The organism is Thermogemmatispora tikiterensis (assembly GCF_003268475.1).
Lineage (GTDB): Bacteria > Chloroflexota > Ktedonobacteria > Ktedonobacterales > Ktedonobacteraceae > Thermogemmatispora > Thermogemmatispora tikiterensis.
Genome location: NZ_MCIF01000002.1, coordinates 561,029 through 791,714, shown reverse-complemented (window position 1 = coordinate 791,714; position 230,686 = coordinate 561,029). Strand labels below are relative to the sequence as shown.

General features: G+C 61.9%; 187 protein-coding genes, 1 tRNA gene, 1 rRNA gene, 1 pseudogene and 1 riboswitch (2 of these 191 cut by a window edge). Of the genes and pseudogenes, 100 read left to right on the top strand and 90 right to left on the bottom strand.

Annotated elements, in window-relative coordinates:
- The 3 genes from A4R35_RS03390 to A4R35_RS03380 all read right to left on the bottom strand — a co-directional run.
- Positions 1–614, bottom strand: partial view of an FHA domain-containing serine/threonine-protein kinase gene (locus tag A4R35_RS03390; RefSeq protein ID WP_189361273.1) — the start only. It extends 949 nt beyond the left edge of the window; only the first 614 of its 1,563 coding nucleotides appear in the window; its start codon is at positions 612–614; its stop codon lies off the left edge, out of view.
- 331 nt (positions 615–945) lie between these two features.
- Positions 946–2,334, bottom strand: a complete 1,389-nt coding sequence (gene odhB, locus A4R35_RS03385; protein WP_112426549.1) for a 2-oxoglutarate dehydrogenase complex dihydrolipoyllysine-residue succinyltransferase — start codon at positions 2,332–2,334, stop codon at positions 946–948.
- A gap of 213 nt (positions 2,335–2,547) precedes the next feature.
- Positions 2,548–5,403, bottom strand: a complete 2,856-nt coding sequence (locus A4R35_RS03380) for a 2-oxoglutarate dehydrogenase E1 component (RefSeq protein WP_112426547.1) — start codon at positions 5,401–5,403, stop codon at positions 2,548–2,550.
- Between the two features lie 680 nt (positions 5,404–6,083).
- Between A4R35_RS03380 and A4R35_RS03375 the strand changes: the two genes are divergently transcribed.
- The 4 genes from A4R35_RS03375 to A4R35_RS03360 all read left to right on the top strand — a co-directional run bounded on the left by A4R35_RS03375 (position 6,084) and on the right by A4R35_RS03360 (position 13,149).
- Complete coding sequence (locus tag A4R35_RS03375) at positions 6,084–6,839, top strand: alanyl-tRNA editing protein (protein ID WP_112426545.1); 756 nt, start codon at positions 6,084–6,086, stop codon at positions 6,837–6,839.
- 340 nt (positions 6,840–7,179) lie between these two features.
- On the top strand, positions 7,180–10,494 hold the full coding sequence (ileS, locus tag A4R35_RS03370; RefSeq protein WP_112426543.1) for an isoleucine--tRNA ligase: 3,315 nt from the start codon (positions 7,180–7,182) through the stop codon (positions 10,492–10,494).
- Between the two features lie 187 nt (positions 10,495–10,681).
- Complete coding sequence (locus A4R35_RS03365; RefSeq protein WP_112426541.1) at positions 10,682–11,905, top strand: mannosyltransferase family protein; 1,224 nt, start codon at positions 10,682–10,684, stop codon at positions 11,903–11,905.
- A gap of 239 nt (positions 11,906–12,144) precedes the next feature.
- Positions 12,145–13,149, top strand: coding sequence for an HD domain-containing protein (locus A4R35_RS03360; protein WP_112426539.1), 1,005 nt, complete (start codon positions 12,145–12,147; stop codon positions 13,147–13,149).
- Positions 13,150–13,216: 67 nt separating this feature from the next.
- On the opposite strand, the gene hisI is transcribed toward A4R35_RS03360, so the two are convergent.
- The 9 genes from hisI to argC all read right to left on the bottom strand — a co-directional run bounded on the left by hisI (position 13,217) and on the right by argC (position 23,942).
- Positions 13,217–14,212: a phosphoribosyl-AMP cyclohydrolase gene (hisI, locus tag A4R35_RS03355; RefSeq protein ID WP_112426537.1), complete on the bottom strand. Its 996-nt coding sequence runs from the start codon at positions 14,210–14,212 to the stop codon at positions 13,217–13,219.
- Entirely contained in the window at positions 14,209–15,003 is a 795-nt protein-coding gene (gene hisF, locus A4R35_RS03350; RefSeq protein ID WP_112426535.1) for an imidazole glycerol phosphate synthase subunit HisF, read from the bottom strand. The genes hisI and hisF overlap by 4 nt, the downstream gene beginning before the upstream one ends.
- 39 nt (positions 15,004–15,042) lie before the next feature.
- A complete protein-coding gene (gene hisA / locus A4R35_RS03345; RefSeq protein WP_112426533.1) occupies positions 15,043–15,801 on the bottom strand; it encodes a 1-(5-phosphoribosyl)-5-[(5-phosphoribosylamino)methylideneamino]imidazole-4-carboxamide isomerase in 759 nt (252 codons plus the stop codon).
- Positions 15,798–16,415 carry an imidazole glycerol phosphate synthase subunit HisH gene (gene hisH, locus A4R35_RS03340; RefSeq protein WP_112426531.1) on the bottom strand — a complete coding sequence of 206 codons (618 nt, stop codon included), beginning with the start codon at positions 16,413–16,415 and terminating at the stop codon, positions 15,798–15,800. The genes hisA and hisH overlap by 4 nt, the downstream gene beginning before the upstream one ends.
- A 79-nt stretch (positions 16,416–16,494) precedes the next feature.
- Entirely contained in the window at positions 16,495–18,873 is a 2,379-nt protein-coding gene (locus A4R35_RS03335; RefSeq protein WP_112426529.1) for an HAD family hydrolase, read from the bottom strand.
- The gene (hisG, locus tag A4R35_RS03330) at positions 18,870–19,961 is read right to left on the bottom strand and encodes an ATP phosphoribosyltransferase (protein WP_112426527.1); all 1,092 of its coding nucleotides are present in this window, start codon (positions 19,959–19,961) and stop codon (positions 18,870–18,872) included. Before hisG ends, A4R35_RS03335 begins: the two co-directional genes overlap by 4 nt.
- Positions 19,958–21,484 (bottom strand): histidine--tRNA ligase, encoded by a 1,527-nt coding sequence (locus tag A4R35_RS03325; protein WP_112426525.1) that lies wholly within the window; start codon positions 21,482–21,484, stop codon positions 19,958–19,960. The genes hisG and A4R35_RS03325 overlap by 4 nt, the downstream gene beginning before the upstream one ends.
- A 266-nt stretch (positions 21,485–21,750) precedes the next feature.
- Complete coding sequence (gene argB / locus A4R35_RS03320) at positions 21,751–22,641, bottom strand: acetylglutamate kinase (RefSeq protein ID WP_112426523.1); 891 nt, start codon at positions 22,639–22,641, stop codon at positions 21,751–21,753.
- Between the two features lie 212 nt (positions 22,642–22,853).
- Positions 22,854–23,942: an N-acetyl-gamma-glutamyl-phosphate reductase gene (gene argC / locus A4R35_RS03315; RefSeq protein WP_112426521.1), complete on the bottom strand. Its 1,089-nt coding sequence runs from the start codon at positions 23,940–23,942 to the stop codon at positions 22,854–22,856.
- Positions 23,943–24,948: 1,006 nt separating this feature from the next.
- On the opposite strand from argC, the gene A4R35_RS03310 reads away from it, so the two are divergent.
- Complete coding sequence (locus tag A4R35_RS03310; protein WP_112426519.1) at positions 24,949–26,457, top strand: cation diffusion facilitator family transporter; 1,509 nt, start codon at positions 24,949–24,951, stop codon at positions 26,455–26,457.
- 135 nt (positions 26,458–26,592) lie between these two features.
- On the opposite strand, the gene A4R35_RS03305 is transcribed toward A4R35_RS03310, so the two are convergent.
- The 4 genes from A4R35_RS03305 to A4R35_RS03290 all read right to left on the bottom strand — a co-directional run bounded on the left by A4R35_RS03305 (position 26,593) and on the right by A4R35_RS03290 (position 30,677).
- On the bottom strand, positions 26,593–27,297 hold the full coding sequence (locus A4R35_RS03305; RefSeq protein ID WP_189361271.1) for an HAD family hydrolase: 705 nt from the start codon (positions 27,295–27,297) through the stop codon (positions 26,593–26,595).
- Between the two features lie 291 nt (positions 27,298–27,588).
- The gene (locus A4R35_RS03300) at positions 27,589–28,590 is read right to left on the bottom strand and encodes an ABC transporter substrate-binding protein (protein WP_112426515.1); all 1,002 of its coding nucleotides are present in this window, start codon (positions 28,588–28,590) and stop codon (positions 27,589–27,591) included.
- A gap of 135 nt (positions 28,591–28,725) precedes the next feature.
- Positions 28,726–29,520 (bottom strand): ABC transporter permease, encoded by a 795-nt coding sequence (locus A4R35_RS03295; RefSeq protein ID WP_189361270.1) that lies wholly within the window; start codon positions 29,518–29,520, stop codon positions 28,726–28,728.
- 342 nt (positions 29,521–29,862) lie between these two features.
- A riboswitch (FMN riboswitch) is annotated at positions 29,863–30,128 on the bottom strand.
- A 156-nt stretch (positions 30,129–30,284) separates the two neighbouring features.
- Positions 30,285–30,677 carry a DoxX family protein gene (locus tag A4R35_RS03290; RefSeq protein WP_112426512.1) on the bottom strand — a complete coding sequence of 131 codons (393 nt, stop codon included), beginning with the start codon at positions 30,675–30,677 and terminating at the stop codon, positions 30,285–30,287.
- Positions 30,678–31,001: 324 nt separating this feature from the next.
- On the opposite strand from A4R35_RS03290, the gene cofE reads away from it, so the two are divergent.
- From cofE to A4R35_RS03260, 6 genes are all read left to right on the top strand, one after another.
- Positions 31,002–31,796 (top strand): coenzyme F420-0:L-glutamate ligase, encoded by a 795-nt coding sequence (gene cofE / locus A4R35_RS03285; RefSeq protein ID WP_112426510.1) that lies wholly within the window; start codon positions 31,002–31,004, stop codon positions 31,794–31,796.
- A gap of 179 nt (positions 31,797–31,975) precedes the next feature.
- The gene (locus A4R35_RS03280) at positions 31,976–32,653 is read left to right on the top strand and encodes a nitroreductase family protein (protein ID WP_223258171.1); all 678 of its coding nucleotides are present in this window, start codon (positions 31,976–31,978) and stop codon (positions 32,651–32,653) included.
- A 77-nt stretch (positions 32,654–32,730) separates the two neighbouring features.
- Positions 32,731–33,663, top strand: coding sequence for a 2-phospho-L-lactate transferase (gene cofD, locus A4R35_RS03275; protein ID WP_112426508.1), 933 nt, complete (start codon positions 32,731–32,733; stop codon positions 33,661–33,663).
- Entirely contained in the window at positions 33,647–34,420 is a 774-nt protein-coding gene (gene cofC / locus A4R35_RS03270; RefSeq protein WP_223258170.1) for a 2-phospho-L-lactate guanylyltransferase, read from the top strand. The genes cofD and cofC overlap by 17 nt, the downstream gene beginning before the upstream one ends.
- A complete protein-coding gene (locus tag A4R35_RS03265; RefSeq protein ID WP_112426504.1) occupies positions 34,390–35,409 on the top strand; it encodes a TIGR03557 family F420-dependent LLM class oxidoreductase in 1,020 nt (339 codons plus the stop codon). The genes cofC and A4R35_RS03265 overlap by 31 nt, the downstream gene beginning before the upstream one ends.
- A gap of 163 nt (positions 35,410–35,572) precedes the next feature.
- Positions 35,573–35,974, top strand: coding sequence for a PPOX class F420-dependent oxidoreductase (locus A4R35_RS03260; RefSeq protein WP_112426502.1), 402 nt, complete (start codon positions 35,573–35,575; stop codon positions 35,972–35,974).
- 209 nt (positions 35,975–36,183) lie between these two features.
- Here A4R35_RS03260 and A4R35_RS03255 read toward each other — a convergent pair whose 3' ends face one another.
- Positions 36,184–37,230 (bottom strand): FTR1 family iron permease, encoded by a 1,047-nt coding sequence (locus tag A4R35_RS03255; RefSeq protein ID WP_223258169.1) that lies wholly within the window; start codon positions 37,228–37,230, stop codon positions 36,184–36,186.
- Positions 37,231–37,596: 366 nt separating this feature from the next.
- On the opposite strand from A4R35_RS03255, the gene A4R35_RS03250 reads away from it, so the two are divergent.
- On the top strand, positions 37,597–38,538 hold the full coding sequence (locus A4R35_RS03250) for a class I SAM-dependent methyltransferase (protein WP_112426498.1): 942 nt from the start codon (positions 37,597–37,599) through the stop codon (positions 38,536–38,538).
- A 390-nt stretch (positions 38,539–38,928) separates the two neighbouring features.
- Complete coding sequence (locus A4R35_RS03245; RefSeq protein ID WP_112426496.1) at positions 38,929–39,849, top strand: class I SAM-dependent methyltransferase; 921 nt, start codon at positions 38,929–38,931, stop codon at positions 39,847–39,849.
- Positions 39,850–39,873: 24 nt separating this feature from the next.
- Here the strand turns inward: A4R35_RS03245 and A4R35_RS03240 are convergent, their stop codons facing one another.
- On the bottom strand, positions 39,874–40,854 hold the full coding sequence (locus A4R35_RS03240) for a hypothetical protein (protein WP_112426494.1): 981 nt from the start codon (positions 40,852–40,854) through the stop codon (positions 39,874–39,876).
- A 391-nt stretch (positions 40,855–41,245) separates the two neighbouring features.
- Here A4R35_RS03240 and glnA point away from each other — a divergent pair, with 391 nt between their 5' ends.
- The 4 genes from glnA to thyX all read left to right on the top strand — a co-directional run bounded on the left by glnA (position 41,246) and on the right by thyX (position 45,507).
- Positions 41,246–42,676, top strand: coding sequence for a type I glutamate--ammonia ligase (gene glnA / locus A4R35_RS03235; RefSeq protein WP_112426492.1), 1,431 nt, complete (start codon positions 41,246–41,248; stop codon positions 42,674–42,676).
- A 246-nt stretch (positions 42,677–42,922) separates the two neighbouring features.
- The gene (gene moaA / locus A4R35_RS03230) at positions 42,923–43,915 is read left to right on the top strand and encodes a GTP 3',8-cyclase MoaA (RefSeq protein WP_112426490.1); all 993 of its coding nucleotides are present in this window, start codon (positions 42,923–42,925) and stop codon (positions 43,913–43,915) included.
- Between the two features lie 258 nt (positions 43,916–44,173).
- Positions 44,174–44,392 carry a helix-turn-helix domain-containing protein gene (locus tag A4R35_RS03225; protein WP_112426488.1) on the top strand — a complete coding sequence of 73 codons (219 nt, stop codon included), beginning with the start codon at positions 44,174–44,176 and terminating at the stop codon, positions 44,390–44,392.
- Positions 44,393–44,586: 194 nt separating this feature from the next.
- Positions 44,587–45,507 (top strand): FAD-dependent thymidylate synthase, encoded by a 921-nt coding sequence (gene thyX / locus A4R35_RS03220; RefSeq protein WP_112426486.1) that lies wholly within the window; start codon positions 44,587–44,589, stop codon positions 45,505–45,507.
- A 55-nt stretch (positions 45,508–45,562) separates the two neighbouring features.
- Here the strand turns inward: thyX and A4R35_RS03215 are convergent, their stop codons facing one another.
- A complete protein-coding gene (locus A4R35_RS03215) occupies positions 45,563–46,123 on the bottom strand; it encodes a GNAT family N-acetyltransferase (RefSeq protein ID WP_189361268.1) in 561 nt (186 codons plus the stop codon).
- 311 nt (positions 46,124–46,434) lie between these two features.
- On the opposite strand from A4R35_RS03215, the gene A4R35_RS03210 reads away from it, so the two are divergent.
- The gene (locus A4R35_RS03210; RefSeq protein ID WP_189361267.1) at positions 46,435–47,604 is read left to right on the top strand and encodes an aminotransferase class V-fold PLP-dependent enzyme; all 1,170 of its coding nucleotides are present in this window, start codon (positions 46,435–46,437) and stop codon (positions 47,602–47,604) included.
- Between the two features lie 112 nt (positions 47,605–47,716).
- Here the strand turns inward: A4R35_RS03210 and rrf are convergent.
- Positions 47,717–47,833: ribosomal RNA gene (gene rrf / locus A4R35_RS03205) — 5S ribosomal RNA — on the bottom strand.
- Positions 47,834–48,041: 208 nt separating this feature from the next.
- Positions 48,042–51,920: a chromosome segregation protein SMC gene (gene smc, locus A4R35_RS03200; protein WP_189361266.1), complete on the bottom strand. Its 3,879-nt coding sequence runs from the start codon at positions 51,918–51,920 to the stop codon at positions 48,042–48,044.
- Between the two features lie 386 nt (positions 51,921–52,306).
- Here smc and A4R35_RS03195 point away from each other — a divergent pair, with 386 nt between their 5' ends.
- From A4R35_RS03195 to A4R35_RS03180, 4 genes are all read left to right on the top strand, one after another.
- The gene (locus tag A4R35_RS03195; RefSeq protein WP_112426478.1) at positions 52,307–52,990 is read left to right on the top strand and encodes a hypothetical protein; all 684 of its coding nucleotides are present in this window, start codon (positions 52,307–52,309) and stop codon (positions 52,988–52,990) included.
- Between the two features lie 183 nt (positions 52,991–53,173).
- On the top strand, positions 53,174–54,490 hold the full coding sequence (locus A4R35_RS03190; RefSeq protein WP_112426476.1) for an SLC13 family permease: 1,317 nt from the start codon (positions 53,174–53,176) through the stop codon (positions 54,488–54,490).
- Between the two features lie 147 nt (positions 54,491–54,637).
- On the top strand, positions 54,638–55,141 hold the full coding sequence (locus A4R35_RS03185) for a universal stress protein (RefSeq protein WP_189361265.1): 504 nt from the start codon (positions 54,638–54,640) through the stop codon (positions 55,139–55,141).
- A gap of 507 nt (positions 55,142–55,648) precedes the next feature.
- On the top strand, positions 55,649–56,065 hold the full coding sequence (locus tag A4R35_RS03180) for a response regulator (RefSeq protein WP_112426472.1): 417 nt from the start codon (positions 55,649–55,651) through the stop codon (positions 56,063–56,065).
- Positions 56,066–56,084: 19 nt separating this feature from the next.
- Here A4R35_RS03180 and A4R35_RS03175 read toward each other — a convergent pair whose 3' ends face one another.
- Complete coding sequence (locus A4R35_RS03175) at positions 56,085–57,122, bottom strand: methionyl-tRNA formyltransferase (RefSeq protein ID WP_189361264.1); 1,038 nt, start codon at positions 57,120–57,122, stop codon at positions 56,085–56,087.
- Positions 57,123–57,186: 64 nt separating this feature from the next.
- On the opposite strand from A4R35_RS03175, the gene A4R35_RS03170 reads away from it, so the two are divergent.
- A complete protein-coding gene (locus A4R35_RS03170) occupies positions 57,187–57,513 on the top strand; it encodes an oxidative damage protection protein (RefSeq protein WP_112426468.1) in 327 nt (108 codons plus the stop codon).
- The gene (locus A4R35_RS03165) at positions 57,510–59,006 is read left to right on the top strand and encodes a CUAEP/CCAEP-tail radical SAM (seleno)protein (protein ID WP_112426466.1); all 1,497 of its coding nucleotides are present in this window, start codon (positions 57,510–57,512) and stop codon (positions 59,004–59,006) included. Before A4R35_RS03170 ends, A4R35_RS03165 begins: the two co-directional genes overlap by 4 nt.
- A 135-nt stretch (positions 59,007–59,141) precedes the next feature.
- On the opposite strand, the gene A4R35_RS03160 is transcribed toward A4R35_RS03165, so the two are convergent.
- Positions 59,142–60,503 carry an ATP-grasp domain-containing protein gene (locus A4R35_RS03160; RefSeq protein WP_112426464.1) on the bottom strand — a complete coding sequence of 454 codons (1,362 nt, stop codon included), beginning with the start codon at positions 60,501–60,503 and terminating at the stop codon, positions 59,142–59,144.
- A gap of 61 nt (positions 60,504–60,564) precedes the next feature.
- Between A4R35_RS03160 and A4R35_RS24940 the strand changes: the two genes are divergently transcribed.
- From A4R35_RS24940 to A4R35_RS03115, 11 genes and pseudogenes are all read left to right on the top strand, one after another.
- Positions 60,565–60,699: a hypothetical protein gene (locus A4R35_RS24940; RefSeq protein ID WP_262982314.1), complete on the top strand. Its 135-nt coding sequence runs from the start codon at positions 60,565–60,567 to the stop codon at positions 60,697–60,699.
- Positions 60,700–60,930: 231 nt separating this feature from the next.
- Positions 60,931–61,620 (top strand): HAD family hydrolase, encoded by a 690-nt coding sequence (locus A4R35_RS03155; RefSeq protein ID WP_112426461.1) that lies wholly within the window; start codon positions 60,931–60,933, stop codon positions 61,618–61,620.
- Positions 61,621–61,728: 108 nt separating this feature from the next.
- Positions 61,729–62,316 carry a Mov34/MPN/PAD-1 family protein gene (locus tag A4R35_RS03150; protein ID WP_112426459.1) on the top strand — a complete coding sequence of 196 codons (588 nt, stop codon included), beginning with the start codon at positions 61,729–61,731 and terminating at the stop codon, positions 62,314–62,316.
- A gap of 166 nt (positions 62,317–62,482) precedes the next feature.
- Positions 62,483–62,560 (top strand): annotated as a pseudogene (locus A4R35_RS25225) (zinc-ribbon domain-containing protein); the annotation flags it as partial.
- Between the two features lie 81 nt (positions 62,561–62,641).
- A complete protein-coding gene (locus tag A4R35_RS03145) occupies positions 62,642–63,838 on the top strand; it encodes a hypothetical protein (RefSeq protein WP_189361263.1) in 1,197 nt (398 codons plus the stop codon).
- 423 nt (positions 63,839–64,261) lie between these two features.
- Positions 64,262–65,548 (top strand): adenylosuccinate synthase, encoded by a 1,287-nt coding sequence (locus A4R35_RS03140; RefSeq protein ID WP_112426455.1) that lies wholly within the window; start codon positions 64,262–64,264, stop codon positions 65,546–65,548.
- A 64-nt stretch (positions 65,549–65,612) separates the two neighbouring features.
- Positions 65,613–66,113, top strand: a complete 501-nt coding sequence (locus A4R35_RS03135) for a YbaK/EbsC family protein (RefSeq protein WP_112426453.1) — start codon at positions 65,613–65,615, stop codon at positions 66,111–66,113.
- A 66-nt stretch (positions 66,114–66,179) separates the two neighbouring features.
- Positions 66,180–66,656 carry a flavin reductase family protein gene (locus A4R35_RS03130; RefSeq protein ID WP_112426451.1) on the top strand — a complete coding sequence of 159 codons (477 nt, stop codon included), beginning with the start codon at positions 66,180–66,182 and terminating at the stop codon, positions 66,654–66,656.
- A gap of 183 nt (positions 66,657–66,839) precedes the next feature.
- Positions 66,840–67,565, top strand: coding sequence for an HIT family protein (locus tag A4R35_RS03125; protein ID WP_112426449.1), 726 nt, complete (start codon positions 66,840–66,842; stop codon positions 67,563–67,565).
- Positions 67,534–67,965, top strand: coding sequence for an alpha/beta fold hydrolase (locus A4R35_RS03120; protein ID WP_112426447.1), 432 nt, complete (start codon positions 67,534–67,536; stop codon positions 67,963–67,965). The genes A4R35_RS03125 and A4R35_RS03120 overlap by 32 nt, the downstream gene beginning before the upstream one ends.
- Complete coding sequence (locus tag A4R35_RS03115) at positions 67,926–68,429, top strand: alpha/beta fold hydrolase (RefSeq protein ID WP_112426446.1); 504 nt, start codon at positions 67,926–67,928, stop codon at positions 68,427–68,429. The genes A4R35_RS03120 and A4R35_RS03115 overlap by 40 nt, the downstream gene beginning before the upstream one ends.
- A gap of 243 nt (positions 68,430–68,672) precedes the next feature.
- Here A4R35_RS03115 and A4R35_RS03110 read toward each other — a convergent pair whose 3' ends face one another.
- From A4R35_RS03110 to A4R35_RS03090, 5 genes are read right to left on the bottom strand one after another with little or no spacing between them, the layout of a single operon-like run.
- Positions 68,673–70,052 (bottom strand): cytochrome P450, encoded by a 1,380-nt coding sequence (locus A4R35_RS03110; protein ID WP_112426444.1) that lies wholly within the window; start codon positions 70,050–70,052, stop codon positions 68,673–68,675.
- Between the two features lie 53 nt (positions 70,053–70,105).
- Positions 70,106–70,903 (bottom strand): alpha/beta fold hydrolase, encoded by a 798-nt coding sequence (locus A4R35_RS03105; RefSeq protein ID WP_189361262.1) that lies wholly within the window; start codon positions 70,901–70,903, stop codon positions 70,106–70,108.
- A gap of 37 nt (positions 70,904–70,940) precedes the next feature.
- Entirely contained in the window at positions 70,941–71,534 is a 594-nt protein-coding gene (locus A4R35_RS03100; RefSeq protein ID WP_112426440.1) for a TetR/AcrR family transcriptional regulator, read from the bottom strand.
- On the bottom strand, positions 71,534–72,352 hold the full coding sequence (locus A4R35_RS03095; RefSeq protein WP_112426438.1) for an SDR family NAD(P)-dependent oxidoreductase: 819 nt from the start codon (positions 72,350–72,352) through the stop codon (positions 71,534–71,536). Before A4R35_RS03095 ends, A4R35_RS03100 begins: the two co-directional genes overlap by 1 nt.
- Positions 72,353–72,391: 39 nt before the next feature.
- Positions 72,392–73,753 (bottom strand): flavin-containing monooxygenase, encoded by a 1,362-nt coding sequence (locus A4R35_RS03090; RefSeq protein WP_112426436.1) that lies wholly within the window; start codon positions 73,751–73,753, stop codon positions 72,392–72,394.
- Positions 73,754–74,079: 326 nt separating this feature from the next.
- On the opposite strand from A4R35_RS03090, the gene A4R35_RS03085 reads away from it, so the two are divergent.
- The gene (locus tag A4R35_RS03085; RefSeq protein ID WP_112426434.1) at positions 74,080–74,940 is read left to right on the top strand and encodes a 3-hydroxyacyl-CoA dehydrogenase family protein; all 861 of its coding nucleotides are present in this window, start codon (positions 74,080–74,082) and stop codon (positions 74,938–74,940) included.
- A gap of 227 nt (positions 74,941–75,167) precedes the next feature.
- Here the strand turns inward: A4R35_RS03085 and A4R35_RS03080 are convergent, their stop codons facing one another.
- A complete protein-coding gene (locus A4R35_RS03080) occupies positions 75,168–76,058 on the bottom strand; it encodes a hypothetical protein (protein ID WP_112426432.1) in 891 nt (296 codons plus the stop codon).
- A gap of 216 nt (positions 76,059–76,274) precedes the next feature.
- Between A4R35_RS03080 and A4R35_RS03075 the strand changes: the two genes are divergently transcribed.
- Together A4R35_RS03075 and A4R35_RS03070 are read left to right on the top strand one after the other, a co-directional pair.
- Positions 76,275–77,150: an amidohydrolase family protein gene (locus A4R35_RS03075; protein WP_223258168.1), complete on the top strand. Its 876-nt coding sequence runs from the start codon at positions 76,275–76,277 to the stop codon at positions 77,148–77,150.
- A gap of 114 nt (positions 77,151–77,264) precedes the next feature.
- Positions 77,265–77,579: a hypothetical protein gene (locus A4R35_RS03070; protein WP_146747097.1), complete on the top strand. Its 315-nt coding sequence runs from the start codon at positions 77,265–77,267 to the stop codon at positions 77,577–77,579.
- A 43-nt stretch (positions 77,580–77,622) separates the two neighbouring features.
- Here the strand turns inward: A4R35_RS03070 and A4R35_RS03065 are convergent, their stop codons facing one another.
- The 3 genes from A4R35_RS03065 to A4R35_RS03055 form a co-directional block, all read right to left on the bottom strand.
- Positions 77,623–78,651 carry an N-acetylglucosamine kinase gene (locus A4R35_RS03065; protein WP_112426426.1) on the bottom strand — a complete coding sequence of 343 codons (1,029 nt, stop codon included), beginning with the start codon at positions 78,649–78,651 and terminating at the stop codon, positions 77,623–77,625.
- Positions 78,652–78,729: 78 nt separating this feature from the next.
- On the bottom strand, positions 78,730–80,052 hold the full coding sequence (locus tag A4R35_RS03060; RefSeq protein ID WP_112426424.1) for a family 4 glycosyl hydrolase: 1,323 nt from the start codon (positions 80,050–80,052) through the stop codon (positions 78,730–78,732).
- 154 nt (positions 80,053–80,206) lie between these two features.
- Positions 80,207–81,025, bottom strand: coding sequence for an SIR2 family NAD-dependent protein deacylase (locus A4R35_RS03055; RefSeq protein ID WP_112426422.1), 819 nt, complete (start codon positions 81,023–81,025; stop codon positions 80,207–80,209).
- 278 nt (positions 81,026–81,303) lie between these two features.
- Between A4R35_RS03055 and A4R35_RS03050 the strand changes: the two genes are divergently transcribed.
- Positions 81,304–82,197: an NAD(P)-dependent oxidoreductase gene (locus tag A4R35_RS03050; RefSeq protein ID WP_223258167.1), complete on the top strand. Its 894-nt coding sequence runs from the start codon at positions 81,304–81,306 to the stop codon at positions 82,195–82,197.
- A gap of 79 nt (positions 82,198–82,276) precedes the next feature.
- Here A4R35_RS03050 and A4R35_RS03045 read toward each other — a convergent pair whose 3' ends face one another.
- Positions 82,277–83,338, bottom strand: coding sequence for a glycoside hydrolase family 3 N-terminal domain-containing protein (locus A4R35_RS03045; RefSeq protein ID WP_223258166.1), 1,062 nt, complete (start codon positions 83,336–83,338; stop codon positions 82,277–82,279).
- Positions 83,339–84,141: 803 nt separating this feature from the next.
- On the opposite strand from A4R35_RS03045, the gene A4R35_RS03040 reads away from it, so the two are divergent.
- Positions 84,142–85,719 (top strand): phytoene desaturase family protein, encoded by a 1,578-nt coding sequence (locus A4R35_RS03040; protein WP_112426418.1) that lies wholly within the window; start codon positions 84,142–84,144, stop codon positions 85,717–85,719.
- 287 nt (positions 85,720–86,006) lie between these two features.
- On the opposite strand, the gene A4R35_RS03035 is transcribed toward A4R35_RS03040, so the two are convergent.
- On the bottom strand, positions 86,007–87,011 hold the full coding sequence (locus A4R35_RS03035; protein WP_112426416.1) for an RluA family pseudouridine synthase: 1,005 nt from the start codon (positions 87,009–87,011) through the stop codon (positions 86,007–86,009).
- 239 nt (positions 87,012–87,250) lie between these two features.
- On the opposite strand from A4R35_RS03035, the gene A4R35_RS03030 reads away from it, so the two are divergent.
- Positions 87,251–88,267 carry a PAC2 family protein gene (locus tag A4R35_RS03030; protein ID WP_189361261.1) on the top strand — a complete coding sequence of 339 codons (1,017 nt, stop codon included), beginning with the start codon at positions 87,251–87,253 and terminating at the stop codon, positions 88,265–88,267.
- The gene (locus tag A4R35_RS03025; protein ID WP_112426412.1) at positions 88,268–89,728 is read left to right on the top strand and encodes an acetate--CoA ligase family protein; all 1,461 of its coding nucleotides are present in this window, start codon (positions 88,268–88,270) and stop codon (positions 89,726–89,728) included.
- 105 nt (positions 89,729–89,833) lie between these two features.
- Here the strand turns inward: A4R35_RS03025 and A4R35_RS03020 are convergent, their stop codons facing one another.
- Entirely contained in the window at positions 89,834–90,826 is a 993-nt protein-coding gene (locus A4R35_RS03020; RefSeq protein WP_112426411.1) for an NAD(P)H-dependent flavin oxidoreductase, read from the bottom strand.
- 418 nt (positions 90,827–91,244) lie between these two features.
- Here A4R35_RS03020 and A4R35_RS03015 point away from each other — a divergent pair, with 418 nt between their 5' ends.
- Complete coding sequence (locus tag A4R35_RS03015) at positions 91,245–92,882, top strand: aminotransferase-like domain-containing protein (RefSeq protein WP_112426409.1); 1,638 nt, start codon at positions 91,245–91,247, stop codon at positions 92,880–92,882.
- A gap of 797 nt (positions 92,883–93,679) precedes the next feature.
- Here A4R35_RS03015 and A4R35_RS03010 read toward each other — a convergent pair.
- The 7 genes from A4R35_RS03010 to A4R35_RS02980 form a co-directional block, all read right to left on the bottom strand.
- The gene (locus A4R35_RS03010) at positions 93,680–94,465 is read right to left on the bottom strand and encodes an enoyl-CoA hydratase/isomerase family protein (RefSeq protein WP_112426407.1); all 786 of its coding nucleotides are present in this window, start codon (positions 94,463–94,465) and stop codon (positions 93,680–93,682) included.
- A 34-nt stretch (positions 94,466–94,499) separates the two neighbouring features.
- Complete coding sequence (locus tag A4R35_RS03005; protein WP_112426405.1) at positions 94,500–95,669, bottom strand: acyl-CoA dehydrogenase family protein; 1,170 nt, start codon at positions 95,667–95,669, stop codon at positions 94,500–94,502.
- Between the two features lie 93 nt (positions 95,670–95,762).
- Positions 95,763–97,091: a dihydrolipoamide acetyltransferase family protein gene (locus A4R35_RS03000; RefSeq protein WP_112426404.1), complete on the bottom strand. Its 1,329-nt coding sequence runs from the start codon at positions 97,089–97,091 to the stop codon at positions 95,763–95,765.
- A gap of 100 nt (positions 97,092–97,191) precedes the next feature.
- Positions 97,192–98,169, bottom strand: a complete 978-nt coding sequence (locus A4R35_RS02995) for an alpha-ketoacid dehydrogenase subunit beta (protein WP_112426402.1) — start codon at positions 98,167–98,169, stop codon at positions 97,192–97,194.
- A 47-nt stretch (positions 98,170–98,216) separates the two neighbouring features.
- On the bottom strand, positions 98,217–99,203 hold the full coding sequence (locus tag A4R35_RS02990) for a thiamine pyrophosphate-dependent dehydrogenase E1 component subunit alpha (protein WP_223258164.1): 987 nt from the start codon (positions 99,201–99,203) through the stop codon (positions 98,217–98,219).
- A gap of 123 nt (positions 99,204–99,326) precedes the next feature.
- Positions 99,327–100,703, bottom strand: coding sequence for an MmgE/PrpD family protein (locus tag A4R35_RS02985; RefSeq protein ID WP_112426400.1), 1,377 nt, complete (start codon positions 100,701–100,703; stop codon positions 99,327–99,329).
- A gap of 94 nt (positions 100,704–100,797) precedes the next feature.
- A complete protein-coding gene (locus tag A4R35_RS02980; protein WP_112426399.1) occupies positions 100,798–102,387 on the bottom strand; it encodes an acyl-CoA synthetase in 1,590 nt (529 codons plus the stop codon).
- Positions 102,388–103,074: 687 nt separating this feature from the next.
- Between A4R35_RS02980 and A4R35_RS02975 the strand changes: the two genes are divergently transcribed.
- From A4R35_RS02975 to A4R35_RS02945, 6 genes are all read left to right on the top strand, one after another.
- The gene (locus A4R35_RS02975; protein ID WP_112426397.1) at positions 103,075–103,296 is read left to right on the top strand and encodes a hypothetical protein; all 222 of its coding nucleotides are present in this window, start codon (positions 103,075–103,077) and stop codon (positions 103,294–103,296) included.
- 109 nt (positions 103,297–103,405) lie between these two features.
- Positions 103,406–105,433: a hydantoinase/oxoprolinase family protein gene (locus tag A4R35_RS02970; RefSeq protein ID WP_112426395.1), complete on the top strand. Its 2,028-nt coding sequence runs from the start codon at positions 103,406–103,408 to the stop codon at positions 105,431–105,433.
- A 147-nt stretch (positions 105,434–105,580) separates the two neighbouring features.
- Entirely contained in the window at positions 105,581–107,530 is a 1,950-nt protein-coding gene (locus tag A4R35_RS02965) for a hydantoinase B/oxoprolinase family protein (RefSeq protein ID WP_112426393.1), read from the top strand.
- Positions 107,531–107,798: 268 nt separating this feature from the next.
- Positions 107,799–108,413 (top strand): TetR/AcrR family transcriptional regulator, encoded by a 615-nt coding sequence (locus A4R35_RS02960; RefSeq protein ID WP_170293216.1) that lies wholly within the window; start codon positions 107,799–107,801, stop codon positions 108,411–108,413.
- Positions 108,414–108,636: 223 nt separating this feature from the next.
- On the top strand, positions 108,637–109,389 hold the full coding sequence (locus A4R35_RS02955) for an SDR family NAD(P)-dependent oxidoreductase (protein WP_112426390.1): 753 nt from the start codon (positions 108,637–108,639) through the stop codon (positions 109,387–109,389).
- A gap of 357 nt (positions 109,390–109,746) precedes the next feature.
- Positions 109,747–110,658, top strand: a complete 912-nt coding sequence (locus A4R35_RS02945; protein ID WP_112426386.1) for a class I SAM-dependent methyltransferase — start codon at positions 109,747–109,749, stop codon at positions 110,656–110,658.
- 80 nt (positions 110,659–110,738) lie between these two features.
- Here the strand turns inward: A4R35_RS02945 and A4R35_RS02940 are convergent, their stop codons facing one another.
- Complete coding sequence (locus tag A4R35_RS02940) at positions 110,739–111,071, bottom strand: hypothetical protein (protein ID WP_112426384.1); 333 nt, start codon at positions 111,069–111,071, stop codon at positions 110,739–110,741.
- A 356-nt stretch (positions 111,072–111,427) separates the two neighbouring features.
- On the opposite strand from A4R35_RS02940, the gene msrA reads away from it, so the two are divergent.
- Positions 111,428–111,991 carry a peptide-methionine (S)-S-oxide reductase MsrA gene (gene msrA / locus A4R35_RS02930; protein WP_112426380.1) on the top strand — a complete coding sequence of 188 codons (564 nt, stop codon included), beginning with the start codon at positions 111,428–111,430 and terminating at the stop codon, positions 111,989–111,991.
- Between the two features lie 247 nt (positions 111,992–112,238).
- Here the strand turns inward: msrA and A4R35_RS02925 are convergent, their stop codons facing one another.
- The 6 genes from A4R35_RS02925 to A4R35_RS02900 form a co-directional block, all read right to left on the bottom strand.
- Entirely contained in the window at positions 112,239–113,219 is a 981-nt protein-coding gene (locus tag A4R35_RS02925) for a S1C family serine protease (RefSeq protein ID WP_189361260.1), read from the bottom strand.
- A 136-nt stretch (positions 113,220–113,355) separates the two neighbouring features.
- Positions 113,356–114,345, bottom strand: coding sequence for an LLM class flavin-dependent oxidoreductase (locus A4R35_RS02920; RefSeq protein ID WP_112426376.1), 990 nt, complete (start codon positions 114,343–114,345; stop codon positions 113,356–113,358).
- Between the two features lie 193 nt (positions 114,346–114,538).
- Positions 114,539–115,330 carry an ATP-binding cassette domain-containing protein gene (locus tag A4R35_RS02915; protein WP_112426374.1) on the bottom strand — a complete coding sequence of 264 codons (792 nt, stop codon included), beginning with the start codon at positions 115,328–115,330 and terminating at the stop codon, positions 114,539–114,541.
- Positions 115,327–116,355: an ABC transporter permease gene (locus A4R35_RS02910; protein WP_112426373.1), complete on the bottom strand. Its 1,029-nt coding sequence runs from the start codon at positions 116,353–116,355 to the stop codon at positions 115,327–115,329. The genes A4R35_RS02915 and A4R35_RS02910 overlap by 4 nt, the downstream gene beginning before the upstream one ends.
- Positions 116,356–116,783: 428 nt before the next feature.
- The gene (locus A4R35_RS02905) at positions 116,784–117,878 is read right to left on the bottom strand and encodes a sugar ABC transporter substrate-binding protein (RefSeq protein ID WP_223258163.1); all 1,095 of its coding nucleotides are present in this window, start codon (positions 117,876–117,878) and stop codon (positions 116,784–116,786) included.
- Positions 117,879–118,143: 265 nt separating this feature from the next.
- Positions 118,144–118,941 (bottom strand): FadR/GntR family transcriptional regulator, encoded by a 798-nt coding sequence (locus tag A4R35_RS02900; protein WP_112426369.1) that lies wholly within the window; start codon positions 118,939–118,941, stop codon positions 118,144–118,146.
- A gap of 142 nt (positions 118,942–119,083) precedes the next feature.
- Between A4R35_RS02900 and dgoD the strand changes: the two genes are divergently transcribed.
- Positions 119,084–120,295 carry a galactonate dehydratase gene (gene dgoD / locus A4R35_RS02895; protein ID WP_112426367.1) on the top strand — a complete coding sequence of 404 codons (1,212 nt, stop codon included), beginning with the start codon at positions 119,084–119,086 and terminating at the stop codon, positions 120,293–120,295.
- Positions 120,296–120,357: 62 nt separating this feature from the next.
- On the opposite strand, the gene A4R35_RS02890 is transcribed toward dgoD, so the two are convergent.
- Both A4R35_RS02890 and A4R35_RS02885 read right to left on the bottom strand, forming a co-directional pair.
- A complete protein-coding gene (locus A4R35_RS02890; RefSeq protein ID WP_189361259.1) occupies positions 120,358–121,095 on the bottom strand; it encodes a ZIP family metal transporter in 738 nt (245 codons plus the stop codon).
- A gap of 392 nt (positions 121,096–121,487) precedes the next feature.
- The gene (locus A4R35_RS02885; protein WP_112426363.1) at positions 121,488–121,910 is read right to left on the bottom strand and encodes a response regulator; all 423 of its coding nucleotides are present in this window, start codon (positions 121,908–121,910) and stop codon (positions 121,488–121,490) included.
- Positions 121,911–122,358: 448 nt separating this feature from the next.
- Here A4R35_RS02885 and A4R35_RS02880 point away from each other — a divergent pair, with 448 nt between their 5' ends.
- Positions 122,359–122,823, top strand: coding sequence for a hypothetical protein (locus tag A4R35_RS02880; protein WP_112426361.1), 465 nt, complete (start codon positions 122,359–122,361; stop codon positions 122,821–122,823).
- Positions 122,824–122,891: 68 nt separating this feature from the next.
- Here A4R35_RS02880 and A4R35_RS02875 read toward each other — a convergent pair whose 3' ends face one another.
- The 6 genes from A4R35_RS02875 to A4R35_RS02850 all read right to left on the bottom strand — a co-directional run bounded on the left by A4R35_RS02875 (position 122,892) and on the right by A4R35_RS02850 (position 129,721).
- A complete protein-coding gene (locus tag A4R35_RS02875) occupies positions 122,892–124,118 on the bottom strand; it encodes a WD40/YVTN/BNR-like repeat-containing protein (RefSeq protein WP_146747096.1) in 1,227 nt (408 codons plus the stop codon).
- 34 nt (positions 124,119–124,152) lie between these two features.
- Positions 124,153–124,563, bottom strand: a complete 411-nt coding sequence (locus tag A4R35_RS02870; protein WP_112426357.1) for a hypothetical protein — start codon at positions 124,561–124,563, stop codon at positions 124,153–124,155.
- Positions 124,564–124,665: 102 nt separating this feature from the next.
- A complete protein-coding gene (locus A4R35_RS02865; protein WP_112426354.1) occupies positions 124,666–125,877 on the bottom strand; it encodes an aminotransferase class V-fold PLP-dependent enzyme in 1,212 nt (403 codons plus the stop codon).
- A 441-nt stretch (positions 125,878–126,318) separates the two neighbouring features.
- Entirely contained in the window at positions 126,319–127,503 is a 1,185-nt protein-coding gene (locus A4R35_RS02860) for a cysteine desulfurase family protein (protein ID WP_112426352.1), read from the bottom strand.
- A 60-nt stretch (positions 127,504–127,563) separates the two neighbouring features.
- Complete coding sequence (locus tag A4R35_RS02855; RefSeq protein WP_112426350.1) at positions 127,564–129,063, bottom strand: pyridoxal phosphate-dependent decarboxylase family protein; 1,500 nt, start codon at positions 129,061–129,063, stop codon at positions 127,564–127,566.
- A gap of 382 nt (positions 129,064–129,445) precedes the next feature.
- Positions 129,446–129,721, bottom strand: a complete 276-nt coding sequence (locus tag A4R35_RS02850) for a mycoredoxin (protein ID WP_223258162.1) — start codon at positions 129,719–129,721, stop codon at positions 129,446–129,448.
- Positions 129,722–130,202: 481 nt separating this feature from the next.
- On the opposite strand from A4R35_RS02850, the gene A4R35_RS24125 reads away from it, so the two are divergent.
- Entirely contained in the window at positions 130,203–130,820 is a 618-nt protein-coding gene (locus tag A4R35_RS24125; protein WP_189361258.1) for an RNA polymerase sigma factor, read from the top strand.
- Positions 130,813–131,658, top strand: a complete 846-nt coding sequence (locus A4R35_RS02840; RefSeq protein ID WP_112426346.1) for a methylated-DNA--[protein]-cysteine S-methyltransferase — start codon at positions 130,813–130,815, stop codon at positions 131,656–131,658. The genes A4R35_RS24125 and A4R35_RS02840 overlap by 8 nt, the downstream gene beginning before the upstream one ends.
- Positions 131,659–131,684: 26 nt before the next feature.
- Here the strand turns inward: A4R35_RS02840 and A4R35_RS02835 are convergent, their stop codons facing one another.
- Positions 131,685–132,923 carry an NAD(P)/FAD-dependent oxidoreductase gene (locus tag A4R35_RS02835; protein WP_112426344.1) on the bottom strand — a complete coding sequence of 413 codons (1,239 nt, stop codon included), beginning with the start codon at positions 132,921–132,923 and terminating at the stop codon, positions 131,685–131,687.
- 72 nt (positions 132,924–132,995) lie between these two features.
- The gene (locus A4R35_RS02830; protein WP_112426342.1) at positions 132,996–133,757 is read right to left on the bottom strand and encodes a PIG-L deacetylase family protein; all 762 of its coding nucleotides are present in this window, start codon (positions 133,755–133,757) and stop codon (positions 132,996–132,998) included.
- A gap of 332 nt (positions 133,758–134,089) precedes the next feature.
- Between A4R35_RS02830 and A4R35_RS02825 the strand changes: the two genes are divergently transcribed.
- Positions 134,090–136,915, top strand: a complete 2,826-nt coding sequence (locus tag A4R35_RS02825; protein WP_112426340.1) for a dynamin family protein — start codon at positions 134,090–134,092, stop codon at positions 136,913–136,915.
- Between the two features lie 730 nt (positions 136,916–137,645).
- Positions 137,646–138,521 carry a heme NO-binding domain-containing protein gene (locus A4R35_RS02820; RefSeq protein ID WP_112426338.1) on the top strand — a complete coding sequence of 292 codons (876 nt, stop codon included), beginning with the start codon at positions 137,646–137,648 and terminating at the stop codon, positions 138,519–138,521.
- Between the two features lie 99 nt (positions 138,522–138,620).
- Here A4R35_RS02820 and A4R35_RS02815 read toward each other — a convergent pair whose 3' ends face one another.
- Positions 138,621–139,124, bottom strand: coding sequence for a DinB family protein (locus A4R35_RS02815; protein ID WP_112426336.1), 504 nt, complete (start codon positions 139,122–139,124; stop codon positions 138,621–138,623).
- 417 nt (positions 139,125–139,541) lie between these two features.
- On the opposite strand from A4R35_RS02815, the gene A4R35_RS02810 reads away from it, so the two are divergent.
- The 8 genes from A4R35_RS02810 (at position 139,542) to A4R35_RS02775 (ending at position 150,946) form a co-directional block, all read left to right on the top strand.
- Complete coding sequence (locus A4R35_RS02810; RefSeq protein WP_112426334.1) at positions 139,542–139,871, top strand: hypothetical protein; 330 nt, start codon at positions 139,542–139,544, stop codon at positions 139,869–139,871.
- 325 nt (positions 139,872–140,196) lie between these two features.
- Positions 140,197–141,312 (top strand): sigma-70 family RNA polymerase sigma factor, encoded by a 1,116-nt coding sequence (locus A4R35_RS02805; protein WP_223258161.1) that lies wholly within the window; start codon positions 140,197–140,199, stop codon positions 141,310–141,312.
- A gap of 412 nt (positions 141,313–141,724) precedes the next feature.
- Positions 141,725–142,747, top strand: coding sequence for a zinc ribbon domain-containing protein (locus tag A4R35_RS02800; RefSeq protein ID WP_112426332.1), 1,023 nt, complete (start codon positions 141,725–141,727; stop codon positions 142,745–142,747).
- Positions 142,748–143,107: 360 nt separating this feature from the next.
- Positions 143,108–144,385, top strand: a complete 1,278-nt coding sequence (locus A4R35_RS02795; RefSeq protein WP_112426330.1) for a M16 family metallopeptidase — start codon at positions 143,108–143,110, stop codon at positions 144,383–144,385.
- Positions 144,386–144,409: 24 nt separating this feature from the next.
- A complete protein-coding gene (locus tag A4R35_RS02790; protein WP_112426328.1) occupies positions 144,410–147,532 on the top strand; it encodes a tetratricopeptide repeat protein in 3,123 nt (1,040 codons plus the stop codon).
- Positions 147,533–147,818: 286 nt separating this feature from the next.
- Positions 147,819–148,172, top strand: a complete 354-nt coding sequence (locus A4R35_RS24120; RefSeq protein WP_170293221.1) for a roadblock/LC7 domain-containing protein — start codon at positions 147,819–147,821, stop codon at positions 148,170–148,172.
- Positions 148,173–148,248: 76 nt separating this feature from the next.
- Positions 148,249–148,713, top strand: a complete 465-nt coding sequence (ndk, locus tag A4R35_RS02780) for a nucleoside-diphosphate kinase (protein WP_112426324.1) — start codon at positions 148,249–148,251, stop codon at positions 148,711–148,713.
- 1,333 nt (positions 148,714–150,046) lie between these two features.
- Entirely contained in the window at positions 150,047–150,946 is a 900-nt protein-coding gene (locus tag A4R35_RS02775) for a CPBP family intramembrane glutamic endopeptidase (RefSeq protein WP_189361257.1), read from the top strand.
- 190 nt (positions 150,947–151,136) lie between these two features.
- Here A4R35_RS02775 and A4R35_RS02770 read toward each other — a convergent pair whose 3' ends face one another.
- Positions 151,137–152,492, bottom strand: coding sequence for a phenylacetate--CoA ligase family protein (locus tag A4R35_RS02770; RefSeq protein WP_146747095.1), 1,356 nt, complete (start codon positions 152,490–152,492; stop codon positions 151,137–151,139).
- A gap of 227 nt (positions 152,493–152,719) precedes the next feature.
- Between A4R35_RS02770 and A4R35_RS02765 the strand changes: the two genes are divergently transcribed.
- The 3 genes from A4R35_RS02765 (at position 152,720) to A4R35_RS02760 (ending at position 156,104) form a co-directional block, all read left to right on the top strand.
- Positions 152,720–153,391 carry an HAD family hydrolase gene (locus A4R35_RS02765; RefSeq protein WP_189361256.1) on the top strand — a complete coding sequence of 224 codons (672 nt, stop codon included), beginning with the start codon at positions 152,720–152,722 and terminating at the stop codon, positions 153,389–153,391.
- A gap of 178 nt (positions 153,392–153,569) precedes the next feature.
- Positions 153,570–153,665, top strand: a tRNA-Sec gene (locus A4R35_RS24020).
- Between the two features lie 297 nt (positions 153,666–153,962).
- Entirely contained in the window at positions 153,963–156,104 is a 2,142-nt protein-coding gene (locus A4R35_RS02760) for a hypothetical protein (RefSeq protein ID WP_112426317.1), read from the top strand.
- 128 nt (positions 156,105–156,232) lie between these two features.
- Here A4R35_RS02760 and A4R35_RS02755 read toward each other — a convergent pair whose 3' ends face one another.
- On the bottom strand, positions 156,233–157,093 hold the full coding sequence (locus tag A4R35_RS02755; RefSeq protein WP_112426316.1) for an SDR family NAD(P)-dependent oxidoreductase: 861 nt from the start codon (positions 157,091–157,093) through the stop codon (positions 156,233–156,235).
- 351 nt (positions 157,094–157,444) lie between these two features.
- Here A4R35_RS02755 and A4R35_RS02750 point away from each other — a divergent pair, with 351 nt between their 5' ends.
- The gene (locus tag A4R35_RS02750; RefSeq protein ID WP_112426314.1) at positions 157,445–158,803 is read left to right on the top strand and encodes an MFS transporter; all 1,359 of its coding nucleotides are present in this window, start codon (positions 157,445–157,447) and stop codon (positions 158,801–158,803) included.
- Positions 158,804–158,810: 7 nt separating this feature from the next.
- On the opposite strand, the gene A4R35_RS02745 is transcribed toward A4R35_RS02750, so the two are convergent.
- Together A4R35_RS02745 and A4R35_RS02740 are read right to left on the bottom strand one after the other, a co-directional pair.
- A complete protein-coding gene (locus A4R35_RS02745) occupies positions 158,811–159,365 on the bottom strand; it encodes an acyl-CoA thioesterase (protein ID WP_112426312.1) in 555 nt (184 codons plus the stop codon).
- 87 nt (positions 159,366–159,452) lie between these two features.
- Positions 159,453–160,091 carry a hypothetical protein gene (locus tag A4R35_RS02740; RefSeq protein WP_112426310.1) on the bottom strand — a complete coding sequence of 213 codons (639 nt, stop codon included), beginning with the start codon at positions 160,089–160,091 and terminating at the stop codon, positions 159,453–159,455.
- 375 nt (positions 160,092–160,466) lie between these two features.
- Here A4R35_RS02740 and A4R35_RS02735 point away from each other — a divergent pair, with 375 nt between their 5' ends.
- Positions 160,467–160,688 carry a hypothetical protein gene (locus A4R35_RS02735; protein ID WP_112426308.1) on the top strand — a complete coding sequence of 74 codons (222 nt, stop codon included), beginning with the start codon at positions 160,467–160,469 and terminating at the stop codon, positions 160,686–160,688.
- 41 nt (positions 160,689–160,729) lie between these two features.
- Here A4R35_RS02735 and bcp read toward each other — a convergent pair whose 3' ends face one another.
- From bcp to A4R35_RS02700, 7 genes are all read right to left on the bottom strand, one after another.
- On the bottom strand, positions 160,730–161,239 hold the full coding sequence (gene bcp / locus A4R35_RS02730; protein ID WP_112426306.1) for a thioredoxin-dependent thiol peroxidase: 510 nt from the start codon (positions 161,237–161,239) through the stop codon (positions 160,730–160,732).
- A gap of 154 nt (positions 161,240–161,393) precedes the next feature.
- Entirely contained in the window at positions 161,394–162,380 is a 987-nt protein-coding gene (locus tag A4R35_RS02725; protein WP_112426304.1) for an amidohydrolase family protein, read from the bottom strand.
- Positions 162,381–162,589: 209 nt separating this feature from the next.
- Positions 162,590–163,234: a TMEM175 family protein gene (locus A4R35_RS02720; RefSeq protein WP_112426302.1), complete on the bottom strand. Its 645-nt coding sequence runs from the start codon at positions 163,232–163,234 to the stop codon at positions 162,590–162,592.
- A 374-nt stretch (positions 163,235–163,608) separates the two neighbouring features.
- Positions 163,609–164,793 (bottom strand): quinolinate synthase NadA, encoded by a 1,185-nt coding sequence (gene nadA / locus A4R35_RS02715; RefSeq protein WP_112426300.1) that lies wholly within the window; start codon positions 164,791–164,793, stop codon positions 163,609–163,611.
- Positions 164,794–164,850: 57 nt separating this feature from the next.
- The gene (gene nadC, locus A4R35_RS02710; RefSeq protein ID WP_112426298.1) at positions 164,851–165,696 is read right to left on the bottom strand and encodes a carboxylating nicotinate-nucleotide diphosphorylase; all 846 of its coding nucleotides are present in this window, start codon (positions 165,694–165,696) and stop codon (positions 164,851–164,853) included.
- Positions 165,689–167,404 (bottom strand): L-aspartate oxidase, encoded by a 1,716-nt coding sequence (gene nadB, locus A4R35_RS02705; RefSeq protein WP_112426296.1) that lies wholly within the window; start codon positions 167,402–167,404, stop codon positions 165,689–165,691. The genes nadC and nadB overlap by 8 nt, the downstream gene beginning before the upstream one ends.
- A gap of 228 nt (positions 167,405–167,632) precedes the next feature.
- A complete protein-coding gene (locus tag A4R35_RS02700; RefSeq protein ID WP_112426294.1) occupies positions 167,633–168,046 on the bottom strand; it encodes a secondary thiamine-phosphate synthase enzyme YjbQ in 414 nt (137 codons plus the stop codon).
- A 235-nt stretch (positions 168,047–168,281) separates the two neighbouring features.
- Here A4R35_RS02700 and A4R35_RS02695 point away from each other — a divergent pair, with 235 nt between their 5' ends.
- The gene (locus tag A4R35_RS02695) at positions 168,282–169,541 is read left to right on the top strand and encodes a glycoside hydrolase family 18 protein (protein WP_112426292.1); all 1,260 of its coding nucleotides are present in this window, start codon (positions 168,282–168,284) and stop codon (positions 169,539–169,541) included.
- Positions 169,542–169,640: 99 nt separating this feature from the next.
- On the opposite strand, the gene A4R35_RS02690 is transcribed toward A4R35_RS02695, so the two are convergent.
- A complete protein-coding gene (locus A4R35_RS02690) occupies positions 169,641–170,285 on the bottom strand; it encodes a TetR/AcrR family transcriptional regulator (protein WP_112426290.1) in 645 nt (214 codons plus the stop codon).
- Between the two features lie 240 nt (positions 170,286–170,525).
- Here A4R35_RS02690 and A4R35_RS02685 point away from each other — a divergent pair, with 240 nt between their 5' ends.
- The gene (locus A4R35_RS02685; protein WP_112426288.1) at positions 170,526–170,900 is read left to right on the top strand and encodes a DoxX family protein; all 375 of its coding nucleotides are present in this window, start codon (positions 170,526–170,528) and stop codon (positions 170,898–170,900) included.
- A 180-nt stretch (positions 170,901–171,080) separates the two neighbouring features.
- Here the strand turns inward: A4R35_RS02685 and A4R35_RS02680 are convergent, their stop codons facing one another.
- Positions 171,081–173,483, bottom strand: coding sequence for a beta-galactosidase (locus tag A4R35_RS02680; RefSeq protein ID WP_146747094.1), 2,403 nt, complete (start codon positions 173,481–173,483; stop codon positions 171,081–171,083).
- Positions 173,484–173,725: 242 nt separating this feature from the next.
- Positions 173,726–174,805, bottom strand: coding sequence for a LacI family DNA-binding transcriptional regulator (locus A4R35_RS02675; RefSeq protein WP_189361255.1), 1,080 nt, complete (start codon positions 174,803–174,805; stop codon positions 173,726–173,728).
- A gap of 532 nt (positions 174,806–175,337) precedes the next feature.
- On the opposite strand from A4R35_RS02675, the gene A4R35_RS02670 reads away from it, so the two are divergent.
- From A4R35_RS02670 to A4R35_RS02655, 4 genes are all read left to right on the top strand, one after another.
- Entirely contained in the window at positions 175,338–176,660 is a 1,323-nt protein-coding gene (locus A4R35_RS02670; protein ID WP_112426282.1) for an ABC transporter substrate-binding protein, read from the top strand.
- Positions 176,661–176,839: 179 nt separating this feature from the next.
- Positions 176,840–177,841: a carbohydrate ABC transporter permease gene (locus A4R35_RS02665; protein ID WP_223258159.1), complete on the top strand. Its 1,002-nt coding sequence runs from the start codon at positions 176,840–176,842 to the stop codon at positions 177,839–177,841.
- Positions 177,841–178,770 (top strand): carbohydrate ABC transporter permease, encoded by a 930-nt coding sequence (locus tag A4R35_RS02660; protein ID WP_112426278.1) that lies wholly within the window; start codon positions 177,841–177,843, stop codon positions 178,768–178,770. Before A4R35_RS02665 ends, A4R35_RS02660 begins: the two co-directional genes overlap by 1 nt.
- A gap of 191 nt (positions 178,771–178,961) precedes the next feature.
- A complete protein-coding gene (locus tag A4R35_RS02655; RefSeq protein ID WP_223258158.1) occupies positions 178,962–180,188 on the top strand; it encodes a glycoside hydrolase family 53 protein in 1,227 nt (408 codons plus the stop codon).
- Between the two features lie 225 nt (positions 180,189–180,413).
- Here the strand turns inward: A4R35_RS02655 and A4R35_RS02650 are convergent, their stop codons facing one another.
- Positions 180,414–180,857, bottom strand: coding sequence for an ArsR/SmtB family transcription factor (locus A4R35_RS02650; RefSeq protein ID WP_223258157.1), 444 nt, complete (start codon positions 180,855–180,857; stop codon positions 180,414–180,416).
- A 476-nt stretch (positions 180,858–181,333) separates the two neighbouring features.
- Here A4R35_RS02650 and A4R35_RS02645 point away from each other — a divergent pair, with 476 nt between their 5' ends.
- Positions 181,334–181,813, top strand: a complete 480-nt coding sequence (locus tag A4R35_RS02645) for a hypothetical protein (RefSeq protein ID WP_146747093.1) — start codon at positions 181,334–181,336, stop codon at positions 181,811–181,813.
- Positions 181,814–181,928: 115 nt separating this feature from the next.
- Here A4R35_RS02645 and A4R35_RS02640 read toward each other — a convergent pair whose 3' ends face one another.
- Positions 181,929–182,771 carry a hypothetical protein gene (locus A4R35_RS02640; RefSeq protein WP_112426275.1) on the bottom strand — a complete coding sequence of 281 codons (843 nt, stop codon included), beginning with the start codon at positions 182,769–182,771 and terminating at the stop codon, positions 181,929–181,931.
- 473 nt (positions 182,772–183,244) lie between these two features.
- Here A4R35_RS02640 and A4R35_RS02635 point away from each other — a divergent pair, with 473 nt between their 5' ends.
- The gene (locus tag A4R35_RS02635; RefSeq protein WP_112426273.1) at positions 183,245–184,225 is read left to right on the top strand and encodes a GAF domain-containing protein; all 981 of its coding nucleotides are present in this window, start codon (positions 183,245–183,247) and stop codon (positions 184,223–184,225) included.
- A 26-nt stretch (positions 184,226–184,251) separates the two neighbouring features.
- Positions 184,252–185,076, top strand: a complete 825-nt coding sequence (locus A4R35_RS02630; protein WP_112426271.1) for a LamG domain-containing protein — start codon at positions 184,252–184,254, stop codon at positions 185,074–185,076.
- Here A4R35_RS02630 and A4R35_RS02625 read toward each other — a convergent pair.
- Positions 185,073–185,699, bottom strand: a complete 627-nt coding sequence (locus A4R35_RS02625; protein ID WP_112426269.1) for an ATP-dependent Clp protease proteolytic subunit — start codon at positions 185,697–185,699, stop codon at positions 185,073–185,075. The genes A4R35_RS02630 and A4R35_RS02625 overlap by 4 nt on opposite strands.
- 54 nt (positions 185,700–185,753) lie before the next feature.
- Entirely contained in the window at positions 185,754–186,074 is a 321-nt protein-coding gene (locus tag A4R35_RS02620; RefSeq protein WP_112426267.1) for a hypothetical protein, read from the bottom strand.
- A gap of 267 nt (positions 186,075–186,341) precedes the next feature.
- Here A4R35_RS02620 and A4R35_RS02615 point away from each other — a divergent pair, with 267 nt between their 5' ends.
- Complete coding sequence (locus A4R35_RS02615) at positions 186,342–186,785, top strand: helix-turn-helix domain-containing protein (RefSeq protein WP_189361254.1); 444 nt, start codon at positions 186,342–186,344, stop codon at positions 186,783–186,785.
- Positions 186,786–187,039: 254 nt separating this feature from the next.
- Here A4R35_RS02615 and A4R35_RS02610 read toward each other — a convergent pair whose 3' ends face one another.
- On the bottom strand, positions 187,040–187,369 hold the full coding sequence (locus A4R35_RS02610) for a transglycosylase (protein WP_112426263.1): 330 nt from the start codon (positions 187,367–187,369) through the stop codon (positions 187,040–187,042).
- 202 nt (positions 187,370–187,571) lie between these two features.
- On the bottom strand, positions 187,572–187,964 hold the full coding sequence (locus tag A4R35_RS02605) for an ACT domain-containing protein (RefSeq protein WP_223258156.1): 393 nt from the start codon (positions 187,962–187,964) through the stop codon (positions 187,572–187,574).
- Positions 187,965–188,212: 248 nt separating this feature from the next.
- On the opposite strand from A4R35_RS02605, the gene A4R35_RS02600 reads away from it, so the two are divergent.
- Complete coding sequence (locus A4R35_RS02600) at positions 188,213–188,662, top strand: ArsR/SmtB family transcription factor (RefSeq protein ID WP_112426259.1); 450 nt, start codon at positions 188,213–188,215, stop codon at positions 188,660–188,662.
- Positions 188,659–189,750 (top strand): cation diffusion facilitator family transporter, encoded by a 1,092-nt coding sequence (locus A4R35_RS02595; RefSeq protein WP_112426257.1) that lies wholly within the window; start codon positions 188,659–188,661, stop codon positions 189,748–189,750. Before A4R35_RS02600 ends, A4R35_RS02595 begins: the two co-directional genes overlap by 4 nt.
- A 310-nt stretch (positions 189,751–190,060) precedes the next feature.
- Here A4R35_RS02595 and A4R35_RS02590 read toward each other — a convergent pair whose 3' ends face one another.
- Positions 190,061–191,332 carry a Bcr/CflA family multidrug efflux MFS transporter gene (locus A4R35_RS02590; RefSeq protein ID WP_399358667.1) on the bottom strand — a complete coding sequence of 424 codons (1,272 nt, stop codon included), beginning with the start codon at positions 191,330–191,332 and terminating at the stop codon, positions 190,061–190,063.
- A gap of 191 nt (positions 191,333–191,523) precedes the next feature.
- On the bottom strand, positions 191,524–192,132 hold the full coding sequence (locus tag A4R35_RS02585) for a DUF4202 domain-containing protein (RefSeq protein ID WP_112426255.1): 609 nt from the start codon (positions 192,130–192,132) through the stop codon (positions 191,524–191,526).
- A 370-nt stretch (positions 192,133–192,502) separates the two neighbouring features.
- Here A4R35_RS02585 and A4R35_RS02580 point away from each other — a divergent pair, with 370 nt between their 5' ends.
- Positions 192,503–194,203 (top strand): ArnT family glycosyltransferase, encoded by a 1,701-nt coding sequence (locus A4R35_RS02580; RefSeq protein ID WP_146747092.1) that lies wholly within the window; start codon positions 192,503–192,505, stop codon positions 194,201–194,203.
- An 82-nt stretch (positions 194,204–194,285) separates the two neighbouring features.
- Here A4R35_RS02580 and A4R35_RS02575 read toward each other — a convergent pair whose 3' ends face one another.
- Positions 194,286–195,203, bottom strand: coding sequence for a class I SAM-dependent methyltransferase (locus tag A4R35_RS02575; RefSeq protein ID WP_112426251.1), 918 nt, complete (start codon positions 195,201–195,203; stop codon positions 194,286–194,288).
- A gap of 562 nt (positions 195,204–195,765) precedes the next feature.
- Here A4R35_RS02575 and A4R35_RS02570 point away from each other — a divergent pair.
- Positions 195,766–196,641 carry a PHP domain-containing protein gene (locus A4R35_RS02570; RefSeq protein WP_112426249.1) on the top strand — a complete coding sequence of 292 codons (876 nt, stop codon included), beginning with the start codon at positions 195,766–195,768 and terminating at the stop codon, positions 196,639–196,641.
- A gap of 262 nt (positions 196,642–196,903) precedes the next feature.
- The gene (locus A4R35_RS02565; RefSeq protein ID WP_189361253.1) at positions 196,904–198,418 is read left to right on the top strand and encodes a carboxylesterase/lipase family protein; all 1,515 of its coding nucleotides are present in this window, start codon (positions 196,904–196,906) and stop codon (positions 198,416–198,418) included.
- Positions 198,419–198,604: 186 nt separating this feature from the next.
- Here A4R35_RS02565 and A4R35_RS02560 read toward each other — a convergent pair whose 3' ends face one another.
- Positions 198,605–199,474, bottom strand: a complete 870-nt coding sequence (locus tag A4R35_RS02560) for a class I SAM-dependent methyltransferase (RefSeq protein ID WP_189361252.1) — start codon at positions 199,472–199,474, stop codon at positions 198,605–198,607.
- 592 nt (positions 199,475–200,066) lie between these two features.
- Between A4R35_RS02560 and A4R35_RS02555 the strand changes: the two genes are divergently transcribed.
- The 6 genes from A4R35_RS02555 (at position 200,067) to A4R35_RS02530 (ending at position 208,225) form a co-directional block, all read left to right on the top strand.
- Complete coding sequence (locus A4R35_RS02555) at positions 200,067–200,936, top strand: class I SAM-dependent methyltransferase (protein WP_112426243.1); 870 nt, start codon at positions 200,067–200,069, stop codon at positions 200,934–200,936.
- A 618-nt stretch (positions 200,937–201,554) separates the two neighbouring features.
- Positions 201,555–202,406 (top strand): ABC transporter ATP-binding protein, encoded by an 852-nt coding sequence (locus A4R35_RS02550; RefSeq protein ID WP_112426241.1) that lies wholly within the window; start codon positions 201,555–201,557, stop codon positions 202,404–202,406.
- On the top strand, positions 202,381–203,271 hold the full coding sequence (locus tag A4R35_RS02545; protein WP_112426239.1) for an ABC transporter permease: 891 nt from the start codon (positions 202,381–202,383) through the stop codon (positions 203,269–203,271). Before A4R35_RS02550 ends, A4R35_RS02545 begins: the two co-directional genes overlap by 26 nt.
- A gap of 173 nt (positions 203,272–203,444) precedes the next feature.
- Complete coding sequence (locus tag A4R35_RS02540) at positions 203,445–204,488, top strand: ABC transporter substrate-binding protein (protein WP_223258154.1); 1,044 nt, start codon at positions 203,445–203,447, stop codon at positions 204,486–204,488.
- Positions 204,489–204,771: 283 nt separating this feature from the next.
- Positions 204,772–207,537: an ATP-binding protein gene (locus A4R35_RS02535; protein WP_112426237.1), complete on the top strand. Its 2,766-nt coding sequence runs from the start codon at positions 204,772–204,774 to the stop codon at positions 207,535–207,537.
- On the top strand, positions 207,500–208,225 hold the full coding sequence (locus A4R35_RS02530; RefSeq protein WP_112426235.1) for a response regulator: 726 nt from the start codon (positions 207,500–207,502) through the stop codon (positions 208,223–208,225). Before A4R35_RS02535 ends, A4R35_RS02530 begins: the two co-directional genes overlap by 38 nt.
- Before the next feature lie 180 nt (positions 208,226–208,405).
- Here A4R35_RS02530 and ptsP read toward each other — a convergent pair whose 3' ends face one another.
- From ptsP to A4R35_RS02510, 4 genes are all read right to left on the bottom strand, one after another.
- Entirely contained in the window at positions 208,406–210,142 is a 1,737-nt protein-coding gene (gene ptsP, locus A4R35_RS02525) for a phosphoenolpyruvate--protein phosphotransferase (protein WP_112426234.1), read from the bottom strand.
- Positions 210,135–210,449 carry an HPr family phosphocarrier protein gene (locus tag A4R35_RS02520; RefSeq protein WP_170293225.1) on the bottom strand — a complete coding sequence of 105 codons (315 nt, stop codon included), beginning with the start codon at positions 210,447–210,449 and terminating at the stop codon, positions 210,135–210,137. The genes ptsP and A4R35_RS02520 overlap by 8 nt, the downstream gene beginning before the upstream one ends.
- Positions 210,450–210,500: 51 nt before the next feature.
- Positions 210,501–210,902: a PTS sugar transporter subunit IIA gene (locus tag A4R35_RS02515; RefSeq protein ID WP_112426230.1), complete on the bottom strand. Its 402-nt coding sequence runs from the start codon at positions 210,900–210,902 to the stop codon at positions 210,501–210,503.
- 78 nt (positions 210,903–210,980) lie between these two features.
- Positions 210,981–211,916 (bottom strand): MerR family transcriptional regulator, encoded by a 936-nt coding sequence (locus A4R35_RS02510; RefSeq protein WP_189361251.1) that lies wholly within the window; start codon positions 211,914–211,916, stop codon positions 210,981–210,983.
- Positions 211,917–212,500: 584 nt separating this feature from the next.
- Here A4R35_RS02510 and A4R35_RS02505 point away from each other — a divergent pair.
- The 5 genes from A4R35_RS02505 to A4R35_RS02485 all read left to right on the top strand — a co-directional run bounded on the left by A4R35_RS02505 (position 212,501) and on the right by A4R35_RS02485 (position 217,681).
- On the top strand, positions 212,501–212,977 hold the full coding sequence (locus A4R35_RS02505) for a PTS sugar transporter subunit IIA (RefSeq protein WP_223258153.1): 477 nt from the start codon (positions 212,501–212,503) through the stop codon (positions 212,975–212,977).
- A gap of 38 nt (positions 212,978–213,015) precedes the next feature.
- Complete coding sequence (locus A4R35_RS02500) at positions 213,016–213,288, top strand: PTS sugar transporter subunit IIB (RefSeq protein WP_052891458.1); 273 nt, start codon at positions 213,016–213,018, stop codon at positions 213,286–213,288.
- A 117-nt stretch (positions 213,289–213,405) separates the two neighbouring features.
- Positions 213,406–214,833: a PTS ascorbate transporter subunit IIC gene (locus A4R35_RS02495; protein ID WP_112426226.1), complete on the top strand. Its 1,428-nt coding sequence runs from the start codon at positions 213,406–213,408 to the stop codon at positions 214,831–214,833.
- A 1,073-nt stretch (positions 214,834–215,906) separates the two neighbouring features.
- Positions 215,907–217,199 carry an MFS transporter gene (locus A4R35_RS02490; protein ID WP_112426224.1) on the top strand — a complete coding sequence of 431 codons (1,293 nt, stop codon included), beginning with the start codon at positions 215,907–215,909 and terminating at the stop codon, positions 217,197–217,199.
- Positions 217,200–217,288: 89 nt separating this feature from the next.
- Positions 217,289–217,681, top strand: coding sequence for an MFS transporter (locus tag A4R35_RS02485; RefSeq protein ID WP_112426222.1), 393 nt, complete (start codon positions 217,289–217,291; stop codon positions 217,679–217,681).
- Positions 217,682–217,912: 231 nt separating this feature from the next.
- On the opposite strand, the gene A4R35_RS02480 is transcribed toward A4R35_RS02485, so the two are convergent.
- On the bottom strand, positions 217,913–218,773 hold the full coding sequence (locus tag A4R35_RS02480; protein WP_112426220.1) for an aldo/keto reductase: 861 nt from the start codon (positions 218,771–218,773) through the stop codon (positions 217,913–217,915).
- A 587-nt stretch (positions 218,774–219,360) separates the two neighbouring features.
- On the bottom strand, positions 219,361–220,383 hold the full coding sequence (locus A4R35_RS02475) for a LacI family DNA-binding transcriptional regulator (RefSeq protein ID WP_112426218.1): 1,023 nt from the start codon (positions 220,381–220,383) through the stop codon (positions 219,361–219,363).
- A gap of 618 nt (positions 220,384–221,001) precedes the next feature.
- Between A4R35_RS02475 and A4R35_RS02470 the strand changes: the two genes are divergently transcribed.
- The 5 genes from A4R35_RS02470 to A4R35_RS02450 form a co-directional block, all read left to right on the top strand.
- Positions 221,002–222,372, top strand: a complete 1,371-nt coding sequence (locus A4R35_RS02470; protein WP_112426216.1) for an ABC transporter substrate-binding protein — start codon at positions 221,002–221,004, stop codon at positions 222,370–222,372.
- A gap of 117 nt (positions 222,373–222,489) precedes the next feature.
- The gene (locus tag A4R35_RS02465; RefSeq protein WP_449649511.1) at positions 222,490–223,494 is read left to right on the top strand and encodes a carbohydrate ABC transporter permease; all 1,005 of its coding nucleotides are present in this window, start codon (positions 222,490–222,492) and stop codon (positions 223,492–223,494) included.
- 2 nt (positions 223,495–223,496) lie between these two features.
- Positions 223,497–224,507 carry a carbohydrate ABC transporter permease gene (locus A4R35_RS02460; protein WP_112426212.1) on the top strand — a complete coding sequence of 337 codons (1,011 nt, stop codon included), beginning with the start codon at positions 223,497–223,499 and terminating at the stop codon, positions 224,505–224,507.
- A gap of 131 nt (positions 224,508–224,638) precedes the next feature.
- Complete coding sequence (locus A4R35_RS02455; protein WP_112426210.1) at positions 224,639–228,100, top strand: malectin domain-containing carbohydrate-binding protein; 3,462 nt, start codon at positions 224,639–224,641, stop codon at positions 228,098–228,100.
- 258 nt (positions 228,101–228,358) lie between these two features.
- Positions 228,359–230,686: the 5' portion of a glycoside hydrolase family 31 protein gene (locus A4R35_RS02450; protein ID WP_112426208.1), read on the top strand. The gene runs 234 nt beyond the window's last position; only the first 2,328 of its 2,562 coding nucleotides appear in the window; it begins with the start codon at positions 228,359–228,361; its stop codon lies off the right edge, out of view.

Below are 230,686 nucleotides of genomic sequence, written 5' to 3'. Positions count from 1 at the left end.
ACGGCCTGACCGGTACTCTGCTCTGGCGACATATACTGTGGCGTCCCGATGCCCACCCCAGCGCGCGTCAAATGCGTCGTCCCCTCCAGGATTTTGGCAATCCCAAAATCAGAGAGCAGCAGATGCCCATCGCGGCGCAAGAGCATATTGCTCGGCTTCACGTCGCGGTGTACAATATTATGGCTATGGGCACAACGCAATCCCTCCGCTGCCTGCAGCAGAAAGTCGACAGCCTCCACCAGCGAGAGCGAGCGGCCCTTCAGGCGGTCCCGTAAGGTTCCACCGTCGACATACTCCATGACAATGTAGGTGATCTTATCCTGCTCGCCAAAGTCGTGGATCTGCACAATATGGGGATTCACCAGCTTAGCGACCGAGCGTGCCTCCTGCTCAAAGCGCTTGACAAAGACCGGATCATGAGCGTAGCGTGCCGGAAGCACCTTGACGGCCACATAGCGATCGAGCGAGGGTTGATAGGCTTTAAAGACCGCGGCCATTCCGCCCGCCCCAAGTGGCTCTACGATACGGAATTGACCCAGGGACCGCCCAACGAGGGTCTGGAGATCATCGGCGCGCCCCCGCTGCCGAGCATAGGGATTCTCTGCTGGTTGCATAGCCGGCTCATTTCCTCGATTCCTGCCATCGGTCGAACGACTCCAGAGCGCTCCCCTTCCCCTTTTCCCCTCCCCAGCCAGCCAGGCCTGCCCGCTCCTGCCTTGCTTACGCTGACAGAACGCTCGCGAAGCACAGTCCCTCTCCCTCCCCCTGGCAAGGAGGGCGGGCCGAGCGCAGACAGCACAGCTTTGATTATCTCCTAACAGGCCGTCCCTGTCAATCGAAGCAAACACCCTGTCCACGATCCTGAGCTCCCTGCAGCCTTCCTCTGTCTGCGACCGTCGACCCGCCATCTACCTCGCCTGTCACGACAGACCGCCTGTCCGCCCCCTAGCCTTCCAACAACAGCCGCTCTGGATCTTCCAGCAGTTCCTTAACCCGGACCAGGAACTGCACCGCCTCGCGGCCATCGACCACGCGATGGTCATAGGAGAGCGCCACATACATCATGGGGCGCACCACCACCTGTCCGTCCACCACGACAGGACGCTCCTGGACCTTGTGCATTCCCAGGATGCCAACCTGCGGTCCGTTGAGAATCGGCGTCGAAAGCAGCGAACCGAAGACCCCACCATTGGTGATGGTAAAGGTCCCTCCCTGCAGGTCCGTCAGCGTTAGCTCATTATTACGCGCCCGCCGCGCCAGCTCCGCGATCTCCCGCTCGATCTCCACAAAGCTCTTGCGGTCAGCATCGCGCACTACGGGCACGACCAGCCCTTCATCTGTGCTGACGGCGATGCCAATGTCGTAGTAGTGCTTGACCAGGAGCTCGCGCCCCTGTAGCTCTGCATTGAGATAAGGGAAAGCCTTGAGTGCTCCCACAACTGCCTTCGTGAAGAAGGACATAAAGCCCAGCGAGATGCCATAGCGCTGCTTGAACTCCTCGCGGTGGCGCGCCCGCACCGCCAGAATAGCGCTCATGTCGACCTCATTAAAGGTGGTCAACATCGCTGCCGTGTGCTGGGCCTCGACCAGACGCTGGGCGATGGTCAGGCGCCGGCGCGAGAGCCTGATGCGCTCCTCTCGCCGTGGCTCCGAGATCGGCAGCGGCGGCGGCTCCAAGGCTGGCCCCGTCGCTGCTGTGCGCTCGCCTGCTGCGGGTACCGCTGGGGTCGCCGTCGCCGTTGTTCCATCCCCTCGACTCGGAGCAGCAGTCACGGATTGCGCTGACTGCTGCTGCCCCGGCGACTGGCCCTGGCCTTGCTGGAGCGCCTGCTGCTGCTCCAGATACTGCAGGACATCGTCCTTAGTCACTCGCCCGTGTGGGCTGCTGCTCCTGACCTGCGAGAGATCAATGTTGTACTCAGCGGCAATGCGACGCGCCAGTGGCGAAGGAGGCCGTTGCCCATCGGCAAGACGCGAACCCGACGCTGCGCTCCCCGGCTGGACTGCTGCCTGCTCCTGCCGGGCCTGGGCCGGTACCGCACGCGAGGTCGGGGCCCCGCCAGCCGTGGACGCCGCACTCACCCCCTCTCCCACAGCTGCCTCAGCGAGACGAGCCAAAACCTCCCCAACGGCTACATCCTCTCCCTCGCGCTTCAGAATCTCTGCTAGTACGCCGTCATGCTCCGCGGTCACCTCAACGCTCACCTTGTCGGTCTCCAGCTCCGCCAGCACTTCGCCCTGACGGACCTGCTCCCCCTCGTGCTTGTACCAGCGCGCTACCGTGGCCTCGACCACCGATTCGCCCAGGGTCGGAACACGAATATCTATCGCCATCTTCTCATTCTGCCTTTCCTGCTGCAGTGCTGACTGTTGCTTCTGATGAGTGCAGAACCTTTCTCAGCGGACGAAGAAAGCCAAAGGCGAGCCAGCGCGCTGGCGCTCTTCAAGCGCGCTGGCTTCTCCTGGCCTATTATAGCATCGCCAGGCATGGCCTGCCCGGTCGATCTGGCCTTGGCCTGGCTTGCTCCGCCGCTGCCGGTGCCAACGCTAGCGCCGACGCTTGCCTGCCGGCGTCCCAGCGGCGCGCTTTTCCTCCAGCAGGCCGCCCTCACCGAGCAAAGCCCCCTCGATCAATGCGCGCTGTTCGGCCTCGTAACGATCCATGAAGCCGGTCGCCGGGCTGGCGCTCTCAGGGCGTGCCAACACCCGCAGCACTGCCTGGGGTGCGGAAAGCGAGGCGAGCAATCTCTGCAGGCGAGGCGCCATATAACTCCAGGCTCCCATATTGAGCGGCTCCTCCTGGACCCAGACCAGCTCTTGCATGGAAGGATAGCAGCTCAACACCTGCAGCAGCTCCTCCTCTGGCAGCGGATAGAGCTGTTCCACACGCACTACCGCCACCTCGCTGGCCCGAGACCGCTGCTCGCTTGCCAGCAGATCGATGGCCATCTTCCCGCTGCACAGTAACACCCGACGAATGGTCTGCGCCCGTTGCTGCGCCTCAGCGTCATCGAGCACCGGCAGGAAGCGCCCGCTCGTTAGCTCCTCCAGTCTCGCCGCGGCCAACGGATGGCGCAGCAGACTCTTGGGGGTGAGCACCACGAGTGGCAATGGATGACGCTGGAGACTATGCGCCTGCTGGCGCAGCAGGTGGTAGTATTGGGCCGCTGTTGAGCAGTTGGTCACTCGCCAGTTATGGCCCGCCGACAGCTGCAGGAAGCGCTCCAGACGTGCGCTCGAATGGTCTGGCCCCTGGCCCTCATAACCGTGCGGCAGCAGCAGCACCACCGACGAGTTCTGGCGCCATTTGGCCCGTCCTGCAGCAATGAACTGGTCGATAATGACCTGGGCCACATTGGCGAAGTCGCCGTACTGGGCCTCCCACAGCACCAGCGCCTCCGGTGCATGCACGCTATAGCCATACTCGAAGCCCAGCACCGCCGTCTCGGTGAGCGGGCTATTGTAGATGGCGAAGCTGGCCTGCGCCTGTGAGAGATGCTGCAGCGGCACATAGCGCTCACCTGTGTGGCTATCGTGCAGCACTGCATGGCGCTGACTGAAGGTGCCTCGCTCGGAATCCTGCCCGCTGAGGCGGATCGGAATGCCATCGGCCAGGATCGAAGCGAAGGCCAGGGCCTCGGCATGGCCCCAGTCGATGCTTCCCTGCTCCAGCGCATCGGCACGGCGCTGCAGCACGCGCGCCAGACGCTGATGCACGGTGAAACCCTGGGGCCAGCGCAGCAGCTCACGGTTGAACTGGCGCAGCTGCTCCGCAGAAACAGGCGGGGCAGGCTCTAGCTCCACAGCCAGGCCGTTCTGCCCATTCCCCCCCAGTTGCTCGAAGCGCTGCGGGTCCTCGTCCACCTCCTGCTTCGCCCGGCGCAGTGTCGCAAAGGCCTCCTCTACCATCTGCTCGCATTCCTGAGACGTTACCAGTCCCTGCTCCTGCAGGTGTCGGGCATACAGCTCGCGCACTGTCGGATGGGCCCGGATCAACTCGTAGAGCTGCGGCTGAGTAAAGGCCGGCTCATCGCCCTCGTTATGGCCCCACCGCCGATAGCCCACCAGCTCAATCAGGATATCCTTGTGGAACTCATCGCGGTAGGCATGGGCTAGGCGAATGGCGGTCAAGGCCGCCTCGGGGTCGTCGGCGTTGACATGGATAATGGGGATACTGAAGCCCTTGGCCAGGTCGCTGGCGAAGAGCGTTGACCGGCTCTCCTGGGGTTCCGTCGTAAAGCCGAGCTGATTATTGAGAATGATATGGATAGTACCCCCGACCGAGTAGCCCTGCAGATGCCACAGATTCAGCGTCTCGGCGACCACCCCCTCGCCCGGGAATGCGGCGTCGCCGTGGATCAGGATCGGCAGGGTTTCATCCGGCTCCTGACGCGGCGCCCCGGCTCGGTCACGGCGCTCCTGAGCCGCGCGCGTCATGCCCTCCACCACTGGATTCACAAACTCCAGATGGCTGGGATTGGGGGCCAGGATGACCTTGAGCGCCAGCGAGCGCTCACCGCCCAACAGATGCTCTGCGCCAAGGTGATATTTCACATCGCCGCTCCAGCCGAAGCCGAAGGTATCGGTCAGCGGCACCCCCTCCTCATGGCGCGTGTGGGCGAACTCTGCCAGAATAGCCTGGTAGGACTTCCCCAGGACATGGGCAAGCACGTTCAGACGCCCGCGGTGGGCCATGCCGATGATGACCTCCCGCGTCTCTGACTCCAGCGCGCAGCGGATCAGCTCATCCAGCATCGGCACCAGAACATCGCAGCCCTCGATCGAGAAGCGCTTCTGGCCTGGATAGGTCTGGTGCAGGAAGCGCTCGAAGACCTCAACCTGGGTCAGGCGCTGCAACAACTGGCGACTGCTCTGCGGGCTGAGACGGCGCTGGAAGAGTTGCAGCCCCACGGCATCGCGCAGCCAGAGACGCTCATGGGGACTCTTGACCTGGTCGAACTCGTAGCTGATGGTCCCTGAGTACATGGCGCGCAGGCGCTGGATAGCCTCCAGGGCATTGCGCGCTCCCTCGGCGGCATGCCCGCCAACGACACTGGCCGGCAGTTGGGCCAGATCCTCTTCGGTGAGGCCGTGGCTTTCGGGCAATAAGGCCGGATCGCCCTGTGGCGGTCGCCCAAGAGGATCAAGCTGGGCCGCCAGGTGACCACGCTCACGGATGGCATGGGCCAGCGCCACCGCCGCCACTACTTTCTCTACAGCAAACGGCGCCCCCTCTGCCCTCCCCGGAGCCAGGGCCTCCCCTTCCGCGAGAACCACCGGCCTCCAGCGAGCAAAGATGGCACGCGTGTTCTCATCTACTGACGAAGGATCAGTTCGATAACGTTCATACAGATCGAGCACATAGCCTGCATTTGGACCATAAAATGTCTGTAAATTATCCATCGGTTTCCTTTATGCGGCTTGACACAGAGTGATGAATATGGCATACTCAACGCGGTAGCCTCTATCCACCGAGAGCGAACACAAGCACAGTCCAGACAGATGCGAAGAGGGAGCCAGTAGGCCGCTTCCCTGGTGACAGAGAGTCCGGGCAAGGTGAGAGCCGGATGCTAAGGAGCAGGCCGAAGATCACTCCTGAGCAGCTAGCAGAACGCGCAAGCGAGTAGAGCTAGCCGGCGCCTCTCCGTTACCAGAGAGGGCCGCCTGTCTCAACCTCTCGATGATCCTGATCCCGCTTCCGTGCCGAAGCGCGGCAACGGCCTTCAGTCGAGTCGGGCGCTGCGCCTGAGCTGAGAGACGCAAGAGACAAGCAGAACAAGCTCATGCGTACCGCGCTGGCCCGATCAGGCTGAGGGCGGGGGACCGACAAATAGTATATCACATCGAGGGAGACGGCGGCATGGAGCGAGTCGCGGCGAGTGCCAGATGGGCCAGGCCGGCTCGATGAGCAACCCCGCGCCTGAGCGCGCGCACAGGGGCGGGTCGAGCCGCAGCTATCTCTCCCCCCAGGGGTGGCTCGTGAGGGGCGCCCAGTCGTGACTAATGCGGGTGGTACCACGGGAAGTCCTCTCGTCCTGCGCGGATGAGAGGTTTTTTTTCATACGGAGATCGGAGCTTGCAGGATGAAGACGAAGCTGATCTACCTGGAGAATAGCTATACCTTTGAATGCAGCGCCAAAGTCGTTGCCGCGGAGGGCGATGAGCTGGCCCTCGATGCCACCGTCTTCTATCCCGGCGGCGGAGGCCAGATGGCCGACCGCGGTACGCTCTCCTGGGATCACGGGCGCCAGCAGGCCAGTGTCATTGCCCTGCGCAAGCAGGGAGAGGTGGTCTGGCACCTGCTCGACAGTCCTCCCCCTCCCGTGGGCACCGAGGTAACGGCGCGCATCGACTGGGATTTCCGCTATCGCATGATGCGCACGCATACGGCTCTACACCTGCTCTGCGGCGTGATCTGGCAGGAGTTCCGCGTCCCGGTGACTGGAGGTCAGATGTACCCCGATCGGGCACGCATGGACTTCGCCATGGAGGGCCTGACCAGAGAGCGCCTGGCTTTTATTGAGCAGCGCGTCAATGAGGCCATCGAGGCCGATCTGCCTATCCGGGTCTATACCCTGCCGCGCGAGAAAGCCTTTGCCATTCCCGACCTGATCCGTACGCGCACCAACCTCTTGCCCCCAGACCTGGAGGAAGTGCGGATCGTAGAGATCGTTGGCCTCGATCTCCAGGCCGACGGCGGAACCCATGTCCGCCATACCAGGGAGGTCGGTGGCATCCGCATTGTCCGGGCCGAGAACAAGGGGCGACTCAATAAGCGCCTGGAAATCCAGCTGGTTGACGAGCTATCAGGCTCCAATTCCGACGCCGCTCTGCCATGAGACTGTCGGGCGGGCCGGCGGCTCCTGGTCCGCCTCCCCTCTCCCGCCCTGCTCTCAGGAGCAGCTGCGCCGGTCTGGTCTGAGCAGGTCAACTCAGGTCATTGTCCGCGTGAGGGAACGCTGCCCCCGCGCTGGCTGTTGCCTCACAGGAGCACAGTCAGCCAGCGCTAAGGCTCATCGACCGGCCAGCAGAGTAACAGGACAGCGGAGCGGGTGAAGCCCATCCATCAGGGCAATGGAGAAACAAGGAAGCAGCAACAAAGCCAGACCTGGCTGAGCCAGGTCCAGCCGATGCCAGATAAGGCAAGGCAATCTGTCAGTGAGCGAGGAGGAAGCTGACGTGTCAGGTGAAGCAAGTGTCTTTCGGCCAGTGATCGCGGCTGACCGTGTTGACTATCCAGCGCTGGAGCACGAGATTCAGCGCTGGTGGGATGAGAACGGCGTGCTCCAGCGCTACGTGCACCGCAACGATCAGAGCGACAGGCAATATTCCTTTCTCGATGGCCCAATGACTGCCAACAACCCGATGGGCGTCCATCATGCCTGGGGCCGTACCTATAAGGATCTCTTCCAGCGTTTCAAGACCATGCAGGGCTACCGGCAGCGCTACCAGAACGGTTTTGACTGCCAGGGCTTGTGGGTGGAGGTCAATGTCGAGCAGGAGCTGGGCCTCAAGAACAAGCGGGAAATTGAACAGTTTGGCATCGCGCGCTTTGTCGAGCTGTGCAAGGAGCGCGTCTTCCGCTTCGCCCGCCGTATCACCGAGCAGTCGATCCGGCTGGGCTATTGGATGGACTGGGGCAACGACTACTACACGCTTTCCGACGAAAATAACTATACGATCTGGCACTTCTTGAAGCGCTGCTACGAGCGTGGCCTGATCTACAAAGGGCACGATGTCATGACCTGGTGCCCTCGCTGCGGTACCGGCATCTCCAATATGGAGACGCTCTCGGAGGACTGGCATGAGGTCAGCCATCTGAGTCTGTATGTGCTCTTCCCGCTGGTCGAGCGCCCGGGGGAGTTCCTGCTGGTCTGGACAACCACCCCCTGGACACTGGCCGCCAACGTGGCCGCCGCGGTCCATCCCGAATTGACCTACGTCAAAGTCGAGCAGGATGGGCAGATCTTCTATCTGGCGGAGGAGCGCCTGAACTTGCTGCGGGAGCTGCGCGGACGCGATAAGGGCGAGTATCGTGTTCTGGAGCGCCTCAAGGGCGAGCAGCTGGTGGGCTGGAGCTACCGCGGTCCTTTCGATGAGCTGCCCGCCGCTCAGGGCGTGAGCCATCGCGTCATCCCCTGGAAGGAGGTCAGCGCCAGCGAGGGAACGGGCATCGTCCATATCGCTCCAGGCTGCGGTCGTGAGGACTTCGCCCTCTCCAAGGAGTTCGACCTGGCGGTTCTGGCCCCAGTCGATGAATTTGGCGTCTATGTCGAGGGCTATGACTGGCTCACTGGCCAGTCGGTCTCGGAAGTGGCACGGCCCGTCGCCGAGAATCTGGCCCAGAAGGGCCTCCTCTATCGCTCTCAGAACTATCGTCACCGCTATCCAGTCTGCTGGCGCTGCAAGACTGAGTTGATCTTCCGCCTGGTCGACGAGTGGTATATCTCAATGGAGCAGCTGCGCTACGAGATCATGGAGGTCGCTCGCCAGGTCACCTGGATTCCGGCCTTTGGCCTGGAGCGCGAGCTGGACTGGCTGCGCAACATGGACGACTGGATGATCTCGAAGAAGCGCTATTGGGGGCTGGCACTGCCGATCTATGAGTGCCAGCAGTGTGGTACTTTCGAGGTCATCGGCAGCAAGGAGGAGCTGCGCGAGCGCGCTGTCGAGGGCTGGGAGGAGTTCGAAGGCCATTCGCCGCATCGCCCCTGGATCGATGCCGTCAAGATCCGTTGCCGGCAATGCGGGGCCCTGGTCTCGCGCATCAAGGATGTGGGCAATCCCTGGCTGGATGCTGGCATCGTGCCTTTCTCAACGCTGGACTACCGCCACAATCGCGACTACTGGCGCCAGTGGTTCCCGGCAGACTTCGTGACGGAGTCCTTCCCGGGCCAGTTCAAGAACTGGTTCTACGCTCTCCTGGTGATGAGCACGGTTCTGGAGAGTACGACGCCCTTTAAAACCTTGCTCGGTTACGCAACCGTTCTCGATGAGGATGGCGAGATTATGCACAAGTCGAAGGGCAATGCCATCGACTTCGACGATGCCGCCGAGCGCGTGGGCGCCGATACGATGCGCTGGCTCTATACCAGTCAGGACCCCGAGCAGAACCTGCGCTTCCCGCGTATCCCTAGTCGGGAGGACGTCGAACGAGCCGCCCGCGAGGGCGTTCCGGTGCGCCTGAGCGAGAAGTGGATGCTGGTGCGTCGCGCCCTCGATAAGGTCTGGAACATCTACTGGTTCTTTGTGACCTATGCCAATATCGACAGCTTCGATCCGACGCGCTATCAGCTGGCCGTGGAGCGGCGCAGCAATCTGGATCGCTGGATTCTCTCGGAGCTGCAACAGACGATTCTGGAGGTGACCGCCAGCCTGGAACGCTACGATAGCGCCCATGCTACGGAGTCTCTCCAAAACTTCATCGAGCATCTGTCGAACTGGTATCTACGCCGCAGCCGTGAGCGCATCTGGAAGTCCGAGCTCGATGACGATAAACTTGGCGCCTATCTGACGCTCTACGAATGCCTGACCACATTGGTGACCCTGCTGGCTCCTTTTGTGCCGTTCTTCTCAGAGAGCCTCTATCAGAACCTGGTGCGCAGCGTTCAACAGGAGGCGCCTCTCAGTGTGCATCTGTGCGATTGGCCCCAGGCCCGCCAGGAGCTGATCGATGAGGCCCTGACACAGGATACGCACCTGGTGATGCGCGTGGTCGGCCTGGGTCGCGCCGCCCGCGAGAAGGCGCAGATCCGCGTGCGCCAGCCGCTCAATACGCTCTATGTGCGCCTGCCATCGCAGGCCGAGCAGGAGGCGGTGCTGCGTCTGAAGGATCAGGTGCTGGAAGAGCTGAATATCAAGCGCCTGGAGCTGCTCAGCGACGATAGCGAGATGCTGGCCTATACCCTGCGTGCCCAGGCGCGGGTCCTGGGACCGAAGTATGGGCCACTGGTGCAGAAGATTCTGGCAATGTTGAAGGGTCTGGACGCGCACGCTGCCAGCGAAGCCGCTCGCCAGCTGCGCGAGCAGGGCGTCTTGACGCTGACGGTCGAGGGCCGCGAGATTACCTTGACGCCAGACGAGGTGGAGGTTATCGCTACTGCTCGCCCCGGCTACGTCACCGCTGAGGAGCGTGGCGCGGTGGTGGTCCTGGAGACGACGATTACGCCCGAACTGCGCGAGGAGGGGCTGATCCGCGATCTGACGCACTATATCCAGGACATGCGCAAGCGGGCCAATCTGAAGATCGAGGACCATATCCAGCTGACCCTCTGCGCCGATGAGGAGCTGGCGGCAATAGTGCAGCGCCATGCCGCCGAGCTGCAGGAGGAGACGCTCGCCGATAGTTTGCACATTGAGACGACGCCAATCGCTGAGCCGCGGCCTGGCGAACTCTATCGGGAGACGCTCTCCCCTACCTCGCCGCGCAAGCTGGAGGGCTACACGGTCCAGGTGATCATCGCGGCCTCGCCATCCTCCGCTCTCAGACACTAGCTCGGCTCGCTGGCCTGGTAGGCTCGCTGAACCCCTCAGCCTGGCCTGCCAGGCCAGAATCGCTTATAACGCAGGTCGGTATAGCCTGATCGGTTTAGCTCAGTACCAGACCGCTTCCTCAACCGTTCCTAAGCAACGGTGAGCCAAGCTCAACTGTGAAATACGGGTATGGTCTGAGAACACTGCAATGGGTACGCTGCGATCTGCGTGGAAAGAGGCGGTTTGGGTCTTTGGACTCAGTCGCCTCTCGCTGCTCTTGATCACTTATGTTGGGGGGGTCCTGCTCCGCCCCAGAAATATGGCCTCGATCCCTTGTGTGAACAACGGGCTGCGTTTCTGCTTGCTCGGCTGGTATCACTGGGATGCTGATGCCTTCGGGCGCATCGCGCATGTGGGCTATCGCTCCGTGGCCGATGTGGCCTTTTTCCCGCTCTGGCCCTGGCTGATCCGCCTCGGCGCCGCTGTGCTGGGAAACCGTTTCCCACTGTCGTTCTTGCTGTCGGAACTCCTGCTCTCGAATCTCTTCTTCTTCATATCCCTCATTCTGCTCTATGTTCTGGTCCGAGAGGGTCTGGATTTCGATCCGCTCCAGGCCCGTAAGGCGCTCTGGTACCTGACCTTCTACGCCTACGCGATCTTTTTCTTCGCCGGCTACAGCGAATCTCTCTTCCTGCTGCTCACTCTGGCGATCTTCCTTCTGCTGCAGGGGAAGGCGCTGTGGCGCTGGTGGCTGGCGGGCCTACTGGGGGGCGTCGCCGCTCTAACCCGCTCGACGGCGATCGTCTTGCTGGTGCCCTTCTTGTTCTTCTATGTGGAACACTTCTGGCTCGCTCTCCGACTGTCGGCAGATGTGGGCGAGACCGCGGCGTCTCAGCCGTGGCGTCTCTGGCTACGACGCTTGCTGGCCGCTCTGCCAGCCCTCGTCATTCCGGCGGCTCTGGCGGCCTATATGGTCTATCTTGGAGTGCGCTTCGGCGACCCGTTCATCTACAGCCGTATGGAGCGCACGGTCTGGGGGCGACAGTTTGAACTGCCCTGGGAGGCCTTCGGGCCAGCTCTGGGAGCCTTACTGGCAGGTCCCTTGCATACTGAGATGGCGGTACGCAATCTCATGGACCTGCTCTTTACCTTGCTGCCGCTGGGGGTGCTGGTGGTCGGCTGGCGTCAGCTGCCTATAGTGTACCGTTTCTTCTCGTTAGGTCTGGTGCTTTTTGCTCTCTGCTTCCCGCTGAACAGCGGGGAGACGCTGGCTTCGCAGCCACGCTATATGATGATGGCCTTCCCGCTCTTTCTGGTGCTGGCGCGCTGGAGCAAGCGCTTTCCCAGCCTCGACCTGATCTACGGGGGCTTCTGCGCTCCTCTGTTTGCGTTGAATGCCCTGCTCTTTACCTTGCATTATTGGGTTGCCTGAGTCGACTCCGTCCTGGCCGCTGCCGGCAGGCAAGGAAGGTTGCCTTTGCTAGCCTGGCAAAGAGAGAGGTGAGGTGCTATAGTTAACAGTACCTCTGTTCTTTTGCCAGCTTCCCGGCCTGCCCAAGGGGGCGGGGGGAGAACAGGAGTGGGTTCCAGCGACGGGCAGGTTACAGGAGACGGAGAAGGGAGGCTTGAGGCAAGAGCGAGCGGCGCAAGCACGGAAGGAGCAGATAGAGCGTGGCAGAAGAGCTGGTCCGTGATCCGTTACTGGGTGAGCAGCGGCTCAGCGAGCCTGTGCTGCTGGCGGTGCTCAACTCAGCGGCGTTGCAGCGTTTGAAGGGAATCCATCAGGCAGGGGCCTCTTATCTGGTGCGCGAGGGGCGTGATACGACGCGCTATGAGCACTCCGTGGGGGTGATGCTGTTGATTCGCCTCCTCGGGGGCAGCCTGGAAGAGCAGCTGGCCGGCCTGTTACATGACGTCTCTCATACCGCCTTCTCCCATGTAGCAGACTATTTGTTTGCCTGCTACGATGAGGACTATCATGAGCAACACCTGCGCCAGGTGATTGAGCGTTCGGATCTCCCTGCGCTTCTGCATTCCTCCGGGCTGGACCTGAAGCGGATTCTGGCTTTTGAGCGCTGGCCGCTTTTGGAGCAACCAGCCCCTGAGCTGTGCGCCGATCGGGTGGATTATACGCTGCGCGATCTGTGGCATGCGGGCTATCTGACGCAGGCTGACGTGAAGCGCTTTCTGCAGACGCTCCGCGTGCGGGAAGGGCGCATGGTCGTGGCCGGGCGCGAGGCGGCCATCTGGTTTGTGCGCCAGTATGTGCGTCTGGTGACGGAACTGTTTATGCATCCGTTGGAGATGTTTGCCGACTATCAACTGGCACGAGCCTTGCGCCTGGCCTTGGACGAGGGCGTGCTGCGCGAGGAGGATCTGTTCTCGGAGGATGCCGACCTGTTAGCCCGGCTCCGTCAGGCAGCTCATCCGGAGATCGCACGCTGTCTGAGCTGGCTGCGGCCTGGTCTGGAGGTGATGGAGGTCTCGGCAGACCAGCCTTTTGATGTCTATGCTCGTGTGAAGCCGCGTATGGTTGATCCGCTGGTGCTGCTGGAGGATGGCAGTCTGGTCCGCTGCTCGACGCTCGATGGGGAGCTGGCGGCACTGCAGCAGGCTGTGTTGCACAAGGCTAAACGAGGTAGTTATCTGCGCCTGCGCGGCCAAGCCGGTGTCTGATCTCCAGCCTCTTTTCCTCGCCTTCCCCCATCAAGCGCTGAGTAGCCTGGCGCTGATCTATCTCGGCTTAAGAGACCAGACCTTTGCGGCGCATTTGCTCCAGGTCGTCGCGCGCTGGCTCCAGAGGGCTGAGACCGGCCAGGGCGCAGGCCCGTCCGATGAGAGCAAAGCCGAGCCGCAGGCCCTCGATGAGACGGGGAGGCTCGGCGGTCGCCAGCGCACTCAAGCAGGCTTGCTGCTGCTCAACGGCCTGCTCCTCGCCAACGGCCTGCTGGTAGCCTGCCAGCAGAGCCTGATGAGGCAGGAACTCCTCGTACGGCAGTCGGTGGGTTGTAGCCAGCAACAGCAGCCAGTAGCCAACCTGACTGCCCTCCAGAATGGTATCAGCCTGCAGATCCTGATGACGATGCGTTCCCTGGAGCACGCCCATCAGCTCCTGCAGCTCATCGGCCAGCCGCCCGAGGAGGTAAGTTGGATTGTGCTCCTGAAGCAGGCGCGAGGTGTGTGACTGCTCGCTCAGATCGTGGTCGCGCAGATACTGGTAAGCTGTGTAGAGCTGACGCAGCAGCCTCTCCAGTTGCCTGCTTACGGCTTCGTCTGCCTCGGCCTTCCCTCCCCTACTCACCTCCTCCGGCGAGGCCTCCTGTTGGCTCTGCTGCAGGTCCGTCACCGGCTGCGTCTGCGGGGTAGGACGACCATAAACTGCCGCCGGATCGAAGACCCGGCTCGCCACCACCTCGTAGCGATCGTCAGGAAGCAGACGACGGTAGTAGCAGCTGCGATAGCCTTCATGGCAGGCCGCTCCGCCCTCTTGGACGACGCGGATCAGCAGACTATTCTCTTCGCAATTGACGAAGATGGCGCGCACCTGCTGCCTGTGCCCAGATTGCTCGCCCTTGCGCCAGATCTTCTGGCGTGAGCGGCTATAGAAGTGGGTATAGCCGGTCTCGCGCGTCAGGCGCAGAGCCTCTTCATTCATGAAGGCCACCATCAGTACCTCGTTGCTCTCGTCATCCTGAATGACCGCCGGCATCAATCCCTGGCGGTCAAACCTGAGCGTCATCGTGCTTCTCCTCCTCTGCCTGCCTCATCCCAGCGCACAGCCACCCCGCGCTCGCGCAGGTAGCGCTTGGCATCGGCGATGCGATACTGGCCAAAGTGAAAAATCGAAGCGGCGAGCACAGCATCGGCGCCCCCGCTGGTCAGCCCCTCATAGAGATGCTCAAGCGTTCCAACGCCGCCCGAAGCGATCACCGGGACGTTGACGGCCTGCGTGATGCGGGCTGTCAGGGTGAGATCATACCCCTGCTGCGTTCCATCGCGGTCCATGCTGGTCAGCAGGATCTCGCCCGCGCCCAGCTCGACGCCGCGGCGGGCCCAATCAATAGCATCGAGGCCCGTTGGTGTACGGCCTCCATGAATGTAGACCTCGTAACCACTGGGCATGGCGGGATTGCTACGGGCATCGATGGCGAGCACAATGCATTGGGAGCCAAACTGTTCGGCTCCCTCGCGCAGCAGCTCGGGCTGCTGTACCGCCGCAGTATTCAACGAGGTCTTATCAGCCCCCGCCCCCAGGGTGGCGCGAATGTCCTCCACGCTGCGGATGCCTCCGCCGACTGTTACCGGAATAAAGACCTGCTCAGCTGTTCGGGCGACCACATCGAGCATAGTCTTGCGTTGCTCGTAGGAGGCCGTGATGTCGAGAAAGACCAGCTCATCTGCTCCCTCGGCGTTGTAGAAGGCCGCCAGCTCGACCGGGTCGCCGGCGTCGCGCAGGTTGAGGAAGTTCACCCCTTTTACGACACGCCCCGCGGCTACATCCAGGCAGGGAATGATGCGTTTCGTTAACATCGCTGTCCCTTCCTTTATACTCAGCTCCACTCCGCGTGATCAGGCCCCGGCCTCCGTCATTGGCTCGCAAGAGGCGGCGCAGGCCAGGGCCGCCGTCAGGTCCACATCTCCTGTATAGAGGGCCTTCCCGATAATGACCCCCTCGACGCCCAGGCGAGCCAGCGAGCGGATATCTTCCAATGAGCGCACCCCTCCGGAGGCGATCAAAGCCCGTGCTGGCTGAGCCTGTCTCACCACCTGCAGCATAGCCTGCAACGCCTTCAGATTCGGCCCGCCCAGCGTTCCATCGCGTGCGATATCGGTGTAGATAAAGCGAGCCACACCCAGCGTGCACAACTGGGTGGCCAGCTCCACGGCAGCGATGCGCTCCGTTTGCTGCCAGCCGGCTACCGCCACCAGGCCAGCCCGGGCATCCAATCCCACAACAATACGTTCGTCCCAGCGCTGCAGTGCCTCAGCCAACAAGGCAGGCTGCCGTACGGCACTGGTCCCCAGCACCACGCGCTCAATACCGAGAGAGAGCACATGCTCGATGCTGGTCAGATCGCGCAGGCCGCCGCCCAGCTCAATCTGTAGCGTGGTAGCGGCCCGAATCCGCTCGACCGTAGCCAGATTGACCGGCTGACCCTGGGCCGCACCGTCCAGATCCACCAGATGCAGCCAGCGTGCCCCGGCCTCCTGCCAGCGCTGGGCCACCGCCACTGGGTCGTGGCTATAGACCGTAGTCTGGCGGTAATCACCCTGGTAGAGCCGGACGCAGCGCCCCTCGCGCAAATCAATAGCGGGCAAGACGATCATGGAACACGCTCCCCCACCCAGCGTACGAAGTTCGCCAGCAGGCGTAGCCCCATCGCTCCGCTCTTCTCGGGGTGGAACTGCGTTCCCCACAGGTGGTCGCTGACAATGACGCTGCAATAGGGCGTGCCATAGTCGGTGACGGCAGCCACGCCAGAGGGATCACGCGGCTCAACATAATAGGAGTGAGCGAAGTAGAAGAAGGCCCCGGCAGGTATTCCTTTAAATAGAGGCAGATCCGGGCGCAGGGGCTGGACCTGGTTCCAGCCCATGTGTGGGATCTTCGGCCCCTGGGGAATACGCCGGACCTCACCGGCGAAGAGGCGCAAGCCCTCAACTTCGCCTTCCGCATGGTGCTCGGCCAGCAGTTGCATCCCGAGGCAGATGCCCAGAAACGGTCGCCCGCGAGCCGTAGCCTCCCGAATAGCGTCATCGAGGCCAGTGGCCTTCAAACGCTGCATGGCGGCCCCGCCGGAGCCAACCCCTGGCAGCACCACCGCCCGCGCACGCGCCACCGTGGCCGGATCGGCAGTCACCGTAGCCTGTGCGCCGACATGCTCCAGGGCCTTCTGAATACTGCGTAGATTGCCAGCCCCGTAGTCAATAATAGCGATCATAGTTGTCGCTCTTCCTCTTCTCTCTCCTCAAACTGTCCAGACGCTCTGCTCAAGGTCTCACTCACACGGTGCCTCTTCTTCACTCACCGTCTGCCAGGAGCTCATGCCAGGGCAGCAGTCCGAGATTGCCCAGCGTCACCGCCTGCGTCAGCCCCAGCCAGCAGACCGTTGCTGGGATGCGCCCGTGATCCAGGAGATTGATGGTCAGCAACGGGCAGCAGAGCAGGGCCAGAGCCAGCCAGCGCTCCCAGTCGGCGGGCAAGGCCCCCTCATCCCTGAGCCAGGTGAGCAAGGGGCGCAGCAAGGTGCGGAGCTTCGTTGTCAGAATCGCCTGACGGATGGGCGCCGGCTGATAGGTATGCGTGACCTCAAGCCGCTCGCCATCTCTGCCACGGTGCAGGGCTACGCTCAGTGTCAGGGTCTGAGCTGTCTCCCGCGGAAAGTACATCCAGCTGGCGAAGACATTGTGGTAGAGCGGCTTGACGACATCCAGCAGCGCGGCATGCCGACCCGCAAAGGCCGGGTCAAAGTAGAGATAATCGCGTTCGCCCTCCAGGAAGACATTGCCGAAGTGGGCATCTCCGTGCCCGATGACTGTCAGCGCCGCCTGTCGCGGATGGAGTCGGTTCTGGGCTTCCTCCAACAGCTCCCCCAGCGTGCGCGAGAGCGCTTCCCCATTGACCACCCAGCGGCACCTGAGCAGATCCTCAAAGCGAATTTCTTCCTGATCAGAGCCGGCAACCCGTGGCAGCGGGATGGCCTGACCACGGTAGAAGCTGCTGAGACGCCCGCCGGTCAGTCGGTGCCAGAAGAGCTGATGAACCGGCGCGGTGGCATGCTCATCCGCGCTGCTGAGACGCCCGGTGGCGCGGTAAATCTCCAGCAGGCGCTCACAGGCGCGGCGTTCGGCGGCCACCAGAGTCTGTGCTGGGACCGGGGAGGGTGTCCCTGTCTCGACAGCGCGCATCAAATCGAACATCACCGGCCAGCGCACCAGCGGATAGATGACCATTTGGCGCCCCTCCTGGCGGACCACGCGCAGAGGCAGCACCATATTGTAGCCTGCCTCGTGCAGCAGCTCGGCATGGTAATACTCGGAGAGCGCACTTTGCTCCTCCACGTGGGTCTTGAAAAAGTAGCGCTCGCCGTCCTGCTCGTAGGTACCGTTAAACGAATTCAGCGAGACAGGGCGCGGCGTCAGCGTCACCTGCCCGGTCAGCAGATCGAGCTGACGGGCGAACCACAGGCGCAGCAGACGCTCCGCCTTGTCCCGAGCCTCAAACTGCAGCTGCTGGATCGTCTGCAGTCGCTCCACCTCGGCCAGCAGCGCGGGCAGCTGACGCACATCCTCAATCACAAAATCTGGCTCACAGGCCAGCAGGCGCCGTCGGGCCTCCTCACTGCGTGCCCCGCTGAGCGTCGCCACGGTCAAGGCGCCAGCAGCACGCCCGCCAAGCATATCCCCTGACGAATCGCCAACCACGATGAATGGAGGCTTGCTGCGCGCCAGCTCCCCGGCAGTGGGGCCGCGATGATCAAGGGCATAGAGAAACTGGAACGGGTGGGGTTTGCTCAGCAAGGTGGTATCGCCCTGGCGCCGCAGTTCGGCCTCTGCCATCTCGACGGCATCATAGGTACAGATGTGTTCAGCCTCGAAGCACGAGAGCAGATCATAGGCTTGCAGCGGCAGCGCGGCCTCCTGATAGACTCGACCCGTGGCCAGACCCAGCTCATAGCCCGACCTTCGCAGGCTATGCAATGTCTCCCTGAGTGCCTCGGGTGGCAGCAATGGGCGCTCAAAATAGATACAGCCCGGTTTGCCCATCTGAGCAGGAGGATGACCATAGGTACGGCTGTAGAGCGCCTCCCCAAGGTACCATTCCTGGAAAAGCGAGCGGCAGAAATCCCAAAAGGGGCTGAGGCGCGAAAAGACTCCTTCGATGGGGAGGCCCAACCTGGCACTCGCGTAGGCATCGTAGCGATTGAGCAGATCCAGCCCCATGAGGCCGGCGAAGAGCGCCTCAGTGAAGGGGGGTCCACTTGCTGGCAGAAGCGCTGGCACCGGGTCGGAAGCAGCGCGCCAGGCGCTGACCGCCTGGCGCAGGCGGGCCAGCCAGACCTCTTCCCAGGGCTGCAGCGGCAGGAGTGGCTCGCGGTCGGCAGGAGGCAGCTGCTCCAGCAGGGCAATCAGACGCCAGCAGACCGCCGCATAGCAGGTGTCCCAGTTCGAGTTGATCGCCAGGGCCTTGTAGAGCAGAATCTCCTCCTCTGGCAGTGTGGCCCGGCTCAGGCGACGACTCTCCTCGGGGTCGGTCACCGGCGCGTAGTCGCCCTGACCCGTCACATTCCAGTAGCGAGGGCTGTAGAGTAGCTCATGCAAGGTCAGGCCCGCCGCGTCCCAGTAGGCATCTTCGCTGGTAATGACTCCATCCAGATCAAAGACAATCAGCGTCTTCACCGTCGTCGCGCCATCCTCTCGCTCAACTGCCGCAGGCTGACCGGTTCCTGGCCGAAACGGTACGCCAGCGGCGTCACGTCGATCTGCTCGGCCCCCACACTGCGCAGAGCAGTGATGATCTCCAGAAAGTCCGCCACGGCCTCGCCCATGCGAATCACCCCCGAGACGCGGCAGCGCTGGGCCTGCGGATCGTCCGTCGACTCCGAACTGCCAATATGGTACTCGAATCCCGGGACCAACCGCTTGAGGTGCATGCTCAACAACGAACTGACCTCCTCACCGCTTCCCGGCACGTAGGCCGTCAGCAGAACGCGGTTGCGCGCCTGCAGGCGAGCGGTGATCAGCTCTAAAAGCAGGCGGGCGACCTTGAGAGCCTGGGGATGCTCGGCGAGCAGGCGCACGTTGCCGATCAGGCACGCCTGAGAGCGCAGTACGATGCCGTCTTCAAGCAGTTTCAGATGGTTTTCGCGCAAGGTCGTGCCCGTTTCCGTCAGGTCGACGATCAAATCGGCGACCCCCGTCAGGGGGGCGGCCTCCAAGGCCCCGTGCGGCATCACGATCCGGCAGTGAGAGATACCGTGGCGGTGCAGGAAGCGCCGCGTCAAGGCCGGGTACTTGGTGGCGATGCGCAGCCCCCGGCCCTTCTGGGCCTGATAGTAGCCCGCCAGATGCCAGAGATCAGCGCACGTATTGACATCGATCCAGGTCTCGGGCACCGCCACCACCAGTCGGCAGGAGCCGTAGCCGAGATCACGCTCCAACACCATCAGATCGTCATCGCTCTCCTCATTGTCCTCCGCCTCTTCATCGGTCCCGCGATACTCGGCGAAGAGGTCGTAGCCCGTGATACCGAGAATGGCGTCCCCATCGTGCACCAGGGCTGGGATGTCGGCGGCACGTTGAAAGACCACCTCCAGCTCCGGTAGGCTGCTGATGCGCGCCAGATACTGACGCGGATTGCTGCGCTGGACTTTCAGACCACACTCGGCGAGAAAGGTGAGCGTGGCCGCCTCCAGCGTTCCCTTCCCGGGCAAGGCCAGGCGCAGCTGGGGCAATTCTGGAGTCGGAGCCGTTCGCGACGCACTCATGCTCGATACCCTCCTTCCCGTAGGGCTACGGCCAGGTCACGGTAAGCAACCAGGCGTTCCTCCCCCGAGAGCAGATCGTGCAACCTGATCGTGTTGGCCTGGCGTTCCTCCTCACCGACGATCAGGGCCAGCCGGAAGCCGCGCTGGGAAGCCTGGCGCAGAGCATTACTGACTCCACGAGCGTTCACATCTAGCTCGGCGATGATGCCGCCCTCGCTGCGGGCCAGGCGCGCCACATGGCAGGCATAGGCCAGATCATGCTTGCCAACGGGGATCACCAGTGCCTGCGTCCGCCCAGGCTGATGCCACTGGCTGGCAGGCATCAAAGAGATGAGTCGCTCCAGACCAAAGGCGAAACCGCACGCGCGCACCTCGCGCGTTCCCCCGACTGCCTCAACGAGATGGTCATAGCGTCCGCCGCCACACAACTGCAAATCGAGGCCCTCCTGGTCGCTGGCATGGATCTCGAAGAGTAAGCCTGTATAGTAACTCACCCCGCGCCCCAGGGCCAGATTGAGTGTAATCTGCCGGCGGTCGACCCCCGTCACCTCCATCAGCGTGGTCACCAGCTGCTCTAGCTCCTCCAGCGGGTCGTCATCAAGCTTATAGCTTTGGAGCAATTGGCGCAGCTCCTGAAAGACTTCGGGCGGTGGGCCGGCCAGCGCCCGCAGCCGGCGCAGAAACTCCAGCGCACTAAAGACCCGCGCCCGCTGCTCACTGCGCCCGATCTTCCAGAGAAAGCGCTCGGCAATCTCACGGCGACTGTCCTCGTCGCCGAATGGCAGACTGAAACTGTTCAGCAGCGCTGCCACCAGCTGGTTCGAGCCATCGGAGCTGGCCAGGCGCCGCCCTCGAGCGGCCTCAGCCGCCGGCAGCGGGGGAGTGAGCGACCGCTCGGGATAGAGCGCCTCCAGACGGGCCTGGGCCGCCTGCTCTCCCTCTGGGGAACGACTGATCTGCTCCATCAGGCTCAGGAGCAGACGCGCTGTCTGAACATCCAGATGCAGACGTTCGATAAAGCCGCTGGCGACCCCCACATGGCCTAACTCAAGACGATAGCGGGCAATGCCCAGCTCATGCAAAATATCGCAGGCCAGCTGCACAATCTCGCCATCGGCGCGCAGCGGTTGACCGCCAAAGAGCTCGACCCCCAGCTGCGTGTGCTGCCGGTAGCGTCCCCGCCCCGGCGCCTCGTAGCGGAAGACTGGTCCGACGTACTGAAAGCGCAGCGGAAGCGGAGACTGCTGATAATGTTCTAAATAGAGACGGCAGATTGAGGCGGTATATTCCGGTCGTAGACACAATTCGCGTTGGTGGAGCTGGAAGGCATAGAGGTTCTGCCAGGCCTCTTGACCGAAGCTCGCCTGGAAGAGGTCGCTGCGCTCCAGCGCCGGCGTATCCACCGGATCGTAGCCGGCCTTCTCCAACAGAGCGCGCACGCGATCCACCACCTGAGCCTGCCGACGGTAGGCCTCGGGCAGCACATCATGCATCCCGCGCAGGCGCTCGATACGCTTCTTCATAGCAACTCTTATTCCCCCCTAGAGTCATGCCCGGTCCCCCGTAACCAGTCTGCCAGGCGGACCGCTGCTGGCCCGGGGTGCGCCGCGCCAGGGAGAGCACAAGCAAGGCGCCACTTTCATGCGTCCTTCCCTGGACCTGCGGCCCGGATGCGCGCCTGGGCAGATAGATGGGTGCGCCATTGCTCCTCTCTCCCGGTACTCGTCCGGCGGGCGCACCCATTCGAAGCTTCGCTCCGATAGGCCAGGGCAGGAAAGCACCGGTCTCGCTAGGCCGATGGCTGGCGTGTTCCTCGCACAATCATCGTTCCTGCCCCTTGATCGGTGAACAGCTCGCGCAGTAGCACATGAGGCTCGCGGCCATCGACAATATGCACGCGGGGCACAGAGCGCAGGGCGTCCAGGCATGCTGCGACCTTGGGGATCATGCCGCCCTGGATCACGCCCTCATCGATCAAACGCAGCGCCTCCTCCTCTGTCAGCTCCGAGATGAGGCTGCCATCGGGGCGACAGATTCCCACCACGTTGCTCAGGAAAATCAGCTTCTCGGCATTGAGGGCGCCCGCCAGGTGGGCAGCTACAACATCCGCGTTGATATTGAGGCAGGTGCCGTCAGGTCCCTGACCAAGGGGCGCAATAATTGGAATATACCCCTGCTCGACCAGCACCTGCACCAGCGTGGGATCAACCTCTTCGACCTCGCCGACAAAGCCCAGACGTTCATCCGCGATCCGCGCGCGTACCAGACCTGCATCGGTTCCACAGAGGCCGATGGCTTTGCCGCCCATCTGCGAGGCCATCAGGACCAGCCCCTGATTGACCTGTCCCAACAGGACCATGCGCACCACTTCCAGCGTCTGAGCATCGGTCACCCGCAGACCATTTTCAAAGCGGGTGGGGATCTGCAAGCGCTTGAGCCACTCATTAATATAGGGGCCGCCACCATGCACCAGGACCGGCCTGGCGCCGAGGGCGCTGAGCCAGATGATATCCTGTAAGACCACCTGCTGGTGCTCCAGCGTGCTCCCCCCCAATTTTATCACAAGAATTTTCCCCTTGAGGTAATCGATATATGGAAGCGCCTCGCGTAAAACCTCGGCGATGAGATGATGATCACTAATGATATCTCCATCAGGTGTCCTAGAAAACGCAATAGCCATCTCTCTGCTAACTCCTCGTCAGACCGTCGTCGAACACATTTCAGCCGGCGCCGGCAGGGTTGTAACGTTGTTGCCCCTTCTTTCAACGCGAGTGGGTTGCTTCCTGCGCTGACCCGGCCAGGGCCGGCCCTGGCCTTGTGCCTGGGTCTTGTGCCGCCTGAGTCGGCAGTGGAGCGGGGCGCGAAGGAGCGTTCCACTCGCATATAAGCGTGTCAAGGATAGACTGCTCCCCCCTGCAGGCCACAGCGCTCATCGAAGCCAAACATGCAATTGGCGTTTTGCAGCGCCTGGCCGGAGGCACCCTTGACCAGATTGTCCAGGCAGGAGAGTACCAGCAGCCGCCCGCTGCGCTCATCCACAGTGGCATACAGCAGGCAATGGTTACTGCCATAGGTCCACTTCGTATGTGGTGGTTGATCGACAACGTGAACAAACGGCTCGCCCGCATAGTAGTCACGGTAGAGCGCCTGGACCTGGGAGCTGGTTGGCAGGCGGCCAGAGCCATCGGGCTGCAGCTCTGCATAGCAGGTAGCCAGGATGCCACGCGTCATAGGCGTCAAGTGGGGAACAAAGGTCAGGCGCAGGCCCGGCTCATAGGTCTGGCCAGCGGCGCGGGCCGCTGTTTCTAGCTCTTGCACAATCTCGGGCCAGTGGCGGTGCCCCCCGAGGCTATAGGCGCTCAAATCCTCATTGGCCTCGGCATAATGGGTATCCAGGCGCAGGCCGCGCCCGGCCCCGCTCACTCCTGACTTTGCATCGACGATCAGGTCCCGGCTGACGAGGCCCGCCGACAGAGCTGGCAGCAGGGCCAGAATGATCGCCGTCGCATAGCAGCCAGGGTTAGCCACCAGCGCCGTCGTGCGGATACGCTCGCGATAGCGCTCACACAATCCATAGACGGCCTGCTCCAACAAGGCAGGAGCCGGATGCGTATGCTTATACCACTCCTGATAGAGGGAAGGATTGCGCAGGCGGAAATCAGCGGAGAGATCCACCACCCGCGTGCCGCGCTGGAGCAGAGCCTGGACCGCCTCGGCGGCAGCGGCGTGGGGGAGACAGACAAAAGCCAGCTCCGTTGCCTCTGGCTCCTCCATAATCTCTAACTCGGCCAGGTGGCGTGCCTCCTCCTGGCAGGCGCCACCGGCCAAAGCGTACAACTGGGGAAAGACCTGACCCAGGCGCTGGCCAGCAGCGCTGCGCCCTGTCACCGAAGTGACGCGAAAGTGAGGGTGATTGGCCAGCAGCCTCAGCAGCTCCAGACCGGTATAGCTGGTAACATTGAGAATTGAAACGCTCACCATTGACAACACGCTCCTGAACTCCTGGGCTGTAGCGAGGAACGAGGGCTGCATACGCGCTGGCCGACTGGCCTGACGGTGGCCGCCACATTGAGATGGCGGTGGAACTGCCCGCCCGCCAGCCCTCCGAGAAGCCAGCCAGTCAGAGAAACCAAATAAAAACGCCCTCGTCCCTGACCACCATGCATCGAAGGGACGAGAGCAGATAGAAACGCTCCCGCGGTACCACCCTGCTTGTCACCACCTGCAGCGCAGCCTCGGCCTGGCAGCGCAGTGGTCTGCAGCTCCACTCTCCTCAGGCGACAAGCAACAGTAGAGCGCTCGTCCACCGTCTTGCTCGCTATCTGCTTCTGCCCACCCCCAACGTCCCGCCTGTTGTTGCCGCTTGCTGAGCCGATCGATCCATCGTGGCCAGTTCGCTTCCTCCCAGGCCCTCCGCCAGTCGACCACGCCACGAACGGGTCACCGCTGCAGTCTGCTCATGCCAGCACCCGAGATTCCTCACCTCATCGTGACGAACTGTGCTGTGACCACTCTTGCTGGTTATACTGCTGCGTGGGGACCACCCACCTGGCCTACTTGCCCACAGCCGACCGTGTCTGTCTCTCTTGCGGCGAGCAAGAGGAAACGCGGCAACCTGGACTTTCTTCGGCCAGCCGCTCACGAACGGGTTCTGAGCCGACGGGTCCCTGCCGAACTCTCACCGCTCTTCGGCTCGCTGTCGGTCGTCGGACTCATACTAGTTTCGCTCAACGCGGGACAGACTTGTATGCACTTGTTATTGTTCTAAAGGATAGCAGCAGTGGCTGGCGTTGTCAACCACTGGATGAAAGAGCTGCGGTTTTCCTTCCTTTCCTGCCCTTTTCTACTGAGCCGACAATCGGGTATATTACTGGGGGTGTGCCGCCTGGCGGCAGCGACGAGCGGCCAAAAGCACCCGCTGTGGCCGGCCACCCACCCATGTCCACTATGAACACTGACTGACAGATGAGGATGAGGAACGAAGCGTATGTTAGCAGCACGAGAGGCATATCGGGAGAAGATGCTGGTCGCGCTCTCCTCGGTGGGGGCGGCGGTTGGGCTGACCGCCCTGAAGCTCGTAGCTGGTCTGCTCAGCGGCAGCCTGGGAATCCTGGCTGAGGCGGCCCACTCCGGCCTGGACCTGGCGGCGGCTCTGATGACCTTCCTGGCCGTGCGAGTCGCTGACCGGCCCGCCGATGCCACCCATAACTATGGCCATGCCAAGATCGAGAACCTCTCAGCGCTCTTCGAGGCCATCCTGCTGCTGGCTACTGCTCTCTGGATCATCTACGAAGCCCTGCGCCGCCTGATTCTGGGGGAAGGCCAGGTCGAGGCAAGCATCCTGGCGCTCCTGGTGATGACCATCTCGATCGCTGTTGACATTACTCGCTCGCGTGCCCTGCTGCGCGTGGCTCGTCGTCTAGGCAGCCAGGCTCTGGAGGCCGATGCCCTCCACTTCAGCACCGATATCTGGAGTTCTGCCATTGTCATTGCGGGCCTGCTGGTCCTGCGCCTGGCCGAGATCTGGCATCTGCCATCCTGGGTCAAGCAAGCTGACGCCATTGCCGCGCTTGGGGTTTCGCTGATCGTGATCTACGTGGCGCTGCGCCTGACGCGCGAGACGGTTGACGCCTTGCTCGATCGTGCCCCCGAGAAGCTGCTGCAGCACCTGGAGGCGGCCATCCGGCAGGTTGAGGGAGTCAGAGAACTGCGGCGGATACGCGTGCGCCGTGCCGGCAATAAGATCTTCGCCGATGTGGTGGTGGCCGCCCCACGCTCTTTCACCTTCGAGGAGACGCATGCTCTCAGCGAGCGCGTCGAGCAGGCCGCTATCGCCGGGGTACATGCACATGCTCCCCAGGCGGAGGCCGATGTGGTCGTTCATCTGGAGCCGGTGGCCAGTGCCGAGGAGACAGTGCGGGAACAGATCCACTATTTGGCCCAGCAGCAAGGGATTCGGGCCCACGATATTCGCGTGCGCGAGGTCGGGGGCAAGCTGGAGGCAGACTTCGACATCGAAGTGGAGGCCGACATGGACCTGGCCAGCGCGCATGCAGCGGCCACGCGTCTCGAAGAGGCGGTCTTGCGTGGCAATGCCCAGTTGCAGCGTGTCACCACGCACCTGGAGGCGCCAACCGCGACGATCGAGCGCCGCCAGGATGTAACAAGCGACTATCCTGAGATGGTCCAGCACATTCGCCAGCTTGCCGATGGCGTGGCCGGCCCAGGTAGCGCTCACGACATCCACCTCTACCGCTCCTGCCGGGCAGAGGAGTGGGCCGCCGGGACTGAGCCTTGCAAGGAGCGGAGACAAGGCGAAAGGCTGGCAGGCGCAAACGGGCGCGAGGATGAGTTAGATCTTGTCCTTCATATCACCTGTGCCCCCGAGATACCGCTGAGCCAGGCCCATCTCAAAGCCGAGGAAGTGCAGCGCGCCCTGCGTCAAGAGTATCCCCGCCTCGGCTCGGTCGCCATCCATACGGAGCCACCCGAGTGATCGCCTGGGCGCATCCCTCTTCTGCCCGTCTGGCCAGCTGCGCTGCCACGCTGTGCTCCGCCTAACTGTCCGTGGCAAGGAGGTCAGCGTGCGCAGCCGAACGGGCCTATTTTCAAGCAAGGAGGGAAGGGGAGATCAGCGCTGTCCGTTAGTCCGCAGGGCCGCGACGCGCTGGAGCAGTTCTTCGAGGGGGAGTGCGCTCAAAGTCTCCAGTTGCAAATCGGGCGTGGCTTCAGCGGAGAAGGCAGCCTGGCGGGTGAGCACACTGGGGATGGCCACACAGAAGATGCCCGCCCGCCGTGCCGCACGTACCCCATTGGGCGAATCCTCCAAAGCGATGGCCTCCTCAGCCCTGACTCCCAGGCAGCTCAAGACCGCCAGGTAGACCGCCGGGTCAGGTTTGGTCACCTGGACATCGTCGCCACAGCAGATACACTGGAAACGCGAACGGAGGCCGAGGCGTTCTAGATGGCCAACAACCCAGCGCCGCGATGAGGAGGAGGCCACTCCCAGACGCAGACCAAGCCGCTGAGCCGTCTCCAGGTAGTCCAGCACTCCCTCGGCTAGAGGCTGCCCTTCTAAGAGCTGGCGGCAGCGCTCTCGCCGGCTTAGCCGCAGCGCCTCGCGCTCCTCCAGAGAGAAAGAACGCCCCAGGCGACGCTCTAGCTCACGTAGGGGATCAAAGGGGTTGGAAGTGGGACCAATGCCGATGTAGGGAAGCCAGGCTTCCAGTTCGAAGCGCTGGCCATAGCGCTCATAGATCTCCTGCCAGGCCAAAAACTCCGGCACCTCTGTTTCGAGAATGAGACCATCGAAGTCGAAAATCAGGGCAGTAATCATGTCCTCCTTGGCGGGCAGCGCTCCCGCGTCAGGCGTGGTCACGAGCAGGTGTGATGTGTGACGTCGCCATCCGCAGGAGCGTTGCCCAATCACAGGCAAAAATAGGCCGACCTGTGGCCCCCCTGAGCCGGGGCCGGATCGCGCAGGGTCGGATGAGGCTGATAGCTCTGCCTTAAGCATACCACATCAAGCGGACAGTCTGTCTGCCCTGGCCCTGACGCTGTCTGCTTCAGATGTCCGCGCTCCTCGCTCTTCAGACCAGCAGGTCCAGCCAGGAGCCGGCTTTCTTCGCTAAGACACAAACTGGTTACTATAGGCGGCACTGACATCGGGCACAGCCGGAATCAGCTTCAGGGCGGCCATGAAGGTGGCCGTGTCCTGCCAGGTGGCGGGATCATTGTAGCCAAGGTGGCCGTTGCCGCGCCAGATAGGGATCGTCGCTTGCAGCACGTCCCTGGCCCTGGCAAGGTCCATGCCAGGTACATAGCTCTTGCTCAGCTGCAGGGCCTCCTCGGGATTGGCAATGACCTCGCGCAGCCCCCGCAGAGTTGCCTGCACGAAGGCCCGCACCATTTGTGGCTGCTGACGCAAGGTGGTCTGCAAGGTCACGATGCCGTTCGAAATCAGTGGCTGGTAGTCCGAGACCTCAAAGGTGCGCACGGGAAAGCCCTGGCGGCGCAGCTGCAGTGGCTCATTATTCGAATAGCCCATCACGGCATCGACCTTGTGGCCAAGCAAGGCAGCAACCTGAGTGAAGCCAATGGACTGCAGATGAATGTCGTTGACACTCAGGTGCTCGTGGTAGAGCAGTGCCAGGAGCCCGACATAGGTCGCGCCATAGGGGCCAGGCACCCCGACGCTGTGGCCTTTCAGGTCAGCCAGCGTGCGGATCGGCGAATCTGCCGGTACGATCAGACAGACCGGATAGCGCTGGAAGATGGTGGCCACGTCGACGGCTTGCACCCCCTTGCTGCGAGCCGTCAGCTCCTCATCGCCGCTGGCGAAGACAAAGGTGTTGCGCCCCGCCACCATTGACCCGACCAGGTCGGTGACGATTCCATGATTGAAGGTCACGTTCAGTCCAGCCTGGCTGTAGTAGCCTTTGGCTTTGGCGACGTAGAAGGGCGCGAACTGGATATCCGGGATATAGCCCAGACCGATGGTGACATCCGTCAGCGTCTTTCCCCCGTTGGACGCAGACGAGCCTTGCCCCGCCGACTGACCGCAGGCGCCGAGCAAGAGGGAAAACACAAGCAGGCAACTAACGAACACAAAACGCGTGATCTTCCGCATAAGGCACAAAATCCCCCATACGTACAACACAACAGAGCTTGCTTGTCGTGGGTGAGCGACTGACTGGGCATAGGAGCGGCACGCTGGCTGGCCAGCGGCGCCGAGCAGCGTGGTAGGGAGGCCGAAGCAGGACCCTCAATAGACGGCTTCGGCCAGTTTGCTCAGCAGCCAGGCAAGACCGTAGTAGACTGCCGCCAGCGCGGCAAGCAACGCCAGTGTTGCGAACATAAACGGTGTATCATACTGATGCTGTCCTTGCAAGATGAGGCCCCCTAGCCCCTGATTACCGCCGGCGACAAACTCGCCCACCAGGGCGCCGGTGATCGAGAGCGTCAGCCCAGTGCGCACCGCTGCCAGGATGGCCGGCAGCGCCAGGGGAAACTCGATGGCGGTCAGCAATGACCAGCCGGCGGCCCCGTCAACGCGCGCCGCGTCCAAAATGGAGCGATCGATGGTGCGCACACCCAGTGCTGTGGTGATCACCATTGGAAAGAGCACTACCAGCATACACAGAATGACTGTTGGAAGCAAGGTGTAACCCAGCCAGAGCACGAGGAAAGGGGCGATGACGATAGCCGGGATGGCCTGTCCGGCAGCCAGGTAGGGCTGGATAGTGGCGGCGATCAGGCGTGATTTGGCCAGGCCATAGCCCAGAGGCAGCCCGATGAGGACCGCCAGCAGGAAACCCAGGAGGCTTTCTTCAATGGTGGCCAGGGCGTTGACCTCGAAGAGGCCGGAGCTGAAGCCGTCCAGCAGGCGCTGCCAGACGTCGGCAGGGGACGGTAAGAAGAGAGGATTGATGTGCCCGTAGGCACTGCCGAAGTACCACAAGCCCAGCAGCCCGATTGCCACCAGTAAGGGGGGCATCAGGGCCAGGGCTGTAGCCTGTCGACGACGAGTCCCCTGGATGGTGGTGGCCCGCGTGCTCATGAGACCTGTCTGCTCCGCGGCCTCTCTCTGCTGGTCCTGGCGAGGCAGATCGAGAGAGAGTTGCTTTCTGGCTGAGGTAGAAGTGTCGATACCCATCATTGCCCTCGGTGATCCGTTCTCATGACAGCGTCGCAGCTGCTCCCGCGGCGGACCGCGGTACACACGGACCTGCGCGGTCGCGTCCAGGGAAACAACAGTCACGCTGTCAGTTCAACCGACCCGGGGAGCATGTGAGGGAGACGCAGGAAAGCGCTGACGGAGAGCGTGACCGATCGGCTGCGCTGCTCCAGGCGCCTGCTGCTGGTAGCAAGCGGAGGATCAACTCGTCCGTTTCGCGAGATACCAAGCCTTCTCCCATCCGGACTGTTACCGTCGGCTTCGGCCTCTCACCGAATCCATCGCTGGCGCCGGTCACTGGTGGCCCATCAGCCATCAGGGTGGTCCATCCTGATGGCCAGTCTGGCCACTCTCAGCGACGCGCAGCGAGTCGCGGGCTTGGCAGCTCACACGCGGCTGTGGCATAGTAGGGAGCGCGCAGGTGTGCTAGCCTGCTGGCGTGTGGCCGCCATACCGCCGGTCGGGAATTGCACCCTGCCCCGAAGGTCTTGTTTTCATCTTTATCGATATTATGACACAGAGCGCAGAAGCCGTGCAAGAGGGCGCGTGTGTGAGGCCGGGGAGCAAGCAGCGCGACCCGCCTGAAGGGCCGTTCTCTTCCTGGCCACTACCAGACGGGCCGCCGGCGCGGCACGGCGCTGCTGTGCCTAGCTTTGGGCGCGGGTCTGCGCCGTCTTCGTCCCGCTTTCTTCGAGCAGCACGAGCAGCAGGCCCCCCATCAGCCCCAGGTTCTTGAAAAACTGCGTCTGCTGAGCCTGACGGGTCTGGGGATCACGCTCCTGCCAGAACGGGTGGCCGACGATGGTCGTGGGGACCAACGAGGCGAGCAGGACGGCGGCGGCCAGGCGTGGAAACCAGCCCAGGGCGAGGGCACTGCCAGCAACCATCATGGTGGCCCCATTGAGCACGACGGCGCGCTCTGGCTGCGCGATGCCAAAGCGGGCGACGCGTGCCGGACGACCTCCCGGATTGAGGAAGGCGTCGGCTCCTCCTTTGATGAAGATCACGGCCAACAGCAGCCGTGCCAGTGCTCGGATCATAGGTATTCTCTCCGTTTCCTCTCTCTTCTCTAGTGCTCTCAGGCCCGCTACAGGCAGACCGGGGGAGAACCGTCAGGACGACGGAGACAGAGAGAGCTGGCGGCCTCGCTCGCCACGCCAGGCCAGTCTTCCCAGCGCGGGCCAGCAAGACAAGAGCTGAATGAGCCAGCAGTACGCTGGCTCTCCTCTCTTCATTCTAGCCCGTTGGGGCATGGCGCGACCAGCATCTGACTGAGAGGGCAGTCACTCCCGCTGGCCTGCCGACGGACGGCGCATTTGCAGAAGGAGCGAGTTGCGAAATATAATACTCACCCAGGAGGATGTATGGGCGCGGAACTACGGATCATCCCCGTCACAGGTATTGGCGACATCACCCCAGGGAGTGACCTGGGGGTTCTCATCTCTGCGGCCCTGCAGGCCCAGGGAGTGACGCTGGCCAATGGTGATATCCTGGTGGTCACCCAAAAGATTGTCTCGAAGGCCGAAGGGCGACTGGTGCGCCTGGAGGAGGTGACCCCCTCGGCTTTCGCTCTGACAATCGCACGTGAGACCGGCAAGGACCCCCGCCATGTGGAGGTGATTCTGCAGGAGACGCGGCGGCTGGTACGCATGGATCGCGGTGTACTCATCTGTGAGACGCATCACGGCTTTGTCTGTGCCAATGCCGGCGTGGATGAGTCCAATCTCGCTGACCAGCACCAGGTGAGCCTTTTGCCGCGCGATCCTGACCATTCGGCGCGGACGCTGCGGGAACGTCTGTTGTCCCTGGCGGCTTCGGCGGCCTCTCACAGGTCGTCAGAAGGCGAGCCGCTGGAGGAGCTGGCGGTCATCATCTCCGACACCTGGGGGCGACCCTGGCGCAATGGCCAGGTGAACATGGCTATTGGGGTGGCCGGGCTGGAGCCGATCAGAGACTATCGCGGCGAGCCTGATGCCTATGGCCGCGAGCTGCGCGTCAGCGCCATTGCGGTCGCCGATGAGCTCGCAGCGGCTGCTGAGCTGGTGATGGGAAAGAGTGCTGGCGTGCCTGTCGCGCTGATCCGCGGCTACCCCTATATCCCCACGGAGGGCGGGGTTGGACCGCTGCTGCGCGATGCGGCCAGCGATCTGTTTCGTTAGTCTTCTGCCAGGCCTGACCAGGCGACCATCGTGAGATAGATCTCCAGCGTGCCTTGTTCCCTGTCCTTCGTGGTGATCAGGCTGTCCGGGACAGGCGGAGCCTCCATCGCTGACTCGCGCTGGCTCCGCCGCCGGGTCGTCTTGTTGACAAACAGAGAAGAAGGTAGAGCGAACGAGCCGTGACAACTGCTTGTGAACGAGCTGTGACCGTCTCCCAGCGAGCCGGCGACCTGCTGACGCTCTTGCGGAGCCGACGCAGTGTGCGTGCCCTCCAGGAGCGCCCGGTTCCCGAGGCTCTGCTAGAGCAGGTCTTAGAGGCTGCTCGCTGGGCCCCCTCGCCGCATGGCCGCCAGCCCTGGCGCTTCGTCGTCTTCAGCGGGCGGGAGCGCAAGGAGCGGCTGATTGAGCGGATGAGCGCGGCCTGGGAGGCTCAGCTACGGCTAGATCAGCAACCGGAGGAGGTCATCGCTGTACGTCTGGAGAAATCGCGCCAGCGTATCCGGCAAGCTCCGGTGCTGATTCTTCCTTGCCTGTACCTGGAGGACCTGGATCGCTATCCTGATGCCGAGCGCCAGGAGAGTGAGCGCATCATGGCGATCCAGAGTCTGGGAGCTGCCGTACAGAATATGCTCTTGATGGCCTACGAGTTGGGCCTTGATACAGGCTGGATGTGCGCCCCCCTCTTCTGTCCCGCTGCCGTCTGTGAGGCGCTCGATCTGGATCGGCGCCTGCAGCCCCAGGCGCTGATCACTCTGGGCTATGCCGCCGCCGATCCCAAGCGACGGCCTCGTTTGCCCCTGGAGACCCTCGTGATTCGTCTCGATAGTCAGAGCGACGGCGAGCAGCCAGGACAGTGAGAGCGGTGGGGATGGTAGGCATAAGCAGGTAGACAGACAGCCAGAGCTAGAGAAGAGAAGGGAGTAGCGAGAGAGCCATGATTGTTGTGCTCGCCGGTGGCGTTGGGGGAGCGCGCTTTCTCCAGGGCGTCGTCCAGGTGGTTCCGCCTGCGGAGGTCACCGCCATCGTCAACACGGGTGATGATCGCCAATTCTATGGACTGCATGTCTCGCCCGATATCGATATTGTGATCTATACGCTGGCCGGTGTCGTGGACGAGCGCCACGGCTGGGGCATTCGCGATGACACCTATCATGTCATGCAGCAGCTCACCCGCTATGGTCACGAAGACTGGTTTCTGCTGGGAGATCGCGATCTGGCGACGCATATCCATCGCAGCCTGCGCCTGCGCCAGGGACGCACGCCCAGCGAGGTGACCGATGAGCTGCGCCGCCTCTTTGGGTTGCCGCTGCGTATTCTGCCTATGAGCGATGAGCCGGTGGCGACACATATTCAGACCCCCGCCGGCCTGCTCCATTTTCAAGAGTACATGGTCAAGCGACGCTGCATGGATGAGGTGCAGGGCGTCGTTTTTGTCGGCCTCGAGCAGGCCAGACCAGCCCCGGGCGTGCTTGAGGCGCTGCGCCAGGCCGAGGCCGTGCTGCTTGCCCCGAGCAATCCCATCGTCAGCATCGGCAGCATCCTGGCCCTGCCTGGCGTGCGCGAAACGCTGCAGGAGACCTCTGCCACGGTGGCTGCCATCAGTCCCATCGTAAGCGGCGCTCCTCTCAAAGGGCCGGCGGATAAGCTGATGCGCGGCCTCGGATACGAGGTCTCCGCCTTGGGGGTGGCCCGCTGCTACGCCGACTTTCTGGATGTCATGGTCATCGACCAGCAAGACGCAACTCTGGCTCCGGCCATCGAGGCCCTTGGCCCGCGTGTGCTGGTCACTGACACCATCATGCGCGATAACCAGACCAAAGTCCGCCTGGCGCGTGAGGTGCTGCACAGCTGTGCACGAGCCGTCTAGTCCGGGAACAAATGGTTCGGGAGGGGCGACTACCGTGACGGCTCACCAGGAAGAAGAGCAAGGGAGTGAACAGGTAGCGGCTTTTTCATCCCGCTGCAGCGCGCTCATCCCTGTGAAAGCGTTAGCGGCAGCGAAGAGCCGGCTGGCGGGTTACTTACCACCTGCCCGGCGTGCCCGGCTGGTGCTGAGCATGCTCCATCACGTGGTGAGGACCCTGCAGGCCAGCGGCCAGTTCTCCAGGATTGTGGTCGTGAGCGCCGACGAGCGCGTGCGCGCCTGGGCAGTCAGCTGGGGAGCGGAAGGATGGCCCGAGGAGCAGCCAGGGCACAACGCAGCGCTGGAGGCCGCGGCCCGGCGCCTGCGAACCGAAGGGGTGGCGATGCTGCTCACCATCTCCGCCGATCTCCCGTTGCTCAAGAACGAGGAGGTCGAGGCGCTGCTGGCGCAGGGTCGGCGCTATCCGGTGGTGCTGGCGCCAGCCCACGACGGCCAGGGCACGAATGCCCTGCTGCTGCGACCTCCCTTACTGCTGCCCTATCTGTTCGGGGAAGAGAGCTTCCGACGCTACTGCGAGGCTTCCCAACGTCGCCACCTCGCCTATAGCCGCTATGAGAGTCCGGGGCTGGCTCTCGACATCGATACTCTGGAGGACCTCCAGCGCTCGGGTCTGGTCGAGCGCTGGCTGACCGCCAGGTCCTCCTCGCATTGTCTCAGGGAGATGACACCATGCCAGTCGTTGGATATTCCGCAGCCTTAGAGCAGTTCCATCCCAGCGACCTCCTGCGCTGGTGCCGGGAGGCCGAGGAAGCCGGTTTTGGCGGCGTCATGGCCGCTGATCACTTCCATCCCTGGACGCCGACCCAGGGGCAGAGTCCCTTTGTCTGGTCCTGGATGGGCGCCCTCGGGCTGGCCACGCAGAAGCTGACCTTTGGCCCAGGCGTCACCTGCGCCTCCTACCGCTACCATCCGGCCATCATTGCCCAGGCCGCAGCCACCCTGGCAGCCATGTACCCCGGGCGCTTCTGGCTGGGAATCGGCACCGGCGAAGCGCTCAACGAGCACGTCGTCGGTGGTGAATGGCCCGAGGCGCCGATCCGTCTGGAGCGCATGATCGAGTCAATCGAGATCATCAAACTGCTCTTCAGCGGCAAAAAGGTCCGCTACAGCGGCAAGCACCTGCGCATGGAGAGTGCTCGCCTCTACACGCGCCCGGAGACGCCACCCCCAATCCTGGTAGCGGCCTCCGGTCCCAAAGCGGCGGAGACGGCTGGACGTCTGGGCGATGGCCTGATCACGCCGGCTGCGCCGCCAGAAAAGCTCAAGATGCTGTTGGAGCGCTTTGAGAAGGGGGCGCGCGAGGCCGGCAAGGACCCGAGCACGATGCCGCGTCTGCTCCAGCTGCACGTCTCCTGGGCCCCAACCCACGAAGAGGCCGTCAACAACGCCCTGAAGGAATGGCCCAATGGCGGCATCAAGGCCCCGAAGCAAGATATTCGCTCGCCGGAGGATTTTGAAGCCTTTGCTCAGCTGGTGCGCCCCGAGGACTTCCAGGGCCGCGTCTTGATCTCGCCTGACCTGGAAGAGCACCGACGTCATATCCAGAGCTTCTTTGATCTTGGTTTCGACGAGGTCCATGTCCACAACGTAGGACGGGACCAGAGCAGTTTTATCCGAGCCTACGGCGAGGCCGTTATTCCAGCCCTACGCCAGCCGGCAACCCCCTCGCGGCAGGCTCCTACCTCCTGAGAAGGGAGATTGGCTCTCCTGACTCAGCCAGCGAACGGGTGAACACCTACCTGCCAAGCCCCCAATTCCTGGCTACGGTCGAAACTGGCCGCCAGGGGCTGGGGGCTTGCGCGACCAGCATCTGTCAGCACAAGCACAATGGAATGGAGGAGGCAAACAATCGATGGCTGCGCTCTCAGAGCGCGCACGCGCCTTTCTACAAGAGAAGCCGCGCTTTGGCGTCCTCGGTACAGTGAACACCGACGGCTCCCCTCACCTGACCACCATGTGGTTTCTGCTGGATGGAGACGAGATCCTTATGAATACGAGGGTGGGACGGGTGAAGGAGCGGAACATGCGCCGTGACCCGCGGGTCTCCCTGTGCGTTGAGGATGGCTATCGCTACGTCACGATCAGCGGTCGGGTGCGCCTCATCGACGATCCGACGGTGGCCCAGGCCGATATCTATCGCCTGGCCCGCTACTATGATGGCGAAGAAAAGGCGCGCCAGCAGATGGAACACTTCAGCAGGGAGCAGCGGGTGACCGTGCGGCTCGCTTGTGAGCAGGTCCTCGAACACTTCTAAGGGTTAGGCCCTCGGCGAGGCTGCTAAGCTAAGGCGGGCTGGCGGAGAAAGGACGTCTGACCTGAAGAGAAAGCAGAGCGGACCAGGCCAACAGACGGGGGAAGCCAGAGCAATGGGACCTGTTCCCACTCTCTGGCCTCTCCCCGCGGCATGGTAGGGTGGCTGTGATGTTGCGGCTTTGAGGTCAGGCTGCTACTGTCAAGAGTCCCTTACGAGGAGGAGACCTCCGTAGCCGGAGCAGCAGCCTCGACAGCCGGAGGGGCCTCAGGGCGTACGGCGGGACGCTCGCCGAGCCGGCGCGGGCGCCAGACACGGACATACTCGGCCAGGAAGTAGGACCCAATGACCAGGATGGCCGCCAGAGCCTGAGCCACCAGCCCCTCAACGTTGGGGAAGACCGCGAACCAGAGACCCATCCAGTCAGGAATGGGCAAGGGAACAGGGGTAGTGCCAAGCCAGCCTGCCAGCTGCATTTCCTGAATGCTCTCGCCCACCATCACGATCAGCACTACGCCTAGCAACACGCCCGTCAAGACCAACATCTTCTTGTAGGGCAGCCGATGGTGAGCCACGAATGTCAGCGCTCCGACGCTGGCTGTGAAGGCCAGGCCAATCAAGACGCCAATGAGAACGATGCCTGAACCAACCTGCATGCGCAGATTCTGCAGGAAGAGCACGACCTCAAAGCCTTCACGATAGACCGAGGTGAAGCCCAGGACAACCATGCCCCAGACAATACGCGCTTCTTCATCTTCGCCCAGGCTCAGCAGGCTGCGCCGTCGGCGATTATGGAAGGAAATCCAACCGGTCCAGTAGACACGGTGGAAAAACCAGTTCATGATAATGAGGAGGACAATGACTGCAAGCAGACCGGTGGCGGCCTGGATATGTAGCTCTGGGGCATTTACCTGGCTGAGAATACCGACCACTACAAACCAGGTGACCAGGGTCGCCAGAAGAGCTAGCCCGGCTCCAGTCGCAATCGGGCGGCGATATTTGTCGTGCTTTCCCATCATGCTGGCCGTAATCGCCGCCAGCACGAGGATGGTCTCAAGCCCCTCACGAAACACCAGCAAACCAGTATCCAAAATAGCTGCGCCCGGACTCAGATGCGGTACAGTGGGGTCGGGATTGCCCTGGGCCGTAATGCCTTGCCAGACAAGGGCCGCGACAATCACCAATCCAGCCAGCAGCAGTACTGCGCGGATGATACGCTGTAGAAGACTCCCGGTAAAGTAGGCTTGTAAGTACCTCACTCCAGCAAGTCCTTTCGTCTCTTCCTTCTTCTCTCTACCCGGTGGTGACGTGTCTCGCTTTGCTGATCCGCTTGCTGCCCTTTCAATATTAGGGCAGGCTAATATCTTAGTGATGTACTCGGATATTAGCATTTCCTAATCGACTTTGTCAAGGGGCAGACCGGCTTTCTGAAGACTCCTCCGCCTCATTACCGGGGCGTGCATTAAAAATGCGTTAAAATTGTAGGCCACGCACTATCTCTATATATCTGAATTGACATATCCATCTCCTCTTTCCTAAACTGAGAAGTGTTCTGAGCCAGAGCTGTGCATTCTCCCAGTAGAGTGGAGGGGCACGCTGGAAAGAAAGGAGTAAGAGAGGAAAACATGCGCTGGTGGTTCTTCCGACGCAAACCCGCGGCAGCGCCGGCAGCTTCTCCCCGCCCCGAGAGCAGCCCACAGTCGGTGCGCCCACGCACATGGGCAGGCGAAGTCACCTTACCGCATCTGGGTGATAGCGATGGACGACGCTATCTGGACGAGCAGCCGTATGTCCTGCCCAAGGATCTCCAGGAGATCAATCGGCTCGACTTTCAGCATTATGTGCTGCGAGCCATCTTGAAGAGGAACTATCTGGCCCCGCTTCGTCAGCCACGCCAGATTCTTGATGTAGGCTGTGGTACGGGGCAGTGGGCCTACGAGCTGGCGAGGGAATACCCCCAGGCCACCGTTGTCGGGTTAGACGTCGAAGAGGCCAAGAACTCGACTGCCCCTCCACCGAACTATCGCTTTGTCTCGGGCGATATTCTCAAGGGCCTTCCCTTCCCTGATCACAGTTTCGACTTTGTTCATCAGCGGCTACTTCACTCAGCCCTACCGCTGACTGCCTGGCCAGGAGCTGTGAAGGAACTGGCGCGAGTGACGGCTCCCGGTGGCTGGGTCGAGTTACTGGAGCTTAATCCAGAAGTGATCCCTTCGGGGCCTGCAGGTCAGCGGCTGCGGCAGATTATCTTGCAACTGGTAGCTCTGCGAGGATTGGATGCTGAGGGGGTAGTGGCCCGTTCTCTGGATCTCTATCTGGCAGAGGCTGGCCTGGTCGAGGTTGAGCGCCATGTGGTGGAGGTGCCGCTGGGAGACTGGGGAGGGCGTCTTGGCTCTCTGCTGGCACTCGACTTCCGCGAGGTGGCGCTGGCTATGTGTGGACCGGTAACGGCGCGTTTTGGGCTATCGCGTGAAGACTATCTTGCACTGCTTGAGACGACCATGAAGGAATGGAACGAGCTGAAATCCTGCCATCATTTTATCGTCGCCTACGGGCGCAAGCCCTGAGCGGTCCAGCCAGGCTGAGGCTCCCTGGTCGCTGCGCCTGCTCTTGCCGGGAAGAGAAAGCGCTTGAAGAGAGGTCTCCGGCGAGCCACCCATGAAGCTTCTTCACTTCACCCCTGAGAAGGGAAAAAGAGAAACAAGAGTCTGCCCTCGAGGGCATCCGCGGGTATCTTGATCCCCGATGTGTCGCTCTTGCCCGTCGAGACGGGCCATTGGCGGGTGAGAGAGACACAGCAGCAGCGGACCGGACGTAGCCGCGGGCGATCGCTGATCGCATGCGCTTCGTAGGAAGAAGAAAGGACAAGTCATGATGTCAACCCAGTGTGGCCCCACAGATAGACTGCGAGTGAGTTCTTCTCTGGTCTTAGAGAGAGAGGTGAACAAGGAGGAACCATGCCCTGGTGGTTCTTTAAGCACGGCGGGGGGAGCGAAGCCGAACCGACGGAGAGCGAGCCGGCCCCAGGAGAAGGACGGCTACTAAGCAGTCTCCCCGGAGAAAGAGGCCATGCTGCTGAGTTCAGCCAGTTTTCTCTCCAATCCCTTCCCAAGGACCTGCGAGAGATTGACCGTCTTGACCTCCAGCACTATGCCCTACGAGTGGTTCTGCAGGCCAACTATCTGGCCCCCGTGGGCCTGCCGCGCCGTATTCTCGACACAGGTTGCGGAACAGGGCAGTGGGCCTATGACCTCTGTCAAGAATTCCCCCAGGCCACCGTTGTTGGTCTGGACATTGAGCCAATCAAGCAGACTACCAATCTGCCATCGAATTTTCGCTTTGTGCGAGCCAACCTCCTGGATGGTCTCCCCTTTGCCAACGACAGCTTTGACTTCGTTCACCAGCGTCTCCTGGCGCTCTCCCTGCCCGTCACCTGCTGGCCAGTCCTCGTCAAAGACCTCGCGCGGGTGACAGCCCCCGGCGGCTGGGTCGAGCTAATTGAAGGCAGCGCGGAGGTCGCTCCCGCGGGCCCGGCGACGCAAGAGGTCTTCTCTCTCATTGGACAGTACCTGCTGGCGCGTGGCCTTGATGGCCAGGGGAACGTAGCCCGCTCCCTAGTGCGTTACCTTGAGGAGGCAGGTCTGAGCGCCATCCAGCAGCGTACTGTCGCCGTCCCAGTTGGCGAGTGGGGCGGCCCAATCGGTCACCTGATCGCTCTGGACTTCCGCGAAACATTCCTGGCGCTCAGCGAACGCGTTGCCCAGCGTTTCCAGCTTCCGACCGAGGCTCTGGTGGCCCTGCTCCAGAGCATGCGGCGCGAGTGCAACGACCTGCACACCTGCTATTCCTTTATCGTGGCCTACGGGCAGAAGCGCTAAAACCGCTGCCAGACGGTAGATCAGCTAGCGTCGCAGCCGCGTAGGAGTTCCGGAGTCGGGTTCCAGCCCCTGAAGCCAGCTGTCCCTGGCTAGGCCGGCGTCCTCTCGGCCAGGAGGGAGGGAGGGGCGCAGCGCCGTCGGCTGGGCGCTATAGCTAATCCAGAGGCCGTTGGTCGTGGTCCAGGTCGCTACAGCACAATAGCGAAAACCAGCGGGTAGGCCCGTTGGAGCAGGTTGCTGGCTCAACTGCTGATTCAAATGCTCTTCGAAGATGGCGGCCAGACCGGTTACCGACAGTCCCCCCAGATCGGCGTGCAGCACATGCACCTGAAGGTGGCAGGTCGCGGTCACAGGCTGAACCTGCAGGAAGAACGGGCGTGTCAGCGCCAGGCCGAAGAGTGTCAGCGTCTCCTGACCTGTGACCTCGATCAGATCCCGAGGCTGGAGCGTGACGCGCACCTGGCTCACCTGACCGGGCAGGCCGGCCCGAGGGAGATTGCGCGCCACGAGTGCCGTCAGGTAGGCCGGGGAGAGCTGGAGCACCAGATCGCTCTCGCCAGAGGTAGGGGATGACGAAGGGAGAGGAGAGTGATCCGGGCTGAGGAAGAGCAGCGCCACCAGCCAGAGAGCCAGCATGCCGCTGAGCAGTCCCAAGAGGAACGTTCCCGCTGGAAGCCAGCGTCGAAGACGATGAGGGGCCGGGGTAGAGGAGAGTTGTGGCGGCCCTGCTTCGGTATCGGGCAGCGAGTCGGATAGCCGCCGGGTCGGGCGCGCCCCTCGCGCTGGGGGAAACTGGGTCTCGCTCAGTTCCCAGATCGGGGGGGCATCAGGCAGATAGCTAGCCTCGATCGGGGGGGCATCAGGCAGATAGCTAGCCTCCGCCGGCTCAACAAGGTCACGGTCGGAGAGATCAGCGGCGCTCTCGAAGACAGGGGAAGGGGCGACCTCAGAAGCTGAGTCGGCCTCATCATCGCCGTCGGCGCTGGTGTTGGCGAACCAGGACATAGCTGGCGACACTCCTTTAGCAAGCAAACCTGCACTGTATCATAGCCGTTCGGCCCCAACTGCGCAAGAGGTGCTCTCTTTTGGGCAGATTGCCCAAAAGAGAGCACCTTGCTTTCAGACAAAGTGCCCGTAGTCTCTGCAGCAAGGGGGACGTATCATAGAAGCAAGTAGGGGAGCTGGCCTCGGCTGAAAGCAGGACAAGCCCGTTCCAGAGATTGGAATCAGGGATTGGAAAGCTGAGCGCCAGCGCGCCGATTGCCATCAGTTCAGCGGGATAGAGATAGCGAGCGACGAACAGTCAGAAGTCAAGAGCACGGAGTGGCGACGAGAGCCGAAGGCGTGTCCGGCAAAGAGGCTGGGGAGAGACCAGTAAAGAGGAGAGTTCGACGGCATGACACCTGAAGAAGTTTTGCAATTTGCCAAGGAGCGGGGTGCCAAGATGGTAGACTTCAAATTTGTTGATCTACCGGGCACCTGGCAGCATTTTAGCGTTCCCTTGCACGAGCTGGACGAAGAGACGTTCGTCGAGGGGAAGTATTTTGACGGGTCGAGCATCCGTGGCTTCCAGACCATCGACGACAGCGACATGCTGGTAATCCCCGATCCAGATACGGCGTTCATGGACCCCTTTACCAGCATCCCCACGTTGAGCCTCATCTGTACGGTTGCCCACCCAGGGCCGGGCGCGCATAAGCAGCCCTATAGCCGCGACCCGCGGACGATTGCGCGCAAGGCGGAGGCATACCTGCGCTCGTCTGGGATCGCCGATGTGAGCTACTTTGGCCCCGAGGCTGAGTTCTTCGTGTTTGACAACGTGCGCTTCTCCTCGACCCAGAATGTCCAGTACGCCGAGGTCGATTCGGATGAGGCGCACTGGAATAATGGCCGCAATGGCGGCGTCAATCTGGGCCATCGCCTGCGCCCGAAAGAGGGCTACTTCCCGGTTCCACCCAGCGACACGCTCCAGGATCTGCGCAGCGAGATGGTTCTGACGCTGGAGGAGCTGGGCGTTCCAGTCGAGGCTCAGCATCACGAGGTTGGCGGGGCCGGCCAGTGCGAAATCGATATTCGCTACAACACGCTGGTCAGGACCGCCGATAACCTGATGATCTACAAGTATGTGGTGAAGAACACTGCGCGCAAACATGGGAAGACGGCCACCTTCATGCCGAAGCCGATTTTCGGCGACAATGGTTCCGGCATGCACGTGCACCAGAGCCTGTGGAAGGATGAGCGCCCGCTCTTCTACGACCCCGAGGGCTATGCCGGCCTCTCCCAGACGGCGCGCTATTATATCGGCGGCCTGCTGATGCACGCTCCTGCGCTGCTGGCCATCGCTGCCTCGACGACCAATAGCTACAAGCGGCTGGTGCCCGGCTTCGAAGCCCCGGTCAACCTGGTCTTCTCGAAGGCCAATCGCAGCGCCGCTGTGCGCATTCCCAATACCGACTGCCCATCGGCGAAGCGCATTGAGTTCCGTCCGCCTGATCCCACGGCCAATCCCTATCTCACTTTCGCTGCTTTGCTGATGGCCGGCCTCGATGGAATCCGCCGCAAGATCGAGCCCAGCGAGCACGGTTTCGGGCCCGTCGATCGCGACCTGTATCACCTCTCCCCGGAGGAGCTGCGCGAGATCGGCTCGGTTCCGGGCTCGCTGGAGGAGGCCCTCAAGGCTCTGGAGGATGATCACGCGTTCCTGCTGGAGGGCGACGTTTTCACGACTGACGTGCTCGAACACTATGTGGAACTGAAGCGCGCTCAGGTCAATGAGGTGCGCATGCGACCCGTGCCGATTGAATTCGCCCTCTACTACGACGCCTGATCCTTCTGAGCTGATCGTACGCACAAGCGAGCGGACTCGCGGTGCCAAGCCAGCATCCCGAGTCCGCTCTTTTCTTTTTTGCTATCTCGGGGTCGCTTCCCGGCGCCCAGGATGGACCCCCAGGGAGCGCGACCCGGCTGAGCGACCTGGCCGGCTGGCCGGCTTTTCTCCAGCTGTGATATAATTGAATGTCTATTCTACCCACGCGGTACGATGTCATCCTCGCTCTGTCTGGAGAGGCGCTCTATGGACCCGCTTGTTGATAGCTATGGCCGACGCATCCGCAACCTGCGCATTTCTATCACCGATAAGTGTAATTTCCGCTGTACGTATTGCATGCCCGCTGAGGGGCTGCCGTGGCTAAAGAAGGCCGAGATTCTGACCTACGAGGAGATTGAGCGGCTGGCCCGCCTGGCGGTCCGTATGGGCATCGAACAGATCCGTCTGACCGGCGGTGAGCCGCTGGTGCGCCGCGACGTCCCTGAGCTGGTGCGCCGGCTGCGCCAGATCGAGGGCCTGCACAGCCTCAGTCTGACGACCAATGGGGTGCTGCTCAAGCAACTGGCCCGCCCACTGGCGGAGGCCGGCCTGACGCGTATTAATGTCAGCCTCGATTCGCTGGTGCGTGAGAAGTTCGCCCGTCTGACACGGCGTGATCAGCTCGACCGCGTGCTTGAGGGATTGGAGGAGCTGGAGAAATATCCAACTATTCGTCCCATCAAGATTAATGCGGTGGCAATGCGCGGTTTCACAGAGGAGGAGGTGCTCGATTTCGTCCGTCTGGCCCGGCGCAAAGGCTATGTGATGCGCTGGATCGAGTTCATGCCACTCGATGCCGATCAAATCTGGCGCAAGGAGGATATCCTGACAGGCGCCGAGATTAAGGCCATCATCGAAGCCGAGTACGGGCCGCTGGTGCCCATTCAGGGCGATTCTGCGGAGACAGCTCGCCGCTATACCTTCAGCGATGGCGTCGGCGAGGTGGGCTTTATTAACCCTGTCAGCGAACCGTTCTGTTCGACCTGCGATCGTATCCGTCTGACCGCCGATGGCCAGTTGCGCACCTGCCTCTTTGCAACTGAGGAAACCGATCTGCGGACGCCGCTGCGCTCGGGCGCTTCCGATGAGGAACTGATGGCAATTATCCGCCACGCTGTCTGGCACAAGGAGCTAAAACACTATATTGGCGATAAACGCTTCAGACGTGCGAATCGCACGATGTCCATGATTGGTGGATAAGCTCCCCTGTTCAGGTTTATCATCTGGTTCTCTGATCACACGCCCTTCACGTGTTACCGCAGAGGAAGATGTTCGTCTCTCTCAATGCATAGACAAATAGACACGGTATACCTTCGAGTGTCGGTGAGGCGAGGCTGGCCCATCGGGTCACCCGTCAACCTTGGGTCCCTGCCACTGGCCGGAGTGGTGTCAGGTAGGGCATTGCTCCAGCCTCGAAGAGGCAAGGCATTCGAAGCGACTGATCAGGAAGGAGATGCTGTGGAACACGAAGCACTCGATTTGCTGACCGTACGCGAGGTGGCTCGCCAGCTGCGGGTAGACGATACTACGGTACGACGCTGGATTAAGATGGGAATGCTGGAGGCCGTTACCCTTCCGCACCGTGGCAGACGCCAGGCCTACCGCATTCGCCGTTCAACGCTTGAGGCGCTGCTGACAGCCCAGACGGCTCCTACCCTGGCTCCCGCTCGCGAGTGAGCTGGCCGCGGAACATGGCCAGCCTGCCTCTGCCCTTCTCCTGGGCATTCTGGCTGCTGCCTCTTCCTCCTCGAATGTGGTAGACTGTTGGCGCCTGCTGCCTGTGGCTGCGGGCAGAGGGGCACCTGGCAAAGGGTGATAGGTGCTTATCACCTGTCACCTCGCGCACGAGCGACCAGAAGAGGAGAGAGCACATGGCACAGCGATCCGCCGAAGAGTTGTTTCACGAACTGCAAGGCGAGTCCCACGCCGGCTTTGTGGCTATTCATGTCCCGGTTCAGCATTCCCCGGCTGGCGTTCCCTATCTGACTGCCCCGGGGGTCGTGCTGTTGGCACGTCCTCAGACGAACCTGCAGGGCCTAGCCACTTTTTTGGAGGGCTTCGATCCGTCCTATCACTTCGATGAATATGTCGCTGATCCGACAGCTTTGCCCGACGGGGCTCAGCTCTGCAAGGTGGCAGGGCAGACCTGTTATCTGAGCTTTGGGCCGAGGCGCACACCGAACGCCCAGGCCAGGCGTTATTTCGATCATCTGAAAGCATCGCGGCACGGCTCGGTACTGGAGCACGCGACCTTCAGCTTCTTTGTCTATGGCATCTCCCGTAGCCTGACTCACGAACTGATTCGCCACCGCGCCGGCTTCAGCTATTCACAGACCAGCCAGCGTTTTGTCGATGGGCGCACCCTCCGCTTTGTTGAGCGCCCCGAGTATCGCCAGGATGAGCAGCTCCATCGTCTCTTTTTGCAGCGCATCGAGCGGGCCGCGGCTGAGTACGCGGAACTGAGCGAGTATCTGCTGGCTCGCCAGCAGGCCGGTGATCCGCTCTTGAGCGCGGAGGCGCGCACCGATCTGCGCAAGCGTGTGCAGCAGTGCTCACGCTCGCTCCTGCCTAATGAGACAGAGGCGCCGCTGGTAGTGACAGCCAATGCGCGGGCCTGGCGCCATGTGATTGAGGAGCGGACCGCGCCTCATGCCGAGATCGAGATCCGCGAGCTCCTGGTCCGTATCTTCGTCTGTCTGGCCCTGGTCGATCCCATCCTCTTTGGGGACTATACGCTGGAGCGCCTGCCGGACGGTACGTATAGCGTGCGCACACCATATGAGAAGGTATGAGCGGATCGGATGGACGGACGGACAGGGCCGACTGCTGGCCAGGGGGGGCCAAGGGCTAGAGCAGCGGACGGCGATAGAGGCGGAAGCCATCGTCGGCGGCCCGCTGGCCCGCGCAGGTGACATCGGCGACGGCCTCCAGCTCACAGCGAGCTGCGAGCCGCTCCGAAGCCGGGTCGCGGCGCGGGAGCAGGACCTCGAACCAGAGCGGCTGCCCTTGCTGCTGACCCTCGTCCTCCAGCTCCGTCCCCCAGAGCCGGGCTCGATTGAGGGCGCAGATCAGCAGCGCCCTCCCGCCACCGCGCCGGCGATGAGCCGGGTGGACTGTGCCCTCGCAGCGCAGGTGGTATCCTTCTCTATCGCGTATCAGATGCAGCAGGGTATAGCCGATGATCTCGCCCTCCACCCCCTCCAGCGTTCCCCCCTGTCCCCAGGTGTTCAGCTCATCATCGTCGTCCAGCAACACGAAGAGCGGCGGACCTGGTTCACCGAGGTCGGAACGTGTCAGCCAGTCCTCCCAGGCAGCTTGCGAAAACAGGCAGCCGTCTACTCTCTGGGCCTGCTGCTGGAGATCCCTGAGTTGCTCCAGGTCTCCTGGTCGTGCCTCGCGAACGCGCACGTGTTTTCCCTCCCTTGCTGCTGATGATAAGTGAGTGGGGGGTGCGGCGCGCCCGCCAGGCCCGCGTAGAGTGCCATCAAGGGCGGCGAGCCGCAGGGAGAGACCGCACCTCTCCTATGATAACGCGTTTCCGCTTCGCCGGGCAATGCAGACCTTTGCCCGGCTTCCCGCCGCCACCGGCTGGCTGTCATATAATGTGAAGTGCCTGCGCTCTCATCAATAGGCGGATTTCAATATATGTGGCAAGAGAGGGAGGGAGCGAAAGGGGGCACGACCAATCACCATCATCAAGCGGGCAAAGGAGGATGGCCTTGCACGATTCTGCTGCTGCTCAGAGACTCCAGGCGATCCGGGAAGCCATGCCGGCGACAACTGCGCATACCTATCTGAACACCGGAACCTTCGGGCCGTTGCCGCGCTGCGTGATTGAGGCCATGCAAGAGCGGCTGCAAGAGGAATGGCGGGAGGGGCGTCTTGGGGCGGGGGCGCATGCCGCCTTGCTGAGCCATTATCGAGAGGCCAGGCAGCGCTGTGCCGAACTGCTTCATGCCGACATTGAGGAGATTGCTCTGACAGACAACACCGGTGAGGGGCTGAACATCATTGCTTTTGGCCTCAACTGGCGGGAGGGCGATGAAGTGATTACGACGAACCACGAGCATATCAGTGCCCTGGCCCCACTGTACCAGTTGCGCGAGCGCTACGGTATACGCCTGCGCATTGCCGACCTGGGCGAGCGTGGAGAGCGTCCAGCGGAAGAGGAGATCGCCAGGCTCATCACCCCACGCACGCGCCTGATCGTCCTCTCGCACGTTTCCTTTATGACCGGGGCGCGCTTCGATGTCAGCGCGGTGACGGCGCTTGGACGGCGTCACGGGCTGCCAGTGCTGGTCGATGGAGCCCAGGCTGCGGGGGCGATCGCCGTCGATGTGCAGGAGCTGGATGTTGACTTCTACGCCTTTCCGATGCAGAAGTGGCTCTGTGGTCCTGATGGGACAGGAGGTCTTTATGTTCGGCGCACGGCGCTGGGGCAAGTGCAATCGACCTACGTTGGCTACTATTCGCTCAAGCATGAACACAGCGGTGGCTGGGAGCTTCAGGAGACGGCGCAGCGCTTTGAACTGGGAGGAAGACAAACAGCGGCTCTCGTGGGGCAGAGTCGGGCCTTGCGTTGGCTAGCCGAGGAGGTTGGCCATCACTGGCTGTGGGAGCGCATTGCGAGCCTCAACCGCTATGCTGCCGAACTGCTCAGCGAGGTGCCGGGGGTCAAGATTCTGACGCCGCAGCCGGGGGCAAGTGGTCTGCTCTCGTTCACCTTTGCGCAGGCGGAGCCGGAAGCAGTCGTCCAGCGTCTGGCGGAGGAGCACAATGTCCTGATTCGGAGCATTCACGAGCGCCAGGCGCTGCGTCTCTCGACAGGATTTTACAATACCGAAGAAGAGCTGGAACGAGTGGCGGAGATTCTGCGGTCCTGGCCCTAGGAAGTCAAGCAGGCGGGATGAGGTGGAGGCACTGGTTGGAAGGGGGTCCCGCCCGAGGCCACCAGGCTGGGGATCGGGGGCTGACAACGACGAACGCCCGTGAGCGCGGGTGAAGCGGCGACGTCCTACTTTCCCACGAGACTTCTCCCGCAGTATCATCGGGGCTGGAGAGCTTAACTTCCGTGTTCGGGATGGGAACGGGTGTACCCTCTCCGCTAGAGTCGCCGATTCACCTGCACTCACAGGCGTCTGCGCTTGACGTGGAGTATAGTAGCATAGGGTGGCCGATCCTGTCAAGAGGGAAATTCAGAGCGAGGAAAAAATGGGAGGGAGGGAGGGAGAGAGGGAGAGGGCCGGAGCCGGGTTGTCTTGCCGGGGAGGAAGCTGCTCCGGCCCGGCCCATCTCGGCAGAGGATGGGAGCGGGGGGGGTTACTGCTCAGCCTGAGTGCTGGCGCGCCACCACGGCCTCCGCCTCGCTTAGCCGCAGCGAGGCCAGGCGAGAGACGCTGTCGCTGCCCATTGAGACGCCGTAGATGGCCTGAGCGGCGGTCATTGTCACGCGGTTATGGGTGATGACGATGAACTGGGTGCGCTCGGCCAGGCGCTTGAGAATATCGCAGAAGCGTGAGACATTGGACTCATCGAGGGCCGCGTCAACCTCGTCCAGGAGACAGAACGGTGGCGGATTGATCTCCAGGAGCGAGAAGAGCAGGGCCGCGGAGACCAGAGCGCGCTCACCGCCAGAGAGCAAGGAGAGATCCTGCACTTTCTTGCCGGGGGGCTGGACAATGACCTCGACCCCGAAGGGGAGGCCGCTGCGGGCTGTGCTGCCAGCTTCCTCTGGGGCGGCTGCCTCCTCGTCCATCTCAGCGCCGTGTCCGTTGCGGGCTGCGTGGCCGTGTCCCCGCTCGCGTAGTCCCCCTGGGGAACTGCTGACAGAGGAGCGCTCTGTTGATCCCTCTCGCTCTCCTCCTTTGCTGACCACCAGCTCCAGACGGGCCTGACCGCCGTTGAAGAGGGTACGAAAGTGCTCGCGGAAGCGAGCGTTGACGGCCTCAAAGGTGGTCTCGAACTGGCGTGTCATGGTGGCGTCGAGCTGGCTGATAATGGTGTGGAGCTGTTGAGCGGCCTGTTCCATGTCCGCGATCTGGGCGCTGAGGAACTCGAAGCGCTGGCGCTCCTCCTCATACTGGCGTGGGGCATCGGGATCACAGCCTCCGAGGGCCTTGAGGCGACTGCGCGCCTGCTCGATCTGACGACGGAGGCGGCGCAGCGTGGCCTCCTCATCCCCCTCCTGGCCCATGCTCTCGGCTTCCACTGGCCTGGTCTGGGGGACAAGGTGAAGCAGCTCTTGCGGATGGCTGAGACCCAGGTCCTCCTGCAGCTGGCTCTGTAGGGCTTCGAGCGCATCGCGGGCTCGTTGGCTTTCCAACAGACAGCGCCGATAGAGAATCTCGCACTGACCGTGCTCCTGGCGAAGCGTGGCCAGCTCCTGCTCACTGGTTGTAAGGCGTTGCTCCAGTTCGCGCAGGGCCTGCTCGCGCTGCTGGACGAGGAGGCCCGCCTGTCTGGCCTGTTCACGGGCCTGCTCCAGTTCGCCCCGTTGACGGGCGATGTTCTCATGCAGGCGTTGCTGTTGCTCCTCTGCCTGGCGCAGGCGCTGCTGCTGCTGCTCAAGCTGGGAACGCAGCTCCTGCTGCTGTTCCTGAGCTTCGGAGACCTGGCGCTCCAGAGTCTTGGCCTCCTGGCGTTTGACGGCCATTTGAGTGCGCAGGCGCCCCAGCTCCTCTTGCTGGCGGCGATAGGCGGTGGCGCGCTCCTCGACCTGGGCCTGCAGCTCCTCAACCAGTCCCTGCAGCTCTTGCTGGGCCCGCTCATGGGCCTGGACTCGCTCGCGGGTGGCCTGGACCTCCTGCTCCAGACCGGCAATTTCTGCCGCCAGCTGCTGCTCGACTGATGTGGCCAGCTTCAGCTCGGTCTGGAGACGCTCTTGCTCGCGCTCGCTGCTGGCCAGAGCACGGCCCAGCTCCTGCAGGCGGGCTGCGTTCTTCTGGATCTCGCGTTCAAGAGCGGCCTGCTCGGCGCGTCGCCCTTCCTGGACCCGCTGGATCTCGCTCATCAGGTTATTGAGGTGATCAATGTGGGTCTTCTGCTCTTCCAGCTGAGCCGGCAGCTCCCGTAGCTCGCGCTCATAATGAAGGAGACCACCGTTTTGCTCTCCCTGGGCGTCGCCGCCGCTCAGCCAGCCCGACTGCAGCGAGAGTATCTCGCCCTTGCGCGTCACCAGGGCACGTAGGGGCCGACCGGCCCGGTCGGCGAAGGCCCGGGCCTGAGCCTGCAGCTGGAAGGCGGCAGTCAGGTCTTCCACGAGCAGGACGCCGGACAGCAAACGGTAGCACAGTGGCTGGTACTGGTCTTCACACTCGACGAGCTGCCAGGCCAGACCCAGCACTGCCGGGCGCAGGGCAGGCGACTGGGTGAGGAGCTGCTCCAGGGCGGCCTGCTCTTGCACGGCTTGAGAGGGAAAGGCCGGGGAGACAGGAACGTTGCCAGCGGAGTCCGGTTCCTCCTGCAGCCAGAGAAGCAAGGCTCGTCCGGCGCGGCTGCGCTCCAGGTAGGCGAGGCAGCGCTCAGCTTCGGCCCGTGTTGTCACCACGACGCCTTGCAGAGCCTCACCCAGAGCGGCCTCGATGGCGCGCTCCAGTCCTGCGGGTGCCAGGACGAGGCGCGGCAGGGGGGCAAGCAAACCGGGTACCTGCTCGCGCGGAGCGCGCAGGAGCGCGCGAACCCCCTCGCTATAGCCGCTGAGATTGCGTTGCCAGGTACGCAACATGGCCAGGCGATCGGCCAGCGAGCGGCGTGCCCGCTCGGCCTCGGACAGCAGTGCCTTGAGGCGCTCCAGCTCCTGCTGGGCCTCTTGGAGGCTGCGCTGGAGCGTTTGCTTCCGCTGCGTCAGCTGCTGTTCTTCGTCGCGGGCCACTTGCAGCAGTGAGCGCTGCTCAGCCAGGCGGGTCTCCAGGGAGCGCAGGGCCTGCTGAGCCTGGGCCAGCGCCTCGCGGCGTGCCGCCAGCGTCCGATTGCGCTCACCCAGGTGCTTTTGCTGACGCCCCAGCTCAGTCTGAGTGGACCCCAGGCGTGCCTGCGTCTGAATGAGATCATTCTGAGCGGCGCGCAGGCGTCGCTCGTCCAGTTCGTAGTCCTTCTGAGCGCGCGCGATGGTCGCTTCCAGCGTGGCCAGCGTCTGGGCCGCCTCATCGAGGGCTTCGCGAGCCTGTTCGCGAGCCTCTTCCAGATCGGTAAGGCGCTGCTGGGTGGTGATGAGCCGCTCGCGTAGCTGGCGCTCCTGACGCTGCTGCTCCTCGCGCTGACGCTGCAGACCAGTAATGCGCTCTTCGGCGACGGCCAGTTCGCGCTCCAGGCGCTGGAGCTGGCCATGAGCTTCACCGGCGGCACGACGAGCGGCGCTGATATGCTGTTGTACCTCTTGCCGCTGGTGGAGGAGTTCCCCACGCTGACGTTCGGCGGCGGCCACGGCCTGCTCCAGCTGCCGCAGGCGTGTGGCTTGTTCGCTCTCGGCGGCCTCGGCGCGCGTGGCTGCGGCCTGGAGCCGACGCCACTGGAGCTGATACCAGCCCACCAGAGCCTGACGCAGCTCTTCTTGCAGCTGAGCGTATTCTCGGGCGCGTCTGGCCTGCTCTTCGAGCGGTCCCAGGCGTGGCTCGATCTCGTTGACGATATCATGGAGGCGTTGCAGGTTGCCCTCGGTCTGGCGCAGGCGCTGCTCCGCTTCGGCGCGCTGCACCTGATAAGGGCGAATGCCAGCGGCATCCTCGAAGAGGCTGCGTCGCTCCTCGGGGCGCAGGCTCAGGGCGGCATCGATCAGGCCCTGTCCAATGACGGTATAGGAGTCGTGCCCGATGCGCGCCTGCGCCAGCAGCAGCAGAACGTCCCTGAGCCGGACTTTCTGCTTGTTAATGAGATATTCGTTCTCGCCGGAGCGGTAGCTGCGCCGCGTGACGGTGATCTCGCTATATTCCGAGGGCATCCAGCCAGTGCTGTTGTCGATGGTCAGCGAGACCTCTGCCATGCCGAGGGCGGCTTTGCCATGCCCGCCGGCGAAGATGATGTCTTCGCTCTTCCTGCCCCGGAGCTGGCGCATGCTCTGCTCGCCGAGGACCCAGCGAATGGCGTCGGCAATGTTGGACTTGCCGGCTCCATTTGGCCCGACGACGGCAGTGATGCCTGGACTGAATTCGAGGCAGGTGCGTGTTGCAAAGCTTTTGAAGCCGAGTAGCTCCAGACGCTTCAGATACACCGTTTGTTCCTGGTTTGTGGTCCCGGCGGTGGTCCCGACGGTTGTCCCGACGATTGTCCCGTATGTCGTGTCCCCGATGATATCACAGGCGCGGGCCTGCCGTCGAGAGCGCAGGCCAGGAGGCCAGGCGAGGCCGAGGCGGGTCGACGCGACGAGCCGACGAGTGAAGGCAGGGCGAATCGGGTGTTGGCAATGGGATCTCTGGCGGCGCCGGCGGTGATTCTGCTCTCCAAGATGAGCGTCTATGAGATATACTTTCCTCTATGGAGCCACGTCGCGCGGGAGCCTGCACTTGCATGCAGAGGGGGTGCTTGATCGCCGCAGACAAGGCGAGCAGTACGGCGGGCGGGATAGCTGCCGCCTGATGAGAAGGAGCGTCAAGAGAGATGCTGCGTTGGCTGATCTGTCTGGCTGGCCTGCTGGTCGTGGGCCTGGGTCTGGTAGTGGGTTGGCACTCGCACCAGGTGACATACCGCAGTAGCGGGCGAGGGACGATTGCGCATTATCTGTCGGACCCCCAGACCCACGAGGGGTATCTGCAGTTGGAGGGCAGTCCTACGCTCTATCTGCTCAGAGAGCAGGACTTTCTGCCGCCTATCAAGGGGACGGCCACGCTCAAGGATCTGATGCTGGTTGCGCTGCTCTACCGTCCCGATGAGAGCACGGAGATTGATGTGCGTGCCCAGTTAGGGACACACCTGGTTGGTCCGGCCTATCCCGTTGTGGCGTTGACGCTCTATAATCTCAACGGGGCCGTGACGCAGGAGTTCAAGAGCACGCTCTATCGTCAGAATCCCCAGGGCTTTTACGAAAACGACTGGCCGCTTGGAGGGGGGATGAGCCTGCTGGGGGCCGTCCTGAGTCTGGGAGGAGGGGCGAGTCTGAGGAAGCGGCGCAGGGAGCGGAGCGATGGACAGGCCAGACCGGTCCAGAGAGCTACGCCGGCGGGGCCGCCACTTGCCCCCTTGGCGCCGTCGCTGCGTCTGCCGTCCAGGCCGGGGCCGACGGGAGGTGGTCACTCCGGCCTGAAACCGCCCTGGGGACCACCGTTATCGGGGCCGCGGCCCTGAGAGCGTGTCTCGCTTGACGCAGTACCTGGCTGTCTGCTATCCTGCGGGCAGAGGCAAGGCAGGGTGACGGCTGGCCAAGGCCACCGGGTCCGCGACAGCTGGCTGTCGCAGTCGCTGCCCCCCTGGCACCCTTGTCCTATCTGCTGTCTATCTATTGCATTGGCTCAACCCTGGCAGGCGCCCATGTTCTTACTCTTTCCACTACCGGTACTCACCCGGACGCTTCTGACGACGCTGATCGCCCTGCTGACGCTGGTTGGCATCATGACGCGCCCCTTCCGCTGGAACGAGGCGCTGATTGCCCTGGCCGGGGCTGCCCTTCTCCTTCTGCTCGGGCTGATCAGCCCCTTGACGGCGCTCCAGACGCTCCTGGGGGACTGGAACGTCTTCCTCTTCTTTCTGGGGATGATGGCCTTATCGGCCTTCGCCGACCAGGCTGGCCTCTTTGACTGGCTGGCGATTGTCGCCGCGCGTCTGGCGCGGCGGCGAGCACGCCTGCTGCTGCTCAACGTCTTTCTGCTCGGCAGCCTCATTTCGATGGTCCTCTCGAACGACGCGACGGCCCTCATTCTGACCCCAGTTGTCTATACGCTGGTCACGCGCCTGCGGCTGCCAGTTATCCCTTTTCTCTTTGCCTGTACCTTTATTGCCGATAGTGCCTCCTTTCTCTTGCCGGTGAGCAACCCCATCAATATTCTGGTGCTTTCCCGCTTTCAGCTCGACCTCTGGACCTTTGTGAGGCTGCTCGGGCTGCCGGCGCTGGCAGTGATTGCCGTCAATATCGGGATCTTTTTCTGGCTGTACCGTCGAGAGGTGCGAGGGGGCTTTGACCCGAAGCGGCTGCCTTCTGGGCGGGAAGCCATCAAGGAGCCGGGCTATTTCCGCTACTGCTGCCTGGTGCTGGGGGTGGTAGCGGTGGCCTATGTCGTGGCCTCGGCCAGTGGTTTTCCCCTCTCCTGTGTGGCCCTGGCGGGAGCCCTGCTCTTGCTCAGCGGGGCGGTGCGCTGGCATCAGTTCAGGCCGCGCGCCCTGGCCAGTCATATCTCCTGGTCGCTCTTTGGTTTTATCGCGGGCATGTTCGTCATTGTACAGGCCGTCGAGGAGACCGGTCTGACGCGTCTGTTTGGCGAGCTGCTGTGGCATCTGTCGGGAGGCAGCAGCCTGGGGGCGGTGCTGGTGGGAACGCTGGGGGCCGCCCTGGGGACGAATCTGATCAATAATGTACCGATGGCCGTGGTGCTGAGCGCGTCACTGCAGGCGCTTCATGGGCAGCTCTCGCCGACGACGCAGCTCGCCTTTGTTGTGGCGACCATTTTCGGCTGTGACCTGGGGCCGAACCTGACGACAGTTGGTTCGCTGGCGACGGTGCTCTGGCTGCTCATCTTGCGCCAACGCCAGCTTGATGTGTCGGGGCTGGACTACTTTAAGGTGGGCATCCTGGTCACGCCTCTGATGCTGCTGGTAGGAGCCATGCTGATCTGGCTTCTCCTGCTGGCTTGATCCTGTTGGGACGATTGAAGTCTCCTCGGGCGAAGGAGGGAAGAAGGAGCCATAGCTGTTGGTGGCCCGTGTTGGAGACTGTGCTGGCGGCGGGAGCCAGCTGATGGCTCGTTGGAGCGCAAAGGAACGGAACGGAGGTGTTTTGCGGTGTCTGCTTTGCGTGTGCTCTGCTGCCTTGATGGTGTGAATGCCGAGGTGCTGGGCCAGGCGCTTGCCCGGCTATGGCCGCTCGCTGGTGACCGACTGCGGGTGGGCTTGCTCTATGTTATTGATACGCGCCCGCTAGGGGAGCTGGAGCGAAGGCGGGAGCGCTTTCTGCGCCCTCCTCATCTGCCTCCGGTCCGTCAGGAGCAGCTGCGCCAGGCTGAGCGGGAGACGGCGCAGGAGATCCTGCAGGAGGCGGCGCGCTACGTGAGCGGGGCGGAGCTGCTCCAGCGCGAGGGCAAAGCCGAGCAGGAGATTGTGCGCTGCGCTCAGGAGTGGGGAGCCAGCCTGATCATGCTCTGTGCCCGTTCTCCGCGCAATGGGCACGGACCTGAGCAAGGGCCGGCCTCAGTAGGTCATGTGGCGCGCTTTGTCCTGGATCATGCAGGCTGCCCTGTCTTGTTGCTGCGTGGGATGCTGCCCTCCGAGACACCGGGCGCTTCCTGAGTGCTCTGGCGCTGGTGCACTGTCCTGCGAGCGTCCTGCTCTCTCTGAACTTCCTCAATGCAGAGCGGCCTTCTCTGAGGTCTGCCTCCCATACTGTCGGCGACGGTGGGACAGTGGTTGAGGCTGAAACAGCCTGCGCCCGCCAGGCGTGAAAGACTCTGGCGGCCTCTTCCTGCCAGATCAGGTCGGCAGCAGCCAGGCGAGTGAACTGTTCCCTCACTCCCCCGACGGTACCAGGGAGTCAGGGGGGCAGAGCCAGCCGGCAGAGGGCCGGGCTGGCTTGCGCAGTGACCTCTCCTGGCAGACGTGGCTCTAGAAGGATTGCCGCAGCGTGATATAATCGTAAAGCGTTCGGAAATTTCGGTCTCTACCGAAATAGGGCGCACCATTCCGGGCGAGAAGAGCCAGCACAGATGGCACCACTCCAGCGTAGGCCCCCCAGGGAGTGGCAGGCGATCCGCGCAGCGATAGGCTCTTGCGCCAGGCAGTGATTTGTGAGATGAGCCTATGTCACACAAGCGTGAGGAGCAGCTGCCGGAGGAGAGAGCCGGGGCAAAAACGATTCTGATTGTGGAAGATGACGATGGCATCGGCGCCTTCCTGGTCCAGGCAATTTCTCAAGAGACCCCGCATCGCGTGCTGCTGGTCCATGATGCTTTCCAGGCGCTTAAGGCGGTGCGCTCGATCAGGCCCGGGCTGCTGATTCTCGATTATCAGCTGCCGGGGATGAACGGTATTGAACTGTTCGACCAGCTGCAGACGATGGGGGATCTGGCAGCGATTCCGACCATTCTGGTGAGTGCCCGTCTGCCAGAGCAGGAGATCCGCCAGCGCCGGATCGTGGGGCTGAGCAAGCCCTTAGAGCTAGATGAGCTGCTGGAGACGATTGAACGTTTGCTCGGGGGAGAAACCCCGTCGCGCTAAGTGCGCTTGGCAAGTCCTCTCAGCGCCTGTCTGGCAAGGGGCTGGTGGCCTCAGCGGCAGCGAGGAGCAGGTGGACAAAGCCGCTGCCGCAGCGAAGCAAGCGCTCGGTTGCTGGCAGGGGAGAGTGCGGAGGGGCAAACGGGCGTCCTTCGCGTGGGTCCCACCAGTGCAGGGCATCGTGCACCAGCAGCACTTCGTTCGGGCCCAAGACTGGCAGCGGGCCGGCCCAGGAGGCTACTCCGCGGATAAAGTTATAGACATGGCGAGCCTGCCACTCCAGGGCCGGCACCTGGAGATCCTCTGGTGACGGAGCGGGTCGATAGCTGCCAGGCTGGTCGTCCTGGGGATGGTACTGCGCTGTTCCCTGGGCGATGGCCTGCACGGCGCGCACCAGGAGCTGGCCCCCGCGTTCGGCACAGCGACGTTCCAACTCGGCGTAAGTGATCCCATCGGGCACGCTGATGCGCTCCTGGGCCACGATGGGTCCGGTATCCAGACGTTCCTCGACCAGATGCACGCTGACCCCCGTTTCGCTGAGTCCTTCGCGGAAGACCCAGAACAGCGGTTCTGGCCCGCGCAGGGCTGGTAGCAGGGATGGGTGGAGGTTGACAGCGCCCAGGCGGGGCAAGGCCAGGAGAGAGGACGGCAGGCGGCGCGGGAAGCAGGCGATGCAGAGCAGATCGGGCTGATAAGTGGCCAGCGTGGCCCGGGTCTCCTCGACCGACAGGCGAGCGACCTCCCAGACGGGTAGACCGGCGCCGAGAGCCAGCGCGACCGGGGAAGCTGCCAGGGTCCTGTTCACGACGGGCAGCAGTGGGCGGGCGCCGCGCGGCTGGGCAGGGGCCAACAGGCGGCGTAGGGAGGGGCGAGATAGGATTTGGGCCCGGCCCGAAGGCGTTGGCGGCGTAGGTGGAGCAGGTACCACCAGAGCGCAGACGGGGATGCCAGCCTGCAGCAGGGCCTGGAGCGCTAGCGCCGAGAAGATCCCCTCCATGCCGAAGAAGAGCACTCGTGGCCCCCCAGGAGGGGGGGCAGAAGAATCAGGCGTATTTGACATTGTTCTCAGCATTGGATACCATGTAGCCAAACAGCATTTTCAGGGAAAGCGTGGGGTATCTACCATGCCACGAATGGTCAACTGTGTCAAGCTGGGTCGTCAGCTCCCGGGTCTAGAGAAGCCGCCGATGCCGGGCGAGCTGGGCCAGCGTATCTATGAACAGGTCTCCGAGCAAGCCTGGCGCATGTGGGAGACCCAGCGCACGCTGCTTATCAACCACTACGGTCTCAATCTGGCTGATCCCGAGGCACGCAAGTTCCTGCGTGAGCAGATGGAAGAGTTTTTCTTCGGCAGCCAGGAGGAGCAGAAGCCGGAGGGCTGGATTCCCGAGGAGGCCGGCGTAGGAGTGGGACCAGGCCGCAAAGGCGGCGGACCGGCGCGCAAGAAATGAAGACTCCTGGCGCTATTCTCCTGCTCTCCTGCTACGAGCTGGGCCATCAGCCACTGGCTCTGGCCTCACTTCAGACCCGGCTGCGGGAGGCCGGCTATCAGCCCCGGGCGATCGATGGTGCAGTCGAGCCGCTCCGCGAGGAGGAGATTCGCGCTGCCCGTCTGGTGGCGATCTCCGTTCCCATGCACACAGCGCTGCGCCTGGGAGAGGCGCTAGCGCGCCGCATCCGCGCTGTTCATCCCCAGGCCTATCTCTGCTTCTATGGTCTCTATGCCCTTCTGAACGCGGACTACCTGCTGCGCGAAGTGGCGGATGCGGTGCTGGGGGGCGAGTATGAGGAGCCGCTGCTGGCGCTGGTGAGAGCGTTGGAGCGAGGAGAGGAGCAGCCAAGGGTGCCGGGGGTGCGCACGCGCGAGCAAGCGGCGGGGGCCTGGCTGCAGCGCCCGGCTTTCGTAGTGCCGCAGAGAGACGGCTTGCCGGAGCTGCAGCTCTATGCCCGTCTGGAGTGGAACGGCCAGTACCGCCTGGCCGGCTATACCGAGACGACGCGTGGCTGTAAGCATACCTGTCTGCATTGCCCCATCACTCCCGTCTACCGGGGACGTTTCTTTGCCGTGCCCCAGGAAGTTGTCCTGGCCGACATTCGGGCTCAGGTGGAGCAGGGTGCCGAGCACATCACCTTTGGAGACCCAGACTTCTTCAACGGCCCGACTCATGCCCTGCGCATTGCGCGGGCGCTTCATCGCGAGTTCCCGACGGTGACCTTTGATGCCACGATTAAGATCGAGCATCTGCTCAAGCATCGTCACCTGCTGCCGGAGCTGCGTGAGCTGGGCTGTCTCTTCGTGGTCTCAGCGGTTGAGTCGCTCAACGATGAGGTACTGCATCATCTGCGCAAGGGGCACAGCGCCGCGGATGCGGTGGCGGCCTTTGAACTGATGGAGGAGATGGGACTGACCCTGCGCCCATCGCTGCTGCCGTTCTCGCCCTGGGAGACCCTGGAGAGCTATCTGGCGCTGCTTGATTTCTTCGAGGAACGCCACCTGGTAGAGCAGGTGGACCCAGTCCACTTTTCAATCCGGCTGCTCATTCCCCCGGGGTCGGCGCTGCTGGAGAGCGAAGGCAGGCCAGCCTGGCTTGGGGAGCTGGATGAGGAGGCCTACAGCTATCGCTGGCATCATCCTGATCCACGCATGGATCATCTCCAAGAGCGGGTGGCCGTGCTCGCCGAGGAGGCGGCTCAGCGGGGAGAGCCTCCGGTAGAGACCTTCTTCCGTATCAAAGAGGAGGCCCTGGCTGTCTGTGGGCGCTCCTTCGACCGCGAGGCAGCGCTGCAGCGCTATGGTGAACCCAGGCGCCCACCGCGTCTCACCGAAAGCTGGTTTTGCTGCGCGGAGCCGACCCGGGGCCAGTTCGGCTCGTGCAGTAGCCCAGCCGGCCCGCGGCAGAGCGCTGCGGCGGCTGCTTTCGACTGCTGTGGGGTGAGGCGCTGAACGCCGCGCTCTCGCGTGGCCAGGCGCGGTACCAGAAGAGGGCGTGGGCGAAGGAGGGGTGATGAGCACGGTAGCCGCCTGGAGAGGGCCGCAGAGGAGCGCGCCCGCCTCGGCCCAGTCCAGACCAGACGGAGGCTAGCCCCAGTGGGGGTGGGCGCGCTCAGAGGGCGTCGGTGGCGCGGGTGGCGTCAGGGCGGCGTTGAGCACGGGCAGCTCGCGACGAATGTCGAAGCGCAGGCAGCGATGGGCAGAGCGCAGGGCCTCCTCGACTGCTGCGGGTGACTCTCCCCGGGCGAAGATGAAGCCCAGGTAACTGGCGCCTTCTGGCAGCGGTACCAGTGGATTGTTCAGCGGTGCGGTGATCTCAACGCCCGTAATGAGGGGGACCTGTCTGGCCTCTTCGATCCCCGACACGCCCTTGAGCATGCCAGCCTGGGGGATAGGGATCATCATGACTCCGGCGGCCTCCGGGCGGCGCTCCAGCGAGGGCAGCTCTCTTCCCAGAGCGTGCCGCAAGATCAGCTCCTCCAGGCACATGCCTGCCCCGAACTCCAGAATCGTCGAGCACAGTCCTCCTATTGAGCGCCCAGCGATCTCTAACATCCACGGTCCCTGCTCATTGACGCGCAGCTCGGCGTGGGCCGGGCCTTCGCGCAGACCAATGGAGGCCGCGGCTCGCTCCACGCAGGAGCGGATAGCTTCCTGAACAGCGGCGGGCAGACGCGAAGGAGTGACGTAGATGGTTTCTTCGAAGAACGGCCCATCGAGCGGGTCGGGCTTATCGAACAGGGCCAGAACTTGCAACTGCCCAGCGGTCAGCAGTCCCTCCAGGGCAACCTCGAAGCCAGGAATGAAGTCCTCGACCAGGAAGCCCGTCGACCCTTCATCAAAGCCCTCAGCGAGGACGATGCGCTTCAGGCGGTAAAAGGCGGTCACAAACTCCTCGGGGGTATTGGCGCGAATGACGCCGCGGCTGCCCGAGAGGCGCAGAGGTTTGAGCACGCATGGATAGCTGACGGTGTGGGCGATGGCTGCGGGATCGGCGGTCAGCGGGAAGTGTCGGAAGACCGGGCAGGGCACGCCGCCAGCGGCCATGCGCTGGCGCATCAGATACTTATCGCGTGCCGCCTCGGCGGCATCCGGCGCGTTGCAAGGCAGGCCGAGAGCCGCGCTGGCCAGGGCCGCCAGCTCAACGGCGCTATCATCGACCGAGAGCACAGCCTGCAGCGGGTGCTCGCGGGCGAAGGAGACGATGCGCTGCACGGCCTCCTCCGGCGCTTTAAAGTCCAGGGCCAGGACCTCCGGCGACCGGCTGGAGGCCAGGCCCGGTGGCGTGTCCAGGCCGACGACGATCTCCAGCCCCAGGCGACGAGCGGCGCTGACGAATGCTCCTCCCCGGTACGTAGCGGGTGTCATCAAGAGGAGGACCCGCTGGCGCTCGTCAGTCGTCGGCTGTGAGGAAGGTGATGACGGTCGCTGTGGTTGCTGACTGTTCATGGCACACATTGTCTATCTCTCACACAGAGAGCGGATCGCTCGTGTAAAAAGCAGAGAAGAGATGGCTTATCCGCGCTCGGTCCGCCCGGTTGTACCTCTGGCCGTGCACAAGATGTGGGCCGACGGGACGAGACGGGACCGGACCGGTCCATTGCTGGTCGGTCAGGTTGGGCCTGCAGGGACGACGGCGCTTTGATCGTCTGCCGTCCCCTGGCATTATAGCGCACCAGACCGGCGAGTAACAGGGGGAGCCTTTGGCCTGGCCGGGCGTGGCCGGGGTCCCCTTCCCGCCTGTAGCCAGCGTGCCGGCCTCGTCGTCCTGAAGATAGCTCCCGGGCGTTGGCGCTCGCTGAGCGAGGGCTGGTGCGTCGTCGGGACCAGGTCCTGATCGGGGCTGGGGCATATGAGCCAGACAAAGGAGGAAAGCATGCCTGCACTCGTCTTCTGGATCGATGTCGACAATACGCTGCTCAACAACGACCACGTCAAAGCCGAGCTTGAGAGCGAACTGCGCGCCGTGCTTGGGGAGGTCTTGACAGAGCGCTTCTGGAGTCTCTACGAAGCGGTACGCCACGAGCGTGGCGTCGTCGACATTCCCCAGGCATTGGCCCGACTGCGGGCCCAAACACCCCTGCAGGAGTTACCGGAAGTGACCTTCCGGCACGCCTGTGCCCTCTTCGAGCAGTACCCATTTGCTGCGGCCCTCTATCCCGAGGCGCGAGAGACACTGGAGCATCTGAGCCGCCTCGGACTGACCGTCATCGTCTCTGACGGCGATCATCTCTTCCAGGCCGAAAAGATCGTCAACAGCCACCTTGCCGAGGCCGTGGGGGGGCGTGTCCTCATCTATGACCATAAGGAGCGACACCTGGAGGAGACCATGGGGCGCTACCCGGGCGAGCACTACGTAGCCATCGACGACCGGCTCGATCTGCTGGCTGCCTGCAAGTCTCAGCTGGGAGAGCGTCTGACCACGGTCTTTGTCCACCAGGGGAGGCATGCTGAGGAGGGGCTGCAGCGCCCGGGGCATTATCAGGCCGATAGGAGCGTTGAGGCCATTGGCGAACTGCGCCGTTACGAAGCCGCTGACTTCTTGCTCGCGGGTTCCAATCACTAGCCAGGGTCGGTGACAGCTGGGCAGAGGCTTGTCAGGGAGCGGAACGGTGCTTTATCATCTGCAAGCAGTAGGGGGCATCACTGTCAGTAGCATCTGAGGAGGGAAGGAATGTCACAGGAAGCGTGGAAGGCCGGACCTGGGGCAGATGGAGGAAGGGGCAAAGTTGTGCTCCCCTGTGAGGTGCAGCGCGCGCTGCTCCGCGATATCTGGGACCGGCGGGAGATCGAAGCCTGCGGACTGCTCCGAGGAGAGGTGGATGCGGGGGGGAACTGGCGCGTCGCCGCCGTTCACCCCCTACCCAATGTTGCCGAGTCGCCAGTCTACTTCGAGTTCGCGCCGGAGGACGTTCTGCAACTGGAGCTGGCCTATCCTGGTCAGATGATCGGGGTCTATCACAGTCATCCGGGGGGGCCATATGGAGCCAGCGGCACCGACCGGGAGACCATGCGGCGTGTCAACAAGGAGCAGCAGATCCCCTGGGTCTGGCTTATCCTCTGTGGGCCATTCACGGAGAGCCTGCCGCTGACGGCGGCAGCTGCGGGTGACCTGGTTGCCGAGGCGACCTGTGCCCACTGGCTTTCTGAGCGGCTGCTTGCCTATTATCATGATCCCGGTGAGGGGCTGCGACAGGTGGTTGTGGTACTGGAGCCAGGTTTCCAGCCGGCGGAGGCTGAGCGGTCTGTACAGGAGGAGTAGGGTAGCAGGTGCCAGGCAGGAGGAGAGGAGCTAGACGCTCACTCAAAAGGGGAAGTATCTGGCAAATTCCTGGCAGATCTGCTACACTCAGGGTGGAATCGCGAGAGGCTGGCTCACGAGCAAACAGGCAGCACTAACAGCGTTACCCAGGAGGATTACGGACTCAATGTCTCAATACAGTGTCTGTCCGCAGTGCGGCAGCCAGGTGGGGCCAGATGAGGCATTTTGTGGGCAGTGTGGTGCGGCGCTCACGTCCCCGGGGTCGCCGGCGCAGCCGACGCAGATGACGGGAACGCCACCCCCACCGGGGTCGAGGAGCGGACTCTTGCAGAGTTACAGCCGAGGGGTCTCACCGCCGCCCGGGCCCTATCCGGCAGGGCCTGGGGGGGGTCCAGGCGCGGGCAGCGCGACGCCGGGCCCACCTTCGCCCTGGGCGACCGAGCCGATGTCGAGCAGCGCGCTCGGAGGAGGGCCGCGGACGCCGGCGCCGAGCCAGCGAACAGAGTTCTATCAGGAGGCGACAGAGGCCATGCCGGCGGCGGGTGCAGGGATGGCCGGTGCTGGGGCCGGCTATGGGCAGCCAGGTCAGCTGCCCCAGGCGGAATTTCCCGCGGCGGCCACGGGCTACCCAACAGGCTATCAGGCGCCGGCGGGGGCGCCATACGGCACGGGGGTGCAGCAGCCCTACCCGGGGGCAGGCACGCCTTACCCGCCGACCATGCTGCCGTATCAGCCGGGGCAAACCGGCTTTGCCAGCCCCGGCACCTACCCGGGGCCTGGTGGACCGGGGCAGACCTACGGAGGTGGTTTCCCACCCCGCCCGCAGCCAGGTGGCGGTCCAGGTCAGCGGAACACCTGGATAGTCGTGACGGCTGTGGGGGCCGTGGTGGTGCTTTTCCTGCTGATCTTGCTGGGGGCCTTCGTCTTGATGCGGGGGGGCTCGCAGACGGCTGCGGTGCCGACAGCGACGGCTACAACGGCGGCGAGTCCGACGCCCAGTCCGACGCCCAGTCCGACGCCGACGCCCAGTCCGACGCCCAGCCCGACCCCAACCCCTTCGCCAGCGGTTTCGCCGACGCCGCCGCCCAATCCTGGCTTTGCCTGGTGTGATCAGTGCGTCAACGAGGGCTTCACGACCCAGTATCCGAGCGGTTGGAGCCAAAGCTCGACACCCGACGGCACGGGTATCCGTTTTACCAGTCCCGCCAGTAGTGAGGTTACCGCCTCCTTCAAGGTGCCGGGAGCGACCAACCAGACGCCTGATCAGCTGGTGGCCAACGAGATCGCGCAGTTACCCGGAGCGACCAACGTCAGCCCGACGACTACCACCACGATCGGCGGGACTACCTGGCGCGCGGCCTCTGCTGATTATCAGCAGCAGAGCCAGGATCACATCCAGGTATATGCCACGGTCTATCAGGGCAGGGCCTATCTGATCGAGATTCAGGCCCCACGTGATCAGTTTGATCAAATGAATGCGCAGTATTTTGCGACCATGCTGGCGACCTTCCAGTTTGTGTAAGCAGGAGGCGGCCAGGAGAAGTCGCTCAGCCAGCTGAGCTGGTGAGCGGGCCGAGTGGGGCCGGGCGAGCGGTGGTGGAGCAAGGTATTGTTTGGACCAGACGCGAGGCTCGCCGACAGGAAGGAGAGAGACCGCGCACTCTGCAGGGACAGCCCCGCGATGAGCCTGGTGCTCACGTCAGGGGCTTCTCGCTGGCTGGGGAGCGTGAAACGGGCAGACGGACAGGCGAGAGAGGGGGAGAGGGCGGAGGAGGGCCAGCAGGGGGGAAGGTTGGTTGGCTGGTTGGTCGGTTGGTTCTGGGCCCGTTCCAGGCGACCTGCAATCTGCAATGTGACGTTGAGAAAGATGGGCGAGGGTGGTATCCTGGATAGGGGAGAGCTTGAGAGAGCAATCAGGAAGCAGAAGAAGAGGAAGAGCAGTGCTATGGCGGTAGTTGCAGTTATTGGCGCCCAGTGGGGGGATGAGGGGAAAGGGAAGATTGTCGATGAGCTGGCGGCGCGGGCGCACTTCGTGGTTCGCTATCAGGGGGGGAGCAACGCGGGTCATCGCGTTGTCCATGAGAAGGGGGAGTTCGTCTTCCGTCTCATTCCCTCGGGGATACTCTATCCGCAGACCTCCTGTATCATTGGCAACGGCGTAGTCGTTGACCCGCGAGGTCTACTGGAGGAGATGGAAGAGCTGGAGCGGCAAGGGGTTGATATCTCGCGCCTCTATATCAGTGAGCGTGCCCATGTGGTGATGCCCTATCACTTTCTGCTCGACCGGCTGGAGGAGGAGGCGCGCGGAGAAGAGAAGATCGGCAGTACCCAGCGCGGAATCTCCCCGGCCTATGTCGACAAGCATGCCCGCAGCGGCATTCGCATTGCCGACTTGCTCGATGTGGATACCTTCCGAAGCAAACTGGCAACGATTCTGCAGCAGAAGAATCGCATGATCACGCAGATCTATGGTCAGCCCCCGCTCTCACTGGAAGAGATCCACGGCGAGTACTTCCGCTACGGCCAGCGGCTGCGCCCCTATATTGCAGACACGCAGGCCATGCTCCACGAGGCCCTGTTCGAGCGGAAAACCATCCTGCTGGAGGGGGCGCAGGGGGCGTTGCTCGACATCGACTTTGGCACGTATCCCTTTGTCACGGCCTCCTCGACGCTGGCGGCCAACGCCGCCAGCGGGGCGGGTTTGCCTCCCCGTTCGATCGATCGTGTTATTGGCGTGTACAAAGCCTACATCACGCGCGTAGGCAGCGGGCCCATGCCCACCGAGCTGTTTGATGACGTAGGGGAAGAGATGCGGCGCCGTGGCCACGAATATGGGACCAACACGGGTCGACCGCGGCGCTGTGGCTGGTTCGATGCAGTGGCCGGGCGTTTCGTTGCCCAGCTGAACGGCCTTGACGCAATGGTCATTACCAAGCTGGATGTCCTGGACACCTTTCCCACAATTAAGATCTGCACCGCCTATCGCCTCTATGGAAAAACCATCCACAGCCTGCCGGCCAACCTCAACGACCTGGCGGCCTGTGAGCCAGTCTATGAGGAGGTCGAGGGCTGGCAGTGCAGCACCAGCGGCATCAGCGACTATGATGACCTGCCGCCTGCGGCCAAGCATTACCTGAGGCGTCTGGAGGAGCTGCTGGAGACGCCCATTGCCATGATCTCGGTCAGCCCTCAGCGAGGGCGGACCATCCAGCTTCAGGATGTGCTGGCCTAGCAAGGGAGACAAGAGGGCGAGGTTGCCTCTTCCCCGCCAGCAGAAAAGGAGGACAGAGGGAGCGATGTCTGCAGAGCAGTTTGCCCATCTCAGTCCGGCGGCGCGTCGTGTACAAGAGGTGCTGACCGCGGGAGGGTTCCACTGTGAGGTCGTCGAGCTGCCCACTTCGACCCGCACAGCCAGCGAGGCAGCGCGAGCTGTGGGCTGTGCCCTGGGGCAGATTGTCAAGTCGCTGGTCTTCCGCGGTCGAGAGAGTGGGCGTCCGATCCTTGTAGAGGCCAGCGGCGCCAATCGTGTGGATGAGCGGAGGTTGGGAGAGCTGGTTGGCGAGCCGATCGAGCGGGCCGATGCCGACTTTGTCAAGGAGCGGACAGGGTTTGCCATTGGCGGGGTGCCGCCAGTGGGGCATAGGGAGCCGTTGGAGACCTTCATCGACGAAGATCTGCTGCACTATGAGCGTATCTGGGCGGCTGCCGGTACGCCCTCGGCGCTCTTTGCCCTGACGCCTGCCGAGCTGCAGGCGATGACGGGGGGCCGAGTGGCGGCCATCAAGCAGCAGTCGTGACGTGACTGATGCCAGAAGAGAAGGCACGTAACCCAGGAGAAGAGGAGGAAGGAGCACGCTGGCCCTATGGATCTGGCTGCCAAAAAACACGTCTTGCGCTTGTTTACCTACGGTCTGTATGCCGTATCCTGCGCCGATGGAGGAGAGGTCAACGCCTTCACGGCCAACTGGCTGACGCAGGTCTCCTTTGAGCCACCGCTGGTGGCGGTCTCAGTAGAGAACGACTCGCGTTCGCTGCCGATGATCCTGCGCAGTCGCACCTTTGTCGTGAACGTTCTGCCGTCGGGGGCGCGTGAGCTGGCGGGTAAGCTCGGCAAGTCGGCGCTGCGCGACCCGCGCAAGCTGGAGGGAGTAGCCTGCCATCTCGGGCCCGGAGGCTGTCCCATCCTGGACGAGGCCCTGGGATGGCTCGCCTGCGAGGTGCGGCATACAGTGCCCGCTGGTGATTCGACGGTGCTCGTGGCCGAGGTAGTAGAGGCCGGCGTTCAGCGAGAGGGGTCCCCCCTGACAATGGCCGAGACTGGTTTCCGTCACGCTGGCTGAGGAACTGTCTGTTTCTTCTGTATCGTGATCTCGGGCAGGCCGGCCCAGACTGGCGGGAAGAGGCCGCCTATCTTGTGGTTGTGGGGACAGGGCCGGTGCAAGGCCGCGAGGCAAGGTGCTGTGCTGCAGGCTCCCGCTCCCGCTGGGAGCCTCTCCACGACAAGGAAGAGAAGGAGCCGTTTGATGTCGTCACAGGATGCGGACCAGCAGGTCCGCGTTCCCCTCTCTGGCGAAGGCCGGCCTGCTCTGGAACCCCAGGCGCAGCCCGGTCTTCCCTGTGCCTTTTGCGATCGTTCATCCCTGACCACTGTTCTGCATGAGACGCCGGCCTACCTGCTCATTGCTGACCATGCGCCGCTGGTCGAGGGTCATCTGCTGATCATACCGAAGGAGCATTATGCTTGCTACGGCGCTGTGCCAGCGGCCCTTGATGAGGAGCTAGAAACTCTCAAGCGCCTGGTGAGCCGCTTTGCTTCCCGCTTCTATGCTCCCCTGCTCTTCTGGGAGCACGGCGTCTTTGGTCAGACCGTTTTTCATGCGCATCTGCATTGCATTCCCTTCGGTGTTGCCAGCTATCAGCAGCGCCTTGAGCGGCTAGCGGCGAGAGCTATCCGTGTGCGGGAGCAGGAGGAAATCCGCCGCTGGTACCGTCAGCGAGGCCATTACTTCTATCTGGAGGACAGCCAGCAGGCGTTGCTCTTCCCTCCTGATCCGCGCAGCTACCGCGAGGTTATCTACGAGGTGCTCTGGAAGAGCCTGAGCCCCGAGCAGCAGCGGCAGGGCTGGCAGCGCAAGGAAGTGCGCCTGCGGGAAGGGGCCGGGTGGCCGGCGGCCACAGCGCGCAAGTGGGAGCAATTCTGTCGTGAGGAGAAGACGCATGCCTACACTGATCGAAGCCGTGCGGGATGAACTCGTGGCTGCGGGCGAGCTGCGTCTGCACGTCGTGCAGTGGGGGGAAGCAGGGCCGCCCGTTGTCTGTCTGCATGGGTTGACGGCCAATGCCTTCTGTTTCCAGGCCTTTGCTGATGCTCTGGCCACGGACTATCGCGTCATTGCCTATGACCTGCGTGGGCGAGGCCGAAGCGAGCGTCCGGCCCAGGGTTACAGTGTGCCGATCCATGCCGCGGACCTGGACCAGTTGCTGACGGCCCTGGGGCTAGAGCGCGTGGCGCTGCTGGGACACTCCCTTGGGGCCTTGATAGCGCTCTTCTATGCGGCCTGGCGTCCGGAGCGCGTCAGCAAGCTCATCCTTGTTGATGCCGGGCGCCTTTGCCCTGGCGTACGCCCGAGGAGCAGCCTGCCTGGCTGAGCGCCTCCATTGCGCGCTTAGGTACGCCAGTGGCCTCCTTCGACGAGTATCGTCAGCGTCTGCAGAGCCTCCCCTTTCTGGGTCCCTGGTGGAATGCCTATCTGGACCGTTATCTAGAGCATGATATCGAGCGTCTCCCAGATGGGAGCGTGCGCTCACGTGTCTATCGGGAGGGGGTGCTGGAGGAGGGAAGGAGAGCGGAGGAGGCGTGTCCGGCTGAGCAGTGGGAGCGGGTTCAGGCGCCGACGCTGGTTCTGAGAGCGGGGGCTGGCATGTTTGCCCCAGATGATCAGCTGCTTTCCCGGGAGGCGGCCCGTGAGCTGGTTGCCCATATTCCGCGGGCGCAGCTCGTCGAGTTTCCGATGCTCAATCACTATACCATCATTTTCGGCACCGAGCCGGGGCCAGCTCAGGCGATCCGGGCCTTTCTCGGCGGGGCTGAGGGAAGCCAGCCCAGGCTGTAGTGGCAGGGCAAGACAAGGTCGGGCGAAGCAGAAGCAAGGAGGCCCCCACCCCTGGCAGCTCCTTGGCGGGCTGCGCTGGCGGGGTGGGGGTGGGATGGGAGGGGCAAGGTCAGGACAAGCCAGGACAAGCGGATGGAGGAAGGACGTTGAAGTTGAGGGGGAAAGGGAGAGTCCAGCCTGTGGGTTCAATCTACTGAGCGGCTGGAGTGAGAGCTCCCTCCGTCCTCCCGACTCCCACTCTGGTCAGACCAGGGCTGCAGCGCGCTGGCGCTGGCGCTGGTGCAGGCGCATACGGATTCCGTAGCGAGGGCGGAGTGTCACAGCCGCCTCCGGTTCGATGCGCTGTCCAGGCAGCAATTCAGCCTCCCATGAGCGGATCAACGTGGCCAGGACGAGTACGCCTTCCATCCAGGCGAACGGTTCCCCGATGCAGAGGCGAGGACCGCCGCCAAAGGGGAAGTAAGCGAACTTTGGGCGAGCGGCGCGTGCCTCTGGCGTCCAGCGCTCCGGTAAGAAGCGCTCTGGCTCCGGGTAGAAGCGCGGGTCGTGGTGAACAACGTACTGGCTCATGATGACGCGGGCCCCCGAAGGGATGGTCAGGCCACGGATGTTGCAGTCGCGGATGGCTGTGCGATCGGTGCTCCAGGCTGGCGGGAAGAGGCGCATCGCTTCGGCCAGCACCTGCTCGGTGTAGCTGAGGCGAGGGAAATCGTCGGCGGTAGGTAGGCGATCGCCAAGAACCTGCTCCGCCTCCTGGCGCAGGCGCTCAGCCACCTCGGGATGCTGGGCGAGCAGGTACCAGGTCCAGGCCAGGGCATTGGCCGTTGTCTCATGGCCCGCCAGCAGCAGCGTCGTCATCTCGTCGCGCAGCTGCTCGTCGCTCATAGCCCCCTCCTCGTCGTGGGCCAGCAGTAGCCAGGAGAGCAAGTCGCCCTGATCGTGCCCGCTGCGGCGGTGCTCTTCGATAATGCGGTAGATGACGCGGTCCATTTCGTCGCGAGCGCGGTAGAAGCGGCGGCGGATCGGCAGCGGCAAGCGTTCCAGCTGCTCTGCCCAGGGAGAGAGGCCGATCTTGATGAAGGCTTCCATCGCCACGGCCATAGCCTGGCTTACTGTGCTGGCCTCGCGCTCCACATCGACATTGAAGAGCGTCTTGCCAGCGATGACCAGGGTCAGGCGCATCATCTCCTCGGCCATGTCGACGACCGTGCCGTCCTGCCAGGACTGGGCCAGGCGTGAGGCCTCCGCGACCATCGTGGTGGCGTAGGCAGCGATGCGCTGGCGGTGGAAGGCCGGCTGAATCAGCTTGCGCTGTCGCTTGTGGAAGTCGCCCTCGCTGGTCAGCAGGCCCTGGCCGAGCATGCGGCTGGTCATCTGGACGCCCTGTCCTTTATGAAAATTGGCGTGCTGGACAACCAGCACTTCGCGGATATCTTCCGGGTGACTCAGGAGGAAGATCTCCAGCGGCCCCCCCTTCACGTGGACGACATCACCATACTTGCGCGCGAGGCGCAGGAAAGTCATCGGCAGATTGCGCCGCGAGAGCAGGGCCAGGATCTCCATGAGATTGGGACTGGCCGGCTGACGTCTCGTCGGCGCCTCGGGCACTTGTGCTTGCACCATAGGTAGCGATTCCCCTTTCCCAGAGAGAGACGGTGTGGCGGCCTGGAGCCAGATCAACAAGGCGACGACTGCGAGGTCGCGGGTGCGGTGGCCGGCTCGCCGACCTGCTGGCCCTGCAGGAAGGCCAGCAGGGCCTCGTTGAACAGCTGTGGTTGGTCGTACATACAAATGTGGTTGGCGTGTTCGATCAGGTAGAGACGAGCCTGCGGGATGGCAGCGTGGAGCTGGCGCCCGAAGCTGAGCGGGACCAGATCGTCTTTGGCCCCCCAGATGAGCAGGGTTGGTGTGCGGATCGTCGGCAGGAGTGGGCGGGCGTCCAGAGCCACGATCTGATGAGCGGCACGTAAGATCATCAGGGTGCCGGCCCGGGCACCGTCGTAGAGCAGGGTTGGCCAGAAGGCCGGCGTTGTGCGCGCCAGGGCCAGAGCAGTGGGCCAGAGCAGTTGCGCCACCGAGCGCTCGAAGGGAATGCCGATGGAGGCCACCAGCACCAGATGTTTCACTCGCTCGGGGTGCTGGGCAGCCAGAGCCAGAGAGACATAGCCTCCCATCGAGTGGCCGACCAGCGAGAAGGTTTCCAGGCCCAAGGCCTGGCAGAGGCGATCCAGCCAGTGAGGAGCACGCAACAGGTGGAACTGGCGACGAAAGCGCCGCATGGCGCCGAAGCCGGGCAGGTCGACCAGGTAGACGCGATAGTGTTGGGCGATGGCAGGAATGTTTCTGGCCCACCATTTGGTGGAGCCCGAGAGGCCATGCACAAAGACCACCGGCTCGCCCTCGCCGGCGTACTCGTAGCGCACCGGGATGCCATCAACGGTGACGACCTGGCTGTGTGTCTGAAAGGCGGCCATTGCCCGTTTTCCTCCTCTGTGATTGCAAGCAATCAAGTCAGCGTGAAGAGCTGCCTTGCTCATGCAAGCTGGTGATGGTGGCCAGCAGGGTGCGAATCGCTAGCTCGGTGAGCTGCTCCTTGCTCAGCTGGTGCTCCTCCAACCAGGCGAGGCTGAGGGCCTCGACGAAGCCGACCCAGCCAGTGATAGCCAGGCGCAGCGCGGGCAGCTGGCGCTCACTCTCCGGCAGACCCTGCAGGACGCGCTCGACGTAGGTTTGCCGAACGTGGTTGAGGATGGCCGCCACCTCTGGGTCGACGCCCACGCCGCCGCGCAGGAGGGCGACGTAGGTGCGCGCGTGCATCTCTGCAAAGGTGAAGTAGGCCAGCAAGCCGACGCGCAGGCGCTCCAGCGGCTCCAGGGAGGTATCCGGCTCGGTCAGCTCCAGCAGCTGACTGGTGCTGTGCCGGAGTACGGCCAGATAGAAGTCGTGCTTGGTCGGAAAGTAGTAGTAGAGCAGGCCCTTGGAGATGTTGGCGGCAGCGGCGATATCGTCAATGGCCACCTCGTCGTAGGAGTGCCTGCTAAAGAGATCCAGGCCGACCTCGATGAGCCGCTCGCGACGTGTCTTGCGTTTCTGCTTGTGAAGCATCAGGTGATCCCCCAGCGCTTGATCATGCGCCGAGCCAGTGGCGAGCGGTCGTAGCGATGGGCGCGTGCCAGGCGGCGCAGGCGTAGCAGGATAACGAGATCGACAAGGGCAGGTAGATGGCGCGCCAGGCCAAGCTCCAGAGCGCCCAGGGGCGTGGTGGCGACGTCGCGGCGCACGCGCCCGCTGCAGCAGCGCACCAGGGTACGTACGACGGCCTCCAGAGGCTCCTCACGCACCAGATCGGCCAGTGAAAGGCCGGCGGCCTCGGCGGCGGCGTGGATTGGTGTGCGGATGTAGCCCGGGTAGACGGTAGTGACGCCGATCTGGCTGCCATATTCCATGCGCAGGGCATCCGACCAGGCTGCCAGGGCCCGCTTGCTGGCGGCATAGGCTGAGGCAAAGGGGACCGTGGCAAAAGCCAGGCCGGAGGCCACATTGATGACGCGCCCGTGCGAAGCGAGCAGGGCCGGCAGGGCATAGGCGGTCACCGTCCAGGGGCCAAGCAGATTGACCTCCAGGGTGAGGGCCACATCCTCACCCGGTGGGGTACCGGCGTCCTGGGGGAGGCCGATGCCGGCGAGATTAATCAGAATGTCCAGCCCGCCCAGCTCGTTGAGGGCTTGGGCGACAGCGCGCTCGACAGCTTCGCTGCTGGTGACGTCGGCCTGGATGATACCCTCACCCCCGCGCCGATCCAGACCGACAACGCACGCTCCCCGTCGGCGCAGCTCGGCGCAGGTGGCGCTGCCGATCGCCCCCGCGGCTCCAGTGACCAGGACCCGCTTGCCAGCCAGGGAACCACGCTGGTGACTTTGCATGCTTGTTCTTCCTCCCTTCGTGCGGCTCGCCCAGCCGTCTCAGGACTGGCCGGTGTGGCCGGTGGCGGGTACGGCATAGCCAGGAGTGCCTTCCGATGTGGGCTGCGGCAGGCTTTGGTCGCGGCTGATGCCCCCCGGTTGACTGCGCCGTGGAGTCAGACCCTGGAGGCGACGGCGCAGCCGCTCGATGGAGCGCATGGTCTCCTGGACGCCGACGAGATAGCGTGCTGAAGGTGGCTCCCAGCGGGCGATGAGATTGGCGATGGGAGCGTCCAGCCGCTCCTGGCATTGGACCAGGTCAACCAGCAGGCGCGCTCCGCGGCTGATGAGGGGACCGGCTCCGCCACGCGGCTGGAGCAGGCCGAAGATGTAGAGGTTAGCCAGGTCCGGGACCATCAGGTGGGCCACCAGACGAGGATAGCCGTGCTCCCAGGAGAAGAGTTGGTGGTCGAGGAAGGGGAAGGAGACGTTGAAACCGGTCGCCCAGACGAGGGTGTCGAACTCCTGGCTGCTGCCGTCGACGAAATGGACCCGCTTGCCGTCCAGGCGAGCAATGTCAGGCTTCGGGCTGATGAGGCCGTGGCGGATGAAGTAGAGCAGCTGGGAGTTGACGATGGGGTGGCGGTCGAAGAGATCGTGGTCCGGTTTGGGGAGCCCATAGCGTGAGTTGGGACCGACGATCAGTGCCAGGGCAGCCTTGATGATGAGCTTCTGGAGCCAGAGCGGCATCCAGGGCATCTCCATCTCGGCTACGGGGATGCCGGCGATCGTTTTGGGCAGGAAGTAGTAGCCACGGCGCATGGAGATGGCCACTTCTTTGATGCGCTTGCTGAGGGCTGCTTCGACGGCGATGTCACAGCCAGAATTGCCGGCTCCGACGACGAGAACTCGCTCCCCTTCGAGGTCGTCGGCGTTTTTGTAGTCCTTGGAGTGCAGGGTCTTGCCACTGAAGCTCCCTGAATAGTGGGGGTAGCGCCGATCCCAGTGGTGGCCGTTGGCGACAATGACGCCACGATATTCCAGGCTGCGCCCGTCGTCCAGGGTGACGCGCCAGCCGCTGAGGCCCCGCGGGTCGAGTGGCTCGATGCGTTCTACGCTGCGCCCAAATTGGATGTAGCGTCGTAGCCCGTAGTGGTCAGCGTAGGAGCGCAGGTAGTCAAGAACTTGCTGCCGACTGGGAAAGTCGGGATAGCTGGCCGGCATGGGGTACTCTTCGTAGCCGGTGCTGTTGCGCGAGGAGATGATGTGCGTTGCATCGTAGACGCCGTTGAGCCAGTTGCCGCCGACGTCGTCGTTCTTCTCAAAGATGTCGAAGGCAATGCCGGCCTCCTGAAAGGCGTGGGCAATGCCCAAACCTGAGTAGCCAGCGCCAATGATGCAGTAGCGCGGTGCCGATGCCATGCGTGTTCCTCCTTTGGTGGTGACGGCTTGCTGCGCCGGTCAACCCCTTGACCGGCCCGGACGGGCCGAACGCTGGCTGGACTCCCGACTGGTCCTGGAGCGCCTGACGCTCGGGCCCGCTCGCTGGTGCCCTGCCCAATATTGAATATAGTTCAAATTTGACCAAAAGTCAAGGAGGAAAAGGCCTTGTCTCGGGACCGGGGCCGGATGCTATAGTAGGTGAGGTGACGCCAACTGGGCGCGCCGCCGGTCCAGCAGTGGTTGGCTGATTGGTTGGCTGGCTGGCAATGGGTATTGCTTTCTTGTTCGAGAGGAGGAATGCGTTCATGGCAGTGACAACGATTCGTAGTGTTGGTGTCGTTGGCTGCGGCCTGATGGGCAGTGGAATTGCCCAGACCTGTGTGCAGGCCGGCTATGAGGTGGTGGTGCGTGAGGTCAGTGAGGAGCTGCTGCACAAGGGTCTCCAGCGCATCTATGAGGCCTGGGAGATGTTGGTGAGCAAAGGAAGGGTGTCTCGTGAGCAGGCTGAGGAGTATCGCCAGCGTTTGCGCGGTACGGTTGCTTTGGAGGAGCTGGCCAGTTGCGATCTGGTGATCGAGGCTGTGGTCGAGCGTATGGAGGAGAAGCTGCGGCTCTTCACAGCGTTGGACCGTTTGCTCAAGCCGGAGGCGCTGATTGTTTCGAATACGTCTTCTCTGAGTGTGACGCAGATGGCGGCGGTGACGCGGCGCCCGCAGCAGGTCTGTGGGTTGCATTTCTTTAATCCTGCGCCGGTGATGAAGCTGGTCGAGATCGTTCGACCGATTACGGCTTCCGAGGAGACGATCGAGACGGTGCGCCGCTTTGCGGAGTCGTTGGGCAAGACGCCGGTGCTGGCCAGGGATACTGCCGGTTTCATTGTGAATTTCTTGCTCATTCCTTATTTGCTCTCGGCTATCCGCATGCTGGAGAATGGGATGGCTTCGCGCGATGACATTGATACGGCTATGAAGCTGGGCTGTGGCTATCCGATGGGGCCGTTTACGCTGTTGGATTATGTGGGGCTGGATACGACGTTGTGGGCGGCGGAGGCGATCTATGAGGAGTATAAGGAGCCGCTCTATGCGCCTCCGCCGTTGTTGCGCCGTATGGTGGCAGCGGGGCTGCTGGGTCGCAAGAGCGGTCGTGGCTTCTATGAGTATTCCTGACCTCCTTCCTTGCTGTGCTATGCTGTGCTGTGCTGTCTTCTGACCCCCCGGGGGGTGTGGTGGCCGCTGTCTGCTTTGCGGGGGTAGGGAGGTTGTTGCTGACGAGCCGGGGTTGAGGCCAGGACAGGTGGCCAGCTGCTCACAAGCTGGCCACTGTTGCTGGCTGCTGGCGGTCGCTGGGGTGGGGTACGGGTTTGGGTGGGCGGCAGCGAGTTCCTGTTCCTGACTCAGTCCTCTTCCGGCTCTTCGGCCAGGGCGACGTGTGGCTCTGGTCCTGGGGGGGAGCCGGGGCGATGGGACTGATGGCTGCTCGGATGCGCGCGCTCCAGGGGGAGGTGCTGGTGATGGTAGAGGCGGTTCGAGAGCAGCGCGTGGTTGGCGGTCATGGCAACCTGGAGGGATTCGACAAGCTGCTCCAGCCGTTCGATGCTTTGGAAGACCTGCTGGAAGGTGGTCTGGCTGCCGTGGTAGGGTTCGACGGCGCTGCTGGGGCTGCTGCGCTGGACGGTCAGGTGTTGCTCCCAGTCCCTGGCCAGCTCGCGCAGGGCACTGTAGAGGCGCTCCAGGCGTTCGTCGAGGGCCCTGCCGATGGCCTCCATCAGGTCGTCCCAGGAGAGTTCGGTCTGTACTTCGATGGCTTCGGATTCGGGTGGGGGGGGTGGGGCTGGCTCTGCTCCGCCGGGTTGGGTGGCGGATGGGCCGCTTGCTGCGCTCTCGCCAGGACTGGGGGGAGGAGCCTGCTGGCTCAGCAGCTGGTTGAGGAGTTGCTCGATGCCCATCAGTTGGGCGGCCAGTAGGCGGTCAAGGGCGCTCTCGATCTGTTGTTGCTGCTGCTGCTGGCGTTGCTCGACTTCGTGTCCCAGGGCTTGTACCAGGCGTGTCTGCTGGGTGCCGAGCTTTTGGCTGAGGGCGATGTTGAGTTCGTTCTGCTGGTCGTTGAGTTTGTGGGTGAGGCTGCGAAGCAGCTCCTGTTGAAGCTGGTTAAGGCGCTGCTCAAAATCGCGGCTCAGGGTGCTGAGGCGCTGCTCGAAGCTCCGCTCCATCTCCTGGCGGTGGGTGGTGAGGCGGCGTTCGAGTATGGTGTTGAAGGATTGCAGTTCATCTTCGGTGAACGACATAGCCACGTCCCTTTTGTTCTTCCTGGGTGAGCCTGCAGACAAGTATAGGGGGAGTGGCTGCGATTGTCAATTCGGCGGCCAGTGCCTGTCGCTATAGCCCCCGACGGGCCGCTGCCGGGGGTCCTGATGTTCACTTGCCCTGTGCTACAATAGGGGGAGGGGGCAGGCGGGCTGATGCCGCGTTGCGCCTGAGTACCGCTTGAGGAGGTGCAGGCCGTGCCACGGGCCATTGATTTTCATGTTCATCTGCCGACTACGGAGTTTATCCAGGTTACTCTCGGTCCTTATGCGAAGGCCGCGGAGCGCTTTTTTCGTACGGAGGTGAAGCTCAAGGATATTGAGCAGCTGGCCGCTGACTATGTGGCGGTGGATATGATTGGGGTGCTGCTGGCCTGGGATGCTGAGACGGCGACCGGTCTGCCTCCCCTGGGCAACGATTATGTGGCGGCGATCGTGCGGCGCTATCCGCAGCAGTTCATCGGCTTCGCTAGCGTTGATCCCCATAAGGGGAGGGCGGCAGTGAAGGAGGTCGAGCGGGCCATTAGGGACTTGGGCCTGGCTGGGGTGAAGTTCCATCCTGGTGTGCAGGCGTTCTATCCCAATGATCGGGCCTTCTATCCGCTGATGGAGAAGATTCAGGAGCTGGGGGTGCCCGCTCTCTTCCATACCGGGACGAATGGTCTGGGCGCCGGGGTGCCGGGGGGTATGGGGATTAAGCTTGATTATACGCGCCCAATTTATTTGGATGCGCTGGCCGCCGATTTCCCCGGCTTGACGATTATCGGGGCCCATCCTTCCTGGCCCTGGCATGATGAGATGATTGCTATTCTGCAGCATAAGGCCAACGTCTACAACGATCTGTCTGGCTGGTCTCCCAAGTATATCCCTCAGTCGTTGCTGCGCGAGGCAGCCACCCGCCTGCAAGACCGTATCCTCTTCGGTTCCGACTATCCTTTTATTACACCGCAGCGCTGGCTGCGCGATTTCGAGGCGCTCGACTCTTTCACTCCCGAGGTGCGCGAGAAGATTTTGTGGCGCAATGCTCAGAAGCTGCTCGCTCATACGGCGGTGGCGCATATGCACTTTGGCTGACCGCTGTCACTCCTCTCCAGAGGAGGCTCTGCTCGTGTAACTTCCTGGGCCTCTCGCCCGTATATCTCTCAGTGTTGTTTTCTCTTTGGTGCCAGAAAGGGAGGTACCCTTGGGATGATGTCTCAGCAGGAGGGCGAGGCCTTCCGTGATATCCCCTACGGACCCTATGCAGGGGAGCCGCAGCCTGCTGGTTCTGCTGGTGGGCCTGAGTCGCGTCTGGTCGGAGAGCCTTCGAAGGTCTATCCGTCTCGCGCAGAGCATGTCAATCTTTTCCGCTTCTTGATCGTTTTGATGGCAATGGTGACGATCCTCGTTCTGGCGGTGATCTGTCTGGTCATTGTGGGTGGTAGCATGCCTTGGCTCAGCTTTGGTGCTGGTTCCTTTACTGTCTTCTTGGTCACGGTGGTGGCCCTGGACAGGATTAAGTAGGCTCATTTTGTCAGCTTTGGTGCTGGTGGGCAGGTCGTGCAGGTCAGCCAAGGGTGTCGAAGAAGCTGGCTGGTGGCAGCGTTGGCAGCAGGCGAGAGATCAGCTGCTCGTCGATGCGCTGGCCTGCCAGTTCCAGGGCGCTGAAGAGGACGCCGATAACTGGTTCGAAGCGGGGGCGGGTCGGCTGTGCCTGTGGTGAGCGGCTGTGCACGCGGGTAATGATGGCCTCAGCCAGCAGGGGCGAGGGATGGCGCAGGACGCCTCCAGCCAGGACGAGAGGGAAGGGCTGGCCTTCGAGGCCGACGCGCCGCGCTGCAACGTTGGCGAAGTCGCCCAGGGCGCTGCCGTGCTTGCGGACCAGGTGGCGGGCGACGCTATCGCCGGCCTCGGCTTCGTCAAGGAGGGCAGCCGCCAGTCCGCTCAGCGGGCGGGTCTCCTGTGAGAGGCGGGCGGTCAGCCGATGGAGTACGTCCTCGACGCTACTGGTGCCGAAGTAAGCGAGGACCCGCTCGCGCAGCGTGGTGGGTGGGCTGATGCCAAGTTCGGCATGGAAGACGGCGGTCAGGGCTTGCTGGCCGAGGTGGCTGGCTCCCTGGACGCTGTCCTGCCAGTGGCTGGAGTGCCAGGTACGTCCGTCCGGCCCTCGGGCTCCGGTGGCGGCGCCGGTGCCGCAGATGACGGAGACGCCGCTGTTGGTCGCGCTCCCTATACAGGCAGGGTGGAGCACTCCAAGGGCATCGTTCTGTACCAGCAGCCGTTGTCCGTAGCCTCTGGCCTGCATGGCTGTTTCTAGCAGTGCGAGGTCCTCTGGCCAGTCGGCCCCGGCCATGTTGAAGACCGCTGCCTCCAGGTCTGCCGGATGGCAGCTGGCCTGCTTGAGGGCGGTTTTGACAGCTCGCTCGATTTCATCCAGGGCGGCGGGCTCGTGGATGCTGGCCTGTTCTCCCGGGGGGATGTGGTAGATGTCGCCGCAGCCAGCACGTCCGTAGCCGCGGATCTGTCCGTCGAGGGTGGCCACCAGGGCCAGGGTTTTGGTGTTGCCCCCGTCAACTGCCAGGACGCAGCTTCTCATCGTTTTTCTCTTCCTCTCTTGCTCTCTTGTCTTGTTCTTGTGTCTTGTTCTGGCTTTGTCCAGGTTGTCGTTGCCAGCTTAGTGCAAGAGCCTCTCTGGCAGGTAGGCGCGGTGGGCGGCGGCCATCTCGTCGTAGAGTGCTTCCGCCTTGCTCAGTGAGAGGACCAGGGGGTGGCTGGCCAGGGCGCGGATGGCGTCGCGCCGGTTGCCACGCCAGGCTGCTTCTGCGGTCAGGGCCTGGTATTCGGCGAGCTGGCCGATGAGGCCCCGCAGGTGGGCGGGTAATGGCTCGTGGACGAGTGGGGTGACGCCCTGGCGGTCGACGTAGCCGACGATTTCGACCACGCGGTCATCGGGCAGACCAGGGAGGGCACCCCGGTTGGGGACGTTGACGTACCAGAGTTCGCCGCGATCGTTGTAAATGGCGTCCATGACGTCAATGGCCAGCTCTAGCTCGTGGAGGCCACCGCGTGAGCGTGTGGGGTCGAGGGCTGGTCTCTCGCGCTCGGCTTGTTCGCGGTAGTGGACCCAGTAGTCGGGGAGACTGGCCATGATGTCCTGGGCACGGGTGGTTGGCTTGGCCTGAAGCTCGGCCAGCAGTTCATCTTTGTAGTAGTAATATTGCAGGTAGTGGTTGGGGAGGGCCTGCATGCTGACAGCCAGGCGTAGTTGCCGCAGCGTGTAGCGCAGCTCGGGGTCGGGGCTGGCTTCGCCTTCAGGGTGCTTGCGGCGCAGGCGCTCGTAGGTCTCCTCTAGCAGTGGGAGGAAGTCCTGTCCGTCGTAGCGTGGGTTGAGTCCCCAGGAGCCGTGGTTGAGCCCACGGAAGCGCACGCTGAGCCGGTTGGGGTCGAGGCCGGCATAGCGTGCGAAGCGGGCGGCGTCCATGATGGGGCCTTCGCAGAAGGAGATGGTGGGAATAGGGCTGTGGTGGGTGACGGCCTCTGAGATGATGTTGATCGGGTTGGTGTAGTTGAAGAGGCGGGCCTGTGGGCAGACCGCTTCCATGTCGGCGATGATCTCCTGCATGACGGCGATGCTGCGCAGTGCCATGAAGAAGCCCCCTGGTCCCTGCGTCTCCTGGCCGATGATGCCGTGTTTGAGGGGGATGCTCTCGTCAAGGTGTCGGGCTTCGAAGCCTCCTGGTCGGTAGCTGGTCAGTACGGCGTCGCAGTCGCGTAGTCCGGCTCGCCGGTCGGTGGTGATGGTGATGGTAAGGTCCAGGCCGCGGGCGCGGGCCAGTTTGCGGGCGATGGTCTGGACGATCTTCAGGTGCTCTTCGTTCAGATCGATCAGGACGACTTCGGAGCCGTTGAAGTGCTCTCCTTGGGCAATGAAAGAGGCCATGGTGCCAGCGGCGCGGGTGCTGCCGCCTCCGATGTAGGCAAGTTTGATGCGGGCCACGGTTCGTTTCGCTCCTCCCCAGGGTTGGACTGATCTAGACAACTAGATGATTCCAGTATACACTCTCTTGTCCAGATCCTCTTGTCTCGGGCCAGTTGCTCTTGCCTGGCCTGGCCCGCTGCCTCGAGGGCGGGGGGTTGGCCCTTGTCCTGGTCTAGCCGGTTTCTCCGTGGTGGGTCAGCGGCTCGGTGTCGGTGGCGCTCTGCCAGACAGCGCTAACGAGTGTGGGGAGTATCTCGCCTGCCTTGCCGCGTAGGTCGTAGAGTCGGCTTGGCTTGAGGCCGTAGCTGCTCTCTTCTTGTTGTAGGAGTGGCGTCGCTTCAGGGTTGATGACAGCGACCGTTGCTCCTGCTCGTAGGGCGGTGTGGGGGAGTGAGGCTGCTGGCTCGACGATGCCCGAGGTGCCGACGACGAGCAGGACGTCACAGCTGAGGACGGCTTGCAGTGCCTGGTAATATGTGCGTTCGGGCAGCAGTTCGCCGAACCAGACGACGTCGGGCCGCAGGTAGCTGCCACAGCGAGGGCAGCGTGGGGGGATCTCCTCTTCGCTGGCGAGGTCTGGGTCCGTGGGGTGGTCCTGGGCAAAGCATTTGGTGCGGAAGAGGTTCCCGTGCAGTTCGAGGACGCGGCTGCTGCCGGCGCGTTGGTGCAGCCCGTCGACGTTTTGGGTGATGATGGTGACTTCTTCTACGTAGCGCTCCATTGCTGCCAGGGCGCGGTGGCCGGCGTTGGGTTGGGCGGCAGCGGCCTGCTGGCGTCGCTCGGTGTACCATTCCCAGACGCGGCGTGGGTTGCGTTCGAAGGCTTCGCGCGTCGCTAGCTCCTCTGGGTTAAAGCGCGTCCAGAGGCCGCTGGTGGCGTCGCGGAAGGTCGGGATGCCGCTCTCGGCTGAGATCCCTGCCCCTGTCAGGACAGCGATCCGTCTGGCCTGCCGCAGGGCCTGGCGGAGTTCGTGAGGAATGCTTTGTTCCATGTCTCTCTCTTTGTCTGTGTCTTCCGTTTCTGGTTCTGGCTCCTTCTCGTCCCTTGCTCAGTTCCCGCCATATCAATAATGTATGGCGTGCTTCGCTTGGTTGCAAGGGTGGAGGGTGGAGGGTAGCGGGCTTTGCTGATCTTTCTGCCTCTCGTTCTGTCTTCCCTCTCTTCTGGTAATGGTAAGATGCTTTATGGTGGCGGTGGCGTCTTGGTTCGCTACCGCTCTGGTTCCGAGCGCTGGTTAAGGAATGCGAAGGAAAGGAAGGTTTGCACACGGTGACTGAGAGTCTGAACGTGCTTGGCTTCGCTGGTCTGGGACGGATGGGTCTGCCTATGGCTCGTAATCTGCTCCGTGCTGGCTACCGTTTGCGAGTCTATAATCGTACGCCTGCGCGGGCTGAGGAGCTGGTGGCTGAGGGGGCAGAGCGCGTTGAGCGCCCTCGTGATCTGGCTGAACCGGGAGGGGTCGTCTTTTCGATGCTGGCGGATGATGCGGCGCTGGAGGCGGTGACGTTAGGTGGTGATGGTCTGCTTGCCGGTCTGGCTCCCGGCGGGGTTCATGTCTCGTTCAGTACTGTCTCGCCTGCTATTGCACGCCGTATGCAGCGCCTGCATGCAGAGCGAGGCTGTGCCTATGTTGCGGCTCCCGTGGTGGGACGTCCTGATGCTGCCGCTGCTGGTAAGCTTTGGATCTGTCTGGCGGGTGAACCGGCGGCCAGGGCGCGGGTCTTGCCCTTCCTGCAGTTACTGGGCCAGGCTGTCTTTCCATTTGGAGATGAGCCGGCCCTGGCAAATGTAGTGAAGCTGGCGGCTAATTTCCTGGTCGGTTCTGCTTTGGAAGCTCTGGCTGAGGCTCTGGCTCTGGCTGAGAAGCAGGGAGTTGAGCGTTCGGCTTTGATGGAGATGCTGGCTCAGACGATCTTTGCCTGCTCGGTCTATCAAAACTATGGGCGGATGATTGCCGAGCGTCATTTTGCTCCCGGTTTCTCGCAGCGTCTGGCACTTAAGGATTTGGGCCTCGTCCTGGATGCCGCGGATGAGGCTCGGGTACCGATGCCGCTGGCCGGTCTTGTTCATAACCGCTTGCTTAGCGGGGTTGCTCGTGGACGCGGGGAGGAGGACTGGACGACCCTGGCGCGAGCTGTGGATGAAGCTGCCGGCTTGGTGTAAGTGGGCGGGGGTGGGAGGCGGGAGAATTGCGGAGAGAGGAAGGGAGGGGGGGTCCAGGTCCTCTCTCCCTTTCCTCTTCCTAGTGGATGATCCCGTAGCGTAGTTTGAGTAGGAGGATGCGCTCGACTGACTGGTCGATGCGTGCTTCCGTCAGTTGGCCTTGCTGGATAGCGGCCTTGAGGGCGCTGACGACATCAGTGACCTGGCTCGGTGTGTAGGGTCCTTCGATGAGGTCGTCCCCAGCTTCGATGGCCATGACGGCAGCTTCACTCAGCGACCAGTGTTCGCTGATGCCGCGCATGTAGAGGCCATCGGTGATAACAACTCCGTCGTAGCCGAGCTGCTGTCGGAGTATGCCGTCGATGGCTTTCGGGGATAGCTCTGCTGGCAGCTGTGGGTCGATGGCTGGCATCAGGACATCGGTGGCCATGATCATTGCTGGCTGGTCTTTGGGGATCATGAGGCGGTAGGGGGCCAGGTCGATCCGGTTCAAGGTGGCCAGGTCACGGTTGACAACTGGTAGGCCGCTGTGTGGGTCAGAGGTGATTGCCCCCAGTCCGGGGAAATGCTTGAGGCAGCCAGCAACCTGGTGCTGTTGTAGTCCTTGCAGGTAGGCGCCAGCGTAGGTGGCGACTGTTTGCGGGTCGCTCCCGAACATGCGCGTCTCCAGGACCGGTGGGTCCACGGTGTGAACGTCGACAACCGGGGCCAGATCGCTGTTGATCCCGAGCTGTTTCATCCATTCAGCGGCCTGGCTGCCTTGCTGGTAGGCATAGGAAGGTTGCCCCGTGGCGGCCATCTCTTCCGCCGAGGGCAGCGGGCCGTGGAATTTGTAGAGCCGGTTGACGAGTCCTCCTTCCTGGTCAGTGGCAATCAGCAGCGGAATCCTGGCATCCTGCATGGCCTGCTGTGAAAAGGCCGCTACGGCAGCGATGCTGTCGTCAGGTGCGTCGAAGTTGTGGTTGCTTTCCTGATACATGAAGCCGCCAACGTATTGGTCGCGGATCATTTCCTGCAGGCCGCTGGCCTGGTAGTCGTGGCCCAGGTATTCGACGATAATGAGCTGGCCGAGCTTCTGGTCAAGGGTCATGCTGGCCAGAAGCCGCTGGGCCTGGGCCACCAGGCGCCGGTCGCTCTCCATGTTGCGCCCTTGCCAGTCAGGTCGAGCGGCTGCGGGACGTGAGCTGGCCGTTGCTGCGGTCGGGGATTGGCGGCTCGCTCCTTCACTGCTTTGACCGCATGCTCCTAGCAGTAGTAATAATGCGCATATAGAGATATAAGAAGCAAGTCGAATTCTTTTTCTGTTTCTGTTGGTACTCAGGGTCTTTTTCTTCATTCTTGTACCTGCGTGCCCTCCACGTGCTGGGTGGCAAGATCGTCGATGTGCTCTCTGCTGTTTAGCATAACCTTCCCTCGAAGGGTTGGGACGGTGCAAGCGGTGGCAGGTAACGGATTGAGAGAAAGAGGCTGTCTGTTTTTGCCTGTCGCTGTGGTAGATTTCCTGTGTGTAGTTCTATTGTGTAGTTCGTGGAGGGTACGTGGCTACAAGAATGTAGTTTATGACTATAAGATACTCATGACATCAGGCCGCAGGCCGCACCAGACGTAGACACCTCTACCAGCCCTCTTCCCTCTCATGTCTCATACCGGCCACTTACTGCTGGCACAGCCCTCACTCTCTCACACGTAGCCGTATCTAAGCTACGGTATGGGTTCCTCTGGCTGCTGCGATCCACCTGACCGTACAGGAGCAGGCAGAGTTGCCTCTCTCCCTCTGTTCCCTCCGGTTGCAGGCAGGTTGGCAGCCTTCTAAAGCTTTTTGGCTATAAGAAATTTATACGCGGAGGAGCAGAGCGACTTGACGCAGAGCAGGCCCAGCGGCTATCATCCCAAGCAAAGCACTCAGCAGAGCGAAGCAAGGAGCCCCGCAGAAAGGAACCCTCAATGAGCGAGCATTCCCATCACTATGACGTGATCATCATCGGAGCTGGCCATAATGGTCTCGTTGCCGCTGGCTACCTGGCGCGTGCAGGCAAGCGCGTCCTGGTCCTTGAACAGCGCGACCGTGTAGGGGGAGCCTGCACCCTTGAAGAACCCTTTCCAGGCTTCAGCGTCTCCCCTTGCGCCTACGTCGTTAGTCTGCTGCGACCGGAAATCATCCGCGACCTTGAACTAGAGCGCTACGGCTTCGAGGCCTACATCAAAGATCCTCAGATGTTTGTGCCCTTTCCAGACGGCAGCTACCTCTTCATTCGCGCCAGCAGTGAGCAAACCGCTGCAGGTATTCGACGCTTCTCGCCGCGCGACGCCGCTGCTTACCCGCGCTTTCTGCATTTCTTTGAACGCGCCTCAGACATTCTCACGCCCTTGCTTCTAGAGGAGCCGCCCACACTGGCCGAGCTGGCGGCACGCTTTCGCGGCGAAGACGAAGAAATCTACAGCCGACTCATGTTCGGCAACCTTTACGATCTGCTCGCCGAGTATTTCGAATCTGATCAGGTACGAGCTGCCTTTGCCGGTCAGGGTGTCATCGGCAGCTTCATCGGTCCCAAAACGCCAGGCTCTGTCTACGTGATGTGGCACCACATGTTCGGCGAAGTGAACGGTCAACGCGGCCTCTGGGGCTACGTTCGCGGTGGCATGGGACGTATCAGCTTCGCCCTGGCAGCCTCAGCCACCGCCCACGGTGCCCTGATTCGGACAGGCGCCCCTGTGACCAGCATCCTGGTCCACAATGGACGAGCTGAAGGCGTGCGCCTGGAGACTGGCGAAGAAGTGCGTGCCCGCGCAGTCCTCTCGAACGCCGACCCCAAACGGACCTTCCTGCAACTGTGCGCCGATGCCGGCCTTGATCCCACCTTCCGGGCACGTATTAAGCGCTTCAGGACCGAAAGTCCTGTCATCAAGATAAACCTCGCTCTCAAGGAACTGCCCAGCTTCAGCTGTCTGCCAGGCAGTGAACCGGGCCTGCAGCATGCAGGCTCATGCGAGATTTCGCCCACCCCCGACTGGGTCCAGCAAGCCTATGAAGACGCCCTGCGCGGCGAGCTATCGCGCCACCCTTACATCGAGGCCTACATGCAGTCGGCCACTGATCCTTCACTCACCCCGCCAGGCAAACACCTGATCTCGATGTTCTGCCAATACGCCCCTTACCACCTGAAAGATCGCCCCTGGAGCGAGGAAGTCAAAGAAGAAATGTTCGAACGCGTCATTGCCACCATGTGCACATTCGCCCCTAACTTTGCCGATGCCATTATCGACCGCCAGGTGCTGAGTCCAGCGGACATCGAGCAGCGCTACGGTATGACCGAAGGACACATCTTCCACGGCGAGATCACTCCCGACCAGCTCTTTGGTCAACGCCCAACACCTGAGTGTGCCCGCTATCGCACCCCGATCGCTGGTCTCTACCTCTGCGGCTCAGGAACCCACCCGGGCGGGGGCGTCATGGGGGCACCCGGCCATAACGCTGCTATGGCACTGCTGCGCGACTGGGGAGAAATCCCCATGACTGGCTAGCCAGGCAGCCGCGAGGGAACCTGGCCTATGCTTGTCTAACAGACAAGCATAGGCCAGGTTCCCTCTCTCCTCCATCCTGGATCAGGACCCAAGGCCCGAGCAAGAGACAGAAGACTCTGACACACGGGCAAGAAGCCACCTCCAGCCTCGCTCAGCCTCCTGCGCCTGACCCCTGATAAGGCCAGCTCAGGGCCGGAGCTGCGGTCGTACTTCTTACTATCCACAGACTATAAGAACACAAAAGAGCGGCAGACTGAAGACAGGAGAGGGCCAGGCTGATACGTCACCTACCCTTGCGACGCGAGCAGTGACAGAGCATCAGAAAAGTACATCTCTAGCCAGAGACGCAGATCCTCGCTCAATGGGGCAACAAAGGTCACTGGCGTCTCATCGGGATAGCGACGCACGGTCAAACTGAAGGCATGGAGGAACTGGCGCCCCAAAGCTGCCTGGGGCGTTCCCAGCAGCGGAGGCGGGGCATAGGTCTGGTCACCGACCAGGGCATAGCCCAGAGAGGCCAGATGAGCGCGAATCTGATGAATCCTTCCCGTAATCGGGCGTGCTTCCAGCAAGAGGAAAGGACCCTGGTGGGCCAGCACCTGCACCAGGGTCCGCGCAGGCAGGCCCTCTGGCCCCACCACACAGCGTCGGCGATCCTGGGGATCACGCTGAATGGGTCCATCGAGCAGCCACAGGCTCCCAACGGGCAATGGCAGCGGCTCCAGCTCCTCTCCCGAGATCGCCAGCACTTGCGAGCTGGGCCACTCCTCTGTTCCAGCCAGGTCAAGAGTTCCCGGCCCCAGCCCCTGCCCCAGCTCAGCCCCAGAGAGACGAGACACGCGCAGCGGCTGCAGCGGTCGCGTCCAGGATGGGGCCCCGGCGAAGGCCACCGCCAGATAGCGCTTCAGCACTCGATGCTCATTGAACTGCCGTCCCAGATAGCGCCGGGCATTCTCAGTACGGGCCAACAAGACTACCCCCGACGTATCCTTATCCAAGCGATGCAAGAGCACTGGCTTGGGCAGCGGCCCCTCCTGCCTGAGCAGCCGCGCCGCCCGCCGCTCGCGCAGCATCAGGCGCACCGGCTCGGGCGCCCGCTCCCAGCCCGGCTCATCGGGCAACGCCGGCGGCTGCCACTCCTCCGGCCCCCGCCGCTCCAGATAGGCCAGGATCATATTCCAGAGCGTATCATCAGCATGCTTATAGGTTGGATGAATCACCACGCCCGCCGGCTTATTGACCGCCAGCATATGATGATCTTGATAGAGAATCAGACTCGGGTCCAGCTCCATCGCAGAAACTACCCCCTGCCGCCGGCTTCACAACGCCCCCGCCCTCCTGGCAGAGCGCGCAGCGCGGCGAGCGCATCCAGGCAGGTCCACATTGTCAGGCTATTATAGCCCCCGCCCCAGCAAGGATCAAGAGCAAGAGCCAGACCCTGGCCGGGCATAGGGGGGCAAGAGAGACTGCCCACAATTTCCCCAACATGGTAGAATGTGTAGGATACGGTCCAGGGAAGGCAGAGAGAGGTATGAGCATGTCTCTGATCCAGTATTATCGTGAACACCTGCAACTACGCAACCCGGTGCTGATCGCCGCCTTGGCCGGCTGGAACGACGCCGCCGACTCGGCCACTACCGCCATCAAATTCCTGATAGATCGCTGGAAGCCGGTGAAGATCGCCGAAATTGACAGTGAAGACTTCTACGTCTTCACCGAAACGCGGCCCATTGTGCGCATTGTCGACGGCATGCAGCGTTCCCTGGTCTGGCCCGCTAACCAGTTCTCCGCCCACAGCCTTCCCGAGCAAGAGCGCGACATCATCCTCTACCTGGGAGTAGAGCCGCAGCTCAAGTGGCGCACCTTCAGCGAGTGCTTTCTCGAGATCTGTCGCCACTTTCACGTCTCGGAGGTCATTCTGCTGGGGGCTATGCTGGCGGACATCCCCCACTCGCTGGCCGTGCCCATCACTGGCAGCTCGTCAACGCCCGAGCTCCAGGAACGGCTACGCGAGTTGGACATCCACAGCTCTGGTTACGAGGGTCCCACCGGCATGATCGGCGTGTTGCAGGATGCCTGCCGCCGCGCCAACATCCCAGCAGCCAGCCTCTGGGCGGCAGCGCCCCACTACCTGGCCGCTACACCGAACATCAAAGTGACCGCGGCCCTCCTGGCCTATGTCAACAGCCTCCTCTCCCTCGACCTCGACCTCAACGAGATCCAGGCGGATGCCGTCCGCTTCGAGGAGCAGATTACCGCGCTGGTGGCTCGTGATCCCGAGGCCAGCGCCTACGTCCGTCGCCTGGAAGAACAGATCCATGCCCTGGCAGACGAGGAGGATGAGGACGACGAGGATGATCTAGAGGACGAGGAGGAGCCGCCCGTGGTGGAGACAGCCCACGGCCCGGCCACTGACCTCGACCACCCCGCCGGCACCGGTCCCCTGCCGAGCGCGGATGTGCTCATTCGCAGCGTCGAGGAGCTGCTGCGACGTGAGCGCGAACAGGGGCCACCCACCGATACCGACGATTCCAAGGACGAGGGTTGAATGAGCAACCGGCTGTATACGCTTGAGGAAGTGCTGCACCCGCGCTCTGTCGCCATCATCGGCGCATCGCGCGCACCCCAGAAGTGGGGCCATGTCGCCGCCCGCCAGCTATTGGCGAGCTTTCCAGGCGAGGTCTATCTGGTCACGCCCAGCGCCCCCGAGATCCTCGGCCAGCGCACCTATCCCAGTCTGCGCGCTGTGCCCGGGCCTGTCGATCTGGCCATCATTACCACCGCCTTCCAGCACGTGCCCGCCGCCGTCGACGATTGCATCGCTCACGGGGTCAAAGGCATCGTGATCGTCACCGCCGGCTTCAGCGAGACCGGCCCCGAGGGCCGCGCCCTCGAAATGGAGCTGGTCACCCGCTGCCACGAGCACGGCATCCGTATCCTGGGCAGCAACTGCATGGGGGTCTACGTACGGCGCGCCCGGCTCAACGCCCTGGGCATGGCCTTTCCGCTGCCAGAGGGACCGATTGGCCTGGTCTCCCAAAGCGGCAACCTGGGGATGTATCTCTACGCACAGGCCCAGCTCGATGGACTGGGCTTCACGACTTTCCTTAGCATGGGAAACGGCGCCGATGTGCGCTTCCCCGAGTATCTGCAGTATCTGGCCAACGACCCTGAGACAAAGGTCATCGCTGGCTACGTCGAAGCCATCGACGAGGCAACCCTGCAGCAAGTGACACGGCAACTCTACCGCCAGGGACGCTACAAACCGGTGGTCATCTTGCTGAGCGGGGCCACCGAGGTCGGAGTCCGCGCCGCCTTAGCCCATACTGGTAGTCTGGCGACAGTGCGCCCCGACCATGACACGGCATTATTCGGCAGCGGCGTGGTGCGCGTCATCCGCTCGGATGAGCTATACCCAGTGGCACGGGCCCTGGCGCTACAGCCGCCGACCCCAGGCGGGGGACGACGCATCGCGATTGTAGGCGATGGCGGCGGGAGCGTGGTAGCCTCCGGCGACGCCGCTTTGCGCTGCGGCCTGGAGGTGCCCGTCCTTAAGGAGGAGACGCAGCAGCAATTGCGCGCCCTGATGCCCGCCCGGGCCACAGCTACCAATCCGATCGATGTCGCCGGCGCCGCCGATGAGGACCCGCTGGCTTTCGCTCGCCTGAGCGAGGTCTGTCTGGCCGACCCCGACGTTGATGGCGTCATCATCACGGGCCTCTTCGGCGGCTATCGCTGGCTGCTCTCTGAAGCCTTTGGAGCGCGCGAGGAGGAGGCCGCCCGCGAGCTGGGCCGCCTCGTGCGCCAGTACGCTAAGCCAGTCCTGGTGCAAACCATCTACGCTCGCTACGATCAGGATATTCCCGCGCTCCAGCTCCTACGCGAGGAGGGCATTCCTTACTATGAGTCGATTGAGATCACCTGCCGCGCAATGGCGGCTTTGGCAGAAATCGGCCACTTTCTGACACGCATGGCCAGCAGCACTGCCAACGGGGAGCCTGGAGCGTAAGCAGATTAAATGAGGTCGAGCCTGGCAGAGCCTGGCGCTCACAGGCAGCGCGGCGATTGCTCTCGCTCGACCTCCGTTCGCTTTGCGCTGTGTCCGGCACCTGACTCAGCGCGGCGCGACAAAGAGTCCCGGCAGACGCCGGCTGATCTCCCAGGCTTCCTGAATAATGCGCTCAATCAGCTCCTGGGCCGTGGGAATATCATGGATGAGACCCACCACCTGCCCGGCCCAAACAAAGCCTTCGTCGAGAACACCCTCCAGAGCAGCCCGCTTGTTAACAGCGCCGCTGATGAGCGGCAACAGCCGGCGCAGGCGCTCCTCAGCCGTAGCCCCTGCACGCTCCAGCTCCTCCTCAACCTGGCGAATACGCTCGGCAACCGGCCCTTTGAGAACGCGCGCCGGACGTCCGATGCTGCGCTCGATGATCATGGTATCCGTCTCCTGAGCTTCGAGCAGGGCCTGCTGATAGTGCGGGTGGGCATTGCTCTCACGCACAGCTACAAAGCGCGTGCCCAGCTCAATGCCTTCGGCTCCAAGGGCCAGGGCCGCCGCGAGACCGCGCCCATCGGCAATGCCACCGCTGGCCAGCACCGGAATCTTGACGGCCTCGACAACGCGCGGCGTCAACACCAGCGTACCCACATCGTCACGCCCGAGATGCCCCCCACCCTCGAAGCCAACAGCAATCACAGCATCAGCTCCCAGAGCCTCGGCTTTGCGCGCCGCCCGCACTCCCGCGACAAGCACCATCGTGCGCACCTTTACGCCGCTCATTTGAATACGCTTGAGCAGCGACTCGGGATTGCCACCGGTGATGCTGATAACCGCCGGCCCTTCACTGAGAGCAGCATCGAGAAACGGCTCAAGAGGAATATGCCCGATGGGGAAATTGACCCCAAATGGTTTGTCAGTAAGCCGCCTGGCTTTCTGGATTTCGGCTCGCAGTTCTTCAGGCGTGGCAAAGCAGGCGCAGCCGATCTGACCAAGGCCGCCAGCATTGGAGACCGCCGCCGCCAGCTCGGCAAAGGAGAGATGGGAAAGCCCTCCCTGGACAATCGGATAGCGAATGTTAACGAGTTCTGTAAAGCGCGTCTGCATGCGCTCAGGTAGCGATGTCAAGTGCGTTCCCGCCTTTCGCCGACCGGGTTCAGAATGAGATGACAGGCACTTCTTCGCCTCCCGCCTTCGTTGGCCGGCAGAGGATATTATACCATCAATGCTGCCCACTCTTTCCTTCTCCCGCGCTGTCCCTCAACAATTGATTGTCACAATTGTATCACCGATATATACAATCTTTTACAATGCTCTCCTGTTCATCGCCTGATGATAGCCATTTGTATACAATCTCTCACTTGCGTAAGGGAGAGAGCAGCAAACTGCTGAATTGACAACGATTGTGGATTCGCATATACTAGGCTATACAATCGTTAAAGGCTCCAAATGGCGAAATGAACCTCATCTGTAACTTATAGTATTTCCCATGAAATAGCAGGTAGGACGAAGCCAGGCAGGGACTATGAGTATCACTTTTTCATTGGACAAGAGCACACGCACTCTGCTCTATCAGCAGCTTGCTGAACAAATCAAAAGCGCCATTGTGCGAGGAGAGCTAACAGAGGGCATGCAGCTGCCACCGGTACGCCGGCTGGCGGCGGAGCTGAGCGTGAGCACCACCACCGTTGCTCAAGCCTACGATCTCCTCGCTAGCGAGGGTATAATCGGTGGTCATGTTGGGCGCGGTACCTATATTCTTTCTTCGCCGCTGACAGCCCTGGCGCGGGCACGTGCTCCCTTCGGGGGTGATCTCCAGGCGAGCGATCCGGCCTCGATCTGCCAGCGTCAACGACTGGACTGGGCAACAGGCTGGCTCGGAGGGCTATCGCTGCAAGCCAGCCGAGCCGGTCAATTGCAGTGGCTGACGCAGCGCGCCCTGGAACGCTGGGGCGATCCCGCCACCATGCTCAATCTGAGCAGTGGCTATCCTGATGTCAGCCTCTTTCCTATCGAGCGCTGGGAACGTTCGATGGCGCGCGCTGGGCGGCTCCTGGCCGAGGAGGCACGGCAGGCAGCCAGCTTGCAGGTATTGCAGTATGGCTCGACTCTGGGCGACGAGGCCCTGCGCCGCTATCTCTGTCAGTATTTCACGCGCTTCGGCTTCCAGCCGGAGCCACAGGAGATTCTGCTCACGAGCGGCAACCAGCAAGGGTTGGATCTGGTCGCACGCGTGCTGCTAGCCCCGGGCGAGCCAGTCTTCATTGAGGAGCCCGCCTATCTGGCAGCCCTGGATATCTTTGAGCAGCTGCGAGCGGCCTGCCAGCCAATTCCAGTCGATGAGGAGGGGCTGCGTCTCGACCTCCTGGAGCAGGCGCTAGAGGCTCCCGCGGCCCGCCCTCGTCTGCTCTGCGTGGTGCCGACCGCCCATTCACCAACCGGTGCCACCATGTCATGTGAGCGTCGCCAGCAGCTGGTGGAGCTGGCCCGCCGCTATAATCTGTTGATCGTCGAAGACGACTACTGCAGCGAGCTGTTCTACGATGAGTCAAGGTGTGAGCCGCCACCAGCACTGCGCAGCTTTGATTGCGAGGGGCGCGTGATCTATCTAAAGAGCTTCAACAAGCTGATTTTTCCAACACTGCGCCTCGGCTGTATCGTGGCGGCCCAGCCGATCCTGGCGCGCCTGGTCGAGGGCAAGCAGGCCTTCGCGCGCGGAACCTCGCTACCTCTGGCTCGGGCTCTTCTGGAGCATCTGAGTGATCCCGCGTTCGAGGAGGAGCTTTGTCTCTATCGCCAGGAGTATCGCCGCCGGCGTGACGCCCTGCTGAACCTGCTCGCGGAGGAGCTGGCCGGGCTTGAATGCCGCTGGACGGTGCCAGGCGCGGGCTTCAATCTGCTGCTCTGGCTGCCGCCACAGCTGCAGGAATATGAAGTGATTGAGAAGGCTGCCGATCGCGGCCTGTTGCTGGCTCCCGGCCAGCTCTTCCGCGTCGAGAACAGCCAGCAGCAGCTTCCAAGTGTGCGCCTGACTTTCGCCGATAAGTCCCCGGAGCAACTGCGCGAGGGAGTCCAGCGGCTATCGTCGACGCTGCGCGCTCTGCTGCATGGCAGCGGCACCAGGCGGGGCCGGGCCTCGCCCGACCTGTTCACCGCTGTCTGAGGCCTGGAAAACCCGGAGGTCCGAGGCTCCCTGGCTTGTCTCCTCGCGGCCCCCGTCTCCTCTCCTCAAGGGCAGCTATCTCGCTACCAGGTCCGCAATACCGTACATCCCACCAGGGGGAGGGAGCACTATCGAGATCGACAGCTTGCTCTTCTCCGATCTCTTCAGTGCGCCCTCTCCATGAGCGATAAGCGAGCAGAGGCTCGGGCCTGTGATGCTCTCCGTTACTTCCCGGGCTAAGCTGCCTCTCCCCTGGCCACCTCCCAGGCTATGGCGGCAGAAGAGAGGAAGCAGCAGAATCCTACCAGCAAGCAAACAAGGGTTAGGCCAGCGAATAGCTCGGAGGTGTAGAGGGGCCAGCCGGGGAAGTACCAGCTGATGAGGCCGAGGTCCAGCAGCAGCTAGGCCAGGAATGCGAGTATTAACGGCCAGAACAGGTCTGCCTTCCTTGTGCCTTTTCAGAACGCTCCCGAGATAGAAGAAACAGCGCTCCGACCCAGTAAAGCGTCCCCAGCAGGTACAGACCCTACAAGGACAGGGAAGATACCGGGCAAACGGGAGAGGATAGTGGTCTGCGGCCAGCTAAAGAGTCTGAGAGAAAGTAGCACTTTGAGAGGTTGCTGCTCTCGTCTGACTGGAGCTCATCGGCTCAGCCAGGCAAGAGGGGACAAAACCAACGTAAATGGCTCGGCTCGGAGAAGGTTTAAGAGAAGGAAGAGGCGAAGGCTCGTGGGCGCAACCTGCCTGCCATCTCAGACAGAGTGAGGAGCCTTCTTTCTCTCTTCCTATCCTACCTGTTACTGACCGGTGAAGTGTGCAGGACGCTTTTCCACGAAGGCCCGTGTCCCCTCCTGACGATCATGAGTTCCAAAGAGGACCAGCCAGGCCTCGGCTTCGATCACCAGGCCCTGGTCCAGGGAGGTCTGTAGCCCCTGATTGATGGCTCGCTTGGCCTGCTGCACCGCAATCGGGCTATTGCGCGCAATGCTCCGCGCCAGTTCATGGGCTTCGCTGAGCAGACGCTCGCGCGGTATCACCCGATTGACCAGCCCGATCTGCAGCGCCTCCTCTGCTCCTACACGGCGCCCTGTAAAGATCAGCTCCTTGGCCAAACCAGGCCCTAGCAGGCGCGCCAGGCGCTGGGTACCGCCCCAGCCGGGCAAGAGACCAAGCGAGGTTTCCGGCAAGCCCAGCTGCGCCCCTTCCGCCGCCAGACGAATATCGCAGGCCAGGGCCAGCTCCAGCCCTCCCCCAAGGGCATAGCCATTGATCGCCGCGATACTCACTTTACTGCTGCGCTCAAGCCGCAGCAAGACCTCCTGTCCCGCATAGACAAAGCGCCGCGCCTCCGGCAGGCTCATGGCCGCCATGTAGGCCACATCTCCCCCTGCCACAAAGGCCTTTTCTCCAGCCCCGGTCAAAATGACCACCATCAGCTCGTGATCCTGCTCCAACTCATCTACCAGTTGATGCAGCTCGTCAAGGACAGCGCGGTCAATGGCGTTGAGCTGTTCCGGGCGTGCGATGGTCACCTGCGCCACCTGGGGGTGAGCGCGTTCCACCTGTAGATAACGATAGCTCATCTTCGCCTCCCTCGCTTTGCTTACATACACCTGCTCAGTACGAGCGCGGCAGTCCCAGCACGTGCTGGGCAATGTAGTTGAGGACCATTTCCTGGCTGATAGGCGCCAGGCGGAAGAGGCGGACATCGCGCCAGAGACGCTCGATGTGATACTCCGTCGAGAAACCATAGCCGCCCAGGGTCTGCATGGCCTGATCACAGGCGTTGAAGGCAGCCTCTGCCGCCACCATCTTGGCCATATTGGCCTCCGCCGCACAGGGCAGGTGATGATCAAGGAGCCAGGCTGCTTTGTAGTTCATGAGACGAGCCATCTCGATCTCAGCTTTCAGGCGCGCCAGCGGGAACTGAATGGACTGGTGACGGCCAATCTTCTGACCGAAGACCACGCGCGCATTGGCATAATCGACCGCCAATTTGATGGCCAGTTCCCCGGCACCTACACAGCCTGCGGTAGTGACGATGCGTTCGCTGTTCAGCGTATCGACCAGGTATTTCCAGCCCTCGCCCTCCTCACCAATGAGCGCCGTCTTGGGCACGACCAGCTCGTCGATGAAGACCATGCTTGAGGTCACGCAGTGGGTTCCGACCTTCTCCAAGGGCTGATGGCTAACGCCCGGCGAGCGCGGATCAACGAGAAAGAGGCTGAGGCCAAAGGTGCGGCGTGGAGCCTCCTCCAGTGGCGTGGTGCGTGCCACTAGCAACATGCCTCCCGCGCGATCAACCCCTGAGATCCAGACCTTTTGACCGCTGATGACGTACTCATCGCCGCGGCGGCGCGCCAGGGTCTTGGTGGCCAGCGTGTCGCTCCCCGCATCCGGTTCGGTGAGGGCCATGCTGAAGTCGAATTCGCCGCGCGCCAGCGCCGGCAGGTAACGCTCGCGCTGCTCTTCGGAGCCGTGCCGCAAGATGGTCAAGGCTCCAAAGACCGGCGTCATCATGAACAACTGGGCAATAGTGGCTCCCGCCCCGCTGGCGGCCATCTCTTCCACCACGATCGCCATTTCCAGCAGCCCCATGCCAGCTCCCCCATAGCGTTCGGGAATGATCGTTCCCAGCCAGCCGGCCCGAGCCAGCTCCTGCCATAGCTCCTCGGGGAAAGCATGCTGGCGGTCCTTCTCACGCCAGTACTCCAGGCCATAACGGATGGCGAGCTGCCGTACGCTCTCACGAATGAGGGTATGCTCTTCTGAGGTCTGAAAATCCATCGTTGTTCTCCCTGTGCAAGATAGGATGGATCAAGATGGGTCGGGCCGCGCCGAGGCCCTCCAGGATGGCGGACCCCCTGGAAGATAGCTCCCTCAATGGGCCGAGAGGAGAAGCGTCCAGGGATGCTCCAGCAGATATTTGACGCGCGCAAGGAAACGCGCCGCCGGCTCGCCGTCGACGAGACGGTGGTCGAAGGTCAGGCTCAGCCCCAGTCGGCTGTAGCGCTGGAACCCCTCAGCGCCAGCACGGACTTGCTCGCAAACGCGCCCCACACCCAGGACGGCCCCCTGCCCCCTGGGAAGGATGGGGGTGAAGTAGTCGACTCCCTGCGCTCCCAGGTTGGTCACGGTAAAGGTCGCCCCGGCAAGAGCATCGGGCGGCAGCCGACCGCTGCGAGCCTGCTCGGCCAGGCTCTGCAGCTCCGCACTGATCTCGGCCAGGCTCTTGCGATCAGCTTCCCGGATAACAGGCACGAGCAAGCCATCCTCAAGCGCTGTGGCCACGCCAATATTGATCTCGCGATAAAGGCGGATCTCCTCCCCCACCAGGGCAGCATTGAGCCGACGATGCTCGCGCAAGGCAAGAGCTACCATCTTGATCAAGAGATGGGTAATGGTGATTCCGGCCCCTCCAAGGCGCTGCTGCTCTTGCTGTAGCTCCGCCCTGAGTTGCAAGGTCTGAGTGACATCGGCCTCCATCATCAAGGTGAGCTGGGCCGTCTCTTGCAGGCTGCTCAGCATATGCCCGGCAATACGCCGACGCATAGGGGTCAGCGGCTCACGGTCATAGGCCGGCAGCGAGCTGACGCTCTGGGCGGAGGCCATCGCAGCAGGGGGCAGCGCCGTGCTCACCGCGTCGACAGCCGCTGGCTGGCTGCTCTCCTCACGGAGCTGCTGCCAGGCCCGCAGAACGTCAGCCTTGTGAATGCGTCCCCGGGGGCCGCTGCCCTGGATGCGCTCCAGAGGTAGGCCCAGGTCCTGGGCCATGCGTAAGGCCACGGGCGAGATCTCAAGCCGCCCACGCCCGTCTCTACCACCAGCCTCCTGCCTCGGAAGTGCTGGCGGCACGCCGCCTGGCTGCTTTTCTGCTCCCCACTCTGACCCTGGCCCTGGCCGTGGGGTCTCAACTGCTCTTGCGGCACCTGCAGCCACCGCCTCCCGCTGAGCCAGAATGCGTGCAATGACAGCCCCGACAGCGACAGCTGTCCCTTCAGGCTGGAGGATCTGCAGATAGCCACTCCTGGGAGCCTCAATCTCGTGAGTGATTTTCTCCGTCTCAATCGTGCAGATGACCTCGCCAGCGTTGACCCACCCTCCCTGCGGTTTGGACCACTGGACGATGGTACCCTCTTGCATGGTCAGGCCCAGACGAGGCATGATCACCTCGGCCTCGGACTGCGCTCCCTCACTTGCCTCAGTCATAGCTGCTCCCCAACGTGTTTGCTCGGCCAAATGGTCAACGACCAGGTCACAACGGCTGACAATCCCCGGTCAGGATAGCGTGAGACACCAGCGTCTCATCTCACGGGGCCAGCACTTGCTCTACAGCCGCGATAATGGCCGTCCGATCGGGCACGATTGCCCGCTCCAGCGGTGGCGAAAAGGGAATCGGCGCGAACGCCGCCCCCACGCGCGTAATAGGCGCATCAAGCATATAAAACGCCTCTTCACCGAGAGCCGCCGCCAGCTCAGCCCCAACTCCGCCGCAGCGCGTGGCACTATGAGCAATCACCAGACGATTGGTCTTCTCCAGCGAGGCTCGTACCGTCTGCAGATCAAGTGGATTCGCGCTGCGCAGATCAATGACCTCGCAGGAGATTCCACGCTCCGCCAGCGTCTCCGCCGCTGCCAGGGCTTCGCGCACCATGACCCCAAGGCTGGCAATCGTCACATCCCGCCCCTCACGCTTAATGGCTGCGCGCTCCAGCGGCAGGACATAATCACCGTCTGGGACCTCTTCGGCCAGGGCGTACAGGGTCCGGTTCTCAACAACGATCACGGGGTTGTCGTCGCGGATAGCCGCCTTCAGCAGGCCCTTGGCCTCGCAGGGTCCAGAGGGCATCACCACTTTGAGGCCGGGTACGTGGGTTAGCCAGGCCTCCAGACTTTGCGCGTGTTGGGGGCCGGCGCTGTCGCGATAACCCGTCTGGGTACGCACCACCAGCGGTAGTTTGGCCTGCCCTCCAGTCATGTAGCGCATCTTGGCCGCCTGGTTCACGAGCTGATCCATGACCAGGGCCAGGAAGTCCATAAACATGATCTCCACGACCGGGCGGAGACCGAGCGTGGCCGCGCCGATGGCCAGACCCACCACCGCCGCTTCGCTGATCGGCGTGTCGCGGACTCGCTGCGGACCAAAGCGCTCCTGCAGGCCACGCGTGGCTCCAAAAGGCCCGCCAGGCGCCCCAACGTCGACCCCGAGCAGGCAGACCGCTGGATCACGCTCCATCTCTTCACAGAGAGCTTCGTTGACTGCACGCACATAGCGTTTTTCCGCCACAGCAACTGCTCCTTTGCTTACCCGGATGTCAGTTCAGCCTCGCTAGCTCAGCCTGCCCCAGACGGCTGGTAGAGCACATCTTCCAAGGCCGAGGCCGGATCAGGAAGAGCCGCCTCTTGCGCATAGGCGATGGCCTCCGCCACCGCCTGACGGGCCTGAGCTGCCAGCTCCGCCTCCTCTGCCTCGTTCAACAGCCCTTCACGCCGCAGACGCCCAGCAAAGAGACGGAGAGGATCATGCGCTACCGCCTCCTCCAGCTCAGTGGACGAACGATAGCGCTGCGGATCACCTTCGTAGTGCCCACGCACACGCCAGGTCAGGCACTCCACCAGAGCTGGCCCTTCGCCAGCGCGGACCCGCCCCAGCGCCTCGCGCACCGTCGCCCGCACCGCTAGCGGGTCCTGTCCATCTACCCGCCAGGCCGGGAGCCGATAGGCGGCGGCTCGCTCAGCCACGCTCTCAACGGCGGCGTGCACACTCAAGGGCGTAAACTCGGCATAGCCGTTGTTCTCACAGAGCAAGAGCAGCGGCAGGCGCCAGAGAGAGGCGATATTGGCCGTTTCGTGAAAGAGACCAGTATTGACCGCTCCATCGCCAAAGACTGCCACGGCTACCTGTGGCCGTCCCTGCAACTGCAAGGCCCAGGCCGCTCCCGCCGCATGCGGGAGGCCCGCCCCCACCACGCCATTGGCTCCCAATACTCCCACTTCAAACGCCGCAATGTGCATGGAGCCGCCCCGCCCTCGACAGTAGCCACTGGCCTTGCCGAAGATCTCCGCTGCTACGCGCTTCAGGTCGGCCCCCTTGGCAATGACATGGCCATGTCCTCGATGCGTCACATACAAATAGTCCTCGCGCTCCAGAGCGCTGGCCAGACCGGCAGCCACCGCCTCCTGACCGATCGAGAGATGAATAAAGCCAGGAATATGCCTGGCGGCAAAATGATCGCGCACCGCCTCCTCGAAGGCCCGAATCAGCTGCATCGTCGCCAGCAAACGGCGCGCTAGCACCCTATCAATCTCCTCAGCAGGCACACCTCGCCTCCTCTCCAAAGAAGATCAAGATCGATCTCACAGGGCAGACGGGCAACGACAACGGATAGCCGCTCTCACCAGCTTCCTGCGCTGCCCGTCTGCACAGCGCTCAGCAGCACAACGCTAGCTGCCGACGGAGCTGGGGGCCGGTACCACCAGCATGCGCGTCAATTCATGCACATCCTGGCACTGCTCCAACGAGCGAATCAGCTCGATCAGCCGCTGTGTCGCCTCGGGCGCCAGAGGCAGATCTGGCTGCAGCTCCTTGAGCAGTTCCAGCTCGCGAGCAAAGTCCCAGGCATAGTAGCTGGCATCGACCTGCAGCTCCTGCTCCAGCGTGCGCCCATCGACAAGATGAACCGTCAGACGCAGCGAGAGCGGCGGTAGATCCTGGCGGGCTCGCATCTCCAGTTTGCTGATCAGAGCGCGTGTGGCCTCATCATCAAACTGGGTGAGGGCAGAGAACGAGAACGAGCGATGCGCCAGGGTCCAGGCCACACAGAAAGGCGCACTCATCTGCGTCTGCTCCACCGTCGTAAATGGTCCGGTGTAGGCCATGCCTGGATAATTGGCCTCGTAGGCGTTCATCTCCAGTTCGATCCGCGCGATCTCTTCTGGATGGGGCCCATGCGCTCGCACCAGCTCCAGGGCCGCCGTAATGGGACTTTGATTAAAGGCGCAGACTGGATACGGCTTGAAGGTCACGTTGAGGATCTCCCAGGTGCGTCCCAGGTGACTCACCACGCGCTCCAGCCCCTCCCGCGTACCGGCAAAGGCCTGGTAGAAGCCGGCAGGACCTTCCAGCGCAATGGCCGAGGCCCGCGCTCCTTCGCGCGCGAGCAGAGCAGCCAGCAGACCGTTACGCGCCGCCACGCCGTTTTCAAAGTGCCACTCCATCGTTCCCGAGGCGAAGGATTGTGTGGTCCCCCCGGCAAAGGCCGAGGCCAAACCAAGTGCCGCCGCCAGCTGCTCCTCGCTCAGAACCAGCGCCTTGCCCACTGCTGCCGCCGCCCCAAAGACCCCGTAGATAGCACTGGCCCGGAAGCCGCGCGGCGTGGTCAAGGCTGTAAAATCACGACTGACCGCCGCCAGGACCTCGTAGCCGGCCACCAGGGCGGTCAGGAAGGCCCGCCCATCCAGCGGACGCAGCTCGCTCGCAGCCAACAGCGCGGGGATAATCATCGTGCCGGGGTGAGCCGTTCCATGCGTGTCCTCCTGGACACGTCCATGCAGAATGACCCCATTGGCAAAGGCCGCTCCAGCCACGCTCGCGCGCAGAGAGGAGCCGATCACGGGCGCGCTTACTTCGCCCACTCCAGGCTCGGCCAGCACTACCAGACGGCGTGCAATGTGAGCATATTCCAGCTCCGAGCCAGCTAGCCCCACCGCCAGACCGTGTAACAGGCACGTCTTGGCCTTGTCAATCACCTGGGCCGGCAGCGCCTCATAGCTCAGACCAGCCACAAACCGCGCAAGCTCTGCGCTCAAGGTTCTTTCCATTGACACCCTCCTTGTTCTCACTCGCTTGCTCACGCAAACAGCCGCAACCGCCTCCAGATCCGGCACCGGACTGACTCACCGCTCCTCGACAGACTCAGGCCGGATTGGCCGACTGGCTGGGGCTGGAGCTGCCTCCCCTGGCCGTAGCCGCGGCGTCCTCAGCGACGCGCAGGCGCAGCTCGCGCTTGAGTACCTTCCCCGAGGGATTGCGCGGCAGCGCCTCGATGAAAAAGATATGGTGCGGCACCTTAAAGCGGGCAAGCTTGGCCTGACAGGCGGCTCGCAGCTCCTCGGCAGTCACCGTCTGGCCCGGCTTCACCACAACATAGGCTACCGGCACCTCTCCCCAGCGCGGATGCGGCATACCCACAACCGCCGCCTCCAGAACACGCGGGTCCTCGTAGAGCACTCGCTCCACTTCGAGCGAAGCGATATTCTCGCCGCCGCTGATGATCATGTCCTTCTTGCGATCGACAATGTAGAGATAGCCCTCCTCATCGAGATAGCCGATGTCGCCGGTGTGGAACCAGCCGTTGCGCAAGGCCGTTGCCGTGGCCTCGGGGTCCTTCCAGTAACCTTTGAAGACCTTGGGACCGCGCAGAACGATCTCCCCCGGCTGGCGCGGCGGCAATGGCCGATCGTTCTCGTCAACAATGCGCAGTTCCAGGTGGAGACAGGGTTTGCCGACTGAGCCAATCTTCTCTATGGTCTTGGCCTTGTCGAGATAGGTATCGCCCGAGACCGTTTCAGTCAGGCCATAGGCATCAGCAAACCAGGCCTGGGGGAAAAGCGAGAGCAGTTTCTGAATGAGCGGAATGGGCATCTTCTCGCCACCATCGATAATGAAGCGGACCGAGCTGAGGTCGTAGTTCCAGATGCCTTCGGCCTGGAGCAGCATGTTGATCATCGAGGGCGGCAGCCACATGTTGGTGACGCGCTCGCGCTGCACGGTTTCCAGCAAGGCCAACGGCTCAAACTTGCGTAGAATGACCACGCTACCACCTGCATAGAGAACCGAGGTCGCAGGCAGATCCAGCCCACCAACGTGGTAGAGTGGCCCAACGATGAGCGTGCGATCCGCCGCCGTGATGCCGAAGAGCGTGATCTGCGCAATATTCTTCCAGTAGAGGTTGCCATAGGAGATCATGACCCCTTTGGGGTAGGCCGTGGTGCCAGAGGTGTACATGAGACGGTGCAGGTCATCGCTCCCTACCTCTACCGCCGCTACGTGCTGGCCCTGGTGGGCCGCCAGCAGCTCATCATAGACCAGCCAGCCCGCCGGTACGTCCGCCCCAACCCCAAGCACATGGCTCAGCGCCGGACAGCGCCCACGAACCGCCTCAACAACGGGGGCAAACTCGCGCTCACTCACGAGCAGCTTGGTCTCGCTGTGATTGAGAATATAGACCAGCTCTTCGCCTACGAGCCGCCAGTTGACCGGCAGAGCCACCGCGCCAAGTCGGTTCACGGCGATGATGGTCTCCAGGAACTCAGAGCAGTTCTTGAGGAGGATAGCAACGATGTCCCCAGCTTGCAAGCCACACTCCTGAAGAGCACAGGCAAGCGCCTCACAGCGCTCGTGAAGCTGACCATAGCTGAGCCGCCGCCCCTCGTAAATAATGGCCTCCCGCTCGGGGTGCCGCTCTGCATAGTGCTCAATGACACTGCTGAAGTTGAAGGTCATGACGCGCTCCTTTGCCGGCTCACCAGGCCGGGCCGCAGCTTACTTGGCAGGCAGATCGCTCCTTTGCTCGCTGGTGGCCTGGCAAGCACCTTCCTTCCAGGTTGCTGGACCGGAGAGATGGAGAGGACAACACAACGCAAGGCCAAAGCCGCGCGCAGCTGCCCCCCTGAACCGCCCGCCGGCAGACCCAGGTTCGGCCCCTCGCTCGTCGACGCGCTGGGCACGGGTGACACGGCTGGTTGACCGGGCCCCACTTCCCCGACCGACCAATCGGTCTGTTCGGCGGAAGTATAACATAGCCTGCAATTTGGCGTCAAGGGTCAGTGGAAAGTATTGCGCGGATTACTGTCGCGCAGGATTAGACTTTACTAGTATCGTGATTTCACTAAAGGCAGAGGGGCAGCGACTTCTAAAAGTGCTATAATCGATAGACCCTTGACGGCGGTACTTCGCCTATGCTATACTCTCAACCGACTGGTCGGTCGCATAGAAGCGACGCGTCCACCGTAGACGCTGCCGCTGGCGCAGCGCACAGCGCAGACCATCAGGTCGCTGCTCTGCTTTCGGCAGCTCCAGTAGAGCAGACGGCTGGCCGTCGACGTCAGGGTAGCGTGCTTCTGGCCTGGTCTTGTTCGGCCCGGCCCGCACAGCGACGACGTGCGGCCTTCGTTCAAAGGAGGTCTAAGGATGAGCGTCTACCCACGGTCCAGTGAGCCTTTCCTCTTTGTCCACAAGGAGCCTGTCCAGGGTCAATGTCCTGAGTGTGGCAGCTACAACCTGCGGCGCTACCCCGTGCTGAGTGAAGGCGGTTGGTGGCTCGTTACAAAATGCCAGGACTGCCTCTTCAGCCTGGAGCGCGAGCGCTGGGGTCGCCTCGGCTCTATCCAGCTTCTCTCCGAGACACTCTAGCCCGGCCTGATTGGGCGGAGTGACATCCTTGCGCCCTGACTGACTGACTGACTGACTTCACTGATCGTAGAGTCGCCTCGCGTGAGTATTTCTTCTGAGGAGTCTTTCTATGCTTGCAGTCGATGTTGGCGGCACGTTCACCGACGTTGTGGCCCTCGACGACCACACGATCAAGGTAACCAAGGTCCCCACGAATGCCCTGGAGACGGAGCGCTCGGTGATCGAAGGCGCGCGCCTGCTCGATATCGCCAGCAAACCGATCTTCAACCATGCCAGCACTGCCGGCCTGAATGCCATCATTACGCGCCGTCTCCCCAAGGTGGCCTTTCTGACGACAATCGGACATCGGGACATCCTGGACATGGGACGAACATGGCGCCCGCTCGACGCCCTGACCGACCCCGGCTGGCGCCGCCCCTTCGGCGATGCCGCCGCTCCCCTGGTCCCCCGCTATCTGCGCCGTGGCATCAGCGAGCGTATCACCGCTGATGGCAGCGTGCTGATCCCTCTCGACGAGTCCCAGGCCCGCCAACAGCTGGCCATTCTCAAGAAGTGTGGCGTTCAGGGAGTTGCCATCTGCCTGCTCAATGCCTATGTGAACCCACAGCATGAAATCCGCCTGCGTGAGCTTGTTCGCCAGGAGCTGGGTGATATTCCCTGCTCGATCTCCTCGGAGGTCTCTCCCCTGGCCAAGGAGTACGCACGCGCCTCGACAACGCTAATCGATGTGCTGATGAAGATCATTTTCTCTCAGTACTCGCACAATCTGCTCTCGGGACTGCGCGAGGCCGGCTTCACGGGCCAGGTTAATTTTGCTGATTGCGCCGCGATGCTACGTCCCGCTGAGATCGCGATGGAGCAGCCTTTCCGCATCGTCTTCGCCGGTCCGGCGGCAGGAGCGGTCTCCAGTGCCCATTTCGGGCGGCTCATCGGTGAGGAGAATCTGATCTGCTGCGACATCGGCGGCACATCCTGCGATATCAGTGTGGTGACGCATGGTCAGCCGGTGGTGAATGAGACCTTCGAGCTGGAGCATGATCTGCTGGTCAATGCGCTCTCGATCGAGATCACCAGTATTGGGGCCGGCGGCGGCAGCATCGTTTCGATCGCTCCTTCCGGCGAGATGCACGTCGGACCGGAGAGCGCCGGCGCCGATCCCGGTCCAGCCTGCTACGGCAAGGGCGGTACAGCCCCAACTCTGACCGATACCTGCCTGTTAATCGGTATCCTTGACCCCGAGCGCTTCCTCGGCGGCCAGATGCGCCTTAATGTGGACCTGGCTCGCGCGGCTTTCGAACGTCTGCCCACTTCGTTGAGCCTGGAGAAGCGCATCGAGTACGCTTATAAGATCGGTCTGAATAATATCGCCGAGGGCCTGCTGGACATCACGATTAAGCAGGGCATCGATCCGCGCGATTATAGCTTGATCGCCTATGGCTCCGCCGGCCCGCTCTTCCTGCCGGCAATTCTGGAGCAGATCAAGGCCAGGCGGGTGATCGTTCCTCCCTATCCTGGCTTCTTCTCTGCACTTGGCCTGCTCAGCTCCGATCTGGTCTACTCCGACAGCCGCAGCGCCTATATGGTTCTGACGCCGGAGGCGGCTCCGACGATTGCGCAGATCTACCGCGCGATGGAGGAGAAGCTCCTGGCGCGTATTCCTGGCGACAAGAGCCAGCTACGGGTCCTGCGTAGTTTCGATGGGCGCCTGCTTGGCCAGACCTGGGAGACCCCCTTCGTGGAGGTGCCTGCCGGTGAGATTACCGCCGAGACGATCACGACGATGATCGAGAATTTCCACCGCGTCTACGAGCAGCGCTCGGGCAATCGCTTCGAGGCGATTCCGGTCCAGAGTGTGACCTATCGTGTGCAGGTCGTGGTGCCTTCGCAGAAGGTTGAATATCCCTTCCTGGGGCAGGGCCAGCCGCACGAGGCCGCTCCCGAGCGCTGGACGACGCTGCGCTATCTCGGCAACGGAGAGCTGCGAGTCGCGGAATATGAGCGCGCTCACTTGACGAGCGGGGCATTCGTGCGTGGCCCGGCCATTATCCGCGAACCGACCTCGACGATCCATGTGGTCGCCGGTCAGGTGGCCCGCGTTGGCTCCTGGGGAGAGATTGTTATCGAGCCAGCGGCTTAGCGCGGTTCGGCTCCATCTGGCGCGGGCAGGGGCCACTCCCTGCACTCATTCGCTCGCAGCAACAGCGAGCCTCTGCCCGCCCGCAGACTCGCTAATCTACTTCTTAGCCGTCTGTACGCTGCTACAGTACACAAGGAGGTCCCTACTATGGTGCGCGTCGAGCCACCGGTGCTCATCAAGGATCTGGACGAGGATGCTTTCCGCGCGCGCTACCAGTGCGATCGCTTCACGGCAACGGTCCTGTCTAGCCGTCTGCGCTATATCGTGCAGCATATGTGCACAGGATTACTTACCAATGCCTTTTCAGTTATTTTACGGGATTGGTACGATTTCGCTAGCACGATTGCTGGTCCACCAGAGCTGGACTATCCGACACCGGCGGTGAGCAACAGCCTGGTGCTCTTCCTGGGTACGATGACCGATGCGGTGCGCAATGCCGTTGAGGAGTTCGGGCCCCAGAATCTGCAGCCGGGCGATGTGCTGATGTGCAACGATCCCTATCGCATTGGCACCCATGTGAACGATGTCTGCTTTATTCGTCCGGTCTTCTTCGAAGGCCGTCTGGTCGGCTTCGTCAACCTACAGGCCCATATGCTCGATATGGGGGGCGTGGTGCCGGCTGGCTTCAGTGGCACGAAGCGCAATGTCTATGAGAACGGCCTGGTCATCGGACCGCAGTTGCTCTATCATGACGATCGTCCGGTCAAGTCGGCCTGGAGCCTGATCTTCGACAATGCCCGCTTCGGCAATCTGCTGCTGCCAGATATTAAAACGATCTATCAGAACCTCCGTCTTGGCGAGAATCTGCTGCTGGAGACCATCCAGCGCTACGGCGTTGAGAGCTATCTGGGGGCGGTCCGCTATGCCTGCGATCTCTCGGCAGAGACTATGCGCCAGGCTCTGGCCCGCCTGCCGGATGGCGAGTTCGAAGGTGAGGATTTCATCGACTGCGATGGTGTTGACGATAGCGAGGAGTACCACGTCAAGGTGAAGGTGCGCATCCGCGGCGATCGCGCGGAGGTGGATCTGAGCGGCAGCTCACGCCAGGCGCGCACGAGTATCAATGGCGGCTGGCTGGACGCCAAGACGGCGGTGGCGGTGGCCCTCAAGTATCTGCTGGACCCGCGCAGCCCTTTTACGTCGGGCACGCTGCGCAATGTGGATATTGTGCTGCCGGAAGGCACTTTCTTTAGTGCTATGCCGCCCGACGGGGCAATCTTCCTTTATTGGGAGAGCACCCAGCCACTGCTGCTGGCGATCTTCCGCGCGCTGAAGGAGGCTCTGGGGCCGAACGCCGTCGGCGGCGATTACTGTTCGCTCAATATCCATAATGCCAACGGCGTGCGCAACGGTGTGCCTTGGGTGACGATGGCGCAGTGCGGCGGCGAGCATGGCCCCTGGGGCGCGACCAAGGATGGCGATGCCGACAGCTATATGGTGTTCTACCTGGCGAATAATCTCGACCCTGCCACCGAGGCTATCGAGGCCGATTTCCCCTGCGTGGTGCTGCGCAAGGAGTATGCCACCGATACTGCTGGCGCCGGTCGGCATCGCGGTGGGGCAGCGGTGGTCAAAGATACGCTGTGGCTGACCGAGGCCGAGCACTATTCGATGCCGCTGCATACGAAGGCCCCCAGCGGCTTCGGCGTCTACGGAGGCAAGGATGGAGCCGTAGGGGCCGTCTGGGTCTGGGAGCCCGAGGCCTACGAGCAGGTTCAGCAAGCCGGCCTGGTCGGTTTCGACGAGGCGGTCTATCGCCAGGCTACGCCCGTCGCCGGGGTGCTCAATCCCGAGTCTCATACCCTCGACCGCCAGGGACGCTACTTTCACTTCGCCCGCGTGCCAATCTGGCGCACACGCCCACGCACGATGTTCCGCTATCTCACCAACGGCGGTGGCGGCTGGGGCAATCCTTTGGAACGTCCCCCCGAGCGAGTTCTGCGGGATGTGCGCGATGAGTACATCAGCATCGAGACGGCACGAGAGCTGTATGGCGTGGTTATCCAGGGCGATCCTCAGCACGATCCCGAGGGACTCCAGATTGACTATGAGGCAACGCAGGCGCTGCGTAACGCAGCTGCCAGCCAGAGACATTGACAGGCGTTCTATAATCTGTACTGCATGTGAAAGGTGGGATCTATGGGCCAGCACTTCCCGATCTGCAGGAGAACACGAGGCCTTCGACCCGCGGTTCCGGCTTCCATCCCGGTGGCGGTTCCTCCTCATCCCCCTTAAATCAACGCCGCCTTTGCTTGCTGCAGTGCAGAAAATCAATTTGGGACACGCTGATGGTGACTGACAGTTTGTCGAGGGAGCAGAGGCCGGCCCCCTGCCCCCCACCCCGCGTTCAGAGAGGAGGGTTCCCGTGGCACGTAAGCGCGATATTATCGAGGTAGCTGCTCAGCTCTTCGCCCGGCATGGCTACCACGGTACCAGCGTACGTGACCTCTCCGAAGCGCTGGGGCTGGGCAAGGCCAGCCTCTACCACCATATCGAAAGCAAGGATGAACTCCTGTTTTGGGTGCATGAGCAGTTCATCAACCCCTTGCTAGAGGAGACAGAGCGACGTCTGAGTGCCGAGATGGACCCACGCGATGCTCTGCGCACTCTGAGCTGTATTCTGATGCGCGTCATCGCCGACTACCGGCCCTACGTGACTGTCTTCTTGAATGAGTGGAGGGCGCTCTCTCCCGAGCGGGCCGCCGCGATTCGGGAGAAGCGCAAGCGCTTTGAGGGCTACATCCGCGCGGCTCTGCAGCGCGGTGTTGAGCAGGGCCTCTTTCGGCCCCTGGATGTCTCGGTGACCTGCCTCGGCTTCTTGGGTATGCACAACTATGCCTATCAATGGCTCAATCCCGAGGGACGCCTCTCCCCCGAAGAGATTGCGGCTACCTTTAGCTCCATCTTCTTGCGCGGCATTGCCCAGGGAGACAACCAGAGCCAGGCCCCGGAGACCTCAGCCAGCCCACAAGCTGGCTGATTGGCCTCGGCCCGCCGCGCGACTTGTCCATTCTCTCGCCTGCTTACTCGCCGCGCGGCGAGTGGATGGCCAGCTGTGACGCGGTACCCAGTACGAGCCGGGACAGCCACAGGGAGTGCCTTGAGTACGCTTGTGGCTTGCTGACCCTGGCTGCAGTTTGGGCGCTGCTGGTCGTGTGTGCATTGAGGCAAAGTGAAGCGATGCAGCGAAAGGCGGTTCTCTTATGGCAGCAGCTCCTGTCAGTGATCGGATTAATCTGAGTGGCCAGGTGGCGGTGGTCACCGGCGCGGCCCGTGGCATCGGCCAGACCACCGCCCGGGTGCTGGCCCGCGAAGGGGCCAGCGTGGCCGCCCTGGATGTGCTTCCCTGTACGGAGACGGTGCAGGCAGTGGAGGCACTGGGCCAGCGCGCGTTGAGTGTGCACTGTGATGTATCCGATGCGCAGCAGGTGCGCCAGGCGATCGATGAGGTCGTGGCCCGCCTCGGCGCCCCCCATATTTTGGTCACCTGCGCTGGGGTGGTCTCGCGGACAGATCTGGAGGCGATGACGGTGGAAGAATGGGATCGGGTGCTGGCCATTGATCTGCGGGGCACGTTCCTCTGTGTACAGGCGGTCTATCCCCATATGAAGGCCCGCGGCTATGGGAAGATTGTATGTGTAGGCTCGGTCGCCGGCAAGGTCGGCGGCGTAATCTCCGGCCCTCATTATGTGGCCGCTAAGGGTGGCGTTCACTCTTTTATTAAGTGGGTGGCGAAGGCCGGCGCTCCCCATGCAATCTATGTCAATGCCGTGGCTCCCGGCCCGGTCTGGACCGATATGACCATCGGGCACCCTTATCGCGATGAGATGTCTCCCCTGGGCCGCCTGGGCGATCCGCGCGATATCGCTGAGGCGATTCTCTTCCTGGCTTCCCCTGCCTCGAATTGGATCACCGGTCTGGTGCTGGATGTCAACGGCGGTATGCTCATGGATTAGCCGCGCTCCGCTCTTCCCTCTGGCTCTGCTTTGACTCCAGTTCCAGTGAGTGAGCGCGGTGGTATATTGCTGGCTTCTGCCTTACCACCGCGCTCTTCCTTATTATGGAGACTGCAGCTCTCTGCGTCTCGCACCGTTGATCGGCTCCTGCGTGCTCCGACTGCATCTGCGTCAATCGCTGAGCTTGGCCCTGGGTCAGCAGTAATGCTATCCTGGTAGGGCAGAGTAAGAACAGCGAGCAGGAGGAGCGGTTGCTTCTCAAGGGCTGAGCAAGCGCGGTGGCGCTGCATTCCGGCTCGCACAGCGACCGTCGCCTTCCTCTCCTCTACCAGAGTGATGATGAGAAACAGGTAGACCATGAGCAGTTCAGCGGAGCAACCAGCAGAGCACCAGTCTGACCAGGCATTGGCCAAACGTCGGCATACGTATGTGATCGATCCCGAGAATCCAGGCGAACTGGCTCGCCTGACAATGCAGGAGCGCCTCATCACCGAGGGTATGGGCGGCCTCTTTCCCGAGGGGCTGACGCTACCCCCGGCGGCCAAAGTGCTTGATCTGGCCTGCGGCCCAGGCGGCTGGGTCCTGGATCTGGCGCGCGCCTACCCCGATGCCGAGGTGATTGGGGTCGATATCAGTCCGGCAGTAGTGGAATACGCGACGGTTCAGGCCCAGACGCGCCGCCTGGCCAACGCCAGCTTTCAGGTCATGGATGTCACAAAACCACTGGCCTTCCCCGAGACAGTTTTTGATCTGGTGAATGGCCGCCTGCTGTCTGGCTTCATGCTGCCCGCAGCCTGGCCACGTCTGGTGGCCGAAGGCTATCGCCTGCTGAAGCCAGGCGCCGTACTCTGTCTAACCGAAGGCGAGCTGTCGCTGACAACCAGCCCGACGCTGAGCGCCTTGCACGAGCTGGGAACACGCGTGCTGAAGATGGCCGGTCGCAGTTTTTCGCCTGACGGACGCCATGTCGGTATCACTCCTGTACTGCCACGCTTGCTGCGCCAGGCCGGCTTCCAGCAGGTACGCCTCCATGCGACCGCCATCGAATGGTCAATCGATACTCCCGCCTACTATGGTCTCTTTAAAGACTGCCTGATGGGCCTGGAGCTGATTCAACCGTTCTTGTTGGGCACCGGCTTGATTGAGCGTGAGGAGCTACAGCGTCAGATGCAGCAGGCTCTGGCAGAGATGCAGCAGGACGATTTTTGCGCTATCTGGACTCTGGTGACAGTCTGGGGCCAGAAGCCAACGGCGTCATCTCCGGCCTGAGTTCCCAGGCTCGCCCCCACTCCTCCGACCCGGTCGGCCAGGCCTGGCCTGGCTCCAACTCGCCCCAGGGCGATCAGGGGTTAGAGCTGGCTTCCAAGAGCCAGCAGGAGTAGCAGGATGCTCAGGAGCAGACCGCTGAGCAGGAGGAAGGCGATGAGGCGGGCCTGACGACTGGTCTCGTCTACGGCGATGTTGACGGCCAGCAGCAGACTCTCATCGTTCATGGTCGGCTGGCTCGGCTCCGCCGGATAGTGCGGTCTACCAGCGCTGGCATTGGCCCGCCAGTGCTCAGGCCAGCGGCTGAGAGGCGTGAGCCGTGGCCGGCCCAGGCCACAGCGCAGATAGAGATAGCAGAGAACCACCAGGCCGCCAAGCAATAGCATGCAGACGATCAGAATGAGAAAGGGCAGCATAGTGTTTCGCTCCTTTGTACTTCACGGGCCTACACTCGTTCTTTCGTCACCCCAGGAAGAGTGTTGCCACTCTACCTACATACACTCTGTAATGACGCTTGTCTCTGGCTTCCGTGAAAAGGAAAGGGCGACCCGCTTCACCCATACTCACGAGCTAAGCAGCTTCCCTGGAGACAGATTCCTCCCGCTGGAGAAAAGAGGCTGCAGCGAGCAGGCAGCACAGCCAGGCCAGCAAGAGGGGATCTTCTCTATCAGCATCTATCGCTCTTGGCGCTCACGGCTGAGATTGTGACCACCCCGCTGACTGTGATAGAGTACAGGGACGCAGAGAGAACGTGAGAGAAACGAGGTGTTCTATGAGTGACCACGACCAGTTGGAGCTGGCCACGCTCGCGGGAGGCTGCTTCTGGTGCACCGAAGCGGTCTTCAAGCGCGTCAAAGGAGTGGAGAGCGTCACTCCCGGCTACGCCGCTTCCCAGATTCCGAACCCCAGCTATGAACAGGTCTGCTCGGGAAAGACTGGTGCCGCCGAGGCCGTTCAGATCCGCTACGATCCGCGAGTCATCTCCTACGAACAGTTACTTGACATCTTCTGGCACATCCACGATCCAACGACGCTTAATCGTCAGGGGAACGACGTCGGTACACAGTACCGCTCAGCCATTTTCTACCATGACGATGAGCAACGGCGCATCGCCCTGGCTTCAAAGGAGGCCCTGGAGCGCGCGCGGACCTATCGCGACCCGATTGTGACAGAGATCGTGCCGTTCAGCAACTTCTATCCTGCCGAAGACTACCACCGCGACTACTACGATCGTCACCCTAACCAGCCCTATTGCATGATAGTCATTACACCCAAGGTGCAGAAGCTGTTGAGGGAGTACACTCCAGTCGTTAAGGAAGACCAGGCGCACGCGTAGCTCGCCAGAGAGGGGACGCGTCTGTATGCGCTGGGAGCTGGGTCCGAGAGCGAACGGAAGAACGGTGACCCCAGGGGGAGAGAACAGACACCTGTCTGATTGTTTCAGGTATCTTCTCCCGGCTCGCCCTCTCTGCAGCACTCGTCAGAGCCAGGGCAGAGGGCTTGTCTGGGGTCACCTTCTGCTTCGCTGATAAATGGGAAGCGGAACAGTGGCAACAGTCGGGTCCGCTACGAGGCGGTCGCTCTTAGAGGACAGCGGTTACCCGGCGCAACCGGCCATCGCGCAGGAAGTTCACAACCAGGCGATCACCGGGCAAATGGCGCCGCACAATACGCTGCAGGTCGCGCGGCTCAGCGACTGGCTCCCCGTCGGCGGCCACAATGATATCAAGACGGCGCAGGCCTGCCCGCTCAGCGGGGCTGTCATGGTGGACTTCCAGCAGCTCCATACCGCTGACCTGGTCGAGCTGGGCGCTGCGTCGCAGAGCCGGGTCCAGCAGGACGCGCATGCCCCCAACTCCCAGCGCCACGCTTCCCGCTCGGGCCGTGCTACCGCGCGTGATACGCGCGATCGCCCCCTGGAGCGTTTCCAGAGGGATCGAAAAGCCTAACCCCTGAGCCAGAGCCACCATCGCGGTCGTCATGCCAACGACCCGCCCTGAGCTGTCAACAAGCGGGCCGCCCGAGTTGCCTGGATTGATAGGGGTATCGGTCTGAATGAGGTTGGTAAGACGACGCCCCCCACGCCCCTCCAGGGTTCGCCCGAGGGCGCTGACAACCCCCGCAGTCACGGTCCAGTTCAATCCGTAGGGATTGCCTACGGCAATCACCAGCTGGCCTACACGCAGCTTTCCCCGCCCAAATTCGGCGACCGGCAGACGGTCCGCGCCGATGCGCAGGAGAGCAACATCAGCATCAGGATCGGTACCGACCAGGCCAGCATCAAAGGAGCGCCCATCGGCCAGCGTTACCCGAATGCGCCGCGCGCCCTCGACAACATGGGCATTGGTCAGCACCTGACCATCGGAGGCAAAGAGGAAGCCAGACCCCAGCCCGGTCGCGTCGAAGCCGGGCCCCCCATAGCCGGGGGCAAAGTATGGCCAACGCAGCCCGCCGCGCTCAACGTCAATACGCACTACCGCCGGCCCAACACGCTCCGCCGCTGTCGTGACGGCACGCGAATAGGCATCGAGGGCCTGTGCATCGCGTTCTTCTGTTTCCATCATCGCAACAATCGCGCTTTCTGCTGTGGAACCCCATTTTTCGCCGAGCGTGCGAGGCCGCGAATCAATGAGATTGCTTTCTATTGTATCACATACCCCCCTGCAAGGGGCAGCGCACATATCCACTCCAGGCGGCTGGCTACAGGGTCCCTAGCAGCTCCATGAGCTGCCCTAGCTCGCGTCGCTCATCGAATAAGGGCACCAGCATCACGAGCAGCTCGTCAAAGCCCTGAGCCAACAGCTGGCGCAGACGAGCGGCCACCGTGGCCTCATCTCCCCAGACCACCAGGTTCCTGACCAGCTCTTCTGGCAGCAGACCGTCGGACCCCAGCGGATAGCCCGCATCCGCGAACATGTTGCGATAGAAGGGCGCACGTCCATAGAGGCCGAGATGCTTGCGCGCCGCCTCCAGAACGGCGTTCCAATCTCTTCCTAACACTACCGGCACATGGGCCAACAAGGGCGGTACCGGGCGTCCACGTGAGGTAGCCCCTTCGACCAGAGCCGGCCTGGCCTTCTCCAATAGATAGGGATGGGGACACATCCAGGAAATGGCCCCATCGGCTAACTCGCCCGCCAGTCGAAAGGCCCGGCTGCGCAGAGCAGAGATCAGAATGGGAACGCGCACCGGCTGCGGAAAGGAGGCGTGCGCCGTGTAGAAGCGCCCCTGAACGTCCACAGCGCCATCCCACAGCGCCGCTCTCAGGATGCTCACATACTCGCGGAGCTGCTCCAACGGCTCCACCATCGAGAAGCCGTAGACCCCCTCAATCGAGTGGCGATGGCTGGTCCCCACTCCAAGGCGCAGGCGGCCCGGCCCCAGCTCCTCCAGCGTGTAAGCCTGCTGGGCCATCACCAGGGGATGCCGCGGGTAGGTCGGCACAATCGCCGTTCCCAGGCGGATGCGCTCCGTCTGCACCAGAGCCGCGGCAAAGAGCGTCAGGGTATCCGGCGAGGTCGGCAGCTGCGTCATCCAGAATTGGCGCACCCCAGCCTGCTCGGCCTGACGAAGCCTCTCTAGAAGATGAGGCACACCGGCACGCCCAAAGAGCGCCAGCCCAACACGCTCGCGCGCCGGCTGGTTAGCATTTCCTTGTCCGTGAGCAGAAACGGTGCTCTCTTGCTGCATAGGTCTTCTCTCTTCCTCCACCTGGTAGCGCCTTCGCGGCAGCTACCAGTTCTCATGCAATAGGAGAGCAGCCTCAGCAGGCCCTCTCCTGCCGTGCAACATAGCACCCGGCAAGCAGCCCTGTCAAGCCAAGAGAGCGCTCCCAGCGGACCGAAACCGCGCACGTAGATCGATCGTTCAGACGAGAAGCAGACTAGCGACCAGCCAGCGGCTGCTGACGCTGATTGGCCCCAACTCGATATTCACGCATCACTAGCTCTGTCAGCTCCTCAACCGACGTCTGTCCCGCTGGCTTATCCAGGGCAATACGCCCGTGCTGCAGGAGATTGACACGATCACAGATCTCCAGTACCTGGGCATAGTTGTGGGCGATCATAATGATCGAAACCTGACCCTCGTTCTTGAGCGTACGAATCAGATTCATAATCAGGCTGCCTTCTTTGGCCCCCATCGCCGCCAGCGGCTCATCCAGCAGCAAAATGCGCGCCCGTGAGTAGACCGCGCGCGCAATAGCAATCGATTGACGCTGGCCTCCCGAGAGCTGGGCCACCTCCGTATCGACCGAGGGGATATTGACCCCCATACTCTCCAGATACTCGCGCGCCAGGCGGCGCATGCGCCAATTATTGAGCAGCGGCAAAGGATTCAGCAGCGTCTCACGCTTCAGAAACATGTTATGATAGACACTCAGTTCATTCACCAGGGCCAGATCCTGATAGACGGTCTCAATGCCCAGTGAACGTGCATAGGAGACCGAGCGCAGGCGGACCTCCCTGCCGTCGATAAAGATGCGGCCCTCATCAGGCTGCAGGAAGCCCGTCAGGATCTTGATCAGTGTCGACTTGCCAGCCCCATTGTCGCCGACCAGGCCCAGAACCTCACCCTGGCGCAGGTAGAGACTGACGCCATTGAGAGCTGTCACCGCCCCAAAGCGCTTGACCAGCCCCTCCGTGCGGATCACCTCTGTCGTCGTCGACTCACTCATTCGCGCCCTGCCTCTCGCCATAGTCGCAGGCGAACGTTCAAAATCATCGCCACCAGGATGGCCGCCCCCAGGATAATATCAAACGTGAAGGCACTGACCCCGAGCAGGGTAAAGCCATCGCGCAAGATCGAGAGCACGAGCGTGCCCAAGAAGGCCCCGACAATCGTGCCCAGGCCACCGGTCAAGGCTGTTCCTCCGATGACCGCGCCGGCTACCGCCATGAACATAATGTCGGTGCCACCAGCCAGGGGATCGATCGAGGTGATGCGGAAAGCCTCCAGGATGCCCGCGAAGCCACCGAGTACGCTACAAAGCATGAAATTGCCAATCTTGATACGCGCTACATTGACACCCACCTCGCTGGCTCCTAGCAGATTGCCGCCGGTCGCCACCGTGTGCAGTCCCCAGCGCGTCCAGGAGAGCACAACCTGCATGACGATGGTGATGGCAATGGCCCAGATGATTTCCGAGTAGGAGGCGTGCCCCAAGATTTCATTGATCAGCCCCTCCGAGGGCGTCAAGACCGGGAAACCCTGAGAGATGGTCAGCGTCAGGCCATTGATCAGGAAGAGAGTCCCCAGGGTCGTGATGAAAGAGGGCACTTTCAGCATAACGGTAATCAGGCCATTGAACAGCCCCACCAGCGCACAGACGATCAGCCCCAAAATCAGCCCCACCAGCAGCGGCAGGCCCGCCTGATTGGCAAAGTACATGATGAATGGCGCCAGGGCGTAGACTTGACCCACCGAGAGGTCGATCTCACCACAGATCAAGAGCATAACCTCACCGGCGGAAATGATGGCGGTCGCAGCCACAAACTGGGAGAGCGTCCTGATGTTCTGCGTTGACAGAAAGGCTTGATTGGAGAACTGGAAGTAAATGATCAGGGCTATGGCCACGACCACGATGCTGGCTTCACGCTGCCGCAGGAAGAGACGGGCCACTCGGAGCCAGGGATTGGGCCGCTCCGGCGTCGGTTCCGGCTCCGTCTGCACCGGCGGAGCAGAAAGCACATTCTCGGCCATTGCGATGCTCCTTCTTGTTGTGTGCTGTCTACCTTCTGATTGCCTTCCGCCCTATCAAGCTCCAGCCTGCTCGCACGTTGCCAGGCTATCTCGCCAGACCGATGGTGCTCCCCCCTTTCAGCTGAGGAGCAGACAGTAATAGTATGTCCTATAGGATCGGAATCTGTAAGTCCTCGCCGCTTTCTCACTCCTCTTCCCCTGGGAGAGGCTAGCACCCGTCAGGCAGGCCCAGGGAGCCAGATCAGAGCAGCGCCAGCGCGCCAGAACTACAGATTCCGCCGCTTATCTTATCCTCTTGCCAAAGTACTACCTGGCTGGCCGTCCGCTAGCCGGGGAGAGAGGTAGCAGACAGACAGCCAGGCAGCTCTCAATTAATTGGTCGGCTTCCCGGCTAGCCTTCCTCTGTCCGTGGGCTCACGCCCCTTCACTCACGAGCGCGGCACCAGCTGCTCTTTCGAGGAACTGCCCTCAAAGCGCGTCTGCGTGCGTAGATAGGGGCCAACGTTCTCCTTGGTGACAAAGAGCAGGCCGGTGTCAGTGTCGGAAGGCACCATCAGACCGCCCGAGAGCAGGTAGAGGAAGAGCTGGATCACCGGGTAGAAGCCCTGCAGGTAGGGCTGCTGATCGATCGTGAAATCGAGGTTGCCAGCCTGGATCTCCTGGAGGGTCTTGGTCAACAAATCGTAGCCGCCGCCATGCACTCCCTTGGACGCCAGGTTGTATTTCTCCATCACCTGGGCAACGCCCTGGGTACTGCCCGCATCGACGGCAAACATGCCTTTGAGGTTGGGATGACCCAAATAGTAGGCTTCGATGCGCGACAGCTCCTCCTCTACCTGGGCTCCCGTCGCGACCTCAACAAAGTTGATCGGCGCTTTGGAGTCCAGGATGGCTTGCCTGGCACCGTCGATGCGCGGCTGAATGTTGAGCGAGCCAGGAGTGGCGATGAAGCCCACGACGTCGCCACTGCCTACGAGGGAGACAACGCGCTGCCCCATGCGATAGCCCGATTGATAGAGATCCTGACCAATGTAGGCCAGGCGCCGGTTCTTGCTCCCGGCTGGGGCATCGGCATTGTAGGCTACCACCGGAATGCCCGCATCCAGAGCGCGATTGACTGGATCATCAAAGGCTGTGGGGTCGATGATGGCAACAGCAATGCCGTCGGCTTTGGCAGCAATGGCTGCGTTGAAGGCATCCACCATTTCCTTGACAATACTGTTGGCCGAGCCTGTCCATTGATAGGTACAGCCAACGAGGGCGCAGGCATCCTGTATGCCGTATTGGGTGGGGACGAAGAAGGGATTGGTGGTGACGTGATTGATGAAGACAAAGTTCCATTTTGGATGGCTGGGGAAGTTGCCCTCCGTTCCTGTGGACGAGCTGCTCGCTGACTGGCCACCACAGGCCGCCAGCGCCGAGGCCAGTGTGGCCCCGGCACCTCCGGCTAGCGCGGTCTGCAGCAGACGCCGTCGTCTGAGAGGAAGACGCTCGAAATACGCTGAGAAGCTTGATCCTTCCACGGCTGGACCTCCAGTTCCTTCTAGTCGCCTGACAGACAGAGCGATTGCCTGGGAAGGCTCACTCCGAGCGAGCGACGAAACTTGACAAGGAGAGCCTCCTCCTTGCTGTTGGCTTGCTTTCCTCGCTTCAGTCGCTTGGCTGATTGATTCGCGCGCTTGCTCCCGGGTCCCTACAACCTCGTACGGATGCTCATGCTCTCCAGCAGCATTTTCATCGATATTCATCTATCTAATGACGAAAAGAGATCGCTGCGCTGGTGCCGGGTTACTCACCTCCTTCCCTGGCAGTAGCTGGCGCCTCGCCCTGGCCAGGGCAAGTGCTCAGCGACAGATCGGGGCCTGTGCCGCTATAGCCCAGGGCCCGGTGCACGTCCTCGGTGGTCAAGACAATGAGTTCGCGCATAGCCTCCTCGGCGGCCAGTTCCTGACCCTGGCGAATGGCCTCAGCAACGCGCCGGTGGAGCGGCATCGTGCGCCGATTAGCCCCTGGCAGGCGCGCCGTCACCAGACGGCTGGCGCGCAAAGGGGCCGCTAATGTGGCCACAATACGCTGTAACAGCTCATTGTGGGCTGCAGCGCAGATGGCGCTGTGAAAGGCCAGGTCGGCTTCGATGTAGGGCTCGGCTTCCTCAACCAGCTCCTCCAGTCGGCCACACGCTCGCTCGATGGTCTCTATCTCTTCGGCAGTCGCCCGCGAGGCCGCCAGCCGCGCCGTCATCGGCTCAAACATGAGGCGCACTTCACAGACCGCCTCTAGAAAAGCTGGATCAGGCCCCACCTCGTACTGCCAGGTCAGCACTTCAGGATCAAGCAGGTTCCAGTCCGTCCGGGGACGCACACGTGTCCCCGTCCGGGGGCGCGATTCAATCAGCCCCTTCTCCGCCAGCACCTTGAGCGCTTCACGCAAGACCGGACGGCTGACGTTGAACTGCTGGCTCAGTTCTGGTTCGCTCAACAGGGCATCTCCCGGCTGAAATTCCTTACGCATGATGCTCAACCCGATCTCCCGCACAACCTGCGCGGACAGGTTCTGCCGCCTGAGCGAACGAAAGGTTCTTGCCATCTGCCTCCACAATTGTCATACAATTTAACGGTATGATAATATAGGGAAGCGGCCTCTGTCAAGCCGTCCATTGACGGAGTTCGCTCCGTGGTGCCGTTCACTGTCGATCCGATCATCTCTAGAGGAGCTAGCGGGTACCGTTATGAAAATTGTCGATGTCAAGACCCACGTGATGGGCACCGCCTGGCGCAATCTGACTTTTGTGCGCGTGATTACCGATGAGGGACTGGAAGGGGTCGGTGAGGTGCGCATGCTCAATCATACTGATGCCCTGTTGGGCTACCTGGCCGAGGCCGTGCCTAACCATGTGCTCGGCCACGATCCGCGCCATATTGAGGATCTGGTCCAGCGCATGTATCGCAATGACTATGCCCGCGCCGGCGAGATTGCCATGTCGGCCATTGCCACCATTGAGATTGCTTGTTGGGATATCGTGGGCAAGGCCCTGGGACGCCCGGTCTATGAGCTACTGGGCGGCCCGGTTCGCGAGCGCATCAAGGCTTATGCTAATGGCTGGTACACGGTCGAGCGTACACCGGAGGAGTTCCACCGGGCGGCGCGGCGCGTGGTTGAGCGCGGCTATCGCGCTTTAAAGCTCGATCCCTTCGGCTCGGGCTTCTACGAGCTGGAGCCGGCAGAGAAGCGCAAGGCGGTGGCGCTGGTGGAAGCGGTGCGCGACGCTGTGGGTCCAGATGTGGAGCTGCTGATCGAGATGCATGGGCGCTTTAATCCAGCGACGGCGGTGGAGATGGCTCGCGAGCTGGCTCCGTTCAGACCCTCCTGGATTGAGGAACCGGTTCCGCCTGAAAACCTGGCGGCGCTCAAGAAGGTGACCGAGCAGGTGACGATACCGGTCGCAACCGGCGAGCGCCTTCATACGCGCTACGATTTTCGCCCGCTCTTTGAGCTGCAGGCTGCCGATATTATTCAGCCCGATATTACGCACTGCGGCGGCATCCTGGAAATACGCAAGCTGGCCGCCTGGGCAGAATGTTACTATCTGCTGGTGGCTCCCCACAATGTCGGTGGCCCGGTCTCGACGGCGGCGGCTCTCCACCTGGCCGCCGTGACCCCTAACTTTAAGATCCAGGAGCATTTTAACGATCTCAATGAGGAGTGGGTCAAGCAGGCAGCCCCGGGCAATCCCGAGGTGGTCGATGGCTATTTCTCGCTCCCCCAGGGGCCGGGCCTGGGAGTGACACTTGATGAGGCTTTTGTGGCCGCCCACCCACGCCAGCGCATCTTCTTTAATCTCTTCGCGGAAAACTGGCATCTGCGCCAGGCGGTGCAGCCACCGGTGCCGGGATCTAGCGCTTCTTCTGCCGAGCAGCCACCATCGCCGACAGTCTCCTGACCAGCGACTGAGCCAAGCTGCTCCGCTGTGCGGAGGCTGATGCACTCCTCTCTCTTACTTACTTAGATGGGCTGGAGCAGGACGGTCATGAGAAGGGCCGCGCCGGCTCCAGTCAGCGTCCACAGCAGCGACCACGGCTCGTTGGGACGTTGACTCGCCGGTAAGAGATGACTGGCTCCTAGATAGAGCAGGAAGCCACTGAAGAAGCCCAGGTAGCGCGGCAGCAGCGCGGTCGGCAGGCTGATCCAGATGGTCGCCAGGGCCCCCAGCAGGGGCGTGCAGGCGAAGAAGAGCAACCAGGCAAACGCCTGCCGGCGGCTGCTGCGGTTGGCCAATAAGAGGACGACGGCGTTGAGGCCCTCGACGAGGTTGTGGAGGATGATGGCCCCAGCCAGGAGCAGCCCAGTAGCCGGGTTGACGATGAAGCCAAGGCTGATGGTCGCTCCTTCGAGCAGGCGATGCAGCGAGAAGAGCAACACGGAGATAATGCCGAGGAGGGGCCGCCCCACGGTGACAGTCGAGGCCTCGCACTGCTCCGCTTGCCAGTGCAGGGCCAGCCTTTCAAGCAGATGAAAGGTGAAGAAACCGCTGGCCAGGGCGACAAAAGCCGCAAAGCGTTCGTTCGGTAGCAGAGTCAGCACACTGAAGAGGCGCGGCAACCATTGAAAGGCGGCCAGGCCGACGAGTGCGCCGGCGGCGAAGGCCATGACCTGCCGGAGCTGTTCCCGTTGCCTCAAGGCGACGATTCCTCCTGCACAGGTGGAGCAGAAGGCGATAATTGAGAGCAGAATGGTGCTCATCCAGGTCCTCACTCCTGAACTGGAATATGCCAATTGAGAGGCCTGCCGCGCTGTCAACGCCGGCACTGGCGCTGGCGCTGCGCCAGCAGGAAGGTCGCATCGTCCTGGCCCCTCCCCTAACAGTGATACCATATTGTTCCTTTTCAAAGCAATGCATTTCCAATGCTGTTGCTCCCGAAAAATAGCTTGCTTGGTGGAGGCCACGGCCAGAGGGCTGGCCCGCAGGCACAACAGCAGGAGCGCGCAGTGAGCGATGAGGCGGGGCTGGTGAAAAATGGGAGCGCAAGGACCGGGGGAGCACGTGGAGAGGAGGAAGGATGGCAAGACCGCTGGCGCCAGCGCCGTCGTGTCAGGCGCTGGGCCGGTTCGGTCAGGACTGCTCTGCCCTGCTCTCAGACGGCATTGGGGGCACTCAGCAAGGCATCGATGGCCGCGGTCAGTGTCTGAAGCTTGAAGGGTTTTTCGACGACCACCGCCCGAGGAGCGATGCTTTTGGCTTGCTCAATCTCGCTGGCTGGCGCCGCGGTGCAGAGAATAAGCGGCAGATTACGCGTGTGTGGATGGGCCCGGAGCTGACGAAGAACATCTTCGCCCGCCATATCGGGCATGTAGAGATCGAGGATGAGGAGATCGATCGGTAGAGAATCAGGAGCTGGCCCTTCGGCTTCCGTCCCAGCGGGTTTATCGGCAAGGAGAGCTTCTAGGCACTCGCGGGGATGTCGATAATGTACCACGCGATGACCAGCAAAATCTAGAAAGGTCACGCAGAGCTTCGCAATGCGCGGATTATCTTCCAGCAGGCCAACCTGCGCCATGTTGCTACCTTCTTATTTAAGAAAGCAGATCTGTTATCCGCTCTTCCCACAAAAGGATACAGACAACACCCTGCAAATCCGGTAATGCTTCTGCTTTGCTCAACACATCCCGTTCAAGATTGTAGTGTTCTTGATAGACGCATGTCAAGATAGTGTTGCACCAGCGCGGGGCACAAGGAGGTAGTTCACTTTGCCTCGACGGGCCGGCTTCGATGCTGTACAATGCCTTCAGACGAGGCAGTTTGCTGCTGCATTGTTGCCGTTCTGCCGCTCTGAGGCGCCGTTAGCACGTTGTTCTCATCCGGGTTCTGCCTCCATTCACATCAGGGGACTCTGCTTTGGCTCGGCCCAACCTGGTTGAGTGTGGCCAGTCGCGGCAGGGCAGGGGAAGAGACATAGCGGCGCAGGGGCGAGCCAGCCATCAGGATGCGAGTGTTACAAGGAACGTATGAGCGAGAGCGAACAGGAACAGAGCAAAACACTCCCCGTTAGCGTGGTCCGCTTCGGCCTGGGAAAGGAAATTCAGCTTTATCCAGAGGAGCTGGCGGTGGTGAAACGTGAGGAGGGGGAGGAGACGCGCATCCCACTGGCGCAGATTCAGCGCCTGATTCTGATGCCAGGCGACCCCAATCCCGCCAAGCTGATCTTGTTGGCCGATCTTGACGAGAACGAAACCGTCATGCTGGCCGAGGGAATGAGCAATGTACGCGATTTTCGTGCGATGCTGCCGCGCCTGCGCGAGCTGGCGCCCCATATTCAGTTTGATCCTCCCGATATGGAGGAGCAACTGCGCCAGGCGCTTAATACGCGCCGTGCCTGGACCTTGACCTGCTATGGCGCCATTCTCCTGGTCTGCATCTTACTCTATTTGATTTATTTGCTGGTAGCCTATATCGGCAGTCACCACCCATGAGCGCCTCGATCGCTACGAGGTGCTACCCACGGAGGAGCACCGCCTGCTGCTCCTCGCGCTCCTTGCCTCTACCTCTGGTCGGGAGACGGGGGTCCTTCCTGCTGGCGAGGAAGGAGGGCAGACGGTAGCTGCGGCTCTTGCTCCTCTCGCTGCGTGGGTGGCTGGTCACCGGGTCTCGCTGTGGGCCGCGCCACGCCAAGCAGCCCGCGCCGATGACGACGGTTGCTGCGCGTGAGCCAGTAGAGCAGGGCGAAGAAAGCAACAGCCAGGAGCAGAGGGGCGAAAGCGTTGGTATTCCAGCCGCCGCTGCTGCCTGGGAAAATATAGACATCATCTACAGCAGCGTAGAGCTGACTGTAGTCGCTGGCGCCCAGAGTCAGGGCGTAGACCTGCCGATTCCTGGGAAGGTCACCGCCGAGGACCGCGCTCCAGACCTGTCCGCTGTCGTTGCTGCGCAGGACGCCGATGCTGGTTCCCAGGTAAATAGTGGTCGGGCTGCGAAAGTCGACCAGGATAGCCCGCACGCTGACGCGCGCCAGGCCCTCTTGGTTGCGCTGCCAGCTCGCGCCGTTGTCGTGCGAGAGAAAGATGCCCTGATCGCTGCCAGCGAAGACCAGGTTCGGATCTCCTCCGCTGAGGGCCGCTGGACGCACGCGGTAGACGGTGATCCCCGCGGGCAGGCCTCGGCTGAGCGAGCGCCAGCTCTGTCCACCGTTGTCAGAGCGATAGACGCCGCCAACGGTGGCCGCCCAGAGTTGACCCCGATCGCTGACATAGGCCAGGTCATTGATCGGAAGGTTCGCCGGCAGTCCCTGAGAGGCCGCGTGCCAGTGTTCTCCGCCATCGCTGCTGACAAAAACGCCGTGGTGAGCAGTCCCAACGTAGAGCACACTGGCGCGCTCCACATCGATGGCCAGGGCCGTGCAGCTATCTGCCGGCAGTCCCTGATTGACTGTCTGCCAGTGCCCTCCCCCGTCGCTGCTGACAAAAACGCCGCGGCTGGTGGCTGCATAGAGGCGGCGCTCGCTGGCATCAAAGCTGAGGGCATTGACGGCCAGCGGCAGGGACAAACCCTGATTACGAGACAGCCAGTGCTGACCGCTATCGCTGCTGGCAAAGATGCCATCCCGGGCATCGCCGGCATAGAGCTGAGCCGGATCTGCAGCGTTCGCCACCAAAGCCCGGATGTGTTCGCGCTGCAGGCCGGTGGATTCCCAGGCACCGCCGGCGAGGATACCGCTGCTGGGAGCACAGGACGCCAGGAGCAGCAACAGCCCAAGTATCAGTGCCCGCAAGAGCAACGAGCGCAGTCTTCGCCACGACCGCGCCTTATGAACGACGGCGAATGACCCGCTCGACGTAGACAACCGTTTCTTGAATCTCATAGCCCCGTGGTAGCTTAGGGGCCTTCCCAGATGCCACCGGCCCCAGCGGCTTCAAATGGCTCAGCAGCGGCAGGGCCTGAGCAGCCTGGTGCCCTGCCCCGGCAGAGCGGACCAGAAGGGCGATCAGGCGCCGCCGGAGGAGCTCCAGGCCCACGCCCACAGCCAGGGCCCCTACTCCGGCGGCTACTCCTTGCACCGGACCGCGCAGGAGCGCCGGCCACTGCCGCCGCGGCGCCAGGGCTGGTCGCGGCCTGGTCACCAGGCTGCGGGAGACCGGTATGACCAGCTCAGCGCCGCAGGCCGGACAACGCTGGTCCTCCGGCGCGCAGCTGGCATGACATTCAGGACAGACCATCGCTCTCCTCCCTTACGTCCTTTGTGCCTGTCATGCTTGCTTGCCTCTTGCATACAGAAATAGAACGAGCCGTCGCAGAGCCTGGTTTCGCTCCTTGCCGATCTAGCCCTGACCGCCGCGGCCCCGCTCTTCCAGAATCTCTTCGAGCGCCGCGATGATCACGGCGTTCTCCTCGATAGTGTTGTAAAAATAAGGAGAGATGCGCACAAGGCCAGGGCGCGAATCGACAATAATATTGCGTTTGACCAGCTCGGCGACGATCTGCTCGGGCTGCTCCATCTCTAGCATGACGATCGAGTTGCGTCGCTCCGGCTCATGGGGAGCACGCACCTGCCAGCCATGCTCACGCGCCCGCGCAATCAGGTCATTGGTCAGGTAGCGTGTGCGCTCACAGATGGTCTCAACGCCAATCTCGCGCACAATCTCCATACCGGCGTTGGCAACGTAGACAGACGGGACCGCCGGCGTCCCCAGCTCGATCCGCGCCGCATCTTGGCGAAATTCCAGCTCCTTCGTCTTGAACTGGAACTGCTGACGATGGCCAAACCAGCCAGCGATCGTCGGCTCTAATTGCGAGAGCAGCCCCTCGCGGATATAGACAAAGGCCAGACCAGGGCCACCCATCAACCACTTGAGGGTGCCACTGACCAGAATATCGATGTCCATTGCTTCGACATCGATGGGGATCTGCCCCGTACCCTGGTAATCGTCGATCAGCAGATAGGCCCCCTGCTTGTGAGCAATGTCGGCCACCGCCCGCACATCCTGAATATAGCCGCTGGTATAGAAGACGCGCGAGGTGGCTACCAGCAGGGTGCGCTCGTCTACCTTCTCCTCAAACAGCTCAGGGGGCGTGCAGATGCGATCGGGGCTTTCGACAAAAACGCATTCAACACCTAGGCGCCGCTTGGCCAGCCACTGGTAGGCGAGGGTAGGAAAATCCATGTCGGCCAGTACCACTTTGTTGCGCTGGCGATAGTCGAAAGCACTGGCAATCGCCCCGAGAGCCACGGAGACATTGGGGGCAAGGGCCACCTCGTGCGGCTCTGCACCGATGATGGCCGCAAACTGGCGCCGCGCCCGCTCTAGCTCGCCCAACCAGATCTCGTACCAGGCGTGCGCTCCCCATTCATTCCAGCGCTCGGTGAATTCGGCCAGACGCGCCATCCCGCGCTGCGAGAGGGCCCCCAGCGAGCAGCTATTGAGATAGGTCTTGCGCTGGAGAATGGGGAATTCCTTTCGGTAGGCCTCTAGTTCAGGGTGCTCTACCGCAGGCGGTACAGGATACGGCACACGCGACGCATCCGTGGTCATGGCTGCTTGCTCCTTGCTTGCTCGTGTCTTGTCTTAGGCGGGCCACCCCTGGCCTCTGGGCAACGGCAGGGAGGGAAGCCTCAGCCACCAGCCAGCCGGGCCGGGCCAGGTGTTCGACTGACAGCAGGCTGTATGACCCGGCTACCTACCGGTCTTCATCTCAGCCAGATCGCGCTGGCCATAGCCAGAATGTGGCTTCGCTTGCGCTGCTGCCTTTGCTCCTGCTCTCTATCTATTCTAGCGCTGCTCGTGTACACAGGGGGAGAGCATGCTGGTCTCGCTTGGTGGCTTGTGCCTTTTCCACCTCCTCCACCTGATCAGCGCTAGCCCCTGTTGCCAGCCCAGAGTATACCAGATCCGCCGTCGCTTGTCTTCCCATCTCCTGGTGAGGCACAACCAACGGGGGAGACGGAACCAGCGATCAGGCAGTCGTCTCAGGTCCTAGGGACGCACATTGCGGGCCAGGGCACCGACGCTGCGCAGCAGCGAGACAGCGGCCCGTTCGACTTCGTCGACGCTGCTCCAGCGCCCGAGGGTAAGACGCAGGGCACCCAGGGCGCGTTCACGGCTCAGGCCCATCGCCATGAGGACAGGCGACGGGTCGGTGCTGCCCTCATGACAGGCGGAGCCCGTAGAAGCGGCCACTTCCGGCGTGGCCGCCAGAATCTCCTCGCCGCTGAGACCACTGACGCTCACATTGAGTGTGTTGGGCAAACGCTCATCGGGATGGCCGTTGAGCTGGATACGTTCGCCCAGGCTTGCGCGCAGGCGCTGCCAGAGCAGGTCGCGCAGACGCCGCAGCCGTGTCCCCTCGGAGGGCAGACGCTCAGCCGCCAGACGGCAGGCGGCGCCCAGGGCCACACAGGCCGCCACGTTCTCGGTTCCAGCCCGTAGGCCACGCTCCTGCCCTCCCCCATAAATGATCGGCTCCAGGTCAAGGCCCAGACCGCGACGCACATAGAGGGCGCCGACCCCCTTGGGGGCGTAGAGCTTGTGCCCGGCCACCGTGAGCAGATCTACACCCAGCTCGGCAACGGGAGTGGAGATCTTGCCCACACTCTGGGCAGCATCGCTGTGCATGAGCGCGCCGTAACGGTGAGCAATGGCCGCGATCTCAGCCAGCGGCTGCAGGGTGCCGGTCTCATTGTTGGCATGCATGATGCTGACCAGCACCGTGCTCCGATCAATCGCCCGCTCAACCTGTTCTGGGAAGACGCGTCCGTACTCGTCGACCGGCAGATAGGTGATGCGGAAACCGTGGAGCCGCTCCAGCGCACGACAGGTATTGAGCACAGCTGGATGCTCGGTGACCTGGGTGATGATGTGGTTACCCTGCTCCCGCCGCGCCAGGGCCACCCCCCGAATGGCCAGGTTGTCGCTCTCGGAGCCGCCCCCAGTGAAGATAATTTCTCCTGGGGTGCAGCCGAGCAGTGCAGCTACCTCAGACCGCGCGCGCTCGAGAGCCTGATGGGCCGCCCAGCCATAGCTGTGAGCGCTGGAGGGATTGCCAAAATGCTCGCGCAGGTAAGGGAGCATGGCCTCAACGACGGCGGGATCAATCGGCGTAGTGGCATTGTAGTCCAGATAGATCAGATCGGTACGTAGCCCTGGATGCCGCAGGCTCATGCTGGCTTCTGCCTCCTTCCTTCTCTCCTGATCCGGCCCTGTTCGCTCCCCTTGAGCAGATCAAGAGCGCCGGGCCCGCTCGGCCTCCAGCCCCTCCTGCAGCTCTCGCCACAGACCACGCACGGTCTCCTCGCTGGTACGCAGGTTGCCGATGGCGGCCCGCAGACTATATCTGCCACGCAGCCTGGTATGCGAGAGAAAGTAGTGACCCGCCCCGTTGATGCGATTGAGGAGGCGCTCGTTGAGGGCCGTCAGCTGCTCCTCGTCGTCAAGTCCGCGCGGATGGGCCCGGAAGCAGACGGTGCTGAAGGGCGCGGGCGCCAGGCGCTCGAAATCGGGCGCCTCGTCGATCCACTGGGCCAGGAGCTGCCCGAGACGAATGTGTTCGCGTAGACGCGCCTGAAGGCCCTCCTGCCCAAAGTAGCGCATGATCATCCACAACTTCAGCGCGCGGAAGCGCCGCCCGAGCGAGATGCCATAGTCCATGAGATTGGGAGCCTCCTCGTCGGTGCGCAGAATCTCCAGCACCAGACTGAAGGTGGCCTTGACGATCTCAGGCTTGCGGGTAAAGAAGACACTGCAGTCCAGCGGCGTGAAGAGCCACTTGTGGGGATTGACAATAAAGCTGTCGGCACGCTCGCAGCCGGCCAGAATGTGGCGATACTCCGGCAGCAGCGCGGCAGAGCCGGCGTACGAGGCGTCGATGTGCAGCCAGAGACCGTAGCGCTCACAGAGTTCAGCAATGGCCGGCACCGGATCGACACTGGTGGTGGAAGTGGTGCCAACGGTTGCGACAACGGCGAAGGGCCGCCAGCCAGCGGCCAGGTCCTCCTTGATGGCTCGCTCCAGGGCAGCAACGTCCAGGCGATACTCGTCGTCGACGGGAATCTTGCGCAGGCCTTCCAAACCAACTCCCAGGACGATGCCCGCCTTGTCAACAGCGGAGTGAGCTTCTTGAGAGGCATAATAGCGCAGACGCGGCACCTCGGGCCGCCCACTCATGCCGCGCTGACGGATCTGCAGATCGCTGAGGGCTTCGCGCGCCGCCGCCAGGGCGTAGAGCGTCCCGGCGGAAGCGGTATCATTGATGACGCCAAAGAGCGGCTCGGGCAGGCCGAGCATCTGTCGCAGCCAGTCGAGCGCCACTTGCTCTAGCTCCGTGGCAGCCGGAGAAGTGCGCCAGAGCATGGCGTTCACGTTGAGGGCCGCGGCCAGCAGTTCACCGAGAATGCCCGGGCCGGAGCCGGTAATGCCGAAGAAGCCCATGAAGCCAGGCGCGTTCCAGTGGGTAATGCCGGGCAGGAGAACGCGCTCAAAGTCAGCGAGGATGGCTTGCATCGATTCGGGCTGCCGCGGCGGCTGGGCCGGTAAGGCCCGCCGAATATCGCCCGGCTGCGTGCGCGCAAGTACGGGATAGTCGCCAACGTGCGCTAGATAATCGGCGATCCAGTCGACCACCTGGTGGGCATAGAGGCGAAAGCTGGCCGGGTCCATATCACCGGTCGCTTGCTCCTGTTGGGCGGGATCAAGGGTTGCTCGCTTCTGCTCTTGTTCTTCCATCGCCAGATTTCCTGCTCCTCTCAACATCGATCGGCCCGCCGCCGCCTGGCAGGTTCCCCGCTTGGAGCGGTCGGTTCCGCGGGCGCCGGGGACCTTGCTGGCGAGCCGCAGCACAGCCTGCTAGCGCATCTCCAGAGCTGGCACTAGACGTCTGGAGACGGGCGAAGACCGGTCGTTTAGATCTTATCACATCTGGCCACCAGGTGGGACAGTCCCGCTCCCGTTCAGAGCGTAGAGGATGCAGGCTGCCAGGCTAGCTGCCAGCGTCTTCTGTCGTGGAATCCTCGCGGTACCTGATAGAACAGGGGGCGATGGGCAGATCCCAGGAACAGATGGCGCTGAGCGGCCAGCCCTGGCCTGGCTGCCTGGCGCGTTGGCGCGCTCAGCTGAGGCCGAACTTCTGCGCCAGCTCGCGATTCGAAGGCTCTACGAGCACAGAGCCATCGGGGAAGACGATGGTGGGAACGCTGCGCAGGCCACCATTGACCTGCATGACGTAGGCGGCAGCCTGCTCGTCTTTTTCTATATCGATGTAGTCATAGGCAATGTGGTGTTCGTCGAGCCAGCGCTTTGCCCTACGACAATCACCACACCAGCTTGTCGCATATACCTTGATTTGCTGTTGGGTAATAGTCGAAGCGGTAGCGTGTCCTTCCACTGAGATAGCTCCTTGGGGATATGGTGATAGTGGAGTGCGGAACCCCGGGTTACATTTTATAAAAACACAGCCGGGGCGCTTCTCTATTCCTGAGTCAGCCCTCCAGACCCCAGGCGACCCTGGGCCGGCCTGGTCTGGTCCTGCTCTCCCAGCTCTGAGACACCCGGGCGCCTGCGCTCCCAGCCTGGGGTCTCCCCAAGCCTCTCCAGGTGGTGGCAACGGTAGAGCGAGATCCACAGACAGGCGACGCGACCTGGCCCTGGCCTGCAACCTTTCTCGCCGGCCAGGTGTTATAAAGAGCAGAGTCAAGCGAAAAGAAAGCACGCCTGCCTGGACAGGAGTGAGGCACAAAGAAGAGGAGGCCAGTACAAGCAGTGAAGCCGGCTGTCACCTTCATTCCCAGAGCGAGCAAATACCTGAGATCGGGCCTAGCGGCGCAGGAGTTCAGAGTAGGCCGGGGTTCTGGAGCAGGGCCATGCCCATGAATCGCGCAGATGAGGCAGGCCTTCATCAAGAGCAGGCGTTGTTGAATAGCTTGCTCGCCGATCTCGACCACTGCTTCGAGCAGGTAGTGCTGCACTATGAACAGCGCCTCTTTGCTTTCGCTCTACGGCTGAGCGGGAGTTACGAGGAGGCGCAGGAGATTACGCAGGATGCCTTTGTGCGCGCCTATCACGCGCTCAGCGGCTATTCTGTCGAGCAGGTACGCAGTCTGGCTCTGCGCGCCTGGCTCTATCAGATTGTGCTCAATGTGGCGCGCAATCGACTGCGCAAGCTCCGCCACCTGCCGACCTGTGTCTCACTGGAACAGGCCGGCACTGACGCGGACGAGGAGCTAGAGGGTGCACGCGCTGAAGGGCCCGAGGCCCACCTGGAAGCACGCGAGCGCCTGCTCCTGCTGCAACAGGCGCTTCTGACGCTACCGCTCGCCTACCGTGAGGTGATTGTGCTGCGCCACATCGAGGGGCTGAGCTATCCAGAGCTGGCGCGCCTGCTCAATCAACCGATTGGCACCGTCAAGGCCAGAGTCCATCGTGGCCTGGCGCAGCTGCGCCAGGTGCTTGCCCAACATCATGCTCGTGAGGTGCTCTATGACTGAGCAACAGTCTCGCAGCCTGTCACAAGCGCGACAACTGGTCCGCGAGCTGCGCACTTTCCAGCAGGAGGCCTCACCCCCACCAGCCCTGCGCTCCCGCGTATTGTTTCAAGTCGGGCTGGCTGACGGCTACCTGCGCTTCTCGTCGCCGATTGGACCGGTTTTCGTGGCGCTGAATGCGCGCGGGATCTCCGCCGTGGATTATGCAGCGGATGCCGCCAGCTTCGAGGCTCGCTTCCGCACGGAGTTTGGACGGGCCATCTTTCCCCTCGATCCCGCCGAGGCTCCAGCCTGGGTCGGGCAGATCGAGTCAGCCCTGCAGACCGGTCAGACGGCCCATCTGCCTTTCGATCTGCGCGGTCGCAGCCCCTTCGAACAGGCAGTCCTGTGCCGGACGCTGCTGATCCCCTCTGGCGAGGTGCGTCCCTACGCCTGGGTAGCGCGCGAGATCGGGCAACCACACGCCGTACGGGCCGTGGGCAACGCCCTGGCACGCAACCCTATCCCGCTGCTGATCCCCTGCCACCGGGTGGTGCGCAGCGATTGCCAGATCGGCAACTACAGTCTGGGCGGCCCGCTCAATAAACGGGCATTGTTGGAAGCCGAAGGAATCGACCTGGCCTTGCTAGAGCAGCTCTCCGCCAGGGGGGTGCGCTACATCGGCAGTACGACTACCCATGTCTACTGCTTCCCGACCTGTCGCTACGCGCGCCGGATCGCTCCAGAACACCGCCAGCCCCTGCGCTCGCCCGAGGAGGCAACACGCCTTGGCTATCGCCCCTGCCAGCACTGTCGTCCTGCCCCCCCGGCGAGTCCAGACATCAGTCTCGCCAGCGAGTAGTCAGGGGGAGGCCAGCCAGCGCTCACTCAGCTCGCGCTGGCCCCCTGACCCAGACGCTCCAGAAGACGCTCCAGCAGGCGCCGGCCACCGCTGGCGACGAGACGCGGGCTGCGTGCCATAATTCCCATGAGCAGGCCCGCGGTGAACTCGCCACGCATAGCCTGGGCCCACTGGGCCGGTGTCAGGCGCCGGAGCAGGACTAAGGCATCGTCCCACTGTTCATCACGATAGGCCGCAATGTGACGATTGATCAGATAGGCCAGCTCCATCTCGCGCCCAAAGCGCGCCCGCCAGCGACGGTCAAAGCGCTCCAGGAAGGCCGCCGAGGTATCGCCCTCCTCGATCGCCTCCGCCGCCACCTCTCCCGCCAGACGCCCGGCGTAGATGGCAAAGCGAATGCCCTCACCTACCAGCGTCGACCCCTGCCCCCCAGCATCGCCCGCCAGCAAGAGGCCAGCGGTGGAGAAACGTTCCGCTGGCCCTTCCGCCGGGAAGAGACCCGTGTGATACTCCACAGGACTGGCACCGCGCAACTTTTCCCGCAGGCGCGGCTCCTCGCGGAGCACATACTCTAGATAGAGGCGTGCATCGTCTTCGCTATCCGGATGGATCACCCCCACCCCGACACGAACCCGCCCCTGCCCACGTGGAAAGACCCAGGCGTAGCCGCTGGGCGCAACCTCACTCCCCATTAGCAAATACAGCTCCTCCTGGGGATAGTGCGGCGCATAGAGATCGTACTCGGCACCGTAGCCATAGCGCCGGAAGGCGCCGCCGAGTCCTGCTCGCACGGCTATATGACGTGCCATGCCAGTGGCATCGATGGTCACTTTGGCCCTGACCATGAGACGACGTCCACGCTCGTCGCGCACCGTTACGCCGCGCACCTCCCCCTCCTCAAGCAGCACTTGATCGACCACATGGCGCAAGCGCAGCTCCGCCCCCGCGGCGATGGCTCGCGCCGCCAGGTACTGATAGAGGCCGCGCACATCGAGGACACAGGCCACCGGCGGATCATAGCGCAGCGCCACCTGCTGCCGAGGCGAGAGAAAAAACACCTGCGGGATCGGATGATAGAGCTGGGCGGGTACGCCCAGCTCCTGCATATCCTTGATCCAACTTCCGCCACTGGTATGGACCGGATAGCCGATCTCGCTCTGCCGTTCTAATACGAGCACCCCCAGCCCCTGGCGCGCTACCGCCTCTGCGGCGGCCAGACCCGCCGGCCCTCCCCCCACAACAACAACGTCCCTGGACTCCTGCATAGGCACCGTCCTCTCCCTTTCTTGATCAATCAGCTCCCAGACAACGCTCAACTGGCCGGCCTACCAGGAGGGCTAGCGAGCGTTCTCCGTGCGGTGAAACTCCTCGGCATAGACTAGCTGATGCCGCGCCCCAGACTCCTGGGCCCCACGACGCACGCGCTCCGCTACCTGCTCAAAGTGGTCTCCAACCTGACTGGCATGAGCCTGCAGCGCCCGCAGCTTCAGCTCAATGGTCTCGGAGATATCTTCGGCATGATTAAGCACGGGCGCCCCCACAATGTAGACCTCGCGCACCCGATGCGGCTGCAGTCCCTCGGCCAATAGCTCTGGGAAGTCCCAGGCATTCTGCGAAGCGGGATAGATCGCCTCCAGGGCCATCCGCCCGGCGGTCAGATGATCTGGATGATAGCGGCCCAAAAAGAGCACTGGCGACCATGAGCGCTCGGGCGATTGACAGACCACGCGCGTGGGGCGATATCTGCGCAGGAGACGCACCAGCTCGCGCTTCAATTCGCGCGTCGGCTGGAGCTGCCCGTCGGGATAGCCGAGGAAAATGACTTCTTTGACCCCCAAAATCTGACAGGCAGCCCGCTGCTCGGCCTGGCGCGTCTCGATCGTACGCTGCCGGGCCTCTGCACTGACGTCCTGCGCCTCGTCCGGCCCTCCCCCTCCCCCATCGGTACAGATGACGTAGTAAACCTCCCATCCCTCGCGCACCCAACGCGCCACAGTGCCGCCACAGCCGAATTCTGCATCATCGGGATGAGCCACAATCACCATTGCACGCTTCGCTTGCTCTTTCGATGTCTCAACTGCTTCTTGTTGTCCCTGCATCAAAAGACACGCTCCTCTAGGATCTCAAAAGGCATCGGGGAAGTCGGCCTTATTGTACCACGCCCGCCTCTCTCTGCCTATTGCTGAGCCATCGCGCTGCCCTGCCAGCCGGCCACAAGAGCCATCTCCCACCCCCGGAGGGGAGGAACGAGCCTTGCAAAAAGCGCTCGTCCTATCCCCCAAGAGGGCAGCGAGCGTCACAGGCCAGGTGGTACTTTCCTGCTAGAGAGGGCCGGGGACCACAAAAATCTATTAACATGAAAGCATCCTATTTCAATGCTATCTCGCCTTAACGGTCAAAATCTGTGGAAGGGAAGTACACAAAAAGACGTATGCAGTTTACTAGACAGGCCCAACAGCAACCACAACAATTAATGACCTGTCCCCAGTGCGATAACGTCGTGCCCATTGGTGCACCCTTCTGCAATATCTGCGGGACACGTCTCTATCCGCCGCCCACAACTGCGCAGGCTTCAGCGGCAGCTGCCGCCTCCGGTGCTGCGGCCTCCGCCGCCACCACCCCCGCGCAGCCTGGCGCGGCCCCTACAGCTCCAGCGCCGCCCGATTCCTACGATGAGGAGGAAGACGAAGAGGAAGAAGATTACGAATATGAAGAAGGGGAGGAGGAAGAGGAAGGAGAGAGTGGAAAGGCCACCCAGACGGCAGCTCCCCCTCCCGCTCCGGGTGAGATCCATAGCCTGCTCCAGCGTCTGGAGGAGCAGGTCGGTCAGATCGATGTTTATTTCCCGGCCAACCTCCCCGATAAAGCACAAAAGATCAATGCCTGGAAAAAGCAGCTCCAGCGTGCCTCGGCCTGTGCCCGCTTACTGGAGCGGCCACAGATCCAGCAGATCGAGTCGCAGCAGGCCCTGCGTCTGCGCCACCACATCGCTGAGGCGGCACGCGCTCTGGACTATACGCGCGAGTATACCGTCAAGCTGGTCGGGCACGCCGGCGCCGGCAAGAGCACGCTCCTGGCAGCCCTGATCGGACGAGATATCTTCCCACGCCTGGCCGGAGGCGCCGTCACAGGGGTGCGCACGCGCGTGCGTCTCTGCCGCGATGATGAGCCGGAGGAAATGCACGTCCACTTTCTGACACGGGCTGCCTTCGGCCACCTGCTCAGCCAGACCCAGCAGGCCATCAAGACGGCACCAACGCAGAAGATGCGCGAGGCCCTGGCTGCTGAGCTGAATATCCTGCTCAAAGCGAGCGAAGCCTTTGGCGATACTTATCTGAAGGATGACCAGCCCTACGTGGAGATCGTGCCACGCGAGCGCTGGAAAACGGAAAGCCGCCGCTATATCGAAGAGCCGGCCCGCGATAGCGAGGAGCCGCGCCTGACCCGCGTCATCGACTATGTGGAGTACCGCGTTCACGCGGGACCGCGCTCAGTGCTGCCACCCAACAGCGTCTTGGTCGATTTGCCCGGCGGCGCCGCCGGTCAGATCTATCACGACCTGATGCTGCGCGAGGAGCTGAAGCAGGTCGACGCCCTGCTGCTGGTGATCGGCAACAACCGCTTCGGCGACGATGAGCGTATCCAGCGCATCTTTGAGGAGGTCCGCCAGGCAGTCCTGCAGAACCGCGCCTTCGACGTGGCCAGCCGCATGCTCTTCCTGGTAGTGACGCACTGGGATGAGATTAATTCTCCTGCCAGCCAGGAGAAAGCCCTCGGCAGCCTGCGCCCCTTCCTGCGCGAGCTGCCCCCCGGCTACGCGAGCTACCATCGCCACGGTTCACGCCATACCTATTTCTTCTACCCGCTGCGCGCCCTCGATGCCCTGCTGGCAACTCTGGGCCTGGCCGGCACCTCCCTGGATGAGGAACGGCAACAGGAGGGCCGCGAGTACGCCGGTCGCCTGCTGGGAGTCTACCCCGAGTTGCTGAAGGTGGCCCCCTCGCTGCCGCCTACTACCAGCGCTCAGGAGTTTGAGCAGGTGACGCGCGAGCAGCATGAGGCCATGCTGCAGTACAGCGGCCTGCCCGAGCTGACACACGACCTGCAGGTCTTTTTAACGGAGAACCGCTATGAGGTGCAGCTGCGCCACGCGGAGACGCAGCTGGCAATGGCGTTGCAGCTGACGGAAGATCTGTGCTGGGAGCAGATGAGCCAGCTCGGCGTCGAAAGCCACGACCTGCAGGAGCTGCAGCAGGAAATGCGTTCGCGCCAGGCCCGCCGCAGCGCCGCTCGCTTCGAGCACCTGCAGCGCCGCACCAACGCCATGCTCGATGCCTGGAACGACGCCCTGCGCCAGTTCGATTCAGCGATCAGCAGCGAGAAGAGCGTCTTCCAGCGCGTGCTGCAAACGGCCCACGAGCGCGCCGCTCAACGCGTCAAGATCCGCATCACACAGGGCCACTTCGATCACTATATCAAGGTTGGCAACCGCCGCCCCGAGGACTCACCAGCGATGGAGATCGGCAACCGCTGGACAGATATCGACGGCTGGGGCCTGATTAAGGCGCTGCGCCAGAGCCTGTGTATGGCCCTGGAGCGCGAACTGAATGACCCCGCCCGGACGCTGGCCGAGGCTTTCTTGATGCCCATTGCCTACAAAGAGGAAGTCGACGGCTCGCTCGATATCAATCGGGTGGCTCTCGGTGAGTTTGGCGGCGAACTGGATGAGATTCAGAAAGCCTACAATAAACTGAAGCGCAGCATCCGCGAGAAGGCCCGCGATATCTGCCTCTATGTGACCCTGGGCGAGCTGCTCAATGAGGAGAAGTATGCCCCAACCCGCGAGAATCCGGCGGTGGGCGCGCTCTATCGCCTGACGAACGCTCAGGGAAAGGCCGAGGAGATCATTCAGCAGGCACGCCGACTGATGGCGCCGATTCTCGACACTATCTGCAACGGCCTGGCTCGCAGCACAGAGCAGCGCATCGCGCGCCTCTTCCGCTATGAGCTGGATAAGCTTCAGGAGCGCCAGGTCTACGATAGCGATCGCCTGGAGGCTCAGCCGGTGTCGCAAAACGGTACGTTCTCGGATATCGTGACGCGCCTCTACAGCCATCTGACCGAGCGTGTGCATACTTCGGAGGCGCTGCGCCAGCAGCTCGATAACTTGCAGGCGCAGCGTGAGGCCGCGCTGGATCAGTGGGTTGATCTGATTCAGGAGGTGGAGGCGCTCAAGACAATTCATCGCCAGGAGTAAGCGGCCTGGAGAATAAATAGCGCCCGAAGATGCCCCGAGCTGAGGCCTAACCTAACCTGGCCCGGCTCGGTGGCATGTCCATCCCTTTCTCCCGCCAGGAGATGAAATATTTCGCTCTCGAGCTGCTCAGAGGAAGCTGGCCCCCCTCGTTCTACAAGCAAGCAAGATAAAGAGGGAGGGAGAGCGCTCAGGGCCGCGCCTCTCCCTCCCTCCCTTTTCCCTGTTCCCCACGACAAACCCGCCTCCAGGATCACGTCACATCTCAGTCCCCCCAGGGCCCGCTTCCCATTGTCACCCCCCGCGCATTACGATAGCTGCCCCAGGCTCCAATCCCGGTGAATATCGCGTTGAGATGCAATGAAGATCTAGCAGAAGTCGCTCCTCGGAGTTGAGAAATATTCATATGACGCTCGTAGAGCCACCGCCCCTTCTTCTTATCTTGCCCGGCAGACTCCCTGGTCGTTCTCTCCCCATCAAAATGGATGAGAGTCAACAGTATAGCTTCAGCCGAGATAAAACATCTACTATCTATCAATCCCTGACTGCACAAAAAAATACTGGTACCTGTGGCCTATCTATTCATCCAGATAGCAAGCATACAGCGTAACGTGTTTATGTAGTCCAGCCCCTGTCAGGCGCCCGCTAACCAGGGTGGTCGATCAGACCACCCCGGCTTTCTCGAAAAGGTGGCAGAGCTGGACCAGGTCTTGGAGAGAGAAGGAGGTCAGACATGCACGGTCTGATTTTTACAACCTGGGAAAAGTATCTCGGTGAGCGCTTCGGCGGTGGCCTGTTGAGCGCCTACCGCGAGGCCATCGGTGAATCGCCGAGCGCCACGCCCCTGGTGAGCCGCTCCTACGACGATGGAGCGCTTCTTGAGGGCGTAGCAGCGGCCAGTCGCCTCAGCGGTCTGTCCCCTGATCAGCTGCTGCGCGAATATGGACGCTACTTTATGCTGAACAGCCTCACCGGCCATCTCTGCAAGTATATCCTCTCGGGCGTCAGCAGCGCCTATGACCTGCTGCTCACGATGCGAGATGTTCATAGCCGTCTACGCAAGACTGCCGCGGGTCTGACCCCGCCGCTCTTCAACTATGAGTTCGCCTCTCAAGAGCGGAGCGTTATCCTGATCTACGATAGCCCGCGGCAGCTATGCGCGGTCCTCCTGGGGGCCATCGAGGGCGCCGCCGAGCGCTACGGAGAAGAGGCCTCGATTTATGAACACAGCTGCATGAAGCGCGGTGATCCCGTGTGTCGCATTGCCGCTACTTTTGCCCGTGATACCAGAAGCGCAGAGCAGCTCTCAGAGCAGGCGCGCGCTAATGCCTTCGAGCAGCAGGCGCACCAGAATGCGATGCGCGAGCTAGGACGAGGCATTCTGACGATTCTGCCCACGGAGCCGGCGCAGGCCTTGACTCTGCGCGAAGTTCGTCAGGCGCTGGCACAGCGCTACCGTCTGAATCCCACCTACCAGCGCCCGGCGGTGCTACTACAGGCCCTGCGTCATCTGCAGTTTGCCGGCTATGTGGCTGCGACGAGTGGGGAGCTGGAGGACAACCTGACGACCCGCCGCTACTGGCGTGTCAGTACTTACTGGGACTACTGAGGCTGGCTGACCGCGCTGCTCTGGCTTGTCGGCGTGCCGAGGGCGATCGGCACCCCAGATCCGCAGAGATCAGACGATCTCTCCTGGCCGCTGTGTCGCCTACAGTTCGGGCGTCGGCAAGCCATGACAGCTCAGAATGAAGAAAAGCTCTCCCCCGTGGTGCAGGTTGTGCTCGATGAGATGCCAGATGACTTCCTGGCGCGTATAGCTATAAGGTCCGCTACGCCAGAGACCCGAGAAGCCGGTGGCCAGGTCGGCCAGCGTCCAGCGCGCGAGCTGCTCGTCGATAATTCGCCAGGTGGTCTGCAATCCCGCGATGAGCACCGTTACGGGTCCATTGGGAGCTTGCTTGCTCCAGCGGGCGTAAGGCAGCAGTTGCCCTGGCTCAACCTCCATGACTCCTCCAAACCAGCCGGCCCGCACCGCGGTAATATGAACGACGATCTGGCGGATGCTGCGCAGGTGAGGCGCAACGCGGAGCTCTAGCTGCTCCTCGTTGAGCGGGGCCAGGGCTTCCACCAGCAGCCGCTGATAGTGGCCCCAGCCACAATAGATCTCTGCCAGTGTCATTCCTCCGGATTGGCTTTGTTCGGTCTCTGTCATCCTTTACTCCTTCTTCTCTGATCTAATCCACCCTTCGCGTGTGAAGATCGGCTTCCTCCCTCCGTCTGCAGAGCGAAGGAAGAGCGTCTAAGTGTCAGATTAGTAGGAATAGCGGACATTCTCGATCCTAAAATCAGCTACTTTCACCTGAGCGACGGTGATGATAAAACGGTGCTAGATGAGAACGCGGGCGAAGTCGCAGGGCGGTTGTCTGTCGCTTTCTAAGCCTTCTCTTATTCCCGGCACCTGGCTCGGTTCCAGCATGATGCTGGGCTGAAACGCTTCCCTGGCAGAAGGGCGTGATAGGGATGGAGATGATCAAGTCAGGAGAAGAGAAGACAAAAACCTCAAGTACGAGCACACTCGTTGTAGCGCACTATCCTGTTGGCTCTCGCCTGGAGAGGAGAAGAGTGTTTCATGACGAACTGGAACGCTGCCGATATTGAAAAGGGCCTGAGCGTCTATAGCGCCGACCAGCACCGCCTGGGCCAGGTAGTGGCTATCTACCCTGAGAGTTTGCGGGTGCGCCGTGGGCCGTTGCTGTTCTGGACAGATCGTTTTTATCCCTATACGGCCATCGCCACGCGCCAAGATCAACGTCTGATTCTGAAGATGAGCGCCTCCGAAGCCGGGGAAGGACAGTGGCGCAAACGCCCAGCCTATGGGAAGCATCCTGGGGATGTCCTGCAAACCTTCTACGATCGCGGTCACGGGGTCGAGGACCCCTTCGATCCCGAGCAGGGCTGAGCCAACGCTCCCAGCAGGCCCTTGGGCCGTGCGTGGGCCTGCTACCTGTTCTGGCCGCTTCGGGCGTCTTTAAAGGGTAAGCCTGCTGGGGAGGGGCTGCCCGGTGGCCGGGAAGAAGCCAACGGCCAGAAAGAAGATACGGTTAGAACCTGAGAGAATTTAAGGTAAACACCTGATGTTGGCTAACCTGGGTTCCAGGTAGAATGAAAGCCGCTGGATGGATGCCAGGAATGGGCCTACCCGGCACCAAATGCCGACCACGAGGCCGTACGGAGGCCGGCAAGCTGGTTTTTGTCGGTGAGTTTCCCGAAGGGAGCGTGGAATCATGGCTATAGCTGCTGCAGATCCCGTACGCGATGGCCGCAGGATGCGACCGGCCAGCCAGTCAGCGAGGCGGCGCATAGGCCGGAAGGCGGCCACGCTGGAGATAGAAAGCGAGGCCGTTCTGCTGGCCACTGGCGAGGACGACGCTGCCCTCCCCGCGAGCGAGACCGTTGCCGATCTGGCCCTTGATCCGTTGCTGGAGAGCAGCGATGAGCTAGAGATGGAGAGCGTCGAGACCGACCTGACGGATGAGGTTCCCGAACGCCGCTCTCCAAATGTACGCCAGGCGCTCGGCTCTGAAGATGCTTTTCAGAGCTATCTGCGCGATATCCGTGGCCTGGGGCTGCTGACCCACGAGGAAGAGCTTGAGCTGGCACGTCGTGCCGCTGAGGGCGATGAGCTGGCGCGTCGGAAACTGATCGAGTCAAATCTGCGTCTGGTCATTGCTATTGCCCGTCGTTATACAAGCACCGGCGTCCCCCTGGTCGATCTGATCCAGGAGGGCAACCTCGGGCTGATGCGCGCCGCCGAGAAGTTCGACTATCGCCGCGGTTGCCATTTCGGTACGTATGCCACCTGGTGGATTCGTCAGGCTGTCAGCCGCGCCGCTGGCGAGCAGTCTCGCTTGATCCATTTACCCGAACATGTTGCAACCCGCTTGCGTAAGGTGCGTCGCGTTGCCGCTCAACTCTCCCAGGAGAGTGGCCTCGACCCCGAGCCTGAGCAGATTGCCGCAGCCTGCAATATTGACGTGAATGAAGTCATCGATCTCCTCAGTGTGATTGAGCAACCCGTCTCTCTGGATGCCCCCGTCGACGATGAGGCCCGCCATTCGCTGGCCGATACGCTGGAGGATAGTACTGCCCCCGCTCCCGCTGAGACCGCTTCACAGCACTTGCTCGGCGAGGAGCTACATCGCGCTCTTTCAACGCTTACCCCGCGCGAGCGCGCTGTGATTACGCTCCGTTACGGCATCGGCGATGGACGTAGCCGCACGCTGCTGGAAGTCGGCAAGGAATTGGGCATTTCGCGCGAGCGGGTCCGCCAGCTTGAGGTGGTAGCCCTGATGAAGCTGCGCAATTTCAGCGGCAACGCTTCTTTGCGGGAGTGTGTGTGAGTGCGCGCTCTCCTCAACCGGACCGGCTGGGCTTGCCCGGTAACCCTGGCTAACGGAGGAGCCCGGGGCACCACCAAGAGAGCAGATAGATCCTTCCCTTTGCCCGCTCAAGGGGGCATGGGTCGGCTTGCTGGCTAGCCCATGCCCTTCACAGTTATGCCTCCTCGATGGGAGAAAAAGCCTTTCCTCCGCCCCTGGTCTCCCTACTTCTACGCCTGGCTTTCCCGCATTCCCGGTCGATCAGATTCCACGGCTCTCCCCTTTTTTGCGACCTGCCTCCCGTGAAAGCCAGGACCGCCTCTCCCACTCTCGACGAAAAGACTCACCCTGTGGTAGACTGCGGAAGAGTAATCAGGAGAGATAAGAGTTTGCTACGAAGCGCTTGCTTTTGCCTGAGAGGAGAATTCAGCAGATGCAACCCTGTACAACCTGTGGTACTGATGTGAGCGGTAAGCGTTTCTGCCCGCAGTGTGGTACACCTGTGCCACAGACCCAGCCTCTGCAGCCACAGCAACCGACCGTCGTTCCAGGCGGAGCGGCGGCGGCAAACGGGGAATGGTGCCCGCGCTGTGGCGGCCAGGTGCGACCCGGAGCAGCTTTTTGCTCCCACTGCGGCAATGCTTTGCGTCCAGCAGCACCCAGCGCTCCGACAGGGCCGTCCACGCGGCTCTGCCCTCAATGTCACGCGCAGGTGGCTGCCCAAAATGCCTTCTGCACGAACTGCGGCGCTGCTCTGGCCGAGCCTGCCACTCCGCGCTTCTGCCCCCAGTGTGGCCAGCCCCAGCAGAGCGGCGCCCGCTTCTGCAGCGCCTGCGGCACAGAACTGAACGCTGCGGCAGTAGCCTCCGCCCCAACAGTAACAACCTCCGGTCCCTACCCCGTGCCCCCGGCTGCCAGTGCTGGCAGCACACCCGGAGCCAGCCCATACCCCGCACCGGCTGTCGGCTCGCCCGCTTATGCTCCCCCCGCGGCCCAGCCACCGGCCCAGTATGGAGCCTATCCTGCCGGACAGCCAGTCCCTGGGCCTGCCAATGCGATCCCCGCTGGCCCCTATCCTGCCCAAACACCACTGGTGCTGCGCTGCCCGGTCTGCTGGGCCATCTCTCCCCTGGGGACAAGCAACTGCCCAGGCTGCCACACGAGTCTGGTCGGCGTCGCACCCGTGCCTGCTACCGCAGTGCAGCAGCCACCCAACCAGCAGGGCGGAGGCCCCGGTGGCCTGTTCCAGGGGGACGGCGGCAAACTGGCAATGGGCGCCCTGGGCGGGGCAGCAGCAGTGATCGGCGGCGAGATGCTCCTGCACGGCCTGGAGCGCTCCCTGGAGGGCAATGACTACGGCTACCCCCCCCACCACCACCGCCATCACCATCACAGGCGGGAGGAGGGCGTCTTGGGCGACCTGGGCCGCCTGGCAGACGACGTGGGCCTGATCTGATCTGAGCGACCCTGATTGCGTACCGTACAGCCTGCGGCCTCTCAGCAAGATCCTTCTGCCGCCCGCCGCGCAGCGCCAGGGTCGGTCAGTCAAGGGCCGGGCCGGGTTGGCTTTCTTCGGCCCGGCCTGCTGCTTGCTCTCTACTCTTAGCTACCTGCTTGTGCGCCGCTTCCCGCTGTACCCAGATGGGCTAGTCTGCCTAACTTCTTCTATTGCCTTGTTGCGACACACCTGTAAAGGGTCTATAATGTCTGGCAACAGGGGGTATCATTCTCAAGAGAAGCCGCTCGGGCGTGCCTCACCTGCCTGTTTGCTGACTGGCTCACTAGCGGCTGAATTCATGACGAAACGCATGCATCGATGCAATACGAGCGAACTACGCTGCCAAATGGTTTGCGTCTGCTGACGATGTGCGTGCCGGGCATCCGCTCGGCCAGCATCGCTTTTTTCTTTGCCGCCGGCTCGCGCTACGAACCGGATCACCTGGCCGGCATATCCCATTTTATTGAGCATATGCTGTTTAAAGGCTCAAAGAATTATCCAAGCGCACGTATTCTCTCGGAAACAATCGAGGGGGTAGGGGGAGTCTTCAACGGTAGCACGGGGAAGGAGCTGACCAGCTATACGGCGCGCGTCCCCAGCGAGCACCTGGACGTGGTGATCGAGGTACTCGCCGATATGATCCGCTATCCACTGTTCGATCCCCACGAGATCGAGAAGGAGCGGCAGGTGATCATCGAGGAGCTGAGCGCGACGCGCGATGACCCGCAGGAGTGGTCGGGCCTTCTGCTGGACCAGGTTATGTGGCCCGGCTTGCCGCTGGGGCGCGATGACGCGGGGCGCGACGAGACGGTGGCCGCTATCAGCCGCCAGGATATGCTGACACACCAGGAACAGTTTTATTGTCCCAATGCCCTGGTGGTGGGAGTGGTGGGTAATATTCACCATGCCCAGGTGCGAGAGCTGATCGAGTGGCTCTTCCACGACTGGGAGCCGCGCCCGCTACGAACCTGGACGCCCTGCCCGCCGCCGCGGGATGTTCCACCCGTGGCCGTGGTCTATAAGGAGACAGAACAGACGAATCTTTCGCTAGGTACCCTGGGGGTTGCTCATTCTTCTCCCGACTATTATGCGCTGATGCTCTTGAATGCCATCCTGGGCGAAGGAATGAGTTCGCGTCTCTTCCAGAGTATTCGTGAGGAGCGCGGGCTGGCTTACGATATCGGTAGTTACACGAGCAGTTACTATGAAACAGGGAATCTGGTGGTGAGCGCAGGGGTTGACCCTTCCCAGACGGAGGCCGCTGTACAGGCCATTGTGCAGGAGTTAAACAGGCTCTGTGAGGTACCCGTCTCTGAGAGGGAGCTGGAGCGCTTCAAGGCCTATGTCTGCGGGGGCCTGATCCTGGGTCTGGAGAGCACTCAGCAGGTCGCCAGTTGGCTCGCCAGTCAGGAATGCCTGCTTGGCCACGTGGTCGATGTGGATGAGATGATCCACCAGATTCAGACCGTGACTCCCCAGGATCTCCAACGGGTGGCGCGCACCTGCTTCGCCCCCGAATGGCGCCGCCTGGCGTTGATTGGCCCCGAGGACCCTCGACAGATCGACCATTTTCAGAAGTTGCTCACAGCTGCCTAACGCGGGAAGAGGAGACCAGGTTCTATGCTGAAAACGATGTCTACGCTGCGTGAGTATTTGCAGTATACGGAGGACGCCCTGAGCGCCGGGCGTATCGAGGAGGCCCTCGAACATTGCCAGTATGTACTCTCGCATTTTCCTCACTCTCTAGAGGCTCACCGCCTCCTCGGCGAGATCTATCTGGCCCAGAATCGTCTGGTCGAAGCCCAGCAGACTTTCGATTGGGTCCTGACAAATGATCCCGAAAACGTGCTCGCTTACTGCAACCGCGCGCTGACAAGCGAACGCCTGGGCGATGTGGAAACTGCGCTCGATTGCTATCAGCAGGCTTATGAGCTGAGCCGTGGCAATAGCCAGATCCGTCAGGAGTTTAATAAGCTGAGCGCTCGCAGCGGCCAGCCTGGCTTTATGCTCTCGCGTGCCGGCCTGGCCCGCCTCTACATGCGCGGCGACCTGCTCTTCCAGGCCATTCAGGAGTGGGAAGCGGTGCTGACCGCCACCCCCGATCGCCTGGATGCCCGCACTGGCCTGCTCGAGACCTGTTGGCGCGATGGCGACTACGAGCGCGCTGAGCAGATCGCGACAGGCTTGCTGGAGGAGATTCCTGGCTGCCTGAAGGCTCTGCTGCTTCTGGCTCATATGACCTTCCCCCATAATCCTGCCCGCGCTCGCGAGCTGATCCAGCGCGCTGAGACACTCGATCCCGAGATGACGATGGCTCGCGAGCTGTTCAGGGATCTGCTGACAGCCTCCCCCAATGACCCTTTCCTGGCGCTTGTGCGCAAGGATGCAGTCTTGATGCCGCCTCCTGAGCGGCCCGCCGCCCCATCCGCGACTACTGCAGCCTCCGCTGCTGAGCTGGCCTCGGCCAGACCCGGCTCAGCTTTGGCCGAGGAGAAGGAAGCAGTCAGCGAGGAGAGCGAGCCGATCTTCGGATGGACGACACCCGACCCTTACCCCCTGGCTTTGACAACGACGCCTCCTTCCTCTCCAACGCCTGCGCCGCCTTCGACGCCCTCGCAGCCGTCAGAGGCCCCTACCTCCAGCAGCAGCGAGGCTTACCGCGCAAGCTCCCCTTCCTGGTCTCTCTCTGGCAGCAATCTCTCCTTCGGAGAGCAGGAACTGGCCTGGGAGGAGCAACCGGCATGGCCCCCCGTCTCATCAGCGGGTCCCGAGGAAGACCTGGGGCTGCCGACTGGCCAGTCTTCTACCCATCCTGCCTGGCTAGATGCCCTCGATTCACCGCTCTATCGCCAGCCATCCGGCTCGCTCGCTACCCCACCTCCTTCGCCTGAGCTAGCGGCCTCCGCTGATGCAGAGGGAGAGGGGGCCGCCGCGCCCGAGCTGGAGTCAGCAAGCCTGGCGCATAGGGAAGAGGCCTCAGACAACGCCTGGTCCCAGCCCGCCGCTCAGGCAGAGTCACCCGCTGATCAACAGGAGGCAGCGGAAGAGATCTTCCCATTCATGCAGGAAGGAGCCGACCCAGAGGAGGGGTGGCCGGAATGGCTGAAGTCCCTGGGAGCGGAGACAATAGAGGAAGAGGAGTCCGCCGAGGAGTCACCGGCCTCTTCCGCCAGCGCTGGCTCACGCAGTGCAGTCTGGGGCGAAGTCGAAGTCGGGGAGGAGGAGCAAGGGCCAAAGCCGGAAAGAGAGGCGGCCTGGCTATCAGGTCAGGGAGCGCAGGGCACTCCAATGGCACCAGTTTCGGCAGAGGCCGACGGTTATGGGCGCCAGGAACAGGACCTGCTCTCCGAGCCAGCCGCTCGCTCTGCAGAGGACTACTCTCTGTCGGAATCGACTTACCCGGGTCCGGCAAGCTGGGACGACCTGACAAGCGAGGAATTTTCTGCCCCTATGGAAAAGCCGGCCTGGTTGGAGCAGCTGCAGGCCAGCCAGAGTGCCTTTGAGGAGCAGGAAGCGGCTAGCCCGCTCTGGCCGCCTTCTGCCTCGCCAGCCATGCCTGGGGCAGACGCGCCTCCCGCTCCTCCTGCCGCCTCGATCTGGGGTGAGGAGTCGCCCACGTCCTCGGCACCTGCGTCGGCCACCCCCGCCGCCTCGTCAGAGAGTTCCACCCACTCGGAAGCGGGGATTCCCTGGCTTGAGCAACTGGCTGGTTGGTCAACAGGCTCTGCAGGCTCGTCCACGGGTGCTCCGTCTGTCTACGAGGCCCAGATCGCGCGCCCTGAGCCAGAGCCAACACCCGCTCCTTCAGCCCAACCCCGGGAGCAACCGGCCTCGTCGTGGCTGGCTGAGCTGGCTGCCGGAGCTGGACAGCACCCCGCTGAGCAGAGCGGGCCACCAGCAGCCGCCGAGCAACGCCTGCTGACAACTTTGGAGGATCTCGAACAGCAACTTTATGCTCAGGGCTTCGTGCCGCTACAGCCGGGCGAGCTGGCTGCCTTTGCCCAGCAAGGAACGCCCTCCCAGCCCGCAGCGCCTGAACAGCAGCCTCGGATCTCCTATGGCCATCAGCCACAGCCAGTGATCCCTCCAGCCTCACCCCCCCCGTCCGAGCTGGAGGAAACGGTTCGCGCCCCGCAGGGACAGCCGCCGCTTCAGTCTCCTCGCTATGAGGAGCCGAGGCGCGCTCCTGAACCGCTCTGGCCCGCAACCCCCGGCTCAGGCCCAAGCTCTGCTCAGGGTCCCTCGCTGCCGGGCTATCGACCCGATGCCCTGCTGGAGGACGAACTGGAGACGACGATGAAGCGCCCGGTTTTCCGCCTCCAGCCAGCCCAGAATCGTCCCCCGGCCCCAGGCGGGCGCCCCTCCCCAGCAGCTCGCCCCGCCGGTCGCGAGACCCCCAGCATCGGCACAGCTGGCCCCAGCACCGGCGCGGGCCGAAGCTCGGAAGGCAGCGAGGCCAATTACAAGGAGCACCTGATCCGCGGCTATCAGTACCAGCTCGCCGGCGCTTACGACGAGGCCATGCAGGAGTATCGCATTGTGATCCGCAATCAGCCGGAACTGCTGAGTGAAGTGATCAGCAATACACGCGCTTTACTGAAGCTGGCACCAAAATATGCGCCAGGCTACCGCGTGCTGGGTGACGCCTACATGCGCCAGGGCGAGTATCTGCAGGCAATGGAGGCTTATAATAAGGCGCTGACCATGACGCGCCGTGCCAGGGGTCAGAGCGCTTCCTCCTAGCCGCCGGGTCAGCATGATACAAGGCGAACACTCGCCGACGGTTCGCCCGGCAAGCAGGAAGAGCAGTAGACAGACAGACAGACAGACAGACAAGGGGAGAGAGGTCCGGTCCGCCAGGTGGGCCGTGCGCTCGCCTGGCTCTGACCCGGGCTGGCTTGAGCTGACCTGTCCTCCTCCCGGCACTACTCTCCAGGCCAGGCCGGCTCAGGACTGGCTGCGCTCTGGCGTTGAGGTGAGCGACTCTCAGCTCAGAGAAGAATCTAGCTACCATCCAAAGGAGTCATCAGTGGAGACGATTCTACAGCGGTTGACCGAGCTTGATGAGGTCACAGGCGTCATCCTGGTGGGTAAGGACGGGCTGATCGTCAGCGGAACGTTGCACAGCGAGGATGAGGAAATGATCGGTGCCTTGTCCGCTACCGCCTTTGGCTCCCTCAGCACCTATACCAAGCAAATTAACCAGGGCGAGATTCGCCATGCTATAATTGAAACGCAACAGGGGACAATCCAGATGGCGGAGGTGGGCGACCTGATCCTCGTCGTGACAACCCAGCAGACCCGCTCTCCCAATCTCGGACGTGTACGCCTGGAGATGAAGAAGGCCTGTCGCCAGATTCTCCCTCTGGTGACAAGCCAGTAGGAGTCTCTTCTTCCTCCTTCGCTCAACCAAACCATCGGTCTGTAATTTGGTGGAAAGGAAGTTTTGACTGCAAGCGATGGAACGAACGCTGATTATCATTAAGCCCGAGGGGGTCCAGCGCGGCCTCATCGGGCAGATTCTTGCCCGCTTCGAGCAGCGAGGGCTGAAGTTTGTTGGCCTGAAGATGCTGCAGATGTCTCCCGCACTGGCAGAGGAGCACTACGCTGTCCATAAAGGGAAACCCTTCTACACCGGCCTGGTGAAGCATATTACTTCCGGTCCCGTGGTGGTCGGCGTGGTCGAAGGCCGCGGCGCGATTAAGATGGTGCGCACCATGATGGGTGCGACCAACGCCGCTGAGGCTGCCCCCGGTACGATCCGCGGCGATTTTGCCCTGGAGATCGGCTACAATATCATTCACGGCTCCGACGGCCCTGAGACCGCAGCTCGTGAGATTAGCCTCTTCTTTAAGCCAGAGGAGCTGCTTGATTACCGGCTGGCCAGCGAGTCCTGGCTCTATGAGGAGCAGGCGAACCAGTGAGCAAGCCTTTGCTCTCTGATGCTACCTGCCTCTTAGTCTAATTGGCGGGTCGCTGCGTCGGCTGACAACGCTCAGGCCCACGGCCTGCCCTCTGCCTGCCTATCTATCTGTCCGCCCACTGGAGTTACTGCGCCGCTCTTCTCCGCCCGGCCCGGCCCGGCCCTGCTCCAGTGCGCTCCTCGCGCTTTTCTCTACCTGACCTGACTTACATGACCGGGCGGCTGCTTGCCAAGCGCCGCCCGCCCGCCCATCCGTCCGGCAACGAGCTAGGCTCTCTCGTACGGCAGACAGCGCTATCTCCAGCGGGAATAGCCGGCCTGGCCAGTTGAAGGCCTGGAGAATTAGCCATAAGCCCGGCCTTAGAGCATAAAGACCGGCATAGCTCAGCTCACGAGAGGAGAGGAACAGCAAGCAGACAAGGAGAGAGGAAGACAAGGCAGATGACGAGTGCAGGCCGCTTCGCCCGACCTGGAGCCGATGCGGGCTGCTCGCTGAGGCCGTGAGATTCTGGCTGGATAGTCATCAGCTCGCCGATTGGCCGATCAGTCGGGACTGCTCCTCCGCGCCCCTTTTCCTTTGACAGCTTCTTTCTTCTCCGCTTTCTCTGTCAGACGCCAGCAGCACGTCTTGCTACGCAGGCAGCGGTTCTGCTCTTCCAGAGTGAGCGGAGGCGTGCCTTTCATGCAGAACACCTGGTACAACGGCTCGCCCGCTTCTATATCGCTGTCGGAAAACCAGCGCTCGCGATAGAACGGGCAACCGTTGCGGTGCTTTCGCCAGTTTGGACTGTTCGCTGGATTACTTTCAAGTGTACCTGCCAAGAATCCCTTCCTTCCTCTCAACAAACACGCTTTTGCTTGTTCTGATCGCTAGCTGTACCGAAAAGACGTGCAACAAGCATGCTGCCAATTTAGGCCGACGAGGAGCTGGCACCTTCTCCTTGCTCATCTGCTTCTGAGTCGCCTCGTCAAATCTGGTACGGATGAGGTGGCTGCATCGTCCTGGCAAGCTTTTCCCTCGCCGGTCTGGTGGTCTCATCCTACTGCGGAAAGGGCTGCCATGTCAAGTTGATGATGCGCAAAAGATCGACCAAAGATGGTGAGAATCGCTTTTTGTCTGGAGAGTCAAAAAGAGACGCTATCATTCTTTGTCACTCGCTAGCACGATGGCAAGCCGCGCTTGCAGAGCAAGGCAGGCATCCGCTATACTGGGCAAGAGGCCAGGAGGCTTGCTCGCCGACGAGTACGGGAGCGAGGGCCAGGCAGGTTCTAACTCTCCCTCCTGGTGCCTGGATGCGATGTGCCCTGTCACTCCGACCTAGCTGGAGGATTTGGTGAGTTCGTTGTCATATCCCGAAAGGGACCCCCAGCCAGACCGCCCACCTCAGAGAACAGAGGAGGCCCCTGTTCCCTGGTCGTTTCGCGAGACCTGGCTGGCGCTGTTGATCCCCCTGGTGCCCTGGCTGCTACTCTCGCTCGGTACCCAGCTCCAGGGAAGCCACTTGCCTGCACCGAAGGCGCCTCTTTCGCTGCAGCAAGATCTGGAGGGGGCGCTGGCCGCGGCGCTCTCGACGCTGGTTGTGGAGGGAGCCTTCTTGCTGGTGGCGCTCTTCTTTGCCCGCCGTGCCCTGCGTCGCCAGGCAGCTTCCGAGGCTGGTGAGTTGGCGACGACCGAAGCTGGCGGCGCGATTCCGCTGTCTTCTGCATCGGTAACAGCGAAAGAGGGACGCGTTCCCCTCGGGGCAGTGCTGCAGACCCTTGGTCTGCGTCGCTTTCGACCGCTTTTTCTCTGGCTGATCGTGGCTTTTCTGGCCCTGCTCTATCTGGTCAACGGTCTCTATTCGGCACTGCTTGAGGGCCTGCATCTCCCGCTACAGACCAACGATCAGGTCATCCTGGAAGGCAGCCGTCTGGCGCCGCTGACGACCGTGGTTCTGCTGGCCCTGGCGGTGATCGTCGCTCCGCTCTGCGAGGAGATCTTCTTTCGCGGCTTCGTCTTTCCTGGCCTGCGTCGCGGCCTGCCTACGGGCTGGGCTGTGCTGGTGAGCGCTCTGATCTTCGGCCTGGCCCATGCCGACCTCGGCTCGTTGCCCGTGCTGATCGTGATTGGTCTGCTCCTGGCCCTGCTACGCTGGTGGAGCGGTTCCCTCTACCCCGGCTTACTCTTGCACATGCTCAATAACGGGATCAGCGCGGCGGTGATTCTGGTCTATATGCTGGGTCGGCTGCACTAACTCCCGGCCCTGGAGCGACAGGCAGGCCAGCAGCGAGGCAGCGCTGAGGGGTCTCTCTCCCAGCTTTCTGGCTTCGTTCAGGCCGTTTCAGCCAGGGAGCGGGGGACCCACTCAGGCCGCCAGAGGCCGCTCACACCGCGTCGCTCACCCATCCAGGCCAGGCACCTGAACTGGTACCTCGTCTGGCTCGCTAGGTCCCAGCGTGCAGCTTCCGCCGGTCCTCTACTCGCGCGCTGGCCGTCTTCGACTCGCCGCCGGTAGCGCGCGGCAGGCTATCGGGCGGCACCAGCTCCACTTTGGGCGTATTGCCCGTGACCGATTTAACCGCCTCCGCCATCGCTCGGGCCAGCTCCTGACAACGCTCGCTCTGCTCCAATAGCTGCCGCTCCTTGACCTCGACCTTGAGCAGGAAGGTGTCCAGCCCATCGTGGCGATCGACAACAATGCGGAAGTTCGTGCCGGTCTCGGGAAAGCGTAGCAGAGCCGCCTCTACCTGACTGGGGAAGACCAGCAGCCCGCGAATGGAGACCGCATCATCGGTGCGTCCTTTGATGGCTCCGATTTTCGGATGGGTGCGGCCGCAGGGACAGCGCTCTTCCCACCAGAGACGCGAGAGATCACGGCTGCGGTAGCGAATCATGGCTGTTCCCTCGCCCGTGAGCCAGGTCCAGACAAGCTCCCCTTCCTGGCCTTCCTCCACCCATTCGCCGGTTTCGGGATCGATGCACTCCACCAGGAAGGTATCGGCCCAGGCGTGCATACCGTTGCGCTCCTGGCATTCGCAGGTCATGCCCGGTCCGAGAAACTCGGTCATGCCAAACTCATCGTAGGCTGTGATGTGAAAGTATTCTTCCAGCTTCAGACGTGTCTCCCAGGGCCAGGGTTCAGCCCCGAAGAGGCCGATGCGCAGCCTGGTACGAGAGAAGTCGATGCCCAGCTCGCGGGCCTTGCGCCCCAGATAGAGGCCGACGGAAGGGGTCATACACATGGCCGTGACGCCGAAATCCGTGATGAATTCAAAGATGCGCTCGTACTGGCGCGCGTCTGATCCCATCGGGATGACCATGACGCCCATCTTCAGGGCCCCATAGTGGAAGCCAAAACCACCAGTCGGTAGCCCATAGCCGTAGCAGTTCAAGAGGATATCGCCGGGACGCAGACCAACCATCCAGAGCTCGCGAGCGTTCAATTCAGCCCAGTTCTGCAGATCGCGCCGCGTGGCAAAGACGGGTACGCTCTTGCCAGTCGTGCCGCTGGTGGCATGTACCTCTAAGGCCCCCTGCTCGCCTCCAGGTGGTACCATCGCCATACCATAGGGGTAAGCAGCACGCACGCTCTTCTTTTCAAGAAAAGGCAGCTTCTGAATATCTTCCAGGCTCTTAATATCTTCTGGCTTGACGCCAGCTTCATCATAGAGTTGACGATAGAATGGATTCTGTCTATAAGCACGAGTGACAACCGCCTGCAGGCGCTCCAGTTGGAGCGCGCGCAGGCGCTCGCGGGGCAGGGTTTCGATCTCTTCGTTGAAATATTTCTGATCGCTCATGGGCAGCACCTCCGCCACTATTCTACCATCGCTCTCTGTGGGCGTCTATGTAAGCGAGAGTGCTGGCCCACCTGGATAGGCAGGCCAGGCAGATGATATGGTATCATGTCTGGCGGAACACTGCAGGGGAAGGGAAGGGCCGAGCCAGCAACACCACGTTCGGTACTCTCTTCCCCCTCTTATTCTTAACTCATCTGTTTTGCGAGGAAGGAGCAAGGGGTCTTTCTATGGCTGAACAGGGCCTTCGGGCCGTGATCTGGGACCTGGATGGGGTGATTATTGATAGCGCGCAGGCCCATTTCCGGGCCTGGCAGCGCCTGGCCCAAGAGGAGGGATGGAGGCTGAGCGAGGAGGAGTTCCGCGCGACCTTTGGGATGCGCAACGATCGCATTATCCCGCTGCTCTGGGGAGAGATGCCCCCCGAACGGGTTCGCGCTCTTTCAGAGCGCAAGGAAGCCTATTTTCGCGAGCTGGTGCGCCAGAATCCCCACAGTCTGGCGCTGCCGGGAGCACTAGAGCTACTCCAGGCCGTGCATGAGGCCGGCATCGCCCAGGCTCTGGCCTCGTCCACGCCACCTGAGAATATCGCGCTGATCAGCGAGCTGTTGGGCCTGCAGCGCTATCTGCAGGTCCTGATTTCGGGAGAAATGGTGGAGCGTGGCAAGCCCGCCCCAGATATCTCTTTGAAGGCCGCCGAAGCGCTGCAGGTGCCACCCTCCGCCTGTGTGGTGATTGAAGACGCGGTAGCCGGTATTGAAGCAGCCCACGCCGCGGGCATGCGCTGCCTGGCGGTCGCAACCACGCGCGAGCCGGAGGCGCTACGCGAGGCCGATCTGGTGGTGCACTCACTCACTGAGGTGACTGTAGAGCGCCTGCGCGCTCTGATCCCTACCGCTTGAGGGGCCAGCCTTTCGTAGGCGCTGGCCCCGCCTGCCCAGCCCTCCTGCAGGTTGTCTGCCCCGAAGGGAAAGCTGTGGGCTTGCAGGGCTTTGCTCAATCGGCTATACTCTCACTCAGGCGGGACGAGGTTTCTTCCTCGTCTCTCCTGGCTTTCTTCAGTCAGCGCCTGACGACTATGGAGGTGTAGGGGTCCCGGTGGGCCTCGCCGTCTTCAAAACGGTTGGGGGGTCGCTGCGCGCGGTCCCTGGTGGGTTCGACTCCCATACACCTCTGCCTTCCTCCCCCTTTGACTCTGCAGTGCCGTGCTGCCTTGCGCTTGTAGGGACACGAACATCTCTTGATTGGCTGACCTTCTGACCTGGCCCATCCCGTCCGTTCTCCCATTCTTTAGCCAGTTTTGTCGTCTGCCGATGCCCTCCCCTCTACAAGTCGTTCTGAATCCTACGGAGGAACATTTACCCCTTTTCAAGCGTCTCTCTATCTACGGAAATGCTTGCAAGAAGAAAGGCGTAGAAAGCAATGGACTATCCCCAGCTATCTTCACGGTATCTGCAGCAAGCATCGAGGAGAGTGAGCACACTCGGGCCGTGGTTAAAGCGCTGGCTGGTTGGCGCCGCTCAGGTGGCGCTACTGCTGCTGGTGGGGCTGTTGATCCAGTGGCCCGCCCCAGTGAGTGACGACCAGCTGGTGGCCGCCTGGCCCGGCAGCGATCTCGTGGTGAGCCACTGGCCGATGGTTCTGGAGCTACAGCGTACAGTTGCTCAGGCGCATCGCTTCCCTCTGTGGAATCCCTATTTCGGGGGTGGCCTACCCCTGGGCGCCGATCCTCTGGCAGCTCTTTTCTATCCGCCGACGCAACTGGTGCATTTCTTCTCACTGCGCAATTACTTCTTTGTATTGATGACGCTGCATTTCTTCTGGGCGGGGTTGGGAACACTGCTACTGGCGCGCCGCGTGCTCGCGCTGCCGCGCTGGCCGGCGCTGGTGGCGGCGATCAGCTATATGGCGACGCCGCGCCTGATCAGCCACCTGGGAGCCGGCCACGTGACCATCATGCAGACGGTCTGCTGGTACCCCTGGCTGGCGCTGACCACCTGGGCCACCGTGCGCCAGCCGCTACGCTGGGGTCCGGCCCTGGCCCTCTGCGTGGCTATGACCTTGCTGGCCGGCCATCCGCAGATGGCCTATTATGGCCTGCTGATGCTGGCCACTGTCGCTGCCTGGCTCCTGCTGCAGCAGGCCAGGCAGGAGGGCTGGCGTCCAGCTCTGTTCTCTGCTACCGGCCTGCTCGTGGCCTGCAGTCTGGGCGTAGCCCTGGCTGGTATCCATCTCCTGCCACTGCTGGAGTTGATGCGCTACTCGACGAGGGCCTACGCCCTGCATCCCAAGGATCAGATCACACTGACACAGTTTCTTCACTCTCTGGTGAACGAGCCACCACTGGGCTGGATAACCTGGGAGGGCATGGTCGCCCCGGGCCTGAGTGTGCTCTGCCTGGCGGTTTTCGGTTTCGTCAGTCGCATGCGTAAAACCTGGCCGTTGGTTCTGGGGGTGGTACTGGTCGCCAGTCTGGCTATGGGTCAGGCTTCGTGGGTCTACCTGGTGGCTCACTATGTCCTGCCCGGCTTCGACCGCTTCCGCGGTCTGGCCCGCATCTGGTTCCTGGGCCTGCTGGGTCTCGCGCTGCTGGCTGGCCTGGGCGCCAGCACCCTGACCCAGGCGCTACGGCGGCAGAGCCGTGTCGCGAGCCTGGCCGTGGGGGTTCTCTTGCTGGCCTTGGTCGCGACTAACCTGGTGCTGCTCGATCAGCGCTACTCACAGGTTGGTTCAGTGAGCCTCATCACGAGGCCCTCGCGGGTCGCTCTGGCGGCGCAGCAATTAGCCGGTAATGGACGTATCTATGGCGTGCAGGAGAATATTCCCCAACTGACGGCGGCTGAGCTGGAGCTGCGCCTGGCCGACGGCGCCGATCCGCTCTTGATCGGCGCCTACGTCCAGTATATGGATCGCGCTGGCGGCTACTACAGCACCGGCTATCAGCAGCGGGTTCCCTACGATGCTCCCTGGGTCCAGCCTGACCCGCGTCTCCTTGGCCTGCTGCACGTCACGGTGCTGGTCTCCAAGCGCCCGCTCCAGGACAGCCATCTGCTCCTCGCCGGCAAGATTGATGGGACCTTCCTCTACCGCAATAGTCTGGACGCCGGACCGGCTTACTTGCTGCGTCCCGGCTCAAATGGCCAACTGCCAAGTCTGGACCATTACCAGCTTCTGCCGGCGACGATCCAGCTGCTGCGCCTGCAGGACGATGAACAGAGCTTCCGCGAGACCAGCGCCACCGGCGGCTATCTGGTGGTGGCCACGACAGCCTACCCAGGCTGGATCGCCCTACTCGACGGGCAACGTGTGCCAGTGCAGAGCTTCGCTGGCCTGATGCCGGCTATCCGCGTCGGACCGGGGACGCACACGCTCAGTTACCTCTATCGTCCCGCCTCGGTGCTGCGCGGCGCGGCCCTTGCTGCGCTCGGCCTGCTGACGCTGCTGCTCTGGCTGGCCGGCTGGCAACTCTATCGGCGGGGGCGCCTCCCGCGCATGTTCCCGCGTTGGCCACATAGATCGCGCGCTGCTCTGGTCGGCTCAGTATCCAGCCCAGCTTCGCCCGAGCAGGCTCCTTCATCAGAAGGCGAGATCGCCACATCGCTCGGCCAGGAGTAACGCAGCCCAAAGGAAGAGCGACAGAGGAAACTCCAGCGGCTCCCACAGCTCAGCTCAGCCCAGCCGCTCTTCCTTTGTTGCCTTTCCCAGGATCGGATAGGTCCAGGGAAATTCCACTTCCAGCCAGCTCAGTGCGCTTGTGGTTCGGGCGTCGAGGAGAGCGAGCGGCCACCAGCGGCAGATCTGCCGGGCTGCGTGCGACGGGGCAGGAAGCTGCCAGCGACGCGTGCCCCCAGCGTCCGTGGTACCAGATGCGTGCTGAAGGCCATTAGCTTGTTGAGCAGGCCCGGGACGACCTGACTGCGTCCCCGTTCCAGAGCGCGGAGACTGGCGGCTACTACCTGTTCAGGGGAGAGAATCCCGCCAGGCATGTCTTCCTGTGAGGTGCCTATGACCGCAAAGAAGTTGGTGGCAACGGGGCCAGGACAGACGGCCAGAACTCGCAGTCCCTGGCGCCGATATTCGGTCCAAAGCGCCTGGCTGAAGGAGAGAACGAAGGCTTTGGTTGCGGCATAGACGGCCATATGGGGAATGGGCAGGAAGGCCGCCAGCGAGGCCAGGTTGATGACGGCTCCCTCACCCCTGGCCAGCATCGCGGGGAGCAGCGCATGGGTGAGGTCAACAAGAGCTGTGACGTTGAGCATGATCTCCTCATGCTCGCGCTCGGCAGACTGCTCGGCAAAGGGACCATAGGTGCCGAAGCCAGCGTTGTTGATGAGCAGGTCAACGTTGAGGCCACGCTCTCGGACAGCCCTGGCCAGTTGGGTCGCTGCTCCCTCACGACTGAGATCGCTCACGATGACTTCGGCCTGGATACCATGCCGTTCGCGCAGCTCGCTGGCAAGATGTCGCAGGCGCTCCTCCGAGCGCGCCACGAGGATAAGCTGCATGCCACGCGCCGCCAGGGCTTGCGCAAAGGCGAGACCAATCCCCGATGAGGCCCCTGTAATCAGGGCCGTCTTGCCACGATAGTGATATGCCAAGAGCATCCTCCTGTTTTTTTCACCTTTCGCCAGACAATAGCTGCTGGCTCGTTCCTCTTCCACTCACTGGCCTCTCCACTTGCCTCCGAGCGCCGTTCACCTTGACAGCGCTCCCCTTGCTGTGACAGGCTGTAGAGTAGAGAGGAGAGTCAGCAAGCAGATGGGAAGCAGAGGCAAACGCGCCCGAGCCGCTCCTGCCTACCCAGAAGCTGGCAGTCGTTGCCCGGGTCCGACCCGGAGCCGTGAGGCACCAGGTGCCCGCTCCCTTTCTTTAGAGAATAGTAGCGCTGGCATGCAGGGTTAATTCAAGATCATCGTTCCCCTCTAGCACGATCAGCCTGGTTGTCATGACCGTAGATGAAAATCCTGGTCAATCGTAATTTCGCGCTGCTCTGGCTCGGTCAGGCCATTTCTAACCTGGGCGACGTGATTCTAGGAGCCGCGCTTGTACTTTGGATCGCTAATGATTTGGGACGGGGACGCTCCTGGGCGCCGGTGGCAGTCAGTGGGGTCTTTATCGCTGAGTACGCTCCGGTGGCGATCATCGGCCCTCTGGCTGGCGTCTTCGTCGATCGCTGGTCACGGCGCCTGACCATGCTGCGCACCGACGGCTTGCGCCTGGCTTTGACCGGCTGCCTGGCCTGGGCCCTTTCTCCTACCGTGCCCTTCTTCGGTGAAGTGGAGCCATCACCTGGCTGGCAGCTCGGAGCCGTCTACACCGTGGTGTTGCTCGACCAAAGCTGCGGCCAGTTTTTTAATCCTGCACGCCTGGCACTGATCGGCGACATCGTCGGACCAGAGGACCTGGCGCGGGCCACAAGCCTGAGTCAGGCGACGATGGGCCTCTCCGTCATCGTTGGACCTGCCATTGGCTCACTGCTGGTCTTCAATTTCGGCATCCAGTGGGCTGTGATCGCCGATGCCCTCTCTTTCGCCGTTTCATTCCTGACCATCGCCATGATCCGCGCCCCGGTCGAGAAGCGCCTGGAGGGCGACCATAATATTAGCTTCAGCCAGGAGTTCCGCGCCGGGCTGCATGTCCTGCTCGGCAGCCGCGGGCTATTGGCCGTCCTGTTGGCCAGCTTGCTGAGCATGAGCGCCTTCGGGGCCCTCAATGCCCTGGCCATCTTTTTTGTGACCGACAACCTGCATGCCCAGCCGAACCTCTATGGTCCGCTGGGCACGGTGCTTGGCCTGGGAGCCATCGCCGGGGCCTTGATCGCCGGGCTGATCGCCAATCGTCTCGGTCTAGCGCGCCTGCTGTGGGGTGCGACCTTCGCGCTGGGACTGACCACACTGCTGTTGGCCCGCATGACCAGCGTCGGCCCGGCTTTCGCACTGATCTTCCTAGTAGGCGCAACCTGGATCGCCGTGAACGTGGCCGTCGAGCCGCTGGTGCTGCGGCTGACGGCCCGTGAATTTGTGGGTCGCGTGACAGCGGTACTCACGCCAGCCGGCAGCCTGGCCTCGGTCCTGAGCGCCGCTCTGGCCGGATCTCTGGTGAGTACCGTGCTACACGGTTTCCGGGGCAACGTGCTTGGTCTGGCTTTTGGTCCGGTGGATACCTTCTTCTGCGGCATCGGAGCCCTGGTGCTGCTGGGCAGTGTTGCGGTGCGTCTCTTGATGCACGAGGTGCATTTCCTGGACGAGGAACCGAAGCCAGAGACGCCAACGCTGCTGTCTCCCAGCGATCAGGCCAAGGCTCCTGATTCGTAGCCCGGCCTCACTCGCTGCCTCCCCCTTCCAGCTTCGCCAGCTCCTCTTCGAGTTTCTGCATCCGTTGACGACGCAGCCGAGCCCGCTCGATAATGGCGCGCTCCTCATCGTCGCCAGGGACCAGCGGGGGGACCGGCGTGGGTTTGCCATGCTCATCGAGAGCCACGTAGATCACCTGGCTGCTGGCGACATGCCGCACTTCGCCAGTCAGGGGGTCCTCCGCCGTGACACGCACGCCGACCTCCATACTGGTACGTCCCACATACTGCAGCTCGCAGTGCACTGAGACGACGTCTCCTAAATAGGCCGGCGCGAGGAAATCAAAACGCTCAACCCGCGCGGTGACTACATTGCGGTGCGAATGCTTGATGGCAACCACTGCCGCCGCCTCGTCGACCATACGCATGATGACGCCGCCGTGGACATTGCCGTTGGCATTGGCGTCAAGGACACCCATGAGACGGCTGCTGGTGGTACGTGAGTAGGCGATGGTATGTCCTTGGTTGCTGTCGATCGCCGGACGCAAGGTCGCTCGCTCTTTCGCCTTGTCGAACAGCTCCATGTGCTCCTTTCACTCCATCTATTGATGGCCGATGGGTTCGTTGGACCAGACGCTGGTCCTCTCGCAGAGGGGAGCCTCTCCGCGCTTTCAGCTCGTGAAAGCGAAGGATTGCAGCATCGGCTGAAATTCTCCTTGATCAGCCAGCTCGAAGATCTCCTGGGCAGTGGCGTAGGCAATGGTAAAGCCCTGGGTTTGAGGCAAGTTCGCCGGATGGTTGACGGCCAGAACAACGATTTTGACCGTGACTGGAGTGGGCTGGCCCTGGACGCGCAGGTCACCAGTGGCCGCTCCCTGGTTCCACTGCTCACCGGCCACAGTCGCGGTCGGGGCCACGCTCACCGGTTGGTAGTGAGTAACCTGCGAGCGGAAGAGCTGCAGCCCAACCGAGACCTGATCTGGCGCTGAGATAAGGCCATTCGGATTGGGCTGGACATGCACCGAGAGATAGGCGATGCCCTGGGGATCAGAAAAGGTGACGAAGCCTGGCTTGCTGGTGTCGACCTTCCAGCCACGGGGATAGCCGATGACGTAGCCATCGCCGCGATAACTGACCAGATTGCCTGTCGAGGCAGTACCGGAGGCCACAATCGGCCTGCTCGTCGGTGTCGGCGTTGGGGCGCTTCCCGCTCCGCCAAAGAGATTGCAGGCGCTCAAGACACTTATCAAGATCAAGGAGCAACCCGCTCCCAGGAAGAGGCGTGTAAGCTGTTTGATCAGATCCTTCATGATCGGGCAGTTCCTCCACAGTAGATATTTGCCCGCTGATGATCGGCGTGCAAACTGCTCAGTTTGACGCACCGCCTATTATAGCAGGCAGGCTCAGAGCGAGCCAGGCCCGTGGCCCATCTGTGCCCATCTCCGGCCTCCTCTTATGCCGAAGATAACGCTTCTTCCCTCGCCTTTTGTGGGTCAGTTGTTCCCTCCTCATCGCCGACACCACAGTTGTGCTCCGCGTGTGATTCTCACACGCACTGGCTGTGTCTTCGCCGAGAACTGCCTGCCTATCGTCCAGGACAGGGCCATTTTCGCAAGGACCAGAGATTACCTCAGCCACAATCTGATTCAACAGGGGACAGATCGGCAATGTTGAAAGAGCAGACCATGCGTGAAATAGATCCTCCCTTTCTTGTTTCCCCACTGGAAGCCACCTGGATTCGCCTGGTTCAGTTGGGTTCCCTGACCAGTGAACGCCTCAGACTGGCATTGACGGCAGTTGCCAGTGTGGATCTGGCGCTTGCCAGCACGCTGCAACAGAGCGATCCCCAGCTAACTGCTCTTGGGCAGAGCATTTCAGACCCTTTCAGGCTGGCGCCTCGCCTCTGATTGGATTGGAGGCGAGGCGCTCCAGCTTCAGTCGAAGAGCGTCAGGCGAGCTGCAGCTCCTCGATAGCGCGCAGCACCTCCTGAGCATGTCCATCCGGCTTGACACTGCGCCAAATCTTGCGTATGACCCCATCGCGATCGAGGAGGAAGGTCATGCGCTGAACACCGAGGTACTTGCGACCGTAGAGGGTCTTCTCTCCATAGGCACCGTACTGGCGCGCGACTACGGCCCCTACGTCGGCAAGTAGGGGAAAAGGCAGATGGTATTTCTCGGCAAAGTCGCGATGCGAATCTACCTCATCGGCGCTGATGCCGAGTACGGCAATGCCGCGCCGACGGAACTCAGGATGCATATCGCGGAAGTTGCAGGCCTCAGTGGTGCAGCCAGGAGTATTATCTTTCGGATAGAAGTAGAGCACAACGACGCGCCCGCGTAGATCAGCCAGGTGCAGCTGATCACCGCTGGTCTCATCGCCGCCTACGACAGGCAGCGCGAAGTCGGGGGCCGGCTGGCCCTCCTCTAGCACAACGCGCTCTATGGTTTCGCTCATCGCTGGTCCTTTCGCTCCATGTCATACGAGAATATGACCCTGCGTCCGCACATAGAGACGGAACAGGCCACAGGTCAGCGCCCAAGGCGCCGCTTACAGCTTACACAGTATCACCACCACCCTTCCGCTGACAAGACCAGATGCACGCCATAGCCTAGGCGCTGGGATTGAGCTTGAGTAGTCGCTCGGCATTGCCGTGGGCGATCTTCTCGCGATCAGCAGGACTGAGCGGAGCCTGCTCCAGGAAGGCCCGCGCCTGCCTGTCTTGAACATAGGGATAGTCGACAGAGTAGAGAATGCGATCAGCCCCTACGATCTGCAGCGTCAGCAAAAACGGCGGCAGCGTGAACAGGCCGCTGGGCGTCACATAGAAGTGCTCCAGGAAGTAGTCAGCTACTGGCCGCTGCAGATGAGCGGCGGCAGGAGTCAGCGTCTGATTGATACGCGCCAGGTAGAAGGGGATCATTTCGCCCCAGTGCCCAAGGATCATTTGCAGGCGCGGATGGCGATCGAAGACGCCGGATAGGATCAGATGCAGCGCATGAATGCCGGTCTCCAGGTGCCAGCCCCAGCCTGCAGTTGCAAAGACGGTCGTGACGTTGGGGGGAAGCCCGGCGTAGCAGGCGGCAATCACCGGCTCTGGCGGCGGTGCCGGATGGAGATAGATGGGGACCTCCAGGGCTTCAGCAGCCTCTAGTACAGGGCGGAAACGCGGATCATCCAGGAAAAGGCCCCCGACACGCCCGTTGATCATGGCTCCCTTGAAGCCTAGCTTGGAGACAGTACGCTCTAGCTCGCGGGCAGCCGCCTCGGGATCAGTCAGAGGCAGGGTAGCGAAGCCGGCGAAGCGATCGGGATGGGCCTGAATGGCCGCCGCCAGACGGTCGTTCACCTCACGCATGAGCGCGACCGCCTCCGCCGGCGGGATGACCGGGAGCGCCATAGCCGTGTAGGAAAGAATCTGCATATCGATGCCCATGCTGTCCATAGCGCGCAGCCGCCCCTCGCCGAGGTCCTCTAGCTCGCGCTCAGGCGGGGGATAGCCAACGGGACGGAAGCCCTCTTCCTGGGGCTGCCACCGCGCAGCAGCCCGATTGATCTCTGCAATTTGAAAATGCTCTTCAAGTGTGATAATACGCATACTTTTCATTTTCTCCTTCGGTCAACGGTCTGGTCGCGGCTTTCAGCCGAGCAACCAGCGAGAGCAGGAGAGGCCAGCGTTCTCTTGCCAGCTCCCTTCTCTTTTGATGATAGGGCTGACCTGCCAGAGCCTGCGGCCTGCGGCCAAGAGCGCAGGCCGCAGCTCACTTCCTCGCCCCTCTGCCGGCAGGCCTCGACCAGTGGAGTGGCTCAGCTCTGTTGCCTGTGCTGCTTGCGCCCGATGAGGCGCGTCAGACCAGTGACCGCAGGAATGAGCAGCCAGCAGACCATCACTGGCAGCGTGGTGCGTGTGAATAGCAGCAGCAGCAATGAAGAGAGGAGCAGAAGCGAGGTAGGGAGGCCGTAATAGAGGGCATGCTCCCAGATCTGCCGTCCCAGCGCGCGCTCAAGCAGTCCACGGCGAAAAACGGCATACCAGGTCAGCACTACGAGCGCCAGGCCACAACCAGCCAGATTAAGTGTGTAGAATGCAATCGCCAGGGGTATGGTTGGATAGCGGCCAAAGCTGTTCATGGACATCGGCAAGAGGGTGATGAAAAAGAGAAAGAGCAGGCAGAGCGCAGAGAAGCCTCCATCAACCACGGTCATCCGATCCATCAAGCGGTGCTGACCATACCAGTAAGAGGAGCATAAGGAGAAGGTCATAATATAAATCAAGAAACGAGGGAGCAGAGCAAGAAATGCATCGGGAATGGTTGCTGATCCGAGGCCATCTGGCAGGCGGATATCGAGGACAAGGAGGGTCATGGCGACGGCAAAGATTCCATCGCTCAGGGCGCTCAAACGATCCTTGCTCGCCAGAAGATCTCTGCTCGCTGTGTGTCTCTGCTGCATGCTATCCTCCTTTGGCAGAAGAGAATCCAGCTTAAGTCACACCCTCTCTCCCTGGAGCCAGCTACGATAAGGGCCTCTCCAGATCCAGGGCAGGAGGGGAAGGCAGTTTTCACTCCTTGAGTCGAGCCGAACAGCTCCAGGAAGAGCACACCGTTTTTGCCTCTTCAGAAGGATAGCAGTCAGCGCGTTCTTCTGGCAAGCATGAGGAGGGGAAGAGCGGAGTGCGGTGTCCGAGAGCGACCAGCAAGCAGGCCATCGCGAATCAGAGCAAGAAGGGAAGGGAACGGCGCGCAGACGAGTGCTTTGCAGAGCAGCATCCTGCGCGCCGTCACTGATGCAGCCACCCTGGTGTAGTGGTCGCTTCAGGCCGGTCTTTATTTCAGGGCCAGCATGCGATCAAGGGCCACCCGGGCCCAATGGGCCACCTCGGGGGCTACCTTGACCTGGTTGATGACCTGGCCCTCGACGAGCGCCTCCAGGACCCAGGCCAGGTACGCTGGATGGATGCGATACATGGTCGAGCAGGGGCAGACGATCGGGTCAAGGCAGAAGATGAGCTTGTCGGGGTGCTCCTGCGCCAGGCGATGGACCAGGTTGATTTCGGTTCCTACCGCCCATTTACTGCCCGCCGGCGCCTGCTCGATCTGCTGGATGATATACTCGGTTGATCCGTAGAGATCAGCGGCCTCGACCACTTCACGCCGGCACTCGGGATGGACGATAACCGTGATGTCGGGGTGCTCGGCGCGGGCCTTGGCGATCTGCTGCACGCTGAAGCGCATATGAGTGGAGCAGTAGCCTTTCCACAGGATGAGGCGCGCGCGTTGCAGCCGCGCCTCGTCGTCGAGAGCCTCCTGGGGATTCTTGGGATTCCAGACGATCATCTCCTCCTCGGGGATGCCGTAGGCGTGGCCGGTATTGCGCCCGAGGTGCTCGTCGGGGAAGAAGAGCAGCCGTCGCCCGCGACTGAAGGCCCACTCCATGACCTTGAAGGCATTGCTGGAGGTGCAGACGATGCCCCCATGCTCGCCACAGAAGGCCTTAAGACTGGCTGCCGAGTTGATGTATGTGACTGGCACGAGGCCGGCCTCCTCCCCCAGGACCTCGTTGAGGGTCTCCCAGCACTCTTCAACCTCGGCAATGCTGGCCATATCGGCCATTGAGCAGCCGGCGGTCGGGTTGGGCAGGATGACTTGCTGATGAGGGGCGCTCAGAATGTCGGCGCTCTCGGCCATAAAGTGAACGCCGCAGAAGACGATATAGTCGGCTTCGGGCCGCGCCGCCGCCTGCTGAGCGAGCTTGAAGGAGTCACCGCGCAGGTCGGCGTATTTGATGATCTCGTCGCGCTGGTAGTGGTGTCCCAGAATCAGCAGGCGCCGGCCAAGAGCGGCTTTGGCCTGGCTGATGCGCCGATCCAGCTCAGCTCCGTCCATTTCGGCGTAGCGACGCGGGATGTGGTCGGCGCGCCCTCCGTGCGCATACTGGTCGCGCGTGGCCGGATGCAGCAAGGGTAGAATACGGCTCTCCTGGCTGGCTTCACAGGCTGTTTGCAGGGCCATGAGACTTCGCTCCTCCTTTCGTGACTGCTTGAACGGTAACGCTCCCGCAGGCAAGGACTACGTGAGAAACTCCAGGGCGACATCCAGATTGGGAGCCGAGTGCGTCAGTGCCCCAAGGGAGATGAAGTCGACGCCGGTGGCCGCTACTGCCGCCAGGCGCTCTGGATCTGGGCCGATACCGCCGGAGGCTTCGAGCAGGATGCCGGGCGCTTCGGCCCGCACAAGGGCGACAGCCTGACGCAATTGCTCGACCTCCATGTTGTCGAGTAAGATGACGTCGGCTCCGGCCCGTATGGCGGCTTGCACCTCCTCAAGAGTCTCGCACTCAACTTCGATCTTGAGGAGATGCGGCACCTGGCGGCGCACAGCCTCAATGGCGGCGGTCAGGCCACCGGCAGCCTTGATATGGTTGTCTTTGATGAGAATGCCATCGCTGAGGCCAAAGCGGTGGTTGTGGCCCCCGCCCAGGCGCACAGCCTCTTTTTCGAGGGCTCGCAGCCCAGGGGTGGTCTTACGCGTATCGAGAATGCGCACGCCGGTGCCGGCCACAGCTCGAACGCAGCGCGCAGTCAGGGTAGCAATGCCGGAGAGGTGGCCGAGGAAGTTGAGGGCCACGCGCTCGGCGCTCAGGAGAGCGCGCGCCGGCCCGCGAAGATCCGCTAACGGCTGACCAGCGGCGACAGCCTCCCCGTCTTTGACGTGCGCCTCTCCCTGGACACGCTCGTCGAGCAGGCGAAAGGCGGCCAGGGCAAGAGTAAGGCCGGCAATGACGCCCTCGCGCCGCGCCAGCAGAACAGCCTGAGCCTGGGCCTCGGCAGGCACTGTACACAGGGTGGTGAGATCGCGATAGGCTCCGTCTTCGATGAGAGCCTGTCTGATCAGGTCAAGCGGGAGTTCAGACATACGGTCTTCCTTTGTGCTGGAGCGCTGGGCAACTCGTGGCTTCGACGCTCTGAAGAGCGGGCCGCAGGACAAGGCTGACGCCGGCGAGCGATGGATCAGGCTGAGGATAGTCCCTACGCCAGTGGCTGCCACGACTTTCGCGCCGCGCCAGGGCAGCCTGCACGACAAGAGCAGCGCTATCGAGCATGTTGGCGGTCTCTAGCCAGCCCCGCCCAACTGGCTCGTGCGGGGCACGCGGTCGGGCCGCCTCAGCGAAGCGGGCACGCAGCTGTAGCAACTGGCGCCAGGCAGCGCGCAGCCCCTCCTCATCGCGACAGAGTGAGACGGAGCGCCACATCAGGTCTCGTAACTCACGCTGGAGAGCGCGCGCCAGCTCCTCTGGGCCGATCCAGTCCGGCGGCAGCGGCCAGGGACGAGCCTGGTCCTGAGCGGAGAAGAGCGACAGTCTCAGCTCACGCTGCCGCCGCCCGGCAGCGCAGGAAGCCTGCTCAGGGGCCTCCCCACGTAGGAGCGCGGCGAGGCGACGCCCAAAGACCAGTCCTTCAAGCAAGGAGTTACTGGCAAGGCGATTGGCACCGTGCACGCCAGTACAGGCAACTTCGCCGACAGCATAAAGGTGAGGAACACTGCTGCGCCCCTGCAGATCGACCTGTATCCCGCCCATGCAGTAGTGGGCTGCCGGCGCGACAGGCAGCAGGTCGTGGGCCAGATCGAGGCCATAACGACGGCAGAGGGCGGCAATGGTCGGAAAGCGCGCATACATCCGCTCATCAGGAAGATGGGTCAGGTCGAGGTATTGGCAATCTACCCCCTCGGTCAGCATCTCGCTGAGGATGGCCCGCGCCACCACGTCGCGCGGGGCCAGCTCGGCCAGGGGATGGTAGCGCGGCATGAAGCGCTCGCCGGCATGGTTGCGCAGATAGGCCCCTTCGCCACGGACAGCCTCCGAGATGAGATGGCTGGCCCCATTGACCTTGAGGACCGTCGGGTGGAATTGGACAAACTCAAGGTCGGCTAAAGCGGCCCCAGCACGCCAAGCTAGAGCCAGGCCGTCGGCAGTAGCTCCGGCGGGATTGGAGGTGTAAGCCCAAAGACTGCCTGTGCCGCCGCAGGCCAGCACTATGTCGCGCCCTTCGACGACAAAGGGCTGTCCCTGCTGATCTAGGGCCTGCAGACCACTGCAGCCAGACCCGTCGACGAGCAGGGCGCAGACAGGAGTGTCGGCGTAGATGGTGATCCGGGAACGCGCCTTGAGGGCGGCCAGAAGGGCACGCTCGATTTCAGCCCCCGTGGCGTCGCCACCCGCGTGGAGGATGCGCCGCCGGCAATGAGCCGCTTCCTGACCTAAGAGCAGACCGTCAGCGGTTGTGGCCTCGGCACTCCCTCCAGGTACGGCGCGATCAAAACGGACGCCCAGCTCGATCAGCCAGCGCACAGCTGCCGGCGCTTCTTCAACGAGGACGCGTACGGCCTCTGGGTCGCAAAGGCCAGCCCCCGCCGCCAGGGTGTCCGCGTAATGGAGTTCGGGACTGTCGTCCGGCCCCAGTGCCGCCGCCAGCCCTCCCTGCGCATAGCGCGTGTTGCTCTCCCCCAGCCGCCCTTTAGTAAAGAGGGCCACGCGCCAGTCAGGCGGCAGGCTGAGAGCCACGGTCAGGCCGGCGATGCCAGCGCCCACAATGGCTACATCAAATCTCTGGCAGCTCGCCATGATGGTCCCTTCTTGTCTCGGTCCACAGCCATTAAGTGTAAATTTTACACTAACTGGCCTCAAAAAAGAAAAAGGTGTATCAAGTACACCAACCGTATTGCTAACAAGTATACCAGCGATCTGTCAGGAAAACAAGGGGCCGGGGAGGCGCTGCCCGGAGAGCACGAGCGCGCTTGCAATCCAGGCCCGGCCCGTTTGTGCCTGCTTGAGCAAATCTGAGAGATCAGGCTATTCGCCAATGACTTTCACAATGACACGTTTATCGCGCTGACCGTCGAACTCAACATAAAAGAGACGTTGCCAGGGGCCAGCGTCAAAGCGCCCGCGCGTGATAGGAATGACCACCTGCAAATGCATCAAGAGATTCTTGAGATGAGCATCGCCGTTATCTTCACCGGTGCGATGGTGGTGATAGTCGGGCCGCTCGGGGGCTATCTGCTCGGCCCACTCCATGATATCGCGCCAGAGGCCAGACTCCTCGTCCTGGATAATAACGCTGGCCGTCAGGTGCATCGAAGAAACCAGCGCCAGGCCTTCCTGGATGCCACTTTCGCGAATGATGCGCTCGACCTGGTCTGTGATAGGGATAATATCCTTCCGCTTTTTGGTGTGAAAGGTGAGATAGGCCGTATGTGATTTCACCGCAACCTCCTGCTCTATCTGAGATAAGGATCACAAGTCAATAAAGCCGCTGAGCCAGTTCCGCCAGTGGGAAGCGCGGATCGGCAGGAGACATTTTCCTTCAAGTATAGTGCGGACGCCGGTCGGGGGCAATCCACTCGTTCTGGTCAGGCCCTTCCCTTTGGGAGGGGAAATATGGTACGCTCTGGAACAAAGTGGTTCAGCTCTCCAGCAGCGGTAACAGCGAGGACACTCCATGCACCAGCAGAGGCGTGGCGTGCTGACCGGACTCTTGCTTATCGTCGTAGCCATTGTGCTGGTTCTGTTAATGGGCGTGGCACGGGCACATGCCCCCCTTGGCTTTCTGTGGGCCGGCAGCGACGTGAGCCTACAGCAACAGGGACAGGAGACGCCGCAGACGCTCCACCTGCTCAATGGCAGGCTGGCCTCGCTCGGCTGGATTGTCGGGCGCGACTGCCAGCGTGGCATCCAGGCCTATCTGCAGACCGCCGACATCAATCCCGATGCGGCCCTGGTTGGCAGCGGCTGGGTCAATCCCCTGACGGGGCAGCTGATGAACGGCGAGAGCAATAATTGCCAGCCGGGGACCCTCAGCATGGACAACGTGGTTCGTCTGATCCATAGCAAGGGGGGAAAAGCTTATCTGACGGTCACAATGGAGACCGACGCTAACGGCTGGACGGCGCAGCAGCAGTCGGACTATATCAAAGCAGCTACCCAGCAGCCGGCCTATATCCAGGCAATCGCCAACGTCGTCCAGCAGGGCGGCTACGACGGGGTCATTATGGACCTGGAGGGCGCCGATCGGACTTATCCGCAGATCCAGCAGCTTTTCGCGGACTACAACCGCCTGGTCTGGAAGGCCATGCAGGCCCTCAATAAGCCCTACGGCATCGCTCTCATTCATAAGGTGGCCGACCAGGACGACTACTATAATCTTAACGGCTTTGAGAACTGGTCGCTGCTCGGGCACTGCGCCGATTTTATCGTGATCATGTCACTGGACCAGTCCTATTTCACGCCGGGGCCAACAGTGAGCGTGCCCTGGCTTAAGGAGATCCTGGCCTACGCCCTCAAGACCATGCCCCAGATGCTGCCACGCCTGGTCTGGGAGTTTCCCCTCTATGGGGCACGCTGGCATCAGACCGCCGACGGGCACTGGATCTTTGACGGCGGAATCAACTACGCCGACGCGGTGGCCCTGGTCAAGACTATTCCCGCCCCCCAGATCGATCAGGAGGCCAGCAACCTGAACGACCCCTACGCCGCCCACCTGGTCTACACGGACAGCAGCGGGATCAGGCACGCCGTCTGGTACCATACCGCCGAGAACTTGCTGCGCATCATCCGTGAATTTCGCGACCTGCTGAAGCAGACGCCGCAGTTCAGCAGCGCTCAGGCATATCTGCAGATCGCCGTCTGGTACCGGGCCACCTGGGAGCCGGGCACGCTCTGGCGCGCGCTGCTGCCGATCCTCCCCAATGCCACCGCCTAGACCTGGCGTCCCGCCTGTCGCTGGACAGACGAGCACGGGCCTACTTGCTGCCCCTGACTGCCTGCAGCAGCAGAGAGCAGGCAGTCAAGCTGGCCAGTCTCACTCTTCCAGCCCAGGAACCAGACGACGCGTGCCCTCCACAAGGATGCGCAGCACCAGCTCACTCATCTCCCCTGCCGTCAGTTTCCCCTCTTCACGCTTGCTCCACTGGGCAGCACAGCCAAAGATCGCCCAGCTCATGACCTCCGCCAACGTCTCCAGAGGCACCGGGCGCGACGACCATCGATGAGCTGACCTACTCACTGGGGCTTGCCGCAACCACTGAAGCAGGATGCGCGCAAGCTCTTGCTGGACCGCCCGCTCCATCAGGGGATCAAACTGCCCTCCCGCCGGTGAGCAGTACTCATGCAGCCCGCCAAGGAACTCAAAGACAGCGTTGATGAGCAGACGCAGGCTCTCCAGCTGCCAGCCTGGGGCAGCCGGGAGCTTGCTGGTAACAGCCTCCAGAAAGCGTTCGCGGATCACCGCATCAGCCAGGGCATATTTGTCGCTAAAATGAGCGTAGAATGTAGTACGATTAACAGTTGCTCTCTGAGATATATCCTGAATACTGATATCGGAGAAGCTCTTCTCTTGCAAGAGTTCTAGAAAGGCTTGCTGCAGCAGCCGCCGGGTACGGCGGACGCGCGGATCAACGTGTCCGCCCGCTGATTCTCCCGAGGGCCGCCCTTCCGCTGCGCTCATAACTGTTCCTCATAGCCTGCTGTGTAGACTGACTCGCCGCTCGACGCCCAACTGCCCCAAGTCGTCGCGATCACAACTTTGCCAACAGAGGGCAGCCCCCCGTTGCCTAGACAACAGAGAGGCTGGATTGTCTCTTGCCCGGCAGTTCCAGGGCACAGTAGTATGATAAACAACATCTATTGCTTAGGCAATAGTCGATGCTTTCAAGATAGCTGTTGTTTAAGACAAGGAGGGAGAAGAATGAGCAACTGGCTTCTTTGGATCGTGCAGGGCTTGCTGGCCCTCTCCTTTCTGACGGCGGGAGTCATGAAGAGTGTTCGCCCCTTGGAGCAGCTCAAGCAGAGCATGGCCTGGGTAGGCAGAGTGCCACCAATGCTGGTGCGCTTTATCGGTATCTGCGAGCTTCTGGGAGCCATAGGGCTTGTCCTCCCGCTGGCTACCGGCATTCTCCCCGGGCTTACGGTGGTCGCCGCCAGTGGTCTGGCCCTTATCATGATCTTTGCCGCTATTTTCCACGCCAGGCAAGGCGAATTTCGCGAGATTGGCCTCAACGTGATCTTGCTTCTGCTGGCGCTCGTTGTCGCCATCGGGCGACTGCCAGGTGCCCATTTCTAAAACGCTGCCGGTCCTCTTTGTGGGGTACCGTAATGAGCAGAAGGAGCCGAGGAGGCGCAGGGTCAGCGTCTGCGCCTCCTCTCCCCTCCTCAACTCAAGAGCGATAGGGTTCCTTCCAGGCCAGGGAGCAATGCCAGGCGGTCGGGCAGAGGGGAGAAACCGGCGCTGGGCCACAGCATCTTAGCGATGATGCTCCAGCTGGACGCTATACTCTGGCACCAGGCGGATGGCCCGCAGCGTCACCGGCAAGGTGCCATCGCTGGCAGGCGCTGGCAGCCGCTCCCTGGAGAAGTAGCGCAGCACCGGTGCATCAGCCCGTAAAGGAGTAAAGCGCAGGATCAGCTCCAGCTCCTGCCCGGGCTGCAGAAAGCGCTTCAGACCGATCACCCACGGCTGGTCAGAGCCGAAGTAATCGGCCACCAGTTGCCCCTCGAGAAAGGCCTGTCCCACATCGGCCACACAATCCACATGCAGAAAGAGGTCCTGCACTCCCTCCAGAGCCTCCGCCGCCAGCCGCAGGCGCACTACTTGCGGCTCGGGCTGCTCCAGCGACCAGCGAGCCTGCCAGGGAGTACACTGCAGACGATAGCGCCAGAACAAGCCTTGTTGGCCGCACTCCTCCAGCAGGCCCGGCCCTTCCAGAGTCGCAGGCAAGCGCGGATAGCACAGCAGATCAAGCTGAGGCTGGCCCTGCCAGCAGAGCGTTAGCCTCTCCTCATCGGCATCTACCCAGGCCGCCCCCTCGCTCTCAGCAAGCAGCAGGTACTCGCCACCTGCTAGCTTTACCTTCCAGCAGCGCAGGGCCTGATCCTGAGACAAGACGAGCAGTTCAACGGCCTCGCCCGAAAGGCTGGTCGCTTCCAGGCGCGTCCCCAGACCAGGCTGCGGCCAGGCATAGAGCGTTTCTCTCTCTTCCAGCATCCTTCCCTCCGACAGCGCCAGAGCCTGACAGCCCTCACGAGCAAAGGCAAATTCGGCCTCAAGTCCCTCGGGAGCAAAAAAGGCCAGAGTCGTTCGTCCGCCGGCGCGCAGAACCGTCAGCGGCTGGGCCGTGGCGTAGCGCAGGTGCAGGCCATTGGCCAGCTCCAACCCAATGGGGAAGATAGCGCTCACTCCCCACCGCAACCTCAGATCACCCTCGCGCGGCAGGCGCAGCCGTCCCTCTGGCAGCAGGACCTCCAGCGTGATTCCCTCCAGATCCCGGCCCTCGGCATGATCCTGATAGGTATTGACAAAGAGAAAGCCCTGACCCTGCTGAGCACGCGCCGCATAGCGCAGCACCCCAGTCATCTGCGGCTGCACAACAGCGGCCCCCGGCGGTAGCACCACAGGCAGTGGAGCCAGCCGGCTGCCGAACTCCTCTAAGAAGAGGTGCAATAGACGCAGATGATGATAAGAGGAATGGATCTGACCATACTCCCCCAGGGGCGCCTGGAAATCATAGGAGAGACGCGGCACAGTAAACTCGTTGAAGAAGCTGTGATGACCGACGGGATTCGAGCCACCGTGGTACATGTAATACCCCAGCCAGTTGCAGCCGCTGCCCAGAGCCACCAGGGCCAGCGCCTGCGTGCATTCGGGCGGCACCTGGGGGCGGTGGAGATAGGTCATCTGGATGCCGGCCCCCAGTTCGCAGTAGGCGTACGGATAGCGCTCTATTGGATAGCGGAAGGCCCCGGCCCGCCACCAGTCGCTTTCGGGCTGCTGCGGGGAGCGAAAGAGGAACTCGCGGCTGGGCGATGGCTCAAAAGCGGGATCAGGCTCCCAGGGCGTAAAAGGATAAGCGGCATGCATTGGCAAGAAGTCCTCTGCGGGTACAGCAGCCCCTCCCCAGGCCGTGCAGGTGTAGAGGGGAGCCGCTAGACCTACCTCGCGGGCCAGGGCAAGCAGGCGCTCCAGATGGGCTGTTCCATCGCTGCCCCGCGGCACCCACTCGCTGCCGGGCCGAAAGGTTGGCTCCCAGGGTGCCCCAGCATGCATATACTCGTTCTCTAGCTGCACGCCAAGAATAGGCCCCCCCTCCTGAAAAAAGAAGCCCCGCACCTGACGCGCGATCTCAGCAAAGTAGCGGCGCACATAGAATAGATAGCGCTCGTCATTCGAGCGCACAGCCACCGCCCGCCCGTAAAGCCAGTCGGGCAGCCCGCCGTTGCGACACTCGCCATGCACAAACGGCCCTACACGTAGCAGAATCTCCAGCCCCATCTCGCTGCAGAGCTGCACAAAGGCGCGCAGATCTCGATTGTCCGACCAGTCAAAGCGCCCCTCCTCTTCCTCGACGTGAATCCAGAACACATAGATGGAGACCAGCGTCAGACCGCCGGCGCGCATCTTCTGCAGCGCTTCGCGCCAGTAGCGGCGCGGATAGCGCGAGGGATGGAATTCGCCCATGACGGGAATCCAGGGCTGCCCGTTGCGGAGTAGATAATGGCGCGTCAGGGCCAGAGTTTCCCCTTGCGGCGAGCGCGCCAGGAGGCGCAGCTCTGGCAGCCCCCCCGTTGCTGTCTCCGCAGCGCGCAGGTCAAGTCGATAGTAGGAACGATCATCAGCGTATAGATGTGGCTGCAACGATGTGGCGGACAATGGGCTTCTCCCTCCTGCTCTTCTCTCTCTGGATCACTTGCTCGATCGCTCACAGGCTGAGGCCGCCAGCAGTCTGGCTGCCAGGCACCACCCATTTGTCAGGTTGAGCTGTTGTCAGGAACTATAGTTGTATAGGAGACAGCCGGTCAGAGCCTGAATGGCAACTACAGGCATAGAAGAAGGCGCCAGGCGGGTAGAGAGTGCCAGCGGCGTGACAGGTCGGACGCAGCTAGGATACCCGATCAGGGCGAAGCAGGGACCGCAGTGGACTGGCGTACCACCAGAGAAGGCGGGACCAGACGCAGCGGGGCGGTCACTCCCTGGCGCTGAGCCGCGCCATCGGTGCCTTCGCCAGCTGGCGGCAACTCGCGCCCCTGCTCCTGGCTCGCCGCCTCAATTTGGGCCAGCAGCAGTTCCGTCGCCTCCTGAGCCAGGCGTGTCTTGGGAATAGCGATGGTCGTCAGCGGCGGACGTAGATGGGCAGAGACCACGATGTCGTCGAGGCCAACGATCGAGACATCCTCGGGCACACGCAGCCCGCGGTCAAGGACCAGCTCCATCGCTCCGAGGGCCATCCAATCGTTCGTCGCAAAGATCGCCGTTGGCGGCGCCAGCTCCTGCCCGACGCTCAACAACTGACGCGCCGCTGCATAGCCGCTTTCCAGCGAGGAGTCACCCAGAGCAATACGGTCCGGGGGTAGCTCCAGCCCCGCCTGCCGCAATGTCGTACGGAAACCTTCTAACCGCAGATGCTGCTGAGGCTCATCGACAATCACGGCAATGCGCCGGTGCCCCAGCGCCAGCAGATGCTCGGCAGCCAGCTGCCCCGCCCGGAAGAAATCGACCGTGACCTGGGGAATGCCCGACGGCGACTCATTCTCCTGCCAGTCGCAGAGCACAATGGGCACTCCCTGACGGAAATAGTGCGCAATGTCGGCTATGTCCATGCTCGACCCCATGATGATGTAGCCATCAACCCAGCGACTCATCAGCCGCTCCATCTGCTGCCGCCCCAGGGCAAAATCACCATGCGTGTTGCAGAAGAGGGTCTGGTAATCCCGCTGGCGAAGAATGTGCTCGATGGCCTCCATGATCTCAGGATAGAAGGGGTTGGCAATAGTGGGCAGGATGAGAGCCACGGTAAAGGTCCGGTGCTGCGAGAGGTTGCGCGCCAGCAGATTGGGCCGATACCCTAGCTCCCGAGCATAGTAGAGCACACGCTGACGCGTGGCCTCGCTGACCTTGCCTTTGCCACTCAGAACGTTGGCAACGGTGCTTTTGGCCACCCCTGCCGCCCGCGCAATGTCGTAAATCGTAACCATGTGCCCCTTCCTGGCTGCCCCAGGCCGTTCATGCTGCCGCTGCTGAAAGCGAGATTCCTTCATCGAAAGCGCATCCTCAACTCTTCGCTTAGAGTATAGAAGATGGACCGGTCCATGTCAAGGGTGAATGGACTATTACTTGACATGGACCGGTCCATCTTCTATACTTTTCGCGTGTGGACCGTTCCACCTCCCCTTGTCAGGGCAGGCAAGGAAAGCGGTCGGGCCTGGTCGGCCTGGCAGGAAGTCGACGCCCCACACCAGCGAGCGGCTGACAGAGAGCGATCTGGGTTGGGCGTACAGGGATGAACGGACGGGCGGACGGACGGATGAACTAACGGGCAGATGGGACAGGCGGATGAAGAGACGGCTGAGGGGATGGCATGGGAGAAGAGACGGTTGACTGAGTCAGCGCCGAGAGGATGAACCAACGAATCAACGTCGCCGGGTCAATCGGTCACTCAGTTGATTGCGTCTGCAATGTCTTCAGCAGGCGTCAGCTCCTACAGTGCAGTCAAGGAGGAAACGAGAGATGAACCGCGGTCTCCTATTTTGCCGTGCCAGGGGGATGGCCAAGGCTGGCCTGCTGCTGCTCCTGGCGCTCAGCATCAGCAGCTATCTCGTGGCCTGTGGTGGGACGCCCGCCAGCTCTGGGCCGGTGACGCTCACCTTCTGGTCCTGGGTGCCCAACCTCCAGCAAGCGATTGATCTCTTCGAGAAGAGCCATCCCAACATCAAGATCAAATGGCAGAACGTCGGTTCGGGTGGCACGGAGTACACCAAGCTAACGACAGCTCTCAAGGCCGGCTCAGGCGCTCCCGACGTAGTGCAAATCGAGTACGCTTATCTCCCCCAGTACATCCTCAGCGGGAAGCTGGTCGATCTTTCGCAGTACGGGGCCAACGATGTGAAAGATCAGTTCGTTGCCTGGACCTGGGCCCAGGTCTCCAGCGGCGGCAAAGTCTACGCCATCCCCCAGGATACCGGTCCGATGGGCCTGCTCTACCGCGAAGATATCTTTAAGAAATACAATCTCCCCGTTCCCACCACCTGGGACCAGTACGCCCAGGAAGCCATTCAGTTGCACCAAGCCAATCCCAAGATCTTTATCACCGATTTCTCCGCTAGCGATGGTCCCTGGTTCTTCTCGCTGCTCTGGCAGGCCGGTTCTCAACCCTTCGTAGTCAATGGGACGACGATCAAGATCCATCTGGATGACGCCGCCGCGCTTAAGGTGGCCAACTACTGGGGCAACCTGGTCAAGAGCGGGGCAGTAAGCACCGCCGCTGATTGGAACAACGACTGGTACGCCGCACTCCAGAATGGGACGCTGGCAACCTGGATCACCGCCGCCTGGGCGCCATCCGATCTGGAGGGCTTCGCCCCCAAGTCCGCCGGTCTGTGGCGCGTGGCACCCCTCCCGCAGTGGAGCGCTGGTGAGCAGGCCTCGGCCAACTGGGGCGGCTCAACCGACGCCGTGACGACCCAGTGCCAGCACCCCGCTGAGGCCGCTGAGTTTGTGAAGTGGCTGAATACAAATCCCGAGTCGGTCAAGATCTTGACCCAGAAGCTCTACCTCTTCCCATCCCAGAAGAGCGCTCTGCAGGACCCTAGCTTCGATACGGCCAACTCATTCTACGGCGGTCAGCAGGTTAACCGCATCTTTGTGGAGTCCGCTCAGCAGGTCAACACTTCCTTCCAGTGGAGTCCCTTCCAGGACTATGTTTTCTCCCAGCTGCAGAATCAGCTGGCGGAGGCGGTGAACGGCAAGATCTCGTTCGAGCAGGCGATGCATAATACGCAGAACGCGGTGGTGACCTACGCCCGCTCACAGGGCTTTACGGTCATCTCATGAGCACGCTCGTCAGGGAGGTGCCGGGCGGGTGTCGGTCGGTCAGCAACCGGGGCCAGCCGCTCGATCTCGCCCGGCACCGTTCCTGGCCCGCGATGCCATGCTGCTCCCACGCTCTGCGCTGGGTCGGCTCTTTCTCACCCTCTCTTTTACTTTCCTCGCCTGAATGAGAGGCCTGTACGATGATACCGTCACGGCATATGGCAAGGCATAGTCAGACTGAAGCAATACAGCAAGCGATCGAGGTCCAGGAACTGGCACCGCCCTCCAGCGGTCTTCTCAGCTCTCTGCGGCACTGGCGGCACTGGCGGCACTGGCGCCAGCGAGCGCTGATCCCTTACCTCTTCTTGCTCCCGTTCTTGCTGCTCTTCTCATTCTTTATCCTGGTACCGCTACTATACGCGCTTTGGACTAGCTTCTTTATCGAGCGTTTGATCGGAGGCACTACCTTCGTAGGGCTGCAAAATTATCAGGAGGTCCTGCACGATGGCAATTTCTGGGAGGGGGTACGCAATGTCCTCCTGCTCCTGTTTACGCAGGTGCCCTTGATGCTCGGTCTCGCCCTGGGGCTGGCCCTGCTGCTCGATAGTCAGATCGTGCGCTTCAAGACAATCTTCCGCCTGGGCTACTTTCTTCCCTATGCGATCCCCAGCGTGATCGGCGCTTTGCTCTGGGGCTATCTGTATAGCGCCCATATCGGCCCTTTCGCCCAACTGGCGGAGTTGCTGCACTGGCCACCACCACCTTTCTTGACCGCCGCCGGTCTCCTGCCGTCGATCGCCAATATTTTGACCTGGCAGTGGACCGGTTACAATATGGTGATCCTTTATGCCGCCCTGCAGGCCATCCCGCCGGAGCTCTACGATGCGGCGCGCGTCGACGGGGCCAGCGGCTGGGAGATCGCCCGGCACATCAAGATTCCGCTGATCGCCCCGGCTATTGTGCTGACAGTGGTCTTCTCAATCATTGGGACATTGCAGCTCTTCAATGAGCCGCAGATTATGACGGCTATCGTCCCTAATCTGATTCAGGACCACTATACGCCGAACCTCTACGCCTATAACCTGGCCTTCACGAACCAGCAGTACAACTACGCCGCCGCGGTCTCCTTCGTGCTCGGCGCCGTGGTCTTCGTCTTCTCCTACGTCTTCATGCTTGTGACCTATCGCAGGGGGCAACGCTGATGGCTCGTATTGGATCGCTTCCGGCTGGCGGCTCTGTCGCTGCCACACGACAGATCTCGGCCCGGACAGTGGGTCGACGCAGCGGCTGGACGCTGCGCGGTCTGGTCCTGCTCTTTCTGGTGCTGATGCTGGTCTACTTTGTGATTCCGCTCTTCTGGCTGGTGGTTTCGGCAACGAAGACCAACGATGAGCTGTTCTCGACCTTCGGACTGTGGTTCGCGCCGGATTTCCATCTACTGGAGAACCTGCACGATGTCTTTACCTACGATAATGGCATCTTCGTCACCTGGCTGACCAACTCGGCCTACTACGCGGTGGTGAGTGCCCTGGGAGCATCGCTGATCGCGACGCTGGCCGGTTACACCTTCGCCAAGCTCTCTTTCCCCGGGCGCGAGCTGGTCTTCGCTATTATCCTGGGAAGCATCATGGTACCTAATACAGCCCTGGCTATCCCCACCTACCTGCTACTGAGCAAGGTCGGCCTGGTGAATACGCCGCTGGCCATCATCTTGCCGTCGCTGGTGACCCCCTTTGGGGTCTATTTGATGCGCGTCTACGCTGAGCAGGCGCTCCCTGACGATTTGCTCGATGCGGCACGCGTCGATGGAGCCAGCGAGTGGCGCATTTTCTGGAGCATTGCCCTGCGCTTGCTGGCTCCCGGCTTTGTGACGGTGCTGCTGCTGACCTTCGTGGGAACGTGGAATAACTTTTTCTTGCCCCTGGTGGTAACCAATAACCCGGCCTACTACCCGCTGACCGTTGGCCTGGCTAATTGGAATCAGCTGTCCCAGGCCTTCAGTGGGTCGCGCATTCTCTATACGCTGGTGATTACCGGCTCGCTGATCTCGGTGATCCCGCTGATGATCGGCTTTCTCTTCCTGCAGCGCTACTGGCAGGGCGGTTTGACCTTTGGCAGTCTGCGCTCTTAGTGCCCTTTTTTGCCCGTCTGCCCTCTGCCAGGCATAGTCAATGTGGTAGGTTCTGTCCTGTTGCTGTTGAGGTTGCCGGCCCGGGCCAGACGCGAGCAAAGCCACTCCCAGTCTGTAGCCAGCCCTGGCCGGCAGATAGGGCAGGATGCCTTTAGACTTCTCGATTTCACTGAGGAAGGTAGGCAGAATCGATGGATCGCAAAGAGCAGAACTATCTCCTCTCCGCTGCCAGGGGCGCGCGATCCGTACCCGCCCTCTGGAGAGAGCACGTCAGCCGGCGGCGTTTCCTTGGTCAGATGGCCACAGCAACGGCCCTGGCCGGCGGTCTGACCCTCGGCGGTGGTCTGCCGGCGGCGCTGGCGGCCCCACACCCGGCTCCTCGCCAGAGCGGTCGACCTCGCCCCCGAGTGCTGGGCCACGACCTTTCTACGCTGCAGCAGCTGGAGGACGTCGGCAAGCACTTTTCTGATCATGGGCGTGTGCTGCCCGCCGAGCAGATCGTGGCTCATCACGGCGCGACGTTTATCCGTGAACGACTGTGGGTCCAGCCGCCGATCCCATACAACGATCTGCCACATATTTTGACCATGGCGCACCGGATCAAGGCCGCGGGCCTGCACTTCTTGCTCGATTTCCATTACTCCGATTTCTGGGCCGATCCCAGCCACCAGACGACACCACAGAGCTGGCAGGGCCAGGATCTGGCAACGCTAGCACAGACGGTCTACGATTATACGCGCTCGGTGCTGGGGGCCCTGGCCCGCCAGGGGACACTACCAGAGATGGTGCAGACGGGTAACGAGGTGACCGCAGGGATGCTCTGGCCCCAGGGCCAGATCTATGTCAACGGGACAGAGCGCTGGCCCCAGTTCGCAACTTTGCTCAAGGCGGCTATCGCCGCTGTACGCGATACCAGCCGCTCGATCGAGGTGATGGTGCATATCGATCGCGGCGGCGATAATGCCGGTAGCCGCTACTTTTTCGATCATATCCTGGCTCAGGGCGTGGATTTTGATGTGATCGGCCTGTCGTACTATCCGTGGTGGCACGGGCCGCTCTCGGCGCTGCAGGCCAATCTCAACGATCTGGCTCCGCGCTATGGCAAGGACCTGGTGGTGGTAGAAACAGCTTATCCCTGGACCTTAACCGATGGGGACAGCGAGCCAAATATTGTCAACGCCCAGACGCCGCTGCTGCCAGGCTATCCACCGACCCCCGAGGGACAGCTGGCCTATATCCGCACGGTGCGAGCCATCGTAGAAGGGGTGCCACAAGGCCGGGGACGGGGACTGGTCTATTGGGAATCCGCCTGGATACCCGGGGTAGGCTGGGAGCCAGGGGCCGGCGATGCCTGGGACAACATGACACTCTTTGATCGTCAAGGTCGGGCCTTGCCTTCGATTCGCTGCTACCAGTAGCACACAGGCACGAACGAGCAGATATCTTCCCTTCTCCTCTCTAACGACCGAGTGTTCAAGCAGTATCGAGGCCGACACAGTCGCAATGCGCCCACACAGGTGGCCCAATCTCTCGAACCGAGAGATTGGGCCGTTTGCCTCTCTTCCCGTGGGCGGTTCCAGCCAGAATGTCAGCCTCTCTCCTTCCCCTTGTCAGTCGACTCGCACCTCTCGCCAGACTGGTCGCTAGCGAATGACGCCGCAGGAGGCAATGCTGGCCGCATGTTCCTGCAACAGGGTCCCCGCAATGGTCAGGAGCAGACGCACGCGCTCGTCGCTGATGCGGTAATAGACATATTTCCCCTCGCGCACCCCTTGCACCAGGCCGCACCAGCGCAGGCAGCCCAGATGGGTCGAGACCCGTCCCTGGGGCACTCCCAGAGCCGCTACCAGCTCGCTGACCGTGCGCCCCTGGGCCGGAGCCTCCAGCAGCAAGGAGAGCAAGCGCAGGCGTGTCGGGTCACTGAGCACCTTGAAGAAGCGCGCGTAAAGCTCAGCAGCTTCTGGTGTCAGGGCCTCCTCGCTCGCGGGCCGGTCCCGCACCTCGTCGCGCCGCCTGTCCGCCAGGCCGGCTATCGTCACCATCTGCGACGTGGCGCTGTCACTGTTTCTCTCTTCCTCACTCTTCATATACGCTCGCTCCTGCCTCTTCTTTGCTTGTTGCCACCCGGCAGCTCTCATATATATCCGTATAGACTGATAGGTGGATGATATCACCCGGCGGCGCGCGCGTCAAGGAAAGCGACCTGGTGACCTGTGGCTTCTGGCGGTCAGCCGGCGAAGGAGCAGAGAGGCAAGGAGACCAGGCAGGCTACATATGCGCCAATCCCGGCCTGTGTACTATACTAATACTAACCGTCCTGCTACAGCTGACGGGCGCCGCGGCGCGCCGCTGTTGGTCAGCAGGAACAGCTAAGAGGACAAAAGAAAACAGGCGAGAAGGAAAGAAAGAAGAACAGCGAGCGGCCAGGAGATCGGTCCGGCTGGCCAGGCTGGGACCACTTGCCTCGTTCAGGATGAAGCGAGCGCAGGCTCAAGTCCAGGCCAGCCACCGGTTTCGAAGGCAAGTCTTGTCTATCCCTACTGGAAAGGGAAGCGTACAACGTATGTGGAAAGATCTCCTTGCTCAAGGAAAATTCGCACGGCTCTGCCATTTAGCCGCCAGGTTGATCATGGTTCTCGGGCTGGCTACCGCCGCAGTGGAGGTATATCTGATCTGGAGTACCTATCAGCGTCTCATCCAGCTCGGGCTGGCTCCCGGCAGCAGTGGAGCTTTCTTCATCAGCCCGGACAGTTCGCCGTATGTGCGGATGATTGCGAGCAGCACCGTGAGCTGGCTTGACCTCGCGGGACCGCTGGCTTTCCTCTTCGGCACCATTGCCACTACGATCTTTTATAGCCTCTTGCTGACCCTGATCGGGCACATACTCAGTGCCTTCGCCAGCGCGGGCCCCGCCCCTGCAGGAGCACGCGCTGAGGCAGCACAGGCTGGCCCCAGTGAGGATGAGCCGGTGGACGGCCTGATCTTCCAATCGCTAGACGAGGTGGAAGCAGGCGAGAGGAGTCGAGGCGGGCGGAGCCACTAAATCGGCAGGTGCCCAGGCGCGTTCCGGCTCGTTCCGGCTCCCCCCCTCGACGCCGGCGCGGCTGGCTGCAGGCCGACTCAGCCTCAATCGGCAGAGCGAGCGAGTGGCTTCAGCTTCAGCCGGCGCTTGCGGCCAGCGGCAGACTGGCGCCGATAAGCTGGCTGACGGCGCGGCTCATGCGCACAGGATTGCGTGTTGAGGTGAGATCGCGATAGCCATCAACGAGGACGTGGGCCCGCGGCCCTCCTTCTATCAGAGGTCGGGCTTCGCCCCAGAGACGCCGCTCTTGACCAGCGCAGGCGCTTGCCCCCAGGCGATTCATGACGAGCATATTCTCGCGGGCCAACAGGCGATGGGGCAGATAGGCATAGAGCGGCGAACGCAATTCAGCCAGCTGAGCCTCGATCTGCTCCGGCTCGTGGCCATAGTGGTGACAGGCCTCCCGCACCTGCCTGCGCAACGTCTCCTCGTCCGGGCTAAAGATCGCATCGAGGGCCTGAAGCAGATTCATCACGCGATTCAGAAGTACGGTCCGACCATGACGGAGTCGCAGTAACAGCAGATTCGGCCCTCCTTGCCCCTGACGGTGAGCCTCCTGGATCTGGCGCGTGAGATCGGCAAAAGGCATAGCGTCCAGCCGCCGCTGCAGGAAAGCAACCACTTCAGCGGTCTCACCCTCTTGCCAGCCGCGCAGCAGCTGCAGACAGCGCTCGCCCTCGTAGCGCTCGATAGTCTTGGGCACGCTCAGCAGTCGGTCTTTGCACTCGCAGATCCAGAGAGCATGGAAATAGCGCACCGTCATCTCGATAGGGAAGGTCGCAAAGCGCTCCTGCCCCTGTACCTGCTGGACAAAGAGGAACGCCGCTTCAAATTCGGGGCGCAGGCGGGCGAAGGCGTTCAGCTTCTGCTCGACCAGCATCTCTGTCGCTTCGTCGCTTGTTGCTTGCCTGGCGTACATGGCTCGCCTCCCCTCAGAGCATTGGCCGATTGATCACAGACCGACGGCTGCCTCCTGACTACGAAAGGGAGAGATGATACCTGCCTTTCCCCCACTCTGTTCTTCTCCTCCGCCCGACCTGGGTCCAGCCTGCAACAAGCAGGCTAGCAGACAGGCAAGGAGAGAGACACGCAGCGAGTCAGGTGGCTGCGACGGTTGCTCCGACCAGCATTGCGATTATTCAGGAACAGACATCTTGAGACACCCTGCCCTTATTGTACCGCCATCGATGGTGCGAGACAAGCGCGACAGGGAGGGATGGCTCACCTGCTCCCTGGGGCCAGTTTGTGCTTAGCTGGCGGGCCGGAACAGGTTGGGCAGGAAAGAGCGAGGCTCGTAGACTCAGGCGGCAGAAGAGTTGACGGTCAGGCGCTAAGCTGTTATCATGACGGAAGATCAGTGCAAGAGCCATTTCAGCAGCAAGGCAACACGCTATGGATGAACCACGCACCTGGCGCGAACTGCTAGGAACCATCATCTCTGATACCCATGAGAGACAGCGCCTGGCCGAGGAGCTGGGGGTGACGCCCACCACGCTGGGTCGTTGGGTCTCTGGCGCTTCCGACCCTCGCCCTCAGAATCTCCGCCTGCTACTCAAGGCACTGCCCCAGTACCGCGAGCAGCTGCAGGAGCTGATTCAGGCCGAGTTTGAGGACTTCGTGACAGCTCCCTCTGACGACTCATCCCTTGAGATTCCCGCTGCCTTCTATGCGCGGATCTTCCGGGCCCGCGCGACGACGACCGAGGCGATGCGCTATTGGTCGCTGAGCAACCTGATTCTCCAGCAGGCGCTGGGACAGCTCGACCCCGATCACATGGGGATGGCCGTGCGCGTGGTGCGCTGTATGCCTCCCAAGGAGGGGAAGATCCGCAGCCTGCGCGAGTGGCTCGGACTGGGCACGCCTCCCTGGGGGGGTGAGCTGGAACATAAGGCGATGTTCTTGAGCGCTGAGTCCCTCTCGGGCTATGTGGTGAGTTCCTGCCGCCCGAACGCCATTCAGAATATCGATGAGGAGCACTCGCTCATCCCCGCCCATCGCGATCCTCATGAGCGCAGCGCCGCCGCCCACCCTATCCTCTACGCCGGACGCGTCGCCGGCTGCTTCCTGGTCTCCAGCACTCAGCCCTACTACTTCCTCTCCCAGGCTCGCCTGACGCTCATTCAGCAGTATGCCGATTTGCTGGCCCTGGCCTTCGATCCCCAGGAGTTCTATGATCCTAAAGATATCGAACTGCGGGTCATGCCAGACCAGAGCATCCAGCGGCAGTATTTTATGCAGTTCCGCCGCCGCGTCTCGGAGGTGATGATGGAGGCTACTCGCTCGGGCCACTCGCTCAATAACCTGCAGGCGGAACAGCTGGTCTGGCAGGAGCTGGAAGATAAGTTGCTCGAATTGTCTCTTCGACTCAATTGAAGAGGCTCTAGAATAGAAGATCGTCTATGTTCGACGACTTTGACAGGCGGGAGCAGGAAAGCGGCGAGCTTGATCCGCGCTGGCGGCGCACCTGCCTGGGTGGCGGGCGTCTGAGCATGGAGCAGTCGCGTCTGCGCCTGGAGTTAGAGGCCAGCCGCCAGGGGGAGTATAGCGACGCGCAGATCGACGACTATGGCGAGCTGCCGCGTCGGGCTTTCCCCTGGCGTCCACCGCTGCGTCTGGAGGTACGGGCCGCTTTCTCCCATCCGGCGGCGACACTGGCCAGTACGGCGGAGACGCCGGGGCTGCTGCGCGGGACCGCCGGCTTCGGTTTCTGGAATTACCCGTTCTCGCTGCGTGGGGATATATTGATGCTCCCCGAGGCAGTCTGGTTCTTCTACGCCTCACCTCCTTCGAACATGGCCCTGGTGCCCGGCGTGCCGGGCTGGGGATGGAAGGCGCAAGTAGTGCATGCGCTGCGCCCGAGCTTCCTGACAGCAGCCGTGCCCACGGCTCTGGCAGCCCTCTGGGGGCGGCTCAGCGGTGAGCTGCGCCCCGCGGCGCGCTGGCTGCAGCGCCTGACCGGGGCCCAGGAGCGCCTGCTGGAGGAGGTTGTCCTCACGGACTGGCATACCTATGCCCTTGAGTGGTTGCCATCGCAGGCCCGTTTCTTCGTAGATGGCAGCCTCCTCTTTACCGCTCCCTCACCCCCAGTGCGCCCCCTGGGCTTTGTGGCCTGGGTAGACAACCAGTATGCCATCGCCACCCCGCGCGGTACCCTGCGCTTCGGCACGATTGCGACGGGTCGCCAGTGGCTCGATCTCGACTATGTGCGCATCGAGCCACTCTAGAAGGATGATGCCTCTTTCGCCTCCTTGATGGGTGGCTCCAGCACCTCATCGATGATGCCGTATTCGACGGCCTCGGCGGCGCTCAGGAAGAAGTCGCGGTCGGTGTCATGCTTGATGCGCTCCAGGGGCTGGCCAGTGTGTAGCTGAATGATCTCGTTGAGCATGTCGCGGGTATGCAGCATCTCGCGGGCATGGATCTCGATATCACTGGCCTGGCCGCTGACGCCGCTGGCGGTCCACGGCTGATGCAGGTGGATGCGGGCATGCGGCAGGGCTCGACGCCGTCCACGGTCCCCTGCCATCAGCAGGATGGTACCGAAGCTGGCAGCGTAGCCGACACAGGTCGTGGCGATGGGACAGGGCAACATGCGCATGGTGTCGTAAATGCCCAGACCGGCGGTGATGACGCCGCCCGGTGAACTGATGTAGAGGTTGATCTCCCGCTCGCTGCTCTCGGCGGCCAGAAAGAGGAGCTGCGCAATGACCAGTCCGGCCATTTGCTCCTCGATTGGGCCGTTGATCAGAATGATGCGCTCTTTGAGCAGACGAGAGTAGAGATCGTAGGCACGCTCTCCGCGTCCCGTGGCTTCAATGACGGTCGGTACATAAAGAGTAGCGCTCATGACAATGATCCTTTCTTCCACTCTTTCCTATTCACAGTTCGTTCTTTGCCCTTTTTATTCTTCTAATACCTGTTCTTCTCTACCTGCTTCCTGCTCCGATCCGAGCAGGCGACGCACGAAGTAGTAGTGAAGCTGGGTGCCGCTTCCGCTGGCTCGCTCGTCGACGATCGCCTGCAGTAGCCAGCCCTCTTGTCCGAGTCTGGTCAGGCTGGCAGCAGAAAGCACCGGTTCTTTGTGTAGATCGAGACTGATGAGACGATACTCCCAACGTGGAGGCTCCAGCTGGTGCTCCTCGTAGACGATGGGAATATGCAGAGTTGACTGGACGTGTTCTTGTCTGTATGACAGGAAGGAGGCGGTGGAACGTGGGAGCATGAAGGCACTCCTTTCTTTTCTTTCTCTTCTCCGGTGTGAGCCGGCTTTGTCAGGTCTCGCTCCCGCTTCCGCCTTCGCTGCTGGCAGGCAGGCAGGGAGGAAGGAGGGAACACCTTGAATATAGCAAAGCGGGGGGGTATAGTGATAGCAAAAAGCGATGCTGTCAGCATAGCCGCCCGTCAGGCTATGCTATGAGCATAGCTGCCGAAAGTGGCAGAGATGCGGCAGACTCCTCTGGAAGGGAGGAGAGCAGAAAGGAGCGTGGGGATGGCCGATCTTCAAGAGACGCTCGGAAAGGTGATTCGCCGGGAGCGCCAGCAACGCCGGCTGACGATGCGCGAGCTGGGAGAGCGCGCCGGTCTTTCCGAGATCTATGTTGGTGAGATCGAGCGTGGGCAGAAGTATCCCTCAGCGCGGGTGTTGGAGAGTGTGGCAGCAGCCCTTGAGCTGGAGGTGGCCGAGTTATTGGAACTGGTTGCCGCTGAGCTGCGTGGGGCCGCGGAGGCAGCCCGCGGGGGGAACTCTGGTCTCGGCTTCGGCTTCGGGATGCCAACGCCAGCCCATAGCGCTGCTGGTGCTCAGGAGAAGAGAGCAGACGCCAGCGAGCCGCTGGCTGCCCACCAGGTGTTGACAATGGCCGGTTTCAGTTCACTGCTGCTGGCTGGACAGCTGGGAGAGGCTGCGATCAGGCGCTCGCGCTCGCGCCGCTAGCGCCGTTCGATCTCTCTCCTGGACAGGAGAGGAGGGCAACCTTGTGCGGTAGGATGGCGTGAACCCTCCTCTCCTGGGTCTCTCTGAAGGTGACCTTTGCGTGAGCTTCAGGCGGCGGCGATCAATGCGATGACAGCGGGACCGGGTGGGCTATACACACGCAGGCGATCTGGTCTGGTCTGGCTGGGCCTGACCTGACATCACAGAGCTATGAGCGCTGGCAGCCAGGGCCGACGCGCGCGCCTCCTCTCCCGTCACCAGCGCCACCAGCTGCGCGGTCGATGGGCATAGCTCCCACGGCGGTAGTAGTAAGGAGAAAGGCGACGATAGGCGAAGGCACTCCAGATGAAGACCAGGACCGCCGCCGCCAGCACCGACGTTACAAGCGGGACGCCGTTAAGGTATGGCTCGCCGCTGATGTGCCAGTGCAGGACACCATCGACCAGAAAGATGGCCAGCAGTCCCAGGAGAATGGCGCCGACAATGCCGCCGGGGGCGTGACGACGAGCGATGAATTCCCCCACGACACCGACAATAGCCGCGATGATGACCCAGATGATAAGCTGCTCCAGGCTGATAGTCATGATGACATCCACCTCCTTGCTTGAGCCGGTCTCGCCCGGCTTTCCCTGGATGCTTGCTTCTACAGCATCTGGGTAAATCACGCGCTTCCCACGCTGCGAGTTTCAGGTCGCCTGACTACGGACATCTCCTATCCCGCTCGCGCCCTTCTCTTGCGCCTCTCAGCAGATCGCTCCGAACCGATCTCTCTGCGCCATATACAGGCTATAAGAATTCATGGCCGTGCGCCAGGAGAGCGGCCCGCGCGGCTTCTAGCTGCGGCTCGCGCACTAACAGATAGTCGGTATCGTAGGTAGAGAGCGCAAAGACTGGAATATGGGCTTCGGCCAGCGGTCTGAGCAGCGTGGCGAGAATGCCGGTTAAGCTCAGATCCAGCGGGCCTACGACCTTGAGCGCCGCCCAGTCGGCTTCACAGCGCACTCCCTCTGGGACCAGCTGCTGCGGGCAAACTACAGACAGCTCATCAGCGGTCCACGTGAGCGCCAGCAAAGGCTGCCGTTCCAGGCCAGCGGCAGAGAGCCAGGCCGGCAGCGGGCTTCCAGGAGCGAGACGACAAATCGCCAGCCTGTGGGCAGCTACCAGCAATTGCATACGCATCAGTCCTTTCTCACCTCTGTTGTATCTGTTGGCACTGCCATCCCGACTCTGGTCAACCAGGGAAAGCAGGCTTGTCCAGAAGGGCCTCGTAAGGATAGGGCCTACGATAGCATAGCCCTTTGGTCCTGTCCAGAATCGTTCGTTCTTTCCAGCGGATTGCAAGCGAGCAGCGACGATGTTATAGTAGTAAGAGAAAGGAAAGCTGCATAGCTGTACAGGTTTTACGAAGACGAAAGGAGCAAGCCGGGATGGCCACTCGTCCGCGAGGAAGCGAGACCAGGGGAAGCGCAGAGGCGACAGACCTCTGCCAGGTGCGCGCGGTGCATCCTGAGCAGGTGGAAGCTGTGCGATACAGCTTGCTGCCCCTGGAGAGTGCAATGCGTACGGCGGCCCTTTTTGCCGTTCTCAATGATCCAACGCGCCTGCAGGTGCTCTTTGCTCTGCTGCATGCTCCGGCTGGCGAGCTTTGCGTGTGCGATTTGGCTGCTGGCCTTGGCCGGGATGATACGACGATTTCTCACCAGCTGCGTGTGCTGCGCACACAGGGCATTGTGAGTATGCGCAAAGTCGGGCGAGTGGTCTACTACCGTCTCGTTGATGACCATGTGCGTCAACTGCTTGAGCTGGGCCTGGCCCATGCGAGCGAGCCGGCAGGAGGGTCACCCGGTACCTTTTCCAAGGTGGAGGTTTCCGCATGACCATGTTTGTCGGTCATGGTGAAGAGCCTGCTATGAAGCAGATGAATAGGGGAAAGAACCCTGAGCCGGTGGGGGGGAGAGAGGCCGATCACAGCCATGAGCGCCATACTCATCCTCATGTCCACTCTCACGCCCATGCCCACCATGCTCATCAGGAGATGCCGCGGCGGAGCCTCCGTCTGGCCTTTCTGTTGACAATGGTGATCCTGCTCAGCCAGCTTGTAGGTGGCCTCCTGGCCAACTCCTTGGCCCTCTTGTCGGAGGCTGGCCATGTGGTGACAGACCTCTTTGCGCTTGGTCTGGCCTGGTTTGCAGCGGTTCAGGCTGAGCGGCCCGCGAATGCACGCCGGACCTTCGGCTATCATCGCGTCGGCATCCTGGCAGCGCTGATTAATGCGGTGACCCTGATTGCCATCGCAGTGGGGATTCTCATCGAGGCGGTTGGGCGTCTGCGCCATCCAGCCGAGGTGCAGCCGCTGGCGATGTTCGTGACGCCTTTGATCGCGATCGTCATCAATCTCTTTATCAGCACGGTACTCCAGCGCAATGGTCACCATAATCTGAATACACGCGCTGCTCTGCTGCATGTGCTCGGCGATGTGGGGGCTTCGCTGGCGGTTATCGTCGGCGGCCTGGTGCTGCTGACGACCGGCTGGAGCGCCGTCGATCCGCTGTTGTCAGTGGGAATCGCCCTGCTGCTGGCCTTGGGCGCCTGGCAAGTCGTGCGCGAGGCGACCGATATTCTACTGGAAGCGGCGCCGCGTGGCCTCTCAGTCTCCCAGCTCGCTCATGATATGCTGCAGGTCGAGGGAGTCCGCGAGGTACACGATCTGCATGTCTGGACGATCGCAAGCGGGATGCCAGCGCTGGCCTGCCATGCGACAATCGAGGACGGGACGCCAGCCCGCAGCGCTTCGATCCGCTATGCGCTGACGCAGATGCTGACGGAGAAGTACCATATCGATCACGCAACGATCCAGTTTGAGTCGGAGAAGGATCGCCAGAGCTGTTGCCACGGTCAGAGCCTCTACTGTTGTCTCGATCCTTCGCGGCGTCCTCGCCAGTCCCAGGCCACAGCTGAGGAATAAGTGCGGGGCCAGAGCCAGGGCTAAGAGCTTACCTGGCCCCGGCTCCGCCCCCTGGATGGTAAAAGTCTGAGATATCTGGAATCTCTCCTCCTCTTCCCTCCTCCTTTTCACTGGTCTCTGGAACCGCAAACGCCGCGTTCTCGGCTGCTCATCCACTCCACCTGGCGGCGTGCGGGAGCGCGCTGCCTGGGGAAGTTCCTCTGCTGTCCAGCCCGGTCCAGAGTCCATCAGCCGAGGGGCCTCCGAGCCTGAGCCAGGAGCGAGTCAGATCAGGGGAAGAAAGAGGAGCTGCAGGTAGCCCCAGAGTGGGTTAGTGACCTTCCAGGTGCTCGACCTCCGCCGCCAGGGAGGAGGCAGCGTTTACCGGCTTGCTTTGTCCAAGAAGCAGGAAGGTGATGAGGGCAGCCAGACCAAGGAAGCAGATCACACTCGCCATCGGCAGAGCAGTGTGCGCGCCAGCAACGCCAACGAGCGGTGAGGCCAGCGCCCCCAGGATAAATTGCAGTAATCCAAGGAGGGCAGAGGCACTGCCGGCTGAGTGTGGATGGTCAGTCAGCGCTAAAGCGGCTGCATTCGGGAATACCATGCCCTGACTGGCGACGACGACGAAAAGCGCGGGAAGAATGCCTACCAATCCGACTCCACTGATCACTGCTAAGAAGAGTCCTCCACTGCCCAGGGCCACGGCTGTCAAGGCTCCCGCCAGCAGCTTGCGCGGCGCTACTCTGCTAACGAGACGCCCGCTAATCTGTCCCATAACGGCAATGCCCAGGGCGTTCGCGCCGAAGATCAGGCTGAAGGCCTGGGGCGAGAGACCATAGATCTCCTGCGTGACGAAGGGCGAGCCAGAAATGTAGGCAAACATGGCCGCCGCCGAGAGACCACAGGAGAGCGCATAGCCAATGAAGGCTTTATCGATAAGCAGACGGCGAAAGGTGCCCAAGGTCACGCTTAACTCTCCGCTCTGCCGTCGCTCCGGCGGCAAGGTCTCAGGTAGCCCCAGAAGGACCGCTACCCACATCAGGGCTACAAGCAAGGTAAGGAAGAGAAAGATGCCACGCCAGTTGGTGAGACGTAGCATGAGGCCGCCGATAAGAGGGGCAGCGATGGGCGCAACGCCACTCACCAGCATGAGCATAGAGAAGAAACGGGCCAGGGCGATCCCACTGTATCTGTCTCGTACAATGGCTCGTGCGATGACGATGCCCGCAGCTCCGGCCAGTCCCTGGATCAGTCTGAGACCAATCAGGAGCGTAATCGATGGTACGATGGAACATAAGAGCGAGGCTAGAATGTAGGCGAGTAATCCGACCAGCAAAGGACGCCGCCGCCCAAGGCTATCGCTCAGCGGCCCTGCCAACAATTGGCCAAGGGCAAGACCAACAAGGCAGGCGCTCAGCGTGAGCTGAGCCGCCGAGGCGCTGGCCCCCAGGTCACGGCTGAGCAGGGGCAGCGCCGGCAAATACATATCAATCGAGAGAGGACCAAAGGCTGCCAACGATCCAAGAATGATGATCAGCAGGATATAGCGCCATCTCTCCAACGAATGCACCTGATGATTGGACCGCTCCGTATCATCCAATGATGTCTGTCTCATTCCTTCAGCAACCTGATAGATACACAAATATCTATATACGCCACAGCAGAGCTGGTTGCTCCGGGCAGGGGGCGTAATCTGCTGCTCTCGTCCGACCGCCTTTGTGGCTGCAGTATCCCAAGGGCAGGGCCTGGACGTGGCTTGTACTCTGGGACACCGGGGCGGCAGCTTTTATTTTACTCTTGCAGGGAGGGCTTTGGCTCCCCTGGGCGCTTCAAGTGCTCTTCTTGCTGACGAAGCTTCTCCAGAGCTTGCTGATAGAGAGGTATGGCCAACTGGCGGGCCTCCGGTAGCCGTATCCGCGAGTACATCCAGGAAAACTTGGCGCGAACAGCTTCAGGTGTCCAGCCAGCCCAGGTACTGCTCAGCATATCAAGAAAGGGTTGGACGTTGACCTCCAGGAAGCTGAGGCTGTCCGCCGCCTGGACCCAATCAGCTTCGGGCCATCCTCCTACCTCGTGCACGCGGATCAGGGCCATTACCTCTTCTATCAGGTCGGCTGGCGCCTGTTGCTCACGCAAAAAGCCGCCCACGATGCGCGCCGAGCGCTCGGAATGCGCTTGTAGATAGAGCGGGTCATCTGCTCCACGCGAGAGATCTTGCTTTGGGCTATCGGGTCCAGGGAAGGCTCGCTCCATGTCGTGAGTCAGGGCCGCCAGCAGCATAGCCTCTGAAGCAGCTGGGTTGATCTGCCGCAACCATTCTTCTGCCCTCAGAAGATGGGGGACCTGGGAACCGGCATGCTCCTTGACCCAGGAGCGCGCGCATGCCAGTAAGCTCTCCATCGATTGTCTCGCCCTTTCCTTATCAATGCAAGCAAGCAAGTACTGCTCACTGTCTCTAAGCATAAGTACCCCTGTCAAGCTCGCCTGGGGGCTGGTGCCGCAGCTCGCACCCTGAGCCTGGCAGCGAGGCCCGGACCTCAACCGGAAGGTCGCCAGGCATTTGCTGATTGTGACAGTTTCGTCACTACTGAGCTTCATCGCCAGCTCAGCGGCTTGCAGCCGTTTTCCTCTGCTGTGGCACTTCCTCAGACTACGCCGCGCAGCGACTAGCTCCTCTGTCTCTGGTCGGTTGACACCCTATTGTATCCATGCTACCATCAACGGCAAAATTGGTCCTCTATCACTATATTTTCTATCGAAGTGTATGACTATGACCATTGTTAAAGAGAAATTGCGTAGATTGGCTTTCCTGGAGAGATGGCACCTGGTCGCGCTCGGCCTTATCCTGGTTGGGGTCAGCCTGCGCCTGATGCTGCTCAAGCAGCACTGGCCCTGGACCGATAGCGATGAGGGGATCTTTGGTCTGATGGCGCGCCATATTGCCTATCAGGGCGAGCGCCCAACGTTTATGTATGGCTCGTTCTATATGGGACCACTTCAGGCTTACCTGGGGGCCGCCTTCTTTCATCTGTTTGGATCATCGCTTCTTGCTCTGCGGCTTGGCTTGGTCATGCTCTTTGCACTCTTCCTGGTTGCTCTCTATCTCCTGACCCGTACACTGTATACTCCAGGGCTGAGTCTGCTGACGCTGGCGCTGCTGAGCCTCGGCTCACCTTATATGCTCACCTATCAACTGCGCTCTTATGGGGGCTATCTGGAAATCCTGCTCTGTGGCACACTGGCGCTCCTGATCGCTACCCGGTTAGCGCTCTCCACTGGCCCTACGCTCTCGGGGCGCCGCCTCCTGCTCCGCTGTGGGGGCTATCTGGCCTGGGGCATCGTGGTGGGCCTGAGCCTCTGGAGCGATATGCTTTTCTTACCACTGATAGGCTTCTCTGGCTTTTTAATCATATTTTTCTGCTGGCGTGATTTAATACGTCTGCTACCCGTTATTTGCATGCTGGGTGGCCTGGCACTGGGCATGTGGCCGCTGCTGGCCTATAATCTGCACGCTCCTCCAGGTCTTGATACGCTCAGCGCCGTGGCTGTGCAGCAGCAGGGGCCGGTGCCGCTGCACTATACACCAGCCCTGGTCTGGCAGCAGATTAAGGCCACCATTCAGCTCTCTCTGCCCACGATTAGCGGCAACCCTTTCTGCCCAGTCAGCGAAGTGCCGGTCTTGCGGGACCCCACCAGCGCCCCTACGCTGGCCTGCCGGCTGGCTCATCTCGGCTGGGGCACTGGCTATTTGCTGCTTTTTCTCGCCGCTCTGGGGCTGGCCGGTTGGGATCTGTGGTGCCTGGGACGGCGCTCCCGTCTGGAGGGTAAGGCTGATCAGCAGGCTGACCTGGTCCGGGCCAGCGCTCGCCTGCTGCTGTTGCTTGCTGCGGCCATCACCCTGGTGCTCTTCATTCATAGTCTTGCACCGCTCAAGTGGCCCTCTCTGCATGGGCGCTACCTGATCATTTTTTGGGTTGCGCTCCCCGCGATCCTCTGGCCCCTCTGGCAGGGTATGCGGGCCACGTGGTCCTTTCTGCCCAGGTTACGCCAGTCTGGTCGCACGCTCTGCCTGGCTCTGCTGCTGTTACTACTGCTCTTCTATGGAATCGGTACAGCCCAGGCTTTTGGTGAAACTTCCACAGCTCAGCTGTACTATCAACAGGATATGGCTTTTGTACATCGGCTGGAGGAGCTGGGCGTGACCCACTTCTATAGCGATTATTGGACCTGCTATAAGGTGGCCTTCCTCAGCCAGGAGCGCCTGACCTGTGGGGTTGTCAACCAGCAGCTGCAGCCGGGCTATATTCGCTACTGGCCCTATTACTGGGCTACCCACGCCGATCACCATGCAGCTTACGTGCTGCCACGTGGCGACTACGATGCCGCCCTACAAACGTTGATGGCCCAGCCGAATCGGCACTATCGCCTGACGCTCTACGGAGACTACTTCATCGTGCAACCAGTAGGATGACAGCCCTGGCTGGCAAGGGACTTAGAACAGATGCAAGAGTAGCGTTTCCTGTCAGAGGGGGAGTCGGAAGGAACGACCCTACCTAGGGGGTAAAAGGCTTCTGCCCGTAGCCAACGATAAAAGAGCAGTAGGCCCGCAGGCTGTTCCATTCCTGGTTAGCGCTTTCGATAAGATTGTACACTTCTTGCTGCGAAAGATTGAAATAGGCGGCCAGAGGTGTGCTGATCGCTTTCCAGATCTCGCGCAGGTCCAGGGCCAGCAGGGAGCCGATTCGTCCTCCCCACTCCCCTACCGGTGCTTCGACGGTGCGCATATAGACGTTGACAAGCCTGGCTTCTTGAAGATAGCGTTCCAGGGAGCGCGCCACTGCTCCCTCCGTGTCTAAGCCCCGCTGTGCAGCCAATTGGGTTCCCATGCTCAGGAGCTTCTCGTTTGCCGGTCCCGCAGGGGTGACACGCAGACCCAGCCCGGGCTCGACCAGCTCAACCCAGCCTCCCGGGGCAGCCACCCGAGCCAGCTCGCGCACTACCTCCGGCCAGGCAGCCAGAGGCAGAGCTGAGGTCAGGAGCCGCTGGTGGACAAAGTCGAAGGAGGCGTCGGCAAAGGGTAGACCCCGCAGGACATCGCCCTGGACGAAGCGATAATTAGAGGGAGGGGTGGTAGCTTTGACCTGCTCCAGGTCGACGCCGACTACTTCCGCCTGTGGGAATTGCTGGCAGAGTTCAAAAGCCCATTGCCCGGTACCACAGCCAACATCCAGAATGCGCTGCGGCTGCCCAATGGGGGCCAGGTAGTTGGCCCGTAGCAGGGCACGCAGAACGTAATGTTGGAAATCCAGCCGATTGACTTCGCCCAGGTCCTTGGGCAGCATGTAGGGCTGCTCTTGCAAAAAGCGACGCTCACCCTGCAGCGGCGGTAAAGCAGCACTCTCCGCCACTACCTGGCCCGTCGCGCGCGACGCTGGCACCGAGCGCCGTCGCCGAAAAACCCACCAGGGCATGGAGAAGCTCCTTTCTGCAACAAGATGACCTGGCGCTGGTGGCAGCAGAAGCAGCAGCCGGCAGACAGGTAGCCAGACAGACACATACAGTGAGATACAAATCCCCTGACCTGTCTCTTCTGGAGCAGGCCCGGCTTCTTCGCCAAAGGCAGGAAGGGGAGTACATCCGGCGCCAGGCCTGGCGTCGTTATCTGCGAGCACTCGCTCAATTGAGAGTGTAGGTAAGACACGCGCTCTCTGTCAATTGTAAGCACAGCCAGCTGAGGAGAGCGCCGCCCTTTATTAACAGATTTTTTATGTGAGCAGATCAGACGTGCAATAGAAGCGAATCTTGAGACCAGCTCGAGGCCGCCAGTCCAGCGCCCTTCTTCGCTGTTGCCGCCAGCAGAAACAGTCGTGTACCATCTAAGAGATGATTTTATCCAATCGAACCAACAACATGAGTCCATGACGCGCTTCCTGTCGGCGACGGCAGCGCTCACCTCAGCAAAGCGCTTGCGGGAGATGCCAGGAGGGGGCTCCTCTCTGCTGCTCTGCTGCTGGGATCTGAAGGAGGCATCAAGTGCAACAACGTCTTTCTGAGCAGGCCACGATCGATCTTCATTTGCATACGACCTGGAGCGACGGACGCTGGACTGCGGCAGATCTCTTAGCTCACGTGCGCGAGCGGGGCTTTCAATTGATTGCCGTTACAGATCATGATCGAGTGGATACGCTCGCCCAGCTGCAGCGCCTGGCGAAGGAGCAAGGGGTTGCCGTTCTCAACGGCGTTGAGATCAGCGCTGCCTGGCAAGGCCAGATGGCCGATGTGCTTGGCTACGGCTTTGATCCTGAGCAGCCGGACCTGCGGTGGCTGGTGGAGCAAGTACGTGAGGGGCAACGAGCTAACGCAGAGGAGGTTTATGCAGAGCTGCTCCGTCGCGGCTACTCCTTTCCTGGGCGGGAGAGGCTCCTTGCGGCGCAGGGTAACCGGCTGCGAGTCGCTGGCGACTGCGGGTTCCTCCTGCTGAAGCATGGCTATGTCTCCAGCTGGAAAGAGGCCCTCGCCGTGATCCGTGACGCGGGCTATCGGGAGATTAAGGCGGATCTGGCCGCTGCGATTGACGTGCTCCACCGCAGTGGGGGCCTGGCCCTGATCGCCCACCCGGGCCGCGGTCTGCGTGAGCCGGCGGAGTTCACCTTCTACAGCCCCGAGCTACTGGATCGCGTACGGGCGGAGGTCGCCATCGATGGGCTAGAGGTCTACTATCCCACCCACGGGCCGGAGCTGGAGGCGACCTATGAAGCGTATGTCCAGCGTCATGGACTGGTCATGAGCGCTGGCTCGGATTCGCATGGCCCTCCCGGTCGTCTACCTGTCGGCTACCCGGCGTGGCGCTGCCGGGCGCTATTGGAGCGGCTGGGGATCGCGGTCGAGCCGGAAGGCCAGGCATCTTGAGGCAGTGGCCCGGCGAAAGGGTGCCGGGGCCCGGAATAGCAACGATCAAGTGATAAGATGATGATGGCCCCGATGCCACCTCTTCTTTTTCTTTGATTACCAGGCCTGGTCCCTGCAGAAGAGAACAAGATGGTCGCCAGCGCTTCGGCGGGATGGTCACGAAGCGGCGCTGGCAGGGTCCGCTTTCTGCGAAGGCAGGACCTGGCGGCGGCAGTGAGGCCTTCACTCAAGCCTATCTGCATCGATGAGCAGGAGTAGAAACATGAGCGAATGCATTGTCGAAACTCGCTACGGGAAGGTTCAGGGCTATCAGCAAGGCGCCATCTGCGTCTGGAAAGGCATTCCTTTCGCCCGCCCTCCGATGGGAGCCAGGCGCTTCCGCCCCCCTGAGCCAGCTGAACCGTGGACGGGCGTGCGTCCGACGACAGCCTTTAGTCCGATGGCTCCCCAGGTTGCCGAGATGGGGGCCAGTATGGTTGGCGCCATTGGGGCCGAGCGCGTTGTTGATCCGCGTCCGATCAGCGAGGACTGCCTGTACTTGAATATCTGGTCTCCTGCCGCAGATCAGGGGAAGCGCCCGGTCATGGTCTATATTCACGGCGGGGCCTTCACCATCGGCTCAGCCTCCGACCCGTGGTATGACGGCGCGTCATTTGCAGAGCGTCACAATATCGTAGTGGTTTCGCTCAATTACCGGCTGGGGATTCTGGGTTTTGTCTACCTCAAGGAGCTGGCTGGCGCGGCCTCGGGCTACAGCGGCAACTGCGGTCTGCTCGACCAGATCGCTGGCTTGCGCTGGGTACGCGAGAATATCGAGGCTTTCGGCGGCGATCCCGACAATGTGACGGTGATGGGCGAATCGGCGGGCGCCATGAGCATCGCCGCACTGCTGGGCATGCCCGCGGCGCGCGGCCTCTTTAAGCGGGCGATTCTGCAGAGCGGTGCCGCCGGCGACCTTCCTACTGGTGCCGAGGCCACGCGCGTGGCTCAGGCCCTTCTGGCCAGGCTGGGTCTGGACCCTGCGCGGGTCGAGGCACTGGCTGAGGTCCCGGTGGAGAGCCTGCTCAAGGTGCAGCCGGAGCTGGGACGAGAGTTCGGCGGAGTTCGCGCTTTCAGTCCGGTGATCGACGGTGAGACGCTGCCGCAGCATCCACTGGCCATGCTGGCCCAAGGCTCAGCCAAAGATGTGGCTGTGTTGCTGGGCACAAACCGCGATGAATGGCGGCTGTTCGCTCTGATGGGCGGCGGTGCCCAGATCAACGAGGCGCTCCTCCAGCAACTCTTTGGTGAGGCCGCTCAGCGGGTGCTCGCGCTTTATACCGCGGCGCGTGAGGACCATTCTCCAGAGTTCGCCTGGATTGATCTGATGAGCGATCTGGTCTTTCGCATCCCGGCTATTCGCCTGGCGGAGGCCCAGGTTCGGCAGGGGGCCCCCGTCTGGATGTACCGCTTCGATTGGAAGTCGCCCGCTTTCGGCGGGGTGCTCGGGGCCGCGCATGCAATGGATATTCCTTTTGTCTTCAATACGCTCGATGTGGAACTCTCGCGCCTGTTTACTGGTACCTCGCCCAGTCGGCAGGCCCTGGCCGATCTGATGCATGCCTCCTGGGCAGCCTTCATTCGTACCGGGAACCCGACTATCCCCAGCCTGCCGGAGTGGCCACGCTACGATCTGGAGCGGCGCGCAACGCTGATTTGGGATGAGGCGCCTTCTCTGGCGGAGGACCCCCAGGGGGAGCTACGGGCGTTGTGGGAAAGGGTCAGACTGGTATTCTGAAGCCCGACCGCCAGCCAGCAGGAGGTAACCAGTCCCTCTCTAGTGGCACCTTCTCAGGTGAGCCTCGCACTGGCTAGCGGCAGGTACGAGGCGGGAGTAGTACCCGCCTCGCACTTCAGGCGATCTTCCCTTTGCTTCCTGGCTGCACGGCATAATGGCGCCACAAGCTGGGTCGGGCCAGGAGGGTTAGCTAGCTGCCGGTTTTTGAGCGCAGGCAACAGCCAGAGAGTAGGAGGTTCGCAGCTCATTCCATTCGTGGTTGGCTTGATCCAGCAAATCAAGCACTTCCTGTTCGGAGAGGCCAAAGCGCGCCGCGACAGGAGCACTGATAGCCTTAATTCCTTCGCACACATCAATAGCCATCAACGATCCGAGCCGTCCTCCCCATTCCCCAACAGGAATCTCGATTGGATAGCGCTGGACGTTGATCAGACCAGCCTCTAGCAAGTAGCGGTCCAGCGAGCGCATCACCTGGCCCTCGCTATCGAGACCGCGCAGAGCTGCTAGCTGCCCAATCAAGCCGATCAACTGCTGGGTAGCTGGACCAGCAGGGGCAAAGTTACTCGAACTAGAGCTTCCCTCAACAAGTTCGATCCACCCACCGGGAGAGGTGACGCGCACCAGCTCCTGTACCACGCCCGGCCAGGCTGACAAAGGAATAGCCAGGAAGAGAAGGCGCTGATGGACAAAATCGAACCAGTTGCTCTCGAAGGGGAGGCCATCCAACACATCGCCTTTCACAAAACGATAGTTTGCTGGCGGCGAGCTACTTACCTTGACCTGGAGCAGGTCAAGGCCGATGACTTCGGCCTGGGGAAATTGCTGGGCCAGCTCGATAGCCCACTGCCCAGTGCCGCAGCCAACATCGAGAATGCGCCGCGGCTGCTCAATGGGAGCCAGATAGTTGCCCCGCAGGAGAGTGCGCAACACATAGTGTTGGAAATCGAGACGGTTGACCTCTCCCAGATCCTTCGGTAATAAGTAAGGTTGCTCATCTAAATAGCGGCGATGGCCTCGCAGACGTGGCAAAGCCACCTCTCCAACCGACCTGCGCATCGGCTGCGCTGCCGGATCTGAGCCTCCGACACCTTTGCTAACTCGGCGGCGAAACAGCCACCAGGGCATCCTTTCCTCCTTCCTGATCCCGCCGTTATCATCTACCAGGTAAGGGAGACGAAGAGCAAGGCCGCGACGGCCTTCTCCCCCAACAAGTGGACGGAACACGAAGCCAGTGGGCTCCTCGGGAGAAAGCGTAGTTCAGCAGGAAGTGTAGAAAAGAGGACAAGTTACTGTCAAGATGCCTTGCAGGGAGAAAGGGCAGTCGCCCTGATTTTTATGACTTTTTCATATCCCGCTCACCAGAGTGTAGGAACAGGCCCGGCCAGGAGTGGAGGAGAGCACTCACCGTTCTCCTCATGGGAAGCGGACCGGCGGCAGACAGGCCGGGCTCTGGCCCCGACCATCATTTTCCGACGGAGGCCGGGCCACTTTTGTCAGGGCCATGCCACTGCCGCTATGCTACCCTGGCTCTTCCAGCTCTGGGCTGCTTTCTGCTACACTTGAGGAAGAAGCGTGCTGAAGAAGATGCCATCAGTCCCGGAGGCGCCCAGAGCAACGCGCCTCTTCAGGCTGGAAAGGAAGCAAGTGCATGGCGGAAGTAGATCATACGTATGTGATCGATCCAGAGAATGCAGGCGAGTTAGCCCGCCTGATGCAACAGGATCGGCTGCTGACGGAAGGCATGGGTGGTCTCTTTCCCGAGGGTCAACTCCTGCCGGAGGGCGGGCGAGTGCTCGATCTGGCCTGTGGCCCTGGCGGCTGGGCCTTAGAGGTGGCTTTTCACTACCCTCGCGTTGAGGTGATCGGCATCGACATCAGTCCGCTGGTGATTGAGTATGCCCAGGCCCAGGCTCAGTCACGTGGACTGAGGAACGTCCGTTTCCAGGTTGGCAATGTGATGGAGCCGCTGGCTTTCGCCGACGCCTCTTTCGATCTAATTAACGGGCGCGCTCTCTCGGGTTTCATGCTGCCAGCGGCCTGGCCCCGCCTGCTGACTGAGTGTTCCCGTCTGCTCAAGCCCGGCGGCATCTTGCGCCTGACCGAGGGAGAACTTCCTCTGACAACCAGCCCAGCCTACGAGCGTTTTAGCTCCTTGATCGCCGAAGCGTTCCGGCGAGCTGGGCAGAGTTTCTCCCCTGACGGGCGCCATCTCGGTATTACACCGGTACTGCCACGGATGGTACGCCAGGCCGGCTTTGAGGAGGTACGGCTGCGAGCCAGCGCTATCGAGTGGTCAATGGGGACGGAGATGTATTATCCTGTCTTCAAGGATCATCTGGCCGGAATGGAATTGATTCGACCCTTTCTCGTGAAAGTCGGCTTAATCGGTCAAGAGGAGTTAGGAACACTGATTCAGCAGGCGATGGCCGAGATGCAACAAGAGGATTTCTGCGCGCTCTGGACGCTGCTCACCGTCTGGGGACGTAAGCCTACGACCACGGCCAGCACCACCGTATAGAAGAGCTGGTCGTTGCTCGCTGACGGTTGAGCAGCGCGAGTTGCTGAGTGCGCTGTCAGCTCCAGGGAAGCGCCCCGCCGTCAGCGAGCTGCCCCTTCATTCCCATCTTGGCTTGGTTGCGTCGGCTATTCTCCGCAGCCCCCGAGAGTGATGCGCCCTCCACTTCCAACGCTTAGCAAAAGCAATAGATTGGTCGCAAAGGTTCAGGCATTCCTGCCATAAGGAGCACCGCCACAAATCAAGGCCCTTCTATCGGATCATAGGCTGCTTCTCGATGACAGGCCCCTGATAGACATGCTGCTCAGCAGCACGCCACGCCCTGAGGAGAGCCTTTCCTGGCAAGGCAATGAGCATTTATGCAATGTTTAACTCTCACCAAGGGGCATTTATGCGTTATTTATCCATCATGAGCTAAACTCATAGTGTCCGCTCAGAGACGAGCCATTGAGAACGGAGCCAGCCGGCCAGTCGGGTCGTCTCGCCATCTGCCTGACCGTCCCACTGGCCGGCTGGTCGGCTAGCCGGGCAAGATCGTAACAGAGAGAGCATCTTCTTCGGCAGCAAGAAGCACGAACAATGCAACACTCACAGAACAAGGTATCATCCGCTTCACCCCCTATGCCACGCTCCCCACTCCAGGAGGCCTCCGGTGACAGGCGTCCGACGGGCAGCGCGCCGGTCATTGAGCTACGCCAGGTGACCAAGCGCTTCCTCACTCCCCGTGGGCAGACCTATACCGCGCTACGCGACCTGAGTCTGAGCGTGGCCCCGGGCGAGTTCTGTGCGCTCATCGGCCCCACCGGCTGCGGCAAGTCCACGACATTGAGCCTCATCGCCGGGCTGGATAGCCCGAGTGCCGGCTCCGTCCTGGTCATGGGGGAAGAGGTGCATGGCAACGACCCGCGCATCGGCTATGTCTTTCAGACCGACGCCGTCTTCCCCTGGAAGAACGTGCTGCACAACGTGGCCGCCGGTCCCCTCTTTCGTGGCGTCCCCAGGCGGGAAGCTCTGGAGCGTGCCCGCGCCTGGATCGCCCGCGTTGGTCTGGCCGGCTTCGAAGACCGCTATCCGCATCAGCTTTCGGGCGGTATGCGCAAGCGTGTGGCCCTCGCTCAGACTTTCATCAATGAGCCACAGATCCTGCTGATGGACGAACCATTCAGCGCTCTCGATGTGCAGACACGCACGCTGATGGAGAACGAGCTACTGCAGTTGTGGTCCGCGCTCTCGGCCTCAGTGGTCTTTGTGACCCACGATCTGGAGGAGGCGATCGCCCTCGCCGATCGTGTCTGCGTGCTGACTGCCGGACCGGCGACGGTCAAGGGCATCTATACCATCGACCTGCCTCGTCCGCGCAACGTGGCCGAGATCCGCTTTGATCCGCGCTTCGTTCAGCTCTATCACGACATCTGGGAGGACCTCCGCGACGAGGTGATGATCAGCTATGAGCGAGCCAAACACTCTTCTTGAGCGGCAGCAGAGCAGTGCTCATCCGACGGCGGAGACGGACAGCGCTGCTTTGGCGGCCCTGGTTCGGCGACGGCGACGCCGGCGCTGGCTCATTAATGCTCTGCGTTTGCTGCTGCTGGTGGTTCTGATCGGCGGTTGGGAATTGGGGGCCCGCCTGGGCCTGATCGATCCTTTCTTTTGGGGACGCCCATCTGGGATCTGGCAGCAGCTGGTGACCTGGGTGCTCCACGGCACCGCCCAGGGACCGCTCTGGGTACAGATCGCCGTGACCCTGGAGGAGGCCCTGCTTGGTTTTCTGATTGGGGTCGTTCTCGGCATCAGCTTCGGCGTCCTCCTGGGCCGCAACGCCTTCCTCGCCGAGCTGCTCGGCCCTTATATTAAGGCCGCCAATTCTATTCCCCGCGTGACTCTGGCGCCGCTCTTCGCCATTGGGCTGGGCCTGGGCAGTCAATCGAAGGTCGCCCTGGCGGTCGTCCTGGTCTTTTTCATCGTCTTCTTCAATGCCTTCCAGGGCGTGCGCGAGGTCGATCGGAACCTGCTGGCCAACGCCCGCATTCTGGGAGCCAACCGCTGGCAGCTCTTCCGCGAGGTGATCCTGCCATCGGCGCTCACCTGGATCATCGCCAGCCTGCACACAAGCTTTAGCTTTGCGCTGGTGGGGGCCGTGGTCGGCGAGTTCGTCGGCTCGATCGAGGGCATCGGTCTGATGATCCAGAACGCCGGCGCCACCTTCAATGCCAATGGGGTCTTCGCGGCCATGCTGATTCTGGCCGCAGTCGCCCTGCTCTCGGAGATAGTGATTACCGCCCTGGAGCGGCGTCTCCTGCGCTGGCGCCCGAGCGCCCTGAGCGAGGTCACCCTCTGACACCGCCCCAGTTCTGGGTGGGCAATACACGCCTTCACCCGAGCCGCACCTGAGCAGTCAGCTGATAATCAAGGTGCGGCAGCACCCCAACCCGAAAGAGGCAACGTCTGGAGGCCGTCTGAACAGCCCAACGAATGGAACGGAACGCACGAAGAGAAAGGAAGAGAAAGACCATGTGTGTCAAGCGACAGTGGCTGCGACAGCCCATGACCGTGCTTATCCTGCTGCTGGCCGCGCTGGTCAGCGCCTGTGGGAGCAGTGCAAGCGGGCCAACCGTGAGTAACGGCAAGATCCAGCTCAAGATCATGGTCGGGGGGCTGAGCAAGCAGATTTATCTGCCCAATATGCTCACCCAGCGGTTGGGCTACTTCGCCCAGGAGGGCCTGGCTGTCACTCTCATCGATGAAGCGTCCGGCCAGTCGGCAGAGGACGAGGTGCTGGCCGGCCAGGTCGATGCAGGCTCTGGCTCCTACAACCACACCATCGAGCTGCAAGCGGCAGGCAAACAAATGGAGTGCGTGGTACAGCTCGATATCGCCCCGGGCGAGGCCGAAATTGTGGCCACGCGCGAGGCTGGCCAGATCCGCTCGGTCAGCGATCTCAAGGGGAAAAATCTGGGGGTAACCGAGCTGGGTTCGGGAACTCAGACCCTGACAACTGTCCTTCTCCACAAGGTTGGCATCGCCCCCAATCAGGTCCACTTCGTTCCGGTGGGGGCCGGGGACACGTTTATTGCTGCCCTGCAACAGGGCAAGATCGACGCCGGCATGACGACTGAGCCAACTATTTCGCGCATTCTGGCGAGCGGTATCGGCAAGGTCCTGGTTGACCTGCGCACCCCCCAGACCACGCAAGCCGCCCTCGGTGGTCCTTATCCCTTTATCTGTGTCTTCATGCGCAACGACTATGTGAATGCTCACAAGGACGTGGTGCAGAAGCTGGTCAATGCCTACGTCAAGACCCTGAAATGGATTCACAGCCATACGGCGGAGCAGATTGCCGACATGATGCCCGCCGACTACTACGCCGGCAACAAGCAGCTGTACGTGACAGCGCTGCAGAACCAGCTGGCAATCTTCAGTCCCGATGGCCTGATGCCCACCGGTGGCCCGGAGTTTGTTCTGAGTACCGAGCAGCAGTCAAATAGCTCGGTGCAGGGGAAGCAGATCGATCTGAGCACGACCTACACCAATGAGTTCGCCAGCAAGGCCAGTTAGGGAGGAGAGCACGGTCTGAGCGCTAGACGGATCAGGAGCATCGACATAGTATAATGGGATGTCGTTGACGCTGCCCTTGCTTCCTTCGAGCACCCAGGCAGACCGAGCAGGGCAGCGTCTCCCAGGTCTCGGCCTTTGGCCCTGCTCGGAAGACAGCCGTAACACTGGGGTGCCTGTGCCTGGCCCCAGAGAGACGTACCGCGAGAGCTGCGGGACCGACCAGGGAGGAGGCAGGGAACCCTGAGAGAGAGAAGCCAGCCAGGTTCACTGTGGAGAAAGGCTTATGCGGCCTGCGCTTCATCGCTCCCTATTGACTCGTCTGCTCACGGTCTATCTGCTCTTCGTCTTGGTCGTCCTGCTTGGCGGAGTGGGGATCAACACCCTGGTTGAGCAGCGGCTGCGCAGCGACGTCCAGGCTGCCGATCAGGCCCTGGCCGAGGAAATCGCTCGCGAGACGAGCCTGCAACTGTTAGGAGCCGAGCAAGCGCTACAGAGCCTGGGCCGGCTGGTAGTGGAGTCCCAGAGCGAGACCCCCGCCGCACTTGAGCGCCTCTTCCAGGCGTGGCACGATGCGCGGAGCGATGTCGATCACGTCTACTGGCTTGACCCTTTCGGGGCGGTGCTGGTAGCCTGGCCCGCGGGCCATGTCGTCGCCGGAGCCGAATTCTCGCCGCCCACAGTCGTCGAGCAGGCCCTCAAGAGCAGCCAGCCCGCCTTCGAGGTGGGCATCGTGGGACTGGCTCCCAGCAGGCTGGCCACGCCAGGTGTGATTGTGGCTCAGGCCGTGCGCTCTCAGGGACGCCTGCGCGGCCTGATCGCCGCCAGCTTCTCTCTGGCCGAGTTGAGCCTGCCGCTGGTCAATGTGGTTCAGGCTCAGCAGAGACAGAGCAAGCACCTGATGATTACGGTGATCGATGGGGATGGCGTCGTGGTGGCCGCCTCCGAGCGCGGGCGCCTGCTGGAGACAGCCCTTAGCGAGCTGCCAGGGGTAGCGCTGGCCCTCCAGGGTCAGAGTCTCTCGCGCGCAGGACCGGGGCCGGACGGCCAGGATTGGCTGTTCAGCTCTGTGCCGGTGCCGAAAGTCGGCTGGGCGGTGGTGGTTGAGCGACCAGCGAAGGAGGCCCTGGCCGTCGTCGATCAGTTCCATCTCTGGCTCTTGCTCGTGGCCTTGCTTTTTACGTTGGGGGGTCTGTTCTTCTGGCTGCTCCTGCACCTGCGCGTCATTCGTCCCCTGCAGACACTGGCCAGTCAGCATCAGGCTTTGCCGGCCAGCGCCGATGCCATCCCGACTGCCACCCTCCTGCTCGCCCGTCAACGCGACGAGATCGGCGATCTGGCCCGCTCGCTGATCCGCCTGGAGCGCGATGGCCTGCGCAAGCTGAGCGAGCTGCATACTTTGCTGGAGACCTCGAACGCCGTGGTTCGCTCACTTGATCCTCGCGCCGTCATCGAGGAGATCATGCACGAGGTTCAGCGCCTGGTCGATGTCCAGGCGGTGGCGGTCCTTCTGCCCGATGAGCAGGGAGTGCTCCGCGTCTTGCAGAGCAGCGGTCACAGCGAGCGCTACAATCGTCTGCTCTCCCTCTCGCCCGCGCGCGTCAGCTCGGCGGCGGTGCTGGCCCTGCGCAGCGGTCAGCCTGTGCAGAAGTTACTCGACGGCAGCCAGCCCTCCTTTGCCTACGATGACGGCTTCCGCGCGGTTCTGGCTCTGCCCATCATCAGTCATCACGTCGGCAGCGTCGTCCTGGTGGTCCACCGACGGGAGTCGCGCCTCTTCGAGGAGCACGAGGTTCAGTTGCTGTCGACCTTCGCTAACTATGCCACGCTCGCCTGGGAGCACGCTGTGCTCTACGAACGCAGCGATGAACGACTGCGCGAGGTCGCTCAGGAGAACGCCCGCCTCTATCGGCGAGCCACCGAGGAGAAACAGCGGCTGGCGGCCATCATGGAGAGTATGCAGGATGGGCTGCTCCTGTTGGGCACTGACCATCAGATTCTCTACGCCAATCAGGCAGCATGCAGCATCGCCGGTCTCCCGCGGACAGCTCTGGAGGGACAGTCTATCGCGGCCTTCTATGAGGCTCTGCAGGCTACAGGGGCTGAGGCCGCGGCCTGTGCCCAGGCCCTGAACCAGACCGAGCCAGCGACGTTTCTGATCGAGAACGGTGAGGGGCGCCAGGCACGTACGCTGCAGCTGCGACTCTTCGCTGTGCAGAGCGAGACCGGAGAGACGATCGGACGGGGCCTGCTCGTGCGCGATGTGACACGCGAGCGGGAGCTGGACGAGTTTAAGACAACCCTGCTGGCAGCGGTGGGCCATGAGGTGCGCACCCCCCTGGCGGCGATTAAAGGCTACGCTTCGACGCTGCTGCAGCCAGATGTGCGCTGGTCTCCCGAGGAGCAGCAGCAGTTTTTGCAGACCATTCTGCAGGAGGCCGATCGCCTGACACAGCTTGTGCGCAATCTGCTCGATCTTTCACGTCAAGAGGCTGGCCTGCTACAGCTCAGGTGCACCCCTGTCGATCCACGCGCGCTGGTGCTGGCGGTTGGCGAACGGATCAAGTCAGGGAGAGCAACGCTGACGGTGGAGATCCCGCCAGGGCTGCCACCGGTCCTGGTAGACCGCGGACGGATCGAGATAGTACTCCACAATCTGATCAGTAATGCTCTGCTCTACGGGGCGCGTCAGGTTCAGGTCAAAGCCTGGCGCTCCTCGGACGAGGAGGAGGCTCTGATCTTTGCTGTGCTTGATGACGGACCAGGCATCGCCCCCGAGGAGCTGCCACACATTTTTGAACGTTTCTACCGGGCTTCCCGTGGACGCCGCCAGCATGCTGGTGGAACGGGTCTGGGCCTGGCAATCTGCAAGGCGTTTGTGGAGGCCCACGGAGGGCGCATCTGGGCCCAGAGCAGTCCGCAAGGCACAGCGATGTGCTTTTCGCTGCCGTGCGCCTCGCAGTCGGCATTGACGACGCTGCGCGAGGTAGTCGAAGAAGAGGGAGGCTCCGGCGATGGTTACAGGCAAGACCAGGCGCATTCTGCTTGCTGAGGATGAGCTGGCCCTGCGGGACTTCGTGAGCCGCAATCTGCGCGTGCGCGGCTTCGAGGTGCTGGAGGCCAGTACCGGCCTGGAAGCGCTGGCGCTCTTTGAACGGGAGCGACCGCACCTGCTGATTCTTGATCTGATGATGCCGCGCATGGACGGGCTGGAGGTCTGCCGGCGCGTGCGCGAGCAGTCGACGGTTCCCATTATCGTGCTGACAGCCCTCGACGCTGAGCGAGACAAAGTGGCCGCCCTGGATTTGGGGGCCGACGACTATTTGACAAAGCCCTTCGGAGTCGAGGAGCTGCTGGCACGGGTGCGGGCCGTTTTGCGACGGACCCAGTGGGAGAGCGGAACGCCTGCGCCACCAGCACGGGGGGCGCGACGCTTCGGAGAGATCGAGGTGGATCTGGACAGACGAACCGTCCGCCGCAGCGGCGAGGAGGTCCGCCTTTCTCCAACGGAGTTTGCTCTCTTGGAGCAGCTGGTTACCCAGGCCGGCAAGGTGCTGACACATCGCTGGCTGCTTCAGCGCGTCTGGGGACCAGAATACGGCGGTGAAGTGGAATACCTGCGGGTCTATCTGAATCGCCTGCGTCAAAAGCTGGAGCCTGACCCGGCCCATCCACGCTACTTGCTGACCGAGCCAGGGGTGGGCTACCGCTTTGTGGCCCCTGGCCCCAAGGTGGAGTAGGACAGTGCGCTCTGGCAGCTCACTGTCGCTGTCCTCCCCGCGCCTGGCCTGGGGCCAGGCTCACGAGGAGGAGAGGCTCACTGACAGTTCCAGTGCAGATGCTGGTGTAGCTGGTGTGGCTTATGTAGCTCCCGCACTTCCTGCCGCCGCTATTTATCGCTTATCCTCTTCCTCTAATCTCTATCTTTCAAGAGAGGAAGTTTCATCTGGGGAGCACGTGTGCAGATACGAGCGGACCTCTGCAGCTGTGCGCAGGCGGAGCGCCTGCTGAGCTACCTGCTGAGCTTCCTGCAGGGTCCAGCGACGAATCGCTTGCTTGCAGCGAGGGATGGCTCTGGGCGCCATGCTCAGCTCATCGATACCCAGTCCCAGCAAGAGGGGCAATGCAAGCGGCTCGCTGGCCAGTTCGCCGCAGATCTCCACGCGACGCTGGTGACGGTGAGCAGCCTCAACAGCAAGCTGGAGCAGACGGAGGAGCGCGGGATGGAAAGGATCAGCCAGGGGGGCTGTGCCCTCGTTGGTGCGATCGGCTGCCAGAACATACTGCGTGAGATCGTTGGTGCCCAGGCTAAAGAAGTCAACGACTTCGGCCAGAGCGTCAGCCAGCAGAGCGGCAGCCGGGACTTCGATCATGATGCCAAGCTCCACTCGCTCAGCCAGCGCCTGCCCCTGCTGGCGTAGCTCCTCTTCTACTTCGTGCACGAGCCGACGCAGGGTCTCAACTTCCTCATAGCTGCTCACCATCGGAAAGAGAACACGCAGCTCCTGGCCCGCGCCTGCGCGGAGCAAGGCCCGCAGCTGGGTGCGCAGCAGTGGCCGATGCTTTAATCCCAGGCGTATACCGCGTACACCCAGAAACGGGTTGGCTTCGCGCGGAAGGGAGAGATAAGGGGCCGGCTTGTCCCCTCCGATGTCAAAGGTACGGAAGACGACAGGCGCCGGATGGACAGCTTCGATGAGGGCGCGATAGATCTCCCGCTGCTCCTCCTCGCTGGGCGCCTGCTGACGATCCAGGAAAAGGAATTCGGTGCGCAGGAGACCAATACCTTCGGCCCCAAAGGCTCGCGCAGCGGCTACCTCCTCTGGAGCCTGGATGTTGGCCCGCACTGGATAGCATCGACCATCTCTGGTACAGGCTGGCTGCTGCCTGGTTTCCGCTGCCAGCCTGGCCTGGTGCTGAAGCCATTGTGCCTGCTGCTGATAATGAACCAGGGCCTCAGCCTCTGGCTCTGCAATGACGAGGCCTTGCTCTCCATCTACGATGACTACCTGGCCGGGACGCAAAACTTCCAGGTTGTCCCCCAAACCAACCACCGCTGGCACTCCCAAGGCTCTGGCCAGAATGGCCACATGGGAGGTCGGTCCGCCCTGGGCCGTGCAGAAAGCCAGCACGCGCTCTCGCGGGCAACGCACGATCGCTGAAGGGGTTAGCTCACGCGCGACGATGACCACCGGCTCGCTCAGCTGAAGGCTCTCTTCGGCCTGCCCCGTCAGATGACGGAGCACGCGCTGGGCCACATCCTCTAGATCGAGGACCCGGGCTTGCAAATACTCATTCTGGACCGTTTGCAGTTGTTGAATATAGTGCTGAAATGCTGCTTGCCAGGCAGAGGCAGCGCCCTGTTGATGACGGATGCGCTCCTGCACCTGCTGCAGTAACTCGGGATCTTGTAAAAACAGCTCGTGAGCAGAGAAGATAGCCGCCTCTTTGGGGCCAACAGCTCTGCCGGCCTCCTCGGCCAGGAGTCGGATTTCCTGGCGGGCCGCAGCCAGGGCCGCTTCGAGACGGGCCAGCTCTGTCGCCTCATCCTGGCCCCCCTCCTCTTCGACTTTGATCAGCGACGGCTCATAGCGGTAGACAGGGCCGAGAGCAATCCCGGGGGAGGCCGCTATGCCACGGATTCGCTTCTCACTCATTGCTTACTTGCTCCTGCTGCTCAGCCTCCTCGGCTTCGCCGAAATTGCTGGCGATGAGCCGGGCAATGGTCTCTACGGCCTCCTGTTCGTCGGCCCCCTCGGCAGCGATGCGCAGCCGATCATGGCGCTGGATGCCGATCGACAAGACCGTCAGTGGGCTTTTGGCATTGACCGGCTTGCTACCTTGCGTCAGGTTTTCAATGGTGATTGTCGACGAGAAGGCCGCTGCTGTTTTCGCCAGCAGCGTGGCTGGACGGGCATGCAGGCCGTCACGATAGGCAACAACTACTTCTGTTGATGCAGCCAAACCTATCCCCTTTCCTGCTCAGCTGGACTGATCCGAGGCCGTTGGAGGCCACTATCCACGATCAGCCAGGCGCTGGGTAAGATTAATCACGCCTTCTTTCGCAGCCTGAATGGCGATAGGCGTGAGATCGCGCAAGCTCATATATTCTCGTTGCACAAGAATTTCCAGTAGCATGGGAAGATTGACGCCGCAGATGACTTGCGTCCCTTGCAGCGCCAATTGCAGGGAGGCGCTGGCCGGATTGCCTCCCAGGATATCGATGAGGATGAGCACCTCGCCATCGCACATCACCTTGTGAACCGCGGCTTCGACCTCCCGTTTGAGCTGTTCTAGAGAGCCACCAGCGGGCATGCCAATGGCCACGAAGTGCTCCTGGGGGCCAGCGATCATCTCCACCGCATCCTTTAATCCGGCGGCTAACGAGCCATGTGAAACAAGGACGACACCGATCACGCAGCCATTCCTCTCTTCTCAAGGCTGCCCAGAGGCACAGCCCATGAAGAAGCCTCAGCAATCACATGAACACCTGCCTCACGCTTTGAGAGAGGCCACAGGTGGGCAGCTCCGGCCTGCCCCCTTCTCTCCGCTCTCTGTCCCTGCCGGACGTCTGCCGCTATGGAAGAAGAGCCGACTGGTTCCTCCCTCTTTGCGCTCGACCGGGAGCTGAACCTCGGTCAGACAGTCCTCCGGCTCATCTCCGTATTGCAGGAGCAGATGACGGTAGGGACCAGCGACAGCATAGCCATGTGCCTCAATCCAGGTAGCCAGCGACTGGTAGACCTCGCTCAGGCCATAAGGGTCTCCCCGGTACAGCAGGGTGGCGGCAGTGACCGCCGGCAGCTCGCGAATGGTGATGTGGCCGCCGCTGCGCTCGACAATATTGCCGAGCGAGGAGCCTTCGACCGGGATGGCCACCTCCACAATGCTTCCCTCGCCTTCTCCGCCGTTGGCATCCAGCGTCAATAGCAGGATATGCTCGCCCGGCTTCACTCCGCTGTCCTTTAGAAACTGCAACATCTGCCTGGCAAAGCGCAGTTGGAGCGCGACACCGGGAGCGGTGGTACGGCTGACGGCCACCAGCTGCGGCTTGAGACGCTTCAGTACGACCTCGTAACTGATCTGCTGGCCATCGAGCACAAGCTGTTTGAGACGGGCCTCGATACGCGCCTGCCGCTCTTGCTCGATGAGAATCTGCTGCTGAACCTCTGCGAGCCGCTGCTGGAGCACGGCGCGCAGCTGCTCAGGGGTCACCTGCTCGTCCAGCAACTGGACGATCTGAGCAAGTTCAAAACCCATCTCCTTGAGATCGAGGATGCGATGAAGGCGCGTGAGCTGTTCAACGGCGTAGTAGCGGTATCCCGTGAGGGTATCAACCTGCACCGGCTTAAGCAATCCGATCTCGTCGTAGTAGCGCAGGGTCCGCATAGAGACCTGCCCGAGCCTGGCAAAATCGCTGATCTTGAGCACCAGCTTGCTCCCCTCCTTCCTCGTCTCTGAGGAGGCGCGTTGACCTGGCATCCATAGAGAGCTCAGGCGCTTCTCCTCCCTCTAGGATAAACATTGCCGCGACGTGAAAGTCAAGGTAAGGGTAGAGCCAGTGGCAGAGCAGCCGGAGCCGACGCAGCTCTGCCACTGGCGCCGGCTCTCCTCTCCGCTGCGCCGACGGCTGACTCCGGGCCAGTAGTGGCGATCCGAAGAAGAGGAAAGAACCAGGCAACCGCTTGACTTTCACACGACGGCAAAGTTTATCCTAGTAGCAAGCAGGCTCTTCCGTCCTACCCGGGTCCAGTTCAGGGGAGGGCAGAGCGGCAGCGGCTTCGCTGAGTCAGGACGGCGTCGGCCAGGCCTCAGCTCTACAAGGCGCCCACCTGGTACCTGGCGCGTCAGTCAGGTCCGACGGCGCGGCGAGAGATCTCTGCTGCTCAGGGCCGATCGAGGCCGGATAGACGGAAGAGCCAGCGCAGAACAAGAGTAGGCGAGTGAGACGAGAGCCGCGGCGATCAGCGCAGCGCGTCGCCTTGCCCGCCCTCCCGACTCTGGAGAGATCCGCTGTGGCTTCATCAGACGCGCCATTTCAGCTCAAAGATTTGCTGACGCCCGCCACCATTCGCCTGCATGTCGCCGCCAGCGATCCGGGGCAGGTCATCCACGAGGCTGGTCAATTGTTGCTGGTCAGCGGAGCTATCGAGGAGCGCTACATCGAGGCCATGCAGCAGGCCCTGCAGACCTACGGCCCCTATATGGTGATTGTGCCTGGCGTGGCGCTCTTACATGCGCGCCCGAGCGATGGCGTGAAACGTCCCTGCATGAGTCTGCTGACGCTGGAGCCTCCCGTGTCCTTTGGCAACGAGGACAATGATCCGGTGAAGATCGCCATTGCCTTCGGCGCGGTTGACCGTCAGAAACACCTGGAGGCACTCACCATGCTGACCCAACTCTTGGCGAATGAGCAGGCGCTCTCAGCGATTCAGGCCAGTACCTCCGCCGAGGAAGTGATGCACATCATTGCGGCTGCGTCGCCCGCTTAGTGAGCGAAGGCGCCTGAGCTGATCAGGGGGAATGCACTGTGAAGATCTTAGCTGTCTGTGGCATGGGATTTGGCAGCAGCCTGGTTCTGCGCATGACCATCGAGGACGTTCTCAAGGCTGCCGGTCTCAAGGCCCAGGTTGTCGTCAGCGATATCGGGACTGCGCGCTCGGAGCAGGCTGACATTATTGTCACTTCCGCCGAATTTGCGCGCCTGTTAGCCGATAGAGGCATCCCTATCGTCGTCATCAAGAACTATGTCGATCGAAAGGAGATGAAAGAGAAGCTGCTGCCCTTGGTGAAAGGCAGCTGATGCTGAGGCTCAACTCAGCGCGAGCAGGTGTCTTCAGCGAACAAGCACTGTTGTGGCCTGGAGAGAGACCTCCAGGCTCACTCGTTAGCTAGCCAGCCAGAAGAAGGATGGTGAACGATGAACATTGTGCTTGCGATCGTTCAGTTCATTGTCTCGGAGATTTTGAGCAAGCCACCGCTGCTGGTGGGATTGATTGCCCTGCTGGGTTTACTGGTGCTACGGCGCCCCGTAAGCGAATTGATTGCAGGAACGCTCAAGACCATCGTGGGCTTTTTGATTCTGACAGGCGGAGCCACTATTTTGATTGGAGCGCTGGCGCCGCTGGGAACGATGGTGCAGGCAGGCTTCCACCTGCAGGGTGTGGTACCAACCAACGAGGCAATTGTCAGTCTGGCCCAAAAGGCCTTCGGCGCACCAACGGCGCTCATCATGGCGTTCGGTTTTCTGGTCAACCTGATTTTAGCGCGCCTGACCCCGGTGAAGTTTGTCTTTCTGACCGGTCATCATCTCTTCTACATGGCCACGGTGCTGGCCGTGGTTCTGGGTAGCGCGGGCATCACGGGCGTCCATCAGGTCATACTGGGCGCGCTGATGCTGGGAACAATTGGGACGGTGATGCCGGCCCTGGTCCATCCCTTTACGCGCAAGGTGACACGCGATGCCGGCTTCGCCTTGGGTCACTTCAATACGTTCGGTTATATTACGTCGGGACTGGTGGGCAAGCTGGTGCGCCGCCTGGGGGCCCCGCGGGCCAGCGCCGAGGATCTGGCTGTGCCAGAGGGGCTCTCTTTCCTCCGCGACTCGCTGGTGATGACCACGCTGACAATGGTGATTATTTATCTGGTCCTGGCCATTATTGCTGGACCAGCGGCGCTGGCGCAGGCTGCGGGTGGCGGGAACTATATCATGTATGCCTTGACCCAGGCTCTGACCTTCGGGGCGGGCGTGGCCATTATCCTGGTCGGTGTGCGCATGATCCTGGCGGAGATTGTGCCCGCCTTCCGCGGAATTGCGGAGAAAGTGGTACCCAACGCTCTGCCCGCCCTGGATTGCCCGACGACTTTCCCCTTTGCGCCTAACGCGGTCTTGATTGGCTTCATCATGAGCTTGCTGGGTGGTATCGTAGGTCTGTTTTTGATGGGACCGCTGGGCCTGGCCCTGATTATTCCCGGTATGGTGCCCCACTTCTTCGATGGCGGCACCTCTGGCGTCTACGGCAATTCCACCGGCGGCTGGTTGGGAGCCGCCGTCGGCGCCTTCATCAATGGTCTGCTGATTACGCTCCTGCCAGCCTTGCTACTGGCCTTCATGGGATCGTTCGGCCTGGCCAACACGACCTTCGGGGATACCGACTTCTGCCTGGCGGGCATCATTACGGGGCTGGGAGCCAAGGCGGGCTTCTTCGGCTCCTATGCCGTGGTGGTGGTGCTGACCATTGTGCTGCTGGCCCTGGCCTCGTTCGTGACGCTGCGCATTACGCCGCGCAGTGGACCACAGGAGGAGACGCCTGAAACGGCGCAGGCAACCGCCGAGACGACCGCCTGAGAACGTCTCTCTCCAGAGAGAGGGGGCTTGTCTGTCTGCTCTGCTCCTGACAGGGCACAGACAGGCCCTCTTTGCTGGCTGGAGACGCTGCAGCTCAGGACGCAGCTGAGCCACTCACCTACCCTCGCAACCCAGTTCAATGTGGAATGCTCCTCTCTCGGGCCTCTGCTGCCGGGGACCTCGCAGGAAAGCGGCTGAGGCACCTGGCTCTTCGTGCTACTGGCCTGGAGCTGCGTCAGCAGCATCCTGCTGGCACACGCCCTGGAACCACTCGTTCTGGCACAGGCCCATCGGCTTTCCCCTGCCTCGAGTATAGGCCGCCCGCAGCAGCAAGCCCTCATCCTCACGAGGGAAACGCCCCTCACTAGACGGGCAGATAAGCCCTTGCCAGCGGTCACTATCCTCACCCACTCCTGATGATTACTATAAGAAAACGGCAAATAGCTGAGTCCGCTGTGGCCAGCTGGCTGGAGCCAAGGGATACGAACAATCGCCACCTCGTAGCACCAGATAAGATAAGATAAGATGTTACAGCCATCCCAGCCCTATCTCGCAGCCTCCAGGACGCAAGCATCACTGGCACAGGATACAGTACAGTACAGACAAAAATTGCTATGAGTACAGAAGCAAGTTGAACGCAATATTTGCAGATGAGGTCTATGTATCTCTCCAAAAAGATTGCTTGTATCGGGCTGTACAAACCCTTGTATCTTCCCGAATATTCAGGTATACTCTGAACAGCTCTAAAACAGTTTGAGAGTGTCACGGAAATGGAGGAAGGTGTTTCCCCTCGCGAGAGAGAATACCTTTGCTGATGCAAGCGCATCGAGGTGCAGTGAGAGTTCTCCCAGAGTAGTTCACAAGGATATCAAGTCTCTTTGTAAACGAGATCGCCTAGTGGAAAGCATCTCCACTCCTGAAGTCACCCAGCTGCTGCTATCTATGCAGTGAAGGGTAGGCCATCATGTCATGAAAAAAGCGATCAACTAGGTGCCAGAGTGGGCTACCATTGATTCAGCCTTCCGCCCAGGGCTACAGCAGCAGAGTATAACAGCATTTGGAGGTAATGCAATATGCTCTCCCTTTTTCGCCAACGCAATTTCATGCTCTTATGGTTTGGACAGCTTATCTCTGTCTCGGGCGACTGGCTGCTGACCATAGCCATTCCTTTTTCTATTTATCAACTGACAGGCTCTGTTTTACAAACAGGTGCGAGCTTTATGCTTGAACTCCTGCCACGCATAGCCCTGGGATCCTTCGCGGGCGTTTTTGTGGATCGCTGGGATCGACGTTGGACGATGATCGTAGCAGATTTAACACGAGCAGCCATTCTTTGCATACTTTTACTTGTTCACAGTAGCAACCTAGTCTGGATCATTTATATAGTGATATTAATCCATTCAGTTATTTCTCAACTTTTTACACCTGCGATGAACGCGCTTCTCCCTTCGCTGGTTGCAGATAAAGATCTCGTTACTGCAAACTCAGCCATGTCCCTAAATGATGCCCTGACTCGCCTTATTGGACCTTTTATCGGCGGAATACTTCTCACCTGGTTAGGCTTTGCATCTCTCATCATACTAGATAGCGCAACTTATATATGCTCTGCCCTCTTTCTCTTACTGATGGTATTGCCTCGCTCCGTCAAGCAAAACTCATCTGAAGCACATTCAATCCAGGTCAAAATAGCCAGTATTATGCAAGAATGGGTCGATGGGCTGAGAGTGGTTGGACGCGAAACATTGCTAAAAGGGATATTCTTTACGATAAGTTTATTAATGTTCGCTCAAGGGGCGGTGACAGCCCTGATGGTTGTCTTCGTCGAAAGGCAGATGCACCAGGGAGCCGTTACCTACGGTTGGCTCATTACAGCTCAGGGTGTTGGTACCTTTGTTGGAGCCATTATTGTAAGTATTCTCAGTAAATATGTACGTCCCGGCTATATCATTACTACATCCCTCTGGATTATTGGAGGCTGCATCGTGCTCGCCGCTCACTATCCGTTCCTGCTATCGGTTTTCCTGCTTCTTTTCCTGGCTGGGATATTCGCTGCTGGCTTTGTGGTAATGATACAATCACTCCTCCAAAACTACGTTATTGACAGTTACCGAGGGCGGGTCCTTGCGCTCTTTGAGACACTTATTGCAGTAACAATGTTAGGAGGCATGTTCCTCGCGAGTTTACTAGGTGATGCTCTTGGAGTGGTGTCATTCTTTACTTTCGCTGGCATCCTCACGATGGGTGCTGGCCTGGTTGCCCTGCTCATGTTACGCAGAGCGACCCTGCATCCCCAGAACCGACCAGCCACAGAAACAGATGAACAATACTTTCAGTCTGTCGATAAGTCAAATCTTGCGAACACCTGATTAACCGTACCCAGGTATTTGATCACGAGTTCTCCCATGTAGTACCTCTCAAGGACAGCCTCAACTTCACCGCCACATAGGTCAGTCTTGTGTTGACAGTGCTTGGGACGGTAGACATCCTGGTTCAGGGGTTGCTGGTCGGCGTGAGCTACCTTCTGCTCAGCGCCCTTCCCTGGCTGGCAACCCCGGGACTGGCGCTTCTTGGCATTACACTCTTTGCCAGCGCGGGGAGCTGCGTAGAAAATGCGCTGCGGGGCCTGACCTCTGGAATAGCAGGGCAACAGAACCAGGGGCGTGTCAGTGGGGCGATGCAGTCCCACCAATCTCTGGGCTGGGTGGCCGGACCGCTGATCGGTGGCTACCTCTACACAGTCTGGGGACACTGGCAGGTATACACCTTTGCCTCGCTCATAACGCTCCTGGCGATCGCCTGTATGCAGCGCGCGCTCCCACTTCTGCGGGGGAGCACAGGTCAGGGATAAGAGCGCCCTTGCGGTGAAAGGAGACGGGAAGGGGCAAAGAGCGTCACCTCTTCGGTGACCAGCACAAGGACTGGGCGATGAGGCCGCTGGAGACGCTCCGGGCCGAGAGGCAGCCCAGCGTCCGTTCTGTTCCGAGGCCATTGCCTCCCTGCCTCCCGCCTCTCACACCATCCCTCTCCGTCTCTGTGCTGCTCCCGCAGATTAATGGTCTCCAGCAGCCTTGATCAGCTATTACTCAACGTCAAAGGTATCAGGATCAGGGCCAAGACGCACGCCCGTATCGAGGGCCGAAATGGCGGCCACCTCTTCCTGACTCAATTCGAAATCAAAGATCAGACGGTTCTCCCTGATGCGCTCGGCATGCACCGACTTAGGAATGGCCACCAGTCCAAGCTGCATATGCCAGCGCAGGACAATCTGCGCCGGGGTCTTGCCATACTTGTCGGCCAGTTGCCTGAGCAGCGGCGTGCTGAGCAGGGTGTCCTTGCTACGCTGTCCGCCCAGAGGGAACCAGGATTCAACTTGAATGCCGTGCGCCCTGGCATAATTCCGTGTTTCCTCTTGGGTGAAAGTGGGGTGAAGTTCGATCTGAAGCACAGCCGGGACCACTTCGCTCTCTGGCAGCAGGCGCTCAAGATGGGCCGGCTTGAAGTTGCTGACGCCGATCGCTCGCACCTTCCCATCCTTGTAGGCGCGCTCCAGTCCTTTCCAGGTCTGGAGCGTCAGGCCCTTCATGGGCAACGGCCAATGGATCAAATAGAGATCCAGATAATCAAGACCCAGCCTCTTGAGGCTGGTCTCCAGGCCCTTAATGGCCTGATCATAGCCGTGATCCGAGTTCCAGAGCTTGCTGGTGATAAACAACTCTTCACGCGGCAGCCCGCTCTGCCGAATCGCTTCGCCCACCTCTTCTTCGTTGCGGTAAGCGGCTGCAGTATCGATGAGGCGGTAGCCGTTTTCAAAGGCAGCCAGCACGCTGCTAATTGTCTGCTCCTTCGGCGTCAAGAAGACTCCGAGACCAAGCTGCGGCATACGCACGCCATTGTTCAAGGTAACCCAGGGAATATCGGTATGCACCTGATGATCTGGCATCTTTCCCTCTTATCCTTCTCAATTGTTATAACTGTGCTAGCAGAAGGACGGGAAGCGGTAGCGCAGAGAGCACCATCTGCCTTTACTACAGAGGAAGACTTTCCCACGCGGAACCCTCTCCCATCCCCGTCAAGTTTCGCCGGAGAGACGGCCTGACTAAGGCGAACAGCAGCAGGCCGGACTGCTCCCGATCCCCCATCACCTGGCACGAGCTGCGCAGAAGGGGGACCTTCCATAGAGAGAGTATATCCAGTCAGCAGCAGCCAGCGTTAGGAGAATCCTCGCCAGAAATTGGCGGATTCTCCACACAATTCGCTGCTGTCCTCGCCAAAGCTGGCCTGTGCTCTTTCCACAGCGGCTGCTTAGTGTCCACCGACAGCGACAAGGCAGGCAAGACATAAAGGTAAAGTCGAAGAAGCAGCGAAAGGAGATAGCGATTGGAAAAGCCGCCTTTACTGGAAGGGCTATGCGGAAGAGCTTTTCTGGATCGGAGAAGGACCAGGGCAGGGTAAAGAAAGCAGAAGAGGAAAGAGCGCCCTGGGGCAGCCCTGCCTGGGCCCAGGCAGGGGAGAGGCTACCCTGCGAGTCTAGCTATTTCCCCTGCCCAGTGGACCCTGACGTGGTGGCCCACACGACTCTCGAATGACCAGCGAGGTCGCCAGCTCCACGTGATGCGTCTCCAGCGTCTGACCGGCAATCAGGCGCAGCAACATCTCCGCCGCCATGCGTCCCATCTCCTCCAAAGGCTGGCGGATCGTCGTCAGCGGCGGCGCCATATGGGTGGAGTAGGTTACATCATCGAAGCCGATGACGCTCATCTCCTCGGGAATACGAATATGACGCCGGTAGAGCGCCTGATAGACGCCAGCCGCCTGGGCGTCGTTCCCCGCGAAAATGGCGGTCGGCGGGTCCGGCAGGTCAAGGAGAGCTTCCGTCTGCCGAATGCCGTCACCCAGCAAATAGCTTCCCTCACAGATCAAGGCCGGATCAACGGCGATTCCCGCCTGTTCCAGAGCCTCGCGATAGCCCGCCAGGCGCGCCCGTGAGGTTGTCAGATGCAGCGGACCGGTGATAATGCCGATGCGCCGATGGCCCAGCGAGAGCAGATACTCCGTAGCAGTATAGCCACCAAGCCAGATCGTCGAGCCGATCGTCGGGAAGGCCGTCGTCGGCTCGTTGCGATCGCCAATGGCCACGAAAGGAATCCCCTGCTCCAAGAGCGTATCGGCGATCCCGACCCGCTCATAGGGAAGCAAGAGGAGCACACCATCGCTCGACTGATCGAGGATGCGCCGCAGCCAGAGCCGCTCTGTCGTCTCATCTTCGTTGGTCGCAAAGACCACGAGACGGTAGCCACTCTGCTCCAGCACCTCTTGTACGCCCTGCATAATGCCGAGATCGTACCCACCCTCCAGACGCATCAGCACCAGGTCGATCAGGCCACTGCGGCCTTTGCGCAAGTGGCGCGCGGCATGGTTCTGGACATAGTCACTTTGCTCGATCAAACGCTGAATGCGTGCACGCGTCTTCTCACCAACGCCAGGTCGCTGGTTCAGGACCTTGGAGACGGTGGTGGTTGAGACACCAGCGCGCCTGGCGATCTCTACCATAGTTAAGCGCTTCGGTCGTTTTGGTTCCAGTGTCAGCCCCTCCCCTGTTCCACTAGGGTAAACGATAACTCAAATAGGTTATTTCAATGGTACCATGCCCTGCCCAAGGTGTCAACGCACGACCAGGGAGAGGCCAGGAGCCAGCGAGGCCCGCACGCAGCTACCAAACGCCCACGAGGTGAGAGAAAACGAGTACTCAACTTCCCCTTGACAATCCGCTGTTTCTATGCTACCTTCTACCTCAGAAGGCAGAGTAAACGTTAACCTTACGTTGCCTCGGCTCACCCCAGCTCGTCAGCGCTTGACGGGAGCCAGCGCCTGCCAACGTTTGCCAGCGACAGATACGCTTAAGGAGGTCACTCAGCTATGGCGCTCTTTGCTTCTCCCCCACCAAGACCAACACGCTCATCCTGAGCCACCCTCACCTAGATCGCTTGCCTCGCTTCCGCTTCTGCCCGCCGTCTCCTGACCAGATCAGCGTGGCCGAGCGCAGCAGGCCCTCTTTTCCCTCTGGCTCAGCCGGGCCTATGCGCCTGCTATGGGCAGGATGTATCTGATTAGGACATCCGTATGGCAGGTCATAGAGGCATCATGTCTATTTGACAAGGAGGTTATCCTATGAGCACGCAAGGACCAGGGTCCCCTCTGAATCGCCGCCGCTTCTTGCAGCGCTCGCTGGCGCTGGGGGCCGGCGTCGCGGGCCTGGAGCTGCTCGCGGCCTGTGGCGGCACCAGCAGCAGCTCGGCCACCGTCACCGCTACTGTCAATACGCTTCCCCCATCCACCAATCCTGGAGCCGTCTACGTCTTCAACCAGGTGGTCAAAGACTTCGAGCAGGCCTATCCCCACGAGCACATCGTCGGCAAGAACGATCCTTATGACCCTACGACCTACTTCGCGAAACTGGCCGCCAACCAGCTTGAAGACGGCGTCCAGAGCTATTTTACTGAGCCTCCCCTGCTGATCTCCCGCCATGCTGTGGCCGATATCACCAGCCTGGCCAAAAGCTGGCCCTCGTTCAAGGACTATATCCCGAGCATCGCCTCGATTGTGACCCGCGGCGATCGCGTCTATGGGATTCCGGTGAATGGCTATGTGCTTGGCATCTTCTATAACCGCAAGCTTTTCAGCGGGGCTGGCCTCGACCCCGATAAGCCGCCCACTACCTGGGAGGAGTTCCGCGGCTATGCCAGGCAGCTTACCAGTTCGAAGGTGGCAGGCTTTGCTGAAACCAGCACGGCCAACCAGGGCGGCTGGCACTTCACCAACTGGATGTATACCGCTGGCGGCGATCTGGAGTCCTCCGATGGCACGAAGGCCGTCTTCAACAGCTCCCAGGGGGTCAGCGTGCTGAATTTTCTGAAGGCCATGCGCTTTACCGATCGCTCGATGACGCAGCAGCAGCTGCTGACCCAGGCCGATACGCTGCAGCTGCTAGCGACAGGCAAGGTGGCAATGGTGGTAATGGCTCCAGACCAGCTCAATGCCCTCCAGGCCCAATATCAGGCTAATTTGAAGGATTTCGGGATTGGCCCGATGCCTCAGAATGGGGGGAACGCCGCGCTGACCGGTGGCAATCTTTGGGTCTTCAATCCGAAGTCGGCCCCCGAGGTGATCAAGGCGGCCTTTGACTATGTGATCTATTCGAACTTCAATCTGGAGGTTGTCGAGCGCAGTCTGGCCCAGCAGGCCGCCGCCGGCCAGGCCGTGGGGGCTCCAACAGCGGTGCTGTTTCAGGGAGCTTTCCAGCAGCAACTCTCGGCGCTCTACCGCAAGTATGCGACGGTGCCTCTGGAAAACTATACCGCCTTCATGAATGCGCAGCTGCAGCTTCGCCCGGAGCCGCGCAATCAGACGCAGAAAATGTATGCCACCCTCGACCCGGTCATGCAGGCGATTCTGACCGACCCAAAGGCCGATCCAGAAGCGCTGCTGAACCAGGCTGCCCATCAGTTCCAGCAGATTCTCGATCAGTCGTCTTCGTCTTAGAGAGGCTTGCCCGCTATGTTTCTGCGCCGTGGGCCTGCGCAGCGCTCAGCAGTTCAGTCCATCCGGCAAGGCACTCGCGCCACTGCGTGGGCACGGCGCACTGAAGGAGGCCCCATGTTGCTTTCTTCGTCGTCACCATCGCCGCTGTCGCCCCCCCGCGAGTCGGCGCCGACCTTGATGTCAGGTGCAGGGCTGCTGGCTGCCCGCGGGGAGCGTGCTCACCGTCGCCAGGGTCCGCTCACTCGACGACTCTGGGCGCTCTGGCGCCAGGTCCAGGGCTATCTCTTTCTCTTGCCAGCGCTCCTGATCTTTGCGCTCTTTGTCTGGTATCCGGTGCTGCTGGGTTTCGTGATGAGCTTCCAGAGCGTCGACCTGATCAATCCCGCGACCTGGGTCGGCTGGACCAATTACCGCCATGTTCTGGCAGATCCTCTGTTTGCCATCGCCTGGCGGAATACGCTGGCGTTTACCGGCTATGCCTTGCTCTTCGGTTATGTGGTGCCATTGGTGCTGGCCCTGGCGATCAATGAGATGCGCCACGGCAAGAGCTACTTCCGCCTGGCTTTCTATTTGCCGGTCATGCTGCCGCCGATCGTGACGGTCTTTCTGTGGCGCTGGATGTACGATCCCGACGCGGGTCTGCTGAACGCACTGCTGAGCCTGGTCCATCTGCCAGGCCGACTCTGGCTGGAAGATCCTCAGACGGCTCTGCCCGCCCTGGTGGTGGTGGCTACCTGGAGCGCCGCCGGGTCAACGATGCTCGTTTATCTGGCCGCCCTTCAGGGAGTGCCAGCCTCTCTCTACGAGGCGGCAGAGATCGATGGGGCCGGCTTCTGGCGTCGCCTCTGGCATGTAACCTTGCCCTGCATTCGCCCTATCATGCTGCTGATGCTGGTGCTGCAGATTATTGCGACGATGCAGGTCTTTATCGAGCCGTTTACCATCACCGGCGGCGGCCCGCAGCATGCCACATTGAGCGTTCTGTTGCTGATCTATACCTATGCTTTCCAGAATGCAGACTTCGGTGAGGCCAGCGCTCTGAGTGTGATGCTGTTCCTGGTACTGGCCGCCTTTGCTCTGGTGTATATGCGGATGACCAGTCGCCTGCTGCAAGGAGATTGACTATGGAGATGGATCGGTTTGAAATCCAGCGCCAGCAGGGTGAGCCGCCGCCGGTCGCCACCGGCGGACAGCGTTGGCTAGCCTGGCGCCTGCGCTTGAGCGGTCGCCGTCCTTCTAGGGACCTGGCAACCAGTAGCGAGCGGTCCCTGATCTCTCCTTTGATGCTCCGTCGCCCTCTGGTGCGCGCCCTCTACTGGGGGATCTTCTCGCTGCTGCTGTTGGCAACCGTGACGACCTTCGGCCCGCTCTATTGGATGGTGAGCGGGGCACTGAAGTCGAACGTGGAGATCTTTCAGACGCCTCCCACGTTCTGGCCCACTCACCCCCAGTGGAGCAATTATAGCAATGCCTGGCAGATTCTGCAGCTTCCCCTCTATATGTGGAATTCGCTGCTTCTGGCTGCCGGGGCCGTGGTGCTGCAGCTGCTGGTCTCGGCAACGGCAGCGTATGCGCTTTCGAAACTACGCCTGCGAGGTAAGCATGCGATTCAGTTCGCTTTCTTCGCGACGCTGATGGTGCCTTCGGTCGTTTATCTGATCCCTCAGTTCGTCAATATTAGCGATCTGCCTCTGATCCATGTGTCGCTGATCAATAACTGGGCTGGTGTCTGGCTGCCGGAGGCGGCCAACGCCTTCAATATTCTGGTCCTGAAGAGCTTCTTCGATACCATCCCCGGCGAGTTGATCGACGCCGCTCGCCTGGATGGGGCCAGTAGCTGGCAGGTCTTTATACGCATCGTGCTGCCGCTCTCGCGCCCAGCCCTGGCTGTGATTACGATCTTCACGGTGATCGCTTCCTGGAAAGATTTCCTCTGGCCGCTGCTGGTGCTGTCCAACAGCAATCTACAGCCACTGCTGGTCGCTCTCTACCATGAGTCGGGCCTCAATGCCAATCTGCCGTTCAGCTATTTGATGGCCGGCCTGGTCTTCGCCAGTATTCCGCCTATATTGCTGTTCTTACTCTTCCAGCGCCAGATTATTCGCGGTGTCAATCTGACCGGCCTCAAGGGCTAGGATGGCCAAACAGGTTCAGGGAGGTCAGGAGCGTTCTTTCTGGGTGGTCTGGCCGCCTCGGGTGGGCCGGGCCAGCCCCAACGCTCTCGCTCTCTGGCAAGACATGGAGTTGTCATGAAAGGAGGTATCTGATGCAGGATGCTAAACGGCGAGCGATCGCCTTGCTCCGCTGCAGTGGAAATCGTCGGGCGGTCCTGCTCCTCACAACGCTGGTGTTGGTGCTGAGTAGCCTGGGGATCGCGCTGCTGCTGCCACGCCTGACGCGCACGGCCTGGGCCAGTAGTGCAGCGGTAAGCGGTGGCTCCGGCGCCACGCTCCCTTATGTGGAGATGGAGGCTCACCAGGCAACCACCAATGGGAGCATTCTCGGCCCCGATTTTACGCTCGGGAGCCTGGCCTCCGATGCCGTGGATCGCCAGGCAGTCCTGTTGACCAGTGGTCAGTATGTGCAGTTCACGTTGACGCAGCCCGCCAATGCTCTGAATCTGCGCTACAGTATCCCGGACTCCGCCAGCGGGGGCGGAATCTCGGCGACACTGAGTATCTACATCAATGGGGTGAAGCAGTCTCAGGAGTTGCAGCTGACGTCGAAGTATAGCTGGCTCTACGGGCAGCCGAATTTCTCGAACTGCAACGCCAATGACTGGAGCGATACGCCTGGCGGCACAGCGCATCACCAGTTCGATGAGGTACATGTCCTGCTGCCGCAGATGAGCGCCGGTACGACGGTGAAGTTGCAGGTTGATCCCGACAATACAGCGCCCTGGTACGCCATTGATGTGGCCGATTTCGAGCAGGTACCGGCCCCGCTGACCCAGCCCGCCGGCTCAATCTCGGTGACCGATCCCCCATATAATGCCGATCCTACGGGCAAGGTGGATGCCACGAGCGCCATTCAGCAGGCTGTCAATGATGCCTCGGCCCAGGGTAAGACGGTCTGGCTGCCCAGCGGTACCTATCTGGTGACCAGCCATATCCTGGTCGACAATGTGACGATGACTGGGGCTGGCCCCTGGTACACGGTCTTGACTGGCGCCCCCGTTGGGAGCAACGGCACGGGCGTCGGTGTCTACGGCTACGACGCTTACGACGGACGTACCAGCTCCAATGTGACTCTGTCAAATTTCGCCATCGAGGGGCAGATCACGAACCGCATCGACTGCCTCCAGGATAACGGTATCGGTGGCTCCCTGAACAATTCAACGATCTCGAACATCTGGATCGAACACACCAAGGTGGGGATGTGGTTCGATGGCCCCTTCAGCGGCCTGAAGATCACCGGCTGCCGCATCGATAGCGTGCTGGCCGATGGCATCAATTTCCATCGCAACGTGACCAACTCCAGTGTGACGCAGACCATCGTACGTGGCACCGGCGATGATGGTCTGGCGATGTGGTCAGCGACCGATAATGTGCCGGCGACCGGCGACAGCAACAATACGTTCGATCACGATACGGTGCAGTCGCCGTACCTGGCCAACGGGATTGCGATCTACGGCGGCAATGGCAACAGTGTGACCAACGATCTGGTGACCGGCTCGCAGTATCGCGGGGGCGGCATCATGATCGATTATGAGGACTTTGGCAATGCCACCGCGCCTTTCGCCGGGACAACGACGGTGAGCAATGATACGATCCGGCAGACGGCGGGTATCGGCGACCAGGGCATTCAGCAGTTTGGGGCTTTGATGTTCTGGGCCGACAGCGGCGCGATGAATGCGACGTTTACAGTCTCGAATGTGGAGATCGATAACAGCCAGTATATGGCGATCTCGTTTGATGGCGGCAACCCCATCAGTACGGTCAATATGAATGGGGTGAACATCAGCGGCGCTGAGTTCGCCTTTTCGAACAAGGTGAGCCAGGTGACCGGCTCGGCGAGCAATGTGACCGCCAGCGGGCTGACGGTGGCCAGCATCCAGAGCTGCGAGAGCAGCGGGTCCTGGAACATCACCCTGGGCAGCGGTAACTCCGGCTGGAGTCCTAGCTCGCAGGTCTGTGGCTTCCCAACCGGTACGCCAACCCCGACGCCTTCGCCAACGGCTCCATTGCCGACACCAACACCTTCGCCGACCCCAACGCCACAGCCGGCACCGACGGGGACGCTGGTCCTGGCGATCAATGCCGGTGGCAGTGCGACTGGCAATTTCGTGGCCGACACCGACTACGATCAGGGCAACCAGTACAGCGATACCTCGACGGCCATCAACACCAGTCGCGTGGCCGAATCTATCCCGCAGGCGGTCTGGCAGTCCTGTCGCTGGAATAGCTCCTTTACGTACACGATCGGGGGCCTGCGCGCAGGCAACAGCTACACGGTGGCGCTCGATTGGGCGGAATTGACCTGGACGGCTGCGGGCCAGCGCCTCTTCAATGTGGCGATCAATGGGACGACGGTGCTGAGCCGCTTCGATGTCTACGCTACGGCAGGCTATAAGACTGCCCTGCAGAAGCAGTTTACGGTAGCGGCCAATAGCAGCGGCCAGATTGTGATCGCCTTTACACAGGGCGGAGCCGATAATCCCTTTATCAGCGGCATTGAGATCTGGCAGCCGTCGGGCGGCACGGCGACGCCGACCCCGACAGTGACAGCGACGCCAACGAGCACGCCCACCCCGACACCGACCCCAACGCCTGCACCGTCGGGGACGCTGGTCCTGGCGATCAATGCCGGCGGCGGTGCGGCTGGCAATTTTGTGGCCGATACGGACTACAATCAGGGGAACCAGTATAGCGATACCTCGACGGCCATTACTACCAGCGGGGTGAGCAATCCCGCCCCACAGGCGGTCTGGCAGTCCTGCCGCTGGAACAGCTCCTTTACGTATACCATTCCCGGCCTGACGGCGGGGACGGTCTATGTGGTGAAGCTGGATTGGGCCGAGTTGACTTTCCAGGCTGCCGGTCAGCGCGTCTTCAATGTGACGATCAACGGGAGTCCGGCCCTGATTAACTTTGACGTCTACGCCACAGCTGGCTACAAGACTGCCGTACAGCGACAGTTCAATGTGGCGGCCAATAGTAGTGGCCAGATTGTCATTGCTTTTACTCAGGGGACAGCCAAGGCTGACAATCCGTTCATCAGCGGTATTGAGATCTGGAAGCCGGCCAGCACGCCGACACCACCACCGGCAGGAACGCTGATCACCGCGATCAACGCTGGTGGTTCGACGGCAGGCAATTTTGTGGCCGATACGGGCTACAACCAGGGGAATCAGTATAGCGATACCGCGACGGCGATCAATACCAGCGGGGTGAGCAATCCCGCCCCACAGGCGGTCTGGCAGTCCTGCCGCTGGAATAGCTCCTTCACTTACACCATCACTGGACTGTTCGCCGGGGCACGCTATACGGTGAAGCTGGATTGGGCCGAGCTGACTTTCCAGGCTTCAGGAAAGCGCGTCTTCAATGTGGCGATCAACGGCCAGACGGTGCTGAGCAATTTCGATGTCTACGCCACCGCAGGCTACAAGACTGCCCTGCAGAAGCAGTTTACGGTTCAGGCTAACAGCAGCGGCCAGATCGTGATCTCCTTTACTCAGGGAAGCGCCGATAATCCCTTCATCAACGGCATCGAGGTCTATCAGGCTTGATCTGCCTGGCCAGGATGCTGTATCGCTCTCCTTCACAGGTGAGTGGATAGATAGGCAGACGAGCAAGGACGCTGGTTGCTGGATAGGTAAGACCCCGCTCGGAGCGCGGAGCACTCGCTCCGCCTCCGGAGGGGTCAGGTTTTCACAGGCCGGCCCGGCCCAGTTCAACAGCGCTTCTTTGCCCGTTTTTCAGCGAACCGCTGATCAGCGGTCAGCTTATAAAAACAAGCAACTAGAGTGGAAAGGAACCAAGATTTCATGGAGAGGGCACAGCCAGTAGCCACCAATGCTCACCCCGCTGTCACCTTACCGGACGGCTATCAGGCCCTGGGTCAAGCCCAGGTCTGCGAGCGAGACGCCACCAGGATCTGCCTACGCAGCGGACCAGCCAGCGTTGAGGTGACGGCCCTAGCGCCGGACCTCTTCCGCGTTGGCCTCTTTCTGGATGGCCGTCCCCGCCGCTACGAGTCGCCGGCAGTGGTGGCACAAGCCTGGCAGCCTGAGTCTGTCACTCTCACAGAGCCGGCAGTGGGGCAGCTGAGCATGGCCACCACGTTCGCGACGGCGCACCTCTCTCTTGATCCCTTGCGTCTCAGTTTCTCCGATCCGAGCGGGCGGGTCTTCGCCGCCGATGATCCCGAGCTGGGCATGGGCTGGTTTGAGCAGCCCGCAGAGGAGGCCCTGCTACCGCTGGCCAACGTGGCCGGAACTCTCGGTTTGCCACTGCGCGTCTATAAGCAACACCCGCCCGAGGCGCACTACTTTGGCTGCGGTGAGCGCTTCGGCGGTTTGGATAAGACGGGGACTCACCAGATCTTTTGGAACACCGATCCGCAACCCGGGCACAGCGTTTTCCACAATAACTTGTATGTCTCTATCCCTTTTACGCTGGTGCTGGCCGATGGTCTGGCCTGGGGACTATTCGTAGATAATGCGGGGCGCGTGGTCTTCGATCTGGCTCATGAGCATCCAGCTCGCTCCTGGTTCGGAACCAGCACCGGTGACCTGATCTATTATGTGTTTTGCGGCCCGACCCCACAGGCCGTGCTGGAGCGCTATACCGAGCTGACTGGGCGCACTCCTCTGCCACCGCTCTGGTCGCTCGGCAACGGACAGAGCCGCTTCAGCTATGCTTCCGCCGAGGAGCTGCGCGAGGTGGCGACCACCTTCCGCGCGCGCGATATTCCGTGCGACATGCTCTATCTGGATATCGATGCGCTCGATGGCTACCGCGTCTTTACGTGGGATCAGGAGCGCTTTCCCGATCCCGCTGGCCTCTTCTCCGAGCTGCGCGCCCAAGGCTTCCATGTGGTGAGCATTGTTGATGCGGGCATCAAGGTCGATGAGCACTACGCGGTCTATGTAGACGGCAAGCGGCGCGATCTTTATTGCAAGACTCCCGACTATCAGGATTATCAAAATGCGGTCTGGCCGGGCCTTTGCGTCTTTCCCGATGTGACCAACCCGGCGGCGCGCGCCTGGTGGGGCGAGCAGCATCGCTCACTGCTCGATGCTGGGGTAGCCGGCATTTGGACCGATATGAATGAGCCAGCTGTCTTTATCCCGGTACATGGGACGCTGCCCCCTGAGACGATCCACCCCGGTGGCGGGACTCCACGTCTGCATGTTGAGATTCACAATGCCTATGGCTCGTTATTGGTCCAGGCGACGCGCGAGGGTCTGGAGCGCCTGCGCCCGGATAAGCGCCCGTTTGTGATCTCGCGCGCCGGCTACGCTGGCATTCAGCGCCATGCCTTGCTTTGGACCGGCGATAATGCGTCAACGTGGGAGGATCTGGCGCAGAGTGTGCCACAGTTGCTCAATCTGGGTCTCTCCGGTGTGAGCTGGTGCGGCAGCGATATCGGTGGCTTCTACGGCGATTGTAGCGGCGAGCTGCTGGCTCGCTGGACAGAGTTCGGCATTTTCCAGGCTTTCTGCCGCAACCACTCGGAGAAGCAGACGCGCCGTCAAGAGCCGTGGGTCTTTGGCGAGCCGTACGAGTCGGTCTGTCGCGCCATGCTCAAGCTACGGCAGCGCCTGCTCCCCTACCTGTATACGCTGTTCGAGGAGTGCCATCGCACTGGTGCGCCAGTGCTGCGCCCGCTCTTCTGGATGGCGCCGGCAGATCCCGCCGCCTGGGCTTACGATGACGAGGCGCTCTGCGGCCCAGCGCTGCTCGTAGCGCCTGTCTCGCGCCCGGGTGTCAGTCACCGTCATGTCTATCTGCCCGCCGGCACCTGGTTCCACTTCTGGAGCGGCCAGCGCTTGAGCGGTCCGGCCCATGTGGTAGCCTATGCCCCGCTCGGGCAGCCGGCGCTCTACGTGCGGGCCAATACGGCGGTGCCACTCTGGCCCGAGATGAACTATGTGGGAGAGCGAGCGCCAGATCCACTGACACTGCTGCTTTACCCAGCCGAAGGGAGCGGCGAGAGCAGTCTCTACGAGGACGCCGGCGATGGCTATGGCTACTTGCAGGGGGAATACGCTCGCCGGCGCATCATTTGCGAGGTCGAGGGCGATGAGATTCGCGTGTTCCTCAGCGCCCGCGAGGGCAGCTTTGTGCCACAGCGCCAGCGCATCGTGTTG

Excerpts from the sequence above, each read along its gene's own strand:
- odhB (WP_112426549.1), bottom strand. The coding sequence starts at position 2,334 with ATGGCGATAGATATTCGTGTTCCGACCCTGGGCGAATCGGTGGTCGAG.
- A4R35_RS03380 (WP_112426547.1), bottom strand. The coding sequence starts at position 5,403 with ATGGATAATTTACAGACATTTTATGGTCCAAATGCAGGCTATGTGCTC.
- A4R35_RS03375 (WP_112426545.1), top strand. The coding sequence starts at position 6,084 with ATGAAGACGAAGCTGATCTACCTGGAGAATAGCTATACCTTTGAATGC.
- A4R35_RS03365 (WP_112426541.1), top strand. The coding sequence starts at position 10,682 with ATGGGTACGCTGCGATCTGCGTGGAAAGAGGCGGTTTGGGTCTTTGGA.
- hisI (WP_112426537.1), bottom strand. The coding sequence starts at position 14,212 with ATGACGCTCAGGTTTGACCGCCAGGGATTGATGCCGGCGGTCATTCAG.
- hisF (WP_112426535.1), bottom strand. The coding sequence starts at position 15,003 with ATGTTAACGAAACGCATCATTCCCTGCCTGGATGTAGCCGCGGGGCGT.
- hisA (WP_112426533.1), bottom strand. The coding sequence starts at position 15,801 with ATGATCGTCTTGCCCGCTATTGATTTGCGCGAGGGGCGCTGCGTCCGG.
- hisH (WP_112426531.1), bottom strand. The coding sequence starts at position 16,415 with ATGATCGCTATTATTGACTACGGGGCTGGCAATCTACGCAGTATTCAG.
- hisG (WP_112426527.1), bottom strand. The coding sequence starts at position 19,961 with ATGAGTGCGTCGCGAACGGCTCCGACTCCAGAATTGCCCCAGCTGCGC.
- A4R35_RS03325 (WP_112426525.1), bottom strand. The coding sequence starts at position 21,484 with ATGAAGAAGCGTATCGAGCGCCTGCGCGGGATGCATGATGTGCTGCCC.
- argB (WP_112426523.1), bottom strand. The coding sequence starts at position 22,641 with ATGGCTATTGCGTTTTCTAGGACACCTGATGGAGATATCATTAGTGAT.
- argC (WP_112426521.1), bottom strand. The coding sequence starts at position 23,942 with ATGGTGAGCGTTTCAATTCTCAATGTTACCAGCTATACCGGTCTGGAG.
- A4R35_RS03310 (WP_112426519.1), top strand. The coding sequence starts at position 24,949 with ATGTTAGCAGCACGAGAGGCATATCGGGAGAAGATGCTGGTCGCGCTC.
- A4R35_RS03305 (WP_189361271.1), bottom strand. The coding sequence starts at position 27,297 with ATGATTACTGCCCTGATTTTCGACTTCGATGGTCTCATTCTCGAAACA.
- A4R35_RS03300 (WP_112426515.1), bottom strand. The coding sequence starts at position 28,590 with ATGCGGAAGATCACGCGTTTTGTGTTCGTTAGTTGCCTGCTTGTGTTT.
- A4R35_RS03295 (WP_189361270.1), bottom strand. The coding sequence starts at position 29,520 with ATGAGCACGCGGGCCACCACCATCCAGGGGACTCGTCGTCGACAGGCT.
- A4R35_RS03290 (WP_112426512.1), bottom strand. The coding sequence starts at position 30,677 with ATGATCCGAGCACTGGCACGGCTGCTGTTGGCCGTGATCTTCATCAAA.
- cofE (WP_112426510.1), top strand. The coding sequence starts at position 31,002 with ATGGGCGCGGAACTACGGATCATCCCCGTCACAGGTATTGGCGACATC.
- cofD (WP_112426508.1), top strand. The coding sequence starts at position 32,731 with ATGATTGTTGTGCTCGCCGGTGGCGTTGGGGGAGCGCGCTTTCTCCAG.
- A4R35_RS03265 (WP_112426504.1), top strand. The coding sequence starts at position 34,390 with ATGCCAGTCGTTGGATATTCCGCAGCCTTAGAGCAGTTCCATCCCAGC.
- A4R35_RS03260 (WP_112426502.1), top strand. The coding sequence starts at position 35,573 with ATGGCTGCGCTCTCAGAGCGCGCACGCGCCTTTCTACAAGAGAAGCCG.
- A4R35_RS03250 (WP_112426498.1), top strand. The coding sequence starts at position 37,597 with ATGCGCTGGTGGTTCTTCCGACGCAAACCCGCGGCAGCGCCGGCAGCT.
- A4R35_RS03245 (WP_112426496.1), top strand. The coding sequence starts at position 38,929 with ATGCCCTGGTGGTTCTTTAAGCACGGCGGGGGGAGCGAAGCCGAACCG.
- A4R35_RS03240 (WP_112426494.1), bottom strand. The coding sequence starts at position 40,854 with ATGTCCTGGTTCGCCAACACCAGCGCCGACGGCGATGATGAGGCCGAC.
- glnA (WP_112426492.1), top strand. The coding sequence starts at position 41,246 with ATGACACCTGAAGAAGTTTTGCAATTTGCCAAGGAGCGGGGTGCCAAG.
- moaA (WP_112426490.1), top strand. The coding sequence starts at position 42,923 with ATGGACCCGCTTGTTGATAGCTATGGCCGACGCATCCGCAACCTGCGC.
- thyX (WP_112426486.1), top strand. The coding sequence starts at position 44,587 with ATGGCACAGCGATCCGCCGAAGAGTTGTTTCACGAACTGCAAGGCGAG.
- A4R35_RS03195 (WP_112426478.1), top strand. The coding sequence starts at position 52,307 with ATGCTGCGTTGGCTGATCTGTCTGGCTGGCCTGCTGGTCGTGGGCCTG.
- A4R35_RS03190 (WP_112426476.1), top strand. The coding sequence starts at position 53,174 with ATGTTCTTACTCTTTCCACTACCGGTACTCACCCGGACGCTTCTGACG.
- A4R35_RS03180 (WP_112426472.1), top strand. The coding sequence starts at position 55,649 with ATGTCACACAAGCGTGAGGAGCAGCTGCCGGAGGAGAGAGCCGGGGCA.
- A4R35_RS03175 (WP_189361264.1), bottom strand. The coding sequence starts at position 57,122 with ATGTCAAATACGCCTGATTCTTCTGCCCCCCCTCCTGGGGGGCCACGA.
- A4R35_RS03170 (WP_112426468.1), top strand. The coding sequence starts at position 57,187 with ATGCCACGAATGGTCAACTGTGTCAAGCTGGGTCGTCAGCTCCCGGGT.
- A4R35_RS03165 (WP_112426466.1), top strand. The coding sequence starts at position 57,510 with ATGAAGACTCCTGGCGCTATTCTCCTGCTCTCCTGCTACGAGCTGGGC.
- A4R35_RS03160 (WP_112426464.1), bottom strand. The coding sequence starts at position 60,503 with ATGAACAGTCAGCAACCACAGCGACCGTCATCACCTTCCTCACAGCCG.
- A4R35_RS24940 (WP_262982314.1), top strand. The coding sequence starts at position 60,565 with ATGGCTTATCCGCGCTCGGTCCGCCCGGTTGTACCTCTGGCCGTGCAC.
- A4R35_RS03155 (WP_112426461.1), top strand. The coding sequence starts at position 60,931 with ATGCCTGCACTCGTCTTCTGGATCGATGTCGACAATACGCTGCTCAAC.
- A4R35_RS03150 (WP_112426459.1), top strand. The coding sequence starts at position 61,729 with ATGTCACAGGAAGCGTGGAAGGCCGGACCTGGGGCAGATGGAGGAAGG.
- A4R35_RS03140 (WP_112426455.1), top strand. The coding sequence starts at position 64,262 with ATGGCGGTAGTTGCAGTTATTGGCGCCCAGTGGGGGGATGAGGGGAAA.
- A4R35_RS03135 (WP_112426453.1), top strand. The coding sequence starts at position 65,613 with ATGTCTGCAGAGCAGTTTGCCCATCTCAGTCCGGCGGCGCGTCGTGTA.
- A4R35_RS03130 (WP_112426451.1), top strand. The coding sequence starts at position 66,180 with ATGGATCTGGCTGCCAAAAAACACGTCTTGCGCTTGTTTACCTACGGT.
- A4R35_RS03125 (WP_112426449.1), top strand. The coding sequence starts at position 66,840 with ATGTCGTCACAGGATGCGGACCAGCAGGTCCGCGTTCCCCTCTCTGGC.
- A4R35_RS03120 (WP_112426447.1), top strand. The coding sequence starts at position 67,534 with ATGCCTACACTGATCGAAGCCGTGCGGGATGAACTCGTGGCTGCGGGC.
- A4R35_RS03110 (WP_112426444.1), bottom strand. The coding sequence starts at position 70,052 with ATGGTGCAAGCACAAGTGCCCGAGGCGCCGACGAGACGTCAGCCGGCC.
- A4R35_RS03105 (WP_189361262.1), bottom strand. The coding sequence starts at position 70,903 with ATGGCCGCCTTTCAGACACACAGCCAGGTCGTCACCGTTGATGGCATC.
- A4R35_RS03100 (WP_112426440.1), bottom strand. The coding sequence starts at position 71,534 with ATGCTTCACAAGCAGAAACGCAAGACACGTCGCGAGCGGCTCATCGAG.
- A4R35_RS03095 (WP_112426438.1), bottom strand. The coding sequence starts at position 72,352 with ATGCAAAGTCACCAGCGTGGTTCCCTGGCTGGCAAGCGGGTCCTGGTC.
- A4R35_RS03090 (WP_112426436.1), bottom strand. The coding sequence starts at position 73,753 with ATGGCATCGGCACCGCGCTACTGCATCATTGGCGCTGGCTACTCAGGT.
- A4R35_RS03085 (WP_112426434.1), top strand. The coding sequence starts at position 74,080 with ATGGCAGTGACAACGATTCGTAGTGTTGGTGTCGTTGGCTGCGGCCTG.
- A4R35_RS03080 (WP_112426432.1), bottom strand. The coding sequence starts at position 76,058 with ATGTCGTTCACCGAAGATGAACTGCAATCCTTCAACACCATACTCGAA.
- A4R35_RS03070 (WP_146747097.1), top strand. The coding sequence starts at position 77,265 with ATGATGTCTCAGCAGGAGGGCGAGGCCTTCCGTGATATCCCCTACGGA.
- A4R35_RS03065 (WP_112426426.1), bottom strand. The coding sequence starts at position 78,651 with ATGAGAAGCTGCGTCCTGGCAGTTGACGGGGGCAACACCAAAACCCTG.
- A4R35_RS03055 (WP_112426422.1), bottom strand. The coding sequence starts at position 81,025 with ATGGAACAAAGCATTCCTCACGAACTCCGCCAGGCCCTGCGGCAGGCC.
- A4R35_RS03045 (WP_223258166.1), bottom strand. The coding sequence starts at position 83,338 with ATGGAGAGCGACCGGCGCCTGGTGGCCCAGGCCCAGCGGCTTCTGGCC.
- A4R35_RS03040 (WP_112426418.1), top strand. The coding sequence starts at position 84,142 with ATGAGCGAGCATTCCCATCACTATGACGTGATCATCATCGGAGCTGGC.
- A4R35_RS03035 (WP_112426416.1), bottom strand. The coding sequence starts at position 87,011 with ATGGAGCTGGACCCGAGTCTGATTCTCTATCAAGATCATCATATGCTG.
- A4R35_RS03030 (WP_189361261.1), top strand. The coding sequence starts at position 87,251 with ATGAGCATGTCTCTGATCCAGTATTATCGTGAACACCTGCAACTACGC.
- A4R35_RS03025 (WP_112426412.1), top strand. The coding sequence starts at position 88,268 with ATGAGCAACCGGCTGTATACGCTTGAGGAAGTGCTGCACCCGCGCTCT.
- A4R35_RS03020 (WP_112426411.1), bottom strand. The coding sequence starts at position 90,826 with ATGCAGACGCGCTTTACAGAACTCGTTAACATTCGCTATCCGATTGTC.
- A4R35_RS03015 (WP_112426409.1), top strand. The coding sequence starts at position 91,245 with ATGAGTATCACTTTTTCATTGGACAAGAGCACACGCACTCTGCTCTAT.
- A4R35_RS03010 (WP_112426407.1), bottom strand. The coding sequence starts at position 94,465 with ATGAGCTATCGTTATCTACAGGTGGAACGCGCTCACCCCCAGGTGGCG.
- A4R35_RS03005 (WP_112426405.1), bottom strand. The coding sequence starts at position 95,669 with ATGGATTTTCAGACCTCAGAAGAGCATACCCTCATTCGTGAGAGCGTA.
- A4R35_RS03000 (WP_112426404.1), bottom strand. The coding sequence starts at position 97,091 with ATGACTGAGGCAAGTGAGGGAGCGCAGTCCGAGGCCGAGGTGATCATG.
- A4R35_RS02985 (WP_112426400.1), bottom strand. The coding sequence starts at position 100,703 with ATGGAAAGAACCTTGAGCGCAGAGCTTGCGCGGTTTGTGGCTGGTCTG.
- A4R35_RS02980 (WP_112426399.1), bottom strand. The coding sequence starts at position 102,387 with ATGACCTTCAACTTCAGCAGTGTCATTGAGCACTATGCAGAGCGGCAC.
- A4R35_RS02975 (WP_112426397.1), top strand. The coding sequence starts at position 103,075 with ATGAGCGTCTACCCACGGTCCAGTGAGCCTTTCCTCTTTGTCCACAAG.
- A4R35_RS02970 (WP_112426395.1), top strand. The coding sequence starts at position 103,406 with ATGCTTGCAGTCGATGTTGGCGGCACGTTCACCGACGTTGTGGCCCTC.
- A4R35_RS02965 (WP_112426393.1), top strand. The coding sequence starts at position 105,581 with ATGGTGCGCGTCGAGCCACCGGTGCTCATCAAGGATCTGGACGAGGAT.
- A4R35_RS02955 (WP_112426390.1), top strand. The coding sequence starts at position 108,637 with ATGGCAGCAGCTCCTGTCAGTGATCGGATTAATCTGAGTGGCCAGGTG.
- A4R35_RS02945 (WP_112426386.1), top strand. The coding sequence starts at position 109,747 with ATGAGCAGTTCAGCGGAGCAACCAGCAGAGCACCAGTCTGACCAGGCA.
- A4R35_RS02940 (WP_112426384.1), bottom strand. The coding sequence starts at position 111,071 with ATGCTGCCCTTTCTCATTCTGATCGTCTGCATGCTATTGCTTGGCGGC.
- msrA (WP_112426380.1), top strand. The coding sequence starts at position 111,428 with ATGAGTGACCACGACCAGTTGGAGCTGGCCACGCTCGCGGGAGGCTGC.
- A4R35_RS02925 (WP_189361260.1), bottom strand. The coding sequence starts at position 113,219 with ATGATGGAAACAGAAGAACGCGATGCACAGGCCCTCGATGCCTATTCG.
- A4R35_RS02920 (WP_112426376.1), bottom strand. The coding sequence starts at position 114,345 with ATGCAGCAAGAGAGCACCGTTTCTGCTCACGGACAAGGAAATGCTAAC.
- A4R35_RS02915 (WP_112426374.1), bottom strand. The coding sequence starts at position 115,330 with ATGAGTGAGTCGACGACGACAGAGGTGATCCGCACGGAGGGGCTGGTC.
- A4R35_RS02910 (WP_112426373.1), bottom strand. The coding sequence starts at position 116,355 with ATGGCCGAGAATGTGCTTTCTGCTCCGCCGGTGCAGACGGAGCCGGAA.
- A4R35_RS02900 (WP_112426369.1), bottom strand. The coding sequence starts at position 118,941 with ATGGCAAGAACCTTTCGTTCGCTCAGGCGGCAGAACCTGTCCGCGCAG.
- dgoD (WP_112426367.1), top strand. The coding sequence starts at position 119,084 with ATGAAAATTGTCGATGTCAAGACCCACGTGATGGGCACCGCCTGGCGC.
- A4R35_RS02890 (WP_189361259.1), bottom strand. The coding sequence starts at position 121,095 with ATGAGCACCATTCTGCTCTCAATTATCGCCTTCTGCTCCACCTGTGCA.
- A4R35_RS02885 (WP_112426363.1), bottom strand. The coding sequence starts at position 121,910 with ATGGCGCAGGTTGGCCTGCTGGAAGATAATCCGCGCATTGCGAAGCTC.
- A4R35_RS02880 (WP_112426361.1), top strand. The coding sequence starts at position 122,359 with ATGAGCGAGAGCGAACAGGAACAGAGCAAAACACTCCCCGTTAGCGTG.
- A4R35_RS02870 (WP_112426357.1), bottom strand. The coding sequence starts at position 124,563 with ATGGTCTGTCCTGAATGTCATGCCAGCTGCGCGCCGGAGGACCAGCGT.
- A4R35_RS02865 (WP_112426354.1), bottom strand. The coding sequence starts at position 125,877 with ATGACCACGGATGCGTCGCGTGTGCCGTATCCTGTACCGCCTGCGGTA.
- A4R35_RS02860 (WP_112426352.1), bottom strand. The coding sequence starts at position 127,503 with ATGAGCCTGCGGCATCCAGGGCTACGTACCGATCTGATCTATCTGGAC.
- A4R35_RS02855 (WP_112426350.1), bottom strand. The coding sequence starts at position 129,063 with ATGGAAGAACAAGAGCAGAAGCGAGCAACCCTTGATCCCGCCCAACAG.
- A4R35_RS24125 (WP_189361258.1), top strand. The coding sequence starts at position 130,203 with ATGAATCGCGCAGATGAGGCAGGCCTTCATCAAGAGCAGGCGTTGTTG.
- A4R35_RS02840 (WP_112426346.1), top strand. The coding sequence starts at position 130,813 with ATGACTGAGCAACAGTCTCGCAGCCTGTCACAAGCGCGACAACTGGTC.
- A4R35_RS02835 (WP_112426344.1), bottom strand. The coding sequence starts at position 132,923 with ATGCAGGAGTCCAGGGACGTTGTTGTTGTGGGGGGAGGGCCGGCGGGT.
- A4R35_RS02830 (WP_112426342.1), bottom strand. The coding sequence starts at position 133,757 with ATGCAGGGACAACAAGAAGCAGTTGAGACATCGAAAGAGCAAGCGAAG.
- A4R35_RS02825 (WP_112426340.1), top strand. The coding sequence starts at position 134,090 with ATGCAGTTTACTAGACAGGCCCAACAGCAACCACAACAATTAATGACC.
- A4R35_RS02820 (WP_112426338.1), top strand. The coding sequence starts at position 137,646 with ATGCACGGTCTGATTTTTACAACCTGGGAAAAGTATCTCGGTGAGCGC.
- A4R35_RS02815 (WP_112426336.1), bottom strand. The coding sequence starts at position 139,124 with ATGACAGAGACCGAACAAAGCCAATCCGGAGGAATGACACTGGCAGAG.
- A4R35_RS02810 (WP_112426334.1), top strand. The coding sequence starts at position 139,542 with ATGACGAACTGGAACGCTGCCGATATTGAAAAGGGCCTGAGCGTCTAT.
- A4R35_RS02805 (WP_223258161.1), top strand. The coding sequence starts at position 140,197 with ATGGCTATAGCTGCTGCAGATCCCGTACGCGATGGCCGCAGGATGCGA.
- A4R35_RS02800 (WP_112426332.1), top strand. The coding sequence starts at position 141,725 with ATGCAACCCTGTACAACCTGTGGTACTGATGTGAGCGGTAAGCGTTTC.
- A4R35_RS02795 (WP_112426330.1), top strand. The coding sequence starts at position 143,108 with ATGCAATACGAGCGAACTACGCTGCCAAATGGTTTGCGTCTGCTGACG.
- A4R35_RS02790 (WP_112426328.1), top strand. The coding sequence starts at position 144,410 with ATGCTGAAAACGATGTCTACGCTGCGTGAGTATTTGCAGTATACGGAG.
- ndk (WP_112426324.1), top strand. The coding sequence starts at position 148,249 with ATGGAACGAACGCTGATTATCATTAAGCCCGAGGGGGTCCAGCGCGGC.
- A4R35_RS02770 (WP_146747095.1), bottom strand. The coding sequence starts at position 152,492 with ATGAGCGATCAGAAATATTTCAACGAAGAGATCGAAACCCTGCCCCGC.
- A4R35_RS02765 (WP_189361256.1), top strand. The coding sequence starts at position 152,720 with ATGGCTGAACAGGGCCTTCGGGCCGTGATCTGGGACCTGGATGGGGTG.
- A4R35_RS02755 (WP_112426316.1), bottom strand. The coding sequence starts at position 157,093 with ATGCTCTTGGCATATCACTATCGTGGCAAGACGGCCCTGATTACAGGG.
- A4R35_RS02750 (WP_112426314.1), top strand. The coding sequence starts at position 157,445 with ATGAAAATCCTGGTCAATCGTAATTTCGCGCTGCTCTGGCTCGGTCAG.
- A4R35_RS02745 (WP_112426312.1), bottom strand. The coding sequence starts at position 159,365 with ATGGAGCTGTTCGACAAGGCGAAAGAGCGAGCGACCTTGCGTCCGGCG.
- A4R35_RS02740 (WP_112426310.1), bottom strand. The coding sequence starts at position 160,091 with ATGAAGGATCTGATCAAACAGCTTACACGCCTCTTCCTGGGAGCGGGT.
- A4R35_RS02735 (WP_112426308.1), top strand. The coding sequence starts at position 160,467 with ATGCGTGAAATAGATCCTCCCTTTCTTGTTTCCCCACTGGAAGCCACC.
- bcp (WP_112426306.1), bottom strand. The coding sequence starts at position 161,239 with ATGAGCGAAACCATAGAGCGCGTTGTGCTAGAGGAGGGCCAGCCGGCC.
- A4R35_RS02725 (WP_112426304.1), bottom strand. The coding sequence starts at position 162,380 with ATGCGTATTATCACACTTGAAGAGCATTTTCAAATTGCAGAGATCAAT.
- A4R35_RS02720 (WP_112426302.1), bottom strand. The coding sequence starts at position 163,234 with ATGCAGCAGAGACACACAGCGAGCAGAGATCTTCTGGCGAGCAAGGAT.
- nadA (WP_112426300.1), bottom strand. The coding sequence starts at position 164,793 with ATGGCCCTGCAAACAGCCTGTGAAGCCAGCCAGGAGAGCCGTATTCTA.
- nadC (WP_112426298.1), bottom strand. The coding sequence starts at position 165,696 with ATGTCTGAACTCCCGCTTGACCTGATCAGACAGGCTCTCATCGAAGAC.
- nadB (WP_112426296.1), bottom strand. The coding sequence starts at position 167,404 with ATGGCGAGCTGCCAGAGATTTGATGTAGCCATTGTGGGCGCTGGCATC.
- A4R35_RS02695 (WP_112426292.1), top strand. The coding sequence starts at position 168,282 with ATGCACCAGCAGAGGCGTGGCGTGCTGACCGGACTCTTGCTTATCGTC.
- A4R35_RS02690 (WP_112426290.1), bottom strand. The coding sequence starts at position 170,285 with ATGAGCGCAGCGGAAGGGCGGCCCTCGGGAGAATCAGCGGGCGGACAC.
- A4R35_RS02685 (WP_112426288.1), top strand. The coding sequence starts at position 170,526 with ATGAGCAACTGGCTTCTTTGGATCGTGCAGGGCTTGCTGGCCCTCTCC.
- A4R35_RS02675 (WP_189361255.1), bottom strand. The coding sequence starts at position 174,805 with ATGGTTACGATTTACGACATTGCGCGGGCGGCAGGGGTGGCCAAAAGC.
- A4R35_RS02670 (WP_112426282.1), top strand. The coding sequence starts at position 175,338 with ATGAACCGCGGTCTCCTATTTTGCCGTGCCAGGGGGATGGCCAAGGCT.
- A4R35_RS02665 (WP_223258159.1), top strand. The coding sequence starts at position 176,840 with ATGATACCGTCACGGCATATGGCAAGGCATAGTCAGACTGAAGCAATA.
- A4R35_RS02660 (WP_112426278.1), top strand. The coding sequence starts at position 177,841 with ATGGCTCGTATTGGATCGCTTCCGGCTGGCGGCTCTGTCGCTGCCACA.
- A4R35_RS02655 (WP_223258158.1), top strand. The coding sequence starts at position 178,962 with ATGGATCGCAAAGAGCAGAACTATCTCCTCTCCGCTGCCAGGGGCGCG.
- A4R35_RS02650 (WP_223258157.1), bottom strand. The coding sequence starts at position 180,857 with ATGAAGAGTGAGGAAGAGAGAAACAGTGACAGCGCCACGTCGCAGATG.
- A4R35_RS02645 (WP_146747093.1), top strand. The coding sequence starts at position 181,334 with ATGTGGAAAGATCTCCTTGCTCAAGGAAAATTCGCACGGCTCTGCCAT.
- A4R35_RS02640 (WP_112426275.1), bottom strand. The coding sequence starts at position 182,771 with ATGTACGCCAGGCAAGCAACAAGCGACGAAGCGACAGAGATGCTGGTC.
- A4R35_RS02635 (WP_112426273.1), top strand. The coding sequence starts at position 183,245 with ATGGATGAACCACGCACCTGGCGCGAACTGCTAGGAACCATCATCTCT.
- A4R35_RS02630 (WP_112426271.1), top strand. The coding sequence starts at position 184,252 with ATGTTCGACGACTTTGACAGGCGGGAGCAGGAAAGCGGCGAGCTTGAT.
- A4R35_RS02625 (WP_112426269.1), bottom strand. The coding sequence starts at position 185,699 with ATGAGCGCTACTCTTTATGTACCGACCGTCATTGAAGCCACGGGACGC.
- A4R35_RS02620 (WP_112426267.1), bottom strand. The coding sequence starts at position 186,074 with ATGCTCCCACGTTCCACCGCCTCCTTCCTGTCATACAGACAAGAACAC.
- A4R35_RS02615 (WP_189361254.1), top strand. The coding sequence starts at position 186,342 with ATGGCCGATCTTCAAGAGACGCTCGGAAAGGTGATTCGCCGGGAGCGC.
- A4R35_RS02610 (WP_112426263.1), bottom strand. The coding sequence starts at position 187,369 with ATGACTATCAGCCTGGAGCAGCTTATCATCTGGGTCATCATCGCGGCT.
- A4R35_RS02605 (WP_223258156.1), bottom strand. The coding sequence starts at position 187,964 with ATGCGTATGCAATTGCTGGTAGCTGCCCACAGGCTGGCGATTTGTCGT.
- A4R35_RS02600 (WP_112426259.1), top strand. The coding sequence starts at position 188,213 with ATGGCCACTCGTCCGCGAGGAAGCGAGACCAGGGGAAGCGCAGAGGCG.
- A4R35_RS02595 (WP_112426257.1), top strand. The coding sequence starts at position 188,659 with ATGACCATGTTTGTCGGTCATGGTGAAGAGCCTGCTATGAAGCAGATG.
- A4R35_RS02585 (WP_112426255.1), bottom strand. The coding sequence starts at position 192,132 with ATGGAGAGCTTACTGGCATGCGCGCGCTCCTGGGTCAAGGAGCATGCC.
- A4R35_RS02580 (WP_146747092.1), top strand. The coding sequence starts at position 192,503 with ATGACCATTGTTAAAGAGAAATTGCGTAGATTGGCTTTCCTGGAGAGA.
- A4R35_RS02575 (WP_112426251.1), bottom strand. The coding sequence starts at position 195,203 with ATGCCCTGGTGGGTTTTTCGGCGACGGCGCTCGGTGCCAGCGTCGCGC.
- A4R35_RS02565 (WP_189361253.1), top strand. The coding sequence starts at position 196,904 with ATGAGCGAATGCATTGTCGAAACTCGCTACGGGAAGGTTCAGGGCTAT.
- A4R35_RS02560 (WP_189361252.1), bottom strand. The coding sequence starts at position 199,474 with ATGCGCAGGTCGGTTGGAGAGGTGGCTTTGCCACGTCTGCGAGGCCAT.
- A4R35_RS02555 (WP_112426243.1), top strand. The coding sequence starts at position 200,067 with ATGGCGGAAGTAGATCATACGTATGTGATCGATCCAGAGAATGCAGGC.
- A4R35_RS02550 (WP_112426241.1), top strand. The coding sequence starts at position 201,555 with ATGCCACGCTCCCCACTCCAGGAGGCCTCCGGTGACAGGCGTCCGACG.
- A4R35_RS02545 (WP_112426239.1), top strand. The coding sequence starts at position 202,381 with ATGAGCGAGCCAAACACTCTTCTTGAGCGGCAGCAGAGCAGTGCTCAT.
- A4R35_RS02540 (WP_223258154.1), top strand. The coding sequence starts at position 203,445 with ATGTGTGTCAAGCGACAGTGGCTGCGACAGCCCATGACCGTGCTTATC.
- A4R35_RS02535 (WP_112426237.1), top strand. The coding sequence starts at position 204,772 with ATGCGGCCTGCGCTTCATCGCTCCCTATTGACTCGTCTGCTCACGGTC.
- A4R35_RS02530 (WP_112426235.1), top strand. The coding sequence starts at position 207,500 with ATGGTTACAGGCAAGACCAGGCGCATTCTGCTTGCTGAGGATGAGCTG.
- ptsP (WP_112426234.1), bottom strand. The coding sequence starts at position 210,142 with ATGAGTGAGAAGCGAATCCGTGGCATAGCGGCCTCCCCCGGGATTGCT.
- A4R35_RS02495 (WP_112426226.1), top strand. The coding sequence starts at position 213,406 with ATGAACATTGTGCTTGCGATCGTTCAGTTCATTGTCTCGGAGATTTTG.
- A4R35_RS02490 (WP_112426224.1), top strand. The coding sequence starts at position 215,907 with ATGCTCTCCCTTTTTCGCCAACGCAATTTCATGCTCTTATGGTTTGGA.
- A4R35_RS02480 (WP_112426220.1), bottom strand. The coding sequence starts at position 218,773 with ATGCCAGATCATCAGGTGCATACCGATATTCCCTGGGTTACCTTGAAC.
- A4R35_RS02475 (WP_112426218.1), bottom strand. The coding sequence starts at position 220,383 with ATGGTAGAGATCGCCAGGCGCGCTGGTGTCTCAACCACCACCGTCTCC.
- A4R35_RS02470 (WP_112426216.1), top strand. The coding sequence starts at position 221,002 with ATGAGCACGCAAGGACCAGGGTCCCCTCTGAATCGCCGCCGCTTCTTG.
- A4R35_RS02460 (WP_112426212.1), top strand. The coding sequence starts at position 223,497 with ATGGAGATGGATCGGTTTGAAATCCAGCGCCAGCAGGGTGAGCCGCCG.
- A4R35_RS02455 (WP_112426210.1), top strand. The coding sequence starts at position 224,639 with ATGCAGGATGCTAAACGGCGAGCGATCGCCTTGCTCCGCTGCAGTGGA.